We start from the raw sequence: 230,686 nt of genomic DNA, 5'->3' as shown, positions 1-230,686 counted from the left end.
AGCAGCAGTCGCGTCAGTTCGGCCACCGCGATGACGTTCGCCTCGAGCGTGTGCCGCCACTGTTCGACGGTCGACTCCGCGACGGTCGCGAGATCGGCGACGCCGGCGTTGTGGACGAGGACGTCGAGCCGGACGATCGGTGCGCACGCCGCCGCCACCGCGTCGTAGTCGGTCAGCTCGACCGGCCAGGGTGTCGCGGCCGGCAGTTCGTCGAGGATGCCGGTCAGCGACCCGGCCGACCGGGCGCCGAGCAGAAGCTCGTGGGTCGGTGCGAGTTCGCGGGCGATGGCGGCTCCGAGGCCACGGCTGGCGCCGGTGATCAGGGCTGTGGGCATGCGAAAAAGGCTATCGCCCTGTGAGTACTTGTTAACCGCCGGCGGTTAACAAGTACTCACAGGGCGGACCAGTAATGCCACCTCAGGTCATGGATCGCGATCACCGGTCCGTCCGGGCGCCGGTCGACGTACTGCGGATACTTCGCGGCCAAAACGTCGAGCGCGGCGGTGCCCTCGTCGGAGTCCGGGTCGAGGATCCGGGCCCGGCCGTCGACGCGCACCCACCACAGGTGGTCCCAGTTCTCGTCGTAGTGATCCACCAGCAGGGTGACGGCGGGGTTGCCGGAGATGTTCTTCAGGCGCCGCAAGGCCGTGGTGCGTTTGGGTTTGTGATCGACGCAGGAATAGATGGCGTCGGAGTCGAGCGCGAAGACGAGCGGGACGAGGTGCGGCACGCCGTCCGCCCCGACCGTGGCGAGCCGGGCGACGCGGGCGGCAGCGAATCGTGCGACGGCGTCCATCACGGTTCCATCAGGTAGTCGCCGCTCACCGGTTCGGGGAGCGCGGGGATGCCCAGCGGGCGCTTGAAGTACGCCCACGGGAACCACAACGTCCCGACCTTCTGCCAGCCGTCGGCCTCGAGTTTCTCGCGGCTCGCGAGCGCTGACGCTCGGGTGTGCTCCCACTGTTCGTCGGACTTGCGGACGGTGTGGAACAGGGTGCCGAATCCGACGGAGTGCCAGCCGTACGAGCCGGCGCGGTTGAGGATGCGCATCTCGTTGAACGCGGTCAGTGGGGTGAGCCGGCGGGTGCGGCCGTCCGGGTCCGGGTCGGGGGCGTCGCCGATCCGTTTGCCGAAGCGTTGTTGCGCCGCCTGCCGCGACATGCCGAGGGCGGCACCGACCGTGTCCCAGCTGTGGCCGGCGGAGCGGGCGGCGGCGATCGCGGAGATCAGCAGTTCGTCGACCGACTCCCGCGCCTGCGATGTGAGCCGGACGAGGGCCAGGTAGGCGGCGGGGTCGTGGTCGAGCCCCGGGTCGATCTCGGGGTCCGCCTTGGCGATCGCGTCCGACAGCAGCTGGGTGAGCGCGACATCCGACATCTGTCAAGTATTGGTTGACAAGATGCGCTCTGTCAACAAAAAGTTGACTAGCCGGTGACGAGGGTGATGCCGAGGGCGAGCATCAGCGCGGCGATCCCGGCGTCGAGCACGCGCCACGCGTTCGGGCGGGCGAACACGCGATGCAGGAACTGGGCGCCGTAGCCAAGCGCGAGGAACCAGGTGACACTCGCGGTGGCGGCGCCGAGTCCGAACAGCCACCGCCCCGAATCGCCCTGGTTGTTGGCCACCGAGCCGAGCATCAGCACCGTGTCGAGGTAGACGTGCGGGTTGAGCCACGTGAGCGCGAGGCAGGTGAGGATCGACGTCGCGAGGGTCGCCGATCCGACTTCCATCGTGGCGTCCAGCCTTCCGGGGCGCAGAGCGCGACGGGCGGCGAGCACGGCATAGGAGACGAGGAATGCCGCTCCCGCCCAGCGGATCACGGTGATGGCGGCGGGAGCGTGCGCGAGGACGGCCCCGATTCCGCTGATCCCGACGGCGATGAGCGCGACGTCGGACACCGCGCACAGCACGACCACCGGCAGAACGTGCCTGCGGACGATCCCCTGCCGCAGGACGAACGCGTTCTGCGCGCCGATCGCGACGATCAGCGACAGGCCGGTGCCGAAGCCGGCCGCCGCCGTGAGCAGGGCAGAGGTGAGGTGCATGGCAACCACGCTACGAATCCCACCGCCATCAATCCAGCTAATTATCCTTCATTGCCATTAGCATTGCTTCATATGGATCTGGACCTGGCCGCTCTCCGCACGTTCGCTGCCGTGATCGACGAAGGCACCTTCGACGCCGCCGCCCGGGTACTGCACATCACGCCGTCCGCGGTGAGCCAGCGGATCAAGGCGCTCGAGCAGCAGGTGGGACGCGTCCTGGTGCAACGGGCCAAGCCGGTCCGGGCCACCGACTCCGGGCACGTCGTGCTCACGCTCGCCCGCCAGATGGCGCACCTCGAGCGCGAGGCCATGTCTTCCCTCAATCCTGAAGAGGCCGCGACGAGCACGCTGCCGCTCGTCGTCAACGCGGATTCGCTGTCCACGTGGATGATTCCGGCTCTCGCCCGGCTGGCGCCGGAGTACCGGGCGCTGTTCCACCTGCACCGGGAGGACGAATTCCACTCGACCACCCTGCTGCGGGAGGGCACGGTGATGGCCGCCGTGACGTCCGTCCCCGAGGCGGTGCAGGGCTGCACCGTCGAGAAGCTGGGGTCGATGCGGTACCGCGCGCTGTGCAGCCGCGACTACGCCGAACGCTGGCTCCCCGACGGCCCGACCGCGGACGCCCTCGCGGTGGCGCCGATGCTCGACTTCGATCGCAAGGACGAACTGCAGGCCCGGTTCCTGCGCGGATTCACCCGGCGCCGGGTGCAGCCGCCGCGGCATTTCGTGCCCGGGTCCTCGGCGTTCTCCGACGCCGTCCGCTACGGACTGGGCTGGGGACTGCTGCCGGAGTTGCACACCGGCGACGACCACGGTCTCGTGGAACTCGACCCGTCCCGTCCGATCGACGTTCCGCTGTACTGGCAGCGGTGGAAGCTGGATTCGCCCATTCTCGCGGCGCTCACGACCGCGGTCCGGGACGGGGCGCGCGAAGCGTTGCGGTGACGTCCGGGTGGGCGCAACACTGGAGTCATGGACGCCGACAGCCCGATGGACCCGGTGCAGGCCCTGCGCGAGACAGCGTTCTGGCTCGAACGGTCGCGGGCGGAGACGCACCGCGTGAAGGCGTATCGGCGGGCGGCCGACGTGGTCGCCGAACTGTCCGACGAGCAGCGGGACGTCCGCGGGCGCACCGACAGCTGGAAGGACCTGCCGGGCATCGGGCCGAAGACGGCGACGGTGATCCGGGAGTCGCTCGACGGGGTGCCCGTCTATCTGGCGGAACTGCGGGAGAACGCGGAGCCGATCGGCGGCGGCGCGCTGCGTCAGGCGCTCAAGGGCGACCTGCACACCCACTCGGACTGGTCGGACGGCGGCAGTCCGATCGACGAGATGATGCGCAGCGCGGCTCTCATCGGCCACGAATACTGCGCTCTGACAGATCATTCCCCGCGGCTGACGGTCGCGAACGGGCTGTCGGCGGAGCGGCTGCGGTCGCAGCTGGAGGTCATCGCCGAGCTGAACGAGGAACTCGCGCCGTTCCGCATCCTCACCGGCATCGAGGTCGACATCCTCGAGGACGGGTCGCTCGATCAGGATCCGGACCTGCTCGACGAACTCGACATCGTCGTCGCCAGCGTGCACTCCAAGTTGCGGGCGGAACGCGGCGCGATGACCAGGCGGATGGTCAGAGCCGTCGAGAATCCGCTGGTGGACGTGCTGGGCCACTGCACGGGGCGGCTCGTCGAGGGCGGGCGCGGGACCAGGCCGGAGTCGACGTTCGACGCCGAGCAGGTGTTCACCGCCTGCCGCGACCACGGCACCGCCGTCGAGATCAACAGCCGTCCCGAGCGCCGTGATCCTCCGAGCCGGCTCATCGATCTGGCCATGGACCTGGGATGCCTGTTCTCCATCGACACCGACGCGCACGCCCCGGGTCAACTCGCCTGGCAGGGTTACGGATGCGAGCGTGCCATGCGGTGCGGGGTCGACGCCGACCGCGTCGTGAACACGTGGTCCGCCGACGATCTGCTGGAGTGGGCCAAGTAGCACCTGTGCGTGGGTAAGGAGTCCAGGGACTCGTTACGCACGCACGGGCCGAAGGCCCATCGTGAGCATCCCGCTCCCCGCCCCCGCGATTTCGCCTGCGGCGGGTGCTAATTCGGCTCGAGCCCGTTCGATCAGCCGAGCGTCGCCGACGGCGGCCGCGGCGTGTTCGATCAGAGACCACAGCGCCTCGACGAGCAGATCGCGCGGCGGTTCGGGCATCCGGCGCAGGGCGGCAGCCGCGTCGTCCGGGCGACCGTCCGCCAGCAGGAGGTGGGGCCGCGCCCACGGCCCGTACGGTCCCCACTCGGTGTCGGCGTCGAACGTCGCCGGCAGGCCCCGCGACACCCGCAGGCACAGCAGTGCCAGCGGCAGGATCCCGTGCTCGAGGCCGGGCATCCCGCTGCCGTCGAGGAGCTTCGCCGCCGCCCGGTAGCCGGCCTCGGCGTCCGCGTCGGACGCGCCCGTCGCCGCCGCGCGCATCGCCCGGTACCACGTCGTGAACACGGCGACGAGCGGTCGCTCGTGCCGTGCGGCCAGGTCGTCCGCGGCGGCGGCGTGCTCGTCGGCGCCGGCGAAGTCGCCGAGCGCCCCGAGCGCCTGCAGCCGAACGAGATGCCCGAGTACCTCGAAATTCACGAACCCGTGGCGGGCCGAGAGCGTGATCAGTTCCCGGCCGATCGCGTCCCGCTCGGGGGCGAGGCCCGAACGGTGGAACGTGTGCATGAAGACGCCGTTCAGCGCGGAGGCGAGCAGCGCCGGGTCGTCGAGTGCGCGGGCGATCGCCTCGGACTCCCGGGCGGCCCGCAACCCGCGGTCGCCCGGTGTCCCGCGGGACTCCAGGGCGATCGTGGCCAGCAGCCGAGCGCGGGCGGTGTCGTGGACGCCGGTCGACAACCGCGCGAGCGTGCGTTCGGCGGCGGCGACGATCAGGGCCGCCTGCTCCGGGTCGTCGGATCGCGTCCAGATGGCGGGGACGTCGTAGGCCCCGATCACGCGGGCGGTGAGTTCGGGGTCGCCCAGTCGTTCGGCGGCGACGATCGTCGCGAGCCGTTGCTCCCGGGCCGCCGCGAGACCGCCGCCGCCTGCCACGGCGAGGCTGCGCAGCAACCCGACCGTCGATTCGAGCCGCGCCCGGGCACCGGACGCCACGGTGCGGTCGTAGGCAGCGGCTGCCCGCTCCCACATCCGGTCGGGGTCGAGTTCGAGGCGGTCGTCGCGGCGCAGGATGTCGGTCTCCAGGGACGTCAGCTGCGGGCTCGGGTCGATTCCCAGCTCCTCGGCGAGCAGCTCCCGCGCCCGGCGCAACACGGCCAGCGCCTCACCCTGGCGGCCGGAGCGGTAGAGGGCGAGGGCCAGCAGCCGCCATGCCCCTTCCCGCCAAGGGTGTTCGGCCACAAAGGCATCGAGGTCCGGCACGGCCTCGGCGGCGAGCCCGACGGCCAGCCGGGCCTCCGCCCGCCGCTCCACCGCGGACAGTCGCAACTCCTCGAGCCGCGTCCTGTCGGCGTGGGCCCACGATTCCCCGGCGAACTCCGCGTACGACGGGCCGCGCCACCACCCCAGCGCTTCCTCCAACAGCTCGAGCGCCCGCCCCGGTGCGGCGGTCGCGGCCTCGGCGACCGCGTGCTCGAACCGCCACGCGTCCACGGACTCCGGGCCGGCCCGAAGCGCGTACCCGGGGCCGTCGGTGACGAGCAGCCTCGCGGCGGTACGGGCCGCGCGCTGCGGCTCGAGGGCGCGTCGCAGCGCCGAGACGAACGTCCGGACCGCGCCCTTCGCTCCGGCGGGTGGGTCGACCCAGAGGTCGTCGACGATGACGCCGACCGGGACGACCCGTCCGCGGGCGACGATCAGACGGGCGAGCACCGCCCGGTGACGTGGGCCCTTCAGCTCGACGGGGCCGCCCGCCTCGTCCCACGCGACCACCGGCCCCAGCACACCGAACGTAGGAGTCACCCCGCCACGGTATAGCGCTCATCGAATGCTCATCGACCGCCCCGAGACTGGACGAGAACCACCCCGAGCACGGAAGGCCACCACCCATGACCCCAGTCATCCCCGGATTCGACTACCAGCGCGTGACCGTCGCCGACGACGTGGACCTGCACGTCGCGGTCGGCGGTTCCGGCAGCCCGATCGTCCTGCTGCACGGCTTCCCGCAGACGCACCTCATGTGGCGGCACGTCGCCACCGGCCTGGCCGCCGACCACACCGTCATCTGCCCGGACCTGCGCGGCTACGGCGCCAGCGGCAAACCTGCCGAGACGGACGGCACCGTCTATTCGAAGCGGACGATGGCCGCCGACGTCGTCGCGCTCGCGAAGGAACTGGGCCACGACCGGTTCGCGCTGGCCGGGCACGACCGCGGCGCGCTGGTCGCCATCCGCGCCGGACTCGACCACCCCGATGCGATCAGCCATCTCGCATCGCTCGACGTGCTGCCCACGTTGGACATGTGGGACATCCTGCACGGCGCGGACGCCGCGGTCGCGTTCCACCTGTACCTGATGGCGCAGCCGCCCGGACTGCCGGAGCAAATGATCGGCGCGAGCGCCGACGCCTTCTTCGGCCACTTCCTCGACGCCTGGACCGCTGATCCAGACGCGATGCCCGCCGACGTGCGTGCGGAGTACCTGCGGGCGTCCCGCGACGCCGTGCCGTCCATCGTCGCCGACTACCGGGCGTCCGCGGGCATCGACGTCGAACACGACCGGGCGGACCGGGCAGCCGGGAACCACCTGCGGATGCCCGTCACCGTCGTCCAGCAGGACTGGGGCAGCGTGCTCGGCTACGACGCCGCGGGCCTCTGGCGGGCCTGGGCACCCGACCTGGTGCACGACACCCTCGCCGCGGGTCACTTCATGGCGGAGGAAGCGCCCGGGGACATCGTCGACGCGCTGCGTGCGCTTCTGAAGAGGTAGACGCCGAAACAGGTTGTGCAGCAGCATCATAGATGCAGTGAGCGTGGCGGCGTAGAATCGCCGGGGAGCCTGGTCGGCCGTCACGGCCGACACTTCGGCACGATCGGGAGGTATTCATGCGCACCGACGGCGATTCCTGGGACATTGTCAGCAGCGTGGGGCTCACGGCCCTGGGGGTGGCGACGTTCCGGGCGCTGGAAACCGGCCGTCCCGATGCCCTGATCCGCGACGACTACGCGCCATGGTTCGTGGAGGCCGCGGGCGAACCGCATTTCACCGGGCTGCTGGCCGACCCGTCCTCGCTGGGAGACACACCGTTCTCCGGATTTATGGGGTTCCGGACGCGGTTCTTCGACGAATTCTTCCTCACGGCCGCGGCGGACGGAGTGTCGCAGGCGGTGATCCTCGCAGCCGGGTTGGATGCGCGGGCGTATCGCCTCGACTGGCCGGCGGGCACGACGGTGTTCGAGGTCGATCAGCCGAAGGTGCTGGAGTTCAAGGGCGAAGTGCTGTCCGAGCACGATGCGCGGCCCAAGGCCGATCGCCGCGCGGTGCCGGTCGATCTCCGGGACGATTGGCCGGCCGCCCTCGACGCCGCAGGCCTCGACCGCGGCAAACCCACCGCGTGGTCGGCCGAGGGACTGCTGGCGTACCTGCCGGGCGCGGCCCACGACGCGCTGTTCGAGCGGATCGACGAACTGTCGAGCCCGGGTAGCCACATCGCTGTGGACAACTTCGCGCCGGGCACCGACGCGAAGCGTTTCGACGAGATCAGGAAGAAGTATTTCGACAAGGACCCGTTCGGCGACCTCGACATCACCCAGTTGTTCTACGGCGACGAGCGCGCCGACCCGGAGCACTGGCTGACCGAGCACGGCTGGTCGGTGCGGAGTTATTCTCCGTTCGCGCTGGCCGAGTCGTACGGCAGGCCCGCGCCCGAACTCCCGGAGGAACTCGCGCACCTGGCCGACCGTGCGACCTACCTGACGGCAGTGAAGACCGGCGGCTGAGTCAGCCCCGCTCGGCGGCGAGTTCCTCGAACAGCGTCGGGTCGTGGGCGGAGAAGACCCGGACCCGCGGGGCCACCTGATTGTTCAGTTCCCGGAGCCGGCGGTGGTTGCCCCGGATCTTCGAACGGTCCACCGCGATCAGCTCTTCCATCACCCGCAGGGCGCGGCCTGCGGTTCCCGGCGGCACCTGCCCGGGGGCGGCAACGGTGCTGCGGTGGTAGAATGCGTCGCCCGCATGCAGCAGCCAGCCGCGGTCGCCGGTGTCGACGGCCACCGCCGCGTGACCCCGGGTGTGCCCGGGCATCGGGACGAGCACGATGCGGTCGCCGACCCCGTCGATCGGGTGGGCGTCGGAGAAGCCGAGCACGGATTCGCCCGGCCCCGAATAGGTGTGCGTCCTCGGGCGCGGGGTGAGCTGGGCGGGGCGGTACCGCACCTTCTCGCGGAACGACGAACGTCCTTCCGACGCAGCCTCTTCCGCGGCGGTGGTGTGCAGGGTGGCATTCGGGAAGTCGGCGACCCCGCCGATGTGGTCGAAGTCGAGGTGCGTCGCGACGATGTGGGTCACGTCCGAGGGATCCAGCCCCAGCTTGCCGAGTTGGCGGACCGCCGTCTCCGACTCGCGGAACCGGGCGCCGGTCAGCTTCGCGTACTTGCCGACGCGACCGATGGGGTCGGCGACATCCGCCAGCCCGAAACCGGAGTCGACGAGCACGATGCCCGCGTCGGTCTCGCATGCCAGCACGTGACACACCAACCGCCCGATGAGCGCCGAGGAGAACGAACCGCAATTGAGGTGATGTACCCGCATGGGCGTTCACGCTAGCGGAGTCGGCGTTCGCGGGCGCCCGATTACACCGCGACCGGGGACGACGCCTGCGCCCAGAACCGTTTCGGTATCCGGCCGGCGGTCCGGGCGCGGCGTCCGGCCGTGACCGCCCCGGCCATCGCCGCCGCCATCAGCGGCGGGTCCGACGCCCTCGTCACCGCGGAGGCGAGCAGGACGGCGTCGCAGCCGAGTTCCATCGCCAGCGCCGCATCGCTCGCGGTGCCGATCCCGGCGTCGAGAATGACCGGGATGTCCGTGCGCGCGACGATCATCTCGATGTTGCGGGGATTGGAGATGCCGAGCCCGGTCCCGATCGGCGACCCGAGGGGCATCACGGCGGCGCACCCGGCGTCGACCAGGCGCTGCGCGAGCACCGGGTCGTCGTTGGTGTACGGCAGCACGACGAAGCCGTCGTCGACGAGTTGTTCTGCTGCGGAGACGAGTTCGATCCCGTCGGGGAGGAGCGTGCGCTCGTCGGCGATCACCTCGAGCTTGATCCAGTTGGTGCCCAGTGCCTCCCGGGCCAGCTGAGCCGTCAGCACCGCCTCCGCGGAGCCTCGGCACCCGGCGGTGTTCGGCAACAACGCGATGCCCAGCCGATCCAGCAGCTCGAGCAGTCCGGTTCTCCCTATGGCATCCACCCGGCGCATCGCCACCGTCGTCAGTTCGGTGCCCGAGGCGATCAGCGCCTCTTCGAGAACCGCCAGGTTGGCCGCACCCCCGGTGCCCATGACCAGTCGCGACGAGAAGTCCCGGCCCGCGATCGTGAGTGCGTCGGGGTGATTGCGCATAGGTACCTCTCCGATCGGGTTGAGTACCCGAACCCTACGGTCGAACCGTCTCCGACGTCAGAGCCACTTGTGTGCTGCGTCATAGGTCCAGATTGGACCCCTGCGTCGCCGTTCTTCTGGATCTTCTGGACCCGTACCAGATGCCGCAGAGTTGTCGGTCAGATGAGCTGAGTGGCACATGCCGCGACGTCACGATCGGAGCAGACATGAACACGTTGGTCGCCGGCAGGAACCGCACCGCGAGGTCGAGGGAGGAGCAGCGCCTGGCAGCGGAACTGGAGGATGCCCGGCGCCGCATCATCGAACTCATGGGGCAACTCGCCGAAACGGTGCGCAGCCGTGACGCTTTGAGCGACCGGATGCAGGTGATGGCGTGGAATGCCCGGTGGGGCCGTGAATCCGTCGGGTTCGGCGGACTCTGATCCGGGCGCTACAGCCACGTGGTCGGGCGGATCAGATTCGCGAGATCCACCAGCGTGTACCGGTGCCTGCGCTCGGGCGCCTTGCGGGCGAGGGCCCGGAGCGCCGCCTCCGCCCCGGTGCGCAGACCGCGCTCGGTGAACGGCACCCCGAGGATCCTCGTCGCCTCGGGCACACCGCCCGCATGTAGCCAGTCCACGGCCACGCCGAGAACGAGCACACGGGTCTGGAGTGCGCGACGCTCGTCGTGGGCGAGCAGTTCGACTCTTCGGGCCGCCTCCTGCAGATCCCGTTCGCTCACCTCCGCGAGGGGCCGATCGTGGACGAGCATCAGCACACTCGTCAACCGCGCCTCGGCGTAGTGCCGGGACGTCGGTGGCACCTCGTCGAGCGCCTCCACCGCGTTCACCCGGTCGTCGCGGTGCTCGAGTTGCCGTGCCAGGCCGAACGCCGCACTGACCGCGCCGTGATCGGTGCGCCACACCGTGCGGTAGTACTTCTCGGCGGTTCCGCGCCACCGCCCGAGGTTCTCGGCGGCGCGGTATTCGCACCACATCTCGGACGTCGCCGCGAGCGCGAGTTTCGGGGCCTCCTCGCCCGGCAGCGCCGTCAGGACCGAATCGAAGCGGGTGAACGCCTCCTCGAAGTCGCCGCCCACCAGGGCACACAGCCCGGTGTGCCAGTCGACGCGCCACGTGTCCTCGAGTTCGTGGTCGAGGGATTCGAGGATGGTGGCGGCATCACGCGGCTGCCCGAGGTCGAGGTGTGCGCGCACCTCGGCGAGCGGGATCTCGATGCTCGTGGACTCCACGCCCTCCTTCGCCGCCACCTCCTTGGCCCGGTGCAGCGAATCGAGGAGTTCCCGCGGCCTGCTGTGCACGACGGACAGCAGCGGGGCCGCCGGATCGTCCGGGTCCACCAACGGAATCGGCAGTGCCCGAACGATGCTCATCGCGCTGATACGTTCGTCCCGGCGATGCCCGTCCACGTAGACGTCGGTGCGGCTGATCGTGAGGTCGGTCCCGAACGTCGTGCGCTGCGGGCTGAAACGGTGGGACAGTCCCGGCTGCGGGTTTCCGGTCCGCTGCGCCCGCACCTCACGCAGAACACCCTCGAGCTGCGTCGACATCTCGTCGGCCGACGCGAAACGCTTGGCCGGGTCGGGGTGGATGGACCGCAGCAGCAGCCGTTGGTAGAACTCGTATTCCGCCAGCAGCGGCGCCGCCTCGGGTGACGGCAGGCCGTCGACGTAACAGCCCCCGGCGGTGGGCATGTCGAGGGTCAGCACGGCGAGCGTCCGCCCGACGGTGTAGATGTCCGAGGCGACGGTGGGCCCGGTGGTGGCGATCTCGGGGGCTTGGTAACCCTGTGTGCCGTAGATGTATCCGTGATCGCCGATCCTGGCGACCGCGCCCATGTCGATGAGCTTGAGCTGGTCGTAGTCGTCGCCGATCATGATGTTCTCGGGTTTGAGGTCGTTGTACACCAGCCCCATCGAGTGCAGGTATCCGAGCGCAGGCGTGACCTCGAGGAGGTAGCGGATGGCATGCTCCACCGGCAGCCTCGGTTTCGGGTCGTCGGGCGCCGCGTCCTCCTTCAGCTCGGTGAGCACGTCCCGTAGGGTCCGGCCCCGGACGTACTCCATGACGATGTAGCCGACGGGATTGCCGTCCATTCCGGGGTGTTCGACGAAGTTGTAGATCTTCACGATGCTCGGGTGCGTCACCTCGGCGAGGAACCGGCGCTCGGCGAGAGCCACTTCCTGGGCTTCGGGGTCGCCCGAATGCAGCAGGCCCTTGAGGACGACCCAGCGGTCGCTGACGTTGTGGTCGAGCGCGAGGTAGATCCAGCCGACGCCGCCGTGGGCGAGGCACCCGAGGACCTCGTACTGACCCGCCACCAACTCGCCCGCCTCCAGTTGGGGGGCGAACGAGAAAACGGTCCCGCAGTGCGTGCACACCCCCTCCGTGTCACCCGGCCGCGCCGCGGTGGAACGTCCGACCGGCCGCTTGCACCGGTCGCAGTACCGTTTGTGCTCGGCGAGAACCGGATTGGTCAGGAGCATCGACAGGTCGGAGGTGTGTGCGGCGTCCGGCACCGTGCGGGACGACGGGACCTCGTCCTCGTCGTCGTCCGCGAACGGATCGAACCGCACTCCGCGTGTGGATTCCGGTTCGTCCATCGGGGTTCGCCTGGTCTCGTCGCTCACGGTCGGTGACACCTCAGTCCCGGTAGGTGGCGGTCGGCGGTCCCGTGACGGGGCCGAGCACCGTCAGCCAGCTGTCGTAGAGCCTCATCCACGTTCCGTCTGCGCGCATCCGATCCAGAGTCCCGTTCACGAAACGCACCAGATCCTCGTTGCCCTTGTTGACCCCGATACCGTACGGCTCCGACTCGAGCGGCGGGCCGACGATCTCCAGATTCGGGTCCTGCTCGGCGAGCCCGGCCAGGATGGAGTCGTCGGTGCTCGCGGCGTCGGCCCGACGCTGCTGGAGCGCCACCAGGCAGTCGTCCCAGTCGGGCACCGTCACGATCGTCGCCTGGGGCTGCACCCGGCGAACAGTATCCAGTGAGGTGGTGTCGGCGACGGTGCAGACACGCTTGCCCGCCAGATCTTCCGGGCCGGAGATGCCGGAGACCTTCGGCACCAGCAGTCGCTGGTATGCCTGGAAGTACACGGTGGAGAAGGCGACGCGTTCGGACCGTTCACACGTGATCGTCGTGCTCTTGACCACGAGATCCACGGCCTTCTTCTCGAGGGCGTCGAAACGGTCGCCGGACGTGAGCAGGCGGAACTCGACCCTGCTGGGGTCGCCGAACAGGTCCCGCGCCATCTCACCCGCGACGTCGACGTCGAATCCCATCAGCATGCCGGTGGTCGGGTCCCGGAAGCTGAACAGGTTGGTGTTCTGGTCGATCCCGACGACGAGCCTGCCGCGTGCGGTGATCTCGGCCAGTGTGCTTCCCGGCGCCTGGACGTCCGGCGCGGCGACCGGGCGCAGACTCGCGAGCGCGCCGCAGGAGTCGGGTGCGGGTGGTTCCGCGGGCACGTCGCCGGTGGGCGGATGGATCTGAAGCCCGTTCGTCAACGGCTGTTCGGAGTAGTCGCCGCTGGCGATGGGAGTGAGGGGTTGCGGGGCGGCGCAGCCGGCCGCGAGAACGGTGGCCACCGCAGCGGAGACCAGGAGGGCGCGCGGGCACGTCCGCCGTCTCGGTCGCCTCACCCGCGTCATCAGTGGTACTCGTTCAGTCTGGGCCAGATCCCCCCACCGACGGCGAACCCGCAGAGCACGCCGATCACCATGCTACCCACCGCGAGCAGCGACAACGAGCGAAAGGACTCGGTCATTCCGTCGACTTCCTCGCCGCGGAAGCTGTCGATCCCGTGCTGCAGCGCCTCGTCGAGTGCCGCGAACGTCGCGGGGGACGCGGAGTCCGCGGGGCCGATCGCGACGGCCGTCGCCCCCGGGTAGTCCCCCACCTCCAGCCTCTGCTCCAGCATCTCGTGCGCGTGCCGCCAGTCGCCGAGTGCCGTCACCGCCTCGTCGATCGGCTGTGCGACTCCCGGTCCGTGGGAACCGCCCTGCAGCCCCGCGAGGACGTCGGCCAGGTCGGCGGAACGGCGGGCGTAGTCGATCTCGGACTGTTCGTCGGAGCCTCGCTGCAGCAGCGCGAGGGTCTCGTCCGCGCGGGCCTGCTGGGCGAGGATCCTCGCCTGGGTGATCGTCGCGAGTGGTTGCGCCCCTTCGGTTCTCGCGCGGTCCGTGGCCGCGGTGGAGACCAGGGCGGCGCCGGCCAGCCAGATCAGGAGGGTGACGGCGAGCAGGGACGCGACGACGAGGCCGGGGTTGATGCGGCGTTTGCTCTTGCGCGCCAGGTACACCTGCGCGAGGAGGAGCGCGACGAGCAGGGCGACGGTGGCGGCGAACGCGATTCTGGGGAGCCGTCCGGTGAGGACCTGGGTGTCGGCGACGGCCCTCGACTGCTCCGAGTACAGACGTTCGGCGGCGGGCAGGATCGTGTCCTGCATCATCGAGGAGGCGTCGCTGAGGTAGGCGACGCCGACCGGGTTGCCCGATCGATTGTTGGCGCGGGCCGTCGCGACCAGGGTGGTGTACGCGGCGAGGTTCCGGGACACCTCGGACAACTGGGCGAGGGCGGCGGCGTCGGTCGAGTCGACCCCGTTCGACGCGGTGACCAGCGCATTCGATGCGTCCCCGATCGCCTGGTTGTACCGATTGCGGACGGCGATCGGCTCGACGCCGCCCGAGATGAACGACGTGGCCGCCGCGGCGTCGGCGATGGACAGCGAACTGTAGAGCCGCTCGGCCGCGTAGGTGAGGGGTTCGGTGTGCGTCCGCAGGGTCTCGATGCGTTGTTGCCGGGCGCCGATCGCCGCCGACGTGACCGCCCCGGTCGCCAGCGCCGCGGTGACGAGCACGATTCCCAGCACGGACAGCCGTCCCGGGGTCGAGACGAGGAATTCCCGCCACGGCCGGCGCCGGGAGTCGGGCTCGACGAGCAGCGACTCGTCGAGCGAGTGTTCTTCGGTGACGACGTCGTCTCCGCGGTGGAACACGGTGTCCTCCTCCGCCGAGGTCTTCTGCAAGTGTGCCCCGATTCGCGGCGGGTCGTGCCGGAAAAAGCCGATGTGGCATCGGGGGCACAAAAGCGGGGCAGGGACCGCCGGTGCGGTCCCTGCCCCTCTTCGGCAAGGCGTGTGTCAGTGTTGTTCGCGCGTCACGACTCCGACGAGTTGTTCCGCCTCGGCACCCGTGTCGGCCGATTCCGCGGGCGGGGTGACGGTGTCGAGACGTTCGGCGCTGGTGCGGCTGCGCCGGCGGAACTCGTAGCCGATCAGGATGAAGGCCAGCGTCACCACACTCAGCCAGAACTGCGAACGGGTGGTGGGGAGCACGGCCATCGCCGCGATCACGGTTCCCATCAGCGCGATGGTCGCGTAGCTGAGCCAGGGGAACAGCCACATCTTCAGGCTGAGGGCCTCGGGATCCTGCGCCTCCAGCTTCCGGCGGAGCGCGACCTGGGATATCGCGATCATGAGGTAGACGAAGAGCGCCACGGCGCCGTACGAGTTGACCAGGAACGAGAACACGAGATCCGGGGAGACGAACGCGGCGATCACCGAGGCGTATCCGATCACCGTCCCGGCGAGGATGGCGCGCCGGGGCACTCCGCCACCCGACAGGCGGGTGAACATGTGCGGGGCGTCGCCGTTGCGGGTGAGGGCGAACAGCATCCGCGAGGACGTGTACAGGGCGGAGTTCAGACAGGACAGCACCGCGGTGAGGATGACGACGTTCATGATCGTGGCCACCCCGGGAATGTGCAGGGCGGACAGGGCCGCCGCGTAGGGGCTCACTCCGACGGCTTCGGCGCTCCACGGCACCACGGCGACGACCACGAAGATGGATCCGACGTAGAACGTGATGATCCGGACCACGATGGAGCGCATCGCCCGGGCGACGGCCTTCTTGGGTTCCGCGGATTCGGCGGCCGCGATGGTCACGATCTCGGCGCCGGTGAAGAAGGCGACGCAGGGAACGACCGCGGCGAGCACCGCGCCCCAGCCGAGCGGAGCGAATCCGCCGTGATCGACGAGGTTCGCCACCCCGGGGGTCGAGTCCGGCCACAGTCCGGTGATCCACAGGGCACCCAGGCCGAGGAAGAGGACGATCGCGATCACCTTGATCGACGAGAACCAGTACTCGAACTCGCCGAACGACCGTGCCGACACCAGATTGGTGCAGGTCAGGATGACGAGAAGGCCGAGGCTGAGGATCCACAGCGGCGCGGACGGCAGGTAGAGCTGGAGTATTCGACCGCCGGCGATCGCTTCGACGGCGACGACGATGACGAAGAAGTACCAGTACATCCAGCCCACGGAGAATCCGGCGCGATTGCCGAGCGCTTCCCTGGCGTACACGTAGAACGATCCGACCACCGGCCTGGCCACGGCCATCTCCGCCAGCATCCGCATGATCAGGAGCGTGATGACCCCCGCGATGAGAAACGACACGATCGCCGCCGGACCCGCGCTCTCGATGACGACACCGCTGCCGACGAACAATCCGGCACCGATCACGCCGCCCAGGGCGATGAGATTCATGTGCCGCTTCTTCAGGCCCTTTCCGAGCCCGGAGTCCGTGCCGTTTTCTTGGTCGGAGTCCTGGGATTGGGCCGGGGGTGGTGTTGCAGTCACGTTTTCCTCCACTGTGCGCTGACCGGAAACGTCAGGTCGCCATCGCGATCCGGGTCGGATCACCGGCGGTTGGAACGGAGAACAGTGCCGGCGGAGAAAGAGGAGACGGTCCACCGCGAACTGAACTGTTGATGTGATGCACAACACTGTATGGAGGGTGCGGTGGGGAGCACAGTGCCAGTTCCGGAGCGCCTCTGAGGTCCAGATTGTGAGGTTTGACGGTTGCGGCGGTGGTGCGGAGGCTCAGGTCGGCGTCACAGCGGTGCGGTGATCGGCGCCTCGGGTGCCTCCGTGACGCTCGTGTGCCCGGTCTCGAGGTACTCGGTGACGGCCTGGTCGACGGCGGCGTTGCCGCCCTGGATCCCGGCGCCGTGATCTCCGCCCCCGACGGTGACGAGGTTCGCCCCCATGTCGTGGGCGAGTCGAACTCCGCCCTGATAGGGCGTCTGCGGGTCGCGCAGGCCCTGCAGGACGAGCGGCGCCGTCGCCAGCCCCCGATTGGTCAACGCGGGCGGCGCGACGACGGGCGGCGCACCGGCGCAGAACGTTCCGGAGCTGTAGCCGTACCCGATGAGATCGAAGAGATCGCCGGTGACGAACGTCGAGAACAGCCAGCCGGGGATGCGGTCCGGCCGGGCCGCGACGGCGTTCTCGTTGCACAGCACGAGCGTCTGCATCGTCTGAGACTGGAGCAGTCGCGCGTACTCCTGCTCCGTCAGGTCGTTCAGCCCGGCACCCTCGGGGATCGCGCCGGGTCCGTCGCGGACCATCCGGGCCAGGAGTGGCCAGTTGTTCCGGGCGGGAAGAAGTTGCCGTGTCATCACGTAGATGCTGGACGACGTCTGGGTGTGCGACGGATTTGCGATGCCCCGGATGAAGGCCTCGAACTGGACCCGGGCAGGCCCGGTCAGATCGACCCCGCCGCGGTAGGCGTCGGCGAGCGATTCCAGGCCTGGCGGTACGTCACCGACCTGCGCGGGCGGCGGCGCGAGTGTCGGGTTGCCGCCCGCCTCCTCGACGATCCGGTCCGACCACCGCTGGTAGACCTTCAGCGGAGTGTCGCCGAGCCCGTACGTGTCGTCGTGGGCGGCGACCCAGTCCATGAGGTCGTAGAAGCGTTCCTTGTAACCGTCGTTCTGCTGCCACAGCACGTCGTTCCACAGCCACTTCTGGTCGACCGCGGAATCGAGGACCATCCGGCCGGTGTGCTGCGGGAACAGTGTCGCGTAGGTGGATCCGACGATGGTGCCGTAGGACAGGCCGTAGATGTCGATGACGTCCTCGCCGAGCGCGGCCCGGACCTGCTCCCAGTCCCGCGCGGTGTTCTCGGTCGTCAGGTGAGCCGTGGTGCCCGGCGCCGCGGACTCGCACGCGGCACGCGTTGCGGCGCCGCCGAAGCCGAGGCCCATCGCCGTCGTCTGCTCGGGAGACAGGGCGCAGTCGACGGCGCCGGCGTACGGGAGCCCGCGCGGTTGCACACCGATCACGTCCCACTGTGCGCGGACCGCGTCGGGCAGCACGTCGACGAACACGCTGTTCGAGCCGATCGCGTCTCCGCCCGGCCCACCGGGATTGGTGAACAGCACGCCTCGCCGCGCGGCGGGATCCTCGGCACGGTGGCGGGTGACGAGGACGTCGATCGTGCCGGCCGCCGGATCCGCATAGTTGCGGGGAACAGTGACCGACCCGCACTGCTCGGACGCCGGATCGAGTTCGTATTCGGCCGGGCAGGGCCCCCAGTCGAGTTCGTCGCTCGGCGCCGGTTGTGCGGCGGCGATCGGTGTGACCCCTGCCGCGAAGACGACGCTGATGCCGACGGCCAGGGCCAGTCGTTCGAAGATCCCCCGCATACTTCCGCTGCCCCCTCGTGGTCTCGCGATCGTTCCGCGGCCAGTCTCTCAGATCTCGTCCACCGCAGCGGGATGTGCGACCGCGTCCGTGCGTCAGCCGGCGCCGAGACCGACCACGGCGACCATCAGGGGCAGCAGGACGATGATCAGAATCCCGCCGATGATGTCGAACGTGATGCCGCTTCGGATCATCGTGGTGATCCGTACCGCGCCGGAGCCGTAGACCACGGCGTTCTGCGGCGTCGACACCGGCAGCATGAAGCCGAACGACGCGGCGAATGTGGCCGCGAGGGCCGGGACGAACGGGTTGACCCCGGCCGCGATCGCCACCGGAATCACAATCGGCACCACGACCGCGGCGGACGCCGTGTTGCTCGTCGTCTCCGACACGGCGATGGCCAGGACCACGGCGAAGATCGTGATGGGGACGACGCTCGACAGTCCCAGCGAATCCGCGACGGAGGTGCCGATCGTTTCGGCGAGACCGGTGTCGGCGAGTAGGGACCCGAAAATGATGCCGGTGCCGAACAGGACGATCGTGCCCCAGTCGATCTTCGCCGCGTCCCGCCAGCGCAGGGTGAACTCGCGTTGTTCCCAATCGGTCGGCAGCAGGAAGAGCAGCGCCGCCCCGAACACCGCCACCATGCCTTCGTCGAGTCGGTCAGAGATCGTGATGTACAGATCGGAGTCGTTGCCGGCGATCACCGCGACGACGCCGGGCAGGATCCACAGCGTCACCGTCACCCCGAACGCGACGAGCGTGTTCTTCTCGGCACGGGACAGGGGGCCCATGTCGGCGCGCTGCTCCGCCAGATAGTCGGAGACGCCTTCGATGCGCCGGATCTCCGGTTTGTTGAGGCGCAGCAGGATGAAGGTGAGCGCGATGAACATCACCAGGCAGATCGGGACGGCCATGACCATCCACTGCCCGAACGTGATCCGCTCCCCGGTGGCTTCCTCGATGAGCCCGCGTCCGATGAGGTTCGGGGGGCTCCCGACCGGCGTCAGCAGGCCGCCCACGCTGGCGCCGTACGCGAGCATCAGCATGATCGCGGCGCCGACGCGGAGCCGCAACGGGTCGAAGTCCGGTGCGACCACACCGCGGTGCTGCATCAGCTTGGCGATGACGCCGAGGATGCCCAGGGCTGTGGGCAGCAGCATGGCCACCGTGGCGGTGTTGGACACGAACGCCGACAGCCCGCACGTGATGAGGCCGAACGCGACGATGACTCCGGTGGTGGACTGGCCGACCCGGGGCAGCGTCAGGATCCGGAACGCGAACCGCCGCGCCACGCCGTGCTCGAGCATCGCCTGAGCGAGGATGAACGCGCCGATGAACGTGAAGATCGTCGACGAACCGAACGCCGAGAGGACCTCGTCGGCAGGCGCCACCCCCAGAAACACCACGACGGCCACACCGAGCAGCCCGCCGATCGGGATCGGCACCGCCTCGGACACCCACAGCACGATGACACCGAGCAGGACGCCCGCCAGCGTCTGCTGGTTCGGCGGGATATCGAGGGGAAGCGCGAGGAATCCGATGGTGATCAGCGGCGCGAGAAAGAGCCCGATCGTGCGGCGGCCCTTTTCGAATCGCTCCTCGGCGGGTGAGAGTTGCTGTTCGCCGAGGCTGCGGTACGTCGAGTGTCCGAGCAACGCCTTGTCGACGTCGGTTCGATCGCCCTGGTTGTCGGTGGTCATGGCGCCTCCCGCGGCGACGTGGATCGGTACGGAAGTAGTACCCGTCGAAAACAGCGTTATGCGCTGGTCCCTCCCTCGCCCCCGGATCTGGCTCTGGGCGGGCGCTGTTTCCGAGTCGTAAGGTGAGGTGACTCACCAAATAAGTGATGTGGATCACACCTGCTCGGTGCCCGCCCTGCACCCCCGTCCGGCGACGGACGGCAGCAGGCAGCCGGCGCGCTCGGTCAACGCCCTCTGGAGGAAATGTGGACAGTACCGCTCCCGAACACACCGACAGTTCCGGTCTCGGAAAAGGCCTGAAACGCCGGCACATGAACCTGATCGCGCTCGGTGGCGTGATCGGTGCCGGCCTGTTCGTGGGCAGCGGCGTCGTCATCGGCGGCGCGGGACCTGCCGCGATCATCTCCTTCCTCATCGCGGGCATCATCACGTTGCTGATCATGCGGATGCTGGCGGAGATGGCGGTGGCCAGGCCGGTGGTCGGCTCGTTCTACGTCTACGCCCGCCAGGCGCTGGGGCGTCGGGCCGGGTTCGCGACGGGGTGGATGTACTGGTACTTCTTCGTCATCGTCGTTGCGGTCGAGGCCATCGCCGGCGGCCGGATCCTGCAACTGTGGATCCCGATGGTGCCGCTGTGGATGCTGAGTCTGGGGCTGATGCTGCTGCTGACGGCCACCAACATGGTGTCCGCCCGCTCCTACGGCGAGTTCGAGTACTGGTTCTCCTCGATCAAGGTGGTCGCGATCGTCCTGTTCCTCGGGATGGGCGCCCTCTGGATCACCGGGTTGTGGCCCGATTCGACGCCGGGGCTCGGCAACCTCGTCAGTCACGGCGGATTCACCCCGCTGGGCTGGGGTGCGGTGCTCGCCGCGGTCGTCCCCTGCGTCGCCTTCTACACCGGGGCCGAGATCGTGACGATCGCGGCCGCCGAGTCGGAAGAACCGAAACGTGCTGTCGCCCGGGCCATGCGGTCGATCGTGGCGCGGATCGTGACGTTCTACGTCGGGTCGATTCTCGTGGTCGTCACGATCCAGCCGTGGGACACCGAGAGCGTCGGTGTCAGTCCGTACGCGTCGGTGCTCGAGGTGCTCGGGATTCCCGGCGTCGCCACGATCATGAACTTCATCGTCCTCACTGCGGTACTTTCCTGCCTGAACTCCGCGCTGTACACCACGTCACGAATGTTGTTCGCGCTCACCCGGAACGGCGATGCACCCAAATTCTTCACGAAGCTCTCCCGCAACGGCGTGCCCCGTCGCGCGATTCTGCTCGGCACGACCATCGGCTACATCTCGGTCGCCTGCACGTACGTGTGGGGCGACGTCGTGTTCAACTTCCTCGTCAACTCCTACGGCGCCGTCGCGCTGTTCGTGTACCTGTTGATCGCCGTCTCCCAGGTGGTGCTTCGCCGGCGCCTCGAACGCGAAGATCCCGCGGCACTGCAGCTTCGGATGTGGTTGTTCCCCTGGCTCAGCTACGCCACCATCGCGCTGATGGCCACGGTCATCCTCGCGATGGCCTTTCTCCCGAGCACCCGCTCGCAGTTCCTCATGAGCGGTCTGACGCTGATCGCCATCCTGGTCAGCTACGAGGTGCGCAGGTGGCTCGGCAAGGCAGGTGTCGACGACGAATCGCTCTCCGCCGCTCCCCCGGTCGGTTCGGCGGACGAGTCCGTCTCGCAGGCCGAGAAGCGGATCGAGTCGGTGGAGACGCTCGGCGGCTCGGACATCGAACTGGCCGCCGCGGCGCAACAGGAGCCGAATTCTCATCGCCACCACCGGAGGCAGTCGTGAACACCGATGCGGTGACCTGATCGAACGTGCAACAGCCGATGACGAGATCATGCAGACGAACCCCGGCCGGCCCGCTCCTGCGGTGCCGGACGGCGCTCGTCGCGGCAGTGTCTCTGTGCGTGGTGGGTGGGGCGTGCGCGGCCCCCTCGGCGCTACCTCCACCCCTCGCCGGCGACTATTCGCAGTACTCGCTCCCGGACGGTGCCGAGATCCTGCCGCCCACGGCAACCGTTCCGCCGCCCCCACCGGATCCCTCCTCCTGTGGCGCACTGTCGAGTCTGAAGCCCGACCCCGGTCTGCGGCCGGAGACGGCGCCGCCGGGGTCGGCGCTGGCCGCGATCGTCGCGCGGGGACGGCTGATCGTCGGAACCGACCAGAACACGAACCTGTTCAGCTTCCGGGACCCGTCGACCGGCACGCTGTCAGGGTTCGACGTCGACCTGGCGCGGGAGATCGCCCGCGACCTCTTCGGAGACCCGGACAAGGTGGAATTCCGTCTGCTCACGTCGGCCGGCCGCTTCGATGCACTGGAGAGAAACGACGTGGACCTGGTGGTTCACGCCACCTCCATCACGTGCGAGCGCGCCACCCGGGTCGGATTCTCGTCCGTGTACTTCGAGGCGTTCCAGCGCCTGCTCGTACCGGAGGGATCCGGCATCACTTCTCCCGCGGACCTGGCAGGCAAACGGGTGTGCACGTTCATCGACACCACGTCCCTCGCCACGATCCAGCGGGTGGCACCCGAAGCCACGATCGTGGCTGTCCCCGACTGGGACGATTGCCTGACCACGTTGCAACTGGGCCAGGCCGACGCGGCGACAACCGACAACTCCATCCTCGCCGGCCTCGCCGCGCAGGATCCGAACCTCGACATCGTCGGCCCGAATCTGGAACTGGAGCCGTACGGCGTCGTCGCGAACAAGAACAACGACGCTCTGGTCCGTTTCGTGAACGGAACCCTGGAACGGATGCGCGAGGACGGGACGTGGAATCGCCTGTACGACCGGTGGCTGAGCCTGCTGGGCCCGACGACGGGTCCACCGGCGCCGAGTTACCGGGACTGACGGGTCACGGGCCGGTCCCGCAGAACAGGACCGGCCCGCACTCGTCGATCAGCCCAGCAGTTCGGGGATCGTCGCGGCGCTCTCCAGGATGTGCGTGTGCGGCTCCGGGCGCAGCGTCGCGGCGTCGTGGGCGCCGGTCAGAACGCCGACCACGTACCGCGCCCCGGCGTTCGTGCCCGCGCGCAGATCGTTGGGGGTGTCGCCGCCGACCAGGACCTCGTCGACGCTCTGCACGCCCGCCAGTTCCATCGCACGGAAGATGAGATACGGCGACGGCCTGCTCATCCGCACCTGGTCGCTGGTGATCACGCCGTCGATGTCGCGCCCGATCTCCCAGCCGACCTGCTCGAGCAGCGGCTGTGCGATCTCGCGCGAGTATCCGGTCTGGAGAACGACCTTGACGCCGCGCTGCCGCAGGGTGCCGAACGCATCGTGGACTCCCGGCAGAGCGGTCGGAGGTGTCTTCCGATACGCCCCGAGAAGCATTGCGGTGAACTCGGATTCGACGGAGTCGAGAACGGCCGTGTCGGCCGGGGCCCCGCTCTCGCGCAGCAGTCCCTCGATGGCCTGTCGCTTGCCGGTGCCCTTCCAGCGGTCGAAACGGTCGTCCGGAATCGGCCCGCCGAGGTAGTTCTCGACGGTGTCGCGCAACGCCACGTACACGGCGCCGCCCTCGTCGACGCTCGTGCCGGCAATGTCCAGGGTGACCAGCGAAACCCGGGGGTCGGTCATGGGGTGACTCCTTCACAGTTGAGCCACTGACAGGCGCGCGGTCAGTGGGCGATCATCGACAGCACGTCGGCGATGACGTCGCTGTTGGTTCCGTGCGACAGATCGAGCGTCCGGCAACGGTCGTAGTACGGGCTCAGATCCAGCCCGACGCCCAGGCCGTAGACCTCGACCGCGCGTTCGTCCTCGTGCCGTTCGACCACGACCTGGAGGTGGTGGTCCAGGTAGAATTCGTCGTTGGCCAGCGCGGTGGCGCCGTCCAGTGGGCTGCCGTCCGAGATCACGAACAGCAGCCTCCTGCCCGGGCCGCGGTCGCGCATCCGTGAGCACGCCCAGTCGACGGCCTCGCCGTCGACGCCCTCCTTGAACAGGTCGTCCTTCAGCAGTCCCGCGATGGCGGGACGCGCACGGCGCCAGGTGGTCTCGGCGTCCTTGAACACCAGCTGCCGGACCTCGTTGAGACGTCCCGGATCGTCCGGACGGCCGGACCGGAGCCAGTCCCTGCGGGCCCGGCCGCCGTTCCACGCGGTGGTGGTGAAGCCGAGGATCTCGCACCGGGCGTCGGCCAGTTCCAGCGCCCGCGCGAACACGTCGACCAGGACGGCGACCGGTTCGCTGAACTTCTTCATCGAACCGGAGCAGTCGATGAGGAACGTCACCGTGGTGTCGTTCCGCGGTTCGGTGCGTTCGGCGCGGAAGAGTCTGCGTTCGGTCGGCGAGGTGACGAGCTGCGCGAGCCGGCGACCGTCGATGTAACCCTCGTCCCGGCCGCCCTCCCAGCCGTCGCGGGCGGGTTCGGACAGCAGGCTCTTCAGCTGCCTTCCGAGTCTTCGGACGTTGAGACGATTGTCTTCGATGCCCACGTCGAGGCGCAGGCGGAAGTCCCGGAGCAGTTCGGGCCGGACGAGGGACGCGATCTGCCGGGTCTCGTCGTAGGCGCGGGTGAACACGCGGTAGCCGTCTCCGCCGTCACCCAGCGCGCCGCTGTGCCCCGACGCGGCCGTCGCGAACTTGTCGTTCTCGTCCGGCTCGAAGTCGAAGAGCAGGGAAAAGGTTGCGGCGCGGTCGCGCCTCGTATCGTCCGATTCGTCCGCGTCCGCGGCCTGCTCCAGTCGTCGGCCGATGACGTCGGCGATCGCCAGCGCATGCACCGCGAAATCCGATTGCGAGTGCCGGGTTCGGCGTAGCTGCGGAAGCTGTTCGCCGAGCACGGAGGCCAGGCCGAACCGGGTCGATTCGATCAGATCCTGCGTGGTCTCGGGTATCGGCTCGGCGGTGATCCGTGCCCGGCACATCTGTATCACCGTGAACAGGAGCATGCCGTGCACGGTCTCCGTCAGGCCGGACGCCACGAACTCGTGCGACCACCGCGAGAATCGGTGGGCGAGATTCGCGCGCACCCCGTCCCACGCGCCGGCGGCCAGGGATTCGACGCGGAACTGTTCGAGAGTGTCGAAGATCAGCCGACTCGGCGTGTCCTCAGGGCACAGGGTGCGGTGCAGTGTGGGATCGGTGTGGAGCAGTCGCAGCGCCATGCCGTCGCCCGCACCGCGGAAGGAGGCGACGTCGGCGCGGTCGAACGACGGGTGCAGGTGCGGGGCGGGCATCGGCACACGCCGATGTCCGCGATGGAGTTCCGTTCCGCGAAAATGCAACTCACCCTGACCCGTCAGAGCGCGGATGCTGCCGGCGCAGAGTTCACGAACCTCCTGCCGACGACGGACCGATTCGGGGCACACGGGCAGTTCTGCCATGACCGCCCGCTCAGGCCGTGCTCGCCGCGAGCATCGCCGACCACTCGGGTTCCTCGTCGAAGCATCGCTGGAAGTACTCGGCGACGACGGGCCGCTCGGCCTCGTCGCACTTGTTGACGAACGACAACCGGAACGCCAGCGCCGGGTCGTGGAAGATCTCGATGTTCTCGGCCCAGGTGATCACCGTGCGCGGCGACATCAGCGTCGACAGGTCGCCGAGCCGGAAACCGTTGCGGGTCAGATTCGCCACGGCCACCATCGACGCGATCAGCGACCGCCCGACGGACGGCACGCGCGCGGCCACGATCTCGATCTCCTGTTCCGCGGGGAGATGATCGAGCGTCGCGACGATGTTCCAGCGGTCGATCTGCGCGTGATTGAGCCGCTGCGCACCGTGATACATCCCGTTGAGGTTTCCCAGTCCGACCGTGTTGGCGGTGGCGAACAACCGGAACGCCGGATGCGGAGTCAGCACCCGGTTCTGATCGAGCAGGGTGAGTTTGCCGTCGCGCTCGAGGAGACGCTGGATGACGAACATGACGTCGGGGCGGCCGGCGTCATACTCGTCGAGGATGAGGGCGACGGGACGCTGCAGCGCCCAGGGCAGGATGCCTTCCTGGAATTCGGTGACCTGCTTGCCGTCTCGCAGGACGACCGCGTCCCTGCCGATCAGGTCCAGCCGGCTGAGGTGGCCGTCGAGGTTGACCCGCACGCACGGCCAGTTGAGCCTCGCCGCGACCTGTTCGATGTGCGTGGATTTGCCGGTGCCGTGCAGTCCCTGCACCATCACTCGGCGGTTGCGGTCGAACCCGGCGAGCAGGGCGGCGGTCACCGCGTGATCGAACCGGTACGCGGGGTCGACGTCGGGGACGTGGTCGACCGGTTCGCGGAAGGCACGCACCGTCAGGTCGGTGTCGAGTCCGAACAGCTCACGCGCGGAGAGCACATGGCTGGGTGCCGCAGTGGTCATTTCGGGCATGCGCCCTCCTTCAGTTCATGTCTGCCGTTCCGTCGTCCAGGACCTCGTTCTCGATCTCACCGATGGCGTCGGCCGCCCGCCGCAACGCGGGTAGCAGCTTGAGCGCCTTGTCGGGGGTGAGTCGCATGACCGGGGCCTGGACTGCGATGCAGAGATTGGAATTACCTGTGGCACAGGGAACGAGCACCGCTGCGCACACGAGACCGGGCAGGAACTCCTCGTCGTCGATGGCGAAACCGTCGCGGCGGACCTGCTTGAGTTCGGTCTCGATGAGTTCGATGTCGGTGACCGTCTTGTTGGTGTAGCGCTCGAGCGGCATGCGCCCGAGGAGTCGCCGGCGCTGGGCGGGGCTGAGCTGCGACAGGATCATCTTGCCGCTCGCCGAGCAGTGCGCTGGCACCCGCGACCCCGCATGGAGTGTAAACCGAAGGGGCTCGGAGGTTTCCACGCGGTCGAGGTAGACGACCTCGCTGCCCGACAGGGTGGTGACGTTGCAGCTCTCGCCGAGTTCCGCGACGAGGTTGCGGAGGATGGCGTGCCGCGCGCCGTGGTGGGTGTCGTTGAGCAGCAGGTTCTCGGCGAAGCGCCTCAGGCGCACACCGGTGCCGTAGTGCCTGCCGTTGTTCTGCCGGGTAAGGAGTCCGGCGCCCTCGAGTTGCTGCAGCATGCGGTGCAGAGTCGGCTTGGCCATGCCCGTCTCCTCGACGAGCCCCTGCAACGTGAACAGCTGATCCTTCGACGCGATCATCTCGAGCAGCGCGAACAGGCGGAGCGTCGGTGTGTCTCCGGGTAGCTCCGTCGTCGGGTGTCCGTTCGACTCGTCGATCCGGTGAATCTCACCCACGGTTCCTCCTAGGCAGAACGGCGACGCATTCGCATCGTGTATCGAAAAATCATACATCTGGTTCCGGTTTTGGGAACATTCATTGACGAAGCGTGTGACGTGGCCTACTGTCACTGCAGATCACAAAATCACGAACGCAACGTTCCGATTTTTGACATTCTCGGCCGGTTCCGGCGCGCCCCTGAAGGAGGATCACACATGACCAAGAAGAAGAACGGTGCCGATCGCACCGCTGTTTCCGGCGTACAGAAGATGACACCGTCGGAGGCGTTCGTCGAAACGATGGTCGCGAACGGCGTGACCGATATGTTCGGCATCATGGGATCGGCCTTCATGGACGCGATGGACATCTTCGCTCCCGCAGGCATCCGGCTCGTCCCGGTCGTGCACGAGCAGGGCGCCGGACACATGGCCGACGGATACGCCCGGGTCAGCGGACGTCACGGCATGGTCATCGGGCAGAACGGCCCGGGCATCAGCAACTGCGTCACGGCGATCGCCGCGGCGTTCTGGGCGCACAGCCCCGTCGTCATCGTCACCCCCGAGGCCGGCACCATGGGAACGGGCCTGGGCGGCTTCCAGGAAGCCAACCAGCTGCCGATGTTCCAGGAGTTCACGAAGTACCAGGGCCACGTCAACAACCCCAAGCGCATGGCCGAGTTCACCGGCCGCTGCTTCGACCGCGCGATGTCCGAGATGGGCCCGACGCAGCTCAACATCCCCCGCGACTTCTTCTACGGCGAAATCGAGACGGAGATCCCGCAGCCCACCCGTCTCGATCGGGGCCCCGGCGGGGAGAAGAGCCTGAACGAGGCGGCGGAACTGCTGGCGCAGGCCAAGTTCCCGGTCATCGTCTCCGGCGGTGGCGTGGTGATGGCCGACGGCGTCGACGAGTGCAAGGCGCTCGCCGAGCGTCTCGGTGCCCCCGTCGTCAACAGCTACCTGCACAACGACTCGTTCCCCGCCAGCCACCCGCTGTGGACCGGACCGCTCGGCTACCAGGGCTCTAAGGCCGCGATGAAGCTGATCAGCCAGGCCGATGTCGTGCTCGCCCTCGGCACCCGTCTCGGCCCCTTCGGCACCCTCCCGCAGCACGGCATGGACTACTGGCCGAAGAACGCCAAGATCATCCAGATCGATGCCGACCACAAGATGCTCGGCCTGGTCAAGAAGGTCTCCGTCGGCATCTGCGGCGACGCGAAGGCCGCGGCCGTCGCGCTCACCGAGCGGCTCGAGGGCAAGGCCCTCGCGTGTGATGCCAACCGTGAGGAGCGCGCCAAGAAGATCGACGCCGAGAAGGCAGCGTGGGAGAAGGAACTCGACGAGTGGACCCACGAGCGCGACCCGTTCAGCCTCGACATGATCGCCGAACAGGAAGGCGAGGACGGCAACTGGCTGCACCCGCGTCAGGTGCTGCGTGAGCTGGAGAAGGCGATGCCGGAGGACGTGATGGTCTCCACCGACATCGGCAACATCAACTCCGTCGCCAACAGCTACCTCCGCTTCGAGAAGCCGCGCAGCTTCCTCGCCCCGATGAGCTTCGGCAACTGCGGCTACGCACTGCCGACCGTCATCGGCGCCAAGGCCGCGGCACCGGAACGGCCCGCCATCGCCTACGCAGGCGACGGCGCCTGGGGCATGAGCCTCGGTGAGGTCATGACGGCCGTCCGGCACGACATCCCCGTCACGGCCGTCGTGTTCCACAACCGGCAGTGGGGCGCGGAGAAGAAGAACCAGGTCGACTTCTACAACCGCCGCTTCGTCGCCGGTGAACTCGAGAGCGAATCCTTCGCCGGAATCGCGCAGGCGATGGGTGCGGAGGGCATCGTCGTCGACAAGCTCGAAGAGGTCGGTCCCGCGCTGCAGCGCGCGGTCGCCGCACAGATGAACGAGGGCAAGACCACGGTCATCGAGATCATGTGCACCCGCGAACTCGGCGACCCCTTCCGCCGCGACGCGCTGTCGAAGCCGGTTCGCCTGCTCGACAAGTACAAGGACTACGTGTAAATCCGACCGCTGCCAGCACGTGGCCTCCGGCGATCACGCCGGGGGCCACGTCCCGTGCGGTCCTGGTACCGACGATTCGACGCGGTCTGGATCTGTCGCTTCGCCGTCGCGACCCCCACACTTCTGACGGAGACAACGACGAACGAAGCGGAGCAACAGGGTATGGCGGCAACGGTGTGGGATCTGTCGTTGCCCGCCCTCCTTTTCGCGCTCGGCATCGTGGTGGCCGGCGGCGTCGTCCGCGGCTTCGGGGGTTTCGGTGGTGCGATGGTGTGGGTCGCCGGACTCGTCGTCCTGCTGCCGCCGACGTCCGTGATACCCACCGTGTTCGTCCTCGAGGTCGTCGCCAGCGCCGCGATGCTGCCGCAGGTGTGGCGGCAGGTGCACTGGAAGTCGTTGCGCTGGTTGTTCGCCGGCACCCTGATCGGAATGCCGCTCGGCATGTGGGCGCTCACGCAACTGTCCGGTGACCTGGTGCGCGTACTGCTCGGTGTCGCCATCATCGGATCCGCCGTCGCCATGGCCGCCGTCCCCGACCGGCAGTCGCTGCCGGGCCCCGGGGTCACCGCCGCGACAGGAGTGGCGTCCGGACTCCTCAACGGCGGCTTCGCCCTCGGCGGCCCGCCCGCCGTCCTCATGTACTTCTCCGCGTCCACCCACGTGGCCGCCGGACGCGCGTCGCTCGTCGTGTTCTTCCTCGTCATCGACGCCTTCGGAGCAGCGGGCTCGGCTGCCGGCGGCCTCCTCACGGTGCCCGTCCTCGCGCAGATCGCCCTGTTCACACCGCTCTGCATGTTCGGCGCCGCCGCGGGGAAATGGATGTTCGACCGCACCACTGCCCACCAGGTCCGCCAGCGGGTGCTGTGGTTGCTCGGCTTCCTCGGCGCCGCCGTCCTCGTGCAGGTGGCGTTGCGGTAGACCGGGGCCCCGCTCCCGGTAGACCGAGGCGGGGCCACAGCAGGTTTGGTATCAGGTCGCGGGTGTGTGCGACATGGCGGCGTTGTCAGGGTGTGAACTGCCGTCCCGGTCCTCCGTGTAGAGGTCCCGGCGGCGGATTGCGAGCGTGCACAGCGTGCTGACAGCGCCCACCGCAACGATGTATCCCATGATCAGGGAGAGTCCTCCGCTCGCCGAGCCGAGGAGGGACGCGAGCACGAGCGGTGTCAGACCGGACGCGACGATTCCCGACAGCTGGTAGACGACGGAGATTCCGCTGTAGCGGACTCGGGTGGGGAAGAGTTCCGCGAACAGCGAGGATTCGGGGGCGTAGACGATCGGATAGAGGACGCCGAGGACCAGCACGATGGTGATGACGATGACGGCGGTATCTCCGGTGCCGATGAGCACGAAAGCGGGATAGGCTGCAGCCGTGAGGATCACGCTTCCCGCTGCGAACACGTGTCTGCGGTCGTATCGATCGGCGACCTTTCCGAAGACGGGAATGAAGACGATCATGGTCGCGGCCGCCGCCATCACTGCCAGAAGCAGGGTTTGACGGCTGAGGTGCAGCGTGCCGGTGCCGTAGGCGATGGCAAATACCGCCCACGTATTGAAGGCCACCCCCTCGGCCCATCGACTGCCCATGCCCAGCAACATGTTTCGCCGTGACTGCGGGCTCTTGATCAGTTCCAGAGCGGGCACGGTGGCCTTTTCCTCCACCGTCTCGAGCTTGCGGAAGGCCGGGGTCTCCATGACCTTGAGGCGGATGAACAGGCCGACCGCCACCAGGATCGCGCTGAGCATGAAGGCGATCCGCCAACCCCAGTCCAGGAATGCGGACTCTGACAGGGTCGAGTTGAGTGCCGCGAAGACACCCGTGCCCAGCATCAGGCCGATGGCGAGACCGATCTGCGGCAGGCTTCCGTAGAACCCGCGCTTACCGCGGGGTGCGTATTCGACGGCCATCAGGACTGCCCCACCCCATTCGCCGCCGATCGCGACCCCCTGTGCGAGCCGGAGCACCACCAGCAGAATCGGCGCGGCGATCCCGATCGTCGCGTACGTGGGGACCAGTCCGATGAGGCACGTCGCCACACCCATGATCATCATGGTCGCGACCAGGGTCTTCTTCCGGCCGATGCGGTCGCCGATGTGACCGAAGATCAGACCGCCGAACGGCCGGGCCATGAATCCGATCGCGAACGTGGCGAACGCGAGCAATGTGCCGACGATCGGATCCGAACTGGGGAAGAACAACTTGTCGAACACCAGGCCGGCGGCGATGCCGTAGAGGAAGAAGTCGTACCACTCCACTGTCGTCCCGACGATGCTCGAGGCGACGACGGTACGGATCTCGGACTTCGAGGGCTCCTTGTCGGTGTCTCGCGGAGTGGTCACAACGACTCCCGGAATATGTGGGTGAGGGCGTCCCTCGTCACCGGCCGAGGCACGACCGCCAGCTGACGTGTCTGCTTCATCGTCCCATCCACCAGCGTCGCCAGGTGCTCCTCCCCGTAGCCGAAGGTTCGCAATCCCGAAGGCATTCCGATGTCGGTCATCAGCTCGCTCAGTACGTGCGCGAGCGCGTCCGCTCCATCGGTGGCCGTGAACGTCCGGCCGGAGAGGAGCTCGGCCGCCCGCAGGTGCCTGCCGGGGTCGCTCGGGTAGGTCCATCGGAAAACTGCCGCGGCAGTGGCGGATACGGCCTGTCCGTGCGGCACCATCGGCATCGGAGGATAACCCTCGGCCTGGTAGTTCTCGACGGCGCCGGCGACCGGGTACGCATTGGCGTGGGGCAGGTGGGTGCCCGCGTTACCGAACCCGGTTCCCGCCGAGGTCGAGGCCAGCGCCATCTGGTAGCGAGCTTCCAGGTCCCGCCCGTTCATCACCGCGCGTCGCAGGTACTTCCCCACCAACGACAGGGCCTGCTCGCACCAGGTGTCGCTGATGGGGTTGGAACCGCAGAAGGCGGGGCGCTTCATCGGGTCTTCGGGCGCAGGTTTGGCGTCGAACCGGACGCTGGTGTAGCTCTCGAGCGCGTGGGAGAGCACATCCATCCCGCTCGCAGCGGTGACCTGCGAGGGCAGCGTGACGGTGGTCAGGGGATCGACTATGGCGAGCGTCGGTCGCAATGCGGCATGACTGACCCCGGCCTTCAAGTGCAGGCCGAGGAAGTCGATGACACAGATCGTCGTGGATTCCGATCCGGTGCCCGCGGTGGTCGGTATGGCGATCAGGGGTTTGAGGGGAAGCCACGGCGCCCTACCTCCGCCGATGGGCGGGGTCACGTAGTCGAGCAGTTCCCCGGGGTGCGTGGTGAGGAGGTTGACAGCCTTCGCGGTGTCGATTGCGGAACCCCCGCCGACTGCGATGTAGGAGTCCCACTCCCGTTCGCGGGCGAAAGCGACGGCCTCGTCGATGCTTTCGTCCGTGGGTTCCACTGCGACGCCGTCGAATACGTCCGCCTTGATGCCTGCGGCGAGCAGCTGATCGCGGATGCGGTCGGGGATCCCGGTGTTGCGAACGCCCGGGTCGGTGATCACCAGACAGGATTCCGATCCCCGTGCGGACAGCTCGGCGCCGACCTCGTCCACAGCGCCGATACCGAATTTCAGTGGGGGTGCTGCCCAGGTGAAGACGCTCTCGTTCTCGTTCGATCGGTACATCGTTGAGACTCCTTCGCTGTCACAATGTAGGGATAGCCCCCACACTGTGAACCGACGATAGGCCAGTAACGTGGATATGTGAAGTGCCTCACAAGAAGAATCTGACGGATCCAGCACAGGGCGGATCGCGACGGCACGGAACGACACCGGTTCCGGCGGCGACAACCACCCGGGCCGTGGAAGAGTTTTCGGTCAGTGAGACATCGCCCGGTTGACCGGGACGAATTGGGATACTTCCTTCGCCGCCTGGACAATCCGGTCTCCGAGCGTCCGGACCCTCGACTTGGGCATGCGGACGGTGGGGACCTGAATCACCAGCGCTGCCTGCGCGTATCCGTCCGCGTCCAGGATGGGTGCGCCGACGCAACGCACACCCTCGACGTTCTCCTGCTCGTCGATGCTGTACCCGCGGACCCGGATCTCTCGGAGTTGCTCCGACAGTTCACGGGGAGTGCTCAAGCTGTGCGGAGTGACCTTGGCGAGCGTGGCCGGAAGCGACTGGACATACGTCTCGGCATGGGGCGAGAACGCCAGGATCGCCTTGCCCGACGCCGTCGTGTACAGCGGAAACCGGGCGCCCGTGTGCTGCTCGAACCGCAAGGGGAGCGTCGACTGCACCCGCATCATCACCACCGATTCCGACCCCTGGCGGATGGAGAGGTTCACGGATTCCTGGGTCTCGGCATTGAGCTGCTCCAGGATGGGTAGCGCCTTGTCCATACCGAACCCGCGCTGCGCGGCCTGACCGAGCAGTACCGTTCCACTGCCGAGGTAGTAGCTGTCGGACATCGGATTCCGCGCTACGAGACCCTCGGCGATCAGGGCTCGGATGAGTCTGTTGGCCGTGCCGGACGACAACTGGAGTTCTGCCGCGATGGCACTGCCGGTGAGTTCGTCGGGGGACGATGCGAGCAACTTGAGCACGGCCAGCGCACGTCCGACGGATTGTGTGCCCGCGGGCAGTTCCTCGCTCACCACGCAATCCCATCCTCGTCCGACCTGCCGGCGAATCGATGTTACCCGCTCGGTGGATGACCGAGGCCCGGATCTCGTCGCTGTTCGGGCCGGTGGACCGCTATTCTCCCGCGGTGTCGGGGGCCGTGTCGCCCGAATCGCGGTGGAACAGTCCGAGACTAAAGACCGAGCGCTGCAGGCCGTCGAGGGTCCGGGGATCCCAGCCGGTCAGTTGTTGCCAGCGGTCGAGCCGGTAGGTGATCGAGTTCGCGTGGAGGTGGATGTCCCGGCCGGCCGCGCTGATGGAGAAGCCATTGCGGGCGAAGGCCGACACCGCCTCGACGAGGTGCGGGTGGTCGGCGGCGACGGTGGCCCCCGGTTCCAGCAGGGTGGTGAGTTCGTCGCGATGGTCTGCCAGGGTCGCGGCGACCCATTCGTCGGCGAATCGGACCACGGCGCCGGTGGGTGAGGCCAGTTGCAGGACCCGCCGCGCGTCGGTGATGCTCATCGCCGCTCCGGCCAGGCCGGGGCGGTCCAATCCGACTCCGACGGTGGTGCCCGGGTGTCGGAGCCGGACCTCGCGGATGATGTCGTCGACCGGTGCGTGCTGGCTCAGGGCGACGATGACGGCGCCGTGCCCGCTGCATTGAGTTGTGCCCGGGATCGTGTCCAGGGTGCGTTGCAGCCGCTCGAGCTGCGCTTCCGACCACTCCTCCGCGGCGACGCACACCGCTCGAAACCCGTGTTGCGGTGTGAACCCGAGCGCCTCCGCCAGCTCGCGCACGTCGCGGTCGTCGCCGTCGCGGGACCTCGCGAGTGCCTCGAAGAACCGGTACCGCACGCCCGCGCGGATGGCCTGTTCGCTTCGGGTCGCGTCGGTGTGTCCGACGGCGACCGCACTGGTGGCGGTGTGGACGAGATCCCACATCATGCCGCCTGCACGCAACAGGTCGGTTGTCGGTTCGGCCGCTCTGGCGACCATCGTGTTCCACAATTCGCGGGACGCGATGTGGTACGTCTCGATGACGTCGGACAGTGGTAATCCCTGCATTGCCCGGCGCCGGCCGAGCTGACGTGAACGCTCGAGGACGTCGTCGGCGAGGGGTTCGCTCTCCGCGAGGGCGCGCAACGTCGCCGCGAGCTGCCGGGCGATGTACTCGTGCTGTTCATCGATCGGAACGGCAGCGTACGACTGCAACTCGGCACGGATCTGACGCACCGATCGGTCGGTTACCGACTCGATCTCCTCCGAGACCTGCCGGCACAACCGCTGGATCGTGTCTTCCCCCGCGGACTCGGGCACTTTCCCCTCACATTCCACACTCCCGTGAAATTCACGAACCGCTTCGGCGTTTTCCGGGATTCGCCCATGGCCCGCGGGGAGTGACTCGGACCACACTAGTGCCAGAGTGCACGTCTACCGGCACCGGACCACACCGCGACGCCGGTCGACGCAGTCAGAATAGGAGCCCAACAATCATGTCCAACGAGGCAAAAAGCGCCTTACTCGCGATAGGTCTCCCGTTCGCCGGGGTTCTGGGCGGCATCGTGGTCCTGTCCGGATCCACGGCCGCGGTCTTCGGAGTTCCGATCCTGTTCGCGTGGTTGTTCCTGTGGATGCCGCTCACCTCGCTGTGCCTCCATCTCGCTTGGAAGCTATTCGACCGCAAAGACTTCGAAGCTGCCGAACGTGCCGAATCCGCCGCTGCGGGCAGTGGGATCGGAGAACAGTCATGACCGCGGCGTTCTTCACGCTCGTGCTGATCCTCGCCCTCGGGGCGGGCGTGCTGTCGCGGCGCGGCAGCAAGAAGGAGATCTCCGACTACCTGGTGGGTGGCCGGTCGTTCGGTCCGCTGCTGGTCTTCATCCTGGGGGCGGGTGAGGCGTACAGCATCGGCACCCTGATCGGGTTCCCCGGCGGCGTGTACGCGCACGGCGCGAGCTACGGCGTCTGGTTCATCGGGTACATCCTGCTGGCCTACCCGATCGGGTACTTCTTCGCGCCCTACCTGTGGCGGGCGGGCAAGCGGTACGGCGCCATGACGTTGCCCGATGTGGCTGGACGCCACTTCCGGTCGCGGGGGCTGGAATTGACGATCGCCATTGCGTCGGTCGTATTCCTCATCCCGTGGGGTCAGCTTCAGCTCGCCGGTCTGCAGATCGCGCTGACCGGTCTGGGGATCTCCATCGATCCCACCGTCGCCGTATTCGCAGGCGCGGCCCTCGCGCTGCTGTTCCTCATGCTGTCCGGGGTGCGCGCCCCCGCGTTCGTGTCCTACGTCAAGGACACCGCCCTGCTGCTCGGCGCCGTCCTGATCGGGTTGGCGGCAATCGTGCAGACCGGCGGCACCGAGAAGCTGTTCGCCGCGGCGGCAGCCAGTGGTGGCGGCTCGGCCTCGCATTCCACGGTCACCGGGTCGTCGCTGACGTTCGTGCTGACGACGATCGTGTTCCAATCGGTGGGGTTCTTCATCTTCCCGATCGTCGTGCAGGCCGTGCTCGCAGCGAAGTCCGAGGCGACGATCAAGCGGGTCGCGAAGTTCAACCCGCTGTACATGCTGATGTACCCGTTTCTCGTCGCCGCCGCGTTCGGGGCGATCACGCTGCTGCCGACGAAGCTCGAGGGCACAGAATCCGACCAGGTGCTCCTGCAGTTGTCGCGACAACTGTTGCCCGACTGGCTGACCGGCGTCGTCGCCGGCGGCGCGGCCCTCTGCGCGATCGTGGTGCTGTGCGGGGCGGCCCTCGGCATCGGTGCGATCGTGTCGCGCAACATCATTCCCGGGATCCCCGAGTCCCGCCAACGGATCTGGGTACGCGGAGTCGTCGTGGCGTATCTGGCGATCTCGCTGCTGCTGACCCTCGCGACACCTCAGCTCCTGCTGACCCTGGTCAACACCGCGTATTACGGCGTCACACAGGCCGCCGTGGTGTTCGCGACGATGGTCTTCGGCTGGAAGCTGCGCCCGTCCGCCCTCGCCATGGGCGTGGTGCTCGGCGACGTCGTGGTGCTGTGGCTGTATCTCGACAAGCACGGCCCCGTGTCAGTGTGGCTCGCCGAGCACGGTGTCAACCTCGGCGCGGCCGCCCTGGTCCTCAACATCCTGTTCGTGGTGGCGACGCGGTTGTTCTGGCCGGCCACCGACCCCGTCCGCGGCCTTCGCACCGAAGGTCGCACACCCGCCGCCGTGGAATCCACGGCCACTCCCAGCCAAGTAGGTGCCTGAATGTCCCGAACACTGCTCACCGCCGACGCGATCCACACCCAGGACCCCTCGTCGCCGACCGTCGAAGCGCTGGTCATCGCCGACGACCGCGTGCTCGCCACCGGCACCGCGAAGGATATGGCCGACTGTGCCGGGATCGGCGCCCGCCGCGTCGACCTGCCCGGCGCCACGGTGATCCCGGGGCTCATCGAGTCGCACATCCACCCCACGTACGCCGGTCTCACGGACGGCTGGGCGGACTGCCGGACGCCACCGTGCCGGTCGATCGCCGACATTCAGCAGGCGCTGCGTGCCTCGTCCGGCGGCAGCGGCTGGATCCGCGGGTGGGGTTACGACGACACCCAGATCGCCGAGGGACGGCACCCGACCCGGACGGATCTCGACGCGGTCAGCACCGACAGGCCGGTCATCGTGCTGCACATCTGCGGGCACTTCGCCGTCGCCAACACCGCCGCACTCGCGGCGGCGGGCATCGACGAGTCGACGGTGCCGGTGGACGACCCGCTCTTCCCCCGCGGGGACGACGGCCGGCTGACCGGGATGGCGTGGGAAATCGACGCGGTGTCGAGGCTCACCGCGGCAGTTCCCGCGCTGACCGAGCAGGAGGTCAACGGTGCCCTGCTCCGCAGCCTGCAGTCGGCGCGGGCACGGGGAATCACCACGATCCACGATCTCGGGGTGGGTCTGTCGGCGGGCGAGCAGGAACTGGCCGCCTACCGCTCACTGGACGCATCGGGTGAGCTACCGGTCCACGTGGTCGGGTTCCTCCGTGGTGACCTGGCGCTCCAGGCCCTCGACGACCGGCGGGTCACGTTCGAGCACGCACCCGCGGCCGGAGCGCATTTCCGGCTGGCGGGCGCGAAATTCTGGGCCGACGGATCGATCCAGGGACTGTCTGCCGCACTCCGCGCCCCGTACGCCTGCGACCCCGGTCATCACGGCGACCTGCTCTATCCGCAGGAGCAACTCGACGAGATGATCCTGCGGGTGCACCGCGCGGGTGGTCAGGTCGCCGTGCACGCCAACGGCGACGCGGCCGTCGGCGCCGCGATCACGTCGCTGCGGCGGGCGCAGGCCACCGACGGCAGGGTGGGACGGCACCGCATCGAACACTGCCAGGTGAGCGCACCGAGCGACCTGGCCGCGATCCGGGAAGCCGAACTCGGGGTGAGTTTCTTCGTCAACCACGTCTTCTACTGGGGCGATCGCCACCGCGACCGCTTCCTCGGCGCCGAGCGGGCCGCCGACATGGATCCCCTCGCCTGCGCCGACGACCTGGGTCTGCGGTTCGGGTTGCATTCGGACTGCCCGATCACGCCGATGGACCCGCTGGCGACCATCCGCACCGCGGTCACCCGGATGACGCGGGGCGGCACCGTGCTCGGCGGGAACCAGCGGATCGGAGTGGATCGCGCGATCCGGGCCATGACCGTCGACAGCGCGTACCTGGTACACGACGAGACTCGCGTCGGCACCCTGACCGCCGGTCGTCGCGCGGACCTGGTGGCGCTCGACGGCAGCCTTCGCGACCTCGGCGACGGCACCGTCGACACACCCCGTCCGGCAATGGTGATGATCGACGGAGAAGCGGCAGACATGCACCCAGCCCGGGTGTAAGTGATTCAGCTGCAATGGAACTGGAACCCGTCCTCGCCGATCAGGTGAGGGCGGGTTCCCGTTGCCGGCGGAAGCTCCGGGAGCTCCCGGAGGCACTGAGCGGCGGCTGGGCGGCGGAAATGAAGTACGACGGGTGCCGCCTCTCGGCGGCGGTCAGGGGCCGGTCACCTACCTTCCGTTCGACGTTCTCTCTGCCGACGGGTCCGATTTGATGGCGGCGCCGTATCTGGAGCGCCGTGCAGCTCTCTCCGACCTCGGTCACGCGCTGCCCGGGGTCGGCGTGCCCGTGCAGATCTTGCCGCACTGGGAAGGAGCGGACGGTGCCGTCATTCTGGAGGCCGCCAGAAATTCCGGGATGGAGGGCGCGGTTTTCACACGGGTGGGGTCGCCCTATCCGCCGGGTCAGCGCACTCGGTCGTGGCGGAAGGTTCTCCTTCGCACGAGGAGCTCTTGCTTGATTGTTGGTTGGATCGCGGGCGGGGGTGCGCAGCGGAACATGGTCGGCTCCCTCGTCCTCGGAGCATGCGATGACCAGGGCGTTCTTCGCTACGTGGCAATGGCGGGACTAGGCTCACGATGGCGGTGCGCCGCCAGCTGAAGGAGAAGCAGGCCGCGCTCGAACGCCGCACCAGCCCGCTCGGAACCGATGCCGCGGCAGCGGAGGCCACGGGATCGTGCGCTGGGTCGAACCGGCGATTGTGGTGGACGTTGCATATCGCGATCTCACCTCGGGTGGGCTCCGGCATCCCTCGTACAAGGGCACACGCCTCGATATCGACCCCGCATCGGTCCGGGTCGAGGATCTGTAGAGGTCAGAGGAAGGCCGCCGGCACCTTCCCCGGTGTCAGCGGCTCCTCATCCCGTCCCCGGGGAACGCTGCGCAGTGCAGGTCTTACCCCGGTCCGGGGTGACGGGGACGCCATATCGCCTCACGGCAAGTGGTCGCTCGCAGCGACGATCATCTGTGTGTGGTACCCGGGGTATGCGCGCCACCGTCAGCTTCCTCAACAGCGGCTCGTGCACCGGTATTCCGGGCCCCGCCGGCTAGGGGATCCGGGAGATCGCCGCCGTGCGGGGCGGCTGCGGGCGGGGGTGCAGCGTTCGAACCGCGGCGGAGACTCCGGCAACCTAACGATCCGCATCTTCTCTGAGAACGAGGCCGAGAGCGTGGATATCCGCCAGTGTGAAAGTCGGTGTCGGTATCGGGGGTCTCCCCCAGTCGGAGCCGCTCGTCGATTCTCCTCTTGACGGTGGTGAGTCCCCTTCTGAGAGGGTTCGTAGTGCGCCCGTGGCGCGGGCGTGCGCTTCACGCCCGCCCGGGGTGACGTCGATCAGCGTTTGCCGTCGGTTGTCCGGATTCGGTCGGCGTGTGGCCATGCCTTGGCTCTCGAGCCGTTCGACGGTCGCGCTCAGGGTGGTCCAGTGGCGTCGCAGTTGGTCGGCGAGGGGCGCCAGGGTCACGTGCAATTCGCCTGCGCCGACCAGAGCGTCGAGCACCTCGTACTTGGCGAAGGTCAGGCCGTCGTGTCTGAGGACGGCGTCGATCGATCGGCTGAAGGTTCGGTAGGCGATTCCGAGGTGGGTATGGAGTTCGAGCATCTGATGGAGGGTGATCGGGCGGCTTCCGGATACGACAGTCATAGCGTGCAGACGATCTTCCCCTGAGTTCGGCCGTGTGCGAGGTCTTCGAGAGCGGCGGGGACGGCGTCGAGATCTACCCGGGCTGTGATCAGCGGCTCGATTGTCCCCGCCGCTGCCATGTCGAAGATCGCCGCTTGTGCTTCTTGAACGAGGTCGGGACGATATCGCTGATACAGGGACCAATGCAGCCCGGTGATGGTGTAGTTCTTGACTAGCGCGTGATTGAGCCGGGGCTGCGGTGTCGACCCGCTGGCGAACCCCACGACGACGATGCGGCCTTCGAATGCGATGTACTTGGTTGCCAGCTCGTAGGCGTGGCCACCAGCTGAGTCGAAGACGATGTCGGCACCGTCTGGTGCGGCGGCCCGGACGCGTTCGAGTACGTCCTCGGACTTGCGGTCGATGACTGTGTCGGCACCCATGCGCGCGGCTGCGTCGGCCTTGTCCGCTCCGGAGACGATTCCGATGACTCGTGCCCCGGCGGCGCGGGCGATTTGAACAGCGGCTGAACCTACCCCTCCGGCGGCCGCTGTGACCACGACGGTGTCTCCCGCTCGCATTGCGGCTCTGCGGTGCAGTCCGAGGAAGGCCGTGAGGTAGGTCAAATGCAATGTGGCGGCCGTGCTGTCGTCGATGAGTCCCGGAACGCTGTACGTGTCGGCGGCGTTCATCAGTGCCGTCTCGGCGAAGCCTCCGTGGGGAAGTGTCGGTTGTCCTACGATTCTGGTCCCGAGAAGGATGGGGTCGACTCCTTCCCCGAGGCTGTCGATGATCCCGCAGGTCTCGAGGCCGGGGGTGAACGGGGGGACTGGCTTGTGCTGGTACTGACCTCGGCACAGCAGAACGTCGGCGAAGTTGCACGAGGTGGCGGCCACGCGCACGCGGACCTGCCCGTCTCCAGGGTTCAGGTCGGGGACGTTTCCGAGCGTGAGAACCGATCCGGGTTCTCCGTACTCGTGAACTTGCCATGCGCGTGTCATATTGTGCACCTTCGTCGTTGGTTCTGCTGTGCCGGGATGGGTCAGGACCGGCGGCCCTCTTCGGGTGTGGTGGCACCGATCAGGTGGACGGTGTTGCCGAAGACCTCTTCGCCGCGTCCCATCTCGGCGTGGGAGAGCGGAATATCGTCCATCGGAAGGACGCGCCCGACGCAGGGGTCGATCTTTCCGTCGACCACCAGTTGGTTGTAGGCGATGGCCTGCTCGTCATTGGTTCCGTGCGAGCCCTGCAGGCGCTTCTGGCGGGTCCAGTGGTAGCGCAGGTCGACCATGGCGTCGAAGCCTGTGGTGCCGGCGCAGATGGTGACCATGCCGCCGGGCTGGCAGACGAAGATGCTGGTGGGGATGGTGGATGCACCGGGATGCTCGAACACGATGGCCGGATCCTCCCGTTCACCGGCGATCTCCCAGATCTTCTTCCCGAATGCGCGTGCGCCTGCGGTCCACTTCTTCTGTCCCTCCGCGTCGTCGACCAGCGGCGGAATTCCCCAATGGTCGAAGTCGCGTCGGTTGATGTATCCGATGGCCCCGTACTTCATGGCGAATGCGCCACGCTCATCGTCGGAGACGACGGCGACTGCTCGTCCGCCGGCCTCGCGCACCAATTGGCAGGCCTGCGTGCCGAGGCCGCCGGAGCCGCCCCACACCAGCACCAGGTCGCCCTCGGTGACGGTGTTTCCCTTCCAGCCGTGCAGCATCCGGTACGCCGTGGTACCCACCAGGGTGGGGGCTGCCGCTTCGGCCCAGCTCAGATGGGGTGCCTTGGGGAGAACTTGGTTAGCCTGTACGCGGGCGAACTGCCCGAACGACCCGTAGTTGGTGTCGTAACCCCAGATCTTCGCGCTCGGTGCGATCATCTGGTCCCGGCCCGCGGCAATCCAGGAGTCGTCCTCGTCCCACACTCCGGGGTGGATGACGACCTCGTCCCCGACCGCAATGTTGCTCACATTCGATCCGACGGCGTAGACGATGCCCGACGCGTCGGACCCGCCGATGTGGAAGCTCTCCTGCTCCCCGCGCCGCTGCCGGGTCGCGACCTGGTCGACCGGGTACCCGCGGGCGGCCCAGACATTGTTGTAGTTGACACCGGCGGCCATCACTGCGATGAGCACTTCACCGGCGCCGATTTCTGGTGTGTCTACCACCTCGTGAACGAAGGCGGTGGACGGATCTCCGTAGCGTTCCGGTCGAACGACCTGAGCGTGCATGCTCCGGGGTACCACACCCAGAGGCGGAAGGGATCCGACGTCGACGGCTTCGACGGCCGAGCCGGAGACCGACTGGCGCTCAACTGATTTGGTCACTTCTTCTCCTTGAATTTCATGTTTCGTGCGTTATCGAGCAAGAGTTCTTCGCGGTGAGCGACCCCCTTGGTGTCCTTATTGCGGATCGCCGTCGAGCGGGGCTTTCCTGTGCGGAAGAAACCGTCCCTTGACCAACGACTGTCGGGGTAAATGGGCGATGGCGATCGTGCGCACCCACCTGTGGGGTGCCAGTCACGATCAGTCCGGCTGTCCTGGGTGTGTGGTCTCGCGTGTCGTCAACGAGGCCGGTCCTCGTGCCGCGACCACCGATCTGTGGTTGTGCCGCTGCCCGCTGGCGGGTCCACCGAAGGTCGCGAGCAAGACGCTGGTCACGGTTGGGGCTCCGGATGGCCGGCGGACAGTGAACGGAACCGGGTGCCTCTCGTCTGCGCGAGGCGTATCGAACAGTGTTCGCGCAGGTGCCGTCTGGAGGCACTGTCGACCGAGCGGGCAGCGGTCGAATCGAGGAGGCTTTTGAGCCGTTCGTAGTAGTCGGCGGGAAACAACCCGAAGGTGGGCAGGATGTGCTCCTCTCCGCCTCCGTAGGGCGCCCACTGCACCGCGAATTTCAGCATGTCTTGGTCGAAGCCGGTCATCCTCGGTCCGATCGTCATCGGCGGTTGGTGGACGCCGCCGAAAGGGTTGGTCAAATTCTCACGCTCGAGCCGATCGCTCGACGAGTCGCTGTATGGAACCAGCAGCCGAGCGAACGCGATTGTCATGACTCCGAGAGCTATTGCGACACTGCCGCAGCAGATTCCGATGAGTTCGACGAAGCCCGCAAGCCGGGGCGGCTGCGTTGGCCGAGTTGCCACAAGAACGATGATCGAGATGCCGGCCGACGTCAGACGAACGCCCATCATTGCGATGTCCGTCGTGCGCTGATCAGCTTTCATCATCGTCCTACTCGGAGTTGGGGTCCGTCGGGACCGCAGGTCTGGTTCGTACGGCCCCGACGGGGATTCTGGGGTCAGGCCGTGGTGGCCTTGTACCGTTCGTCGCGCCAGGCGAGGGCAGCCTTCAATCCCTTTTCGGCGGCGACCTTGTCGAATGCTTGTTGTTCCGGGGTGTTGGCCCCGTTGATGAGGGCGGAGATGTCGATGTTGGCGTTGACTGCGGTGCGTAGACCCTTGGCCTCATAGGCACGGTTGAGTGCCTGCTTGGTCAGCTGCAGGATCGGCAGGGGGGTCGGTGCGATCCGCAGGGCCAGCTCACGGGCGGCGGTCTCGAGGTCCTCGAGCGGGACGATCTTGTTGATCAGACCGAGGGACAGCGCTTCCTCGGCGTTGATCTTGTCGCCGGTGAAGAGCAGTTCGTTGGTCTTCTTCTGGCCGAGGATGAACGGCATCAGCAAGGTGACCGGGCCCGAGCCGTACTGGATTTCGGGCTCGCCGAACTTCGCGTCGTCGGCGGCGACGATAAGGTCGCAGGCCATCGCAATCTCGCAGGCGCCGGCCAGGCAGTAGCCCTGGACGACGGCGATGGTCGGCTTCGGGCAAGACCACACGCGCATGGTGAGGTCGCAGTCGCGGCGCAGCACGGGCAACCAGTCGAGCGGGGTTTCGGTGCCGTCCTCGATCTCGTCGTTCATATCGAACCCCGCGGAGAACGCGCGACCCTTCGCGGCGAGGAGGATGACCTTGATCGAGTCGTCGGCGCCGGCCTCGGCAAAACGCTTGTCGAGTTCGAGGACGACCTCCGTATTGAGGGCGTTGAGCTTGTCCGGGCGGTTGAGGGTGATCGTGGCGATCGGGCCGTTGCTTTCGTAGAGCACTACATCTGACATGTCACTCGTGTCCTTTGCTGAAAACTGTGGAAGAGAATTGGGTCAGTGCTTCCATCGGGGCAGGCCGTCCGAGTCCAGGCCTGCGAATCGGGATCGACTCCAGGTGGGGTTGCGGTCCTTGTCGACCAGAGCGGCGCGGATGCCCTCGATGAAGTCCGGGGTGCGGATGACATCGCGGGTGACCTGTAGCTCCGCTGCGAGGCATTCGCGGAGGGCGCGTTGTTTACCCCACGCGAGTAGCTCGAGGGTGAGCTGCAGGCTTTGTGGCGACAGACCGGCGAGTGTGTTCCGGGTCGTGGCCGCCCAGTCCCCGCCGGCGGCGGCGAGCCGTTCGTCGATCTCGGCGAGGGTCCGTGCGCTGAAGCACCAATCGATCTGCCCACGCTGCTCGGCGAGAGCGCTGTCGGCGACCGGGGAGGGGCTACCGAGGGCACGGAGGATCTCCTCGACCGGCCGGTGAGGGTGATCGGCCAGAGCCGCCGGCACCAGGCGGATTGACTCGCTGTCGATGAAGTGCGTGGCCAGCCCGGTGTAGAGGGCGTCGGCCGCCGACATCCTGGCCCCGGTCAAGCCCAGATAGACCCCGAGCGCCCCCGGCAGGCGTGAGAGGAAGTAGCTGGCACCGATGTCGGGGAAGAACCCGATCCCGGTCTCGGGCATCGACAGTGTGGCGTTGCCGCTGACCACCCGGAACGCCCCGTGCACCGACAGGCCCATGCCGCCGCCCATGCAGATCCCGTCGATCAACGAGATGAACGGCGCCGGGTAGCCGGCGATCCGGGCGTTGAGCCGGTACTCGGTCGAGAAGAACCGCTCACTCGCTTCCCGGTCACCGGCCAGGCTGTTCTCCTGGACGGCGCGGATGTCCCCACCGGCGCAGAACGCCTTCGGGCTGGCGCTGTCGAGCACCACGGCGCGCAGTCCGGTGTTCTCCCACTCGGCCAGGGCGGCATCGATCGCCTCGACCATCTCGGTGGTCAGCGCGTTGAGTGCCGTGACCCGGCCGAGGGTGATCACCCCGATGCCGCCGCGGATCTCGGTGCGGACCGTGTCGGTGTTCCGGGCGGTCGCGGTTGCCACGAGATCACTCATGGGTCGGCATCGAGAAGTCGGTGCGGACCTGGGTGTCGTTGGGCCAGCGGGTGGTGGCGGTCTTGTTGCGGGTGTAGAACCGCACGCCCTCGGGGCCGTGGATGTGGTGGTCACCGAACAGGGACCGCTTCCAGCCGCCGAAGGAGTGGAACGCCATCGGCACCGGGATCGGGACGTTGATGCCGACCATCCCGGCCTTGACCTGGGTGAGGTAGGTGCGGGCGGTGTTGCCGTCGGCGGTGAAGATGGCGGTGCCGTTGCCGAATTCGTGGTCGTTGACCAACTGCAGTGCGTCGTTGAAGGATTCGGCGCGCACGATGGACAGGACCGGCCCGAAGATCTCTTCGAGGTAGATCCGCATCGACGGGGTGACGTGGTCGAACAGGGTGCCGCCGAGGAAGAACCCGTCCCCCGCGGTCGCCGGAATGGTTTCCCGGCCGTCGACGACCAGTTCCGCGCCTTCCTGCACCCCGACGTCGATGTAGGAGGCGACCTTGTCGCGGTGCACCCCGGTCACCAGCGGGCCCATTTCCACCTCGGGGTCGGTGCCGGGCCCGACCTTCAGGTCGGCGAGGGCGGCGATCAGCCGCTCGCGCAGCGCGGTCGCGGTGTCCTCCCCGACCGGCACGGCAACGGAGATGGCCATGCAGCGTTCCCCGGCGGAGCCGTAGGCGGCGCCCATCAGGGCGGAGACGGCCTGGTCGAGGTCGGCGTCGGGCATGATCACCATGTGGTTCTTCGCCCCGCCCAGGGCCTGGACCCGTTTGCCCTGCGCGGCGGCGGTGCTGTGGATGTATTCGGCGATCGGGGTGGACCCGACGAAGCTGATCGCCTCGACCTGCTGGTGGGTGAGCAGAGCGTCGACGGCGATCTTGTCGCCGTGCACGACGTTGAACACCCCGTCCGGCAGGCCGGCCTCGGTCAGCAGCTTGGCGAGTTCGACGCTGAGGGTGGGGTCCTTCTCGGACGGCTTCATCACGAACGTGTTCCCGCAGGCGAGGGCGACGGGGAACATCCACATCGGGACCATGGCGGGGAAGTTGAACGGCGAGATCCCGGCGACGACGCCGAGGGGCTGGCGGAAGGTGACGCCGTCGACGGCCCGGCCGACGTTCTCGGAGAATTCGCCCTTGAGTTGTTGCGGGATGCCGCAGGCGAATTCGACGACCTCGAGGCCGCGGGTCACCTCCCCCAGGGCGTCGGAGTGCACCTTGCCGTGCTCGGCGGTGATGATCGTGGCGAGCCGGTCGGCGTGCTGTTCGACGAGGTCGCGGAACCGGAACAGGACCCGGGCCCGGATGTGTGCGGGGGTGGCCGACCAGGCCGGGAACGCCGCGGCGGCCGCCGCCACGGCGGCGTCGACATCGGCGGTGGTGGCCATCGCGACCGTGCCGGTGACCTGACCGGTGGCGGGGTTGTAGACGTCGGCGCGGGTGGCGGCGCCGCGGGCATCGACACGCCCGGCGATGTAGTGGTCGATGTCGACCGGCCGAGAGCCAGTGGTGCCGGTCGCCGGGGTGGGAAGGGTGGCAGTCATGTGAAGAGTTCTCCTGAAAGGGTTTTTCAGCCGTAGATCTGGGCGTAGAGGTCGCGGATCTCCGCGTCGGTCGGGACCAGCGGGTTGTTGTTCGGTGAACCCGACGCCAGGGCCTGCTGCGCCATGAGCGGGATCAGCTCGTCCCAGCGGGCCTTGTCGATGCCGTAGGCCTTCGGCGTGGGCACGGCCACGTCGCGGCACAGCTCGCGCAGCGCGTCGACGAGGTTGTCCGCGGCGGTGGTGTTGTCGTCGCCGGTGGTGGCGACGCCGAGGGCGCGGGCGCAGTCGGCGTACCGGGACTCCGCTGCCCGGACCGAGAACGCGGTGACCGCGGGGAAGAGCATGGCGTTCGTCAGCCCGTGCGCGACGTGGAAGTGCGCGCCGATCGGCCGGCTCATCCCGTGCACCAGGGCGACCGAGGAGTTGGAGAACGCGATGCCGGCCTGGGTGGCGGCGAGCATCATCTGCTCACGAGCCTGCGCGTCGGAGCCGTCGGTGTAGGCGCGGCGCAGGACCCGGCCGATGGTACCGATCGCCACGAGCGCGAGGCTGTCGGCGAAGGGGTTCGCCTTCTTGCTGACGTAGGCCTCGATCGCGTGGGTCAGCGCGTCGACGCCGGTGTCGGCGGTCAGCCGCGGCGGCATCGACACGGTCAGCTCGTAGTCGATGACCGCGGCGATCGGCAGGAACGCCAGGCCCGGGCAGAGCATCTTCTCGTCGCTGACGCTGTCGGTGATGACCGTGAACTGGGTTGCCTCCGAACCGCTTCCGGCGGTAGTGGGAACGGCGATGACCGGCAGGGCGGGACCGGTGTTGTTGCGGGGAGCCTTGTAGTCGCGCATCTCCCCGCCCTGGCGGCCGAGGATCCCGAGAGCTTTGGCGGTGTCCATCGGGCTGCCGCCACCGAACCCGATGACCGAATCGCAGTCGTGCTCGGTGATCGCGGCGACGCCGGCGTCGAGTGAGTCGGTCGTTGGGTCCGGGACGGTGTCGGCGAACAGGCGCGGTGACAGACCGGCGGATTCGAGGGTCTTGATCATCTGTTCCGCGGCGCCGGTGGAGACGAGGAAGGCGTCGGTGACCACCAGCGGGCGGGTGAGTCCGAGGCCCTTGACCACCTCGCCGATCTCGGCGACGGCGCCGCCGCCGATCCGCATGATCCGCGGGAGTGCGATGGGTGAAGCCATGGGTGGGTCTCGCTTTCTCAGCGGTTGGTGAAGGACGGCTTGCGCTTGTCGAGGAAGGCGGTCATGCCTTCGGTCTGGCCGTCGGTGGCGAACGCGGCGTGGAACAGGCGGCGCTCGAACCGCAGGCCCTCTGCCAGGGGGGTCTCGAAGGCCGAGTTCACGGCCTCCTTCGCCATCAGGACCGAGGGCCGGGAGAATCCGGCGATTTTCTGAGCGATGGCGATTGCCTCGTCGATGAGGTCGTCGGCGGGGACGATGCGGGCGACGAGGCCGATCTTCTCCGCTTCCTCGGCGTCGATGGTGCGTCCGGTCAACACCATGTCCATGGCCTTGGACTTGCCGACCGCGCGGGTCAGGCGTTGGGTGCCGCCGGCGCCGGGCAGGATGCCGATGGTGATTTCGGGCTGGCCGAATTTGGCGGTGTCCGCGGCGATGATCATGTCGCAGCTCATGGCGAGTTCGGCGCCGCCGCCGAGGGCGTATCCGGCGACCGCGGCGATGATCGGCTTGCGGGTGGTGGAGGCGCGTTCCCAGCTGGCGGTGATGAAGTCCTCGAGGTAGACGTCGGTGAACGACTTCGGCTGCATCTCTTTGATGTCGGCGCCGGCGGCGAAGGCCTTGGCGCTGCCGGTGAGCACGACGGCGCCGATGCTGTCGTCGGCTTCGGTGGCGTCGAGGGCGGCGGTCAACTCCTCGGTGAGGGCGTTGCACAGGGCGTTGAGGGCCTTCGGGCGGTTGAGGGTGATCAGCGCTACCGGACCCCGGCGTTCGACGAGGACGTAGGTGTATTCGGTCTCGATCGACGCGGTTGTCATGGTCTCAGCGATGTCGGTCATCGGTTCTCCTTGTGGGATTCGTGTGCTGCCGGGCTCTTTCGCCGCCGAGATCAGTGGGATGGGTCGAGGATGATGCGGGCGTCGAGTGCGATGGCCTGGGTGGGGGTGACCGCGATGGGGTTGCACTCGATTTCACTGATCTCGGGGTGTTGGGCCGCGTAGGTGGAGAGGGTGGCCACCAGCTGAGCTGCGGCGTCGACATTGACGGGCGCCTTGCCGCGGAAGCCGGTCAGCAGCGCCGCACCGCGGAGGGACAGCAGCAGCTCGCGGGCCTGGTCGGCGGTGATCGGGCCCAGGGCACAGCGGGTGTCTTTGAGCAGTTCGGTGTACACGCCGCCGATGCCGACGAGGACGATGGGGCCGAACGTCGGGTCACGCCGTACGCCGATGATCAGTTCGACCGCGCCGGAGAGGTCGGCCATCTCCTCGATGGAGCAGACCGGGGGTGCCAGCCTGGCCTGGACGTCGTCCCAGGCCTCGATCAGTGCGGTGTGGTCGGTGATGTTCAAGATGACGCCGCCGTTGTCGGACTTGTGTTCGTCGCCGAGGGCTTTGAGGACGAGCGGGAACTGCAGGTCGGCAACTGCCGCTTCCAGCTCCCGGGTGGTGGAGACCTCGGCGGCGGGGACGAAGGGGATGCCGGCGGCGGCGAGGGCGCGGCGGGCCGGCCAGTATCCGGTCTCGGTCAGCGGGGCGGCGGGTTCGGGCAGCACGGGAAGGGGATGCGATCCGGCGTGGGCTCGGCGGGCCAGTCGGCTCAGCGCCCAGGTGGCGTGTTCGACGTTGCGGTAGACGGCAATTCCGCTCTCCCGCAACGCCTGTGCGGGCTTGGAGTCGGCGAACATGGTCTGGGCGATGAAGCTGGCGCCGGACTCGGCGACGAGGGCGCCGATGTCGTGGCCGGCCTGGATCTCACCGGGCACGATCGCCGGGTCGTAGTCGCCGTAGCCACCGAAGAATCCGGTCATCAGGACGGCGTCGGTCTCGGGGCTGGCGATCAGGCGCTCTGCGACGCGGGCGAAGCTGGTGATGTCCTGCTCGCCGCCGCCGGCGAGGTCGATCGGGTTCGATGTCGCCGCGGTCGGCGGCAGCTCACCGGCTACTCGTGCGGACAGCTCGTTCGAGAACTCGTCGACCTGCAGACCTGTCTCTTCGAGGCTGTCGCTGGCCAAGGAGGCGTGACCGCCGCCGTCGGCGAGGACGGCGACCCGTGACCCGGTCGGAGGGTTGGTGCGGACCAGGGCTTGGAGCAGGTTGGCCATCTCGAACGGGCTCGAGACCAGTTCGGTGCCGGTGGCCTCGCAGACCGCTTCGAGGACGACGTTCGAGGTCACGAGGGATCCGGTGTGGGAGGCCGCGCCGCGGGTTGAGGCGGCACCGCGGCCGACCGAGAGCAGCACGACGGGCTTGCCTGCGTCCGCGGCGCGGGCGGCGGCGCGAGCGAACTTGCGGCCGTCCTTGAAGCCCTCGCAGTACACCGCGATCGCGGAGGTGCCCTCGTGGTCGACGCAGCTGTCGATCAGGTCCGCGGCGTCGAGGTCGGCGCAGTTGCCCAGGCTCGCGAAGCGGGCGACTCCGAGGCCTTGTTCGGCGAAGTGCTCGGCGAGGTCGATCGCGACGTTGCCGCTCTGGGAGATGATCGACACCGAGCCCGGACGGAATTCGTTGACGGTCGCGTCGAGGCCGGTGGTGTTGTCGAGCACGCCCAGGCAATTCGGTCCGAGCATCGGGATTCCGGCGTCCCGCAGCCGGGCGACCAGGGCGTTCTGCCGGGCCAGCCCCTCTGCACCGGTTTCTCCCAACCCGGCGGTGATGGCGACGATCGCCTTGGCGTCCGCGGCGATGGCGTCGTCGACCGCCTCGTCGAATCCTGCCGCCGGGACCGCGATGACGGCGAGGTCGACCGGCCCGTCGAGGGAGGTCAGGCTGGGCACGGCGGGGTGATCGAGGATCGTCGACCGGGTCTTGTTGATCAGGTAGGCCGGCCGGCTGTCCCAATCCCGCAGAGCCCGCACCGCGAGCCAGTTTCCGTACTTGGCGGGGTCGTTGCTCGCGCCGACGATCGCGATCGAGGACGGAGCGAACAGGGCGGTGAGGTCCCGGCGGGTAGCGGGCGGCGCGAGGGCAGGTGAGGTCATCGAAAGATCTCCGTCTTCGGAAGCGGGTGCTCGGTGGGCGGCAGCTGTGAAACCGCATGTTTGGGAAACCGCGGCTAAGAATGTGTGGTGCAACGCACAATAATATGGAATTATTGTGACGTCAAGACGGATTGTTCCCGACCCCATGAACGCATCGAACAGGTCCGTGAAGTGCTCTTTTCGCGGGCAGTTCGCGCGCAGTGCGCCGATCGCTACGATCGAGAGGCGACCTGCGCGTTCGGGGAACGCGAGGGATTTGCAGGTGGAGGTTGGGACGGATGACTGTGGCGGATGCAACGCAAGTAGTGGGTGAGGATCCCCTCGTCGCCGAGAGTCGGCGACGGATTCTCGATGCCGCGGAGCGACTGATAGCCGTGCACGGCATCGAGAAGGTGCGCCTGCGCGACATCGCCCGCGAGGCGGGTGTGTCGATCGGAAAGATTCAGCACTATTTCGACAGCCGCGACGCGGTCATCGAGGAGATGCTCAGCTCGGCGAGCCTGCGGCGGGTCTCGGACTGGGCGACGTTCGCCTCCGATATCGACGACCCGGCCACGAAGATGGCCTCGCTGCTCGAACACGCGATCACCGACCGCGAGCGGTGCACGGTCTGGTTGGCCACCACGTCGGTGGCGAGTCGGAACGAGCAGTTCATCCCCGACGTGGCCCGCATCTACGATGCATGGCGCGCCAAGCTGTCCGACGTCGTCGAGTCCGGCCGCCGCGAAGGCATGTTCCACCCTGTCGCTCCGGTCGACGAGATCGTCGACAGCATCATCAGCGTGATCGACGGCTTGATGACCGCCGTCGCAATCGATCTGAGCGGCTACACCCACGAACGCAATACCCGGATGCTCCGACGCGTCACCGAATCACTGCTCGGCACGACCTTGGATCGAGACTGATCCGGGCAACGCTCACTGCCAGGCGAACACCGGCTGCCCGTAATGCGCGACGCGGGTGTTCCGCTGGCGCAACACCACTTCTCGGAACTGGTAGAGAATCGCCGCGGTAGGGGCATGGACACCGAGGTCACGGAAGGGCCACTGCAGAATCGGCGCGTCGACCTGGGGATCGGCGATGAATCGGGGGTCGGCATCGACCTCGTCCATGGTGACCGTGTGCACCCGGGCGACTTCCGCTGCGTTGGGGCGAACGGCGCCGGTGAAGTCGCCGATCCACACCACGAACGGAGTGATGACGTAGCCGGATTTCGTGGCGAAGTCGTCGAGTTCACCGACGATCTGTTGGGGATGCGCGTGGATGCCGAGTTCTTCCTTCAGTTCTCGCAAGGCCGCCTCCGCGGCCGTTTCGTTCGGGTCGATACGCCCACCGGGAAAGGCGAACTGACCGGGATGTGCACGCAGGCTTGCCGAGCGCTCGGTCAGCCAGATGACGGGTTCCCCGTCCTCGACCAGGACCGCGATGCAGACCGCGGCGGCGCGGCGACCGTCGAGTGGCAGTTTGATGGCGCGGAATTGTTTTAGTGCCCTGGACAGTTCGAACCGGTTGATCGTCGGCATATCCGATCCTTTCGTGGACAGTCATCCGCTCGGACGGGTCCGTGGAGGTGACCTCGGGCCACCTCCACCGAACTCCGTGAAACGCTAGGGAATTACCACGATCCTTCCCCTGATGTCGCCGGCGGCGAGCTTCTTGAGCCCGACCTCGGCGTCGGCAGTGGCACGCAAGGTCCACGAATCGTGGTGGTCAGAGCCGCCGTCTTACGGTGACCGTGGGCCAGCCGTCGCGCGGCTGCGGGTCGGGTCGATTCCCGACGACGAGCCCCGATACGGGATCGCCCGGGGCGATGGTGTTGGGGTATCCGGCAAGCAGGTGGAGCCGTCCTGTTTATCCCTCCAACGACACCTGTACCCCAGCGAGGTCGCGGGGGTACAGGCCGGCTGTCGAGGAGTTCAGACCTTTTCGGGGTTTCGTGTTTCCGAGATTTCGGATTCGTTCGGGTCGATGTCCGAATCGAGCGTGAGCCCTGACCGTGATCGGTCACGGACCGTCTTGACGCCGAAGGCGACGAGGACGACCGCCCACACGGCCAGCCCCTGCAGCAGCGAGATCCGGGAGGTGCTGTCCCACAGCATACTTCCCAGGATCAGGACGATGACTGCGGTCACGATGATCGACAGGTACGGGAACAACCACATCTTGAATTCGAGCTTCCCGCCGTGGGCGCGCTCATTCCGCTTACGGAGGATGATCTGCGAGATGCAGATCATCAGGTAGACGAAGAGGATCATCGCCCCGGAGGCGTTGATCAGGAACAAGAACACCGTGTCAGGGAAGAAGTAGGCCACGGCGATGCAGCCGTAGGCGATCACGGTGCAGGAGAGCACGCCCCAGACCGGAACACCGCGCTTGTTCACCGCGGTCATCCACTTCGGGCATTCACCGTTGGAACCGAGGGTGAAGAGCATCCGCGACGTCGAGTACAGGCCGATGTTCAGGCACGACAGGACTGCGATGAGGATGACGGCGTTGAGGATGTCGGCCACCCCCGGGATGTTGAGCACCTGCAGCACGAGCAGGAACGGCGACTCCCCGGTGGGAATGCTGTCCCACGGAACGATCGTGACGATGATGAGCGAGGACGTGACGAAGAAGAACAGAACACGGTAGATCACGGCATTGACGGCACGCTTGATCGCAAGCCCGGGCTCCTTGGATTCTGCTGCGGCGACCGTCACGACCTCGGCGCCGACCATGGAGAAGATGACGACCACGACGCCGGCGAGCATCGGGAATGCGCCGTTGGGGGCGATTCCCCCGTGCGAGGTCAGGTTGGAGAAGTCGATGCTCGAATTCGGCCAGAGACCGAAGATGAACAAACCGCCCACGGCAACGAAGGCGACGACGGCGGCGATCTTGATGCCGGCGAACCAGTATTCGAACTTGCCGAAGTTACCGACCGACACCATGTTGACCAGGGTCAGAGCCAGCAGGAGCGCCACCGAAAGCACCCAGGTCGGCACCCCGTGTATCCATCGTTGCAGCAGCTGCGCACCGACGACGGCCTCGAATCCGACGACGACCATTTGGTAGTACCAGTACAGCCAGGCGGTGGAGAAGCCCGCCCAATTGCCCATGGCGTCGCGAGCGTAGTCGGTGAACGATCCCGTCCGGGGATTGGCGACGGCCATCTCGCCGAGCATCCGCATCACCAGCAAGATCAGTACGCCGGTGAGCGCGTAGGTGACGATGGAGGCCGGACCGACCTCGCTGATGATGGCACCCGAGCCGATGAACAGACCCGCCCCCATAGTTCCGCCCAACGCAATCATCGTCAGGTGCTTCTGCTTCAACGGAGTGTGCAACCCTCCGTGGGTATCGATCTCTTGCACGCGGTTCTCCTCATTGCGGGGATGTGGGAAGCGTGACCCGGGGGTCGTGGTCGCTCTACTGCGCCGCTCCGGCCGACCCGACGTCACTCGGCCGGAACGTGCGTGTCGATCGCCGGGCCAGGCGCTCGTCCTCGGCGTGAACCAAGTCTCACTGCGCAGAATGCAGATCACAACAGCCAACTGGGCACATGCCTGTGCAAATATGCACAGGCATGTTTAGGGTGGAGAATGATCGACGCCGACGACCTGCGCTATTTCCTGGAAGTGGCACGCACCGGCCGCCTCGTGGCTGCGGGAAGGGGACTGGGCGTCAACCACACCACGGTGGGACGTCGCATCACGGCACTCGAACGCGCACTGGGAAATCGACTCTTCGACAGAGTGCCGACCGGCTGGGTCCTCACCGACGCCGGACACGAACTCGTCGTGCATGCGGAATCGATCGAGTCCGCCCTGCTGGCAGCCATGGAAGGAGCCGCCTCGGGCGGTGGGCGATTGTCCGGAACCGTGCGGATCGCGACCCCCGACGGCTTCGGGGCGTTCGTGCTCGCTCCCCATTTGGACGCTCTGTATTCACAGCACCCCGATCTCGATATCGAAATCGTCACCGCTACCAGACACGACGTACTCGCCGCCCGAGAGTTCGACGTCGCGGTCACCCTCGAGAGGCCCTCTCCGCGTGCGGTGGATATCAGCGAGCTCGCCGACTACCGGCTCGGTCTCTACGCCAGCGCGGACTATCTCGACACACATCCGCGGATTGCGCATGTCCTCGACCTGCACGAGCATGCGTTGATCGGCTACGTCGATTCCCTGCTCGACGTCCCGGCGTTGCGCATCCTCGACGAGGTTCTTCCCGGCCACCGCACGCGGATCCAGACCAACAACATCACCGGGCAATGGACCGCGACGGCCGCCGGCCTCGGGGTCTCGGCACTCCCCCTCTACATCGGAGATCCGGATCCTCGCCTTGTGCGGATCCTCGACGAGGAGGTGACGGTGCTGCGGAAGTATTGGCTGATCGTGCCGCGCGAACTGCAACGCCTCGCACGGGTACGCGCCGCGATCTCCGCGCTCCGATCGATCGCCGCCGCCCACGAGGGATTAGTCACCCGCACGGGGTGAACCGACACCGTCATGGAGGTCCTCCGCCTTCCGCGTAGGACCCGAAGAAGTTGTCCGGAAACCAGATTCGTCATCGAGGATGCCCATACGTGCCCGGCGGCAGAAATCCTCACGCAGAGCACGAGATAGTGAGATGTGGACACATTTTGAAGAAAGAACCCGACGATGCCTGTACCCCGGTGACGGACCGAGGTACAGGCATCGTGAGAGATCTAGGACAGTTCTGGCTCCGGCTCAGGTCGAGACAACTCGTGGTCGATCTCGTATTCGACGGGCCCGGTGGGTTCGGAGACGACCATAGTCCCGTCGACACCTAACTCGTCGATGCCTTCGTCGAGTCGCGCGATCTTCGTCCGCTCGCCAACCAGGTCCAGGTTTCGGCAGACCAGCAGGTAGAAGACGGACGCGACGACGAGGCCGGGAAGCATCGCGATGTCGGCGCCGTCCAGCATCTCGGCAATCGGGCCTGTCCACCACACGGTGACGAAGAAGGGGATCATCGCGACGAAGCCGATGAAGTATGCCGAGATCCCTCGCCAATCCCAGCGCCCATACATACCGCGTGGGTTGAAGATTTCCCTGATCGAGTACGCGCCCTTGCGGACGAAGTAGTAGTCGACGAGGTTCACGGCGGTCCACGGCGTGAACAGGTACAACATGATCGCCAGGAAGCTGCCGAATTCGGTCATGAAGTCGTCATTGGCATTGGCGGCGATGAACACGGCGATCACGCCGGCCGCAACCAAGGCGAAGAACCGTTTGAGCAGCGTCGCCTTGATCGGCTTCACCGAGTCGATCGCGCTGAGAATCGTCAACGAGGAGCCGTAGAAGTTCTGCGCCGCGCTGGTGATCAGCCCGATCACCGCAAGGACGGTGATAAGGACGCCGAATCCGTTGAAGACCCGGTTACCGGCCTCGACGAGGGCCTGGGCCACGTTGAGGGTGGGGAACATGGAGGCCGCCGCGGCACCGATCAGCATCATCCATCCGCCGCCGATCGTCGCACCGAGGTAGGTCCACCAGAAGGTGGCACGCGTATTCACCTTGGCCGGCAGGTACCGCGAGTAGTCGGAGACGTAGATCGCCCAGCTCAGCTGGTATGCGGCGGCGGTGAAGAACTGCGCCAGGAACGGCGTCGCCGAGAAGCCCTCGAAGCTCAGCTGCCCCTCGGGGAAGGAGTCGAAGAACAGAACGTGCACGGTGAAGATGAGCATTGCGGCGATGAGGACGAACGACAGGTACCGCTGCAGTTTGTGAAACCACGAGTAGCCCAGAAACGCCATCACCATGGCGAGGAGGGTGAAGCCGAGCTCGGTGGCGGTCGGATCGAACCCGAGGGTGTCGTGGAAGGTCTGGCCGGCCAGAATCTGGTTGAAGGCGTTGTAGCCGATGTACGTCGCAAGGGCGACGACGAACACCAGGAGGGCACCGACGTACCCGAACTGCGGCCGCGACTGGATCAGCTGCGGCAGTCCCATGTGCGGGCCCTGTGCGGAGTGCGCGGCCATGAAGAGGGTGCCGAAGAGGCAACCGCCGATGATCGCGATCGAGGCCCACATCAGGTTGGTGCCGAGGCTGACGCCGATGACACCGACCGCCAGTGTCGTCAGGTGGGCGTCGCCGCAGAACCACACCGGCCACAGGTGCCACGCCTTCCCGTGACGTTCGGATTTGGGTACGTAATCGATCGATCGGCGTTCGATTCTGCTCGGCCTCCGCGACTGGGGGCTGGACGCATCGTTGCCGGACAAACTGTCTGTAGCTGACACGGGAACTCTCCGGGGAAATTTTTGGGACTGTGGGTCCGTGGTTGGACGGCCGACACGCAGATCGCGGTGGCCGAGACGCTTCAGGTAGTTGAGAAGTGTGATCGCGTGCACAGCACCTGTCAAGCGCGCCAACACTTTCGGTACTCAATAGCCGCATTCTGGGTCGATTTGGCGAAAAAGTCTGCCGAACTGTTGTGACGAAACGTTTCGCCACTTAGTGTGGCAACTCACAAGCAGTCATCCCGCCCCCACCGCGTGGTGACAACACAAGTGATGGAGACCGCCCAGCGGCGGTTTCCACCGCCGGTTCAGATGTGCGAACCGCCGCCTCCTGCACTGTAAACGCCTGCAGGAAAAGGCCTTTGCTCTCATCGACGGCGCAGATCACCGCTGCCCGTCATGGACGTGGCAGCGATCGAGCGAGAGCCACTCCCCGCGTAGGGAGTCGAAATCTCATGCGTGAGAAAGGAAATGATGGTTACCTTCGACACGATCTTCATTGACGGAGAGTGGGTCCCGCCCCGCGGAACCGACTCGGTCGATGTCGTCGATCCCGCGACCGGCGACATCGCCGGACGCGTCCCGAGCTGCAACGAGCAGGACGTCGACTCCGCTGTCGCCGCAGCTAGACGCGCATTTCCGTCGTGGTCGACCACCACTGCACCCGTCCGCATCGAGATACTGCAGCGTCTGATCGAACTCGTTCGGAAGAACTCCGAAGAGCTTGCGCACCTGGTGTCGATCGAGATGGGCGCACCGCACGAATTCGCCTTGTCCGAGCATGTGGGCACCCCCATCGCGATGATCGAGAGCTTCGTCAACGCGTTGGCTGCCGAGCAGCCAGAAGAGCATATCGGCAACTCGCTGATCGTCCGAGAGCCCATTGGCGTGGTTGCTGCGATCACACCGTGGAACTATCCGCTGTATCAGCTTGTCGCCAAGGCGATCCCGGCGGTAGCGGCTGGATGCACGGTCGTGGTGAAGCCGTCGGAGCTGGCACCGTTGTCCACCTTCCGCTTCACCGAGCTCGTCGCGGAAGCAGGCCTGCCGGCCGGAGTCTTCAACCTGGTCCCCGGCCGGGGCGTGGTCGTCGGTGAAGCACTGTCCACCCACGCCGACGTGGACATGGTGTCCTTTACCGGGTCTACCGGGGCGGGACGACGGGTGGCCGCATCCGCCGCGCACACCATCAAGCGTGTCGCTCTCGAGCTGGGCGGAAAGTCTGCGAGCGTCATCCTCCCCGGTGCGGACCTGCGCACGGCGGTTCCGTACTCGGTGGAGTACTGCATGGCCAATGCGGGGCAGTCCTGCAGCGCATGGACTCGCCTCATCGTGCCCCGCGCGGTCGCCGCGGAGGTGGAGACCATCGCGGCCGCCGCCGCCGCCGAGCTCGAGGGCACGCTCGGCCCGGCCGCCTCCCGAGGGCAGTACGAGCAGGTCCAGGACTACATTCGTATCGGTGTCGAGGAGGGCGCACGCCTGGTCACGGGCGGTCCCGGCAACCCCGACGGCGGTGACGACGGCAACTACAACCGCGTCACCGTATTCGCCGACGTCACCCCCGACATGCGCATCGCGCAGGAAGAGATCTTCGGACCCGTGCTGGTGATCCAGCCGTACGACACCATCGACGAGGCCGCCGACATCGCGAACGGCACGCCCTACGGGCTGCACGGCGGTGTCTGGGCGGAAACCGACGACGAGGCGCTCGCCTTCGCCCGACGGCTACGGACCGGCCAGGTGGACGTCAACGGCGGAGACTTCAACGTCGACGCACCCTTCGGCGGCTACAAGCAGTCCGGGGTCGGTCGTGAACTCGGCCGAATCGGTCTCGAGGAGTTCTACGAGACCAAGTCCATCCAGCTCCCCAGCTAAACGACAACAGCCCGATTAGAAACCCGTTCTTCGGCTGCACAGATCCCGCAGCTCGAGAAAATCCACGCCAGAAAAGGAACAATCGTGAAGGTTACAGCTGCCGTCTTCGAAGAAGCGGGCAAGGAACTCGTCGTCCAGGAACTCGAGCTCGACGATCCGAAAGATGGCGAGGTGCTCGTTCGCCTGGCCGCCAGCGGCGTCTGCCACAGCGACTACCACATCGTCAAGGGCGAGTGGGGCTCCCCGTCTCCGCTGGTCCTCGGCCATGAGGGTGCCGGGGTGGTCGAAGCGGTCGGCCCCGGCGTCACCACGGTCAAGGTCGGAGACCACGTCGTGCTCTCCTGGGTGCCGTACTGCGGTCACTGCAAGTACTGCAACACCGGTCGCCCCGCGCTCTGCCCGCAGGTGCAGGATAGCGCCTACCAGAGCGTCATGCTCGATGGCACCACTCGCCTCACCCGTGACGGTGAACCCGTCTACAGCTACTGCGCAACCGGGTCGTTTGCCGACCGGGTCGTGGTTCCCGAAACCGGCGCCATCCCGATCCGCAAGGACGCGCCACTGGAGAAGGTCGCCCTGATCGGCTGCGCAGTCGCCACCGGCGTCGGCGCGGTCATCAACACGGCCAAGGTCCAGGCCGGCGACACCGTCCTGGTGATCGGCTGCGGCGGCGTCGGCCTGTCCGTGGTCATGGGCGCCGCTCTCGTCTCGGCGGGCAAGATCATCGCCGTCGACATCAACGACGACTCCCTGGCGCGCGCAAAGTCGCTCGGCGCGACCACCACGATCAACTCCGCGAAAACGGACCTCGCCGGCGCTCTGCACGACCTGGTCGGACCGGACGGTGTGGACTGGGCGTTCGAGGCCATCGGACTCAAGCGCACCATCGAGACCGCGTTCCAGTCGATCCGTCCCGGAGGCACCGCGGTGATCGTCGGACAGGCCGCCGACGGGGTCACCGTCGAGATCGATCCCCTGGTGATGTCCGACCGGGAAAAGTCGATGATCGGAAGCAGCTACGGCACCTGCCACCCGGCAGTGGACTTCCCGCGCCTGGTCGATCTGTTCATGGAGGGCAAACTCGACCTCGACGTCCTGATCGCCCGCACCGGCACCATCCACGACATCAACAAGGCGTTCGCCGCGATGGGCAGCGGTGAAGCCGCACGCACGGTGATCGCGTACTGACCGGTATTCCGGCCAACGATCAGAGCAGGAAGTCCTGACTAGGATGCACAGCATGGGCGGCGACGCGGAGCTCTACCGAGAACGGTTCGCGACGATTGTCGCGGCACGTCGCGGGACGCGTCGCCGCCCAGGGGTGAAGGATGTGGCCGCGATAGCGGAGGTGGGTGTCGGGACGGCATCCGATGCGCTCAACGGCAAAGGACGGATGAACCCGGCGACCCGGGATCGTATCCGGCAGGTCGCGGATGCGATCGGTTATTACCCCAGTGCACTGGCAAGGTCGTTGCAGAGCAACAGAAGTGGGATCATCGGACTGTCGATCCGCCCCTTTGGTGGAGCACCCCTGCAGTATCTTGCGGTCAGCTACTACGCCAGATTCCTTAATGCGGCGACCGTGACCGCGCTCGAGCACGGCTACGCGCTCGTCGTCATTCCCCCGTCCCTGCCCACGCTGCTGCGCAATATTGCGATCGACGGAGTCATCGTCGCGGACCCACCGCCGGGCGATCCTCTGATCACCGAGCTCAAGGCGCGCGGCATCGCGTATGTATCCGACCTCGGGGAGGTCGACGATCCGGACGCCCTCTGCGTCGGAAATGATCAGGCGCAGGCGGTGATCGGCGTCTGTAACCATTTCAAGGATCAGGGTGCAGCGACCGTGGGCATGCTGGTATCGGACAGCGACGAGGACTACACGGTGCGCAGCCTTGCCGGGTTTCGGCAGTGGGCCGAAGAGAACGGTCAGGTGCCCCGGATCGAACGGGCAAGCATTCTCGATCCCGAATCGACGATGTCGGCCGCCCGGCGACTCTTCGATGGAGCGGACCGACCCGACGCCGTCTACACCACCGAGGCACCGGCCGGCGGATACCTCCTCAATGCGGCGCGAGAACAAAAGCTGCGCGCTCCGGACGATGTTCTGATCGCCTACTGTGCCGAGCACGCCACCGAGCCGAGCCTGTCCGATCTCACCATGCTGAGTCTGCACGCTGAACAGGTTGCTGAAGAAGCCGTCGAACTGCTGGCGGCCACCCTGTCCGGCCAGGACCCCGCACCGCGACACCGGATTGTGGGCACCACTTTGCACGTTCGCGCATCCTCGCTCCGCCATTGACATAGCGGCACCTCGCCCGTACCGACTCCTCGTACCCCCCGCACACAGCAGACAGCGCACCGCATCGTCGCCGATGCGTTAGCAAACCAGTGTCCCTCGTGTACAGAATCATTCGTCTTGAAAGGCTCGCCATGAGCAGTCCCGTCAGCAGGCACCGTGTCGTTGTCGTCGGATCCGGATTCGGTGGTCTGCACGCCGCAAAATCACTGCGCCGCGCCGGCGTCGACGTGACAGTGATCGATCGAACCGGGCATCACCTCTTTCAACCGCTGCTCTACCAAGTCGCGACCGGAATCCTGTCCGAAGGTGAGATCGCAGCACCGACCAGAATGATCCTGAAGAAACAGGCCAACACCAAGGTGCTCGTCGGCGCCGTCACCGGCATCGATCTCACTGCTGGAACGGTCACATCGCAGAGCCACGGGCGACAGCACGTAACACCGTTCGACAGCCTGATCGTCTCCGCCGGGGCCCAGCAGTCGTACTTCGGCAACGACAGTTTCGCCGAACATGCACCCGGGATGAAGACAATCGACGATGCGCTCGAACTTCGGGCGCGAATCCTCTCGGCCTTCGAAGCGGCCGAGCTGACAACCGATGCGACCGAGCGCGATCGGCTCCTGACCTTCGTGGTCGTGGGTGCGGGACCCACCGGAATCGAACTCGCAGGTCAGATTGCCGATCTGGCACGCCGCACGCTGACCGGCGCGTACCGCAACATCGACGCAGCGAAGGCACGCGTAATCGTGCTCGATGCCGCCCCGACAGTCCTCCCCGCGTTTGGCAGCAAGCTGGGGGCCGCGACGGTGTCGGCCCTGAAAGGGCGCGGAGTCGAGGTCCACCTGGGTGCGGCGGTCGTTGACCTCGACGAACACAGCATTACGGTCCAGAATGCCGACGGTGACCGCTATGCGATTCACTCGTCCTGCAAGATCTGGTCGGCGGGCGTTGCCGCGAGCAGCCTCGGAGCGCAGCTCGCCGAACAGACCGGGGCCGCGGTTGACCGAGCCGGACGTGTGCTCGTCGAGGATGACCTCACCCTGCCCGACGCCCCGAACGTCTACGTCATCGGCGACATGATGTCGCACCGCGGAGCACCCGGGGTTGCCCAACTCGCGATGCAAAGCGGTCGCTACGCGGCACGACAGATCGCGGGCGACGTACGGGCGGCACAGAAGGGGCGCACCCGCCCACTTCGCAAACCCTTCCAATACCGCGACAAAGGCTCCATGGCGACCATCGCGCGATTCAAAGCGGTCGCCAAGATCGGCCCGGTGGAATTCTCGGGCATCCTCGCGTGGGTGCTGTGGCTCGCCGTACACATCGTCTATGTGGTCGGATTCCGGAGCCGGGTTTCGACTCTGATGTCCTGGCTATGGAGCTTTCTCGGCACCGGACGAGGCCAACTCGCCACCACGGATCAGCAAGCAAAAGCTCGCAATGTCCTCGCCAAGTCCCGGCTGAAGCCCGACGGCGCCGGTACTGTCGCCGAGCGCTCGGCGGACCGCGAAGTTCTACTGACCTGACTGCTACAGCCTGTTACGAGCGGGGTCTGGCTGTTAACAAGTCTCGGTTACCACTGAGCTGAGTGGTGACGGAAGAGCTACGGATGTTGATCGATTGACTGGCGCGACACCGCGACTTATGCATCAGAGCCCCGGCGGCATCGACGTTCTATTGGATAGACGTTGGCTTGGCGTCGAAGCGTCAGAGATTGGGAGATTCGCGGCGTTGGACCACCACCTCGTCCGAGCGACTCGTTCAGCCGCAGCACGCGTGCGAAATACCCTGCACTGCAACACTGTCGAGAGTTTCTGGGACTTCGACCTGGTCCTGCGTGGGCTCGAACGGGTTGATCGCGCCTGCTGGAGGCCGAGAACATACGATGAAGACACAGACAGGCATGCGTTCGCTTCCCGCATGCGTACTTCTTGTAGGTAGCGGTGTCGACCGCGCCGTCCTCGCTCGCCTGCTCGACGGGGGATCCTTGCCGTCAAGCGTGGCTGTAATCAACCTGCGATCACTCGAAAGTGTCGGAGTCGCGGTCGTGAAGGCGTGGAGGGCTACTCGATACGATGCCGCATTGGTACTCCTCGGACGATTTCACTCCAGCGATAGCCGTATCGCTCTTCTGGAAGCTGGCGCAGATCACGTGCTGGAGATGCCGATGTCCGCAGCCGAGATAACTACGTGGATTCGAAGCGTCCTTCGACGAGTGACAATCTGCCAGCCAGCGAAAAGAGGCAGTCCCCAAGAACTGGCGTTGATCTGGGAGGCAGGCGCACTCGAAAGGCACGAAGGTCGAGTTCTTCTCACTAAAACTGAGTTCGATATCTTTGCGGTCTTGGCCCGGAGTGCCGGCAGCGTCGTCTCTCGCCGAAATCTATTGCTGATCGTATGGGGAGTCGGGTGCGAGTCGACCACCAATGTCCTCAACGCATGTATGTGGTCGTTGCGCCGGAAATTGGTGTTGGTAGGCGCCGGACAGGCGATTCAGACAATTCGTGGCGTAGGGTTCGCCCTGAGGGAACCAGTATCGATAGTCGCGTGAGCGGACCGCTGGTATCTCGCCATCAACAATTGCGCATCGTGGATTTTGGTGTCAGTCTTCCGATCATCGATGACCTTGCCGCACTGTGACGACGCAGCGGATCCCGTAGCGCGTAACCCACTTGTGCAGACACCCAGCCAGTCATCTACGGATTCTTCCGAGACCCGACCTCGAGCACCCCAGGCGCGACGAGGTCACCGATTCATTCCCTGGCATGCACGTCCATACGGTCCTATGGATCGAAACTGGAAGATGTCGGCAACGCCATCCTCTACCCGCTCGGCACTGCCATCGCGCAGGTGACTTGATGCCGGATAGATAGCCAAGCCCTGACACCACACCCGCGAAGGATGGTTCGACCGCGGTCGGGATCGAATGACACCCCGAAAGTACCAATCCCCGTCAAAAGCCGAGGCCCCCGGCACCGTTCCCGCACTCAGTCGGGAGTTGGTCGTTCGCCATCGGCTCTGCACGCCTCCGCAGCGTCTGCCTGGCAGGATTCCACAACACCAATCCGTCCTGCCCGTCCTGCGCAACCACCCCATGTGCCCGCGACCCCATCACTCCGCACAGTTCAGCCCAGTCGGTTTGCTTTGCGCGCGAAGTGGGTGTCGGCGGACATGAAAAACTGCCCATGGGCGGTCACGAAAGTGCCCGGTAGTGGCCACGAAACTGCCCGCTGACGGACACGAGTTTCTGCCCACTGGCGGACACGAAACTGCCCACTCGGGTGTCTCAGCTGTACGACACGTTCGATTTTCTTCCCGATCGCCTCCCCGGATCGGGGCCTCTCCTCGGGTTCGCTCGACGGTGCTACCACGCCGAAACGCGAGTCCTCGAGGAGAGGCCACTGTGAAGTCTGCCAAGGAAGCCATGGAAATTCTTGCCGCCTACGACCTGACGAAGTCGTATCGTGCCGCCGCCGCGTTGGCGGGGTGCTCGCATCACACCGTCGCCCGCCTCGTCGCCGAACGCGACAGCGCCGGTGGGCCGAGCACGCCGCGGGAGAGGAGACCGATGTTGATCGACGAATATCTACCGAAAATCGAAGAGTGGGTGGAACATTCGAAGGGCCGGGTTCGCGCCGACGTAGCCCATGACAAGCTGCTGGCCCTCGGATTCACCGGCACCGAACGCACCACCCGCCGTGCCGTGGCCCGGGTCAAGCGCGCCTACCGGCTCGGACACACCCGGGTGCATAGGCCGTGGATCACCGAACCCGGGCTCTGGTTGCAGTATGACTTCGGTGACGGCCCGGTCGTCGACGGCGCCAAGACGGTGCTGCTGTGTGCGTGGCTGGCCTGTTGCCGGCACCGGGCGGTGATCCCGTTGCGGGACCGCACCGCCCCCTCCGTCTACGCGGGCCTGGACCGGATCTTCCGGCAGGTCGGTGGTGTCCCGACGTATCTGCTCACCGACAACGAGAAGATGGTCACCACCGAACACATCGCCTCGGTCGCCGTCCGCAACCCCGGCGTGGTCTCGTTCGCCCGGCACTACGGCCTGGTCGTCAAGACCTGCCTGCCCGCCGACCCGGCCACCAAGGGCGGGGTGGAGAACACCGTCAAGCTGGCCAAGGCCGACCTGGTGCCCACCGACCACAATCTCGCCGCCCAGTACGACAGTTTCGACGACCTCGAGGCCGCCTGCACGCAGTTCTGCGACCAGGTCAACACCCGCATCCACCGCACCACCCGCCGCATCCCGGCGGAGATGCTCGCCGAAGAACGGCTTCACCTGCACCCGGTCCCGGCCGCCCCGCACACCGTGACCTGGGGTGTGACCCGCACGGTCCCGGACAACACACCGATGGTGTCCTTCGAGAACGGCCAGTACTCGGTGCCGCACACCCTGCGCGGGCAGACGGTGTGGGTCCGCGCGCACGGCGCCGGTGTCTCCGAGCGGATCGTCTTCGTCCACCACGGCGAGGGTGGCCCGGTCGAGGTCGCCCGTCACCGGCGGGCCCGCCCCGGCTCCCCGCAGATCTGCGACGAGCACTTCCCGCCGCCTCCTGCCGGGGTCCTCGACCGTCAGCCGATCCCGCGGACCGACGCCGAACGCGCGTTCTGCGACATCGGTGCCGGTGCCCGGCTGTGGTTGTGTGAGGCCGCCGAGGCCGGCACCGGGAAGATCCGGGTGAAGATGGAGCACGCGGTGTCGCTGGCGAAGCTGCTCGGCGCCGAACGGGTCGACTGGGCGCTCGGGCACGCCGCCGCCTACGGGCGCTTCGCCGAGGGCGACCTGATGGCGATCCTCGACGCCCACCCCACCGGCGCCGCCTCGGATCGCACCCACCGGGCCGACGAATCGCGGTCCCTGGCCCAGGGCACCGCCGGGTGGGCCCGGTTCGGCGCTGCCCCGATCCTGACCGAACTCGCCGACCCCGACGGCACCGAACCCTAACGCCGACCACACGCAGGGCTATCTAAATCCACTGTGCTGCAACAGCATCAGAACGTCATGCAAACACCGACCACAGGAAGGTTGTTCTCGTGAGCACTGCACCACCGGCGTCGCCGCCGTTGCCGGCCGACCTGGAAACACTGCTGCACCGGCTGCGGCTGCCGCACATCCGCCGCGCCGCCCCCGACGTGCTGGCCACCGCCCGCGCCCAACGGTGGGAACCGGCCGAGGTCCTCAAGGCGTTGCTCACCGAGGAGGCCGCCGGGCGGGAACGCTCGGCGCTGGCCACCCGCCGCGCCGCCGCGGCGTTTCCCACCGGCAAGACCTTCGACGCGTGGAAACCGGAACTGTCGTCCATCCCGGCGCCGACCCAGCAGGCGCTACGGACCCTGGAATGGATCGACCGGCGGGAGAACCTCGTGGTCTGCGGCCCGTCCGGCACGGGCAAGACATTCTTCCTCGAGGCCCTCGGCCAACACGCCGTCGAACACGGACGAAAGGTGTTGTGGTTCACCCTCGAAGACCTCGGAACACTGATCCGTCGGCATCGTGCCGACGACTCGGTCTCGGGTGCCCTGACCAAGCTGTTGCGCGCCGATCTGGTGGTCATTGATGACATCGGCCTGTTGCCGGTGGCCGCCGACGCCGCCGAAGGCCTCTACCGGCTCGTCGACGCCGCCTACGAGAAACGCGCCCTTGCGCTCTCGTCGAATCTTCATCCCTCCGGACTCGACGAGCTGATGCCCAAGACGCTGGCCACCGCCACAGTCGATCGGCTCATGCATCACGCTCACCTGTGTCAGACCAGTGGTGATTCGATCCGGATGAGCCAAGCCCTCGCCGGCACCGGCACCCTACCGCTCACCTGAGCAACACGGTGGGCAGTTTCGTGTCCGCCTACGGGCACATTCATGTCCGCCCACGGGCAGGTTTCGTGACCGCCTATGGGCAGAAACCAATGTCCCTTGACAAGTGGGGCCCATCGGCTGACCGTTATATTCTGGTGCCACACTTTCTCGAGGTGAGCGCGATGATTGGTGTGGTGTCGCGAGTGACGGCGGCTGGTAGTCGATGGCTGACATCGACCCGTTAAGGACCCAACGCGCTCTGGACACCTCAGATGTCTCGGAGCTGGCAACCGTCGGCCTGTCCGACATCGTTGAGATCGGCCGCGGTGGTTTCGGCATCGTCTACCGATGCATGCAGGAGGAACTGGACCGCACCGTTGCCGTCAAAGTCCTCACCGGCGACCTGAGCGAGGAGAACTGTGCGCGATTCCTCCGTGAACAGCGCGCGATGGGAAGGTTGACCGGGCACCCCAACATCGTCAACGTTCTCCAAGTGGGGATTACCGGTAGCGGGCGCCCGTACCTCATGATGCCCTACTACCCGCACGGGTCGCTCGAGACCTGGATCCGGCGACACGGCCCACTCTCCGTCGATGAAGTCCTCCAGCTCGGCGTCAAACTTTCCGGTGCGGTGGAATCGGCACACCAGCTCGACATCCTCCATCGCGATCTCAAACCCGCAAACATCCTGCTGACCGATTACGGTGAGCCCGCTCTGACCGACTTTGGGATTGCGCGGGTCGCCGGCGCCTTCGAGACCGCCACCGGAGCCGTGACGGGATCGCCGGCGTTCACGGCGCCGGAGGTTCTCAAGGGTGATCGGCCGACGTCACGTGCCGACGTATACGGACTCGGCGCAACGCTCTTCTGTGCCCTCACCGGGCACGCGGCCTTTGAACGGCGCAGTGGTGAGCAGGTCGTCGCCCAGTTTCTGCGGATCACCTCGCAACCAGCCCCGGATCTGCGGGAGGAGGGTATCCCTGACGATGTGGCCGCAACGATAGGTCGTGCGATGTCTGCGGATCCGCGAGATCGGTATCCCACTGCAGCTGTGTTCGGTGAGGAACTCCGCAGCATTCAGAACCGTCGTCGACTTCCCCTCGACGAGATGGCGCTGCGAACCGACCCCGGTGGCACGCGAGCTGGACGCACGCAGCGGGAACGCTCAGCGTCCAAACCAGTCGGAGGTGGTCAGACGAGAAATCGGCCGGCCCCGAAGGCGAGCGGGAACCTACCGGTCGAGCTGACCAGCTTCGTCGGTCGCCGAACCGAACTCACCGAGATCAAGCAGTTGCTCTCGGTCTCACATCTGGTGACGTTGACCGGCATGGGAGGCGTCGGAAAGACGCGCCTGGCACTACGGGTTGCCGAGAAGGTCAAGCGGAACTTCGCCGACGGCGTGTGGCTCGTGGAGTTGGGTGAATTACGTGACGACTCGTTGTTGATCGGATCGATTGCGGGTGCTTTGCGGTTACGAGACCGGTCCGGCCGGCCCCTTCTCGAGGTGGTGTCGGAGTACATCGCAGCGCGTGAACTTTTGCTCGTGCTGGACAATTGCGAGCAGGTGGTCGATGCGGTCGCGGAGCTGTCCGAGAAGCTGTTGCGGGTCTCTCCGAGGCTCCGGATTCTCGCAACCAGCCGGGAAGCCCTCGGCATCCTCGGGGAAGCAACCGTGCGGGTACGCCCTCTGGCTGTCCCGGATCCCGACCGAGGGCCCTCATCTCAGGAGATGCCCAACTACGACGCGGTGACGCTGTTTGTCGAACGCGCGACCTCGGCACTGCCGACCTTCGGTCTCACCGAGAGCAACAGGGACGTCGTCGCGCGCATCTGCCGGCATCTCGACGGTCTTCCGCTGCCGATCGAGCTCGCGGCCGCACGCCTGCATGCTCTCTCGCCCGAACAGATCCTTCAACGACTCACCGACCGCTACGCACTCTTGACCAGCGGAAACAGGGGAGCGCCGACCCGTCAGCAGACGCTGCGGTCCTGTGTCGACTGGAGTCACGACCTGTGCGCTCCGCAGGAGCAACTGCTGTGGGCACGGTTGACGGTCTTCGTGGGGAGTTTTGATCTCGCTGCCGCAGAGAATATTTGCGGTTTCGACATGACTCCAGCGGGGTTCCTGGATGCGGTGATGTCTCTGGTCGACAAGTCGATTCTGATCCGCGACGACGCCCAGGAGGACGTCCGCTTCCGCATGCTCGAGACTCTGCACCAGTACGGTCGGGAGAAGGCCCAACGGAGTGGCGAGCTAGAACTTCTGCAACGCCGGCATCGGGACTGGTACGTTCGGCTGGCGCTGGACGCGGAGGCCTCGTGGATCAAGTCTGACCAACTTCCGTGGATAGCCAGACTCGATCGTGAACAGTCGAATCTCCGTGCGGCTCTAGAGTTTTGCATCGCCGAGAACGACCCCGAAGGATTGCGGTTCGCCGCCGCTCTGTACGCGTTGTGGGGTGGGATCGGGCTGTATACGGAGGGCCGGCGCTGGCTTGATCGCATTTTGTCCAGCACGTCGGGCCAACCGACCGTGGATCGGGTGAAGGCGCTGTATATCGATAGCTTTCTGGCCGACATGCAAGGGGATCTGTCTGCCGGACGTGCGTTGGTCGAGGACGCCTACCTCCTCGCCGGGCAGGACACCGAGCCAGAAAGTCGTATGTATGCCACGCATGCCGATGGCCTATTGGCCTTTTTCAGCGGCGAACTCGCCCGCGCCTGCTCACTGTTGAGCGAGTCTGCCGAAGCCGCTCGAGAGTCTGGACTCGCTGGACTGCAGGTCGAGGCGCTCACGATGATGGGGCTGCCCTACGAGTTGCTGGGAGATCACCAGCGATCGATCGATTGCTACGAACAGGTCTTCTCGATCACCGAACCGGGAGAATCGGTGTATCGATCGTATTCACTGTGGGCAATGGCCATTACGCTTTGGCGTCAGGGCGAAAGTGAGCGGCCCGCGGCCCTTCTGGCGGAGGGCATTGTTCAGTTGGGGAGACTCGTGCACGACCCTGTCGGTACCGCGATGTGCCTCGAGGCCCTGGCGTGGATCGCCGGCACGAACGGCCAAACGCAACGGGCGGTTGTGCTGATGGGGGCGGCGGAGAAGATTGGAGACACGGTCGGTAGCTCCCCCTCCTATCTCCCTAACCTCTTGGTGCACCATGAGGAATGTGTGCAGAACGCTCGCGAGCAGTTGGGTGATCGTGCGTTTGCGGAAGCGCACAGCGAAGGCCAAAGCTTCGGTCTCGAAGGAGCCGTCGCTTATGCGCTCGGTGAGCATCAACCGCAGGAACAACGACCACCGGGTCATAAGCTGACCAAGCGCGAGATTCAGGTGGCCGACCTGGTAGCCGAGGGGCTGACCAACCGAGCTATTGCTACGCGGCTGGTGATCTCACCGCGGACCGCGCAAGGTCACGTCGAGCACCTTCTCACCAAGCTCGGATTCACCTCCCGGGCACAAATAGCGGCGTGGGTGGTGGCGCATCGAGACGAGCGCGGCACGCCCTGACGCCTTTCCTCTCGGCTGACCGACGAGGGTGCCGTCAGTCGTTGAGCACATCGGTGCCGCAACCCCAGGACTCGGGCGGTCAGGAAACCGATCACTCGGCAAATGCCCGGCTGGTCTCTGCGCGCAGCCACTGGGCCGCCTGCTGCCGGTATCCGTCGATGCCCTTGTAGGCGGCGATGTCATCGGGAAGTTCGGTGATGATCTTCGCCAGTTGGTCGCTCCACGCGGGAATGGTCGCGATCTCGGCGAGTGGGGCCATGTAGGTGTGGATGTTGAACACGAGGGCTCCGGTCATCGGCAGGCGGATCAGATGTTCGAGCTCGATCCGTAGGCGAATGCGTCCGAAGTCGCCGTCGGCGATCAGTTGGGGAAGGTCGTGCTCCCACTCCGGTCGGGTTTCGAGGCTGGTGTCGCGGTGCGGTGAGCCGACGGCAGAGAAAGTCCAGTTCACCCGGCGGAAGACCCGATCGCAGGTCAGTCGGCGCATGAACTGTTGGGCCCGGCCGGTGACACCGTTGGCGGTCAGTCCGGGGACTGGGCGGTGGATTTCGTTGAAACTCATGCCGATGTCGAACTTGACCGACCAGTCCGCGGCGAAGGTCACGATCGCCGCGTCGAACCAGAGTTGATCGTGTCGGTCGGTGAGCAGCAGGATGTCGTCGGGCACCTGGCAGCCGATGTAGGTCAGCGGGTCCTCCGGCAAGGTGGCGAGGTCACCGAGCACGAAGTGTTGATCGAGTTCGAGCAGGGTGTTGCGCCAGTGGTAGCGGCCGGGGCCTTCACCGGTCAGCTGCATCACATCCGGATACGAGGTGGACAGTTCTCGCATCAGGTACAGCATGACGTCCCAGCAGGCGGGCATCATGTGCGGCAGGATCTGCACCCGTCCGGGGTCCTTCTGCAGGATTTCGCGTTTGAGCGCCATCATCGCTGCGTACTCGAATCCGAGGTCGACGATGTGTTCGCCCCAACCACCGGCGGGGGTCGGGGTGTAGCGGGGTGCCGGCTCGACGTTGACCGCGTAACGGAAGGTGTCCTCGTCGGCGGGGAAGGGCCAGGGCAGACCGGACAGGTCGCTCTTGAGCAGTTCAATCACTGTGTAACTCCCGAACTTTCGGTGACGCCTCGGATCGAATCGTGGCAGTAGGTCAGGCGACGGAGGCGAGGTAGCTGGCATGGTGAGTGGAGGTGTGCGGGCGGACCAGCAGGACGCGTGCGCATCCGGCACATTCGGTGGTCTCACCCGGTCGGGTAGTTGCCCGGGTACCGGTGCCGCAGTGCGGGCAGAAGATGGTGATGATCTCACTGGGCGTCATGTGCACCAGAAGCTCGCAGGGCAGAACTCCGGCATCGCGGGCGATCGCGATCGCGTCCATCACCTCATGCGCAGGTCCGGCGATCAAGAGCCGGCTGCCGACGGTACTGGCAGCAATGAGCCCCTCGATGTCCTCGGCCCCGACGAGCGGATAGGTGACAGCGGATAGCCCGGCGGCGTCGAGCTCGCGGGTCCAGCGGTCCAGGACGGCCGTGACCTCACCGCTGCCGCCGAACCCGATCAGGTGATAGTGGCGGCCGACGAGATCCATGGTGGTGGCGGTGATGCCGACCCCGGCGGTGGGCGCGGGGGTATCGGCGACGATTCCGATCATGAAAACCTCCGATCATGAAGCGCTACTCGAGGATGGAGCCGACGGCTCAGGGGTACCGGGGCTCTGGTCAGGGTGCGACTGCGCCGAACTCGCGGAGCCATCGCAGTCCGGGTCCGCGGGTGCGCGTGATGCCCTTGTAGTCGGCCATGTCGCTGGGCAGGTCCTCGAGGACCCGATAGAGCCGCAGGCTCCATTCGGGGACGGAGGCGATCGCGGCGAAGGGAAGCAGGTAGGTGCGGATCAGGAACATGATGGCACCCGAGTGTGGGAGGCGGATCAGGTGCTGAACCTCGGTACGCAGGAACAAGCGGTCACCGACCTCCTCGAGTGGCCCGTCGGCCAGGGTGCGACGGTCCCTCCCCCACTGCGGGTATGTCTCGGTCGACGTGTCGAGTTTGCCGTCGACGGTGAGCGTCCAGTTGGTCCGCCGATAGCTCTGTCCCGGTTCGAGTCGCATCAGGAAGTTGTGGGCCCGGGTGATGATCTTTTCGTCGTGGATCCGGGGAACCGGGCCGTGGATTTCGAGGAAGCTCATGCCGACGTCGAATCCGAACGACCAGTCTGCGGCGAAGGTGACCACACCGGCATCGCCCCAGAGTTGGCTTTCGCGCTGGTCGAGAAGGACGAGGTCCTCTTGGATCTGGGAGGACAGGTACAGCAGCGGTGGTGCCGGCAGACTGGCTGAGTCACCGATCACGAAGATCTGGTCGATGCCCAGCAGCGTGTTGCGCCATCGGTAGGTGTGGTGCTCGAGCCGGTCGAGTTCCATCTCGGGATACCCCTGGGCGAGGTCGCCCATGACCGTGAGCATCGCATCCCATGCTGCCGCCTCCATGTGCGGTAGGCACTGGTGCCGGGAGGGGTCTGCGGCCAAGATGCGGTCCCGTTCGGCGAGCTCACGGTGGTAGTGCCGATCGACGACGATGCGGTGTCCGCCCCAGCTTCCGGCGGCGGTGGGTGTCGATGCCCCGGACGGCTCGACATTGGTGCTGTATCGGTACTGGTCCTTCGGGAACGGAAACGGATAACGGGCCAGGTCCTCGGCAACCGGGGCGGGACGTGATGTGGTCATAGGTCGAGTACCACCTCGGCTCCTGCGGCCCGGGACACGCACGGCATCATCGCGTCCCCGTCGGCTTTCTCCTCGTCGGTGAGGAACAGGTCGCGATGGTCGATGCTGCCCGCGTGGACGCCGATCCGGCATTCACCGCACACTCCTTGCCGGCACAAGTTCGGCACCGCGACGCCGGCGCCGAGGATGGCGTCGAGCAAACTCTGCTGCCCGCCGACCGACACCGTGGTGCCAGTGCGGGTCAGACGTGCCGTGAACGGCTCCCCGGCGGCGGAGACAGCCGAGGAGAACGGTTCGGAATGCAGCCGCTGCGCCGGCCACCCGAGCCGTGTGGCGGCCTCGGTGACGGCGTCGATCATCGCTGCCGGCCCACACGTGTACAGGTGGGTTCCCATTGTCTGGCGGGTCAGGGCCGGTGTCATATGTGCCCAGAATTCGTCGGGAGTCTCCACGACTGTCAGCCGCTCTCCGCACAGATCGACGAGTTCGTCGTAGTGGGCGCCGAACCCGGCCCGGAAGGAGTAGACCACTTCGAATGAGCGACTCCACTGCACCGCCGCCCGCACATGCGAGAGGATCGGGGTCACACCGATTCCGCCCGCCACGAGCACATGATGGCGGGCGTTCGGGACGGGAGCAAAGGCGCTGCGGGGCCGAGACACGCTGATCGTGTCACCGACCGACAGTGCGTGCACCCACCGCGAACCCCCGTTTCCGTTGCGATCGCGCCGAACCGAGATCGAGTAGTGATCGGGCTCGATGGCGGGGCCGGTCAGTGAATACGCGTTGCGATGCCCCGCCTGCCAGGTCACCGCGATGTGGCTGCCCGGCGTGAACGAGGGCAACCTTGCTCCGTCAGCCGGTTTCAGCACCACCTGGCGAATGTCCTGGCACAGCAGTGCCGTATCGGCGACGACCATCGATAGGTCAGCCGTCCTCACCGGCGATGCTGCCGCGACTTCGACGACTCCGGTCACATCAATTCCTCCGAGTCTGCTCGGTATCCCATGTAGGCGTGGTGCCGCCGGGAATAGTGGTAGTACACCGTCAACATGGAATCGCATCCACCACAGCGCATTACATCGCCGATGCGGATAGCGGTCACGGTCACGGTGCGGCAGTGCGCACAGAACACATGCCGCGACGGTTGCCGGTATCCGCTGTCGCCGTCGACACTGATGCAGGTCAGCTCGGTGTCGAGGGCCCCGCAGGCGGTAACTCGGGCACGAACCTGCTCGAGGTGATGCCCGGAACCGACAACGGTGAATCGCCAACCCACCCGGGCGGGTTCGAGAGCTTCGGCCAGCGCGGAATCGGTCGCATCGATCAGAGCTATGGTCTGCGATCGATTCGGCGGAAGCCGCCGGACAACGGCCTGTGCCGCTGTCCGGGCCGCAGCTCCGACGGCAATGACCAGGTGCCAGAGGGCTGACTGTTCGGGTACCACCGCATCCGACGCCGTGGGCCACCGTGGGATGCTGGTGGTGGTCGGATCCACTGCCATAGCGTCTTAGGGTGCGAACGAGCGGTGGCCGACATAGAAGGCAAGGGCACCTTCGGAAGTGGTGAACCGGATTCGTGAACCCTTCGGAAAGAAGATCGCATCCTTGGCACGAGCGACCTGGGTTTGTCCGGTATCGAGGTTCTCGAGCAGGAAATCGCCCTCGAGAACCACCTTCATCTCGTCGTACTCGTAGAGGTAGTCGAGCGGGGCGTCGGAAGGACGGAGCTCGAAGTAGCCGGCGGACATTTCCGACCCGTCCGGATTGGCATAGACGTCATCGATGAAACCCTCGGTTCCTGGGTACTGATCGATTGGCATCTGCGGCAACGATTTCCAGAACTCGGCCGTCACCCGGAACGGCGTGACGGATGGGCTTGCGGCAGAACTGGTGCTCATGAATTCTCCTGACAACGTATTCCACTGGGAGTGGACCCAATATATGGACAGGAGACGGAGGCGTGGGTTACGAACCTGTAAATGACGCTCCACAAGCCGGGCCGGGCAGAAAATGCGCAGGTCGCAGCGTTATGCCGAAAATAATGTCATATTATGGAAATCCTCGTAACGAAACGGACATCATCGGTGGGGGTGAGTGATCCGCCCCGCTCGCTCACCTACCGCACCGTCACCGCATCCACTTTGATGCCGGCGCCAGTGCCATTTCGCGGCAGTCCGACTGCGTATCGCCCCTCCGGCACCTAGTCACCTCTCTGTCGCCGCCCAAGGCAGGATCGATCCGTTGATCAGCGACGACACCAACTCGCCTGGCAAAGATGCCGTCCGTCTCATCCCCACTGCGCAGCACCGTCTGAGACACGGTCACGACTCAGTGCAAGTCGGTCTGGTCGAGCAGCGACAGCAGGTCGGCGAGGAGTTTGTCGGTTTTGTCTTCGATGCCGTCGAGGATGTCGGTGACGTCGTCGAGGTGGGTGTGGGCGTTGCGTCGGGCGGCGATGCCGCGGTCGTAGTAGCCCTGATCCAGCTCGACATCATCGACCACGTCCGGGACCGGCGCATCCTCGCCCGACCTCGTCGGGGGCTGCCAGGTCGGGGGCCGCTTGTGTACCGGCGCCTGCCCAGCCAGGTGAGCCCGGACCAGGACGGCGATGGAGTGCCCGGTCAGCGGAGTCGGATCGTAGGGGGTGTGTCCCCACCGATCGATGGGCGTGAGCAGCGGCTGTTCGTCGCGGCGTGCACTGTTCGCGAACGCCGATAGGCTCATTCCTTTGTCGAGGTGGCCGGCGAGGAGCTTGGTGCTCGGATACCGGTCCAGGAATCCGAGCACCTCCACCCAATTGCTATACACGGCAATAGGTTCGACACCGGATTCGGCGGTGATGCGCACCCAGCCCTCACCCGCCTTGACGACCAGCGCGTCGCGCTCGGTGGTGACGTCGGTGCGGCGGAGCCGGGCGATCTCCTCGAAACTCAACCCGGCGGCGGCCAGGGTGAGGATGAGGGCGTCGCGGCGGCCGAACAACCCGCCCGGCCACCCGGTGACCGGAAGCCCAGGCACCACCTGCGCCACCCGCTCCCCGACCCGGGCCAGCCGGTCGGCACGCGCAGTGCTGAGCAGCTGCCGGATCGTCTCCGCCCGGCCCGGGGCCGGCACCCCAGCCTCGGCGTGGACAACGTTGATCGCGGCGACCCGGCGGCGTTGCGTGCCGTCGGCCGCCGAGTGATCGGCGAGGAACTCCGCCAACACAGACGGGTGCGCGGGCAACGATCGGTGGTCGCACGCTGTGCACCAGTCGACGAACAGCGCCCAGTCGTACCGATACCGACGCGGCACCACCGGATCCGCGCTGTTACCCACCGATGGTGTGATGGCGCCGAGGTCGACGTACACGCTCAGAGGCCGATCTCATTGACCGCGTTCCCAACGAGTGGGGTGTGTTCGCGGGCGTAGAGCTCGACCATCGCGGGCGTGACATGTCCAGTCTGCCGCATGATCGCGTGCGCGTCGGCGCCGTTGCGGAACGCCTGGGTGACGAACCCGGCCCGCAGCGAGTGCGCACCGAGCTGCGCGACGACGTTCTCGTCGTAGCCGGCGGCCTGGGCGCGGCGGCGGATCGCCGCGTGCACCGACGCCCCCGACAGCGCGGTGTCGGACAGGTTGCCGTTCTTGGCGATCGCCCGGAACAACGGCGCCCGGGCCCGCATCCGCGGCAACCCGGTTCGGCAGACATGACCCTCGAACGGTAGGGCGGTGCGCAGCAACCGGATCACCCCGGGTCGCCCGGAGAGATCGTATGCGGCGACGACCTGCGCCCACCGCACATACGCGCACGGCGGGCAACTGTGATGGTGGGTGGTGAACGGCAACGCCCGCACCGTCCCGGTGCCGTCCTGGTCGGTCTTCGACCGCCGCAACCGCACATGCACCCCGTCCAGCCGGTGCACGGTCACGTCCCCGCAGTTCAGGGCGACGAGTTCGCTGCGCCGGAACGCGCCGGCGAACCCCATCAACAACAACGCGCTGTCTCGGCGCTCGTGCACCTCGGTGGCCCAGCCGGTAACAGCTTCCCTGGCGGATCCGACGATGGTGACGACGTCGTCGACCAGCAACGGAGCCCGCGGGCTGCGGGGCCGGTCGCCGTTGGTGGCGTAGGTGCGGCGAATCCCGGACAGGGTGGAGACCACCAGGGCCTCGGTGCACGGGTTCCGCAGGTTCGCGGTGCGGTGGTAGTGGCCGATCACCGACACCCACCGGCTCAACGTCGACGGGGAGTACGCCTTCTCCCCCACCTCGGTGAGGGTGTCGGCGGCGTCGACCAGATACGCGGCCACCGTCACCGGATGGGCCGGCAACGCTGTGTGTCCGTGGGTGTGGCACCAGCTGCGGAAGCGACGCCAGTCCGAGGCGTAGACGCGGCGGGTGCCCGCCGATTGGGACGCCTCCAGCACCCCGCCGATCTGCGCCACCGCCTGCTCCGACAGCTCCGGAACCGCACCCCACCCACCGGCGGCCGGACTCAACCCTGCTGGCGTGCTGGCGGTTCCCTCGATTCTCACACCGGGAATCTACCCACGGTCACCGACACCACCAGTCACGCCGCCGATCAGTGCCGAGAGCGGAACTGCTCGTCGGTCTGCATCACCAGCACGGCAGCGAACGCCGCACTCAGCAAACCCAGCAGAAGCAGCACATTCATCCTGTTCCCCTTGTGGTGTCAGCGCGCACCGTCTGGGCGACCGGTCGGCGGTCGTCGGCGAACATGGCCTCGATCCTCGCTTTGATCTCCGCGGTGCTCATCGCACCGCTGCGCCGCACCGGCGGCCGCGAGGTGATCGAAGACGCCGGAATCATCGAGGCTGTGGTCATGCGCGCCCTGCCTTTCATCGTGTCCGCGGACTCGGCACATCCAGTTGGTGTGCACCCCTCGTCACAGTGATGTGACCCGCTTCACATTTTCTGTAGTGAAGGTTGTACATCACCAACGGCCCCAACGCCAACCCTCCCCTGCCACAGCACAGTTGGCATCCTTCGCGACTCGGAGCCGCGGCGCGCGCGACAGCCGTTCGGCATTCCCACTTGGCGCTCCAAGGAAACCAACACCCGGCTATGCATCCCTCGCCGAACGGATCGTCGCCGGATTCGGCCAGTGCGAAACCGGCGCGACTCTACGCACCCAGTTCGACCACCTGCTGCTCACCGCCCACGAAGGAGCCCGGCGCCCCCGTATAGACCACAGTCCCGCGGGCGGCGTCGTTTGACCGCAAAACGGAACCGGGACTATGGCACCCGATTCGAGCACACCGGATGTCAGGCACCGTGTCGGGTCAGCCGCCAGCCGCGGTGGGCGGCGGTGAAGCCGGAGATTGCGCCGAGGACCGCGCTGATGATCAGGCCGGCCGCGAGGAATGGGATGGGGTTCACCGATTCCATCCGCCCGGCGGTTTCTTCGGCGCCGAGGGGTTCGTAGCTGCCGGTATAGAAGTGCACCGGGTACGACAGCCACCAGGCGAACAGACTGGTACACACCAGGCCCACGCCGAGTCCGAGGGCCGTTCCGATCAGCATCAGTGTCCGCACCAGATCAACTTCGCGATCCTGGGCTGTGCTGTTACCGAGACCCGCCCCCGGCGCCGGCTCGTCACAGACATTTCGGCCTCCACTTGCACGAAATCCACGGTCGCGGCACTATATCGGCCCTCTTGTCCTCGCTCAAGATAGTTGTCAGGGGAGCAAGGCCTGACCTGCGGTGCAACAACTATTCTGAGCGGCGGTGGAGACAGTTGTTCAAGATAGTTGTCGTAAATCCTCGAATCAGCCTCGCAGGAAGTCCGGGCGGCGTTGCTGCTCTCCCATCGGCCGCCCGCATGTGAGCCGTTCGGCCGCGCCTGCTGCTGCGACCGCGTCCGTCGGCAGTCGAGGCCCGGTGAGGTCCGGGCTTCGCCGGGTCATCTTACGGTTTCGGCGGGTCCTATCCGGGTGTTGTGACGCTGCTCGATGCATCGTGTGAGCAGCGAATCGAACACGCCAGCCGGGACGGCGCCGTCTGTGACGGTCTCTGTGAGGCAGCCGATCGTTTCGTGTTGGCCCATCGGGTCCATGTGCAGCAGCCGGTTTCGCCATGCAACGTCGGCGAGGAATGTGGTCAACGCGACGGTCACAGGGTATTCGGCGGTCCGGCAGATCGCCGACGACAGAAACCACCGCTTGGGGTCCGGTTCGAGAACGGCCAACCGAGCGTGGATGGACCGGAACGGCCACGGCAGTCTTTGGTGCCACTCGTGGACAAGGTAGGACGCGTCCTCGAATGCGTGACGGACCTGTTCGCGGCCGAACCGCACGATCAGCCGCTGGTGGCGGCGTTGCGCCGCGAGGACATCGGGCAGCGTCGAGATGTCGATACGCGGCCACCGGTTCTCGCAACTCAGCACCGGCCCGCCGGTCCAGATCCAGTGCCGCTGGCACAGCACCTGCTCGTGGGTTGCCCACACGCGCACCGGTCGGGTCCGTCCGCGCAGACCTGCACAGTACGGGCAGTAGTTCGATGAGCCGACCGCCGCGGGGCGTCCCCGCAGCGCCGGGTAGGTGGTGACGTCGTCGGGGGTGCGCAGTTCGGGTAGCGCGAAGACCAGTGTTCGCTCCGGTAGGCCCGTGAGGTCGTGGACGGCCTCTCGGTCGGGGATGGCGGCGTTCGTGACGTGGTTTCCGAATTCGTCTCCCGGCAGTCCGTTTGCCTCGGCGAGCCGGTGTAGGTAACTCGAGAGATGCTCGTTGGGAAACGGAGCGACGCGGCGGGGCAGACGGCGCCGGAAGTGGTGGCGGGTCGCCGGAGGAATCATGCGCCGACGGCGGCACGGTGGGCGGTCGCGGACTCAGCGGCGTGGTCGATGATGGTGTCGTCGAGTGTGCTGCGGGTGATGGCCTCGCCGCCGGAGAGGATCGCACTGATCGCCGCCACGCGGATCAGGTGCGAGAGGCTGCTGATCGATCCGCCGGTGCGTTGGTGGAGATATTTCGCGTTGCGGGTCAGCGTGCCCGGTGTGTGGGCGTGGAGTCGCAGCGCGGATTCAAGGGAGGCGACGAGGGCTTTCCATTCGCCGTCGTAGGTGAAGGAGCCGGTGCGTACCAGCACCGAGCGGGCGGAGATCTGCTGGCCGCGCATTCCGGTGAATAGGCCTGAGCGTTCGACGTTGATTCCGGCGTAGACGAAGGTGGCGGGCATGTGTTCGGTGAAGTACTTCAGGTGATCGGACATGTCCTCGCCGACGCTGGTCGCCAGGTTCAGGTTGTGGATTTCGTCGACGATTACGAGGTCGGTGCGGGCATCGGTGAGCACGCGGCAGACGGAGTCGGCGATGTCGGTGGTGTTGTGGCGTGATTTGTCGGGGAGGCCGAGGAAGTGCGCGAACTCGGAGGCGAGTTTGCGTGGGGAGCCCTTCGGTGGGGTCGTGATGTAGACGACCGGGATGCGGTCCTGGCCGGGGTATTTGCGGCGGACGTTCTGTTCGTGGACCTTGCCGAGCAGTTTGATCCCGGTGGTCTTGCCGCTCGCCCACGGCCCGGAGACGATCAGCGCGCGGCGGGCGCCGCATTCACGTTGGTTGAGCAGGGTCAGCAGCCGGCCCTGGTGGGTGAGGTGGCGGACCGTGGAGGTTTCGATGATCACCAGTTCCGAGTGGTAGGCGATGCGCCGGTCGTCGTATCCCGTCCGCTGGGCTGGTGACAACGCGTCCCGGGCGGGGGCGGCGAGGAGGGTGCAGGTGGCGGGTGTGGCGTCGACGAAGGAGCGCCACCCCTCCAAGGTGACCGAGGGGACTTGGCGCGGATCGAGCTGCTCCTCGTCCGCCGACGCTGTTACCACCATGTGCGGGACTCCTTTTCGGCGTCGAAGACGGGCAACGGGATAATGTCGGCGACGTCCTCGGCGTCTTCGGGCGCGAACATCGTCGCCGCCGGCGGCGGGTCCTGGGACGTCGGCATCGGTGCGGCGGTGGCCGCGCGGGTGCGGGCGGCCACCCGCCTGTCCTTCGCGGTCTTCGTGCGGCGCTTCTTGCGGGGACGTGGTGGCGGTGTCGGACCGGCCCGGTCGAGCAGGTCGTCGACGGCGGCTTTGATCGTGTCCTCCGACGGCGTGGCCTCGCCGCGTTCGGCGACGATCTTGCGGGCGTGCTCCCACGCGGCGTCGCCGAAGGGCTGCGGCATGGCGTGCAGTTGCCGCCAGTAGGCGAGGATGAACCCGCCGTCCTGGTGGTTGCGCACCCAGACGCGGGTCACGTCGTACGGGTCGTAGTGCACCTCCCACCGCTTGCCCAAGGCTGTGCATCCCGAGAGTTGGCCACGGTAGCGGTTGAGTTCCTCGCTGTCGTATACCCGGTGGTTGATCTTGATGCCGTAGGAGTTGATGACCCGAGGCGTCGACGGCAGCAGCGCGATGTAGTCATCGGGCGACAGCGGGACCGGAACATAGCCGGCGACGGCGAGCAACGCGGCGTACTTCTCGTTGGGTGTCAGCACTCGCTGCGGGTTCATCGGATCACGCAGACCGTCGTGGGGCCGGTTCTGCCAGTGAGTGACGATCCACTCGTCGAGCAGGTCCTGCAGTTCGATCAGGGAGAACACCGCCCGCTGGTCGGCGTCGGCGCCGCGGTGTTCGACCGAAGCTCCGAGATATCCGGTAACATACTGGGCGAAAAGCGTTTTCGCCGATTCGAGGGTGCGTTCGATGATCGGCTTGTCGGTAGGAGTGTCCTCGTGCGCTGGCTGCGCGTTGATCCCCAAGGTGCGGCAGGCGCTGCGGAACGTCGACGACACGTACACGCTGCCGTGGTCGTAGACGATGGTCTCGGGCACGATCACCGGGCGCGCCGCGGCGTTCTCGAGCCGGTCGTCGACCTGACGCATCAGCCGGTACGGCAGCGCGGAATAGGCCATCGACACCGCCTGTGGCCAGCCGGGACGCATCGGCTCGGGGGTCATCGACCTCGCCAGCAGCAGGGACGCGTCCACCGCCCTGGTCGTCGGGCGCAGGACCGCCGCGGCGACCGTGCGGGTCGCGACGTCCACGAGCCCGGTCAGCTCGACGCGTCCGCTCACCTCGTCGTCGAGGCGGATCGCGACGTCGAAAGGCGTGGAGTCGATCTGCATCCATTCACCGGGCCGGATGGCCACCACGGTCCCGAACGGGCCTTCGGGCTGGTGGGCGAGGGTCCGGCGGGTGCGGGCCGACCCGGTCGCGTGGCGGGCTTCCCGCAGCCGTCCCAGGAGCCTGTTGAACGTCTGCTGCGATGGGATGGGTACCGCGTCGTCACCATGTTCGGCCTGGACTGCCCGGTCGACGGCCCGTTTCAACCGGGTAGCCGTTCCGGTCGAGGCGGTGGTGTTCTCCACGAGCGCGTGACGCAGGGCATCGACGTAGCGTTCGTCGACACGGCCGGTCGGCGAGGTCCGGCGTATCGGGCGTTTGTCGATCAGCGCTTCGAGTCCGGTCGCCGCGTAGCGGCGCCGGTAGCGTTGGAACACCTGCAATGACATCGGACGATCCGATTTTGCGAGTTCACCGATCTTCGCGAGTTCACGTTGCCGGAGCGTGGTGCGGGTGACATCGTATTCGGGGCGCGGCGCACACCCGATGCCGTCCTCGGTCATCGGGATTCCATCGAGCACTTCAGTGACGTGCGCCTCGAGCCACACCGCGCGCTCGCGTATCCGCGGGGGCAAGGCGTCGAAGTATGTGGGCACGACGGGCCGACGCCGGTGGGCCGACGAAACGATCTCGAATGTCGGATCGCCCAGCAGCGCCGCAACCTTCATCGCGGTGGTGCGGCCGTCAGCGGCAGCGAGCATGGCGACGTACCCGTCGATTCCGACCAACTCGTAGGCCATGTCGCTGACCCGCACGAGGTCGCCCAGCCGCAGTTGGGCCGTCGCGGTCACGCCGCATCACCGGCTCTGACGACAGTATCGAGCGTCAGCGGTCTGTCGGCGAGGTCGGCGTGCAGCCGTTGACGCCACAGGAGGTGAAACAGAGTCGGCAGCACGATGATTCGCTCGCCAGCCGCGTCCGCCAACATGTGGATCGGCATACCGGTCGTGCTGGACACCGCGGTGACGAGCGCGTTCGCGATGCCGTCGGCAACCACTCGATCGTGCCGATACCCGGCGAGCCAGCGCAGATTCGCGGCCCGCACCGATGGCTGCTCGCCGATCCGGCGATAGGTCCAGCCGACCTTGTCACACACCCGGGCGGTGGCCTCGAACGCCGTCACGTCGTCGGGTCCGATTCGATCGTCCGGGCGCACATCGACGACGACGCCACCACCGTCCGCCGACCGCAGGAAGAAATCCGGTGTGTGTGCTCGACGCCGCTCACCACCGCCGGGGTACTCGAGCCGGAACGGTTGTGCGGCGATCCCACAGATTTGGGAATCGAAGTCCGCCTCGACGAGGAAGTCCCGCTCAACCCACGACTCGAACGTCACGTGACGCCCCGTGGTTGCACACCACCATTCCCCGGCGAAACTCCTCATCCCCTTGAATGAGGGACACGAGCGCACCGGCTGAACGTGCTCGAAGTCGATCGTCCACAACTCATCCGTCGACACCGCGAGCGCGGCATTCCCGCCGGCGGGGAGATAGGTGACCGTCTCGCCGCCGACCCGTGGACGCGCAGACGCCGCGGAGCAGACCGGCACACCCACAGCGTAGAAGCCGAGAGTTCCGAACCCTGACAACTATCTCGAGCGTGTCGCGGGCAATGCAGCAACTTGAGTGGAATTCCGACAGAAACACTGAGCGAGGACACCTCTGCAGAGCAAAAGGTATGCTCACCAGCACTTTTAAGCGATACGTTGCGTAAATGTTTTTTTACAGCACCAACCCCGTACAAATCCGCGTACCCGCTCAGATCGGTCAACGGCGCACCCGATAGCGCAGGTGAAGCACCCGTTTGCCCTGAATCACCACGTCAGGATCCTCCAACAGGTGCTACGCGTGGACCGACCCGAAGTAGCGCTTGCCGGACCCGAACACGACGGGTACGACGTCCATGCGCACCTCGTCGACCAGGCCCGCGGCAAGCACCTGGCCACCGACGTCGCCAGCGGCGACCTCGACGCCGTCGACGAAGTGAAACGGCGCCTCGGGGTCTCAGCCCTCGGGCTGCGGCCGGTGCGTCACGACGACCACGTGGTCGATCCCGCCAGGAGGCTTCCCGTCCCAGCCGTCCGTCATGTCGAAGACGTGGCGGCCGACGAGTGTCGCCCCGATCTGGTCCCAGTACGGCCGGGTGTAATCGTAGGACGTCTGCGACACCTTCACCTCGCCGCTCTCGTCCAACGGGACGTCACCGCTGGACAACCAGTCGAACAGCGGTCCGGGCTGGTCATTCTCGTCCGCGACGAAGCCGTCCACCGACACCGAGCTGTACATGACCACCTTGCCCACGGGGCTCTCTTTTGCTTTGGGGTGCACCCAAATTTAGCGTGTCGTGAGCTGTCGCTCTTGTAAGAAATCAATCGGCCGGCCGCGGCCAGCTGTCCAGCACGTGGCCGGGATGTTCGCGCAGGAACTGCCGCCGGACTCCGTACACACATCCGCTTGGCGTGGTGAAACTGCCCTCGGTGTGGCCTGACCGATGATTTTTTCGCGCCGTGCTGGTCTGTGCACCGAGTACCGACTCACGGGAGGCTGAGACCATGCGGAAACTGACCTTCGCCATGAACGTGAGCCTGGACGGCTACATTGCCGCACCCGGCGACGACCTCGGCTGGAGTGTGCCGAGCGACGAGCTGTTCCAGTGGTGGTCCGACCGGGTGAGGGCGACAGGCACAGCGCTGTACGGGCGCAAACTGTGGGAGACGATGAGCTCCCACTGGCCGACCGCCGACCAGCAGCCGGGTGCCACACCGGCGGAGATCGAGTTCGCCCGCCGCTGGCGGGACATGCCGAAGGTGGTGTTCTCCTCGACGACCAGCATGGTCGACTGGAACACCCGCCTGGTCACCGGCGACGCGGTCACCGAGATTGCCCGGCTCGAGGCCGAGGACGGCGGCCCCATGGAAATCGGCGGCGCCACCCTCGCCGCAGTGGCCATGCGTGATGGGCTGATCGACGAGTACACGATCGTCACCCACCCGGTCCTGGTAGGTGGCGGTACGCCGTTCTTTGCGGCCCTGGACAACTGGGTGAACCTGACCCTGGTGGAGACCGGGACGTTCCCTGACGGCGTGGTCCTGACCAGGTACGAGACCAGGCGCTGAGTACCCACCCTTGGATCGGCGTGGGCTTCGGGCCGGCACTGATTCAAATTTCGCATTGCGCCACCGGCGTCCCCGGGGTAGTTCGGCTATTTACTGCAGGTGCCGGTAGAGCCGTCCGTGGTTGCTGAACCAGGCGACATTCCCATCGGACCCCCGAACGAAGTTGGATCGGGTGCCGGTGGGTTCGAGGTCGGGGCCAAGGTCGAGCCCATAGTCGGTCTTGTACAGCGCAAGACCGAGATTCGGGACTGTCTGCTCATCCGGTAGGTAGGTGCCATCCGGGGCGTCGCTCATGTTGCCGACGAGCTGGCTGTCTTTGCTGCGGAAGTGGATCACGACGGTCCCCAGGGTGCCCGATTGATCGATGTCGTCGGTGGCATACGCCCCCTCGTAGGGCGCCAACTCGGCCGTGCTCAACTTCTGGGGCGTCGCGGGCAGGTTACTGATTCCGGCGAAGCGGCGAAGCGACCAGTCCTCGGCGAACAGTTCGTTGAGCAGTTTCCCTCCACCCTCGGAATTGGTGAGCACGGTCATGGCGAAGTTACGGCTGGGCACCATGAAGAACCCGGATCGTTGACCCGCCCAGGTCCCGCCGTGTTGGACGATCGTCTCGTTCTCCGCGGACGGCCGCAGCATCCATGTCACTCCCACGCCGGTGAGTTCGACCTGAAGTGTGCCGCCGACGCCTGGATTCGAACGCATGGCGATGAGCGAGTCTTTGCTCATCAACCGATCTCCGTTGGGTGTTGTGCCGTCGCCGAGGTGGAAGCGCGCGTAGCGCACCTGATCCCGCACGCTGGAAATCAACGATCCGGTCGGGTTGCAACTGCGCGAGAAGAACCAGAAGCCCGGGTCCACAACGGCTTTTCCGTCGTCGACGTTGTGTGAGGCTGCGATATTTTGGCCGATTATCTGGTCCGAGAAGAAGCGGGTGTGACTCAACTCGAGCGGGTCCAGCAGCATCTTCTGGACGGCGTCCTCGTAGACCGATCCGGTCACGGCCTCGACGATCCGCCCGGCCACAACCAACCCCGCATTGTTGTAGGCGAAGACCGTGCCCGGCGGGGTCTTTTGTGGGAGCCGGGTCATCGACGCCACGAACTTGGTTATCGCGTCGTCACCTCGACCGAAGTCCTGGAGGTCGTCACCGAGCCAACCCGAGGTGTGGTTGAGCAGTTGTCGCACCGTCGCCGTGGCGCTGGCGTCTGGATCGGCGACCGCGAAATCGGGCAGATACTGGCGTATCGGTGCCTCCAGGTCGATTTTGCCCTCGTCGACGAGGCGCATCACGGTCGTTCCGGTGAACGTCTTCGTCGTGGAGCCGATCCGGAACAGGGTGTCGCCGTCCACCGGGGTCGGGTGGTCGACATTGGTGACCCCGTACCCCTTGATGTACTCGTCACCGTCGGTAATGACGCCGACCGCAACCCCGGGGATCGCGTAGTCCCGCATCGCTTTGTCGATCTTGGCGTCGAGCTCGTTGAATGCTTCCTTCGCGTTCGCCGGGACGCTCGTGGCTGTGGTGGTCGACTCCTTCGACGAACATGCCGGCGACACGAGAACCGTCAACCCGGCGACCGCCCCGCCAAGCACCGCCCGGCGCGACAACTCGGGGCCACCGACGGCGAACACCTCGGTCGTCATCAGCGTGGCGGGAGAATGTCGTATGCCGGCAGTGGCGTCGTGTCCGTGCAGGATGTGTCCGGCTTCTCCGGATTGTCGAAAAACGACGCGATTATCTCGGCTCCGCACGGTGGCTCTGCATACACACCGTGTGCAGCTCCGGGCACTACCGCGACTATGGACTGCGAGAGATCCTTCGCGATGTAGTCGCCCCACACCGCTCCGGTCTGCCCGTCGTAGGTACCCGACAGCACAAGCGACGGGATGCCACTGACGGTGATGTCCCGGATCGAGTCAGGGGCCGTCGGCACGTCCCACACCTCGCAGGCGTCGCGCAGGAACGGCAGCTGTGGCGCCTGGGCCCGAACGGACTCCGGGAGTTCAGGGAATTCCTGTTCCGCCTGTTGCAGTGACTGCTCGACGGTCTCGAACGGGATCCATTCACGGCACCAAATGCTCAGGGTGAGTCCCCAATGGAGGACGCCCCTCTCCGGATGCCCCCACACCTCGGCCCACCGCGACGCAATGGGCTGCGCATTCCCGTGTGCGAGCTCATCGACCGTTGATGGGAACTCTTTCGGTAGATGGGTAGCCACGGGAACAAACCAGTTCAGCAGCATTCCGCCGTCGACGACAACCTTCGTCTCTCCTACACCCTCAACGTTGACCGTCGTGGTGATGGGCTTCGCTTCAAGCTCATTGACCAGCCGGATGAACGTTGCCCCCAGGTCGGGATAGCGCTCTTTGCATGCCGGCTGGTCCTCGCACGCCGTGACCATGTTGTCGAATGCTTGGCGAGCGCTGGCCCAGGTCCACCCCAGGGCACCAACCGATGGAGGCGTCACTCCGTCGAACGCGATCGACTCGATAGCGTCGGCGTCTTGACGCATGTAGATCAGCGCCAGGTCGGTACCGTAAGAGTGGGAGAACACATTCCACTTCTCGAGGCCGAGTGCCTTGCGTAAGTCAATCAGGTCATAGGTGCTCTCGGTCGAATTGAAGGCCGAGAGGTCAACGGTGGGAGCGAGGCGGTCGTGGCAGCCCTTCACCGCTTCTACGTACGCATCCCGTGTGGACTCAGCGTTCCACGCCATTCCGATCCGGTGGGCAAAGAACTCGAAAATCTCCGGGCAGGGCAACGGCGAGCTGGACGTGATGTTGCCGCGCTGTCCCATCAGGATCAGATCGCGATCACGGTTCAGCGGCACGTCCGGGTTGACCGGCGGGTCCGTGACCGCATCCTGACCGGGCCCGCCCATGAGAAAGACGATCGGAGCCTTGGCCGGCGGCTGCGTTTCCGACGGAACGATCGCAACTGCCAACCGCAAGGATCCGCTGTCTTCTCTGGTGCGGTTCACCGGTACCACCAATTCCCCGCAGCGAGCATTCTCCAGCAGTGGGACCGGATTTGGCGTCTGCGCGCACGGACCCTCGACAAGCTCCGCCGGCGGATGAGCCACAGTCGTCGGTGGCGAACCGGACGGATCGGAATTGCTGCCACACGCTGAGCTGACGAGAATCGAGACAAACACAATCGCCGTTATCTGGTTCACAAACCGCATGTCAACCACCCTGAATGGCGACCGCCCGAACCTTGTGTCCGGGCTCGGTCCGAGTATCTACTCGGATAAATCCTGGCACACCCATAGCATTGGGAGCGCCGTTACCGGCGAAGCGGCCACACCGGCCGCTGAAATCGGCCTCGATACCTCGGTGAGGACCGCCGTCGCCTTGGTGAGGGCGTCGAGTTTGCTGTCGGCGTGGGTGTGGCCGTTGTCGTGGCGGACTCGCATTCGCAGACCCCCCGATTCGATATCCATCGGTTCACCCAATATCGACCAGTCGGAAAGCCTTGCCTGTCATTACCTCAACGATACGTCCCGGCGGGCACGCTCTCGGCGTCACGAATGCGCCTGAGACCATGTGGAACTGAGCGTACCGATCGCCTGGGCGGGCTAGTTGATGCGTGATCCCCGGACGCGTTCTGCGTTGCGCGGCGGGAAGGGTTCGCCATCGTTGTATTCGCGTTCGAGAACGGCGAGGTAGCGGGCGAGGGCCTCGTCGACGAGGTCGGACCAACTGTCGGGGGCGCCGGCGATGTGGCCGATCGCGGCGACGGCATTCTTGCCGCCTTCGACCTTGGCGCGGTTGATGTAGATCGATTCCAGCGTCTTGTCCGCGGGTACCCGCGTGGTGGTCGTTTCCTCGTCGACGGCCACCGGCCCCGGCTGGGTTCCGTCGTTGGTGGCCGCTTCTCGTGCGACGTCCACGCCCTGCTCGACGAGGTTCGGCAGCCGCCGCTTGCGTTCGACGGGGCCGTTGACGAGGCCGGGCTCACGGGTCACGTTGATCAGGAGATCCTTCCGACGAGTTCTCGAGCACGTCCCGACCTGATGGGCGCCTGCGCGAGGCTGGGGACGGCGGTCGAGGGGGTTGCTGGCGAGGCCGGGTTTACGTGTCGCGGTCATCAGGACATCCTTTCGACGAGTTCTCGGGCGGCGTCGCGGTAGGCGCGTGCCGCCGACGACGATGGTGCCCACCTGACGACGGGTTCTTCGGCGCTGTAACTTTCGCTGACACGGACCGACTTCGGGATGATGGTGCGCATCGTCTGATCGGGGTAGGTCTCGCGGAGCGCGGCGAGGACCTGCTGGTCGATGATCTGGCCGAGTTCGACGCGGCCACACAGAATGTGGTTGAGCCGCGCGGTGGGGTTGAGCAGCTCGACCTGCTCGCTGATGTAGTTCTCGATCCGCATGAGCGCTTCGAGCTCCATCGCTCCCGTCATGACAGCGGCGAGCACGTCGGTGCAGGCGACGAGTGCGCTGATGGTCAGGTGGTCGAAGTCTCCGGGGCAGTCGAGGAGGTTGAAGTCGACATCGGGGGCGTCGGCGAGGGCTTTACGCAGGACGCCGTGCGCACCGGGCTTCTTGAGGAAGTAGGGCCCGACGGAATCGAGTTCCTTGGTGGCAGGAACGAGGTGGATCCCGGACGCGGTGATGGTGGTGGCATCCTCGATGCTCGCCACCATCATGAGCACCGACAGGACATCGTTGTCGACGGCCTCGGGCGTGGCACCGAGCCAGGTGGTGGCGTTGCATTGCGGGTCGAGGTCGACAACACGGACGGTGTAGCCGGCTTCGACGAGGGCCTGGGCGAGATTGACGGTGCTCGTGGTTTTGGTGGAACCACCTTTGTGGTTGACCACCGCGATGGTGCGGGTCATGGGCCTGTCCCTTCGTGCAATAAATAGTGCCGTAACGTGCACTGATCCGTCGGGGGTGTTCAGTGTCGCGTTGACGTTTCTCGTTCCGGCGAAGTCCTGCGATCATCGCTGACGGCGGACGATCTACTGTCACTATCGCGACGAGCACACAGGTCGCCACACACTGCCCAGACCGGTGATCCGTCACGGTCCCGATCTGCAGGATTCCGCGGATCGTTGTGTCGCGGTCTGCTTCTCCTGAATCGAAGCCAGCAGCTCGGTCAGGCCGGTGTCGGCCGCGATAAGCGCTGCGATGTAGTCGTTCGCGGTCATGCCATACGCCTTCGCGGCGCTGGCAGCTGCTTCCTTGAGCTCCGGAGGCACCAGCGCCTTGACCACAGCACGGGTTCCCTTACTGGGCCGCCCCCGGCGGCGGGAAGTAACGATCTCGGCCATACCCGCAATTCTGGGACCAGAAAGTCGAACGACCTAACCGCCACACCGCACCCCCCCCGGAATTTCTCGCGGCCGGGCATCGCTTGCAGTGCCCGAGAACTCGACAACAGGAAATACGGACCGCGGCGGATCACGTTGACCTACCGGTTTCCCGGAAGGCGGTGCGGGAAGCGGAATTCTCGTCACCAACCGCGCAAAAACCGGAAGTAAGCCGCCAAGGGGGCTGTGAGAGTGCTCCGGAACAGCGTCTTGCAGGTTCCACGTTTCGGTGTGCCATTGCTGCTTCGGTGGGCTCAGGCGTCAGGTACGTGACGACCGCGATCGGTTCGACCAGTTGGAAGAGGCGGCGGGCGGTGGCGTTTGACACCTGCGGACGGGGCAACGTCACGCAGGGGCGCCGAGCGGCGGGTGGTCGAGCACGCGTGGCTTGTACTCGACCAGCTGGATGCGGCCGTCGAAGGTCCGGTGCTCGATCATCTCGAGGGCGACGTCCGGGTAGCCGTCGTAGATGCGTTCTGCGCCCGTCGCCCCGGTGATCACCGGGAACATCACGACTCGGAAGCGGTCGACGAGTCCGGCCCGTAGCAGGGACCGGCACAGGCTGAGGCTGCCGATCGTGCTGAGGAGCCCCGAGCCACTCGCCTTCATGGCGCGGACCGTCTCGACGGCGTCGTCGCGGACGAGCGTGGAGTTGGCCCACGTCAGTGGCTCCTCGAGCGAGGAGGAGAACACCACCTTGGACGCTTGCGTGAGCTCGTCGACGGACGCCTCTTCTTCGGCCCTGAACTTGTCTTGGCCATTCGGGACCTCGCCGGCGGCGAAGCCTGACATCAGGCGGTAGGTGTTCGCTCCCATGAGGTAGGTGACCTCGGGCTGCTCGCCGAGCCAAGCGAGGTACTCCGGGCCCTCGAGGCCCCAGAACCCGGGCCAGCCCTCTCCCGATGCGTTGCCGTCGAGGGAGGTGATGAAGTCGACGAGAAGTTCTGACATGGCGGTGTCCTTTCCTCGGGTGTTACGAGTGTGGACCGGCCGCGGGCGACGAACTCATCGGGTCCGTTGGGTTGTTTCGATGATAGGTCGGCCATGGATCAGAAACCGTCGAATGGGAGACACCCAAAACAGCGCACAACTATCCAGAGCAGATCGTCTGATGTCCCGTTCGTCGCCCCGATTCGGGATTCGTCACCGGATGGAGCTATCGGGACCTCTGCGGCGCAGCTCGTTCCGGCAACGGCCGACTTTCGGGACGTGCCGGCCATCGTTAGTCAAATGGTGCGGCCGGGACGCTGGTGTTGTCGGGGTCTACCTGCCAGAGCGGAAACTTGCCTGGCACGCCTGACCGAGGAGGGCGATGCCTTCCTCGATGGAGCGCAGGGGAATCGCCCCGTAGCCGATGCGAAAGTGGTTGCGCGGCGGTACCGGCTGGGTGAAGAAGATGTCGCCGCGTTCGATGAGGACGCCGCGGGCCTCGGCCTCCCGCGCGAGCACCCGGCAGTCGAGGTTCTCCGGACCGGTCATCCACAGGCTGACCCCGCCGGGCGGGTACGGCTCCTGCGACCAGGGGAGGTACTTGTCGACGGCCGCGCACAGGCGTTCCCATTTATGTTTCATCTGGGTGCGGTGATGGCGCAGCGCGCGGTGATATTCGCCGCTGTCGATGAGCATCGCCAGTGCCCGCTGCTGATGACCGGGTGGGTGGCGCAGTACGTACCGGCGGGCTTTGCGCAGCTCACGCACCAGATCCGCGGGTCCGACGAGGTAGCCGAGGCGCAGACCCGGGGCCAGGAATTTCGAGAACGTGCCGAGGTACACGGCGTCGCCGCTGGAGTCGAGTGCCTTGAGCGCCGGGCTGGGGCTGCCGTGATAGCGGAACTCGCTGTCGTAGTCGTCCTCGACGATCACGGTGCCGGATTCCGCGGCGAGCTGCAGTAGACGCTGCCTGCGGTCGATGCCGAGCGTCACGTTGGTCGGATGGTGATGGCTCGGGGTCAGATACATCAGGTCGGTGCCGCGCAGCGTCTCCGGCGGGCGCAGGCCGTGCGCGTCGACGTCGATGCCGTACACCTGAGCGCCGGTGCGCAGGAAGATGTGTCGCGCGTCGAGGTAGCCGGGGTTCTCGATCGCGACGCGGTGTTCGGGTCCGAGGAGCACGCGGCCGACGAGGTCCAGTCCCTGCTGGGAACCGACGGTGACGAGTACCTCGTCGGCACCGGCCTCGATGCCGCGCGACGGCAGCAGGTGCTGGCGGATCATGTCGATCAGCATGGGGTCGTCCGCGCCGACGCTGTCCTGCAGGCTGGCGTAGGCATGCGGCTGGTACAGCGCGTCGCGCAGGCACCGGACCCACGCGCGGGCCGGGAAGCTGCGGATGTCGATCTGCCCGGCCAGGAACGGGTACGGGTAGCTGTGCCAGTCGAGGTTCTTCTCGATGTGCGGAACGTCGGCGTCGGGGTACCGCCGGATGCGGGACGACCAGTCGATGCGCGGGATGGTCGCGCGGGCGTCGGATGCGAGCGTCTCGATCATGTCGGGATTGACGAACATGCCCGAGCGCTGGTGGCTTTGAACGAGTCCCTCGGCGATCAGTTCCTGATAGGCCAGGTTGATCGTGTTCCGGGAGATCGCGAGATCGACCGCCAGTTCCCGTGAACTGGGGAGGCGGTGGCGTGGATCGAACAGCCCGTTGGCGATGCCGTGTTCGATCGCCCGTCGAACCTGCCGGTAGAGCGGTTCGGCGGAATTGCGGTCGATCTCGATCAGTGTTCTCGGCACGCATCGCCTCCTGTGGATCCAAAGGTGGCCAGGTGTGGGCCGACCCGGCACGCCGAGAAGTTCTCGAACGAGCACTTCTCAGTATGCCGGGCCGGCGACGATATCAAACGAGGTTGAGCGCTTCGTCGACGCCGATCGACTCGATGCCGAGTGCGGCACCGACGGCGTCGTTGGTGAGGCGTCCGGAGATCGTGCTGACGCCGGCGCGGAGTGCGGCGTTCTCCCGGGCCGCGCGGGCCAGGCCCTTCTCCGCGATCTGCAGCGTGTACGGCAGGGTCACGTTGGTGAGCGCGTACGTCGACGTGTGGGGCACCGCTCCCGGCATGTTCGCCACGCAGTAGAACACCGAGTCGTGGACCTTGAATGTGGGGTCCGCGTGGGTGGTGGGCCGCGAGTCCTCGAAGCAACCACCCTGGTCGATCGCGATGTCGACGAGCACGCTGCCCGGCTTCATCCGTGAGACCAGCGAGTTCGAGATGATCTTCGGTGCCTTGGCGCCCGGGACGAGCACGGCGCCGATGACGAGGTCGGCCTGCATGACCTCCTGCTCGATGGAGTAGGCGTTGGCGGCGAGGGTCCGGATCCGGCCCTGGTACATGCGGTCGGCCGCGCGCAGCTTGTCGACGTTCTTGTCGAACAGCACGACGTCGGCCCAGGTGCCTGCGGCGACGGCGACGGCGTTCATGCCCGATACGCCGGCACCGATCACGACGACCCGCGCCGGGGACACCCCGGACACGCCGCCGATCAGCACACCCCGGCCACCCTCCGGGCGCATGAGTGCCTGCGCACCGACGAGGGGAGCGAGCCGGCCGGCTACCTCACTCATCGGGAACAGCAGGGGCAGCGAACCGTCGGGAAGCTGAACGGTCTCGTACGCAACCGAATTCGTACCGGCAGCGAGCAGGGCCCGGGTGCACTCCTCGCCGGCGGCGAGATGCAGGTAGGTGAACAGCGTGAGGTCCGAACGCATCCGGTGGTATTCCTCCGCGATGGGCTCCTTGACCTTCAGCAGAAGTTCCGCGCTCTGCCACACGGCGTCGGCGCTGTCGAGGATCTTCGCGCCGGCTGCGCCGTAGGCGTCGTCGCCGATCGACGAGCCCTCCCCCGCACCGCGTTCCACGAACACGTCGTGCCCGTGGGCAACCATCTCGTGGACACCGGCGGGAGTGGCCGCCACCCGGTACTCGTGGTTCTTGACTTCCTTGGGGATACCGATCCTCATCTGAGACCTCCGTTAGCTGGGGCTGTTCGCCGCTCCGGCCACATGCCGTGGTGCCGAGCGATACCGAAGTCTGGATCACTCTGGCATGGGACCAGAAGGACCAGTTGGGGACCGTCTACGGGGACCAGTCTGGACCCATCGAATACCGCGCTTCTGGTTCTGACCTGCGGTCCGCCTCGTCGGTATGTTGTGGATCACAGCCAATCGACAACGAAGGAGATGGTCGTGGACGTCACCGAATTGCGAGCACGGGCCCGCCGGCACCTCGGACCTCATTTCACCCGCAAGGACACCTGGGAAAGCGACTTTCCGGTGTTCGTCCGGGGTGAGGGTAGCTATCTGATCGACACCGAGGGAGACCGTTTTCTCGACGGTCTGGCAGGTCTGTTCTGCGTGAACATCGGTCACGGCCGCGACGACATCGCGAAGGCGGCGAGCGAGCAGATCGGGACGCTGGCGTACGCGTCCAACTGGGGCAGCGCCCACATTCCCGCGATCGAGGCGTCCGCGCTGATCGCCGATCTGGCGCCCGGTGACCTCGGGACGACGTTCTTCGTCAACTCGGGTTCCGAGGCCGTGGAGACTGCCGTCAAGTTCGCCCGGCAGTACCACCGCAGCCAGGGCAACCCACAGCGAACCAAGATCATCAGCCGTGAGATGGCCTACCACGGAACTACTCTCGGCGCCCTCTCGGTGACGCAGCTGCCCAAGATCAAGGATCCGTTCGGCCCGCTGCTGCCCGGCGTCCGCTCCGTACCCAACACGCTCGGTTACCTCGGCGACTGCGGCCCGGCGAACGAACTCGACTGCATCGCCGCGATCGAAGCCGTCATCGAGGAAGAGGGCGCCGAGACCATTGCCGCCGTGTTCGCCGAGCCGGTCCAGAACGGCCGCGGCGCGCTGGTCCCGCCGGACGGCTACTGGGCCGCGTTGCGCGCACTGTGCGACAAGCACGGGATCCTGCTGGTCTCCGACGAGGTGATCTGCTCGTTCGGCCGCCTCGGGCACTGGTTCGGACACGGACTCACCGGTGTGGTTCCGGACATGATCACGTTCGCGAAGGGCTCCACCTCCGGATACGCCCCGCTCGGTGGCCTGATCGTGCGTGAGCAGCTGGTTCGTGAGCTCTACGACTCGCCCAAGGGCGGCGTGTTCACCCACGGCGCGACGTGGGGCGGACACCCGGTGTCGACGGCGGTGGCGGTCGCGAACATCACCGCGATGCGCGACGAGAACGTCCTCGGCAACGTCAGCGCACGCGGACCGAAGCTGAAGTCGGCACTCGATTCGCTGATGCGCTCGCACCGCTGCGTGAAGGACGTCCGCGGCACCGGATTCTTCTACGCGATCGAACTGATGGCGGACAGCGACAGCGGTCGCGAGTTCACCGAGCAGGAGTCGCTGACGGTGCTGCGCAAAGTGCTGCCGGAGGCGTTCGCCCGCACCAAGGTGATCCTCCGCGGCGACGACCGCGGTGCCACGATGCTGATGATCTCGCCGCCGCTCGTCGCCGACGACGAGGTGCTCTCGGAACTGCTGCACGGCATCGACAGCATGCTCACCGACATCGAGAAGGCAATCCAGCCGTAGGGAAGGGCACCTTCCCCGAGTTCCAGCGGGTGGCGGTCGTCGTGATCGACGACCGCCACCCCTCTTCGTATCGACGGGAGAGCGAGGCCATGGCCCCGGGCGCCACCACTGCACCACCCACCGACGCTGCACGACTGAATGATTCGTCTCTGATCGACCACTGGACCGCCACCCTGAGCGGCCGCAACCGGACCGTCGCGCTCGCGGACGGAGAGGACGGGCGTGCGATCCGTGCGGCGCACCATCTGCACCACAAATGTGTCGTCGCTCCGCGCCTGTTCGGGCGGCGGGACGTCATCCGGCGCACCGCCGAGGCCGCGGGCATTCCGCTGGCAGAGGAACTCGTCGTCGACCTGGACGAGGCCGCCACCGATCCCGCGATCCGTGTTGCCGTTGCATCGGGATTCGCGAAGTATCCCGACCGGATCGAGTCGGCGCTGTCGGATCCGGTGTGCCTGGCCGCGGCGGCAGTGCGCGCCGGGGTGGTCGATGCCGGAGTCGCGGGTGCGAGCAGACCCACGTCCGACGTACTGCGCGCCGGACTGCGCATCGTCGGGCTCGCCCCGGGTTCGAGCATCCTGTCGAGCTCATTCCTGATGTTGCTGCCGGACGGCAGGCAGTTGACGTTCTCCGATTGCGCCGTCGTCCCCGACCCGACGGTCGAGGAACTGGTCGACATCGCGCTCGCCGCCGGCGCCACCCATTTCCAGCTCACCGAGCAGGCCCCGATCGCGGCGATGCTGTCGTTCAGCACCCAGGGCAGCGCCAGTCATCCGCGCGTGGAGAAGGTCCGCGAGGCCGCGGAACGGGTGCGCGTCCGTGACCCGCAGTTGCACGTGGACGGAGACCTGCAGTTCGACGCCGCGCTGGTCGCCGAGATCGGCGCGTCCAAGGCGCCCGGGTCACGGGTCGCCGGCCGCGCGAACGTCCTGGTGTTCCCGAACCTCGACGCCGGCAACATCGGGTACAAAATTGCCCAGCGGCTCGGTGGTGCAATAGCCTTGGGACCCATCCTGCAAGGATTGGCCGCACCGTGGAACGACCTGTCCCGCGGATGCACCGGCAACGACATCGAATTGATGGCGCTGGTGAGCGCAGTCCAATCCCTCGCCATCTGAGCGGCGGACCGGCACGGGACCGTGCCACCGGATCGAGAAGGGAGTCGCGATGACGATGCTCCTCGTGGGTGCCCTGTGCATCGGCATCGCCTCGGTCATCGGAGGGGCGACCGGGTTCGGGACGGCCCTGATCGCGACGCCGGTGATGCTGATGATCGGATTCGCCGTTCCCGAAGTGGTATTCGTCAATCTCGTCGCCGGGCTGATCACCCGCATCGGCGCGGCGTATCACCTGCGCGAACACATCAGCTGGGGACGGGTGGCACTGCTCGGTGGGGGCAGTCTGCCCGGCGCCTGGCTGGGTGCGGTCACCCTCGGACTGGTGCCGGAACAGTATCTGAAGCCGGCTGCAGGAGTCGTCGTCATGCTGTGCGGGGTCGCGATGGCACTCCCGACCCGGACGCACACCACCCGGACCCCCTCCACCACCGCGCACGTCCTCACCGGCTCCGTGGGCGGCTATCTGGGCACCACGACGTCCCTCAACGGACCGCCGCCGGTGTTGTTGCTGATGCGCGCGCGGTTGCCACCGCTGGCGTTCATCGCCGATCTCGCAGGCTATTTCATCGTCGCCAACGTGATGGCGCTCGGTGTCCTGTGGTTCCACGACGAGATCACGGAGTCGATGTTCTGGCCGCGCCTCCCGATCTTCGTGACGGCGGCGGTGATCGGCAACGTCGCCGGACTGGCGATCGCCAGGCGACTGCCGCCGGGCGTGTTTCGGTCCGCCGTCATCGTGCTGGTGATCGCCGCCGGCGCGGCAACGTTCCTCCTCGGCTGAGCGCGCTCAGTTCTCGGCCCCGACCCGGCGGACCAGACGCACCAGTTCGCCTGCGGGACCGTCGAGCTGACGCGCGCCCCGCCACACGGCCCGAAGAACCCGGTCGAGTTCGAGGCCCTCGACGTCGATCACCTTCAGCTCCCCGGCGGCGACCTGTTCCGCGACCGCGAGGGTACTCATCACCGCCGGCCCGACCCCGGCCAGCACGCTGGTACGAATCGCGGCGGCGCTGCCCAGTTCGAGAAGCGGTGCCGCCCGTTCGTATTCCTGCAACGCCACGTCGAGCGTGGTCCGGGTGCCCGATCCCGGTTCCCGGACCAGGAGCGGCGTCACCGCCAACTCGCTGACGGACAGTGCTTTTCGGCGCCGCGCCCACGGATGGGTGGGGTGGACGACGACGACCAGTCGGTCGCGGGCCACCGTGAGACTCTTCAACGGACGCGGCACCGTCGGCGATTCGACGAACCCGACATCGCAGATCCTGTTGTCGATGCGCTCGAACACCTGAGTCGAGTTGTGCACCTGTAAGTGAATGGTGACGTCGGGATGCAACCGGCGAAACTGTCCCAGCCACCCCGGCATCAGATGTTCCGCCACCGTCATGCTGGCGCCCACCGTCAACTCGGCCGAACGTTCCGCGCGCAGCCCCTCGGCCACATCGAGCAGCCTGCCCGCATCGGACAGCACCCGGCGCGCCCAGTGCGCGATCACCGTGCCCTGCGGCGTCAGGATCGAACCCGTCGGGCTGCGCTGCAACAGGCTCATGCCGAACTGGCGCTCGAGCTGCTTGATGGCGCGACTCGCGTTCGGTTGTGCCATTCCCGCGAGTCTGGCGGCAGCGCTGAGGCTTCCGTGGTCGTCGACTCCGACGAGTAATTCGAGCACCGGAAACTCCGGCCATTTGCGGGACATACGTCGAGTATATGACCACTACGCAAGACATATCTGATTGATATGTGTTCATGCCGAAATGACGGCTATCGCACAGTGCCGCAATGACGGACCGTAGGAGCATGAGCAGTCAACTGAGCGAATCGAAGTCCGAGGAACAGCGCGTCGAGAGCGCGGGAACGCTGCCGCGACTGCAGACCGCCACGGCCACTGTCCTTCCGGGCCTGGCGCTGTGCGCCGCGGCCACCGCCCTCGCGATGGGCATCGGCCGGTTCCTGCCGACGGTGAGCCCCCTGTTGATCGCCATCGTGCTCGGCGCCGTACTGTCGAACGTCGCACGCCTGCCCGAGCGCCTCCGTCCGGGACTGCAATTCTCCGCCAAGAAACTGCTCCGGGTCGGAATCGCCCTCCTCGGCCTGCAGTTGATGTTGAGCGACATCCTCGGACTCGGCTGGGGCGTCATCGTCGTGGTCGTCTCGATCGTCTGTCTGGGCATCGTCGGCACGATGTTCGTCGGCAAACTGCTCGGCCTCAGCTGGACGCAACGCCTGCTCATCGCCTGCGGGTTCTCGATCTGCGGTGCGGCCGCGGTCGCGGCGGTGGACGGAGTCGTGGACGCCGACGAGGAAGAGGTGATCACCGCGGTCGCACTCGTCGTCATCTTCGGCACCCTCATGATCCCCGCGATCCCCCTGCTGTCGCGGGCGCTCGGACTCTCGGACACCGACGCCGGCCTGTGGGCGGGCGGGTCGATCCACGAGGTCGCGCAGGTCGTCGCGGCCGGTGGAGCGATCGGCGGTGCTGCCCTCGGCGTCGCCGCGGTGGTCAAGCTGGCCCGCGTCCTCATGCTCGCACCGGTCATGGCCGTGCTCAGCGTGCGGCAGCGCTCCCTCGCCGGTGACGACGCAGACGTGAAGCGCCCGCCGCTCGTCCCGCTGTTCGTCGTCGCGTTCCTCGCCTGCGTCGGCCTGCGGTCCTCCGGCCTGCTGCCCGCAGGTCTGCTCGCCGACGCCAAGATCCTGCAGACCGCGCTCCTCACCGCCGCGATGTTCGCCCTCGGCGCCGGCGTCCAGATCGCCACCATCAAGAAGGTCGGCGCCCGCCCCTTCGTCCTCGCCACGATCTCCACCGTCTGGGTGGCCTCGATCGCGCTGGTCGGCGTGCTGCTCGCGGGGTGAGCACGTCCCCACCGCTCCTCTTCCACGACGAACGGGACGCTCGTTGCATCTGACGCAACGAGTGTCCCGTTCGTTGCAGAAGGGACGGAGAAATCCCGGACAAATTTTGATCAAGGCTTTCATTATTTTGTGAGCCGGGTTACTGTGGTCACCATCAATCAAACCTTTGATTAGTTAGGTGCATCGCATGAGCCCGACAAGCTTCGCGTCCTCGGCCGACCTCGGCGAGAAGGAACAGACCCTGGAAGTTCTCGCCGACGGCGTGTACGCGCTGACGGCCGAGGGCGATCCCAACATCGGCGCCATCGAGGGCGAGGACTTCGTCGTCTGCTTCGAGGCGCTCGCCACCCCGGTGGCCGCTCAGGACTGGTTGCGCAAGCTGCGCGAACACACCGACAAGCCTGTCCGCTACCTGGTGCTCTCGCACTACCACGCCGTCCGCGTGCTCGGTGCGTCCGCGTTCGACGCGGAGACCATCGTGTCGCACGAGACCACCCGTGCTCTCATCGAGGAGCGTGGAAAGGAAGACTGGGCAAGCGAATTCGGTCGTATGCCGCGCCTCGCGAAGGCCGCCGACTCGGTGCCCGGACTGACGTGGCCCACCCTGACGTTCGCCGACAAGCTGACCATCGACCTCGGCGGCGGACGCGGCGACCTGGTGCTCCAGCACTTCGGCCGCGGGCACACCGAAGGCGACATCACCGCGTGGCTGCCGAAGCAGAAGATCCTCTTCGCCGGCGACCTCGTGGAGGCGCAGGCCGCGCTCTACACCGGCGACGCGTTCCACCGCGACTGGTCGACCGGCACCCTCGACGCCATCAAGGCACTGGGCGCCGAGGTCCTGATCGGCGGACGCGGCGCCGTCTCCCACGGCCGGGAGGCCGTCGACGCCGCGATCGAGCAGACCCGCCACTTCATCGAGGTCATGCTCGCCGAGGTCGGGGCGGTGCAGCAGCGCGGCGGCACCCTGAAGGAGGCGTTCGAAGCCACCCACGCCGCACTGAACGAGCAGTACGGGCACTGGCCGATCTTCGAGCACTGCCTCCCGTTCGACGTCTCCCGCGTGTGGGACGAACTCTCCGGCATCGAACGGCCCGTCATCTGGACCGCCGAGCGCGACCGCGAGGTCTGGGACCAGTTGCAGGGCTGACATCCGTCACCGTTTCACACTGACAAGGCGAGGATCATGGGAAGACGACACACCCGAGGCGGCACGGTCACCGTCGTGGGCAACGGCCCGGTGGGGCAGACGACGGCGCTGCTGCTGGCGCGCTGGGGCATACCGGTCACGTTGCTCGACGCCCGGGCCGAACGCGATCCGATCGGGTCGAAGGCCATCTGCCAGCAGCGGGACGTCCTCGAGGTGTGGGACGCGATCGGCGTCGGCCGTCAGCTGGCCGACGAGGGTGTGACGTGGGGGTGCGCCCGCACGTTCCACCGCGACCACGAGCTGTTCGCGCAGACGTTCGTCGACCGCGGCATCTCGTCGTTCCCGCCGTTCGTCAACATCTCGCAGGCCCGCACGGAGGAGCTGCTCGACGAGCGGATCGCGGCCACACCCACGATCGACGTCCGGTGGGGACACGAGGCGACGTCCGTCGACCAGGACGAGACCGGCGTGACCATCACGTGCCGCACGGACGACGGTGACCGGGTGGTCGAGTCCGACTACGCCGTGGTGGCGGTGGGGTCGCGGGGCAGCACGATCCGGCAGCAGCTGGGGGTCACGTTCGACGGCCGCTCGTTCGACGACAAGTTCCTCATCTGCGACATCGCCGCCGACATCCCCGGCTGGGCCGACGAGCGCCGCTTCTACTTCGACCCCGAGTGGAACCCGGGCAGGCAGGTGCTCATCCACCCGTGCCCCGATTCCACGTTCCGCATCGACTGGCAGGTGCCCGGCGACTACGACCTCGAGGCCGAGGAGCGGTCGGGGGCGCTGGACGAGCGGATCCGGAAGATCATCGGCGACACCGACTACCGCATCGTGTGGAAATCGGTGTACCGCTTCCACTCCCGGGTGGCGAACCGGATGCGCGTCGACCGGGTGCTGCTCGCCGGCGACGCCGCGCACATCGTGTCCCCGTTCGGCGCCCGCGGTCTGAATTCCGGTGTCGCCGACGCCGAGAACGCCGCCTGGAAACTGGCATTCGTGCTGCGCGGCTGGGCGGACGAGTCGCTGCTCGAGACGTATCACACCGAGCGGCACGCGGCGGCGGTCGAGAACATCGCCGTCACGACGGCGACGATGGACTTCCTCGTCCCGCAGTCGGACGAGCAGCACCGGCACCGCCGCGACGTGCTCACCGCGGCGGTCACCGATCCGCAGGCTCGGGCTCAGGTCGACAGCGGCCGCCTCGCCGAGCCGTTCTGGTACGTCGAATCACCCTTGACCACAGACGATCCGGGACGGATCTTCGCCGGGCGCCCGGATCGTGGATGCACACCGGCCGCGGCGCCGGGAATCCTCGTGCCCGACACCCCGGTGACGCTGCGCGACGGTGGCGGCACCCGGCTCCGCGACATCGCCAGGAACGGCATCCTGCTGCTGCTCGGTGACGGTGTGGACGCCGACGAGATCCGCACGGCGGCCCTCGGCGCGGTGCACACACCGATCCGTCTGGTCCGGCTGTCGGAGATCGACACCACCGGTGCCCTCACCGCCGCGCTGGACGCGAAGCCCGGCGAGGTGTGGGTCATCCGCCCCGACGCCTACGTCGCGGCCGTCACCGGCACCGTCGACGGTCTGGTGTCCGCTCTGCACAGGATCACCGAACCCGTCGCCGACGTGATCAACTCCGTGCCAGCCGTTCCGGATCCAGATCGAGTTTTCGCAACAGCTGCGCGTTGAGAGCGCAGACGGATGCTTCCCGTCAATGCGCGACGGGGACCAGTTCGGCGATCAGGGCCTCGACCCGCGCCTTGATCTCGTCGCGGATCGGTCGTACGGCGTCGACGCCCTGCCCGGCCGGATCGTCGAGCGCCCAGTCCCGGTAGCTCGTGCCGGGGAAGACAGGGCAAGTGTCGCCGCAGCCCATGGTGATGACGACGTCGGAGGCCTGCACGGCGTCGACGGTGAGGACCTTCGGGGACTGGTCGGCGATGTCGATGCCCAGTTCGGCCATCGCGGCGACGGCGGCCGGGTTCACCTGATCGGCTGGGGCGGACCCCGCGGAGCGGACCTCGATCCGATCACCGGCGAGTTGGGCGAGAAATCCCGCGGCCATCTGGGAGCGGCCGGCGTTGTGGACGCAGACGAACAACACGCTGGGCGTGGTCATGAGAGCGAACCTTCCGTGGCGGATGTGCGGAACCGGGAGCGCAGCGCGAGCGAGACGTAGACCAGGCCGACGAGGACGGGGACCTCGATCAGCGGTCCGACGACACCGGCGAGGGCCTGCCCGGAGGTGGCGCCGTAGGTGGCGATGGCGACGGCGATGGCGAGTTCGAAGTTGTTGCCGGAGGCGGTGAACGCCAGGGTGGTGGTGCGTTCGTAGCCCAGGCCCATGACGGCGCCGAGGGCGTAGCCGCCGCCCCACATGATCGCGAAGTACGCCAGCAACGGGATCGCGATCCGGACGACATCGAGCGGCTGGGAGGTGATCTGGTCGCCCTGGAGGGCGAAGAGGATCACGATCGTGAACAGCAGGCCGTACAGCGCCAACGGTCCGATGCGGGGAAGGAATGACGACTCGTACCATTCGCGGCCCTTGGCCCTTTCCCCGAAACGGCGGGTGAGGTAGCCGGCGAGCAGGGGGATGCCCAGGAAGATGAGCACCGACTTCGCGATCTGCCACGGCGAGGTGTCGATGGTGGTCTGCTCGAGACCCAGCCAGCCGGGCAGCACCGACAGGTAGAACCAGCCCAGGGCGGCGAACATGATCACCTGGAACACCGAGTTGATCGCGACCAGGACGGCGGCGGCCTCGCGGTCGCCGCAGGCGAGGTCGTTCCAGATGATGACCATGGCGATGCAGCGGGCCAGGCCGACGATGATCAGGCCGGTGCGGTATTCGGGCAGGTCCGGCAGCAGCAGCCAGGCGAGGGTGAACATCAGCGCCGGGCCGAGGACCCAGTTCAGTAGCAGGGAACCGATCAGCAAGCGGCGATCGCCGGTGATGGTGTCGAGTCGGTCGTAGCGGACCTTCGCCAGCACCGGGTACATCATGATGAGCAGGCCGAGGGCGATCGGCAGCGAGATGCCGTCGATCTCGACGGCGCTCAGGGTGTCGCCGAGGCCGGGGATCATCCGGCCCAACAACAGCCCGGCGACCATGGCGACGCCGATCCACACCGGCAGGAACCGGTCGAGGGTGGAGAGTTTGCCTACGACGGCCGGGTGGTGGTGTTCGGTGGCGACCTCACTCATGCCGGCACCTCCGTCGCGGTGCAGGCCTCGGACGGGACCACCGGCCCGCCCTCGGTGAGCAGCACGGCAGACAGTTGCTGCAGCGCCGAGGGGATCACCCAGTAGTAGACCCAGGTGCCGCGGCGTTCGCAGTCCAGCAGTCCGGTCTGGCGCAGCACCTTCAGGTGGTGGGAGATGGTGGGCTGGGACAGGTCGAACGACGCGGAGATGTCGCACACGCACGCCTCGCCCCCGGCATGGGACGCGATCAGCGACAGCAGGCGCAGGCGGACCGGGTCACCGAGCGCCTTGAACATCCGCGCCAGATCGCCGGCCCAGTCCTCGGTCAACGGCGCGCGTGCCAGCGGTGAGCAGCAGGCACCGCTCTCCGAACTTTGATTCGACATATGCCGATATTGACAGGTATCGAATCAATGGGCAACCCAGCAGGCGATGCGCTGCTGGTGTGTACGGTCTCGCGAACCTACGCTGGGCCGATCCATCCATTGAGGCTCTCTGAGTCCCGGCAGAGGGAACACCTACAGCCGTACCGACGATCGCGGCGCGTGCCGCGACAAGAGCGACGCGTGAAGCATTGCGGCCCTTCATGGGAATCCTTCCGAGACGGGATGGGCGCATGGGTAACCAAGCCCCCCCGTTATCAAAGTGATTACAGCGCAGCCGCTTCCGACTGACCGTCACGAACGCAACAAGCCGTCGCCAGCGAACAGCGCACTGCATGTACTTGCCTTTTCGCACGCAAGGGCCGAGTCCCGGGCGCATCAAAGTCCTTCAGGGTTAGTCAGCGCGATCCGGTGAACAAGGGAACTCCCAGTGGAGCGCTCTTTGATTCCGAACTCGCGCCCGCGCTGACATCTCCAGCAATCCCCCTCTTTTCGGCAAAGAAAAATCCCGACCAGATGGTTTGAAACAACAGATACTCTGCGCCCGCAGCATGTTCAGTAGCTTCGGCAAGTATTCAAATCATCTCCACTGGAACATGTTTCAGCGCCGATTCCCTTGAAGCGCTGCTGACTTACGTGGTGCCCACCCGCGAGACGGGCCTGTGCGCCTTACCTGCCGCACTAGCACGCGCTGTCATTGCTTCCCCCGCTACGGGCGCACGACACCACGGGATCAACTCCACACCGAGCGAAGCCCGCCGTGCAGGCGGCCAACTGAGCGAGTCGAGTAACGGCAACCCGACATCGATGCAGGTTGCCGTCAGAGGGCCTCGACATCCAGCAGGTGTTCGATGCCGCGAAGATCCTCCGCGTTGCGGGTGACGAGTCGGGCGTTGTTCGCGTGCGCGGTGGCGGCGATCACAAGATCGAGGGCTCGGGGCTGAGATTTGCGGCCGTACGCTTGCACAGCAGCGGCCAGCTGCCCGTAACTTCGAGCGACACCGGCGTCGACGGGTAGGGGTTCGAACTTGCGTTCCACGGCGATCAGTCGCTGCAACCTCTGAGCTCGCTGCTGCGCGGTGGGCGCGACCAGGAGTCCGAAGTGCAATTCCGCCAGGCTCACGGCACTGATCGCGACCTCCCCTTCAATGGGCGGGGCATCGTTCGCGATCAGGATGCTCGTATCGAGCACTGTCCTCACCGGGACGCCCAGGGGTCCGCGATCGGATCGTCGATCAAGTTGCGGTCCGCTTCCCACGTCGGATCGGTGTCGGTCTGAAAGATGTCGGCGACCTCGTCGAAGGCGCACCACGTCTTCCGCCCAGCCGGGCCGAGGATTGCGCTCGGCCGGCCGGCGACCGTGATCAGCATCGTCTCCCCAGCTTCGGCACGTTTGACGTAGTCGCTGGCATGCTGGCGCAGTTCCCTCAACCCCAAACTCTCCATACCCCATGGTAGCACTAATGCTACTTCTGTTGTTCGACGATGGATAGCGAACCGAGAGGGCGACTACGTGGGCAGCCTTCGGCTGCGGACGTCGCAGACGAGCTCGGTGGCGGTGGTCCATCCGTCACCTTCGAGCCAGGTCAGGATCGCCGGAGGCAGGTCCTCGCCGTGCGAGCCGGTGAGCAGCGGGCTTGTGAGGGTAGAAGATTCTGGTCAACCCAGGGCTCCGTACCTTTCAGGTCCCGTAGTGCCGGCATCGGTCGGCTAGAGCGATCCACTTACGGATCGGAATCTGCACAGCCCGCTTCGTAGTGGTTGAGGAAATGACAGGGAACTGAGACAGATTGCTGTGGCCATGCCGTGAGACGAGCAACAAGCCCGCAGGTCGCGGCGTCTCAGAATGCCACCGGCAGCGAGACCCTACACGGTGACCGAGGGCCGATGCGGGCTACCGCTTGCGCGCGGTGACGAGCAGGTACTCGGCTTCGTAGTGCGTCCGACCGGGCGCATCGGCCCTATTCCACGCGGTGAGGAATTGCAGGAAGTCCCGCTCGAGGTTCGCGATCCGGCCCGGATCCGCGGCATTGCGGCGGTACACGGCGATCGTCGGGCCGTAGTTGCGTTTCCAGAACTCCCGGAACTCGGTCGGGTCTGCGAAGCGGTCGATCACGAGCGACTGGCGGTGCGCGTCGAGCGCGGTCACCCGGTCGCCGAACAGGTCGCGGACGTGTTGCTCGTCGCCCCACAACGGCGGCGGGGTCGCACCGGGCGGCGGGGGCGGTGCGTAGGGTGCCATGGTCTTGAACAGGTTGCCGATCAGGCCCTGCGGTGTCCAGTTGATCATCGCGATGGTGCCGCCGGGCCGGCAGACGCGCAGCATCTCGTCGGCGGTTCGCTGATGGTGCGGCGCGAACATGGCCCCGACGACCGAGATGACCGCGTCGAAGCTGTCGTCGTCGAACGCCAATGCCTCGGCGTCGGCCTCGACCCAGTCCAGCTCGACGCCGCGCTGGGCGGCGATCGCTCGCCCGGTGTCGAACAGTTCCGGCGTCAGGTCCGACGCGACGACGGTGGCGCCGCGCGCTGCGGCCGGGATCGCGGCGTTGCCGCTGCCGGCGGCGACGTCGAGCACCCGCTGGCCGGCGCGGATTCCGGCTGCCTCCACGAGCACCTCGCCGAGGGTCGGAATCAGCTCGGCGGCGACGGTCGGGTAGTCGCCGGAGGCCCACAACGCCCGGTGCTTGGCCTTGAGCGAGCGGTCGGTGTCTGTATCGGTGGGAATGGTGGTCATGTCGTTTCCTCGTCCTCGATGGTGGGTGCCGGGATGTCGGCACACCAATAGACGACGGCCGGCCCGGATGGACGCACGCGAGCTGATTTTCGGCGGAATGCGTCAGCCGAGAGTGAGCTGGGCGCGGTGGAAGTCGAAGTGCTTGCCCGGGTATCGGTAGACCTGCTCGAGGGTCATGGTCTCGGTGAAGAACGGATCCCAGCGCACCGGGAACGCCATGCTGAGCCGTAGGTTCGTCTCGGATTCCAGGGTGAGGGAGCGTTGCAGCTTCGCGATGACGCGGTCGCATTGGCGGCCCATCCGCCTTTGGTTGAAGACGGTGGCCGCCGCGCACGAGCCGAAATAGTTGATCTGGTGGAACACCGGTGTCGCGGCGTTCAGGGCGCGGGCGAACCCTCGGCCGACCGGGTCGGGCAGCCGGGAGAACACCCGGACCAGGATCAGCAGCCGCCGGACGACCATGTAGCCGAACACCATGTGGAACAGCAGTTGCTCGTTGGTCCAGCGGGTGCCGGACGAGCGCCGAGCGAGCTGCTCGGTACTCGCGCCGTCGACCAACTCGTGCAAGGCGACCCGGGCACGCTCCAGATCGGCGGCGATCGCGGCCCGATCAACCGGTGGCGGCTCGGACATCATGTGCCCCAACTGTTTCGAGAGGTTATTCGGCGACAGGAGAACGGCGTTCGAGGAAGACGGTGTCCCGCCAGATCCCGTCGAGCTGGGCGATGCGTTCACGGACACCGAGGGTGCGGAACCCGGCGGAGTGGTGCAGGGCAATGGAGGCCCGATTCTCCGGGAAGATCGAGGTCTGCAGCGTCCACAGCCCGGCCTCGTCGGCCGCGATCACCTGGGTACGCAGCAGCGCCTTACCGACGCCGCGCCCGCGCATGCCGTCGGCGACGTAGACGGAGTTCTCGGCCACCCCGGCGTAACAGTCCCGCCCGGAGGTCGGGGACAGCGCGGCCCAGCCGACCACAATGTCGTCGATCTCGGCGACCCACCGATGCCCCGGCAGCCACTGCGCGTCCAGAGCGGTCTGGAGGGGGACCTCGGTGGTGAAGGTGGCAGTGCGGGTGGCGATGCCCTCGCCGTAGATCCGGCGCACCGCGTCCCAATCCTGCTCGGCCATGGGGCGGACGGTGACGTCGTCGGGCAGGTCGTCCGGGCAGCACGGGCGCGGGGTCAGCACCCCCATCACCGCGTCCGCGGCGTGCGGCAACCCGGTGCAGCACGCCGGGTTGACCATGACGACGGTGCTGGTGCTCCGCTTGTGCACCGAGACGAAACCGACATCGGCGAGCTTGCGGACGTGGTGCGAGACGGTCGGCTGCCCGATCCCCAAGGCCTCCGCGAGCTCGCCCACGGTGATCCCGGCCGGACGGGAGGCGACCTGATGCAGCAGCCGCACCCGGGTCGGATCGGCCAGGCAGGCGAACCACCCGGCGTAGGTGGCCGCGTCCTCCGGCGCCAACGCATCCACTTCGCCGGGGGTGCGGACGGTGGGCATGTCCAGGGAAGTCATGCCCTCCACTATATCGATATCCATCGATGGTTGCATTCATCGACGCACGTCGATACTCTCCGATAGCAGAAGATCGATGAACGTCGATGGAAGGATTTTCGAGATGAACACCATGCCCGTAGTCGTCGTAGGCGCCGGACCGATCGGCCTCGCCGCCGCCGCCCAGCTGCGTGAACGCGGCCTGACCCCGCTGGTCTTCGAACGCGGTGACAGCGCCGGTGCCGCGATCGCCGAGTGGAACCACGTGCGGCTGTTCTCCCGGTGGGGGGAGCTGATCGACCCGGCCGCCCGCCGCCTCCTCGAGACCACCGACTGGACGGCCCCGGACGACGAGGCGTATCCAACCGGCCAGGACTGGACCCAGGACTACCTGGTCCCGCTGGCCGCCGCACTCGGCAACATCGTGAAACTGGGCACCGAAGTGGTCGGCGTGGCCCGTCGTGGGCGGGACCGGGTCGTCGACGCCGGCCGCGACACCGAACCGTTGTCGGTGCACCTGCGCCGTGCCGACGGCACCGAGGACCGCATCACCGCCCAGGCCGTGATCGACGCCTCCGGCACCTGGACCACCCCCAACCCGCTCGGCGGTGAAGGCCTGCTCGCGCTCGGCGAGAAAGCAGCGGCCGACGTCCTCGAATACCGGGTCCCGAACGTCGACGACCCCGAGGTGCGCGCCCGGTACGCGGGCAAGCACATCGTGATCGCCGGCAGTGGGCACTCCGCGCTGACCGCGATCGTCGCTTTGGCGGGCTTGGAGAAGCGGGCGCCGGGCACCCGGATCAGCTGGGTGCTGCGCCGCGGCGAGGTCGGGTCCACCTTCGGCGGCGGCGAGGACGACCAGCTGCCGGCCCGCGGCGCCCTCGGCCTGCGCGCCAAGGCCGCGGTCGACGAGGGGCTGCTGACGGTGGTTCCCGGGTTCCGCACCGCCACCATCGAACCCGACGGTGCGGACGGTCGGGTGGTGTTGGGGTCGGACACCGGAGCCCGAATCGAGGACGTGGATCGGGTGGTGGTGCTCACCGGGTTCCGGCCCGATCTGTCCTGGCTGTCGGAGATCCGCCTCGGCCTCGATCCGGTGCTGCAGGCCCCCACCGAGTTGGCGCCGCTGATCGATCCGAACGTGCATTCCTGCGGCACCGTCTACCCGCACGGGGTCGCCGAACTGTCGCATCCGGAGCCGAATGTGTTCCTGGTCGGGATGAAAAGCTACGGGCGGGCACCGACGTTCCTGGCGATGACCGGGTACGAGCAGGTCCGCAGCATCGCCGCCGCCCTGGCCGGGGACCACGAGGCCGCCGCCCGGGTCGAACTGACCCTGCCGGAGACCGGGGTGTGCGGCGGCGCCGGGGTGTTCGACGACCCCGACACCCCAGCGGCAGCGGAAGAATCCGTGGGGTGCTGCGCCGCCCCGGACCCGCAGCTGATCACCCTGTCCACCCGCGCGGGCGGATAACCCGGTGACCGGCGCCCGGACCCTGCCACAGACCGCGTCCCTCGACGAGACCGGTCTGCGGCGGGTGCTGGCGGTACTGTGCCTGACCGAGATCACCAGCTGGGGCATCCTCTACTACGCGTTCCCGGTGCTGTCGGTGTCCATTTCGGCGGACACCGGGTGGTCGCTGCCGGTGCTCACCGCCGCCTTCTCCCTCTCCCAACTCGCCGCAGCACTCACGGGCATTCCGGTGGGACGGATCATCGACCGCATCGGGCCCCGGGTCGTGATGACCGCCGGCTCCGTCGTGGCCGTCCCGTCCCTGCTGGTGGTCGCGGCCGCACCGAACCTGCCGATCTTCTACGCCGGATGGATCGCCGCCGGGATCGCGATGGGCGCGGTGCTGTATCCGCCCGCGTTTGCGGCGCTGACCCGCTGGTACGGCGACAAATACGTCAAAGCCCTGATGATCCTCACCCTCGCCGCCGGGTTGGCCAGCACCGTCTTCGCCCCGCTGACCGCGGAGCTGGTCGGCCGGTACGACTGGCGGGCCACGTATCTCGTCCTCGCCGCGATCCTGGCGATCATCACCGTGCCCGGGCACCTGCTGGGGTTGCGCGGTCGGTGGCCGCACCCACCTGCCCCGACCGGGAACCATCCGGTCGATCACCGGGACGCCTCCCGCAGCCCGGCATTCCTCGCCCTCGTTGCGGCCCTGAGTCTCGGGGCGTTCGTCGCGTTCGCCGGGGTGTTCAACCTGGTGCCGCTGCTGATCGAGCAGGGCTTCTCCCCATCCCTCGCCGCCCTGACGCTCGGACTCGGCGGTGCCGGGCAGGTTCTCGGCCGCCTCGGCTACCTCCCGATCGCTGCCCGCACCACCGCCCGCACCCGCATCGTGGTGATCCTCGCCGCCACCGCCGCGAGCACCGCGTTGCTCGGGATCGTGACCTCGGTGGTCGCGCTGATTGCTGTCGCCATCGGCGCGGGGCTGGTCCGCGGGATCTTCACCCTGATCCAGGCCACCGCGATCACCGACCGATGGGGCGCCACCCACTACGGACGCCTCAACGGGCTGATGTCCGCGCCGATCGTCATCATCATGGCCCTCGCCCCCTGGGCCGGGACCGCCCTGTCGGCGTGGACGGGCAGCTACGCCCACGCCTACCTCATCCTCGCCGCCCTCGCCGTGGTCGCCGCCCTCATCGGGGCCGCCAGCATCCCCCACCAGCGCAAAGCCGGAATCGCCCCCTGACACCTGGAAGGGACAATTGAAGTTGAAAGACTATGACGCCGGGTGTCGCTCGCGCTAGCCTCGTTCTTGCGTGCCCGTAACTTCGTCTGGCCTGAGTGGTTTCAGGTGGGGGTGTGGGGGGCGGTGGATCCGGACTTCTCATCTGTGCGACCCGCGGTCCCGATGAGCCCCTGCGCCTGGTTCGGAGGAACGGAAATACCGGAGGAGAGCTTGCTCATGACGCCGTCGACCGCACCCAATGTCGTCTTCATCCTCGTGGACAATTGCGGGTGGGGTGACTTCAGTTGTTACGGCGGGACCGTCCCGACGCCGCGGATCGATTCGCTTGCGGCCGACGGAATGCGCTTGAACAACTACACCGTCGAGGCGCAATGCACCCCGACGCGGTCAGCGATCATGACCGGCCGGCTGCCCGTGCGATCGGGGACCACGAAGGTGCCGTTGCCCGGCCAGGGCGATGCCGGGCTTGCGCCGTGGGAGTACACGTTGGCCGAGTTGTTCTCCGACGCGGGCTACGCCACCGCCGCCTTCGGCAAATGGCACCTGGGTGAAACGCCGGGCCGATTGCCCACCGACCAAGGCTTCGATGAGTGGTTCGGGATCAAGAACTCCTCCGATGAAGCGGGCTATGCGTCATACACGCGCTTCGGCGAACTGGGCTATCCCGAGCCCCAGTGGTGGGAGGGCGTCAAGGGCGAACCGGTAACGGCGGCCGGTGCCCTCGACCGGCGGTCCAAGGACCTGGGGGATGAGAAGATCACCGCGCGCACGGTGGACTACATTCGGCGGCACGCCCAGGCGCAGAAGCCGTTCTTCGTGTATACCGCACTTCTGCAGATTCATCCCCCCGTCGGCGTGCACCCGGACTTCAAGGGCACATCCGGTGGGGGACTGTATGCGGATTGCCTGACCGAGATCGACTTTCGCGTCGGCGAGATTCTGGATGCGATCAACGCCGCAGGCATCGCCCAGAACACCATCGTCGTTTTCAGCAGCGACAACGCCACCAGTCCCCTCAAGAGCGCGGACGGCGGGTCGAATGGTCCGTGGCAGGGCGATTTCTTCAACCCGCCGTTCGAAGGCAGCTACCGGGTATCGGCGGTGATCCGCTGGCCTGACCATGTCCCCGCCGGACGACAGAGCCAGGAACTGCTTTCCGCGGTGGACTGGCTACCCACGCTGGCCGGGCTGGTTGGGCAGTCACACCGGGTGCCCACCGACCGCCCCATCGATGGTGTCGATGCCGCCGACCATCTGTTGGGTAAGCAGGACACCTCCGGGAGGGATGCGGTCCTGTATTTCGGTCTCGACGGCCGGCTGATGTCGGTGAAATGGAAGAACTTCAAGGTCGTTTTCCGCAAGTCCGACGCCATCGATGCACCCATCACCGACGTACAGCTCCCGATGGTATTCAACCTCATCGGAGATCCCGGGGAGCGCTTCAATCTCTGGGAGGTGTCGATGGACATGGGCTGGGTGCTGCGCCCCGTACAGGAACAGATCACGCAATTTCAGCAGAGCGTGGCCGAGTACCCCAACATCGCGACAGGAGAAGACTTCACAGGCTACGCATCACCGCCGTGACGGAATCGCCCGGCCGCCGTTCACGCGGGGTTCTGAAGACAATGATGGTCAGGTTGTCGACGTGGCCGGCGCCTGGTGCGCCCCAGCTGATTCGTAACCTTAAATCGGAGGTTGGATGCACGACGTGATTACTCACCGTGATCTGTGGCTGGGGCGGTGTTGCTGAGGCCCTGGCTGTTGTCGGCCAGGGTCGGGCGTTTCGCAGTCGCTGCATATACCTTTCTTGCCTCGGCATTTTCGCGGTCGTGTGCTTCGTCGCAGATTTGCTGCGCCCAGTACGCATCCGATCGTGCCCGCGAAGCCCAAGGAACGCTCATGCGATGTCCTCTCCACGTGGGACGAGAGGAGACCGCTCCACCAGTTACGCGCTTCGCGTGGGCGGTGGTCCTATGCCACCGGCCGCGCCTGCCTTTTCCTTTGTACGCCTCAGCAGTGAGGTCTGTCGCCCCCAGCGGACCGGGTAGCGGCCTGTGCAACTCGACTCCCGAGCGCTGGACGCAGCTGAAGCCCGCTGGTGGCCCGCTCGCCCGGGGTCGATCCACCTGATTCGGCGGCTGGTGCGTCCAACTCGCGGGTGGTTCGTCTGAGGAGGTAACTCCCGCCCACATCGAGTGGGGGAACGCCCTTCTTCGAGAGGAATCCTCCGATGACCACCCACCTGTTCTTTCCCACCGGAACCGGCCACGAGGCCGGCGGCCACGGCGGGGGCGTGCGATGACCGCCCCCGCCGTCCTCGTCGAGGACCTGCACGTCGCTTACGGCACAACCTGGGCCCTCGACGGCGTCGACCTGTCCGCCGCTGCCGGGACCACACTCGGGGTCCTCGGCCACAACGGTGCCGGCAAGACCACCCTGATCCGCACCCTCACCACCCTGGTGCGCCCGACCGTCGGCCGCGTGCAGATCGAGGGCCTCGACGTCATCGCCGACGCCGACCGGGTGCGCCGCCGGATCGGGGTGACCGGCCAATACGCCGGACTCGACGAATTCCTCACCGCCCGCGAGAATCTGGAGCTGATCGGCCGACTGGCCGGGCTGCGCCGCACCGCCGCCCGGGCCCGGGCCGAAGCGCTGATCGACCGGCTCGGGCTGCAGGAATACGCGACGCGGCGGGTCGGGGAACTCTCCGGGGGCTCACGCCGCCGGGTCGATCTGGCCGCCAGCCTGGTCGGGTCCCCGTCGGTGCTGTTCCTGGACGAGCCGACCACCGGCCTCGACCCGATCGCCCGCGCCAGCCTGTGGGATGTCGTCGACGAGCTCACCGACGCTGGCACCACCGTGGTGCTCACCACCCAGTACCTCGAGGAGGCCGACCGGCTCGCCGACCACATCGTGGTCCTGGCCCGGGGCCGGGTCGCCGCCCGCGGCACCCCCGCCGAGCTGAAACGGATCGTCGGCGGCAAGGTCCTGACCGCCACCATCCCCACCCACCAACTGGGAAGTCTGCCGTTCATCCCGGACACGGACCGGGTCGACGGCGACAAGGTCCGGGTGTCGGTCACCGTCGACGACGCCCCGGCCGCGACCGCCCTGGTCGCCGGCCTGCACCGCGGCGGCATCGAGGTCACCGATTTGGACGTGACCTCGCCGAGCCTCGACGACGTCTTCACCCACCTCGCCCACTCAGGAACCCACAAATGACCACCACCGCCACCTCGATCGGCCGGTCCCCGGTCGTAGACCAGCTCGCCGCCCTGACCGTCCGGAACCTGCGCACCAGCGCCCGCGTCCCGCAATTGCTGATGTTCTCGCTGACCATGCCGATGGCGATGCTGGTGCTGTTCAGCCAGGTGTTTCGCAGCGTCGCCGCCGGACCCGGTTTTCCGGCCGGGGTCAGCTACATCGTCTTCCTCACCCCGGCGATGCTCGCCGTCTCCACGGTGATGGCCGGCACCAACGCCGGAGTGTCCGCCGCGATCGATCACACCAACGGCCTGCATGACCGCTTCGCGGCCCTGCCGATGCGCGCAGGCCTACCCGGTATCGCTCGCACCATCAATGAGGCCGTGTTCACACTCGCTCGGGCTGCGTTGCTCGGGATCGCCGCCGTGGCTTTGGGTTTCGAGTTCCACGGCAGTGCCGTCGATGCCGTCGCCGCGGTCGTGGTGCTGGTGGTGTTGGCGGGGGCGATGAGCGCGTTGTTCGGACTGATCGGGGATCGGCTGCGGCGCCCGGACGTGGTCCAGTTCACCGGGATGATGGTGATGATGCCGCTGATGTTCGTCTCGAGTGCGTTCGCGCCGATCGAGACCATGCCCGGTTGGATGCAGGCAATGGCCACGGTGAATCCGGTCGCACACGCCACCGACGCCCTGCGCGGACACGTCCTCGGCACCGCCACCGCGGGGGACACTCTCACCGCCCTGATTGCGGCGATCGGGTTGTGGGCGCTGGTGACCGCCGTTCCGGTTCTCACCCGCCTGGTTCGGTTGGCACGCGGCCGCTGATTGAACGGAGGACACACCCGCCCTGTCCTTCCACCAAGAGACGGGGCGGGTTCTTCGTGTGCGCTGTCCGTCCCGGAGCCGTGGCACTCTTCTGGCCCCTACCCCGGTGGAGAGGGTAGAGGCTGAGAGAGTGCTGTGGTCAGCGGATACGCCCGGTGCGGGCGTCGACGGCGCTCATGCGGCGGCGTCGAGCAGATGCAGTTCCTCCGCCACGATCAGATCGACCTCTTCGCTGGTCAGACCCGAAAATAGATGTGTGGTCAGCATCGCTCTCACCTCCTCACCGCGCTTCTACTGGTGCGTCGAATCGGAGAACCCGACATCGACATCGACACCCATACAGACGAGGTAAACCGGATTCGGACGCAGACTGCATCGGATCGCGGGTGCGTCCGATTGCGGCCGCCGCCGTCGGTACCGGAGAGGACGTCCCCAGGGGTCGCAACCGCGCCGCCTGACGGGGATGCTGGAAACGGAAAGGAACCACGGATCATGAGCGAGGAATCGACCACTACCGCGACCGCACCCCATCAGGAGCCAGCTGATCTCGATCAGCTCTGGCGCCGCTTCTCGAGCGATTTGCGGGCCTTCATCGCCCGCCGAGTCTCCCGGCCCGAGGACGCCGACGACATCTTGTCGATCGTGTTCCTGCGAATGGCCAAGAGCCTGGACAATCTGCGCGATCAGGACCGGCTCCTGGGCTGGATGTACGCCATCACCCGCAACGCGATCACCGACTACTACCGGTCCGCGCCCCATCGGCGTGAGCTGGCCGTCGACGCCGTCCCTGAAAACCCTGCCGAACCGGACACCGACGAGGTGGCGGAGAAGGAACTCGCCTCCTGCCTGGTGCCGATGCTCTCCGGGCTGCCCGCCGAGCAGGCCGCGGCGGTGAAGATGGTCGACCTCGACGCCCGAACCCACGCCGCGGCCGCGGGTGAGGCGGGAATCTCGGTGTCCGGGATGAAATCCCGGGTCCAGCGAGGCCGCGCCGCCCTTCAGGCCCAATTGCACGCGTGTTGTGAGATCAGCCAGGACCGCGCCGGCCATGTGCACGACTACCAGCCCCGCAGCGGATCCTGCGCCTGCGGAGCCACACCCACGACGGACCAGTAGACCGCTACACCGTCTCTGGTGACGGCGGTCGCCTGTCCCCAGCCCAGACGGAGGTGCGGTGCGAGCCCATATTCGCTCGCACCGCACCACCGTGTTGCCGGGTAAGGACTACTGGCAGCCGCACCCGCCGCCGGCCGTTGCCGCCGGACCGCAGCACGTCGACTTCTCGCTCTGGTCGCAGCAGGTGGTCTGCCGTTCGGTGCTGCAACACGTCGGCGCCGCGGCCTGCGGAGTCGTGTCCGTCCGATCGGTCGCCGGGGTCTCGAACTCGTTCGGGTTGGTCATGGTGAACTCCTTGATCCGTGGGGATGGGTACCAGAACAGGCGGAGGAGAATGGGAATGGACGCAGACCGCGGTCAGTTCCGCGCCAGCCGTGCCGGATCCAGATCGAGTTTTCGCAACAGCTGCGCGTTGAGGGCGACGACGATGGTGGAGACGGACATCAGGATCGCCGCCACCGCGGGGGAGATCGCGACCCCGGCGAACGCGAGCACACCGGCGGCCAACGGCACGGCGATGATGTTGTAACCGGTGGCCCACACCAGGTTCTGCCACATCTTGCGGTAGCTCGCCTGCGACAGGTCGATGATCGACAGCACCGCGCGGGGGTCGTCGGCGGCGAGGACGACTCCCGCCGATTCGATGGCGACGTCCGTGCCGGCTCCGATGGCGACACCCACGTCGGCGCGGGCGAGCGCGGGGGCGTCGTTGACCCCGTCGCCGACCATCGCGACGCGGTGGCCGCGGGCCTGGAGTGCGGCCACCTGCGCGTCCTTGTTCTCGGGCAGGACGTCGGCGAACGCCTCGTCGATCCCGAGGTCGGCGGCGACGGCGTCGGCGACCTGCCGGGCGTCGCCGGTGATCATGGCGACCTTCACACCCCGTGCGTGCAGGGCGTCGATCGCCTGCCGGGACTCCTCGCGGACGGCGTCCTCGAGCGCCACCGCGCCGAGTGCCTTCCCGTCGCGGACGACGTGGAGGACGGCGGCGCCGCGCTCGACCCACCGTTTCGTCTGCGCGGCAACGTCATCGGGGACCGTTACGTTCAGTTCGGCGAGCATTGCCGGCCCGCCGACGGCCACCTCCGCGCTGTCGGCCACGGCGCGCACCCCGCGACCCGGCAGTGACCGGAAATCGGACGCGGTGCGGCGGGACTCGGCGGGAACCTTCGCGGCAGCCTCGGCGACGATCGCACGCGCGACCGGGTGCTCGCTGTCCGCCTCCACGGCGCCGGCGAGCGCGAGCAGGTCGGTGTCGGTGACACCGGCCGTCGCGACGAGGCCCGTCACCGCGTGCCTACCCTGGGTGAGGGTGCCGGTCTTGTCGAACAGGACGACGTCGACGTTGCGCATGCGTTCGAGAGCCAGCCGGTCCTTCACCAGCACACCGGCCCGCGCGGCGCGTTCGGTGGAAATGGCGATCACGAGGGGGATCGCCAGGCCGAGGGCGTGCGGGCAGGCGATGACGAGGACGGTGACGGTCCGGACGACTGCCTCGTCCAGGTTGCCCAGCAGCGACCACACCACGAACGTGAGAAGCCCTGCGACGGAGGCGAAGTAGAACAGGAACGCGGCCGCACGGTCCGCGAGGGCCTGGGCGCGGGACGACGAGGACTGCGCGTCGGCGACCAGACGCTGGATACCCGCGAGAGCGGTGTCCTCCCCCACGGCGCCGACGGTGAGCCGCAGCGCGCTGTCGGTGGCGACGGTGCCCGCGACCACGGGGTCGCCGATCGTCCTTGTGACGGGGTTGGATTCGCCGGTGATCATCGATTCGTCGACCTCCGCGCGGCCGTCCGCGACGGTGCCGTCGGCGGGGATGCGGCCGCCGGCCCGCACAAGCACCAGGTCGCCGGTGACGAGTTCGGAGACGGGGACCTCGGCGACGCCGTCGCCGGTGACCCGGTCCGCGGTGTCCGGCAACAGCGCGGCGAGCGCGTCGAGGGCACCGGACGCCGACCCCAGCGCCCGCATCTCCAGCCAGTGACCGAGCAGCATGATGACGATGAGAAGCGCCAGTTCCCACCAGAAGTCGAGGTTGAACCCGCCGATCTGCAGGGTCGTCACCCACGACGCGAGGAACGCGACCGTGATCGCCATCCCGATCAGCAGCATCATGCCCGGCTGCCGCGACTTCAGTTCGCTCCATGCACCGGTGAGGAACGGTGCGCCGCCGTAGAAGAAGATCGCGGTACCGACCACCGGCGGAATCCACGACGCGCCGGGAAAGTCGGGGACGGTGTAACCGAGGAGGTCGGCGAACATGTGGCTGAACACCACCACCGGCACCGACAGCGCGAGACTGATCCAGAACTTCTGCCGGAACACCTCACCGTGCGCGCCGTGGCCGGCGTGCCGATCGGTGTGGCCGTCGTGATCGTGTCCGGTGTGCCGGACCTGTTCCATTTCCTTCTGATGATCGTGAGACATGCCTGCTCCCTCGGAAGCTGCTCTCGTGGTCAGGTTTTCAGGAACGCACCAGTCGTGCGATGGCGTCGGTGGCTTCCTTGATCTTCGCGTCCGCCTCGGAGCCGCCCGCGACGGCGGCGTCGACGACACAGTGGCTGATGTGGTCTTCGAGCAGGCCCAGCGCCACCGCCTGCAGCGCCTTGGTCATCGCCGAGACCTGGGTGAGGATGTCGATGCAGTACTTCTCGTCCTCGACCATCCGCTGCAGACCCCGCGCCTGGCCCTCGATGCGGCGCAGTCGCTTGAGGTAGTCGTCCTTGGCGCTGATGTATCCGTGGCCGGACTCGTGGTCGGTGTGCGGTTGCTCGGTCATGATTGTTCCCCTCGGGTGGGAGTGGTCAGCGGTTGGAACCGGCGCAGTCGCAGGCTGTTGCTCACGACGAACACCGAAGAGAATGCCATGGCGGCACCGGCCAGCATGGGGTTGAGCAGACCCGCCGCCGCCAGCGGCAGCGCCGCGACGTTATAGGCGAAGGCCCAGAACAGGTTTCCCTTGATCGTGCTCAACGTTCTGCGCGACAGCCGGATTGCGTCGGCGGCGGCGCGGAGGTCGCCGCGGACCAGCGTGAGGTCGCTGGCCTCGATGGCCACGTCCGTGCCGGTGCCCATGGCCAGGCCGAGGTCGGCCTGCGCGAGCGCGGCGGCGTCGTTGACCCCGTCGCCGACCATCGCGACCACCTTGCCCTCGGCCTGCAGACGCTTGACCACGTCCACCTTGTCCTGCGGCAGCACCTCCGCGATCACCTCGCCGATGCCGACCTGATCGGCGATGGCCCGGGCAGCGGACTTGTTGTCGCCGGTGAGCATGATCGGGGTGAGGCCGAGTTCCCGGAACTGCGCAACCGCCTCGCGGGACGTCGGCTTGACGGTGTCGGCGACGACGAGCACGCCGCGCGCCTTGCCGTCCCAGCCGATCCCGACCGCCGTCTTGCCCTCCGACTCCGCCGCCTCGACGACCCGCTGGAGTTCGGTGGTGAGGTGCAGCGACCAGTCGCGGAGCAGTTTCGCGCGGCCGATGACCACCGCATGTCCGTCGATCATGCCCTGGACGCCGAGGCCCGCGACGCTGGTGAACTGTTCGACGTCGGGAAGGGTCGTCAGTCGCTCCTTCGCGCCGCGGGTGATCGCCCGGGCGATGGGGTGCTCGGACGCGTCCTCGAGTGCCCCGGCGAACCGGAGAACCTGCTCCTCGTCCTGACCGTCGGCGGCGATCACGTCGTGCAGCGACATCGTGCCGGTGGTGACGGTGCCGGTCTTGTCGACCACAACGGTGTCGACGCGCCGGGTCGATTCCAGAACCTCGGGGCCCTTGATCAGGATGCCCAGCTGGGCGCCCCGTCCGGTGCCGACCATGAGGGCGGTCGGGGTGGCGAGTCCGAGCGCGCACGGGCACGCGATGATCAGGACGGCGACGGCGGCGGTGAACGCGGCGGCGACCGCACCGCCGGTTCCGATCCAGAAACCGAGGGTCGCGACCGACAACGCGATCACGATCGGAACGAAGATGCCGGAGATCCGATCGGCCAGTCGTTGCACCTCGGCCTTGCCGGTCTGCGCGTCCTCGACCATCCACGCCATCTGCGCGAGCTGGGTGTCGGCTCCGATCCGGCTGGCGCGAACCACGATCCGGCCGCCGACGTTGACCGTCGCGCCTGCCACCTCGGAGTCGGGCGACACCTCGACGGGCACGGATTCACCGGTCAGCATCGACGCGTCCACCGCCGACGAGCCCTCGACGACGACGCCGTCGGTGGCGATCTTCTCGCCGGGGCGGACGACGAACAGGTCGCCGACGTCGAGCTGGTCGATGCCGATCAGCTGTTCGGTGCCGTCCCACAGCACCGACACTTCCTTGGCGCCCAGCTCGAGCAGCGCCCGCAGCGCCGCACCGGCCCGCCGCTTGGCGCGGGCCTCGAAATAGCGGCCGGCGAGGATGAACGTGGTGACGCCCGCCGCGGCCTCCAGATAGATGTTGCCGGTGCCGTCGACCCGCGCGATCGTCAGCTCGAACGGGTGCGTCATCCCCGGCATGCCGGCGGTGCCCCAGAACAGCGCGTACAGCGACCAGCCGAACGCGGCCAGCGTGCCCATCGACACCAGCGTGTCCATGGTCGCCGTGCCGTGCCGCAGATTCGTCCACGCGGCCTTGTGGAACGGCCACGCACCCCACACCACGACCGGGGCCGCGAGGGTGAGCGACAGCCACTGCCAGTTGGTGAACTGCAGCGCCGGGATCATCGCCATTGCGATGACGGGGACCGTCAGCACCGCCGACACGAGCAGCCGCTGCCGCAGTTCCGCCGCCGGGTCCATTTCCTCCGGAGCCGGGGGCTTCACCTCGGGCAGTCGCGCCGTGTATCCGGCCTGCTCCACCGTCGCGACGAGATCCTCGGGCGAGATGTCGGCGGCGTCGTAGTGGACGCGGGCCTTCTCCGTCGCGTAGTTGACGGTCGCGGTGACGCCGTCGAGTTTGTTCAGCTTGCGCTCGATGCGGTTGGCGCACGACGCGCACGTCATCCCGCCGATGGCCAGTTCGATCTGAGAATCGGGTGGTGCCGCGATGTCGGCCCCGTGGGTCATCACTTCTCCTCCGGTGCGGCGGTGGCGGTGAATTCCGCGGTGTGGACGGCGCCGGCGTGCTGGAAGTCCAGGAACAGCCGGTAGTCGCCCGCGCTGGGTGCGGTGACGGCGAAGTCGATCCCGGGACCGGCCGCGGTGACGCCGTCGCCGGGATGTCCGTCGGGGTGGACGTGCAGGTAGCCGAGGTCGGTGGTGCGCAGCGCCACCAGGTGGCCGTATGCGCCGAGGTACGGCTGCAGATCGGTGACGGGCCGTCCGTCGCGGCTCACCGAGAGCGTGACGTTCGACGTCTCACCCGGTCGCAGCGTGCCGTCGAGGGTGACGGTGTAGCCGTCCGCGGTGGTGGTCGGTGCGGGTGCGGGCAGTTCCTGCGGGTCGTAGGTGCCGGCGACGCGCAGGTCCGTGCCCAGGGTGACGCCTTCCCCGCCTGCCGGGGTGAAGTCCGCGAACACGCGGTAGTCGCCGCCGCGGGTGAGGTCGAGGGGGACGCTCCACGTTCCGGCCGCGTCGAGAGTCGGGTGCACGTGCTGGAATCCGGCGAGGTCGCGGCGGACGACGATCAGGTGCAGTAGTTTCTCGTGCTCCGGGGTGTAGTCCGTCACGGGTACCCCCGAGGGGTTCGTGATCCGGAACTGCACCGGGACCGCGGGACCGGCGGTGACCTGGTCGGATGCCAGTTCGAGGGTGTAACCGTCCGCCGTGGGCGACAGTCCGCCCGGCGTCGGGTCGGCGGCGGCGTCATGACCCGCCGCGCTGTGCCCGTCGTCCCCGGCCGTGTGCGCCGCGGGCTCGGCCACGTCCGGGCCGGCAACCGACCCGAGGGCGAGCGCGGCACCGAAGATCACGACGAGGCCGACGGTGAATCCGGCGAACTTGCCGGTTGCGTTCATGATGGGGCTCCTGTGCTGGAGTTTGCCGGCTCAGCCGGCGACTGAGTACCCGGCTTCTTCGACGGCACCCGCGACGGCGCCCGGGTCGAGGTCGGTGGTGCTCTCGATGACGACCGTGCCGGTGGCCAGATCGACGTTCACGGCGGTGACGCCGGGGAGTTCGCTGATCTCCTCGGTGACCGAGGACACGCAGTGGTCGCAGGTCATGCCGGTGACGGTGACGCTGGAGGTGCTCACGGGGGTTCGCCTCTCTTCGGGGTATCGATGTCTTCTCTGAGAACTACCATACCCCCCTACCGTATTCCCGCAAGCGTGTGCCGAGTCGGTGTTCCTCGCCCACGCGGGCCCGAAAAGGTGATTGAGTGGTGTACCGCATATCACCGGGAACGGAGCCTGGCAATGTCGATGGACACGTTTCGCACCCAGACGCTGCGCCGCACACCGCTCGCCGAGAACCCCGACCCGGTGCGGAATGCCTGACGACGGCCGGAAGCGGGTGGACGCCACCACCCTGACCGGTGTGCCCGCGACGATGATGTGGACGCTCCGCAACCGCGCCGTCGAGGCGGCGCGCCCGGACACCGCGTTCGAGGACCCGCTCGCCGTGAAGCTCTACGAGACCCTCGACTATCCGTACGAGAACTTCGGGAAACCCGGTCAATCCCACGCCCTGCGCGCGCAGGCGTTCGACGACGAGATCCGGGCATTCCTCGCCGCCCACCCCGACGGAACCGTCGTCGCGCTCGGCGAGGGATTGCAGACCAGCTACTGGCGGATCGGCGACCCCGACGTCCGGTGGGTGTCGATCGACCTGCCCGAGGTGATCGCGCTGCGCAGGCAACTGCTGCCGGACGAGCCGAACGTCACCACCCTCGCGGTGTCCGCACTCGACCGCTCCTGGATGGACCACGTCGACACCGGCCGGGGTGTGTTCGTCTCGGCGGAGGGCCTGCTGATGTATCTGCCACCCGACGAGTCGCTGTCCCTCATCGGCGACTGCGCCCGGCGATTCCCCGGGGCCGGATGATGTTCGACTCGGTGCCGAAATGGTTCAGCCGTAAGACGCTGAAGGGACTGCGGATCCACGGCGACTACACCGTCCCGCCGATGCCGTTCCACCTCTCCGCAGGCGAGGCGGAAGACCTGCCCGACCGGGTGCCTCACCTCGAGTACACCCGCGAGGTCGCGTTACCGCTCGGCCGGGGCCTGTGGGGTTCGGCTTTGCTCCGCCGGCTGTCGGACATGCGGCCGCTGCGCGACTCGCGCCCGATGCTGACCCTGTGCGGATTCGCGGGCTGAACCCCGTCCGACGAGCGGTGTGGGCCGACCCGCAGCAGAATGGTGCAATGGCGGACCGCGGATTCACCCCGACACAGCTCGCGGCACGTGCCGCGTACCTGCTTCGCGGCAACGACCTCGGCACCATGACGAGTGCTGCGCCGCGCTTGTACCCGCACATGTGGAGTTGGGACGCCGCGTTCGTCGCGGTCGGACTGGCGCCGCTGAGCGTGGAGCGGGCCGTCGTCGAACTCGACACCCTGCTGTCGGCGCAGTGGAAGAACGGGATGATCCCGCACATCGTGTTCGCGAACGGCGTCGACGGATACTTCCCCGGCCCCGGGCGGTGGGAATGCGGGACGCTCGCGGCGCACGCGCCGAGCGGAACGCAGACGTCGGGGATCACGCAGCCGCCCGTCCACGCCATCGCCGTGCAGCGCATCCTCGACCACTCACGCAGGCACGGTCGCAGCACCCGCGCCGTCGCCGAGGAGTTCCTCGACCGGCGCTGGCCCGACCTCGTGCGCTGGCACCGCTGGCTCGCCCACGCCCGCGACCTCGACGGCAACGGCCGGATCGCGCTGTATCACGGCTGGGAATCCGGCATGGACAACTCGCCGCGCTGGGACCACTCGTACGCCAACGTCGTGGCCGGGGCGATGCCCGCATATCTGCGCGAGGACCTGTCCCACGTCGCCGACACGGGACAGCGGCCGTCGAACGGCGAGTACGACCGCTACCTGTGGCTGCTCGAGGAAATGAAGACCGTCCGCTACGACGACGCGGAACTGGCCACCGCCATGAGCTTCGCGGTGGAGGACGTGTTCGTCAGCGCTGTGTTCTCGATGGCGTGCGAGGTGCTCGCGACCATCGGTGAGGAACATTCGATGCCGAACGCCGACGTCCGGGAACTGCACGGGTGGGCGGCCCGGTTCCGGCAGGGCGTCCTCACGACTACCGACGAAAGGTCGGGGGCGGCACGCGATTTCGATCTGCGGAGCGGCCGGTGGATTTCCACCGAAACCCTGGCGATGTTCTCGCCCCTGCTGTGCGGCGGTCTGAGCCGCGACGCCGAACGCGCCCTGCTCCGCACGTTCGAGGGGCCGAAGTTCTGCGGCCACCCCGACCTCCGGTACGCCGTGCCGCCGTCGACGTCGCCGGTGTCGGGCGACTTCCGTCCGCGCGAATACTGGCGTGGTCCGGTGTGGCCGGTGATGACGTGGCTGTTCTCCTGGGCGTTCGCTCGGCGCGGGTGGGCCGAGCGCGCCCACCTGCTGCGGTCCGAGGGACTGCGGCAGGCCAGCGACGGCAGCTTCGCCGAATACTACGAACCGTTCACCGGTCAGCCCCTCGGCAGCATGCAGCAGTCGTGGACGGCCGCTGCGGTTTTGGACTGGTTGGGCTGACGCCCCCGTGAGTACTTATTAACCGCCCGTGGTTAATAAGTACTCACGGGCGCGAAGCGCATGGGACCGAGTTCGGCGTACCGGTCGCCGGGGCCCGGGTTGTCGGCCGGGGCGGCGCCGCCGAGGTGGTGCATCACTCCCCAGACGGCGTTGAGCGCGGTCTGCACGGCGCCCTCCGCCCAGCCCGCGGTCCAGGAGATGTCGTCGCCGGCCAGGAATATGCCGCGGTGCCGCGGGTCGAGTTCGTCCTGCATGAAATGGCTGAACAGCCGCTCCTGGTACCGGTAGTGACCGGGGAGGTTCGCCTTGAACGCACCCATGAAGTCGCGCTCGGTCTCCCACGACAGCGTGACGGGGGTGGCGATGATGTGACTGCGGAAGTCCACGCCCGGGTAGATCTCCTCGAGCGACTTGATCATCAGGTTCATCCGCTCGGTCGCGTCGAGCGGCAGCAGTTTGAGCGAATCGTCGGACCACGTGTAGGACAGGCAGATCAGGCCGGGCTTGTCGTCACCCTGGTCGAGAAGGTAGGTGCCGCGGCTCATCCGGTCCGTCAGCGTCATGCTGACGAGGTCGCGGCCGGTCACCGGGTCCTTGTCCTTCCAGAACGGACGGTCCACGAGGGCGAACACCTTCGTCGAACCCATGTAGTGGGTACGTTCGATGGCGGTCCAGTGGTCGATCGGGAACAGGTCGTCGTCGCAATGAATGTTGTTGAGCAGCATCCAACTCTGCGCCGTGAAGACGGCGGCCGGATAGGTGCGGATCTCACCGGACGAGTCGGTGACCGTCACCTGATGGGGGGCGGTGCGCCGGACCGCCGTGACGCGGGGACGGGTTTCCCCGCCGTTCAGCGAGCGCACCGAGGTGCCGTCCGGCCAGTGCGCCATCCCCGTCGGGGTGTCCGTCCACAGGCGTAGCGGCAGTTGCTGCGACCCGCCGACGATGCCGCGGTGGTGGTCGTCGGCGGCGGTGATCACGACGCGCAGGATCTCGAGGATCGAGTTGGGGAAATCGGTGTCCCAGCCGCCCGTTCCGAAACCGACCTGCCCGAACATTTCCCGGTGCCGGAACGACGCGAAGTGCTTGGACGACGCGAGGAAGCCGTAGAACGTCTGATCGTCCAGTCGGACCACGAGGTCGTTCCAGATCCGCTTCAGTTCGGCGGTGTCGCGGTCGCGGATCGCCTGCTGGAGCGGGATCAGTTCGGCGTGCTCCTCGAGCGTGCGCTGCCACGCGTCGGAGACCTCCCGGAACACGGGCGGCAGATCGTCGAGGTGCTGTGCGTAATACGTTTCGCCCTTGAGGTCGATGACCGTGCTGGGGGTGGCATCGGCGAGCGGGTTGGGAAACGCCTCGGTCCGCAGTCCGGTGGCGTCGAGGTAGTGGAACAGGGTGGTCGACGACGGTGGGAACCGCATCGCGCCCATCTCGGCCACCACACCGGGGTGTCCCTCGAACGGCTGCGACCGCATCCGGCCGCCGATCTGATCCGCTTCGTAGACAATCGGTTTGAGGCCGATCTTCATCAGTTCGTACGCCGTGACCATGCCGGACAGCCCGCCGCCGATCACCGCCACCTCGCTGCCGTGCCGGTCGGCGGGCACCGAACCGAGGCCCGACGGGTGGGTGATGTAGTCGTCGTAGGCGAACGGGAAGTCGGGACCGAACATCGTCAGCGGCGGGACGTCGGTGTCCGTGGCGGTGCTGTCCGGGGTGACGGGGATCGTCATGAAGTCTTCTCCTGCAGGAAGGGGTAGAGGTCGACGCGGCGGTCGTCGAGATGGGTGTTGTCGCGGCGGGATCGGTGGAGGACGTCGAGTTCGAGGTCGACGATCGCCAGTTCTTCGTGGCGGCCTGCCCGGGCGAGTTCGGTGCCGTCGGGTGCGATCGCGCAACTGGATCCGCAGTAGTCGAGGTCGGTTTCAGTGCCGCACCGGTTGACGTACGTGACGAACACCTGGCTCTCGTAGGCCCGGGTGGGGACGACGCTCTCCGCGATGAATTCGTACGGACTCATCAGGCCGGTGGGGACGACGAGCCACTGTGTTCCCCGGTCGGCATGGGCGCGAACGGCTTCCGGGAACTCGACGTCGTAGCAGATCAGGAGTCCGCACCGGATGCCGTCGTGGTCGAACTGGACCACCAGTTCGTCGCCGGCCGCGAAGTGCGACCGGTCGAGTTCGCCGAACAGGTGGGTCTTGCGGTAGTTCGCGAGCGAGTTCCCGGACGCGTCGAAAGCCTGCACGCTGTTGTAGACGACGTCGCCGTCCGCCTCCGGGTAGCCGTAGACGACGGTGATGCCCGACTCGTGCGCGATCTCCGCGATCCGTGCCGCGATCGGTCCGTTGGCGGGTTCCGCTCGCTCCGCGATGAGGGATCCGATGTTGTAGCCGGTGGCCGACATTTCCGGGCAGACCAGGATGGACGCCCCGGCGGCCGCTGCCGTCTGCGCGGCGGAGGCGATGTCGGCGAGGTTCGCCGCGACGTCGAAGGAGAGTTCGGGACCTTGGAACAGTGCCGCTCTCATTGCGCTGTCACCTCTTCCGGACTGCTGCGGAGTTCGGACTTGCGGACGCCGTACGCGAAATAGATCGCGAGCCCCACCGCCATCCACAGCGCGAACGCCACCCACGTCGACACGCCGAGGCCGAACAGCAGCAGCGCGCAGAACACGACGCCGAGGACCGGCATCAGTGGGAACAGCGGGGTCCGGAAGCTGCGGTGCAGGTCGGGATGGCGGCGGCGCAGGATGATGACGGCGATGTTGACGAGCATGAACGCGAACAGCGAGCCGATGCTCGTCGCGTCGGCCAGTTCGCCCAGCGGCACGAACCCGGCGAGCGCGGACACGACGGCGCCGACGACGACGATGTTGACGACGGGCACCCGGGTGCGCGGGCTGACGCGGGAGAAGATCCGCGGAACGAGGCCGTCGAGCGACATCGCGTACAGAATGCGGGTCTGCCCGTACATCACGGCGAGGACGACGCTGGCGATGGCGATCACCGCGCCCGCGGACAGGAAGATGGCGGGCCAGGTGCTGGTGGTCGCGGCATTCAGGATGGTCGCGAGTGCGGCGCCCTCACCGGCGATGTCCTGCCAGGGCATCGCGCCGACGGCGGCGATCGCGACCAGGCAGTAGAGGGCTGTGACGATCACGAGGGAGAGGATGATGGCGCGGGGCAGGTCGCGTTTCGGGTTCTTCGCCTCGTCGCCGGCGGTCGAGGCGGCGTCGAATCCGATGTAGGCGAAGAACACCTGGGAGGCCGCGGCCGTCACGCCTGCCGCGCCGAGGGGAACGAACGGTGCGAAGTTCCCGGCGCGGAACGCGGTGAACGCGACCGCGCAGAAGAACACGAGCACGAGGACCTTCAGCGCGACCATGACCGTGTTGACCAGGGCGCTCTCGGACGCGCCGCGGGTCAGCAGGACCACCGCGACGAGCACGATGACGATGGCGGGCGCGTTGACGATGCCGCCCGCTCCCGGTGATTCGCTGATCGCGGCGGGGAGCGCGATGCCGAACATGCCGTGGAGGAGTTCGTTAATGTATTCGCCCCAGCCGACGGCGACGGCCGCGACCGAGACGCCGTATTCGAGCATCAGACACCACCCGCAGATCCACGCGAACAGTTCGCCCATGGTTGCGTAGGTGTACGAGTAGGAGCTGCCGGAGACGGGGATGCTGCCCGCGAGTTCCGCGTAGGAAAGCGCGGAGAACAGTGCGGTGAACGCCGCGAGCACGAACGCGAGGACGACGGCGGGGCCGGCCTTGGGTGTCGCCTCGCCGAGGATGACGAAGATGCCCGTGCCCAGCGAGGCGCCGATGCTCAGTGCGGTGAGGTGCACCAGGCCCATCGACCGTGCGAGGCCGTGACCGGGTTCCTGGTCGTTGCGCGCGACGATCGCCTCGACCGATTTGCGGGCGCGCAGTGCGCTGGCCAGTCCCGGCGGGCGCGGAGAAATTTTGGTGATGTCCAACGTTGAGCTCCTGAGCGGTGGAGTGATGCGCACAACAATGAACGGGCGAGCCGTGACTGTCAACACATGTTTCCTAAACCGCTTGATGGTTTCCTAGCGGGAGGTGGGCCGGACGTCGTCCGGTAGTGCGGGGGCAAGAATCCACAGAACGGTCGCGGTGTCGTCGCCGAGTGCGCGGAAGCTGTGCGGCAACTGGGGCGAGAAGGTGAACGCGTCCCCGGTCGCGAGCGACACGTCCTCCCCGGCCCCCTGGCCGTTGAAGGAAATGCAGATCTCGCCCGAGACGACGTAGACGAAGGCGACGTCGACGGGCAGTTCGTACGTTTCCGAGCCGCTCCCGCCGCCGGGTTCGATCCGGCTCAGGAGCGACTGGACGCGGCGCTCGCCGAACGGGGTCAGCAGGAACTCGGCCATGCGCTCCCCGCCGAAGCTGATCGGCGGATAGGCGTCGGCGCGTACCACCTCACCTGCGGCGGAGCTCTCGAACAGCGACCCGACGGGAATGTTCAGCGCGGCGCAGATCCGCACCAGGGTCGCCACGGACGCGCTGGCGTGGTCGCGCTCGATCTTCGACAGGTAGCCCTTGGTGATGCCGCAGCTCGCGGCCAGTTCGTCGAGGGTGAGGCGCTGGGCCTGCCGGGCCGCCTTGAGCCGGGGGCCGATCCTGGGCGCGTCGACGCCCGACGCGCCTTCGGCTGCGAGCTCGTTCGCCATGCATCGATCCTTCGTTCGTGTCTCGTATAGGAAACAGGTGTTGACAAGAATGCGTTCCAAGGAAACGATACGACGAAGCCACGTCTCCGGCACACACCGAAGGATTCCGATGACTACAGACCACGACGCAATAAAGGGCCCCGTCGACGCGACCCGCACCCCGCGCTACGCCGAACCCAGCACGTTCGCCCGCCTCCCCCGGCTCGACGAGGTGTCCCGCGCCGACGTCACGGTGCTGGGTGTCCCGTTCGACTCCGGTGTGAGCTACCGTCCCGGCGCACGCTTCGGCCCCGGCCACATCCGCGCCGCGTCGAAACTGCTCCGCCCGTACAACCCCGCACTCGACGTGCACCCCTTCGGTGCCCAGCAGGTCGCCGACTTCGGCGACATCGGCGTCAATCCGTTCGACATCCAGGAAGCCCTGGCCACGGTCGACGGCGCCGTCACCGACCTCCGCAAGGACGGCTCGACCGTGCTGACGCTCGGCGGCGACCACACCATCGCCCTTCCGATCCTGCGTTCGCTCGCCCGCGACCACGGTCCGATCGCCGTCCTGCACTTCGACGCGCACCTCGACACGTGGGACACCTACTTCGGCGCCCCCTTCACGCACGGCACCCCGTTCCGGCGGGCCAGCGAGGAGGGGCTGATCGACCTCGAGCGGTCGCAGCACATCGGCATCCGCGGCCCGCTGTACAGCAAGAAGGACCTCGAGGACGACGCCGTTCTCGGCTTCCAGGTCATCCGCTCCGACGACTACGAGGTGGACGGCGTCGCCAGCATCGTCGAACGGATGCGTCGACGGCTCGACGGCGGTCCGGTCTACGTGTCCGTCGACATCGACGTCCTCGATCCCGCGCACGCGCCGGGCACCGGAACCCCCGAGGCCGGCGGCATGACGTCCCGCGAACTGCTGAACACGCTGCGCGGACTCGTCGGCCTGAATGTGGTCGGCGCCGACATCGTGGAGGTCGCCCCCGCGTACGACCATGCCGAGATCACCGGCATCGCGGCAGCGCACGTCGCGTACGAGCTGCTGTCGGTGCTCGCGATCAACGCGTCGTCGGCTTCCGGACGGGCAGGCCGCGGTGAGGCACTCCGGCAGGCGGCGTATGTGACGAAGTGAAGTCTGTTGCCACGTGCGGGCAGCGGGAAGACGTTACCCTCGGGCGCATGGCTATCGGGGTGAAGGTCCGAAGGTTCTCCAAGATCGCACCGCTACTGCTCGCCGGTGCACTCACGGCCGCGGTGCCGGGGCACGCCGTAGCCGAGCCCGTCCGAGGTCCGGACGTGGCCTCGTGGCAACACCCGGGCGGGTCGCCGATCGACTGGTTCTCCGTCCGCAACGCAGGCCACGACTTCGCGATGGTCAAGGCCACCGAGAGCCTCAACTACGTCAATCCGTACTTCGTCCAGGACTGCCTCGCCATGCGCGTCGCCGGCGTCGCCCGGGGTGCCTACCACTACGCAGACCCCACCCAGTCGCCCGAAGCACAGGCCGCCTTCTATTCGACGGTGGTCCTCGGCATCAACGGTCCGGGCGACATGCCCCCGGTCCTCGACCTCGAGCATTCCGCCGGACTGCCGCCCGCCGCGCTGATCGACTGGACGCACCGCTACCTCAACACGGTCCAACAGCTCACCGGCCGTCAGCCGATCATCTACACCTACCCGACCTTCTGGCGGACGGCGATGGCGAACACCAACGAGTTCGCCGGATATCCCCTGTGGATCGCCGACTACAACGGCCAGAACACCCCCGGCCCCCTCCCTGGCGGCTGGAGCAACTGGACGTTCTGGCAGTACACGAGCACCGGTCGCATTCCCGGCGTCAACGGCGACGTCGACCTCAACGTCTACAGCGGGGCACAGGGTGACTTCGCGCGGTACTCCAACAGCGCCTCACCCTTCGGCAGCTGAGGGCCGGCGGGCGCGATCAGCTGCAGGCCGGATTTCCGGGGAACGGGGGAACTCCGGCGCGGCATCCGACGTCGGTCACGGCGGTCAGTCGCTCGACCGGTTCGCGGATCTCGAGCGCCGGCAGGAGGCCGTCGTTCAGGAGAGCGTTCTTCGTCGCGGGTGCGGTGGCGTTCCCGTCCAGCGTTCTGCGTGCTCGCGCGAAGTTGACGAGTTCGTCGTACACCATCGACAACGCCGCCTCGGTCGTCTGGTCTTCTGGGTTCAGTCCGGCGAAGTCCACACCCGTCTCGTATTCGTGGCGGAGCGCGTGCGGACCCTGGTCGCAGGTGGGCTGATTCAGATCGATCCGGAAGTCCTGTCCGGCAGGACCCGGCGGCGTGATCGTGCCGGCGTCGGTGCACACGTGGTGCGAGATGCGGTCACCGAGAGCGTGAAGGTAGATACCGGTCCGTGCGTTCCAGGAATTCTCGCCGACCCACGAGTCGAACTGTGACGACAGGACGTTGTCGGTGATGACCTGCTGCCCGGTCATGTTGGTGAACGGGATGGCAGCCGGAGTCTCGAGGCTGTACGTGCCGTTGATCGGGACCGGATTCGCGTCTCCGTAACACGTTGCGCCCGTACCGTAGTCGCCGTTCGCGGAGGGATTCGTGAACCCTCCCGTGCACAGTGGCGCGTTGCTTCCCGGCCCGGCCATGGCCCACGTCCGCAGGTGCGTGAGCATGATCTCGTGCCGCGGATCGTCGACGTTCGGCTGCAACCCGTTGGGCAGGGGATCGGTCGGCCCGCGCAACGTGGGCAGGAAGTGGAAGAGGAACCCGCCGGTGTCGAAGTGGGTGCGCACCAGGCCGCTGATGTCCTTGGTGGTCAGCGCGTCGGCGCCGGCGGCAGGCCTGCCGAAGATGTCGCGTGGGATGAACGTGCCGAGGTCGGTCGCCTCGTCGTACGCCGCGATCCAGTACGCATCCTGTTCGGAGAAGCCGACGGTGCGGGCGATGATGTACGTCGAGTCCGAGTGCACGAGACTCCGTCCGCCGAGCGGGCGGCGCAACGTGACCCCGTAGCTGACGAAGGCCTCGGCGCCGCAGATCGGCGAGTTGGGATCGTCGAGTGGGCATTCGGGTGGCAGCGGAGCGCAATTGTGCGGCGGGGCACCGTCCTCGGTGTAGCAAATGTCCTCGGCAAATCCGTACACCGGTGGTGGTGACACGACGAAAGCGGCTGCGGTGAGCGTCAGCGCCACGATGGTTCCACCGGCTCTTCGAGCGAATCTTCTCATCGAGGTGCACCTTTCGGTGAGGACGAGTATTCCCACATTAACACCGGGGAATACGTGCGCGGACCGGATTTCGACGCGGGGTCGAAAGCGTCACCACCGGTGACTATTTCAGGACCCGATTCCTTGTTCCGTCCACACCAGCCACTTGTCGTTCACTGCACTCGTCAGGTCGATGCCGTGAATGCGGGCGAGCAACAGGGTCTGACAGAACACGTCGGAGACTTCCTGCCGGAAAGCCTCGTCCAGCTGTTCCGGCGATCGTCCCTTGTCCCGTGCCTGTCCTGTCGTCATCAGGAAGGCCTGGGTCGGCTCACCGACCTCTTCCTGCAGTTCGAGAAGAAACCAGATTGCATCACGCTCGATGCCGAACCTCGCGGCAGGTCGGCCAGCGCTTCTGTACACGCCGTTGCTCTGCCGCCTGCAGAGGTAGTGCAGGCTCGAAGATGGTCTCGCCGGTGCTCGTGGCCAGATCCGGAACGCCCACTGTCTGTGCCGCCATACGCGCAGCACCGAACGCCGAGAGATTGGTACCGCCGGAGCGGATCACTTTCCGGCGGCTTCCCCGGCGGCCCGCGTGCCCGATCGCTCTCATGAGCGGCGCAGCGCCAGCACGGGAATCGTCCGAATGCCCAGAGTTTTCTCAGCGTATCCGGCGAAGCCGGGATACCTACGAGCCTGCTCGGCGAAGATGCGATCCCGCTCGTCACCGGTCACCTCGGCGACGACGACAGGGTGCTGCTCGGTACCACGTTCGATCTCTGCCTGACCTGCGGTGACGAGGTTGTAGTACCAGTCGGGATTGGTCGGTGCGCCGGCCTTGGAAGCGAAGACATAGATCGTGTCCCGGTCTTGCTCGTCCGGTAAATACATCATCGGGCTCACCAGCTCGCGCCCGGTCTTGCGGCCCCGATGATGCACCAGCACCATCGGAGCACCCTCGAACGGGCCGCCCACTCGGCCCTGGTTAGCTCGGAATTCGGCGATGACGTTCGTGTTCCAGTCCTTGGGACTGCTCATGGTAATAACCTCTCCTCGTCCGGTGCAGGGTGCGGTCGGATTCTCTGGTCGCCCGGCGTGGTGTCGGATTCCTGTCTCACTCCGTCGGTCGGGCCGAACCTCCGCGGCTGCACGCTTGTCATCGTCAAATGTACTGACGGTCCGACTGATTCGGCTTCCGAACGCGCGCATGTGGGTCTCGAATATTCGGGCGAGCCTTGCTCACATCGCATCGACGAGGGTTTACTGCGCACAGGGGTTTGCCGATCCGGATCGGGCGAGGAGAGGAGAGGAGAACAACTCTCTTCCACTTTCAATGTATAGCGCACCCGGGGGCTTGCGGCAAGGCCCGGGTGGTGTCGCAGAATTACCGGCCTGACCCGGAACCTGCGGAAATGGGAGTCGTGAGTGCGCGCCGAAAATCTGAATCCACATCACCCAACTCGGATCGGAGCTGTTGACGTGAGACCCCTGACTGCCGGCGCTTTCGACCTTCCGGACCACCTCGCGCCCAAGGCCGACCCGGCGCTGATCGCCGGCGACGAGCGGCACTTCGCGGCGATCGAGGAGAGCCTCGAGCAGTCCATCGCCGATCTGTCCCGCCGCATCGACTCCGAGCGCAAGGCGCCCCGACGCCTGGGCCAGGAGGCGATGGAGCGGGACATGATGGTTCACGACCTGAGCGCTCAATTGCGCGCCCTGCGCCGATTCGGCCTGGACCTGTGTCTTGGGCACATCGTGGGTGCCCACGACTCCGAGCCGGTGTACATCGGACGCCTCGGTCTCATGGACGGCGCGGGCAATCAGTTGCTGGTCGACTGGCGGTCGCCCGCGGCCGAGCCGTTCTTCGGCGCCACCCACGCCAATCCGATGGGCCTGGCCAGCCGGCGCAGATACCGCTGGACCCGCGGCCGGATCAGCGACTACTGGGACGAGGTGTTCACCTCGGACGGGTTCGAAGGGAACGCTGCGCTCGACGACCAGTCCGCGTTCATCGCCAGCCTGGGCAGCAACCGGTCGGAGCGGATGCGTGACGTGCTGAGCACCATCGCGGCCGATCAGGACGCCATCATCCGCGCGGGATCCGGCGGCGCCCTCGTCGTCGACGGCGGTCCGGGTACAGGCAAGACCGTCGTCGCGCTGCACCGTGCCGCGTACCTGCTGTACTCCGACCCGCGGCTCCGTCACGGCGTGCTGTTCGTCGGCCCGCACGAGCCCTACCTGGCGTATGTCGCCGACGTGCTGCCCAGTCTCGGCGAGGAGGGTGTGCAGCTCTGCACGCTTGGGGACCTCGTCACCGAGGGTGCCACCGCCGGGATGGAGAAGGATCCGGAGGTGGCGCGGCTGAAGTCGTCGGCGGATCTGGTGAAGGCGATCGACGCGGCCGTGAAGTTCTACGAGGAGCCTCCCGCCAAGGGCATGACGGTCGCGACCGACTGGTCCGACATCTGGCTGAGCGCCGACGACTGGGCCGAGGCGTTCGAAGCGCCGGAGCCCGGGACCCCGCACAACGAAGCGCGCGAACAGATCTGGGAACTGCTGCTCACGATCCTGGTGGACAAGTACGACGGGGATGCTCCCGCGGCCCAGGTTCGGAAGTCGTTGCTGCAGAACGACGAACTGCGCGCGACCCTCGACAACGCGTGGACGATGATCGAGGCCGCCGATCTCGTCGGGGACCTGTGGTCGGTGCCCGCCTACCTGCGCAAGTGCGCGCCCTGGCTGAGCCCCGACGAGGTTCGCGCACTGCAGCGGGCGGACGCCCAGAACTGGACGGTGTCCGACCTGCCGCTCCTGGATGCGGCGCGGCAGCGGCTCGGGGACCCGGAGGCGTCGCTCCGGCAGCGCCGGTACAACGCCACCGTCGCCGCCGAACGCGCGCGGATGAGCACCGTCGTCGACGACCTCATCGCGGCCGACGACTCCGAGTTGCTCGTCATGTCGATGCTGCGTGGCCAGGACCTGCAGCAGTCCCTGGTCGACGAGACCGCCCTGCCGAGCGCCGACCCCGACCTGCTGGCCGGACCGTTCGCGCACGTCGTGGTGGACGAGGCCCAGGAACTCACGGACGCGGAGTGGCAGATGTTGCTGCTGCGCTGCCCGTCCCGCAGCTTCACCATCGTCGGCGACCGTGCCCAGGCCCGGCACGGATTCACGGAGTCGTGGCGCGAACGGCTCGCGCGGATCGGGTTGGACCGGATCGATCTGGCCGCGCTGAGCATCAACTACCGGACACCGGAAGAGGTGATGACGGAGGCCGAACCGGTGATCCGGGCCGTACTCCCGGACGCCAACGTGCCGACGTCCATCCGCAGCAGCGGCATCCCCGTCGTCCACGGCCCGGTGTCGGATCTGCGCGCGATCCTGGACACCTGGCTGGCGTCGAACACCGACGGGATCGCCTGCATCATAGGAGATCCGACGTTCCGGGCGACGTCGCGCATCCGGTCGCTGACGCCGGAGCTGGCGAAGGGGCTCGAGTTCGACCTCGTCGTGCTCGTCGACCCGGAGTCGTTCGGCGAGGGCATCGAAGGTGCCGTCGACCGCTATGTCGCCATGACCCGGGCGACCCAGCAACTCGTCGTCCTCACCAGCCGCTGACGCCGGAGACCGGATCGATCGGCGGCGGAAACGGGGTAGCCGCCGCCGAGTGCGGCCTGGGACGATGGCAGGTGCCCTACGAGAGGAGACGAACGATGACAGCGTCCGATCCACAGGTCACCACCCGCGAAGAATGGCTCGTCGCGCGGCGCGAACTGCTCGCGCAGGAGAAGGAGCTGACCCGCCACCGCGACCGGGTCAACGCCGCCCGGCGAGCGCTACCGATGGTAGAGATCACCGAGAACTACGAGTTCGACGGTCCCGGGGGCCGGGCCCGGCTGGTCGACCTGTTCGATGGCCGCGGCCAACTCCTGGTCTACCACTTCATGTTCGAACCCGACGCCGACGAGGGATGCCCGTCCTGCACATTCACGTTGGACAACGTCGGCGATCTCCACCACCTCTACGCCCGGGACACCTCGTTCGCGGCCGTGTCGCGCGCACCCTTGAACAAGCTCGAGCAGTACCGGCAGCGCATGGGCTGGCGCATCCCCTGGTACTCCTCGCTCGGGAGCGACTTCAACTACGACTTCCATGTCACCATCGACGCGTCGGTCGCGCCGGTCGAATACAACTACAAGGACGCGGCCGAGCTCGAGCGCATGGACCCGGCGTGGAGGGGCTGGTCCGGCGAGGAGCACGGTGTCAGCGCCTTTCTCCGCCAGGGCGAGCGCGTCTTCCACACCTATTCCGGCTACGCGCGCTCCACCGACATGCTCGTCGGCACCTACCACTGGCTCGACCTCACCGCCCGCGGCCGCCAGGAGGACTGGGAACCGGAACCGCGCCGCGGCGACGACCCGTTCATGAGTTGGCTGCGCCGCCACGACGAATACGAACCGGACGCCATCTCGGGAAAGAAGGTCCCCGACTGAACTACTTCAGTTCGTACCCCGCCGCCTGCAGCTCCAGATAGTCGCGCACCAGCAGGTGGGAACCGGGCGTGGACACCGCAGTCCACGGAATGTGCTTGGGCAGCTGTAGTGCCAGCGATTCGGGTACGGCTTCGCGGCACCTGATGCCCGCCCGGGCTCGCGGCGTCAGCGAGTTCCACCACGAGTCGAGCACGCACCGGCATTGGGCGAGGTATTCCGAGAGCGGCCCCTGGAGCATCGCCATCTGCGGAACCGGATCGGGTCCGCCGGTGATGCCCGCGACGCACGAGTCCCCGCACACAGCCATCACCTGCCCGATGAACTGCGGCGGCATGATGCCTTCGGGGTCTCGCAGCAGGGCGAGGCGCGCGCCGGCGGAGAGCGCTTCATACGCCGTCACGGGGTCGATGGCCTCGTCACCCATGCCACGAAGGTACCCGGCCGGGGCCGTCTCCTATCGGGAACAGTGATTTGTTCATTTCGCGGCGTAGTCACGCCAGGCGCGTTCCCATTGCCGGGTCAGGGCCGGGTAGACGAGGAGATGCCGGAACGGTGCGATGGCGGCCATGTAGAGCCGCCCGAACCGGCCGTTGGGCTTGACGAGGACGGTCATCCGCAGCCCGTAGTCTCCGTCCGCTCCCTGCACCCAGCCGAGATGCATCACGGTGTGCACGGTCTTGTTCGCCAGCTCGCGGGCGGCCTCCAGGTCGAGTTCGTAGACCGCTTTCAGCGGCATGCCCGCGTCGTCGGGGCCGCGGGGAGCGGCGCGGAGGTCGTCGGGCAGGCGGTCGCGGAGCGAGGTGACTCGTTCGCCGACGCCCGCCGACGGATCGTCCCAGCCGAACAGTTCGCCGAGCTTCCACCGGACGGCGAACAGGAACCGCACCACCCGGGGCTGTTTCGCGAGTCCGCCCGGCCCCGCATCGCGGCGAGCATTCTGGGGAAGTCGTCCGGTCCGGCGCCGGGAGTGCGGTACGACCACACGTCCTCGACGTCGAAGTCGCTGGTGAATTCGTGGATGCGCCAGGGCTGCTCGGTGTAGGTGGCCTCTGCTATTCGTGGCACTGTCGTCCCCGATCTATACGGCACCGTATATTTCATCTATACGGTACCGTACAAATTGACCGCGATCAATGGAGGTGGACCGATTCCCGCCGTCGCCCGCACCACACGAGACCGCTGGATAGAGGCCGGCCTCGACGCCCTCGCGCGGGGCGGACCGGACGCCGTCCGCATCGAGGCACTCGCCGCCGAACTCGGCGTGACGAAGGGCGGGTTCTACGGCTACTTCGACGGCAGGCCCGCGTTGCTCGCGGAAATGCTCGACGAGTGGGAACGCCGCTGCACCAAGGCCGTCATCGCCCAGGCCGACGCCGAAGGCGGCGACGCGGCCGAGCGGATCCGGCGCGTGGGTCAACTCACCTACTCGGAGGACCTGCACCGGATCGACCTCGCGATCCGGGCGTGGGCGCACCACGACCCGTCCGTCGCGGCACGCCTGCAGCGCATCGACAACGAGCGGATGCAGTTCCTGCGCACCATGTTCGGCACCTTCATCACCGACCCCGACGAGATCGAGGCGCGCAGCACCCTGATGTTCGGGCTCGCCATCGGCCGCCACTTCATCGTCGCCGACCACCCCGGATACACCAAACGCGAAGCCATCCGGCTCGCAGGGGAATTCCTCCTGCGCCCGTGACGCTCCCCTCGGCGCCGATCAGATCTCCGGCGGGGGCGGTGCCGACAGAATCATGGTCGGGTCGGTGCGCCGGAGGGCGTCGACGGCGGAGTCGCGGTCGCGGCGTTCGAGGGCGTCGACGAGATCTTCCATGACCTGGGCGAGTCCGTCCAGGTGCACGTCCGGTGCGGTGGCCTCGAGCACCGCGCGCAGGTAGGACACTCCGACGTCCATGATGCTCAGGTAGAGGGTGTCGAGGAGGATGCCCTTGCCGATGCCGGCGAGGTGGGCGTGCAGTTCCCAGCATGCCCACACGAAGTCGGACGTCGCCGCGGAGTTGCGGGCGCGGCGCACCTCCCACAGTCGCTCCGAGAACGTTTCCTGGTCGGCGAGCGTCATCTGCCGCAACGCCTCCTCGATCAGCAGGGGGGCGATCGCGTCTCGGATCTGGACGGCTTCGGCGAAGGCGGCGTGATCGCCGGCGGCGGCGCGGAACCACCCGTTCATCCGGGACAGCGGGGAGGGGTCGCAGGCGAAGATGCCGCCGCCCGGGCCCGGGCGTGAGGTGATGACGCCGCGGGCCTGCGCGAGTTTGATCGCCTCGTTCATGGTCCCGACCGAGAACCCGCAGATCTTCCGGAGATCGTCCTTGCTTCCGATGCGTTCACCGGCCAGTGCGCCGGCGGCGAGGCGGGCGATCTGACCGGCGGCCTGCTCCGCGCGCGAACCGCCGAGCGACACCTTGGATGGGAGATTCGCTGGGTGAGGCCACATTTCGCGCGAGTAGGCGGGGCCCTCGAAGTCCGCGACTTCGGGGGCGAGAACGTCCTCGTCGCCGTCGGTGCCGCTCATCGGTCTCCTCTCCGTTCGTGGGGGTCAGTATTGCATCGCTCTTGACAAGTGACCGCCTTCACATCACTCTATCAATTAATCATGATTATTTCTCGCCGCTCAGGTGCACGCGAACCGGCGACTCCCCCAGAAGCCTCACCAACCGAAGGACACACCATGACGATCACCGACACCGCCCCGCACACGACGTCGCCGGTTTCCGAGCGGGAACGCCTGGTCACCGCCGCGCGGGGGCTCGGCCCCCTGCTCCGCGAGAACGCGGCGCGCGCCGAGGCGGACCGCCGCGTACCGGAGGAGAACATCGCGGCGCTGCGCGAAGCCGGCCTGTTCGACATCACCAAACCCGCACGCTTCGGCGGGGCGCAGGAGGACTTCCGCACGTTCCTGGAGGTGTCGCTGGAACTCGGCCGGTCGTGCGGGTCCACGGCGTGGGTCACCACGCTGAGCAACGTGACGTCCTTCTTCGTCGGCGCCTATCCCGAGTCGGTGCAGCAGGACGTGCTCGGAGCGGATCCGCGCATCGCCACGTGCGGCGTGTTCACGCCGACCTCGACTTCGGTCCGGGTGGACGGCGGGTACCGGGTCACCGGGCGGTGGGGATTCGCGTCGGCGTCGCACCACGCGAGCTGGGCCAATGTCGGTATCCCCCTGACCAATGCCGACGGTGACGCCGTCGGGGCGGCGTCGGCGTGGATACCGATGACCGATCTGTCGATCGACAACACCTGGTACGTCGCGGGCATGTCCGGTTCCGGCAGCGACACCCTCGTCGCCGACGACGTCTTCGTCCCCGACGCCCGGATCCTGTCGGTCACCGACATGATGGAGGGGCGCACCGCCTCGGAGTTCCAGGACGAAACCCTGTACCACTCCTCGCTGGTTCCCGTCTTGGCCCTGGTGCTGGTCGGGCCCGTGCTGGGCATGGCTGAAGGCGCCTACGACGCGGTGCTGTCGACGCTGCAGAAGAACAAGCCGATCGCGTACTCGTACTACCAGCGGTCGATCGACGCACCCTCCACCCAACTGAATATGGCCGTTGCTCGCTCGCTGATCGATCAGGCCCGCCTGCTCGCGTTCCGCGGCGCAGACGAGATCGACGCCGCGGCCGCCGCAGGCCGGCAGATGCCGGTCGTCGAACGGGCACGGGCGCGGATGGACGCCGCGCAGGCGGCGAACCTGTGTCGCGAGGCGGTCGAACTTCTGCTCAACGTCAGCGGCGCCGGCAGCTTCGCGCAGGTCAACCCGCTGCAGCGGATCTGGCGCGACCTGGAAACCAGCTCTCGGCACGCCTTCATCAACCTGAACATCAACCAGGAGATCTACGGGCGCGCCCTGCTCGGCATCGACGAACAGGTATCCCCCTTCGTCTGAGTCCTCCCAGACACCATCCGGCACAAGGAATTCCCATGACACTGACACTCGAGCCCGCCTCACCCCGGATCGGCGCCTCCGAGGGCGACGCTCTCCGGCAACTCGCGCAGGGACTCCCGATCGCCCTCTCCGATGCCGCGGCGGGACGCGGATTCCTCGTCGTCGCCGCGGAACGGGCGTCCACCGCATCGGTGGCCTTCGCGATCCGTCACTCGTCCGGATTCCTGCAGATCGCGCTCTCTCGCCACCGGTGCGAGCAGTTGCTGCTTCCCCCGATGGACCCGTTCGAGGGCAGCGGCGATCGGATGTGTGTCGGCGTGGACGCCGTCCGCGGAACCGGAACCGGGATCTCCGCCGCAGACCGCGCCACCACGGCCCGCGCGCTGGTGGGTGCGGCGGCCCAGCCCGGTGACTTCACCAGACCCGGCCACCTCGTCCCGGTCTGCGTGGACCGCGCGGACGGCGCCCGTCCCGCCACGGCCGCGGCGATCGCACTGGACCTCTCCCGGCGAGCCGGGCTGCGGCCCGGAGCCCTGCTCGCCGAGTTGGTCGGACTGGCCGATCCCACCCGGATGATCAGCCGCCCCGAGTCCCTGGCGTTCGCCGACACCCACCACCTGCCCCTGCTCTCCGTTCACTGAACGGCCGCCCAGATCCGAAAAGGTGTTTCTCCCATGCCACTACACACCCTCACCCGCGTCACGATCGGCGTTCCGAACGTCGCCGAGACCGCTGCGTTCTACGACGATTTCGGTCTGACCCGCACCGCCCCGGCCGCCGGCGAGTCCGGCCGGACCGAGGCGGTCTCCTTCGCCACCCTCGACGGCGGCGACCAACTCGAACTGGTCCCCGTGCCCGACCGCCGCCGGCTGATCGGACTCGACGTCGCGGTCGACAACGCCGACGACCTGGACCGCATCACGCACAACCTGCAGCGACTGGACCTGCACCCGACCCGTTCCGAGACCGAACTGTCCGTCGTCGACCCCGGCACCGACGTCCGGGTCCGGGTGGCGATCGGCTCCCGAATCATCCAGACCCCGTTCGCTCTTCCCGCATACAACCTGCCCGGCAACATCGGACGCGACGCCGCCCGCGCCGACGCGATCGAGCGGACCGGCCGGGTCCGCCCCCGCAAACTCGGGCACGTCGTCATCGGCTCCACCGATCAGCCGGCGAGCGAACGGTTCTTCACCGAGGGCATCGGATTCAAGGTCAGCGACCGGGTTCCCGGCATGGCCGCGTTCCTGCGGTGCTCGACCGACCACCACAACGTCCTGGTGCAGGCGGCCCCGGTGACGATGCTCCACCACACCAGCTGGCAGGTCGACGACGTCGACGAGGTCGGCCGCGGCGCCACCACCATGCTGGACAAGGACCCGCAGCGCCACGTCTGGGGCCTCGGCCGCCACCACATCGGTTCCAACTTCTTCTGGTATCTGAAGGACCCCGCCGGGAATTTCAGCGAGTACTACTCCGACCTCGACTGCATCGTCGACGACCAGCTGTGGACGCCGCGGGACTGGGAAGGCGCACGTGCCCTGTACAACTGGGGACCGCCGCCCCCGCCGTCGTTCCTCGCGCCCGAAGACCTCGCCGAACTGATGACCGGAGTACACGGATGATTCCCGTACAGCCCACGGAAGAGAGGAACAGTCCGATGGACGCACACCAGTTCAAGAACTCCATGGCCACGGTCACCGGGCCCGTCGCCGTCGTCACCGCCCACCGCGACGGCATCCCGCACGGCACCACGGTCAGCTCACTCGCCTCCCTGAGCATGTCGCCGGCGATGATCACCGTCGCCCTCGACAACGGATCGGCGCTGCTCGCCATCGTGCGGGAGACCGGTACGTTCGGCGTCAACGTCCTCGCCGCCGGACAGCACGAGGCCGCCACCCGCTTCGCGAGCCGACACGACGACCGGTTCGCCGGTGTGGCATGGGAATTCGCCGACGGGCTGCCGCATCTCACCGGCAGCAGCGCGTGGCTGCGGTGCGACGTGACCGCGGAAATCCCGGGCGGCGACCACACCCTGCTCCTCGGAACGGTCCGCGACTGCTCGGCCACCGACGCCACGCCGCTGGTGTACAGCAGGCGGACCTTCGGCACCCACGCGGCACTGCCGGCGCTCGCGGGGGCCGCGTCATGACCGCGCGAGCCACGTGCCGGACGGCCCTGACCGGTGTCCGGGTCTTCGACGGGCACAGGCTGTCCGAGCCACGCACCGTCGTCGTCGACGGCGCGGTGATCGGCACCGACCCGGCCGGCGCCCGGATCGTCGACGCCGACGGGGCGGTGCTGTTGCCCGGGCTGATCGATGCCCACATCCACCTGCACGGACTCGACACCCTCGAACAGCTGTGCTCGTGGGGAGTGACCACCGGACTGGACATGGCCACCTGGCCGGCGTCGCTGGTGTCCTCACTGCGCGGCGTCGACGGGCTCACCGACATCCGCAGTCCGGGTATCCCGGTGATAGGTCCGGCCGGTCCGCACTCCCACTTCGGGATGCCCGCCGAGGCCCTCGTGCCCGACGGGGACGCCGCCGACCGGTTCGTCGCGGCACGAGTGGCGGAGGGAGCCGACTACGTCAAGATCGTCCTCGAAGCCCCCGGCGACGGTGGCCCCGACCCGGAGGTCGCGCGCGCCGTCGTGGAGGCCGCGCACCGTCTCGGTAAACTGGTTGTCGCACATGCATCCTCGACGGGAGCCTACGAATTGGCGCTCGACGTGGGTGCCGACGTCCTCACCCACATCCCGAACGGGGAACCGCTCGGCGACGACGTCGTGGCCCGGATGGTGAGTGGGCGCCGCGTCGCAGTGCCGACCCTGTCGATGATGCAGGCCCTCGCGACGCTGCGCGGGAATCCCGACGCGTTCACCGCCGCGTCCACCAGCGTGGCCGCTCTCCACCGGGCCGGTGTGCCCGTGCTGGCCGGCACGGACGCCGCGCTGCAACCCGGCCTGCCCCAACTCGTCACGCACGGCGAAAGCCTGCACCACGAACTCGAACTGCTCGTCGCCGCAGGCCTGTCGACGGTGGACGCGTTGCGTGCGGCGACGGTCCTGCCCGCCCGCCACTTCGGTCTCGACGACCGCGGGGCCGTCGAACCCGGTCTGCGTGCCGACCTGATCCTCGTCGACGGCGACCCCCTCGCCGACATCCGTGCCACCCGCAACATCGAACGAATCTGGTGCGGCGGTGTCGAACAAACCCCGGCCCATAGTGCCGCAACCGATGGGAGTACCCGTGCCTGACCCCTCGGACACTGCCGCGGTGATCGACGTCGTCCTCCGCGAGCGAGCCGGGCGCGACACCGCGCAATGGGACCGGATGCGTTCGGCATTCGCCCCCGACTCCCACGTCAGCCTCAGCTGGTTCACCGGAACCGGCGCCGAATTCGTCGACGCCTCGAAAACCATGCACGACCGGGGCAGCCGCGGCTTCCACATGGTCGGTGCGCCCAGCGTCGACATCGTCGGCGACCAGGCACTCGCGCACGAGGGAACCACGGTGCACGCGCGCGGAACCCTCGCCGGCGTCGAGCTGGACATCGCCTCGCACGGCCGGCTCTACCAGCGGCTGATCAAGACCGACGGGACTTGGCGCATCACCGATCTCACGATGCTCTACTACAAGGACGTCGTCTCCCCGGTGGACCCGGCCGCAGACGTGACCGCGTTGGCGGGCGTCGAGTTCCCCGTCGACCGCCCGTACAAATACCTCGCCGCGATCCTCGACGCCGCCGGATACACCATCGGCCCCGATCTGCCGGGCCCGGACCGCCCCGCGCTCGTCGACCAGTACCTTGCGGCCCACCACACTTGGCTTCACGAACCCCAGGGATAGGACCCCATGACCACCACTCCACGCATCGCACGCTTCGTCGCGGGAGTCGGCCTCGGAGGCCTGGGCCCGGCGGCCATCGCACTGACGATGAGCGTCGCACCGCACGACAAGCGGAACTTCCTCAACGGGGTGATGCTGACCGGACTTCCGGTCGGCGGCATCGTGGCGGCGCTCAGCGCGCTGGCCTTCCTCGAGGGCGGCGGCTGGCGGGCGGTGTTCCTCGTCGGTGGGGTGATCCCGCTGCTGGCCGTCGTGCCGATCGGCGCGGCGAAGCTGCGGACGTGGGCGCCGGACGGCGCCGTCGCGACCACCGCGTCCCGGCGGAACGTGGGCGTCTCGCTGCGCACGCTGCTCGGTGACGGTGGCGCACGGGCCCTCGCCGGTTTCGTCGTGGTCACCGGTTGCTGCCAGGTCCTGTCCTACGGACTGCTCACCTGGTTACCGCAGATCATGAAGTCGTCCGGGTACTCCCTCGGCTCGTCGCTGGTGTTCGTGATCGTCTTCAGCATCGGGGCGATGGCTGGCAGCGCGTCCGGTTCCCGGGCCGCGGACCAGATAGGCGGGCGCCGCGTCACCATCGCAGGCTTCGCGATCGGCGGCGTGTGCGGGCCGATTCTCGGCGGAGTTCTCGCGGGACTCCCTGCACTGGTGAACTTCTCGGTGTTCGCGGGCATCGCCGCGTTCGCGTCGCTGCTCAGTCTCGCCGTTCTCACCAGCCGACACCACGAGCCCGCGCCGATTAACACGACCGTACCGGTCTGAGAACCCCCCTTCCCGAAAACTACGCAAGGAGTACAGACATGAGGATCGCCAACATCGACGGACGGCTCGCCCTCGCGGCCGGGACCGGCTATATCGACGTCGAACAGGCCAGTGGCGGCGCGTTCGGAGCAGACCCGCAGGCCGTCTACGACGTCTGGGCTGAGTTCACGAACTGGGCGGCACGCCTGGACACCAGCGGCCACCCGGTGATCGGGGTGACCGAACAGACGCTGTGGGGTCCGCCGGTGCCCCGGCCGCGGCAGGTGTTCGCCATCGGCCTCAACTACCACGATCACGCCGCCGAGTCGGGGCTCGAAAGTCCTGTCGTTCCCCCGGTGTTCACCAAATTCCCCACCAGCCTCACCGGACACGACCAGCCCGTCGCCCTGCCCGCCGACACCGTCGACTGGGAGGTCGAACTCGTCGCGGTCATCGGCACCCGATGCGACTACGTCGACGCCGCCGACGCGTGGGACCACATCGCCGGCATGACCGTCGGCCAGGACCTGTCCGAACGGGGGCTGCAACTGGCCGGACCGGCACCGCAGTTCTCCCTCGGCAAGTCGTACCGCGGTTTCGCGCCCACCGGACCCGAATTGGTGACCGTCGACGAACTGCCCGACCCGGACGATCTCGAGATCGGCTGCGCACTCGACGGCGGCGAGGTCCTCCAGAAGGGCCGCACCTCGGACCTGATCTTCAGCGTCCCCCAACTGGTCGCACACTTGTCGGCGGTGTGCCCGCTGCTGCCCGGCGACCTGATCTTCACCGGCACCCCCTCGGGTGTCGGCGGAGCACGCAAGCCACCGAAGTTCCTGCGGCCCGGCGACGTCCTCACCAGTTGGATCGAAGGCGTCGGGACCCTCCGCAACACCATGACCGCGCCCTGACCTCACCCACGAGCATCGCAAGGACTGGGATGAACACCCTTTCGCCCACCACCGGCACTGCGCCGGAACCGATCTGGACACCGGACCCCGAGCGGGCGGCGCGGGCACGGATCACCGAGTTCGCCGACTTCGCCGCCGCCCGCACCGGTGCGGCCTACCTGGACTACCACGACCTCTGGAACTTCTCCGTCGAGGAACCGCCCGCCTTCTGGTCGGCGGTGTGGGACTTCTTCGACATCACCGCCGACGGCGACGCGGGAGAGGTGCTTACGGATGCCGCCATGCCCGGTGCCCGGTGGTTCCCCGGGACCCGGCTGAACTACACCGAACACGCCCTGCGCCATGGTGACTCACCCGAGGCCGCGATCATCTCCATCGCCGAGGACGGCGTCACCACCGAGGTCAGCTGGACGCAACTGCGCCGGCAGGTCGCCGCCGTCGCGGCGTGGCTGCGCGAGCAGGGTGTCGGGGTGGGCGACCGTGTCGTCGGGTATCTGCCCAACACGTTCCACGCCGTCGTCGCGTTCCTGGCGACCGCCGGGATCGGAGCGGTGTGGTCCGCCTGCGGCCAGGACTACGGGGCGTCGGGTGCCGCGTCCCGGTTCGCCCAACTCGACCCGGTCATCCTCGTCGCCGCCGACGGATACCGGTGGAACGGTCGCGTTCACGACCGCCGCGGTGACGTCGCCGACCTTGTCCGGCAACTGCCCACCCTCCGCAGCACGGTGCACGTCACCGTACTCGGACTGCCTCTCGACGTCGACGACGCGCAGCACGTGCCCTGGGACGAGGTGACTGCCGTCGACGCCGAACGAGACTTCGTGCGCGTCGATTTCGATGCGCCCCTGTGGGTGCTGTTCTCCTCGGGTACGACCGGACTGCCGAAGGGGATCGTGCACGGACACGGCGGCGTGATCCTCGACCACCACAAACTGCTGGGATTGCACAACGACCTTCGGGCCGGGGAGCGGCTCTTCTGGTACACCACCCCCAACTGGATGATGTGGAACATGGTCGTCTCGGGTCTTCTGGTCGGCGCCACCATCGTCCTCTACGACGGCAGTCCCGCCCACCCGGATCCGCAGCGGCTGTGGGACATCGCCGCCGAGCACCGCGTCAGCGTCCTCGGGCTGAGTCCGGGCTACCTGCTCGGTTGCGCGAAGGCCGGTCTCGAACCCGGCCGCGACCTCGACCTGCGCGCGCTGCGACTCATCGGATCCACGGGTGCACCCCTGCCGCCGCAGTCCTATCAGTGGGTCCGCGATCACGTCGGGGACCGCGTGCAGGTCGCCTCGACCAGCGGTGGCACCGATGTCGTCAGTGGCTTCGCGGGCAGCGCCCCCACGACCGCGGTGTGGCCGGGCGAGATCTCCGCACCGCTGCTGGGGGTGGCGCTCGCCGCGTGGGATGCCGACGGCACTCCGGTCGTCGACGAGGTCGGGGAACTCGTCGTCACCACACCGATGCCGTCGATGCCGATCTACTTCTGGAACGACCCCGACGGCACGCGCTATCGCGACGCGTACTTCGGCACGTACCCCGGCGTCTGGCGACACGGGGACTGGGTCACCGTCACCGCACGCGGCAGCGTCGTCATCTCCGGCCGGTCCGATTCCACCCTCAACCGGCAGGGAGTGCGCCTGGGCAGCGCAGACATCTACGACGTCGTCGAGGATCTCCCGGAGATCCGGGAGGCGCTGGTGATCGGTGCCGAACTCGCCGACGGCGGCTACTGGATGCCGCTGTTCGTGGTCCTCGCCGACGAGACCGACCTCGACGAGGACCTTCGCGAGCGCATCGTCACCGCCGTCCGGACCCAGGCCTCTCCGCGCCACGTCCCCGACGAGATCATCGCCGTCCCCGCCATCCCGCACACCCGCACCGGCAAGAAACTCGAGGTGCCGATCAAACGGCTGCTGCAGGGCGCACCGATAGAGAAGGTCGTCGGCAGCGACACCGTCGACGACTCCGCATCCCTGCAGTACTTCACCCGGTTCGTTCCCCGAAAGGTGCAGTCGTGACTTCCGGCGCGCCGGCACTGGTCGACGTGCACGCGCATTTCGTCACCGACCGCTACGTCACCGCGGCCCGCGCCGCCGGACACCACCAGCCCGACGGCATGCCGGGCTGGCCGAGTTGGAGCGTCGCCGACCACCTCGCCCTGATGGACGAGGTCGGCATCGGCACCGCGATGCTGTCCGTGTCGTCACCCGGGACGCACTTCGGTGACGACCGCGCCGCCCGGGGCCTCACCCGCGAGGTCAACGAGTATGCCGCGGACCTCGTGCGCCGGCACCCCGGACGGTTCGGTCATTTCGCGAGCCTGCCCCTGCCCGACGTCGACGGTGTGCTTGCCGAAATCGGCTATGCGCTCGATGTTCTGGGCTCCGACGGGGTCGCGGTCGAAACGAACGCCCACGGCCTCTATCTCGGCGACACCCGGTTCGACCCGGTCTGGGCCGAACTCGACCGTCGCCGGGCCGTCGTCTTCGTGCACCCCACCTCGCCGCCTGGGTACGAGGCGGTGTCGCTGGGACGGCCCCGGCCGATGCTCGAGTTTGTCTTCGACTCCGCCCGAGCGGTTAGCGACCTGGTGTTCACCGGCGTCCTGCTGCGGTACCCGAACATCGAATGGGTCTTCACCCACGGCGGCGGCGCCCTGCCGTTGCTCGCCGACCGGATGGAACTGTTCCGTGGGCTGCTCCCGGGACACGACCCGAGTGTCCCGCCGGTGCCGGATCAGCTGCGCCGGCTGTGGTTCGACCTGGCCGGCACCCCGCTCCCTCACCAGATTCCCGCCCTGACTGCCGCATTCGGATCCGACCGTGTTCTCTACGGCAGCGACTACTGCTGGACCCCCGCATCCGAAACGGCCCGGCAGCTCGCGTCCGTCGACAGCTGGCGCGCGGTGACCACCGACAATGCCCACCGGTTGTTCCCTCGGCTCGCCGCCCACCCCTGAAAAATGAAGTGCCCGCACACGGGCGGCCGAGTAGTCTGCGTGGGCATGGCACGGGATGAGCGCGGTGTGATCGACCAGAGTGAGGACTTCGCTGCCTGGTACAACGAGGTGGTGTTCAAGGCCGGGCTCGTGGACCGCGGTCCGGCCAAGGGCACCATGGTGATCCGGCCGTACGGCTACCGGCTGTGGGAGCTGCTGCAGTCCGAACTGGACCGCCGCATCAAGGACACCGGTCACGAGAATGCATACTTCCCGTTGCTGATTCCGGAGAGTTACCTCGGCCGGGAAGCGGAACACGTCGAAGGCTTTTCCCCGGTACTGGCGGTCGTCACCCACGCCGGGGGGAAGAAACTCGAAGAACCCTTGGTGGTGCGGCCGACGTCGGAGACGATCATCGGCGAGATGATGGCCAAATGGATCAGCTCGTACCGCGACCTGCCGCTGTTGTTGAACCAGTGGGCGAACGTCGTGCGGTGGGAGCTGCGGCCACGAATGTTTCTCCGCACCACAGAATTTCTGTGGCAGGAGGGTCATACCGCGCACGCCGACGAGGCCGCCGCCCGCAGCGAGACGATGCTCGCGCTCGACCTGTATCACGAGGTGGCGCGGGAGTGGGCCGCGATTCCGGTCGTCCCGGGTGAGAAGACACCCGGTGAACGGTTCGCCGGCGCGGTGGCGACGTACACGATCGAGGGCATGATGCGGGACGGCCGGGCGCTCCAATCCGGCACGTCGCATTACATGGGCACCAACTTCGCGTCGGCGTTCGACATCCGCTACACCACTGAGGGAGGTCGAGAAAAGCTGTGTCACACGACGTCCTGGGGGATGAGCACCCGGATGATCGGGGGCATCGTCATGACCCACGGCGACGACAAGGGTCTGGTGCTGCCGCCGCGGCTGGCACCGTACCAGGTGGTGATCGTGCCGATCACCCGTGGCGGCACCCCGGCCGTCGAGGACGCGGCCGAAGACCTGGCACGCCGTCTCAGAACTGCGGGTGTGCGTACCCACGTCGATGCCCGCCCCCACCTGACCCCTGGGTACAAATACAACGAGTGGGAGTTGCGCGGGGTCCCGGTCCGGCTCGAACTCGGCCCGCGAGATCTGAAGGCGGGCACCGCGATGATGGTGAAGCGTCTCGGCGACGACGGTAAGCAGGCCGTGCCGATCGACTCCCTGCCCGACACCCTGCCGGGGGTCCTGGACGACTTCCAGGATTTTCTGCTCGCTCGTGCGACTGCGTTCCGCGACAGCCACACTCGGACAGTCGACGACTGGGAGCAGTTCGCCGACGCGGTGTCGACGGGGTGGGCACTCGCACTGCACTGCGGGAGCGCCACCTGCGAGGAAGGCATCAAGTCCCGCACCGCTGCCACCCCACGGTGTGTGCCCCGGGACGGCGAACCGGAGGCGGGGGTGTGCGTGCGGTGCGGGGCGGCGTCGGCGTACGGGAAGCGGGTGGTCTTCGGTCGCGCCTATTGAGGGGTGCCGATCAGCACCCCTCGGGGGACTATTCGCATGGCGGGCACTCGAAGGACGCTGGGGCTCGGAAAACCGACCACTCGACCGAATGGAACCCCCGCATGCCCCGCATCATCGGCACCACCGTCCGCGACACGCACGAACACGATCCGCCGGGCCTCGTCTCGCCCGCCGTCGAATCCGCCCCGAAACCGGCCCGTCACCACTGGACCTTCGCGCGGATCGGCCTGTACATGCTGCTCGCGTCCCTGCCGCTACTGGCGATCTCCGCGCAGGTGTTCGGCGTCGTGCCGATGAACACCACCGGTGCGCTGGTGATCATTCCGCTCGCAACCTCCCTCGCCGTGCTGTGCGTGTTCGCTCCGCACCCGATCGACCGCATCGTCGGCCACGGCCTCGGCTGGGGAATGTTCGCGTGTCTGGCCTATGACGTCTTCCGCCTCGACACCGTGTATCTGCTCGGTCTGTGGGGCGACTTCATCCCGAAAATGGGCACCTGGCTCCATTCGGGAACGGACACCCGGACTGGCGCGATCGTCGGATACCTGTGGCGCTACTTCGGCGACGGCGGCGGAATCGGCATCGCGTTCTTCCTCGTCGCCCTCGCGCTCGGCCTCCAGCATCGGTCCAGTCGCACCGTTCTCCTCGCGTTCGTGACGTTCGCGGTGTTCCCGGTCTGGGCCGGGCTGATCGGCACGGTCGCGCTGTCGGACCGCGGTCAGCGCGACATGTTCCCGCTGACGCCGACGACGATCACCCTGTCGCTGATCGGGCACCTGATCTTCGGCCTGGTGCTGGGCCTCGGCTTCCTGCGGGCCCGGGGTCGCCTCGCGCAGCACTGGCCCTGGCCGCCGCTGCTCCCCGTCCGCTCCCGCTGACCCGCACGTGAGTGGCAAAGCGTGCCCGGGCACACTTTGCCACTCACCTGGGGGTGAGGTGCGGATCCGTCGCCTTCCGGCCCACGGCCACGGACGCGAGCATCAGCAGCGCCGCCCCCGCGAAACAGGCGGCGTAGCCGATGTGCGGGGCGAGGAGTGAGATGACGAACGGGACGGCGAAGCCGATGTAGATCAGGCAGTAGAACGCCGCCACCGTCTGCGCGAGTTCGTCTTCCGGCGACAGCTTCTCGACGGATGCGAGACCGGAACCGAGCAGGATCCCGTAGCAGGATCCGAGGAGGAAGGCCGCGACGACGATCGCGACCACCGGCAGCGCACCGCCGGTATAGGCGGCCACGGTCGCGGCGCCGAAACCGAGCACCCCGAGCACGATGCCGACCCGGATCCCGGTGGCGTCGTCCCGCTGCGACCACCGTTTGGCCCACGGCTGGATCACCGCCCCGGTGATCAGGGTCAGTGCCGCGACGAGACCGGTGAACGCCACCGAGGTGGAGCGCAGTGACTCGGACACGAGCGGCGGAAGTGTCGCGAACGACACGGTTGCCACCCCGAACACCCACGGCGCCCAGGGCGCGATGCCCCACCGGAACCGGGAGGTCGCGAGCGCCGACAGGGGCTTGGCGACGAGGTCCGTCGCGCGGACCCGCGCATCGGGCACCGACCACACCAGTGCCAGGGCGCCGGCCATCAACACGATGTGCACCAGATACGGGAGCAGTTCCGGCGCGGGGAGCCACTGCGCGATCACGCCGGCGAACAGCGCGCCGCAGCCGAATCCCGCGGACAGCGACATGGCGGCGCGGCGCGCACCCGCCCCGGCCGGCGAAGTGGAGCTGAGTTCCTTCATCCAGGCGGTGCCGGCGCCGAACGCCATGCCGGACGCGAGTCCGGCCAGCACCCGTCCCAGGTAGAGCAGGTCGGGGACGGCGGCTCCCGCGATCAGGACGAGGGAGGAGACGATGCCGACGGGGATCATCGGACGGATCACCGCTCGCCGGCCGAACCGGTCGGACACGCGCCCGAAGTACAGCAGCGCAGGGATCAGCCCGACGACATACGACGCGAGCATCGCGGTGAACGAACCGCTCCCGAGACCGAGATGATCGCGGTAGACCAGCTGCATCGGGGCGAACTGGTTGGCTCCCCAGCTGACCGCGAACAGCGCGACGGCAAGGCGGACCCAGGGCGAGAGCATCATCCGATCCTCCCAGAGCCGGTAGCGCGGCGAAGTATCAACTCTTCACAGGTCGGGCGCCGTATTCCTGTGAACAGTGGCCGTGTGCGGCGGGTCCGGGGATGTCTAGCGTCGACCCCTGAGCACGAGCCGAGGAGGACATGTGTGGGGTAACGACGGCAGCTGGGTCGGCTCGGACGCGCGGACGATTGCCCGCGCCGTGGCGAGCCGGGAGGTATCCGCGAGCCAGGTGCTCGACGATCACCTGGCGCACATCAAGGCCCGCAACCCGCAGTTGAACGCCGTCGTCACAGTCGCCGAGGACCAGGCGATCCGGGCCGCCGACGACCTCGATACCAGGATCGGCCGAGGTGAGGACGTCGGTCCGCTGGCCGGGGTCCCGTTCACGGTGAAGGACCTGATCGCGACCGCGGGTGTCCGGACGACGGCGGGATCACGCGCGCTCGAGCACAACGTGCCTTCTGTCGACGCCCCCGCGGTGGCCGCGATGAGGGCGGCCGGCGCGATCCTCGTCGGCAAGACGAACACCCCGGAGTTCGGGGCCAGCGGTCTCACGCACAACGACCTGTTCGGGTACACCGTGAACCCGCTCCGGCCCGACGGCGTACCCCGCTCGCCCGGCGGTTCGAGCGGCGGCGAGGCGGCGGCGATCGCGTCCGGGATGAGCGTGGTCGGTCTCGGTACCGACTTCGGCGGGTCGGTGCGCTGGCCCGCGCACTGCACGGGACTGCGGTCGGTCCGCCCGACCGTCGGCCGGGTCGACCCCGACGGCCAGTATCCCGGTGTCCCGTCGGGCGATCACCTGCTGACCAATCCGGCGACCATGCACGGCACGCTGCAGACGATCGGTCCGATGGCGCGGACGCTGGACGACGCGGCCCTCGTGCTGCGGGTGCTCTCGTCCCGGCAATACCGGTGGACCGACCCGGGCACGGTGGACCTCCCACGTCTCGACGTCACGTGGGCACCCGGTGAGGGGACCGTCCCGGTGGACGAGGAGATCGTCGCGGCCGTCGCCGGTGTCGCCCGGCAACTCGGTGCCCGCCCGTATCGGGGTGCGGCGCTGGCGGAGGGGAACGACCTGTTCGGGACGTTGCGGTCCGTCGAAACTCACACCGACATCGAAGAACTCGGCACCGGCTTCGGGGCGAACATCACCGCGATGCTCGCCGACGGGCGGGACGTGGACCGCCGGTCGGTCGAGCGGCTGTGGGCGCGGCGATCGGAACTGGTGCACCGGTTGCTCGGCGAGATGGGGGACGTCCTCGTCCTTCCCGTCGCCTCGATTCCGGCGCCGCCGCTCGGCGAAGAACTGTTCGACGTCGGTGGGCAGTCGCTCACGTGGGCTCAGGCCCTGGCGAGTTGCCGCGCGATCAGTGTGACGGGTCTGCCGTCCGTCGTCGTTCCGGTGGGAATCACGAAGTCGGGGTTGCCGATCGGCGTGCAGGTCGTCGCGCGGCCGTGGTGCGAGCACGTCGCGCTGGCCGTGGCCGCCCGGTTGTGAGGCGGCCACGACCCGCGTGACCTCAGATCACCCGGTCCCGCCGGAGGCCCTCGATGTCTGCTTCGCTCAGCCCGAATTCGCCCAGCACCTCCGCCGTGTCCTGCCCCAGCACCATCGGCGGCGCATTCCGGATCGGCAGGGTTTCCTCGTCGACCCAGAACGGGCTCCGGACCAGCGGCACCTCACCGCCGTCCGGGGTGGCCACGGGCTGCACCATCTTCAGCGCCTGCACCTGCGGGTCGGCGAACGCCTGATCGATCGTGTGGACGGGACCGCACGGGATGCCCGCCGCGCGACTCAGCGTCACCCATTCGGCGGCCGGCCGCACGGACAGCAGTTCGAGCAGTTCCTTGGTGAGCTGGTCCCGGTGCGCGAGTCGTGACTGGCCGGTGCGGTATTCGGGCCGTTCGGCGAGGGCGGGATCCCCGAGAACCTGGCACAGCGAGTCCCAGTGCTTGTCCGAGCCGGTCGCGATGATGATCGGGAAATCGGCGGTGTCGAACGTGCCGTACGGCGTGATCGTCGGGTGCGTGTTCCCGTTCGGCTCCGCGACCCTTCCGGTGCTCAGGTAGTCCTGCGCCTGGAACGACATGATCGACAGCGCCGATTCGAGCAGCGACGTCTGCACGTGATGACCCGCACCGTCCCGACCCCGGGCCACGAGCGCCGCCGTGATGCCCAGCGCCGCATAGATACCGGACACCGTGTCGATGATCGGGATCCCGACGCGCATCGGCGTGTGGTCGCCGGCGCCGGTCACCGACATCAGCCCCGACATGCCCTGCGCGACCTGATCGAGGCCCGGTGAGAACTGCTCGGGACCGGTCGGCCCGAAACCGCTGACACTCATGACGATCACGCCGGGGTTGTCCTCGGCGAGCGACTCCTGGTCGAGTCCCATCTCCGCGAGGACGCCGGGACGGAAGTTCTCCACGATGACGTCCACGCCGACGGCGATGCGGCGCAGCAGTTTCCGGCCCTGTTCATTACGCATGTCGAGAGCGACCGAACGTTTGCCGCGGTTGACGGAGGTGAAGTACAGGCTGTCGCTGCCGTCGAACGGCGGCCACTGCCGGGAACTGTCGCCACCGGAACGGGTCTCGACCTTGATGATGTCGGCGCCGAAGTCCGACAGCAGTGCCGTGCACAGCGGTCCGGCGAGGGCCCGCGTGAGGTCGAGGACCCGGATCCCGCTGAGCAACTGGTTCATGGTGGATCCTCGGTTCTCTGTGAAGGAAGGGGGACCGTCCGAGAATTGCGGACTCGCCGGTCGATAGCGATGGCGAGAATGCACAAGCGGCCGCTGGGGATTTCGGCGCATTGTGTGCCGCGACGGCAGGTCACCGCCGGTTAGCGTGAGCTACCCGAAGAAGCACCCGAGGAGGACGAGACGATGCGCGACATCCTGACGGGCCTGGAATCGTGGTTCGACCGCGGCGAGACGTTCGCGCTCGCGACGGTGGTGCGCACCTGGAAGTCGTCCCCGCGGGCGCCGGGCGCGGCGATGGCCGTGTCGGAATCCGGTGAGGTCCTCGGAAGTGTGTCCGGTGGGTGCGTCGAGAGCACGCTGTACGAGACGGCGCGGGACGTGCTGGCCGACGGGCGGAGCCGCACCGAGGTGTTCTGTGTGGCCGACGACGACGCGATCGGGGTCGGACTGACGTGCGGCGGCACCATCGAGGTGTTCGTCCAGCGCATCGGGCGGCACGACTTCCCGGGTTTCGCGGACGCGGCGCGGCGCATCCGCGGCGGCGAATCGATCGCCGTCGTGACGGAGACCGGCGACGGATCACGAACCCGGCGCTGCGTGATCACCGGCGACGGGCCGGTGGGCGACCTCGACCTGAACGCCGCAGACGTCGACAGCGTTCGCCGGCGGCTCGACGCCGGTGAGTCGCTGGTGTATCAGCTGCAGTCGGAGACGGTGTGCATGGTCGAGATCTTCGCGCCGCCACCGCGGATGTACATCTTCGGCGCCATCGACTTCGCCGCGGCCATGTGCACGCTGGGCGCGTTCGCCGGCTACCACGTCACGGTGATCGACGCCCGCGCCGTGTTCGCGACGCGCGCCCGGTTCCCGGACGCCGACGACGTCGTCGTGATGTGGCCGCACCGGTTCCTCGAGACCGCGCCGGTCGACCGCCGGACCGTGCTGGCCGTGCTCACCCACGACGAGAAGTTCGATATTCCGCTGCTGGAACTGGCCCTGCGATCGGACGCGGCGTACGTCGGCGCGATGGGCAGCCGGGCCACGCACGAGCGCCGCGTCGCGCTGCTGCGCGAACAGGGGACGACCGCGGCGGAGCTGGCGCGGTTGCATTCACCGATCGGCCTCGACCTGGGTGCCCGCACCCCCGAGGAGACGGCGGTGTCGATCCTCGCCGAGATGATGAAGACGACCCGGCAGGCGTCGGGCCTCGAACTCCAGCAGCTCAGCGGACCGATCCACCGTGACGCGCCCGCCGGCACGGGCCGACCGCTCGAGTGCACCGCGTGAGCGACGTTTGACGGGTATTCGGGTCGCGACTTAAGGTCAGGCTTTCGCGCCATTCGGGGCGAGTGTCGGATCAGGTGAGCAGGGTGTTGCAGTGACGACGAGGGATGCCGGTAGTTCCGCTCCCGGGTTCCGCGCAGCCGCCGACACCGGCAACGGGCCTGGTCCGGGCGTTGCGCCGCAACCGCTCGCCGAGGTGCTGGCGTCCGATCTGCTCGTCTCCCCGACCCTCGTCGCCGGCCAGAGCGGCACCTCGCGTGAGGTGACGAACATCGCCGTGATGGCGGTGCCGGGCATCGGACCGTGGCTCCGGCCCGGGCAGTTGCTGATCACCACGACCGCGGTTCTCGGCCGGCTGGTCGAGCCGATCGACGCGTTTCTCGCCCGGCTCGACCGGCGAGGCGTCGCGGGGCTCGCCGTACGCCTGGACGACCCCACCGCGGAGCTGCCGGCCGAGATGTCCGATGCGGCCGAAGAACTCGGGCTTCCGGTCGTCGTGGTCGCGGAGCTGTACCCGCAGGCACACCCGCTGGCGGCTGCTCTCGCAGAGTCGTCGGCCCGGCAGGTCGACGCCGTGTTCGAGGCGGACCGGTTGCGGAAAGTGCTCGTCGACGTCGTGATGGCGGGCGGCGGGTTCGCCGAACTGTCCGTCGCCGTCGCCCGTGAACTGGGCGGGGCGGTGCTGATCACGACACCCGACGGACGTCAGTTGTGCCGGGCGGGCGACGAGTCGGAACTGAGCCGGCTGGCGTCGAGTGCAGCGCTCGACTCCACCGGGCGGGTCCGCACCGATTCCACGGAGGGTGGGCTCGGCCTGCACCGGCTGGGCGACGAGTCCATCGCGGTGTCAGCGATTTCGGCCAACGGCATCGACCACGGGCGGCTGGTGCACTTCACCACCGGGCACCCGCTGCGCAGCGAGGACCTGTACCTCGTCGAGCAGGCAGCCGCGGTGTGCGCCCTGGTGGTGGCCCGCGAACTGGTCGTCTCCTCGGTGGAGGAGAAGCACCGCGCGAACTTCGTGCGCGACCTGCTGCTCGGACGCGGCGGCGAACACGAGCACGTGGTCGCGCACGCCAAGACGTTCGGCTGGGACCTGGACCGGCCGGTGGTGGTCGTGGTGATCGAACCGGATCCGGTCGGCGAGGACGAACCGTCGATGCCCACCCGGATGCCGCTCGTCGAACGGCAGGCGCGGGCCTTCACCAGCGCCGTCGCGGGCCGCGACCAGGGCGCCGCCGTCACCGCGCTGGCGACGGAGACGGTGATCCTGATGGGTGTCGGTACCGACACGATGAACCTCGTCCACGAACTCGTCGCCACCGTGCGCGGCGCCGGCGGCGGTGGTCGCCGCGCGTTCGGGGTGGGCGTGTCCCGGCCGACGGACTCGGTGGACGGCATCCCCGCCCTCTACGGTCAGGCCCGGACCGCGCTGAAGGTGGGACGGCAGATCACCGGCGCCTGGGCGGTGACGCATTTCGACGACCTCGGCGTCTACCGGCTGCTGAGCCTCGTCGAGGACGACCGCGAACTCGAATCGTTCGCGAGCGAGACGCTGCGCGAACTGACGGCCGACACAGCCGAGGCGCAGGACATGCGGCGCACCCTCGAGGTGCTGCTCGCCACCAACATCAACATCGCCGAAACCGCACGTCAACTCCACTTTCACTACAACACCCTGCGGTACCGGGTGGTGAAGCTGGAGAAGATGCTCGGGTCGTTCACCGATCACCCCGAATTGCGTCTCGACCTGTCGCTCGCCCTCAAGATCATGGCGATGCGCGGCATCAATTCCTAAAGTTGCCAATTTCGCCGGGCACGCCCTGGCAGATTCTTCTCACGCCGGGTGGCTGACGCTGTAATAACGTTTCCCTCCTATCGAGGTGTAACTGTGACGTGCGGCACATCGCCAGAAGCGGGCCGCCGGCACCCCTGCACCGACACCTGTCTGAAAGGTCCCCCTATGCCTATCTGGACACTGCACGGAGATGGCAAGACCATCGCACCCGGGGAGGTCGTCACCCCCAGCGAACGGCTCAGCTGGGGCCGCACGATCGGACTCGGCGGGCAGCACGTGGTCTCGATGTTCGGCGCCACGTTCGTCTTCCCGATCATCATGGGCCTCAATCCTCAACTGGCCGTGATGATGTCGGGTTTCTGCACGCTCTTCTTCCTGCTCGTCGTCAAGGGCCGGATTCCCAGCTACCTGGGGACGTCGGCCGCATTCGTCGGCGGCATCGCTGCCATCCGCGCCCAGGGCGGCACGTCGGCGCAGGTGACGGGCGCGATCCTGGTGTCGGGTCTCGTGCTCGCCGGGATCGGCGTGCTCATCCACTTCCTCGGCGGCGGGGTGGTGTTCAAGATCCTGCCGCCCGTGGTCACCGGCGCCGTCGTCATGCTGATCGGGTTCAACCTGGCCCCGGTCGTGGCCGGTACGTACTGGCCCCAGGACCAGTGGGTCGCGCTGACCGTGATGGTCGTGCTGGTGGTGGCGAGCGTCGCACTCCGCGGGTTCCTCGGCAGGGTCGCGATCTTCCTGACCCTGCTCTTCGGGTACGTGCTGTCGTGGGTGCTCGACCTGACGACCGGCATGATCACGTCGTACGACCCGGTCGCCGGCGCGGTGACCGAACACTTCCGCGTCAACTGGGACGGCGTCTCCTCCGCGTCGTGGATCGGTCTTCCGCCGTTCTCCGACGAGGCGAACGGCATCGTGGGCATCCACGCGCCGTCGTTCAGTCTCACGTTCATCGTCCTCGTGCTGCCCGGTGTCATCGCCCTGATCGCGGAGAACGCCGGACACGTCAAGGCTGTCGCGGAGATCACCAAGACCGACCTCGACCCGATGATGGGACGCGCCCTGATCGGCGACGGCCTGGCCACCACCATTGCGACCAGCGTCGGCGGATCCCCCACGACGACGTACGCGGAGAACATCGGCGTCATGGCCGCGACCAAGGTGTACTCGACCGCCGCGTACGCCGCGGCCGGGGTGATCGCGATGCTGCTGGGCTTCTCCCCCAAGTTCGGTGCCGTCATCTCCGCGACCCCCGGCGGGGTGCTCGGCGGAATCACGGTGGTGCTCTACGGGATCATCGGCCTGCTCGGCGCGAAGATCTGGAAGGAGAACGGCGTCGACTTCGGCAATCCGCTCAACCTGATGCCCATCGCGGCCGGCCTGATCATCGCGATCGGTGACGTGGAGCTGACGTTCAGCGACAGCTTCTCCCTCAGCGGCATCGCGCTCGGCACGATCGTGGTGATCGGGATGTACCACCTGTGCCGCGTCATCGCCCCGAAGGACGCCGACAATGCCGACGACGCCGGCACCGGCCGTCACCACCCGAAGCCGACCACGGACGACGGAACGGTCCCGGATCGGGTCGGTCAGCTCACGTGATCTGCCAGCGTCAGCACGTGAGTTTTGTCACTAGTTCACGAAACGTCGAGCGTACGATACGGGCAGGATCTGAGGAATGAAACCGTCGCCACTGACTTATCACCGACCTCGGTCGATCGACGAGGCCTGTCAGATTCTCGCGGACGTGGCACACGAGGGCAAGGTGCTCGCTGGCGGGCAGTCGCTGATCCCGCTGCTCTCGATGCGGTTGGCCGCGCCTGCGCACCTCGTCGACATCGGGTCGATCCCCCGGCTGGACGCGGTGTCGTCCTCGCGTGACCTCGGTGTCACGTTCGACGCCCTGACCACGCACTCGATGTTGGAAGCCGACCGCGGCGCCGCACAGGTGCAGCCGCTGATCGGCCGCGGGCTGCGTCTCGTCGCGCACCCGACCATCCGCAACCGCGGCACGACGGTCGGGTCCATCGTGCACGCCGACCCGTCCGCGGAGATGCCGGCCGTGCTCGCGCTGCTCGGGGGCTCGATCACCGTGCGGTCGGTGCGCGGGGTCCGGGAGATCCGGTCGACCGACCTGTTCGCCGGGCCGCTCGAAAGCACACTCGAGGCGGACGAGATCGCGACGAGTGTGACGGTCCCGGCCGCCGAGCCCGGTGTCGGGACGGCGATCGACGAGATCGCCCGCAGGCACGGCGACTACGCACTCGTCGGGGTCGCCGCCCAGGTGCGAGTCGAGGACGGTGCGGTGGCCGAGGCCCGGATGACGTACGTGTCGGCCGGCGAACTCGGTGAGGTCGTCGACTACACGGAGATACTGCAGGGTGCGTCCGCGACCGACGACCGGGACCCGTTGTGGCGGAATCTGTCCGAGTTCGCGCGGGAACGGATCGACACCGAACCGGACATCCACGCCACGGCGCGGTACCGGTCGCAGTTGGTCGCGGCCCTGACCGCCCGGGTGGGGTTCGCGGCCGCGCAGGATGCAGTGCTCGACGGTGCCGCCGTGCACGTGTCGGCGGGAGGAAGGTGACCATGACAAAGGCGCAGCGCAGCATCGACGATCAACTCGCCGAACTGCAGGAAGATACCGGTGAACAGCACGTCGCGGTGACGTTCACGCTCAACGCGGTGACGCAGACGGTGCTGCTGCCGTCGCGGACGCTCGCGTCCGACGCGATCCGGCATCATCTGCGGCAGACGGGAACGCACGTCGGCTGCGAGCACGGCGTGTGCGGCGCGTGCACCGTGCTGCTCGACGGCAAGCCGGTGCGGTCGTGCCTGGTGCTCGCGGCAAGCCTCGAGGGCCGGGAGGTCACCACCGTCGAGGGTCTCGTCGAACCCGACGGCACCCTGCACCCGGTGCAGCAGGCGTTCATCGACTGCCACGGGCTGCAGTGCGGGTTCTGCACTCCCGGGTTCGTCACGACCATCGCCGCGTTCCTCGAGGAGAACGATTCGCCCACCCGCGAGGAGGCCACCGACGCGATCGCGGGCAACCTCTGCCGGTGCACCGGATACCAGAACATCAGGGCCGCCGTGCTGCGCGCCGCGGAGATCAAGCGCGAGCGTTCGGGCGAGTTCCCGCTCGGCAAGGACGACGAGTCGTCGCGGGCCTCGCTCGACCCGAAGGTCAGGGGCACGACCAACCCCGTCGGCGGAAGGGCAGGCCGAGCATGAGCGTCACGAAACCCCGCACCGCGCCGGCAGGCACGACGCACACCGGCCGGGACACCGCCGAATCCGAGAAGCTGTTCGGCAAACCGATTCCCCGCACCGAGGACGCCCGGCTGCTGTCCGGCAACGGCCGCTACCTCGACGACCTCGGCCACAACGCGCTCATCGCCGCGTTCGTCCGATCACCACACGCGCACGCCCGGATCACCGGGATCGACATCGACGCCGCCCTGGATCTGCCCGGCGTGCACGCGATCTACACGTACGACGACCTCGTCGACGACTCCCCGGAGATGGCCGAGAACCTGCCCCTCCTGATCCCGCACCCGGCGATCACCGCCCCGCGCAACGGATATCCGCTCGCCAAGGACGAGGTGAATCACGTTGGTGAGGCGATCGCGATGGTGGTCGCCGACAGCCGGTACATCGCCGAGGACGCGTGCGCCAAGATCGACGTCACGTACGAGATGCTCCCGCCGGTCGTGGGCATCGACGTGGCGCGGCAGGCGGACAATGCCGTGCACGCCGACGTCCCCGACAACGTCGCGGCGCACCTGCAGCACGGGTTCGGCGACGTGGATGCGGAACTGGCGAACGCACCGCACCGGCTCACCCTGAACCTCGAGATCGAACGGTCGGCGTCGATGCCGATGGAGGGCAAGGGCGTCTACGCGCGCTGGGACACCGACGAGCAGGCGCTCACGTTCTGGACGTCGACTCAGACGTCGACGTCGGCCCGCGCCGCGATTGCGGCCCGGCTGAAGATGGCGCACAACAAGGTCCACTGCATCGCACCGGACGTCGGTGGCGGCTTCGGCGTCAAGATCGTCCACCCGTGGCCGGAGGAGGTCATGGTCACCTGGGCCGCGCGGCAGCTCGGGACGGCCGGCATCTCGAGCGAGGTCAAATGGGTCGAGGACCGGCGTGAGCACTTCGTCTCCAGCGCGCACGAACGCGGCCAGATCCAGGAGGTGACGGTCGGATTCGACGACGACGGCACCCTCCTCGCGTTCGACTTCACGTTCTGGCACGACAACGGCGCCTACCTGCCGTACGGCATCATCGTCATGCTGAACACGTCGACGCAGGTGCTCGGGCCGTACAAGCCGAAATCGTTTCGGGTGGACGCATATTCGCTGTACACGAACACCGTCATCGTGACGCCCTACCGTGGCGCCGGGCGCCCGCAGGCCGTGTTCGCGATGGAGCGGGCGATGGACGCGATCGCGAAGTATCTCGGCAAGGACGTCATCGAGGTCCGCGAGCACAACTTCATCCGGCCCGAGGAGATGCCGTACGACTTCCATCTCACGTTCCAGGACGGCCGCCCGCTGATCTACGACACCGGCAACTACCAGGCCGGGATCGACAAGCTCAAGAAGCTCATCGACTGGGACGGGTTCGCCGAGTACAAGAAACAGGCGAAGGCCGAGGGCCGGGCCGTGGGCATCGGGATCGGCGCCTACGTGGAGGGAACCGGGCCGGGCCCGTACGAGGGCGCCCACGTCCTCGTCGAAACATCCGGGAAGGTGAAGGCCGCAACGGGTCTGACCACCCAGGGGCAGGGTCACCAGACGGCGTTCGCGCAGATCGTCGCGGACGACCTCGGCGTGCCGGTCACCGACGTCGAGATCGTCACCGGCGACACGCGCCGATTCGGTTATGCCGTGGGCACGTTCGCGTCCCGCGGCGCCGTGATGTCGGGTTCGGCGTTCCACGTGGCCGCGCAGATGGTGGCGGACAAGGCCCGCAAGATCGCCGGGGACGCGCTGAACCTCGATCCCGCCGAACTGGAACTTCGCGGTGGGCACGTGTGCAAGATCGGCACGCTGCCCGGCGCCGAGGGCACGTCCATCTCGCTGGGCGTGGTCGCCGTGCTGTCGAACCCGCTGCGGTACGCGTTCGACGACGCGTCGCGGCAGGCCACCGGATTCGCGAAAGCCGACACGGACATGACGATTCCGCCGGTCCGGGAAGGTGAACAACCCGGACTCGAGGCCACCGGCTACTACTCGCCCCCGACGTCGACGTTCGCGTCGGGCGTCCACGCGGCGATCGTCGAAACCGATCCGGTGACGGCGGAGATCCACGTCCGGCGGTACGCCGTCATCCACGACTGCGGCAACGTCATCAACCCGCGGATCGTCGAGGGCCAGGTCATGGGCGCGGTCGCGCAGGGGGTCGGCGGCGCGCTGTACGAGAAGATCGTCTACGACGAGCACGGCCAGATGCTGAACGCGTCGTACATGGACTTCCTGATGCCGTTCGTCACCGAGATGCCGGACTCGCTCGAGATGGACCACACCGTCACCCCGTCCGGTCTCAATCCCCTCGGCATGAAGGGCGCGGGCGAGGCGGGCGTGATTCCGACGTCCGCCGTCATCGCCGCCGCGATCGAGGACGCGGAAGGCATCCCGATCACATCCATGCCGATATCCCCTTCGGAGTTGTTCGAGCTTCGCCTCGCGCACGCGTCGTCACAGAGCAAGGAGAACGAATGAGAATCGCAGGCACCGCCCTACTGACTGCACCGCCGGAGGCCGTGTACGACAACCTGCAGGACGGAAAGGTCCTCGCGGCCACCATTCCCGGGGTGCAGTCCCTCGAGCAGGTCAGCGACAACCATTACAAGTTGTCCATCACCGCGGGCGTCGCATCCATCAAGGGCACCTATGACGGCGAAGTGATTCTGTCGCAGCAGAATCGGCCCCAGTCGTTCGTGATGACGGCGTCCGGCGCCGGTGCGCCCGGCACCGTCAAGGCCGACGTGACGGTGCGGCTCGAGGAACGCGACGGCGGCACCCTGCTCAGCTACGACGCGGACGCCGTCGTCGGCGGCATGGTCGGCGGCGTCGGGCAGCGGATGATCACCGGGGTCGCGAAGAAGATGGCCGGGGTGTTCTTCAAGGGCATCGACGGCGTCATCGCCAACGGCATCCCACCGGCCGAGGTCGCCGCCGCGGCGGGCGAGGCCCCGGCGGTCGCCGGCGTCGCGCAAGCAGCCCCGGTCCCCGCAGCGGCCGCGGCCCGGCTGCGGGCACCCGAGGCGGCGTCCACGGCAACCGTTCTCGCGTCGGCCGCACTGGGCGCCGGCATCGCCCTCGCCGGTGTTCTCGTGGGCGGCATCCTCGTGCGGGGCACCTGCTCGAAGTAACCCGCGCACACTTTCGACACGGCACCCCGAACCGCCCGGTTCGGGGTGCCGTCGTCTGTCCGGGGCGGGCAGCGCCGAACGGAGACCGCCGAGTTCGGCGATATGTGACAAAGAAACCGGGCGGCGGAAACGGTGCAATTGCCTTACAGAGACGAGCCCAGGAGGAATCGTGGAATCCAGGAAGATTCGGGTCGGTATCGACACCGGCGGAACGTTCACCGACGTCGTGGCTGTGGACGAGGAGTCCGGAGCCGTCGTCACCACCAAGACCCCCTCGACGCCTGCCGACCCGGCGCAGGGATTCCTCACCGGAATCGAGAAGGTGCTCGCCAAGCTCGGCGAGACCGGCGACGCGATCGGCGCCGTCAGCCACGGCACCACCGTCGCCACCAACAAACTCCTCGAAGGCAAGGTCGAGAACCTCGGGTTCATCACCACCGAGGGGTACGAGCACGTCCTCGAGATCGCCCGGCAGTCCGTCCCCGACGGCTACGGCAACTCCTACTTCTGGGTCAAGCCCGACCGTATCGTCCCCGCCGACCGCGTCCGCACCATCGGCGGCCGGCTCGCGTTCGACGGCAGCGAGATCCGCCCCCTCGTCGAGGACGACGTCCGTCAGGCCGCCCGCTTCTTCGCCGACCGCGGCATCCGCACCATCGGCGTGTGCCTGATGCACTCCTACGCCAACCCGAGTCACGAGCGCCGCGTCCGGGATCTCCTGCTCGAGGAATACCCCGAGGCGACGGTGAGCATCTCCAGCCAGGTGCTGCGCGAGTACCGCGAATACGAGCGGTCCATCACCACGCTCGTCGACGCGGCCGTGAAGCCGAACATCCGCAACTACGTGAACAACATCGCGAACCGGCTGCGCGAATTCTCGTCCGACGAGGGCGAGGCCCGCGACATCCCGTTCTACGTGATGAAGTCGAACGGCGGCGTGCTCTCCGCGAAGGAGGTCGTGCACCAGCCGATCACGACGGTGCTGTCCGGCCCGGCGGCAGGCGCGCTCGGTGCCGCGCTCATCGCGAGCGTCGCCGGCGTCGAGCAGGTCCTCACGTGCGACGGCGGCGGAACGTCGACCGACGTCACCGTCGTGGTCCGTGGTGAGCCTGCGCTCACCACCGAGGGCCGGGTGGGGGCGTACCCGTCGAAGATCCCGATGATCGACGTCGTCACCGTCGGCGCCGGCGGCGGCTCCATCGCCTGGCAGACCCCCGAGGGCACGCTGCGCGTCGGACCGCAGTCGGCGGGCGCCGACCCCGGCCCCCTCTGCTACGGCAAGGGCGGCAGCGAGCCGACCATCACCGACGCCCACGTGCTGCTCGGCCGCATCCCACCCCACCTGCTCGGCGGCGAGATCCCCCTCGACACCGAACTGGCCCGCAAGGGCGTCGAGCAGCTCGCCCACCAGCTGAAGCTCGACTTCGAGGCCTGCGCCACCGGCATCCTCGAGGTGTCGGCGTGGAACCAGGCCAACGCGCTGCGGCAGATCACGGTCAAGCGCGGCCTCGACGTCCGCGACTTCACTCTCGTCACGTTCGGCGGCTCCGGTTCGCTGCTCGCCTGCCGGCTCGTCGACATCCTCGGCCTCAAGGACGTCCTCGTGCCGCTGAATCCGGGCAACGTGTCCGCGTTCGGACTGCTCACCGTCGACGTCCGCAACGACTACGTGCAGACCCACGTCTGCCGGCACGACCGGCTGGAGATCGCCGAACTGCAGTCGGGGCTGGACGCGCTCGCCGCGGAGGCGGAAATTGCACTCGCCGACGAGGGGTTCGGCGAGGCGGAGCGCAAGTACGCGCGTTCGGCCGACCTGCGCTACCTCGGCCAGGCGTTCGAGGTGCGGGTGCCGGTCGGCGACGGTCCCGTCACCTCTGAGCTGATGGACGAGGCCGCGGAGCGGTTCCACCAGGCGCACAAGGAGCTGTACGGGTACGACTTCCGCGGCGACCCGCACCAGCACGTCGAGTGGGTCAACCTGCGCGTCAGCGGCATCGGCCCGATCAAGCGCCCGACGCTGAAGGAGATCGCGGCCGGGACCGGAGCCGAGTCCGCCGTGACCGGCACCCGTCCGGCGTACTTCGACGAATGGGTCACCACCCAGGTCTACGACCGGGCCAAGCTCGGCGCGGGCGACGTGCTCGAGGGCCCGGCGGTGATTGAGGAATTCAGCTCCACCATCCCCGTGCACCCCGGATTCCGGGCACGGATCGACACCTTCGGAAACATCCGCATCACCAAGATCGCCGACTCGAACGGAGCGAACCGATGACCGTCACCACCGAACCCGTTGCAGTGCAGCCGGTCAAGCCCTACCGGCTGACCCCGGTCGACGGTACGACGCCCGACCCGGTGCTGGTGGAGATCGTCGCCGGCTACCTCGCCAGCGTCGAGATGGAGGTCGAGACGTCCATCTCGCGGACCTCCCGCTCCCCGATGATCCGCGACGCGCACGACTTCCGCGCCGGCATCCACGACCGCAACCTCCGGAAACTTACGGGCCGTTCGTATTCGGCGCTGGTGCACCCGGTGGCGCGGGACTTCCCGCTCGACACCATGAAGCCCGGCGACGTCTACTTCCACAACGACGTCTACCTGTCCGAAGGCGGCATCGGGCACCTCCCCGACCTCTGCGTCACCGTCCCGGTGTTCGCGACCCGGCCGGGCGAGACGGAACCGTCCGTCGTCGCGTTCGTGCAGGCGTTCGGCCACCACGACGACATCGGCGGCTGCTGCCCGGGATCGATGCCGTCCGGCGCGACCACCGTGTACGAGGAGGGGCTGATGGTCCCGCCGATCAAGCTGTGGGATCAGGGCGTGCCCAACGAGGCCGCGCTGCGCATCATGACCCGCAACTCGCGGATGCCCGACGCGCTGGCCGCCGACCTCGACGCCGAATGCTCGGCCTGCCTGATGGGCGCCCGGCGTCTCACCGAACTGTTCGAGCGGTACGGCTGCGACACCGTCGAGGCGTGCTTCGACGCGATGATGGACGCGACCACCGAGACGTACCGGCGGGAGATCCTCAGCAAGATCCCGAAGGGCGAGTACACGTGGGAGGACTACGCCGAACACGACGGCGTCGACGAGCCCATGCTGCACCGGCAGCGGATCACGCTCACCAAGACCGGACCGGAGGACGAGGGCGGCGAACGCCTCATCCTCGACTTCAACGGCACCGGCCCGCAGGCGAAGGGCCCGATCAACCACTGCGGTGACTACGCCGACGGCAACTTCCTCATCAAGTGGCTCGCACCGATCCTGCGCAACCTCGCCGACAGTCCCGAGCGGATGGCGGAACTCGACGTCAACGAGGGCGTCGTGCCGTTGATCGAGATGAAGTTCCCGGAGAAGGGCACGCTGATCACGCCGATCTTCCCGGCGCCGACCAACGCCCGCACGTTCGTGATCCTGCGGCTGCTCGGCGTGCTCGCCGGCGTCGTCGCGAAGGCCGTAGACGGCAACATGCCCGCCGACCAGGAGACCATCCGCTACACCGGGGTGTACGGCGAGGACTTCGACGGGCACTCGTACCTGATGCGGGAGGTGCTCGGCGGCGGCTCGGGCGGCAGGCACTACGCGGACGGTGAGGACACCATTCACGTCGTTCCCGACTCACGGAACCTGCCGACCGAGTTCACCGAGAGCCGGTTCCCGTTCATCGTCGAAAAGCTGGGCCTGGCGAAGGACTCCGGCGGCGCCGGACGCTACCGCGGCGGCCTGGGCTACGAGAAGCACATCCGGATGCTCAAGGACGCCAACTTCATGTCCATCGCCGACCGCTCGATCCTCTCCTGCTGGGGAGTCAAGGGCGGCAAGGCCGGACGGCCCTTCTCCGTGGTCCTCGACCCGGGCGGCCCGAACGAGCGCGAGTTCGACGCGCTGACCGACGCCGAGCCGATCAAGGCCGGTGAGGTGGTGCGGATCCGCACCACCGGTGGCGGCGGCTGGGGCGACCCCCTCGACCGTCCGATCGAGGAAGTCGTCCGGGACGTGCTGTGGGGCAAGGTGTCCGCGGAGGGTGCCCGCGCCGACTACGGTGTGGTGCTGACGTCGTCGGCCGGGGAACCGGTCGCGGACGCCGACGCCACCGAGGCGCTGCGCGAGCAGATGCGCGGCAGCCGCGGCCTGGACGAGCCGTTCTTCGACCGCGGTCCCGGTTACGAACGACTCTCCGGCGGTGCGAAGTTCGCCGAGTTCGACTTCATCGACCGGTGATCCGATGACGGAGTCATTCTCCCGCGGCGCCGGCATCGCCGTCGTCGGCGCCGCGGGGAAGACCGGAGCCGCCGTCGTGGCGGCGCTCGACGGACTCGCCGACGTTCGCCGGGTGGTGCACACCGCCCGGCGTTCCGGCGATCACGCCGTCGACCTCGAGACCGGGGCGGGACTGGACGAGGCGCTGTCGGGGTGCCGGGGCGTGTACTTCATCGCCCCGAATGTGCATCCCGACGAGCCGGCCCTCGTGCGCCGGGTTCTCACGGCCGCCGCCGACGCGGGTGTCGAGCATTTCGTCTACCACTCGGTCGCGTGGCCGTACACCCCGGCGATGCCGCACCACGTCGACAAGGCGCGGTGCGAGGACGAACTCAGGACGTTCGGCGGGCTCCGGTGGACGGTCCTGCAGCCGTGCGCCTATGCGGAGAACTTCGCCGCGGTGCTGGACGGTTCGGCGACGACCGTCGAATTGCCCTACAGCCCCGACACGAGGTTCTCGTTCGTCGCACTCGCGGACGTCGCGGAGGTGGCCGCGCGAGTGCTGATGGAGGGCCCGGACATCCACCACGGCGCCACCTACGAACTCGGCGGCCCGGAAGCGCTCAGCGTGCGGGACCTCTGCGACCAGGTGAGCGGTCCGGTGTCGGTGAAGCAGGTGTCCGTCGACGAGTGGATGTCGCGGCACGGGCAGTCGCTGTCCGACGACGGTCGCGCCCGGTTGTCCGCGATGTTCGAGTTCTACGACCGGCACGGCTTCACCGCGGGCAATGCTGTGTTCGAGTCGCTGCTGGGCCGCCCACCCATGTGAGCGGCAAAGCGTGCCGGGGCACACTTTGCCACTCACCTGGGGTCAGACGCCGATCCGGCCGCCCGACTTCCAGACCGCGACGACGGCGGGACGCGGCTGGGTGTCGCCGCCGTCGGGCCAGTGCGACGCCGGGTTGTCGGCGCTCGCGCCGTCCAGTTCACCCGGGTGCTGCACGCACACCGTGACCCGCTCCTCGCCGACGATCGGACCGCACGTCTCGGCGCCCTTCGGGACGGTCAGGAACTGCTTGGTCGCCCCGCGGTTCGGGCCGTCGAGGACGACGCTGAACAGGCCGTCGTTCGACTTCAGCGCGTTGCCGTCGGTGGAGATCCACAGGTTGCCGTGCGGGTCGAACGCCAGGTTGTCGGGGCAGGAGATCGGGCTGACGCTCGCCTTGTCGAACCCGCCGAAGTAGGTGTCGGCGGCCGTCGGGTCGCCGCATACGAGCAGCAGATTCCAGGTGAACGCGGTGCCGGCGTGGTCGTCGGTGAGTTCGAGGACCTGGCCGTTCTTGTTGTTGTTCCGCGGGTTGGCCTCGTCGGCCGCCGCTGCGCCGTCGACGCCGCGCTTGGTGTTGTTGGTCAGCGCCACGTACACCTTGCCGGTGGTCGGGCTGGGCTCGAAGTCCTCCGGGCGGTCCATCTTGGTGGCACCGACCTTGTCGCCGGCCTGACGGGTGAACACCGCCACCTCCTCGGCGCTCATGCCGTCGACGAGCGACTCGCCGCGGCCGTCCTCACCGGTGCGCAGCAGCGGAATCCACTCCCCGGTGCCGTCGAACGTGCCGCTCGACGGCAGCGCCCCCGACCCGTCGATCTCGTCCGCGGAGCTGCCGGCGAACTTCGCCACGTACAGCGTGCCCGCGTCGAGCAGCGTCATGTTGTTGCGGACGGCGGCCTGGCTGTTGCCGTCCATCATCTTCCGGCTGGAGACGAATTTGTACATGTAGTCGAAGCGTTCGTCGTCGCCGCTGTACGCCACGACGGTGCCGTCGTCGGTGACGTGGATGGTGGCGGCCTCGTGCTTGAACCGGCCCAGCGCCGTGTGCTTGACGGGTGCCGACGACGCGTCCCACGGGTTGACCTCGACGACCCAGCCGAAGCGGTTGACTTCGTTCGGCTCCTGGGCGAGGTCGAAACGCTTGTCGAATCGCTCCCACTTGCGTTCGGATGCAGCGCCTTCCACGCCGTACCGCTTCAGTCGCGCGGCGACGGCGGGGTCGGTGACCAGTTCGGCGTTCGCGAAGTACTGGTTGAAGTTCTCCTCCCCCGACAGCACCGTGCCCCACGGGGTGACGCCGCCGGAACAGTTGTTGAGCGTGCCGAGCACCTTCGTGCCCGTCGGGTCCGCGGACGTCTTCAGGAAGTCGCTGCCCGCGGCGGGACCGGTGACGACGAATTCCGTCGTCGCCGTGATGCGCCGGTTGTACGGACCGAAGTCGGGAGTGAGCGCGCCCGAGCCGGATTCGCCCTTCACCTGCACCACGGACAGTCCGTGGGCGGCGAGCGCGGTCTGGAACTGCTCCGGCGACGGGTTCTCGGCGTCGTATCCCTTGAACATGAACGGCTCGGTGGTGTACTCGTGGTTGACCACCAGCAGGAAGGTGTTCGGCTGCCCCTCGACCGGCAGCAGTCCGGCGAAGTCGTTGTTGAACCCGAACTGCTGCGCCTGCGCCTGGGCGGTCTGGTTGTCGAAGTCGAATGCGGGTGCCCCGGGCAGCACCGGGTCGCCCCAGCGGATCACGACGGCCTGCTCGTACCCCTCGGGGACGACGACGGCGTCCTCGGTGTTGGGGGCGACGGCGCCGAAGTTCGTTCCCGCCGGGGTTGCGCCGTCCGAACCACCCGTGCCGGAAACGCTTCCGCTGCCGGAGTCGTCGGAGCAGGCCGCCAGTGCGCTACCCGCGCCGACGGCGAGGACGGCCATCCCCGTCCCGCGCAGCATCCCGCGCCGCGACAGGGCGGTGCGGGCGATGTCACGGAAGTACTCGCCCTGCGAGGTGTTGGGCACGTCGTGGGAGCACGCGTTTCCGCACTTGTACTGGCAGGTGACGGAGGCGCGTGAGGACGCGCCGTCATGGTTGACGAACAGTGCGAGGGGTTTCAAACTCACCGTGGCTCCCGATTCGAATGCGGACAACTCCGGCACCGTAGAAGTTGCAAGCGAGGGAAAGGGAACGTAGGTGTGAACGCGCGGACAACGAGGCGACCCTAAGTCTGGAGTAATTTACGTCTAGCCAGCAGCCCGGACGGCGTGCACGATGGATAGATGGACGCCGTCGATGCGCTGCGGGAAATTGCGTTCTGGCTCGAGCGTTCGCGCGACGAGGGACCCAGGATCGGCGCCTTCCGCCGGGCGGCCGATGTGATCGAGTTGTCGACCGCCGAGGAGCGGGAAGCCCTGGCGGCGAACGGCTGGGTGTATCTGCCCGACATCGGCTCCGAGGCGGCCGCGATCATCCGCGAGTGCGCCGATTCGGTGCCGCTGTACCTGACGTATCTGCGCGGTTCCGCGGAGCCGATCGGGCTGGGCGGAACGGAACTGCTCGAGGCGCTCCGCGGCGACCTGCACACCCATTCGGATTGGTCGGACGGCCGGTGCCAGCTCCGGGAGATGATGCGCCGCGCGGCCGCGCTGGGGCACGACTACTGCGCGATCACCGACCACTCGCCGCGGTTGACGGTCGCGAACGGGCTGTCTTCGGAGCAACTGCTCGTCCAGTTGAACGTGGTCGCCGAACTGAACGTCGAGCTGGCGCCGTTCCGGGTACTCACCGGCATCGAGGTCGACATCCTCGACGACGGTTCCCTCGACCAGGACGACGACCTGCTCGCCGACCTGGACATCGTGGTCGCGAGCGTGCACTCGCATCTGGACACCGACCGGGCGACGACGACCAAGCGGATGCTGCAGGCCGTCAAGTCCCCACACGTCGACGTGCTCGGGCACTGCACCGGCCGGCTCGTCGAGGGGGTGCGGGGACCGCGGCCCGAATCGAAGTTCGACGCGGAACGGGTGTTCGACGCGTGCCGCGAGTACGGCACCGCGGTGGAGATCAACTCCCGACCCGAGCGCCGCGACCCGCCGGGACGCCTGATCGACCTCGCACTGAACAGCGGCTGCAAGTTCTCCATCGACACGGACGCGCACACCACCGGGCACCTCGCGTGGCAGGGTTATGCCTGCGAGCGCGCCGCGGAGCGCGGAGTCGAGCCGTCGGATGTGATCAACACCCTGCCCGTGGCCGAGTTGCTGGAGTGGACCGGCGCGCCGATTCGGCAATGATTCGTGTCGGGCTGGCCGCGGCCGCGGTGGTCGCCGTGCTGATCGCCGCTGCGTGGGTGCTGCAGCGAAAACTGATCTACTACCCCGACAGCACCCCGGTGCCGCCCGCCGGCCGGCTGATCGCCGGGGCGGAGGACGTCACGCTGACCACGTCGGACGGCCTCGAACTCGGTGCCTGGTACGTCCCGCCCGCGGTCGGCGAGCCGCGCATGACCGTCCTCGTGGCCGCCGGGAACGCCGGCAACCGGGCCGACCGAGCAGCTACTCGCCTCCGACCTCGCCGCGGCGGGTTTCGCCACGCTGCTCTTCGACTACCGCGGGTACGGCGGCAACCCCGGTCACCCCAGCGAGGAGGGGCTGGCACTCGACGTCCGAGCCGCTCGCCGGCACCTCGTCGACGAGCGTCGCGTGCCGCCGGAGCGGCTGCTCTACTTCGGGGAAAGCCTCCGAACCGTCGATCTGGCGCTCCGCGCCCCGTGAGTGGTTGACGAGTCTCTGGACTCGCTGACCACGCACGGGCGCGTCAGCGCACTATGACGACGTCCAGCGTCCGGGGACCGTGCACGCCCTCGACGCGGTTGAGTTCGATGTCGCTGGTGGCGCTGGGACCGCTGATGAACGTCAGCGGTGCGGTCGCGTCGAGGGTCTGGAAGGCCTGCGGCACGGTGTCGACGATCTGATCGGTGCGCACGATGCAGATGTGGTGATCCGGGACCAGGGTCAGCGCCCGGCGTCCCTGACCTGCGCCGCCGTCGAGCACGATGGTCCCGGTGGCGGCGATTCCTAGGGTGCAGCCGGTGACGACCACGTCGATGGCGTCGAGTTCGAGCGTCGACAGTTCGGCGGGTGCGCCGTCGACGACGACGTCACCGCGCGGCCGCCACGACAGCGGCAGGTCGGGCGGGACCACGGCGCGTGCCCCGTTCGCGATCAGTCCGGTGACGACCTCGGCGACGGTCGTCTCGTCGGCGCGGTGAACCTGCGCGCGGTAGTCGTCGACGGTGTGCGCGAACAACTCGACGTCCCCGGGACCCGACGCCGGCTCGCGGTGGTAGTCGCGGGGAACGGGGTCGGGTGCCGGCGCGTCGGCGAGCGCCGACCGGATCCGGGACAGTATCTCTGCGCGTGCGGTCATCGTGTCGTGTCCTCGTGAGTGCGGGCCCACCATTGTCGGAACGTCTCCTTCGGCGGGGCGGGCAGGTCGCGGCTGGCGGTCCATTTCGACGCCGGGTACGGCAGCGACGTGATGCGTCCGGACCGGCCGCCCAGCACCCGGCCGACCTTGGCCGCCGTCTCGGCGGCGGCGAACCGCTTCTCCGACCCCATCACGAAGCCGGCGGCCTTCATCGCGAGGTCCTGGCCGCCCGGCAGTCCGTGCCGTTCGGAGTCGACCTGTTCCGCGCGCAGGTGCACGAGAATGCTGGGGATGTCGATGCGCACGGGGCAGGCGTCGAAGCAGGCGCCGCACAGGGTGGACGCGTAGGGCAGTGACGCGTTCGGGTCGTCGTGACCGGTGGTCCCGGTGAGTTGCGGGCTGAGGATCGCGCCGATCGGCCCGGGGTAGACCGACCCGTACGCGTGCCCGCCCGCCCGCTCGTACACGGGGCACACGTTCAGGCAGGCGCTGCAGCGGATGCAGTGCAGCGCCGACCGCCCGACCTCGTCCGCGAGGACGTTGGTGCGACCGTTGTCGAGGAGGACGACGTGGAAGTTCTGCGGGCCGTCGCCGGGGTGCACCCCGGTCCACATGGAGGTGTACGGGTTCATCCGTTCGGCGGTGGACGACCGCGGCAGCAGTTGCATGAACACCTCGAGGTCGGTGAACGTGGGCACCAGTTTCTCGATGCCCATGAGGGTGATGAGCGTGTCCGGGAGGGTCAGGCACATGCGTCCGTTGCCCTCCGACTCCACCACCGCGAGGGTCCCGGTCTCCGCGACCCCGAAGTTCGCGCCGCTGATCGCGACCTTGGCGGACAAAAACTTTCGACGCAGATGTGCCCGCGCGGCCATCGCCAGCGCGCGGGGGTCGTCGGTGATGTCCTTGTCGACGCCCGGCATCGCGTTGAGGAAGATCTCCCGGATTTCGGCGCGGTTGCGGTGGATGGCGGGCACCAGGATGTGGCTCGGTTTGTCGTCGCCGAGTTGGACGATGAGTTCGGCGAGGTCGGTTTCGATGGCCGCGATCCCGTTCTCCTCGAGATGCTCGTTGAGGCCCGTCTCCTGCGTGGCCATCGACTTGACCTTCACCACCTCGTCGGAACCGGTGGCCCGGACGAGGTCGGTGATGATCCGGTTCGCCTCGTCCGCGTCGCGTGCCCAGTGGACGGTGCCGCCGCGGGCGGTGACGTTCTCCTCGAACTGCACGAGCAGTTCGGGGAGCCGGGCCATCACGTCGGCCTTCAGGGCGCTGCCGGCCCGGCGCAGTTCCTCCCAGTCGTCGACCTCGGCGACCGCGGCGATCCTCTTGTTGCGGATGGTGGTGGTCGCGGCGCCGAGGTTGGCGCGCAGCTGGGTGTCGGTGAGCGCTTTGCGTGCGGCGTCGGGGAAAGATTCTGTGCCCCGGATGTTTCCGGTGCCGGCGTGGAAGGTGGGTGAGCCGAGGAACGTGGTCATGCGTTGCTCCCGATCTTCTCGGTGCTCGCCAGGATCTCGGCGAGGTGGACGGTGCGGACCCCGCTGCGCAGCCGGGACAGCCCGCCGCCGATGTGCATCAGGCAGGACGAGTCGCCCGCGCTGCACACCTCGGCGCCAGTGCTCAGGACGTTGCCCATCTTGTCGGCGAGCATCGCGGTCGACGTCTCGGAGTTCTTCAGCGCGAACGTTCCGCCGAAGCCGCAACAGGATTCGGCCGCGGGCAGTTCGATCAGGGTCATCCCCCGCACCGCGCGCAGCAGTTGCAGCGGTTTGTCGGCGACGCGCAGCATCCGCAGCGAGTGGCACGTCGGGTGGTACGTCACCCGGTGCGGGTAGTAGGCGCCGACGTCGGTGACACCGAGGACGTCGACGAGCAGTTCGGACAGCTCGTACGTCCGGGACGCGACGTCCTCGGCGCGGGTCGCGAGCGATTCGTCCCCGTACCGGCGGGCGACCATCGCGTGCTGGTGCCGGACGGATCCGACGCACGAACCGGACGGGGCCACCGCGACGTCCCACGACGGTCCGCTCTCGAACGCCTCCACGTGGTGACGGACGAGCGGCAGCGCCTCGGCCTGGTAGCCGGTGTTGACGTGCATCTGCCCGCAGCACGTCTGCTTCGGCGGGAACACGACTTCGTGGCCGAGCCGCTCGAGCAGCCGGACCGTGGAGGTGGCGGATTCGGGGAACAGGGCATCCGCCAGGCACGTGGCGAACAGGGCGATTCTCATCGGGTACTCCAACCGGGCTGGGCTGTGGTCTGACCACAGTAGCGCACTGTGGTCAGACCACACCAGGTAAACTTCGGTCGTGCGCACACACGAGGTCGTCCTGCATCGCATCGAGCAGGATCTGGCGGCCGGCAAACTCACCGTCGGCGGTCGTCTGCCCGCCGAGCGCGCACTCGCCGAGGAACTGGGCGTCGGACGCTCGTCCGTCCGCGAGGCCATGCGGGTGCTCGAGGCGATGGGCATCGTCCGCACCGCCGTCGGCTCCGGGCCGGACGCAGGCGCGATCGTCGCCGCCGACCCGGCCGCGTCCATCGGCGCGGCCCTGCGACTGCACATGGCGACGCACACCCTGCCGATCCGCGACGTCGTCCAGACCCGCACGCTGCTCGAGTCGTGGGCGGTGCAGGAGGCCTCCGGGCAGTCCGGTGACCTCGACTTCTCGGCCATCGACGCGCTGCTCGACGCGATGGACGACGAGGACCTCTCCCCGGAGGCGTTCCACCGGCTCGACGCCGACCTGCACGTCGCGATGGCCGGACTGGCCGGCAACGTCCTCGTCGAGGCGATGATGGTCTCGCTTCGCGACTCCATCCACGGCTACGTCGTGCAGGCCGTTCCGCTCCTCGACGACTGGCCCGCGGTCGCGGCCCACCTCCGCTGTGAGCACCGCGGGATCGTCGCCGCCCTCCGCGCCGGACGCGGCGTCGAGGCCGCCGGCCTGGTACGGGAGCACATCGAGGGGTTCTACGGGCGCTTCGCGCCCGTGCGTGGGTAAGGAGTCCCTGGACTCGTCAACCACTCACGGGGCGGTACGCCCCCAGGATCTGCGCTTCGGCGTCTTCGAGGTACGTCTTGAGTAGCTGACCTGCGGCTTCGGTGTTGCCGGCGACGAGGGCGTCGTAAATCTCGTGGTTACGGGTGAGGTACGGACCGTGGAAGCGGTGGGCGTCGTCCATGACGTGGAAGACGAGCCGCGCCTCGTTCCACACGCTGCGCATCAGTTCGTCGATGCGGTTGCTGTTGTTGAGGCTGGCGAGGGCGATGTGGAAGTAGATGTCGGCGGTGCCGACGCCGGTCCAGTCCTCGACGGCGAATCGCTCGTCGGCCAGGTTCAGGGCCTCGGCGACGCCGGACAGGTCGCCGGTCTCGGGGTCGAATCCGTTGACGCCGGCGCATTCGACGACGCGCCGGCAGATGTAGAGCTCCGTGATGTCCTCGGCGGTGGGCACGCGGACGAAGACGCCGCGGTTGAGTTCGTGCGCGACGAGGCGGTCTTCGATGAGGATCTGGAAGGCCTCGCGGACCGTGTTGCGGGAGACGTCGAGGGCGGCGCAGATGTCGGGTTCGGACAGTCGCGCCCCTGGTTGGAACGTTCCGTCGATTATGGCGTCCCGCAGAATGCCGGCGACCCGGGTGGTCCTGCTGGTGCGTTCGAGCAGGCCGCGGTGAGCGGCCAGGCGGGAATGCGCATCGCCGCGAAGGGCATTCGAGCTGGTCAAGTCCACTCCTCAGGTTTCGATCTCGACCGCAATCATAGTTGTCAGCTCGGTTCCGCGATTTCTTCCAGGATAACAATCCCCTCGAGGTATTGCAGGATCGTTGAACGATTTGTACCGTGATGGGAGTTACATCGGATTCTTCGAGCAGTTACATCCCTTCTTCAGGCGAGGTGCCATGACCACAGATACACAGACCGAGGTCGCGCAGGCGCGCCCCTTCGACTGGTTCCGCACCCTCGGGCCGAAGGGAAAAAGAGCCTTCATCGGCGCGTTCGGCGGATACGGTCTCGACTCCTACGATTTCCAGGTCCTCCCGCTCGGCCTCGCGGCCATCGCCGCTTACTTCGGCCTCACCACCGGTCAGGCAGGCCTGCTGACGACGGTGACGCTGGTGGTGTCCGCCCTCGGCGGCGCCCTCGCCGGCATCCTCGTCGACAAGATCGGCCGGGTCCGCACCCTGCAGGTGACCGTCGCGACGTACACGATTTTCACGGTGCTGTGCGGTTTCGCGCAGAACTTCGAGACGCTGCTGATCTTCCGCGCCTTCCAGGGCCTCGGCTTCGGCGGTGAGTGGGCGGCAGGCGCGATCCTCGTCGCCGAATACGCCCGCGCCGAGTACCGCGGCCGGGCCGTCGCCTTCGTGCAGAGCGCGTGGGCCGTCGGCTGGGCGTTGGCCGTGATCGTCTACACCGTCGTCTTCCAGCTGTTCAACCCTGACGTCGCGTGGCGCGTGCTGTTCTTCACCGGTGTGCTGCCTGCCTTCCTCATCATCTGGGTTCGCCGGAATCTGAAGGACCCCGAGGTCGTCACGGAGCGCCGCGAGTCCGCGGGCAAGCAGACGGGCTCGTTCGCCGCCATCTTCCGCGGCGGACTGCTCCGCACCACGGTGCTCGCGTCGCTGCTCGCCACCGGTGTGCAGGGCGGCTACTACACGCTGGCGTCCTGGCTGCCGACGTTCCTCAAGACCTCCCGTGGACTCGACGTCGTCGGCACCGGCGGCTACCTGGCGATCCTCATCTCCGGGGCGTTCCTCGGCTACGTAAGCGGCGGCATCCTCACCGACAAGCTGGGCCGCAAGCGGACCATGCAGCTGTTCGCGTTCCTGTCGGCGATCTTCATGGTCGGCTACACCCAGGTGCCCGAGGGCGCGAACACGCTGATCCTGATCCTGGGCTTCCCGCTCGGCTTCTGCACGTCGGCGATCTTCAGCGGATTCGGATCGTTCCTGTCCGAGCTGTACCCGACGCAGTCCCGCGGCACCGGCCAGGGCTTCACGTACAACTTCGGGCGCGCGGTCGGCGCCGTGTTCCCCGCCGTCGTCGGATTCCTTGCCGCCACCCACCTCGGCATCGGCGGCGCGATGATCTTCGGCGCGCTCGGGTACGCCATCGCCGTGTTCGCCCTGTTCTTCCTCCCCGAGACCCGCGGGAGCGAACTTGCCTGACTCGCCGACCGACCTCCGCTCCGCGTTCCGCTCGGGACGCGTCACCCCGACCGCCGGCCTGGCACCCGGATTCGCGCAGACGAATCTCATCGCCGTCCCGCAGGACTGGGCGTACGACGTGCTGCTGTTCACCCAGCGCAACCCCAAGCCGTGCCCCGTCCTCGACGTCGGCGACGCCGGCTCCCGGACGACGATGCTCGCCCCCGGCGCCGACATCACCACGGATCTGCCGCTGTACCGGGTGTGGAAGGACGGCGAACTCGCGGACGAGACCACGGACGTGTCCTCGCTGTGGCGGGACGACCTCGTGGCGTTCCACATCGGGTGCAGCTTCACGTTCGAGCACCCGGTGGCCGCGGCCGGGGTGCCGCTCCGGCACGTCGAGCAGGGCAGCAACGTCCCGATGTACGTGACCGACCGCGAGTGCCGACCCGCAGGCCGGGTCAGCGGGCCGATGGTCGTGTCGATGCGACCCGTCCCCGAACACCAGGTGGCCCTCGCGGCGGCGATCTCGGCGCGGATGCCCGCAGTCCACGGCGGACCCGTGCACATCGGTGATCCCGCGGAACTCGGCATCGCCGACCTCGAGGCCCCCGACTTCGGCGATCCGGTGAACTTCGAGCCCGGCGACGTCCCGATGTTCTGGGCGTGCGGGGTGACCCCGCAGGCGGCGGTGATGGCGTCCCGGTTGCCGTTCGCGATCACCCACGCACCCGGGTACATGCTGATCACCGACACCCCGGACAGCGAGTACGTCCTGGAGGTTCCCGATGCGCGTTGACTTGAACTGCGACCTCGGTGAGGGCTTCGGGCAGTGGACGCTGGCCGACGACGAGGCCCTCCTCGACGTCGTCACCAGCGCGAACATCGCGTGCGGGTTTCACGCGGGCGATCCGATGATCATCCGCAAGGCCTGCGAGAGCGCGGCCGAGCGCGGCGTCGCGATCGGGGCGCACGTGGGATTCCGGGATCTGGCCGGTTTCGGCCGGCGCGAACTCGCGGTGTCGCCCGCGGATCTGCGCGACGAGACGCTGTACCAGATCGGCGCCCTCGCCGGGTTCGCCCGCGCCGCCGGATCCTCGGTGACGTACGTCAAACCGCATGGTGCGCTCTACAATTCCGCCGCACTCGACTTCGAGCGGGCCGACGCGGTCGCGTCCGCCATCGACGAGTTCGCCGAGCCGCTCACGCTGATGGGACCGCCCGGATCGCAGTTGCAGCGGGCTGCGGAGGCACACGGCATCGAGTTCGTCGCCGAAGGATTCGCCGACCGCCGCTACACCGCCGCGGGCACGCTGACCCCGCGCTCGGTGTCCGGCGCCGTCATCGACGATCCCGACGACGCCGCCGCCCAGGCCGTCCGAATGGTGTCGACCGGAACGGTGGAGTCGATCGACGGCGACGACGTCGCGGTGGCGGTGCGCAGCATCTGCGTCCACGGCGACACACCCGGATCCGTACACACCGCGCGCCGGGTCCGTCACGCCCTGGAGAGTGCCGACGTCACGCTCGGATCCTTCACATGACCACCCCCACCCGGATCCGCCCGGCGGGCGATCGGGCCCTGCTCGTCGAACTCGACTCGGAACCCCTGGTCGTGTCGCTGACCGAACGCCTGCGCCGGACACCGGTTCCCGGCATGGAGGACGTGCTGCCCGCGGCGCGCACGGTGCTCGTCACCACCACACCGCGGACCGACCTCGACGAGGTGCGCCGCGCGCTGCGGACGATGACCGTCGACCTCGAGGCGCACGACCACACCGGCGTCCCCGAATCGGAACCGGTCATCATCCCGGTCCGCTACGACGGCGCCGATCTCGCCGACGTCGCCGACCTTCTGCGGATGAGCCGCGAGGACGTGATCGTCGCCCACACCGCCGCCACCTGGCGCTGTGTATTCATCGGATTCGCACCGGGTTTCGGCTACCTGAGTTGCGGTGACGACCGGCTCACCGTGCCCCGGCGCGCGCAGTCCCGCACCGTGGTGCCCGCCGGGTCCGTGGCCCTCGCCGGCGGCTACGGCGCGGTGTATCCGCGGTCCTCACCCGGCGGATGGCAGATCATCGGAACCACGGACTCCCCGATGTGGAACCTCGACGCGGAACCCCCGGCGCTGCTGCAGCCGGGACGTCGCGTCCGATTCGTCGACGAGGAAACGCTGTGAGTGAAGTCGAAGTACTCGAAACGGGTCCGCTCAGCCTGATCCAGGATCTCGGCCGCCCCGGCTACCTGAGTTCGGGTGTCGGCGTGTCCGGTGCCGCCGACCGCGGGTCCGCGAGGCTCGCGAATCGTCTGGTCGGGAACGACGAGAACGGCGCGTGCATCGAGGTGCTGATGGGCGGGCTCGCCCTGCGTGCGCAGGCGGTGACGACCGTCGCCGTCACCGGTGCCCCCGCCACGGCGCTGCTCGACGGCATCCCGATGGGCCACGCGAGCGTCATCGTGATGGAGCCGGGGCAGACGCTGCGGTTGCAGTACGCGCAGGTCGGGCTGCGCAGCTACGTCGCGGTCCGCGGCGGCCTCGCGGTGCCGGACGTGCTCGGCTCCCGCAGCACCGACACGCTCTCCGGGATCGGCCCGGAAGCGTTGAAGCCCAACGACGTCCTGCCCGTCGGCACGTGGACGAGGAACTTCCCCAACGTCGACGTCGCGCCCCTCCCCGCGATGGACCCGGGACCGCTGTCGGTGCGGGTCATCGGCGGTCCCCGCGACGACTGGTTCACCAACCCGGACGCGCTGACCACGGGTGCGTGGGCGGTCTCCCCGGACACCGACCGCATCGGCGCCCGGCTGAACCGGCACGCCGGCGCACCTGCCCTGCAGCGGACGTCCGAGGCCGAACTCCCCACCGAGGGCGTCGCACTCGGGTCCATCCAGGTTCCGCCGAGCGGGCAGCCCGTCGTGTTCCTCGCGGACCATCCCATCTCCGGCGGTTACCCCGTCATCGGCGTCGTCGCGGACGAGGACATCGACCGGATCGCCCAGGCCCGCCCAGGCCAACTGATTCGCTTCACCACTGCGTGATCGGCTGCGCGCCGATCCCACTACAGGAGATCACCCCATCGCCATGAACAGCATCGGCACGGAACTCGACACACCCTGGTCCCACGAGTCGTGGCGCAACACGCTGCTCGCGGAACCGCACCGTCAGGGCACCGCGGTCGCACGCCACTACGCGTCCGCGCTGCCGATCAGCTACGCCACCGAAACCGATCCGGCCCAGGCGATCCGCGACGTCGCCGAGGTGGAACGACTCGACGTCGACAGTGTGGCGCTGACATTCACCACCACCGAGGCGTCCGCGCCGTACGAGAACCTCAAGATCTACGCCGTCGGAAAACCCGCACCGCTCAACGAGGTGCTGCCGATCCTGTCCAGCCTGGGCGTCAACGCCCTCGACGAACGCCCGGCCGCGCTGACCCGGCCGGACGGCCGTCGCGCCTGGATCTACGACCTGACCGTCGACCTGCCGGCCGTCACGGACGGCCACGGGACGACCCGGGACGGCCGGATCGCGGACGCGTTCCGCGCGGCGTGGACGGGTGAGACCGAGGTCGACGGGTTCAACGCCCTCGTCCTGCACGCCGGGCTCGGCTGGCGTCAGGTGACCGTCCTGCGGGCGTACGCCGCGTACCTGCGGCAGGCCGGCCTCCCGTACAGCCGCAGCAACGTCGAACGAGTCCTGCTGGGCAACACCGGCATCACCCAGCTCCTCGTCGAGTTGCACGCGCTCCGGCTCGACCCGGCCCTCGACCGCGACGCCGCCGCGGAAACCGCGCTCGAAGACCGCGTCTCGGCCGCGATCGACGCCGTCGCCGGAATCGACGCCGACCGGATCCTGCGGGCCCTGCTGTCGCTGATCCGCGCCACCACCCGCACGACCTACTACGCCGGCGACCCCCGGCCCGGGCGCGCCCTCGCGTTCAAGTTCGACTCCTCGTCGATCGACGAATTGCCGCTGCCCCGGCCGAAATACGAGGCCTACGTGTATTCGCCGCAGATGGAGGGCGTGCACCTGCGGTTCGACGACGTCGCCCGCGGCGGTCTCCGGTGGTCCGATCGGCGCGACGACTTCCGCACCGAAATCCTCGGACTCGTGAAGGCGCAGGCGGTCAAGAACGCCGTCATCGTCCCCGCCGGGGCGAAGGGCGGCTTCGTCGTCAAGAACCCGCCCGCGCCGACCGGCGACGCCGCCGGCGACCGGGAGGCGATGCTGGCGGCCGGAATCTCCTGCTACCGCGAATTCATCTCCAGCCTCCTCGACATGACGGACAACCTCGACATCGCGACCCGGCACGTCATCGCGCCGGACGGCATCGTCCGCCGCGACGGCGACGACACCTACCTCGTGGTCGCCGCGGACAAGGGCACCGCGGCGTTCTCGGACGTCGCCAATGCCGTCGCGCTCGCGCGCGGGTACTGGCTGGGCGACGGTTTCGCGTCCGGCGGGTCCGTCGGCTACGACCACAAGGCGATGGGCATCACCGCCCGCGGCGCGTGGGAGAGCGTCGTGCAGCACTTCCGTGAGATGGGCGTCGACACCCGCACCGACGACTTCACCGTCGTCGGGATCGGCGACATGAGCGGCGACGTGTTCGGCAACGGGATGCTGCTCAGCCCGCACATCCGCCTCGTCGCCGCGTTCGACCACCGCCACGTCTTCATCGACCCCGATCCCGACCCGCAGATGTCCTGGGACGAGCGGGCGCGGCTCTTCGGCCTCGGCAGGTCCAGTTGGAAGGACTACGACAGGGCGGTCCTCAGCGAGGGCGCGATGATCGTCGACCGGTCGGCGAAGTCGGTTCGGCTGACACCGCAGGCGCGGCGCGCGCTGGGGATCGAGACGGATCGGGCGCTCACCACCGTCGAACTCGTCCGCGCCGTCCTCGGTGCGCCCGCGGACCTGCTGTGGAACGGCGGCGTCGGCACGTACGTCAAGGCCACGTCGGAGACTCACGCGGACGTCGGCGACAAGTCGAACGACGCCGTCCGGCTCGACGCGCCCGCACTGCGGGTCCGGGTGGTCGGCGAGGGCGGCAACCTCGGCCTCACCCAACTCGGCCGAATCGAATACGCGCGCCACGGCGGTCGCGTCAACACCGACGCACTCGACAACTCGGCCGGTGTCGACTGCTCCGACCACGAGGTCAACATCAAGATCGCCCTCGCGGGCGCCACCGCCGACGACACGCTCGCCGCGCAGGACCGTCGAGAACTGCTGTCCGACATGACCGACGACGTCAGCAGGCTCGTCCTCGCCGACAACCGCAGCCAGAACGAGATGATGAGCCTCAACCGGGCGCAGGCGGCGACGCTCGTCAGCTTCCACTCCCGCATGGTCGACGACCTGGAACGGCGCGGCCACGTGGACCGCGCGATCGACGTGCTCCCGACGTCCGCCCAGTTCAGTGCCCTCGAACGCGAGCAGAAGGGCCTGACCAGCCCGGAACTGGCGCAGCTCACCGCGCAGGTCAAGCGGTTCATCAAGAGCGAGGTGTCGGGCACCACGCTCCCCGACAACAAGGTCTACGCCGGCCGGCTCCACGACTACTTCCCGCCGCGGCTCGGCCGCGAGTACGCGCACACGGTCGCCGTGCACCCGCTGCGCCGGGAGATCGTCACCACGTCGGTCGTCAACGACATGGTCGACCGTGCGGGGATGACGTTCGCCTTCCGGCTGCGGGAGGAGACCGGCGCCGACTCGGCGGAGGCGGTGAACGCCTTCACCGCCGTCACCGAGATCTTCGACCTCGGAGCGACTTTCGCGCGGATCCGGGCGGCGGCCGACACGACCCCGGCGTCCGGGACGAACGCGCTGACCGTGCAGACCCAGCGGCTGATCGACCGGGCGTCGCGGTGGCTGACCACGCACCGGCCGCAACCGCTGCCGCTCGAGGCCACCATCGCCCGCTACCGGCCGGTGGTCCGCGAACTCGGACCCCGCGTGCGGGAATGGTTGCAGGGCGACGAGATCACCGCCGTCGAGGGCCGAACCGAGGCCCTGACGTCGCGGGGCGCGGACACCGGGATCGCCGCCGACGTCGCGGACCTCCTGCACACGTACTGCCTTCTCGACATCGTGGACATCGCGGAGATCTCCCAGCACCGCGCGGAGGACGTCGCGGAACTGTATTTCGCGCTGTCGGCGCACCTGCACATCAACACCGCGCTGACCGCCGTCACCGCGCTGCCCCGGCTGGACCGGTGGCACGCTCTCGCCCGCCTCGCCCTGCGCGACGACCTCTACAGTTCGCTGCGCGCCATCACCCTCGACGCGCTGTCCGTCAGCGAACCCGGCGACGACGCGGCCGACAAGGTCGACCAGTGGGAACAGCACAACGCCGCCCGCCTCGCCCGCGCGCGGGCACTGCTCACCGAAATCGAGTCGGAGGTCGCCACCGAACCCACGCTGGCGCTGATCTCCGTCGCGGCCAGGCGGATCCGGGCGATGACGCGGTAGGCGGCTCCGCCGCCTGTGCGTGCTTAACGAGTCTCTGGACTCGTCAACCACGCACAGGCCGCGGAGCGGCCTAGAGCACCTGCGACAGGAACTGCTGCAGCCGTTCGGTTTCGGGCTTATCGAACAGCTGGCCCGGTGTGCCGGTTTCGACGACGGCGCCGTGGTCCATGAAAAGCACGGTGTCGGACACTTCGCGGGCGAAGCCCATTTCGTGGGTGACGACGACCATCGTCATGCCGCCCTTGGCGAGGTCGGCCATCAGGGCGAGAACGCCCTTCACCAGTTCGGGGTCGAGTGCCGATGTGGCCTCGTCGAAGAACATCACTTCGGGTTTCATCGCGAGGGCGCGGGCGATCGCGACGCGCTGCTGCTGCCCGCCCGACAGGTTGCCGGGGCGTGAGTCGGCCTTGTTGGCGAGGCCGACGAGTTCGAGTTGCTCGAGTGCCAGCGACCGCGCCTCGTCCTTCGACATGCCCTTGAGCTTGCGGGGGCCGAGGGCGATGTTGTCGACGACGGTCTTGTGCGGGAACAGGTTGAAGTGCTGGAACACCATGCCGATGCGCTGCCGCAGCTTGTCGGGGTTGTCCTGCAGCACGGATTTCCCGTCGAGGAGGACGTCGCCCTGGTCGGGTTCGTGCAGCCGGTTGAGGACCCGCAGCAGCGTGGACTTGCCGGAGCCGGACGGTCCGATGACGGTGACGGTGTCGCCGGCGTCGACGTGGAGGTCGACGCCGCGCAGCACCTGGTTGGTGCCGAACGCGAGGTGCAGGTTGGTTCCAGTGAGAGAGACGGCCATCGCCCTATCCCCTTTCCACGACGATGGACTGTTCCACCGGGTCGAGCGTGCCGGACGTGTCGGCGCGGCCGGTGCGCAGACGGTTGTCGATGTAGTTGACGAGGTGCGTCAGCGGGATGGTGAGCGCCAGGTAGAACAGGCCGGCGGCGACGAGCGGTGACAGGTTGCCGGTCTGCGCGTTGAGGTCGCGGCCGACGGCGAACAGTTCCCGCTGGCTGACGAGCAGGCCGAGGAAGTAGATCAGCGACGAGTCCTTGATCAGGGAGATGAACTGGTTCATCAGCGCGGGCAGCACCCGCCGCACACCCTGCGGGACGACGACGAGTGTCATCGACTTCCGGTAGCTGAAGCCGAGCGCCCGGGACGCCTCGAGCTGCCCGGGTTCGACGCTCTGGATCCCGGACCGGAAGATCTCACCGATGTACGCGGACGCCAGCAGCGACAGCGCGGCCGCACCGAGCCAATACGGGTTGTTGCCGGTGAGTCCCTTGACGACGGGTCCGGCGCCGAGTCCGACGATGAGGATGATGACGACGGCGGGCAGGCCGCGGAACACGTCCGTGTAGACGCGGGCGGGCCAGCGCAGCCAGCGGGTGCGGGAGATGCCGGCCATCGCGAGCAGCATGCCGAGGACGGTGCCGACGACGCCGGACGCCAACGCCAGGATCAGCGTGTTCGGCAGACCGGTCGTCAGCAGGTCGGGGAAGGCCCGGGTGTAGAGGTCCCAGTCGAAGAACGTGTCCTTCAGTTGCTGGAGTGTCGACTTGGGTTCGGCGACCGGGGTTTCGGTCGTGTCGTTCGCGTTCTGGGCGGCGAGCGCGGCGAAGTCCGGGAGGTCGGGCGCCGGCGCCGCCTTGCTGCCCGGCTTCCAGCCCTCGGGCAGTTCGCGGGGCACCCAGTCGGAGTACAGCTGGGCCCAGGTGCCGTCGGCGATGACGGCGTCGAGCCCGGAGTTCAGTGCGTCGACGAGCGGCTGGTTCTCCTTGTTGACCGCCCAGCCGACATAGTTGTTGACGCTGAAGGTGTTCTCGACGATCGACGTGGGATCGCCCGGCGCGATGGCGCCCTCGGCCTGCTGCGACGGCGCCACCCAGGCGTCGATCTGCCCGGTCTTGAGGTTGGCGTACGCGGTGGCGTAGTCGGGGAACTTCACCGGGTTCAGCTTCAGCGTGTTGACGACGTAGTCGTCCTGGACGGTGCCCTGGACGACGCCGATGCGGGTCGACGCGTTCAGGTCGTCGAAGCTCTGGATCGGTCCGCCGTTGGGAACGACGAGCGAGAAATAGCCGAAGTCGTAGCCGTTGGTGAAGCCGACGGTGTTGCGGCGCTCGTCGGTCGTGGTGATGGACGAGGACCCGACGTCGAAGCGGCGCCCGGCCACCTGGGCGAGAAGCCCGGCGAACTCGGTGCCGACGAAGTCGACGCGCAGGCCCAGCTTGTCGGCGACGGCCCGCAGCAGTTCGTTGTCGTAGCCGGTGAACTGGTTGTCCGAGTTCACGCAGATGCTCGGCGGCGCGTCGGACAGGGTGCCGACGGTGAGGACGCCGGGGGTGATGAGGTTCAGTTTCGACGTGTCGATCTGGTCGAGCGGAGTGGTCGACGGCGTCGTGTAGCGGTCCTCGGCCGCGGCGCCCGAGGCGGCAAGGTTGGTCGGGGCGGCGGTGGCCGCGCCGACTCCCGGCGGGGAACACAGATCCTGCGGCGCCGACCCCGAGTTGTCGCCGCCGCTCGAACACGACGACAGGGTCAACGCCAGCAGGGCGGTGAGCAGTAGCGCCACCACCACACGGATCTTCGCTCCGACGGAAGAAAACATGGTGAGCAGCGTAACCCTGGCCGGCGGGTTTTCCGGGGTTGGAGGACGCCTCGGGCGACGCCCGTCACTCCCCTTGTTTGTCATACAAACAAAGAGAAGTTATTGTTTGTCGTACAAACAATTGGAGGGGCAGCCATGGTGTCGCAGACGGGCCGAGCAGCGCGCGGAACCCGGGAGTCCGGTCGGCAGACCCGCGACGCCCTGTTCACCGCCGCCACCGAACTCTTCCTCGAACACGGCGACGGCGTCGCGATCACGCAGATCTGCGCGGCCGCCGGGGCCCACCCCAACCAGGTGACGTATTACTACGGGTCCAAGGAACGGCTCTTCGTCGAGGTGGCCTGCGCTGCCGTGCTGCGCGCAGGCAAGCGGGCCGAGGACGACGCCGCCACCGCGGAGACCGTCGGCGACTACACGGAGAAACTCGTCGGCTCCCTGCTCGGACCGGGCGCACCCAGCGTCGAGCTGTTCGTGGAAGCGATGCTCATGACGGGCCGCCGCGGCGAACTCCGCGACCTCATCACCGACACCCTCCGCACCTTGCACTCCTCGGGCGAGGACGCACTCATCCGCACCCTGATGCGCACCGGGTGGCAACTGCGCGCCGGCATCGACGTGGAGGCCAAGGCGTTCTGGTCGGCGATCTTCGGACTGGTGATCCAGAAGACCGCCACCGGCGAGAGCTTCGGTTACTCGCTCGCGGAGGCCGTCGCCGTCATCTTCGCGAACCTGCAGATCCCCGAGACCGTCCTGGGCACCTCCATCGACTGACCCCTCTTCAAGGAGCGCGATGAACATCGTTCGCGTATTCGACAGCACCGCAAGACGCCCGACAAGGCGTTTCTCCACTTCCAGGGCCGAAACCATACGTATGGTTCCGTGCAGGACGGCAGCCGCCACGCCGCGGCCCTCCTGCGGAAACTGGGGGTCGGGCGCGGTGACCGCGTCGCCCTCATGTGTTTCAACACCCCCGGCTTCGTCTACGCCATGCTCGGAGCCTGGCGCCTCGATCCGATCGACGGCATCGACGTCGACGAGAACGACCCGGCCGAGATCCTCTACACGTCCGGCACCACCGGCGCGCCCAAGGGCTGCGTGCACAGCCACCGCAACGTCGTGCGCGTCGCCACCGTGCTGCCCCGCACACCCACCGGCAAGATCCAGAAGCACCTGATCCGCACCGCGAGCTGACTCACGAAAGACATTGTTATGACTACCTTTTCCGACACAAACGTCACCCATCCCGCACCGCACCGGACGCACACCGTGCTCAACCAGTCGGTGCCCCGCACCGACGTCAACGAGTTCACGCTCGACACGGTGCTGTCCGAAGGCGTCCGCCGCCACGACGCCGACTGGGCCACTGCGGAACTCACCGACATCGGTGAGCTCGTCGGCAGCGCCACGTTCCAGCACGATGCCGAACTCGCCAACACGATCATCCCGGAACTGAAGACGTTCGACCGCTGGGGCAACCGGATCGACGAGGTCGAGTACCACCCGTCCTACCACCGGATCATCTCCGCGGCCGTCGCACACGGCGCGCACACGTCGGCGTGGGCCGATCCGAAACCCGGTGCGAATGTCGCTCGCGCAGCCGCATTCATGCTGTTCGCGCAGATCGAGCCGGGTCACTCCTGCCCGATCTCGATGACCAACGCCGTCATCCCGTCCCTCGAACTGCAACCCGACGTCGCCGCGATCTGGAAGCCGCGCGCCCTGTCCCGCAGCTACACCCCGGAACTCGACGCACCGGGCAAGGCATCCGCGATCTTCGGCATGTCGATGACGGAGAAGCAGGGCGGCTCCGACGTCCGCGCCAACACCACCGTCGCGAAACCCGCGGGCAGCGGCGGTCCCGGCGCCGACTACCTGCTCACCGGTCACAAGTGGTTCTGTTCCGCGCCGATGTCCGACGCGTTCCTCGTGCTCGCGCAGGCGGAAGGTGCGGGTGGCGAAGGGCTCTCGTGTTTCCTGCTGCCGCGCATCCTCCCGGACGGCACCCGCAACGTCTTCCGCATCCAGCGCCTGAAGAACAAACTGGGCAACAAGTCCAACGCGTCGTCCGAGATCGAACTCGACGGCACCGTCGGCGTCATGGTCGGCGAACCCGGTCGCGGGGTCCGCACCATCATCGAGATGGTCGCGCGCACCCGACTCGACTGCGTGCTCGGCAGCGCGTCGGGGATGCGGCAGTCCGTCGCCGAGGCCGTGTGGCACGCCCGGCACCGTGCCGCGTTCGGTACCGTCCTGGCCGATCAGCCCGCCATGACGTCGGTGCTCGCCGACCTCGCGATCGAGTCCGAGGCGGCCACCGTCACCGCCCTGCGACTCGCCCGCGCTCACGACGACGACGCCGGTGAGCAGGAACGCAGCTTCCGCCGGCTGGCGACCGCCGTCGCGAAGTACTGGATCTGCAAACGCGGCCCGCACCACGCCTACGAGGCGCTGGAATGCCTGGGCGGCAACGGGTACACCGAGGACTTCCCGCTCGCCCGCCGCTACCGCGAACAGCCCGTCATGGCCGTCTGGGAGGGGTCGGGAAACGTCATCGCCCTCGACGTCCTACGCGCGATGACCCGCGAACCCGACAGCGTCGCCGCGTTCGACGCCGAGGTGAACCTGGCCCGCGGCGCCAACGCTGTGCTGGACGCGCACCTCGACCGAGTTCGCACTCAGCTCGGCGACCTCGCCGGACTCGACCCCGCCGACGCCCAGCGCCGCGCCCGCACCGTCGTCGAATCGATGGCCCTCGCGCTGCAGGCCTCGCTGCTCACCCGGTTCTCGCCCGCCGCCGTCGCGGACTGTTTCGTCGACGCCCGCCTCGGCCCCGACCGCAGCCACGAATACGGCACCCTCTCCCCGGCCGCCGACCTGCAGGCGATCCTGAAGCGCGCGTAGGCGGCTCCGCCGCCCGTGCGTGGTTAACGAGTCTAGAGACTCCTTTCCCACGCACAGGCGGCGAAGCCGCCTACCGCAGGACCGTCGGGCCCAGGAACTCGCACACCTGCAGGGCGAGTGCGAGATCCAGCTTGCTGTGCGTGCCGGTGGCCGGGTCGCCGAGTGCCTTGGTGATGCGGTATTTGACGGTGTTGCGGTGCAGGTTCATCTGCTGCGCGGTGTGGAGGTGGCTTTCGCCGGTCGCGAAGTAGGTGCTCAGCGTGGCCCGCAGGGTCGCGGCCTGGTCGGTGTTCTCGGCGAGCGGGCCGAGGACCTCCCACACCCATGCCCGGGTGGAGTCCAGGTTCTCGGCGAGGAGGGAGACGACGGCGACGCCGCGGTCGCCGAAACCGACGATCGGCCGGACCTGGGTGTGGGGGACGGTGGCGACGGAGTAGGCGGCCCGCGCTTGTTCGTGCGACCGCCGGAATCCGGCGACCCCGGATGCGGGCAGGCCGATCGCGGTCCGGATGCCCGGCTTCGCGGGCAGGGCGGCGGCGAGTTCGGTGGTGTCGAGGACGGGCTTGCGGCGGCCGAAAGGGAGCCAGGCCCAGAGGGTTCGGCGGTCGATGGCGGTGACGATGGGCGCCGAGTCGGTGGCGAGGTGGCGGGCGAGGTCGCGCACGTAGTGGTCGAGCGCGTTGAGGCTCGCCTCGGTGTCGGCACCGGTGGACCAGAGGATCATCGCGACGTGCGTCTGGTCGAGCCGGTACTGCGTCTCGGCCTCGAACGCGGACCCGTCGGAGCCGGTTCCGGTGAGGAGGGTGTGGATGGTCGACGAGTGCACGTTGCCGCGGGCGCCCAGCCACCGCCGCCGTTCCTGCTCGTAGGCGTCGAACACGTACAGCGTGATCCAGTCGATGTAGCTGTACACGACCTCCGAAATATGTTTGAGCACAGCGAGGGTCAGCGGTCCCGGTAGTTCGAGGGCGCTGACCTCGTCGTAGCAGATCTTCATCAGATCGTCCTGGCCCATGTGATACGCGCGCACCAGCGAGTTCGACGACACGTCGCGTTGCGCCAGCCGCAGCGCGTACTCCACGGCGGCGGTGGTGGGCTGGAGATGGTCGACGGGAATGTCGTTGGCCAGGACATGGACGATCGTCGAGACGTTGCCGTGGACACTGGCCTCGAGCAGTTCGACGAGTTGCGGGTCCTCGTCGAGTTGGTCGATCTCGTGCGCGAGTAGTGCGCTCATCGCGCGGGTGATTTCCGTTTGCCGCGCATCGAGTTTCCGTGCGATGCCGGCCACGATGTCGAGGACCTCGGTCTCCGCCATCGCCGGCACCCGCGCCATCCGGCGACGGGCACCGGCGCGGCGGTCGCCGGAGGCGGGACTGCTCACAGCACGTCCCCTCCGGCGCGGCGCAGGTAGCGCAGCGCGGACTGCGCGGCGTTGTACCCGCACATGCCGTGCGCGCCGGCGCCGGGCGGTGCGGACGCCGAGCACAGGTAGGTGCCCGGAATCCCGGTGCTGTACGGGTCGAGGGCGATGCGGGGGCGCAGGACCACTTGGGTTTCGGTGTTGGCGCCGCCGATGATGTCGCCGCCGACGTAGTTCGCGTTGGACGCGGCCAGTTGCACGGGACCACTGCTGACGGTGGCGACGACGCGGTCCCGGAACCCGGGGGCGAACCGTTCGATCTGCGCGACTACCGCCTCGGTCGCGTCGCCGGTGTATCCGTGCGGGACATGGGCGTACGCGTACAGCGGGTGCAGGCTCCCGTTGGACCGTCCGGGGTCGGCGACGTACTGCTGTCCGACGAGGACGAACGGCCGCTGCGGCATCCGGCCCGTCGCGACGGCGCGTTCGGCGTCGGCGATCTCCGCGAAGGTGCCACCCAGGTGCACGGTTCCGGCGCGACCGCAGGCGGGGTCGGCCCACGGCACCCCGCCGTCGACGGCGAAGTCGACCTTGAACGCGGCGGGGCCGTGCCGGTACCGGCGGTAGGCCTTGGCGACCCGCGGCGGCAGCCGGTCGCCGAGGATGTCGGCGGCGGCGGACGGCGCGAGGTCGAGGAGGACGACGTCGGCCGGGGGAATGTCCCGGGGGCTATGGACCCGGGTGCCGGTGGTGATCTTGCCGCCCCGGTCGGTGAGCATCGCGGCGAGCGCGGCGGTGATCGACTGCGACCCGCCCTCGGCGACCGGCCAGCCGTAGCGGTGCCCGGCGGCGACGATCATCAACCCGACCGCGGACGTCGCGGGCCGGTCGAGGCGGTAGTACGCGTGCGCGGCGACGCCGCCGAACAGTGCGCGGGCCTTCTCGGTGCGCCACCAGCGGGCCGTCACGGTGGCCGGCAGCAGCGCGCGGGGGCCGAAACTCGCGAGTTTGATCGGGTGCCGGGGAACGTTCGCGATTGGGCGCATGAGGTCGGCGGCCAGGTCGTCGAAGCCGTCGGCGAGGCCGCCGAACATCCGCTGCCAGCGGGTTCCGTCGTCGCCCAGACCGGCGGCGGTGTCCTCGACGGAGCGGTGCAGCAGTCCGGCGTCGCCGGTGTCGAGGGGGTGTGCGCAGTCGATGTCCGGCCATTTCCAGGTCAGCCCGAACCGTTCGAGGTCGAGGGTCCGCAGGTACGGCGACCCGGCGCCCATCGGGTGGAACGCGGAGCATTCGTCGTGCAGCAGTCCGGGGACGGTGAGTTCGGCGGAGCGGGTGCCGCCGCCGATGGTGTCGGCGGCTTCGAGGACCTGGACGTCGACGCCGTGCCGGGCGAGGTGGACCGCGGCGGCGAGCCCGTTGGGCCCGCTACCGACCACGACCGCGGTCGTCACGGTCGCACCGCCACGTTCGACTTCGTCAACTCGCTCTCCTTCTGGACGTCTCCCTCCAGTCTCCACCGCACGTCGAACGGAATGGGTCCGTTCGGCAGCCACGGCTGCTCGGCGATGGCATCGGACACCCTGTAGGTGCCTCGCTCGATGACCCCGAGGGCGGCGTCGATCACCTTGTACTCCTGGATGCCCTTGTGGATGGGCTGCGATTCGATCCACGCGATCACGAATTCACCGGGAGCGAAGTTGCAGCGCCGCTGCAGAGCGGCGATCAGGAACTCGTTGTGCAGGTGGCCGTCACCGAAGTTGAACGCCACCAGCGAGTTACAGCTGAACTCGGCCTCCCGCAGCGAGTACGTGTCGATGTCGTCGCCGAGGTGGTTCATCATCAGCGAGAACAGGGCGCGGCCCTGGCTGTGCATCGACCGCCAGCCGAGCAGTTGGTGCATCACCACGTCCGCGACCTCCGGCGGGTAGGTGGCGAGCAGTTGGGTGCGGGTGTTCTGGCTGGGCCGCTTCACGAATCGGTCGAGCTTCTCCTCGGCACCCGGCGCGAATGCCCAGGTGGCCGACGCCCAGTTGCCGGCGTACTGGCGCATCGACGGCAGGAACGAGACGAGGTCGGGGCGCAGGTTGCCGAGGATCGGGAAGAACACCAGCGCGGCGACGATCGCCGCGGTCAGCCACACCGAGGACATGTCGGCGACGCCGTACCCGTCCCAGGCAGGGAACCCGACGAACAGGAAGATCGACGCGTAGGCGAACAGCAGATTCCATTCGAGCGGCACTGCGAGCGGGAACGTGGACAGGATGAACAGGTGGAACGCGACCATCAACGCGACCGCGAGCAGCGTCAGTGTGCGGTTGGTGGAGAACAGCAGCACCAGCGGGGTCACCACCTCGACGACCGTGCCGAGCACGTGGGCGACACCACCGGCGACGATCGACGGTCGCAGGTCCTCGGGGAAGCTGCGGTAGTGGGCGCGCTTGATCTTCTTGAACGGCATCCACGGGGTGTTGGACAGCATCGGCGGGACCACCATCGAGAAGTGGTGGCCGAGTTTGGAGATCCCGGCGCCGACCCACACCGACACGATGAGCAGCTTGAGCGCGATGATCATGTCCACGAACGGCAGGAAGCCGAAGAACACGACGGCCGGGAAGTACTGCTCGCCGCGGGCGGCGATGAAGATGACCTTGTCCCGCAGCCCGATCACGATGAGCAGTGCGATCAGCGGCAACAGGAGTGTGGGGTTCACCAGGCCGTGGTTGCCGGGCAGTACCGCGTCGATGGACGGGGTGTGCACGCCGCCGAACCCGAGCGCGAGCACGATGTTGATCAGAATTGCGACGTAGATCAGGACGTCGAACACGGTGCGGGTGTCCCCGGCGGTGAGCGGTACCTTCCCCGGCCACGGTGGGAGCCGGATGGTGCCGGGGCGGAGCCAGAACAGGGCGCCACCCATCATCGGTTTGAAGTGGCCGGCGAGCGGACCCCAGGAACCGCCCAGGCCGATCGTCTCGATCAGCAGGGTCCACAGGATCAGTTTCTGGTACACGATCGGTGCGTTCCACCACGCGCCGACGTCGAGGACGTTGTACCCGGAGGTGAACGTCGCGATCGACAGTCCGGCGCCGAGGTAGAGGACGAGTAGCTTCAGAATGTAGATGGTGTGCACCATCTTCGGGGTCCCGAAGCCGTAGTCGACCCAATGCGTCGACATGGCGCGCAGGCGGTCGCGGAACGGGAGGTCGAGGAAGGTGGCGGGGTCGACTTCGGGGAAGTTCCCGGTCTTGAATCCCATGGGGAGGCTCCTTGCGGGTAGGGGTCATCGCCTCGGGTGGCGCCCGAGGTCTGGGGTGGTACTGGATCAGTTGACGGCGGCGGGCCGGTGGCGGCTGCGCAGACCGGGCTTGTCGATCTTGCCGACGGGGTTGCGGGGCAAGGCGTCGACGATGTGAATGGCTACGGGCAGTTTGACTTTCGTCAGCCGGTCGCGCAGATGGTCGTCGAGCTGATCGTCGGTGACCGGGCTGTCGGGGTAGGCGACGACGTAGGCGACCGGGACCTCGCCGTACACCTCGTGCGGGGCGCCGATCACGGCCGCCTCGAGGACGTCGTCGTGGGTGGCGAGTGCGTTCTCGATCTCCTTGGGGTAGATGTTCTCGCCGCCGCGGATGATCATGTCCTTGATGCGGTCGACGAGGGTGAGATAGCCGTCCTCGTCGAGGCGTCCGACGTCGCCGGTGTGCAGCCAGCCGTCGACGACGGTGCGTTCGGTTTCCTCGGGCCGTCCGAGGTAGCCACGCATCACGTTCGCGCCCCGGATCACCACCTCACCGACGGTCCCCACCGGTGCCGGCGCGCCGGACTCGTCGACGATCGCGATGGTCTGACCCGGCAGCGCGGGGCCGACCGTGCCCAGTTTGCGGACACCGCCCGGCGGATTGCACGCCGACGCGCACGTCCCCTCGGTCAGCCCGTAGCCCTCGACGATGACGAGCCCGAAACGCTGCTCGGCGCGGTCGAGGAGTTCCTTCGAGATCGGCGCCGCACCGCACACCGCGAACCGCAGCGACGAGAGGTCGGAGGCGGCGTCCTGGGAAACCAACAGCGCGTAGATGGTCGGGACGGCGGAGAAGTACGTCGGGCGCAGGCGGGCGACGTCGTCGAAGAATCGGGCCGGAGAGAAACGTCCGGTGACGCTCAGCTGACCGCCGGCCAGCATCGGAGCAAGGAAGCTGACGCAGATCGCGTTGACATGGAACAGCGGCAGAATCAGCAGGCAGTGGTCGTCGGCGGTGAGCGAGAAGTGCTGCACCATCGACGAACTCATGAACTGCAGATTGTCGTGGGTGAGCATCACACCCTTGGGCCGCCCGGTCGAACCGGACGTGTAGATCAGCAGGGCGACGTCGTCTGCGCCGGCGGTCGGGCCCGGCGTCCAGTCGGGGTCGGGGGTAGTCGCCATGTCGTCGACGGCGATCGCCTGCCGGCCGCCGGTGGGTGCGTCCGGTCCCTCGTTGACGACGAGTACTGCGGCGGCGTCCGCGATCTGATAGTCGGCCTCCGTCGCGGTGAAGGTGGGATTGACCGGGGTCGCGGCCGCCCCGATCCGCCAGGCCGCCATGAGGGCGACGAGCAGTTCGGCGCGGTTGGGCAGCATGATCGCGACGACGTCACCGCGACCGACACCGTGCCCGGACAACTGCGCGGCGAATGCGTCGACCCGCTGCGCGAACTGCCGGTAGGTCAGGTCGAGGCGGTCGTCGCGCAGGCACGGCGCATCTGCGCGCTGTGCGGCGAGGTCCCAAGCGAAATAGCCGATGTGCGACACGATTTCGTCCGCCCTTTCGTTGTGGTGTGATCCACGACACTATCGGCGGTTTCGAGTGTGAGAAACGGTCTCGGGGGCTCGAGTTCGGACCCTGCGTTGTCGGTTGAGCACAACCGCGGCCGTCCGGGGGTTGACACCGCGCCGCAGCCGTGGTCAATATATGCAAATGCTTAGAAAATAAGCATATGCTTAGAACTGAGGGGCTGCAGGTCCGCACCGACTGCCGTCCACCACGTCAATCGGTAGGAGTTTCCCATGCCCGAGGCCGTCATCGTCTCCATTGCCCGTTCCCCGATCGGTCGCGCCATGAAGGGGTCGCTGGTCGGCATGCGCCCCGACGACCTCGCCGCGCAGATGGTGCAGGCGGCCCTCGACAAGGTGCCCGCACTCGACCCGACCGACGTCAACGACCTCATTCTCGGCTGCGGTCTGCCCGGTGGTGAGCAGGGCTTCAACATGGGCCGCAACGTCGCCGTCCAACTCGGCTACGACTTCATCCCCGGCACCACCATCACCCGCTACTGTTCCTCGTCGCTGCAGACCACCCGCATGGCGCTGCACGCCATCAAGGCCGGCGAGGGTGACGTGTTCATCTCCGCCGGTGTCGAGACGGTCTCCCGGTTCGTGAAGGGCAACTCTGACTCGCTGCCCGACACCCAGAACCCGCTGTACGCGGACGCGCAGACCCGTACCGAGAAGCTCGCCCAGGGCGGTCAGCAGTGGGTCGACCCCCGCGAGCAGGGCCTGGTCCCCGACACCTACATCGCGATGGGTCAGACCGCCGAGAACGTCGCCCAGGTCACCGGCATCACCCGCGAGGAGCAGGACCGCTGGGCGGTGCGCTCGCAGAACCGCGCCGAGGAGGCCATCAAGAGCGGCTTCTTCGAGCGGGAGATCACCCCGGTCACCCTCCCCGACGGCACCGTCGTCAGCACCGACGACGGTCCCCGCGCGGGCACCACCTACGAGGCCGTCTCGCAGCTCAAGCCGGTGTTCCGCCCGGACGGCACGGTGACCGCCGGCAACGCGTGCCCGCTCAACGACGGCGCCGCCGCCCTGGTCATCATGTCCGACACCAAGGCCAAGGAACTCGGTCTGACCCCGTTGGCGCGGATCGTGTCCACCGGGGTGTCCGGTCTGTCGCCGGAGATCATGGGCCTCGGCCCGATCGAGGCGTCCAAGCGTGCCCTCGCGATCGCGGGGCTGGGCATCTCCGACATCGACCTCGTCGAGATCAACGAGGCGTTCGCGGTGCAGGTGATCGGGTCCGCGCGTGAGCTGAACATCGACGAGGACAAGCTGAACGTCTCCGGCGGCGCCATCGCCCTCGGTCACCCGTTCGGCATGACCGGTGCCCGCATCACCGCCACCCTGCTCAACAACCTCACCACCCACGACAAGCAGTTCGGCCTCGAAACCATGTGCGTCGGAGGCGGTCAGGGCATGGCGATGGTCCTCGAGCGGCTGTAGGCGGCTCCGCCGCCCGTGCGTGGTTAGGGAGTCCCTGGACTCGTTAACCACTCACGGGCGCGAAGCGCCTACGCCAGGCCCGACAGCGGCGGCGGGGTGTTCTCGTCGCGCCAGGCTATGGCCTCCTTCAGCGTGGTGAGGTCGTAGTCGGGACCGCCCACACCCACGGTGAAGAGGGTGACGCCGGCGTCGACCTGTGCCGCCGCGTCGTCGACGCCCGGCCACGACGTCGAGTGCTGGATGCTGTCGGGGCTGCGGCCGGCACTACGAGCGTGGTCGGCGAGGATCCCCGACTTACGTCGGTAGGTGTCCATGTCGCTGAAACTGTGCCAGATGTCGCCGTATTTGCCGACCAGCGGCAACGTCTTCTTCTCGCCGCCGCCGCCGATGAGGATCGGAATGTGCCGGGTGGGTGCGGGTTCCAGCTTGGCGAAGCGGGCGGTGATCCGCGGGAGGTACTCGCCGAGCAGATTGATGCGCGACCCGGCGGTGCCGAATTCGTAGCCGTACTCGTCGTAGTCGCGCTCGAACCAGCCGGCGCCGATGCCCAGGATCAGGCGTCCTCCGCTGATGTGGTCGACGGTGCGGGCCATGTCCGCGAGGAGGTCCGGGTTGCGGTAGCCGGCGCACGTGACGAGCGCGCCGATCTCGACCCGTTCCGTCTGTTCGGCGAACGCCCCGAGCATCGTCCAGCATTCGAAGTGGGCGCCTGCCGGGTCGCCGTACAGCGGGTAGAAGTGATCCCAGTTGAAGACGATGTCGACGCCGGCGTCCTCGGCCCGCAGCACCGCGTCGCGGATCATCCCGTAGTCGGGCGCGTGTTGCGGCTGAAGTTGGACGCCGATGCGAACTGGACGAGTCATTCTGGCTCCTCGGAGTAGACGGTGGGCCTTCTCGATCCATATTGCTCGCGCGACGGCCGGACGCACAACGAACTGCCGTGGAAGACTGGGCGTGTGAAGGTCACCCAGCGGCCCGACCCGCCCACCGGCTTCCGGCGGGCGTTCTTCCGCGCACCGATCTACCTCTACCGCTGCCACCTCGGGTTCCTGCTCGGCGGCCGGTTTCTGCTCCTCGGACACGTCGGGCGCAAGACCGGAGCGCGTCGGCAGGTCGTGCTCGAGGTGGTCAATCACGACGCCGTCGGCGACGGGTACGTGCTGGCCGCCGGGTTCGGTCCCAAGTCCGATTGGTACCGCAACCTGCGGGCGCAGCCGAACGCGACGGTCCAAGTGGGCCGTCGGCGACTGTCCGTGACAGCGGAATTCCTCGATCCCGAGACCGGCGCGGACTTCATGGCGCACTACGCGGCGGAGCATCCGAAACTCGGGATGCGGATAGCCCGGGGCATGGGCTTCGACGTCGACGGCAGCGCGTCCGACTTTCGGGCGGCGGGCCGCGAGATCCGTTTCGTCAGGCTGCGCCCCCGCGACTGACTCAGGCTCGGATACCGCGATTGTCGCGCAATCGCTTTCGTTGTGTCAGGTCAGTGCGGGGAGCAGGCCGAGGAAGCGCCGGACGACATTCGGGTCGCCGTCGACGGTGGCGTCGCCGGCGTCGATCGCCTCGTCGAGGTCGCGGCCGTAGAACGCCATGGACGTGAAGACGGTGGATTCGGCGGTCACCACCGCATCGGGGTCGGCGGCGCTGCCCCGCTCGATGACGAGTCCGTCGGTGGTGTCGATCCGGATGACGTCGCCCTTGCCGAGTCGCAGTTCGAGGCGCACCTTCACGTCGCCCAGCGGGACGTCTTCGAGCATGGTCCGCATCGACAGCACGGTGGTCTCGTTGCTGACCTGCGCGCCGTGCGGCATGGCGGGCGAGCGCACTCCCCAGCGCCCCAGCGCCCGGAGCACCGGTTCGAGTTCGAGACCCCATTCGGTCAGCTCGTAGACCTGGGCGCGCGCCGGAGGTCCGAGGGTGACCCGGCGGACGATGCCCGCCTCCTCGAGGTCGCGCAGTCGTTGCGACAGCACGTTCGCGCTGGCGCCCAGTACGCCGCTGCGGAGGTCGGTGAAGCGCTTGGGCCCGAGCATCAGTTCGCGGACCACGATCAGCGACCACCGCTCCCCGATCAGGTCGAGGGCGTGTGCGGCGGCGCAGCCGTCGTCGTAGGAACCGTAGGTACGTCGGGACGCCATACGTCGATGGTATCAAATCAAGACTAGATGGTTGTGTTTTAGGATCACGCCTGGTTACGGTGGCTGACATGAGCGAATTCACCGCTGCCTCCGAAGCTCGGACCACCACGGCCGGCGCTCGCGAATGGGCGGGTCTCGCCGTCCTCGGCCTCGCCTCGCTGCTCGTGTCCGTCGATGTGTTCGTGCTGCTGCTCGCCCTGCCGAGTCTGAGCCGCGATCTCGACGCCAGTGCCACCGAGCAGTTGTGGATCATGGACATCTACGGGTTCCTGCTCGTCGGCTTCATGCTGACCGCGGGCACCCTCGGCGACCGGATCGGACGCCGCACCCTGCTCCTCCTCGGCGGCGCCGGGTTCGCCGCCGCGTCGGTGTTCGCCGCCTTCTCCACGAGTCCGGAAATGCTCATCGCCGCACGCGCCCTGCTCGGCATCGCCGGGGCGACGCTGGCGCCGTCGACACTCGGCCTGATCAGCACCATGTTCCGCGACGCCCGGCAACGGTCGGTGGCGATCGGACTGTGGATGATCGGGTTCATGGGCGGTGCCGCCGCGGGACCCGTCGTCGGCGGATTCATGCTCGAGCACTTCTGGTGGGGTTCGGTGTTCCTCCTCGGTGTTCCGGCGATGGTCCTGCTGCTCGTCCTCGGGCCGATTCTGCTGCCCGAGGAGCGCGACCCGGCGGCAGGTCGTGTCGACCTGGCCAGCGTGGCCCTGTCGCTCGCCGCGATCCTGCCCGCGGTGTTCGGGCTGAAGGAGTTCGCCAGCCACGGCTGGGCCGCGACCTCCGCTCTCGCAGTGGTCGTGGGTGTCGCGTTCGGGTGGGTCTTCGTGCGCAGGCAGAGGCGCCTCGACGACCCGCTCGTCGACCTGACGCTCTTCCGCAACCGGGCGTTCACGACCGTCGTGATCAGCATGATGCTGGTGACCGTCATCGGATCGCTGATGTTCTTCACCGCGCAGTTCCTGCAACTCGTCGCCGGTCTCACACCGCTGCAGGCGGGCTTCGCGATGCTGCCTGCGGCGCTCGCGGCGATCGTGAGTTTCGGTGGGGCTCCGCTACTCGCGCAACGGATCCGGCCGGTGTTCGCGATCTCCGGCGGCATGCTCGTCGCCGCGGCAGGGTGCTTCCTCTACACGCATGCGGACGCCGACGGCGGGCTGGTCGCGATCATCGCTGGACTGGCGGGCATGAACCTCGGGTGCGGGCCGCTCGTCACGCTCGGCACCGGGATCGTCGTCGGTTCGGTGCCCAGCGCGAAAGCCGGTTCGGCGGCCGCGATGTCCGAGACGAGTGCGGAGTTCGGGTACGCCATCGGGCTCGCCGTCGTGGGCAGTCTCGGCGCGCTCGTGTACCGCACCCAGCTGGCCATCGCCCCGGACGTTCCCGCTGAGCTGGCGGAGAGGGCACGCGAAAGCCTTGCCGGCGCCGCGAATTCGGCTGCACACCTCGGTCCAGGTGGCACCGCACTGCTCGACTCCGCCCGCGAGGCCTTCACCACCAGCGTGCACGTCGTCGGGTGGGTCGCCGCCGCGATCGCCCTGCTGGTCGCGGTCGTCGACGCCGTGTACTTCCGGCATCTGCCGCCGATCGTCTCCGACACGGACGAGGGTGCGGCGCCGTGTCCCGAACCGTCGGCGGCATCCTGAGCGGGCGAACGTGCCGTCCGTCGCCTCGGATGCGCCGAAAGGTACGTTCGCCCGAGACTGTTTGGGCGTCAGTTCAGCCGCACCCCGTCGGCGAGGAGCATGGTCCGCAGGACGAACGCCGCCTCGGGGCCGATGATCTCCCCGACCAGGGTGAGGTAGCGGTCCACGTACTCCGGTCCGTGCGGCGCGACCGTCGGGTATTCGGGATCGGACGGGTCGAGATGGTGGGCGATCTCGTGCAGCACCACCAGTTCGCGGAACGCCCAGGCGTTGCCGTTCCGGTGCTCGGGTACCGCGATTGTCGCGCAATCGCTTTCGTAGTGCGCGGCCTTGTTGCCGGACCTCGCCCGGACGTGGATCGGGGTGGCCGCCCGCGTCCACGTGGATCGCACCCAGTTCAGGGCGAGCACGCGGTCGACGTAGTCCTGCACCGAATCGATGGACGCGAACCTGCGTTCCACCGGCAGCGTCACCTGCGAACCCAGGACGTCGACGACCCGCAGTCCGCGTTCGTCGGCGCGGTCGAACATGGTGCGCACCAACGCTTCCGCGTCGTACACGGCGGTGCGCTGAGTGTCGCGGGGCCGCTTCACGACGGGATCTGTCTCCGCGCGACAGACAGTTCGGGGGAGTTGCTCAACCGGGCGGTCCGGGCGGCGCGATCCCCCGCTCGCTGTGCACTCGACGAATGTCCGGCGGACGCCCGGCCGCCCCGCCACGTGCCGCGGGCCTGCGAGTTCTCCGAGTAATAGTCCTTCAGCTCGAGTTGCTTGTCGCGCAGGACCAGCGCCGTCTCCGCCGACGACTCCGGCACCGACACGGCCTGCTCCTCGGCCTCCTTCTTGGCGTCGGCGAGGCGCTGCCCGATCCGCGCGGCGTAGGCGAGCTGGAAGTTCAACCGGGCGGTGACCCCGGCGACGGGGCGTCGCACCCGGGTCGCGACCCGGCGGCGTCCGCGCGTCTCGACTTGCGTCCGGACCGTCGTCTCGTCGCGGTACTCGCCGGACTTGATGTAGGCGTCCGACGCTCGGACCATCTGGATCAGCAGGCTCGCGTACAGGGCCTCGCAGACGTCGATGTCGCCGGCGAACCCGTACGCGTAGATGACGGCCGACGTCTGCGCGATGTCGCACTGCACGTCGTTGGCGGCGGCGATCGCCAGGAACAGCTGCGCGTACGTCCGCAGACCCTTCTTGCCGGGTTCACCGATCGTGATCAGCCGTTGCGTGGGCGTCGCCTGCTTCTCCCGGCCGGCTGCGTGGGCGCGCGCCACCGCGAGGTCGATCGAGGAGGCGGTGGCGAGCCGCTGGGCCGCCGCCATGAAGGCCTCGCCCTCGTGCGGGTTGTCGGTGGATTCCGCCTGCCGGAGGAGCCCACCGATGCGGGTCAACATCTTGTCGGAACTCACCAGGGCAGGCTATCGCCCTGTGCGTGCTTAGCGAGTCCAGGCACTCGTCAACCACGCACGGGCGCGAAGCGCCTACAGCCGCGCGAGGTCGTCGAGGATCAGGTTTGCACCGGTGAGACCGATGCCGGTGATCCACACCCGGTAGTCGGTCTGGCGGACGCCGTCGCGTCGTGACGGCCCCATCTGCCCGACGAGGACGGGGTCGATGCCCAGGTCACCGGGTGCGGCGGTGTTGGCGACGAACGCGATGTCGGAGTCGATCTGGGCGACGTTCTCGAGCGAGATCTCGGACATGTCGTTCTTCGCGTCCCACGGCTGCCCGGTGATGGTGTAGCCGGCGGCGGTCAGCACGGACCCCGAGAACGTGCCCGGACCGTGGAGGCGCAGTCCGTCGTCCATCACACGGACGACGTGCGCGGTGCGGCCGCGGGTGGTCTCGCTGAGCGCGGCGGCGCGGGCGTGGAATTCCGACAGTTTCTGCTCGGCGGCCTGCGTTTCGCCCATGGCCTCGGCGAACAGCCGCAGCGTCCCCTGCCAGTCGACGGCGGGCGACACGGAGAACACGGTGGGTGCGATCGCCGACAGTGCGTCGTACAGGTCGCCGTGCCGCTGCTTGCTGCTGAGGATGAGGTCGGGTTGCAGCGCGGCGATCGCCTCGAGGTTCGGTTCGGCGATCGACCCGACGACGGTAGTGCTGTCCAGTCCGCCGCCGAGATAGGCGGGCAGCGCGTCGGCGGAACCGGCCTGAGCTGCGCCGACCGGGGTCTTCCCGAGGGTGACGACGGTGTCGATGGGCAGGCTGTCGAGGGCGACGATGCGGCTGGGCCGGTTGCTCACCGTCGTCGTCCCCATGGCATGGGTGACCGTCCGCTGCCCGCCGCTGTCGTCGGCCGATGCCGCGTCGGGTCCCGCGCACGCGGCGGTGAACGCGGCCAGCGCTGCTGCTCCCAGCCCAGCGCCGAACTGTCGTCGCGTGAGGGCGTCGACGATCTCCTGCCATTGGACGTCGGTGACATTCGGGGAGCACGTGGCTGAACGCATCCTGGACCTCGATCTCGAAGGGGGCGAAAGGTAGGCGAACCTAACCTTATACAGTCCGGGTGTGAGTGTGCAGACGACGACGCCGCCCGAGGGGCGGACGCCACCGGCCTGCGCGGCGCTCTCCCAGTCTCTGCAGGAGCCGTTGTGCGGCACCGCACCCCGGGTGCGCGGATGGCTGCTGATCGAGCAACCCGGACCGTGGGGACGCGACCGACTGCGGCAGAGCCGCCTCGACCCGGTCCTCGGCGACGCGCTCGCCGCCCGGTGCGCCGACGCCGGAGTGCGTCCGGTGCTGATCCGCACCCGGCAGCGCCGCGACCTCGCCGCCGGACGGCACGTCTACCTCGCCCGGCCGGGCCGCGCCGACGGCTGGGCCGAGCGACTGCTGGTGCGCGAGGACCGGGAACTGCTCGACCTGGACCTCACCGTCGACGCGCCGCCCGGGCTCGGTGAGCGTCTCGACGCCACCGAATCACTGTTCCTGGTCTGCACCCACGGCAAGAAGGACGCCTGCTGCGCGTCGTTCGGACGCCCCGTGGTCACCGCCCTCGGCCATCGCGGTGGCCGGGTCTGGGAGTCGACGCACGTCGGCGGCGACCGGTTCGCCGCGACCATGGTGTGCCTGCCGTCCGGCATCTATTACGGGAGGGTCACGGCGGAGGCGGCGGAACGCATTGTCGCCGAGCACGATCGCGGGCGGGTCGTGCTCGAGCATTACCGCGGCCGGTGCACCGACGACCCCGTGCTGCAGTTCGCCGAGCACACCGTCCGGGGGGAGCGGGCGCTGCCCGGACTCGACGACGTGATCCCGCTGTCGGCGGTCCCACGGCCGGACGGCGACACGGACGTCCTGGTCAGGCACCCCGGCGGCATCGACCGGGTACATGTCCGCACGACCCGCGCCGAACCCCGCCTGACCGCTTGCAGCGCCGGTGTCGTGGACAGGCCGGACCGGTTCGAGAAGGCTCCGCCCGTGCGCGCTTGACGAGTCCAGAGACTCCTTTCCCGCGCACGGGGCGCGAAGCGCCCTGTGTTCACACGGCATTCACGCCCCCGTTTCATTAGGGGGTTCATCCCCAGCTGTGGAGAAACCTGTACATGAATCCGACCAACATGATTCGGACCGAGGGGAATTCGTACCGGACCACCCACAGGTGAGTGAGAAAGTGTGTCAACAGGTACATTTTCACGCACCTGAGCGCGGCGCCGGGTAGAAGGGACTTCGACGTTCATGGCCACAGTGACCTATGACGGTGCCACCTGCCTGTTCCCCGGCTCGGACAAGCCGGCCGTCGACACGCTCGACCTGAAGATCGAGGACGGCGAGTTCCTGGTCCTCGTCGGACCGTCCGGCTGCGGCAAGTCGACGTCGCTGCGAATGCTGGCGGGGCTCGAGGACGTCCACAGCGGGCGGATCCTCATCGGTGACCGCGACGTCACCACGCAGGAACCCAAGGAACGCGACATCGCGATGGTCTTTCAGAACTATGCGCTGTACCCGCACATGTCGGTGGCCGAGAACATGGGTTTCGCGCTGAAGCTCGCCGGCGCCGCGAAGGACGACATCCGCACGCGGGTCGAGGAGACGGCGAAACTCCTCGACCTCGAGCCGTACCTGGACCGCAAGCCGAAGGCGCTGTCCGGCGGTCAGCGGCAGCGCGTCGCGATGGGACGCGCCATCGTCCGGCAGCCGCAGGTGTTCCTGATGGACGAGCCGCTGTCCAACCTCGACGCCAAGCTCCGGGTGCAGACGCGGACCCAGATCGCGCAGCTGCAGCGCCGTCTCGAGACGACGATGGTGTACGTGACGCACGACCAGGTCGAGGCCATGACCATGGGCGATCGGGTGGCCGTGCTGAAGGACGGGGTGCTGCAGCAGTGCGCGTCGCCGCGCGACCTCTACAACCGGCCCGCGAACGTGTTCGTCGCCGGTTTCATGGGTTCGCCGTCGATGAACCTCTTCACGCTGCCGATCACCCCGGACGGGGTGCTGCTCGGCGACGCGACCATTCCGTTGCCCCGGCAGTTGCGTTCCGACACCGACGAGCGTCAGGTGGTCGTCGGGATCCGCCCGGAGCACTTGGAACTGTCGACCACCGGCATCCCGATGGAGGTGGCGGTGGTGGAGGAACTCGGATCCGACGCCTACATCTACGGCCGCAGCACCGTCAACGGTGAGACGCAGCAGTTGGTGGCCCGCGCCGACTGGCGGAACCCGCCCCGCAAAGGTGACCTGGTGAAACTGCACGTCGACCCGTCGCAGGTGCACCTGTTCTCGGCGTCCGAGGGTTACCGGCTCAGCTGATCGCGGCGCCTCCTGACCGATTCAGGTCGGGGGTAATGCCGGACAGTGACGGTGTTCCATGCCACAGTATGTTCCGACGCCGCAGCGGTGCCGCGAAATCTCGTCGCACCGTGGCGGGGTTCATCCACCTTTACCCACGGGGAGACTCCATGGTTCAGATTTCGAGAGCGGTCCGGCGCGCCGCGGTGTTTGCCACCGCAGCCTCGCTGGTCACGCTCACCGCTTGCTCGAGCGACAGCGGCAGCGATTCCACGTCGGAGAACCTCGACGGCCGCGGACCCATCACGTACGTCGAGGGCAAGGACACCACCGAGACCGGTGTCGTCCGCCAGATCATCGACGCGTGGAACGCCGAGCACCCGGACGAGCAGGTGACGTTCAAGGAGCAGTCGAACGACGCCGATCAGGCGCACGACGACCTGGTCCAGCACCTGCAGGCCAAGCAGTCCGACTACGACGTCGTCGCACTCGACGTCCCCTGGACCGCGGAGTTCGCGGCCAAGGGCTGGCTGCAGCCGCTGACCGGCGAGTTCGCGGTGGACAACACCGGAATCCTCCCCGCCACGGTCGACAGCGCCACCTACAACGGCACCCAGTACGCGGCGCCGAAGAACACCAACGGCGGCCTGCTGTACTACCGCAGCGACCTGCTGCCCGCCGCACCGAAGACGTGGGCCGAGCTGTCCGCCGCGTGTGAGGTCGCGAAGACCAACAACATCGACTGCTACGCCGGTCAGTTCGCACCGTACGAGGGCCTGACGGTGAATGCCGCCGAGGTCATCAACGCCTACGGCGGCTCGTTCGTCGGCGAAGACGGCAAGACCCCCACGGTCGACAGCCCCGAGGCCCGCGCCGGCCTGCAGGTTCTGGTCGACAACTTCAAGAACGGTGACATCCCGGCCCAGGACACCACGTTCAAGGAGCCCGAGAGCCAGAAGGCGTTCGAGGACGGCAAGGCGCTGTTCCTGCGCAACTGGCCGTACGTGTACGGCACCGCCGACAAGGATTCGTCCGCGGTGAAGGGCAAGTACGCGGTCGCCCCGCTGCCCGGCAAGGACGGCATCGGCGCCTCGACGCTCGGCGGCTACAACGCGGCCATCAGCGCGTACTCCGAGAACAAGGCCACGGCCCGCGACTTCCTCACCTTCCTGCAGGGTGAGCAGGCGCAGCGGATCATCGCCATGGGCTCGCTGCCGCCGGTCCGCGCCGCACTGTACGACGACCCGGAGATCATCGCGGCCTTCCCGTTCATGCCGACGCTGAAGGTGTCGATCGAGAACGCCGTCCCCCGTCCGGTCACGCCGTTCTACCCGGCTGTGTCGAAGGCCGTGCAGGACAACGCCTACGCTGCCATCAAGGGTGAGAAGTCGGTGGATCAGGCGATCACGGACATGCAGTCCGGTATCCAGTCCGCAGGCTCGTAGAGCACAGGAGTGAATATGGCCGTTCCGACTGGGACCACCAGTGGAGCGCCGGCCCGTACCGCGGCCGGGGGTTCCGACCCCGGCCGCGGTTCGCGTGAGAAGAGCGAGAACACGCGAAGCTCCGGGCTGAGCGGTCGTCGCGCGTGGATGTTGGTCGTACCGACCCTCGTCGTGCTGGCCGTCGTCATCGGCTACCCCGTGGTCCGGGCAGTGGTGATGTCGTTCCAGAAGGACGCGGGACTCGATCCGACGACCGGCATGTTCGTCGAGGGCGGCTGGGCCGGATTCACCAACTACACGCACTGGATTCTGCAGCAGTGCACGTCCCCGAGCGGGGTGGCGATGGCGTGCCCGCCCGGCACGCTCGGTTCCCAGTTCTGGTCGGCCGTCGGGAACACCGCGTTCTTCACGGTCGTCACGGTGACTCTCGAGGTCGCGATCGGCCTGTGGATGGCGATCATCATGGGCAAGACGTTCAAGGGCCGCGCCCTGCTGCGCGCCGCGGTCCTGATCCCGTGGGCCATCCCGACCGCGGTCACCGCCAAACTCTGGTACTTCATCTTCGCCTACGACGGCATCGCCAACCGCCTCCTCGGCACCGAGATCCTGTGGACGTCGGACGCCTGGCCGGCCCGGTTCGCGGTGATCATCTCGGACGTCTGGAAGACCACCCCGTTCATGGCCCTGCTGATCCTCGCCGGCCTGCAGATGATCCCGCAGGACGTGTACGAGGCGGCGCGCGTCGACGGCGCCTCCGCCTGGCAGCGGTTCCGGCAGATCACGCTCCCGCTGGTGAAGCCGGCGCTGATGGTCGCGATCCTGTTCCGCACGATGGACGCCCTGCGCATGTACGACCTGCCCGCCATCCTGACCGGCGGCAACCCGGCCACCACGACGGTGTCGATCCTCGTCGTCGACCAGGTGCGGCAAGGGTTCAACAGCGCGTCCGCACTCTCGACCATCACGTTCCTCCTGATCTTCGCGGTGGCATTCGTGCTCGTGAAGTTCCTCGGCGCCAACGCCGTCGAAACTCAGGAAGCCCAGCGAAAGGGGCCGAAGCCGTGACCCACCGCGCCCCGGAACTCGAACTCCCGAGCAAACCCCCCGCCCGCAACCGTCCGACGCGGCTCGCGTTCAAGAACTCCCGCATCTACATCGGTGTCGCGATCATCCTGGTCTGGGGGCTCGCGCCGTTCTACTGGATGATGGTGACGGCGTTCCGCGACCCGGACTACACGTTCGACACCACCCCGTGGCCCACGCACGTCACGCTCGAGAACTTCCAGAACGCACTGTCGACGAGCAGCGGCAACAACTTCACCCGCGCCGTCGTCAACAGCATGATCATCGGCGGAATCACCACGGTCATTGCCCTGGCCGTCGGCATCTTCACCGCCTACGCGCTGGCCCGCATCGAGTTCCGGTTCAAGTACGTGGTGGTCGGCATCGTGCTCGGGGCGTCGATGTTCCCCGTCGTCGCCCTGGTCACCCCGCTGTTCCAGCTGTTCACGAACATCGGCTGGATCGGCACGTACCAGGCGATGATCATCCCGAACATCTCGTTCGTCCTGCCGCTCACCATCTACACGCTGACGTCGTTCTTCAAGGAACTTCCCTGGGAACTCGAGGAGGCGGCCCGCATCGACGGCGCCAGCCGCGGTCAGGCGTTCCGGCTGGTGATGCTGCCGCTCGCGGCGCCGGCCCTGTTCACCACGGCCATCCTCGCGTTCATCGCGACCGTCAACGAGTACCTGCTGGCCAGCCAGCTCTCCAGTGACGCCACCGAACCCGTCACGGTCGCGATCGCCCGGTTCTCCGGCAACGACCCGCACGTCGTGCCGTACGCGGCGATCATGGCGGCGGGCACGATCGTCACCATTCCGCTGGTGATCATGGTGTTGCTGTTCCAGCGGCGCATCGTGTCGGGCCTGACGGCCGGCGGCGTGAAGAGCTGACGAGGTATCGGTAGTGCATCCGGTGGCGAAGCGGCAGCGGCTCGAGGTTCTGATCGGGATCCTCGGGTTCTTCACGGTGATGGCGTTCGTCGCCGCGGTCGTCGAGGTGTTCCGCGGCGACCCCGGTGTCACTCCCGCGCTGGTGTTGCTCGGGTGCCTGGTGCTGTCGGGGCTGGCGATCACCGCCCGGAAGCGGGTGCGCTGAAACAGTCCGGTCGGTACGGATAGTTGCTGGGCGATAGCGCGCCGCACGCCACGTCCAGGGTCGTTCACATAACATACGTACGGGTGGGTGCGACGATCCTCCGTGACCGGATAACTGACCGGGAGTGTGTAAGTGAGTTCTGGCAACGACGCGACGGACAATCGTGCCTCCGATCCGGGAGACACACCGCCCGCAGACGACGGTTCGGCCGAGACGACCACCCCACCACCGGACGGGAAGAAGAAGCGCACCCGCTGGCGTACGGTCCGCCGGGTGAGCCTGGTCGTGATCGCGTTGCTGCTGGTCATCCCGCTCGTCGTCTTCCTGGTCAGTTACATTCGCGCCGAGGTCCCGCGGCCGTCGGACATGAAGACCAACCAGGTGGCGACCGTCTTCGCCGCCGACGGCACCACCGAGCTGACCAAGGTGATCCCGCCGGAGGGTAACCGCACCGAGATCGCGCTCGACGCCATCCCCCAGCACGTCCGCGATGCCGTCCTGTCGGCGGAGGACCGCAACTTCTACTCCAACCCCGGGTTCTCTGTCACCGGTTTCATGCGCGCCGCCCGCGACAACGTCCTGGGCAAGGAAAGCGCGGGTGGCGGGTCGACGATCACGCAGCAGTACGTCAAGAACGTGCTGGTCGGCGCGGATCGCAACGTGTACCGGAAGATGCGGGAACTCGTGATCTCCACCAAGATGGCCCGCGAGTGGTCCAAGGACGAGATTCTCGCCGCCTACCTGAACACCATCTACTTCGGTCGCGGCGCGTACGGCATCGAGGCGGCGTCGCGCGCGTACTTCGACAAGCCGGTCGGCGACCTCACCGTCGCCGAGGGCGCGGTGCTCGCCTCGGTGATTCAGAGCCCGTCCTACCTCGACCCCGAAGCGAACCTCGACCAGTTGCAGGCGCGGTGGAACTACGTCCTCGACGGCATGGTCTCGATGGGTGTGCTGAGCCAGCAGGACCGCAGTGCCGCGGAGTTCCCGGTCACGGCGCCGTCCAACCGGCCCACCGACGCCAACTCCGCGCCCGGCCCCGACGGCCTGATCCGCAACCAGGTGCTGCGCGAGTTGTCGGATGCGGGGATCTCCGAGCAGACCCTCAACACCGAGGGCCTGCAGATCACCACCACGATCGATCCGCGGGCGCAGCAGTCCGCGATCGACGCCGTCCACGACAACCTCGAGGGTGAGGATCCGGCGCTGCGGACCGCGGTCGTGTCCATCGACCCGCGCACCGGCGGGGTGCGCGCGTACTACGGCGGCGAGGACGGCGCCGGCTTCGACTACGCGCAGGCGCCGCTGCAGACGGGGTCGTCGTTCAAGGTCTTCGGGCTGGCCGCCGCACTGGATCAGGGCATACCGCTCTCGGCCCGGTTCAGCAGCGCCCCGCTGACCGTCGGCAGTGTGCAGATCGGCAACGTCGAGGGCGAGTCCTGCGGCACCTGCACCATCGCGGAGGCGACGAAGCGATCGCTGAACACGAGTTTCTACCGGTTGATGATGTCGTTGGACAACGGCCCGCAGGCCATCGCCGACGCCGCCCACAAGGCGGGGATCCCGGAGTTCATCCCCGGAGTGCAGGGCAAGACGCTCAGCGAGAACGGCGGCGAACCGGAGGGCGGCATCGTTCTCGGCCAGTACCTGTCGCGGCCGATCGACATGGCGTCGGCGTATGCGACGCTCGCCGCGTCCGGGGTCTACCACCAGCCGTATTTCGTGCAGCGCGTCGTGACCGCCGACGGTGTCGTGCTCCTCGACCGGGCACCCAGCCCCGGTGAGCAGCGACTCGACGCGGCCGTCGCCGACAACATCAGCCAGGCCCTGATGCCGATCGCCTCGTACTCGCGGGGTCACGCGCTGGCGGGTGGACGCCCGTCCGCGGCGAAGACCGGCACCGCGCAACTCGGTGACACCGGTGAGAACAAGGACGCCTGGATGGTCGGCTACACACCGTCGCTGTCGACGGCGGTGTGGATCGGCAAGGCCGACGCCACCGCCATCAACAACACCTGGGGCGGGCTGATCTACGGTTCGGGTCTGCCGTCGGACATCTGGAAGGACACGATGGACGGCGCGCTCGACGACACCGACTGGGAAGACTTCCCGTGGCCCGACCCGATCGGCGGTCAGGCCGGCGTGCCGACGTGGAGCGGTCAGACCGGCGGCGACGGAACGGCTCCCGGCACCAGCGGGGTCGTCCCACCACCCGGCGCGCCCACACCCGCACCCGTCGAGGTTCCGCCCCCGGCGGCCGTCCCGGTGCCGCCCGTCCCGCCGGTGCCCGCACCCGTCCCGGCGCCGACCCAGATCGAAATCCTGCCGGGCGTCATCATCCCGCTGCCGGGTTAGCCGAGGTTCTGGAACCCGCCGCGCGGCGGAGTCCGGTGCGGCAGCACCACAACTCGCAGCGCGGCGCGGAGGCTCTCCTTCGTCTTCGCCCACGCCCGCGACTCGTCCTCGCACATGGCTGCCTCGTCGGCGTCCTCCTCGCGGGCGAGTTCGGCGTTGTGACGCCACTCGATCTCCTGCTCGGAGCAGAGGCGGAGGAATTCGAGAATGGTGTCGCGGTCGCGCCCGCAGATTTCCGCGACGTCGTCGGGGTCGAGGCCGCTTTCGGAGTCGAGGTGGATCAGGGTCACGAGGGCGGCGGGGAACTCGTCCACGCATTCGTGGTCGGCGGACGAGGACGTGGCCTCGGGTGTGGAATTGAGTTTGCCGCCAAGCCTTTCGGCGAACGCGTCGTCGATGGTGTCGACGAATTGCTCGAACATCCGGAACACCGACACCAGATGATCGGCGACAAACGGTGATCCGTCGACGCGCATGACGGCGACCACGTTGTCGACGATGAGCAGGAATTTGATGTCGGGCCACTGGCGGTTGAGGTCGGCGAGCGCCTCCGCCGTGCGCGTGCGGTCGCTGATCGTGTGAACCACCCGGGCGAACACCTCCACGCGGGCGTCCTCCTCGATGACCCGCACATATGTGGGGAGGTCGCCGACCCACACGAGGATGTCGCCGTCCGCGTCCTTGCCCGGTTCCTGCTCGAGCATGGCCTCGACCGCGGCGTCGACCCGGTCGCGCAATCCGGTGCCGTCGCGCAGCTGGGCGGGGACGTCGGCGGTACCGAACTCGGCGGTCTCGTCCCGGCCGCCGGTGATCGCCTTCAGGAACGAGGGGTGCAGAAGGTCCCAGATCTCCCGGAACACGGTCACCGTCATCGACGCCAGCAGGTGGGCGTCCTCCCGGTCGGCGTCGAGGTAGTACGACGCGGAACCGTTGCCCTCGCCGACGTGCTCACACAGGTCGGGGCGGTTCCAGCCGAGCTCGATCAGCCGCTCGTGCTCCTCCGCGGTGAGCGCCCGAGCCGGGTGCAGGAAGCGGTTGGACGGCACCTCGCACCGCACCTTGTCGCCGGCCCAGGCGAAGAATCGCACACACGCGGCGGTCTCGACGAGGCCCTCGTCGACGCTGTCGTACTGCGACTGCAGCACCAGTTCGTCGTCGTCCTCCATCGCGTGCACGTAGCCGGTCAGACGGTCCTGGAGCTCGGTCCAGGCGTCGTCGATCTCGCGATCGAAAGTGTTGTCGGACATCACGCCTCCCTCGATGAATCCTGGGTGTCACCGTAGAGGGAGGGTCTGACAAGAAGTCGAACACAAAGGCGAATGCACCTTTCGTCGCCGTGAAGACGACGAAAGGTGCATTCGCCCGTAAAGCTGTGTGGATTACTCCGCGTCGATGATGAACGCCTCGAGCTCGATGCGAGCCTTGTCGTCCGCCATCTGGACCGGCGGGGACTTCATCAGGTACGCGGACGCCGGGTAGACGGGTCCGCCGATGCCGCGGTCCTTGGCGATCTTGGCTGCGCGGACGGCGTCGATGATGATGCCCGCCGAGTTCGGGGAGTCCCAGACCTCGAGCTTGTACTCCAGGTTCAGCGGAACGTCACCGAACGCGCGACCCTCGAGGCGGACGTACGCCCACTTGCGGTCGTCGAGCCAGCCGACGTGATCCGACGGGCCGATGTGCACGTTGCCCGGACCGAGGTCGCGGGTCAGGTTCGACGTCACGGCCTGCGTCTTGGAGATCTTCTTCGACTCCAGGCGATCACGCTCGAGCATGTTCTTGAAGTCCATGTTGCCGCCGACGTTCAGCTGCATGGTGCGGTCGAGCTGCACGCCGCGGTCCTCGAACAGCTTCGCCATCACGCGGTGGGTGATGGTGGCGCCGACCTGCGACTTGATGTCGTCACCGACGATCGGGACGCCGGCGTCCTTGAACTTCGCAGCCCACTCGGGGTCGGAGGCGATGAACACGGGGAGGGCGTTGACGAACGCGACACCCGCGTCGATGGCGCACTGGGCGTAGAACTTGTCGGCGTCCTCGGAACCCACGGGCAGGTACGAGACCAGCACGTCGACCTTGGCGTCCTTCAGAGCCTTGACGACGTCGACGGGCTCGGCCTCGGAGATCTCGATGGTCTCGGCGTAGTACTTGCCGATGCCGTCGAGGGTGGGGCCGCGCAGAACCGGGACATCGGCCGGCGGGACGTCGGCGATCTTGATGGTGTTGTTCTCGCTGGCGAAGATGGCCTCGGACAGGTCGAATCCGACCTTCTTGGCGTCGACGTCGAACGCGGCGACGAACTGCACGTCGCGCACGTGGTACTTGCCGAACTTGACGTGCATGAGGCCGGGAACGGTCGCCGTCTCGTCAGCGTCCTTGTAGTACTGCACGCCCTGAACCAAGGACGAGGCACAGTTCCCCACGCCCACAATGGCTACGCGCACCGCGGTGCTGTTCTCACCCATGGTCGGGTTCTCCTTCTTTCTTAGGTGTTGCTGTCGATTGCTCGGCGGCGATCAGCTCGTTGAGCCAGCGCACTTCACGCTCACTGGATTCGAGGCCGAGCTGGTGGAGCTGCTTGGTGTAGCGATCCAGCGTGCCGCTCGCTCTGCCGATCGCGTCTCGAAGCCCCTCCCGGCGCTCCTCGACCTGGCGTCGTCTGCCTTCGAGGATCCGCATCCGCGCCTCGGCGGGGGTGCGGCTGAAGAAGGCGAGATGAACGCCGAATCCATCGTCGGTGTAGTTCTGCGGACCCGTGTCGGCGACCAGTTCCTTGAACCGCTCCTTGCCGATCGGCGTGAGCTGGTAGACGCGGCGGGCGCGACGCTTGACGGTCCCCGGAGGACCTGCGTCCTCGGCGATCAGTCCGTCGGCCTGCATGCGTCGGAGCGTCGGGTAGAGGGAACCGTAGGAGAAGGCGCGGAATGCACCCAGGAGTCCCGTCAACCGTTTGCGTAGCTCGTATCCGTGCATGGGTGACTCGTGGAGCAGCCCGAGAATTGCCAATTCGAGCATGTCCACCCCCTGAGTCGCCCGACCTAACCGTGTGATGCGATTCAAAACTATATCGCACCGATATATAGGACGATACGCCCGCTCGATACATGGGACAAGCCGTCACAGGTTGTCGACCCTGGTCCGGGCGCGCGAAAGCGCCGACGATGCCTCAGGGTTGCGGGACAGCCGCCCGGACGCTCAGTCCTCGAACGGGTAGATGTCGAACGGCTCGCCGTCGAATCCGACGACCATGTGCCCGCTATCGCCGTCGGCATTCTTCACGTGGATGGAGATGGTCGGCGGTCCGTCGTCCGAGCCGGGTTCGTAGCCGAAGGACACGATCTCCACCGCACCGTCGGGGACACGCAGCGTTTCGGGTGCCCCGGCGAGCAGTCCGGCGATCGCGACCTGGTCGACGGTGCCGAGGTCGAAGGACCTCTCGTCGGCGGCGCGGCTGGTGGAACTCCCCCAGTCGTCGAACTCGCCGTCGTAGAGGTAGGAATCGGACTGCCTCGCGTTTCCGGAGGCCGGCCGGTCGACGACGGCGTGTTCCGGGTAGAGGCCGAGGTCGTCGGCGACGGTGTCGCCGTACTCGGCGCGGTACTCGTCGAGGAAGAAGTGCAGGCCGGCGCCGGTGGTCAGGTTCGGCACCGATTTCGACGGGCCGAGATCGCTGTTCGCGACGGCTCCGGCGATGCCGCCGACGGCGGCCGCGGCGAAAACGAGGATCGCGGCGTACACCCATCGCCGGGGCGATCGGCGGCGGCGCGGCGACACGACGGGGCTGGCCGCGAGCCTGCTGGGGATCTGGAGGTCCCCGATCAGGCGTTCGAGTTCGTCGAACGTCTTCGCCCGCATCGCCGTGGAGGTGCGGGAGGCGTGTTCCGAGGCGGACAGTTGGCCGTCGGCGAGGGCGGCGTCGAGCAGCCCGCACGCGTCGGCGCGGTCGGAGTCGCGGGCGCGGATACCGGCGAGTGTGGTCCTGGGCATCTGCTGCGTCCTATCGGCCGAAAGGGCGGACACTCAGAGGTTCACCGGACGGGGTGAGCTCCATGTATCCGCTCTCGCTGAACTCGTTGGTCACGTAGATCGACACGGTGGGGCCGGCGCTGTCGGTCTGGAACGAGATGTGACTGACTTTTCCGTCCGGGACGTTCAGACTCACCGGGGCGCCCGCGACCGTTCGGCCGATCCTGTCGAGGTTCAGCGTCGACAGGTCGAACACGGGGGTGTCGACCTTCCGGGTGGTCGGGGTGCCGGACGGCGTGAACCCGCCGCGGTAGCCGTAGCTCACCATCCGGTTCGGTTCGAGTGGGAGCGCGCGTTCGAGGCTGGCGTGGCCGCCCTCGTAGAGGGTGAGGTCGTCGACGATCAGGTCGCCGAACTTGGTGCGGTAGCGGTCGAGAAATACCTTCATGCCCTCGGGGGACACGGGGTTCGGGGTCGCGACCACCAGCGGTTCGACGGCATCGAAATCGATCTGCTGCGCGACGGGCGTCACGGTGGCCTCCGCGTCGTCGCCGGCGGCGAGGGTGAAGGTGCCGACCGCCGCCGCGATCGCGATCGCGGCCACGGCGAGCGGGAACCAGGGCCTGGCGGTGTCGCGCGGGGGCCGTGCGTCCGGCGGTGCGTCGGCGGGCCGTTGCAGGTCACCGACCAGAACGTCGAGGTCGGCCAGGGTGCGGGCCTCCGAGGCGAGGTCGGACATCGCACGGTGCTCGGACTTGTTGATCTGGCCGTCGCCGAACGCGGCATCGAGCAGTGCGGACGTGTTGGCTCGATCGACGTCTCGCGCCCGCGTGTTCGCGGGGTATCGGCTGGCCACCCGAGGATCTTAGAGCGCGAAGGGCTAGATCGCGGGGTTCACCTGCCAGACGTCGCCGCCGAGGGTCGCTCGCAGGTAGCCGCCGCCGGTCCGGGCCTTGTCGTATACGTACACGTTGATCGCGGGTCCCTTGCCGCCGTCGGCGAGGAGGACGTGCCCGATGCTGCCGTCCGGGGCGCCGACCAGCCGGGGTGCGTCGGCGATGAGCGCGACGAGTGCGGGGACGTCGACCTGGGCGAGGTCGACCTCGCCGGTTCCGGGGAGGCGCTGCGTGCGGGTGTCCGACGTCTTGAATCCGCCGCGGAAGTCGTACCGGTCGACCTTGTCGGGGGCGTCCGGCGCCGCTCGCGACAGGATCGCGTACTGGTCGTACAACCCCAGTTCGTGGACGGTGAGGTCGCCGAACTTCTGCCGGTACTGCTCGAAGAGGGCGTAGATCCCGTCCTGGGTGAGGGGCTGCGCCGCTCCCACGATGATCGGCTCGACGGCGGGCACCGCGACCTCCGGCTGGGCCAGGGGCTTCTCGACCTGCGCCGGGACCGGTGTGACGACGGGGTCCGGGCCGTCCTGCCCGGTGAGCGCGAGACCGATCGCGCCGACCGCGATCACCGCCCCGCACGCGACCGCGATCCGCAGCGCCCGCCGGGGTGATCCCGGGCTCCGGACGGGTGCCTGTTCCGTGACCGACGACGGCAGCTGCAGGTCGCTGATCAGCAGGTTCAACTCGGCCAGGGTCTTCGCGGACATGGCCTGGGCAGACCGGTCGTGGTACTCGCCGGCACCGAGCTGGCCGTCGGCGTACGCGGCGTCGAGTTGGCTGCATGCGTTGACCCGGTCGAGGTCACGTGCGCGAGTCTGCGAGGACGGTCCTGAGGCCACACCGGCATCGTAGTGCGGCAACCGTGTTTGACCAGCGTCACTCGACCGACCCCTTCTCTCCGAACGCGACGCACGTACTCTGGTCTCCGTGCGGATACAGCGGCAGGTGGTGGACTATGCGCTTCAGCGCCGGTCTCTCCTGGCCGAGGTCTACTCGGGCAGGACGGGTGTCAAGGAGGTCTGCGACGCCAGCCCCTACCTGCTTCGTGCCGCAAAGTTCCACGGCAAGGGCAGTGACGTGGTGTGCCCGATCTGCCGTAAGGAGCAGTTGACTCTCGTTTCCTGGGTCTTCGGCGACAAGTTGGGCCCGGTGTCGGGTTCGGCGCGTACGGCCGAGGAGTTGGTGCGTCTTGCGTCCACTCAGGAGGAGTTCTCGGTTCACGTGGTCGAGGTGTGCCGGACATGCAGCTGGAACCATTTGGTTCAGTCCTATGTTCTCGGTACCGTGCCCGCACCGAAACGGCCCAGGCGGTCGTCGCCACGGCCTCGGCCTCCGAGCCGTCGCACCGCGAGCGAGTAGACACGCCCGAACACGGACGCGGGCCGAAGAATGCCCACAGACGTAACGCAGGACTGAAGCCGGTCCACAACCACTGGAGATTTGTACGTGAGTTCCCCCCGCAGCAACGCCCCGGGTGATCGACCGAACGGACCGAGACGACCGAGTGGCCCCCCGCCACAGGGGCGCCCCGGAGGTCCACCACCCCGCGGCGGACAGCCTGCGGGTGGTCCCCCGCCGCGCCGGATGCCGCCTCCGCCCCCGCAGGGTGGTGGCCGTCCCCCGGCCCGCCGCCTCGCCGTCCCGGTCCGCCGCCGCAGGGTGGCGGCCGGCCGCCCGGTCCCCCGCCGCGCCGTCCCGGCCCCCGCCCGGACGTCCCGCGGGTGCACCCCCGGTCGCGCGCAACCAGTCGGGCCCCGGTGGGCGCCCGCCGGGACCGCCGCCGTCGAACGGTCGCAAGACCGGTGGCGGCCGTGGTGGCGAACCGCCGAAGGGTGGAAAGAAGACGGCTGTGAAGAAGTCGCGGTGGAAGATCGTGCGCCGGACGGCGTACGCGTGTGTCGCGCTGGGTCTGATCATCCCGATCCTGCTGTTCATGGCGGCCTACGTCGTCCAGGACGTTCCGCGTCCCGGCGACCTCAAGACCAACCAGGTGGCCACGATCTACGCGTCCGACGGCACGTCGGTGCTGAGCAAGGTGGTGCCGCCGGAGGGCAACCGCACCGAGGTGACGCTCGACCAGATCCCGAAGCACACCCGTGACGCGGTGCTCGCTGCCGAGGACCGGGACTTCTACTCGAACCCCGGCTTCTCCATCGGTGGTTTCGCGCGTGCCGCCCGCGACAACGTCCTGGGCAAGGACAGCGCCGGTGGTGGCTCGACCATCACGCAGCAGTACGTGAAGAAGACGATGGTCGGTTCCGAGCGTTCGCTGACGCGAAAAATGAAGGAACTCGTCATCTCGTCGAAGATGGCCCGTGAGTGGTCCAAGGACGACATCCTCGCCGCGTACCTGAACACCATCTACTTCGGGCGTGGTGCGTACGGCATCGCGGCCGCGTCGAAGGCGTACTTCAACAAGCCTGTCGACCAGTTGACCGTCGAGGAGAGCGCGGTGCTGGCGTCGTCGATCCAGCTGCCGTCGCTGCTCGACCCGGAGACCAACCCGGAGGGTGCGCAGGCGCGCTGGAACTACGTGCTCGACGGCATGGTGTCGGCGGGAACGCTGCAGCAGTCGGCCCGGTCGGTGATGCAGTACCCGCCGTACGTGCCAATCGCTCAGGTCGACAACGGCAACCAGGATTCGGGACCGGAGGGCCTGATCAAGAACCAGGTTCTGCGGGAGCTGGGTGAGGCCGGGATCAGCGAGCAGCTGCTCAACACCGAGGGCCTCGAGATCACCACCACCATCGACCCGGTCGCCCAGGCGGCGGCCGTGGATTCGGCCCGCTCCAACATGGAGGGTGAGCCGGAGAACCTGCGCACGGGTGTGGTGTCGGTCGACCCGAAGACCGGCGCCGTGCGCGCGTACTACGGCGGCGAGGACGGCGGCGGCTACGACTTCGCGAACGCCGGCCTGCAGACCGGTTCGTCGTTCAAGGTGTTCGGTCTCGCCGCGGCCCTCGACCAGGGCATCCCGCTGTCGCAGATGTACGACAGCTCGGAGCTCACGGTCAACGGCATCACCATCAGCAACGTCGAGGGCGAGGGCTGCGGCACCTGCACCATCGCCGAGGCGTTGAAGCGGTCGCTGAACACCAGCTTCTACCGTCAGGAACTCGCACTCGACGGCGGACCGCAGGCGATCGCCGACATGGCCCACAAGGCGGGCATCCCGGAGGAGATCCCCGGCGTCGGACCGTCGCTGACCGAGCCCGACGGCAGTGGTCCCAACAACGGCATCGTCCTCGGCCAGTACCAGTCGCGGGTCCTCGACATGGCGTCGTCGTACGCCACGCTGGCCGCGTCGGGCACGTACCACGCCCCGCACTTCGTGCAGAAGGTCGTGAGCGCGGACGGCACGGTGTTGCTCGACCGCGGCGGCGACACCGGTGAGGACCGCATCGACAAGGACGTCGCCGACAACGTGACGTCGGCGATGGAGCCGATCGCCGGGTACTCGCGTGGCCACAACCTGGCAGGCGGACGCCCGTCGGCCGCGAAGACCGGTACCGCGCAGCTCGGCGACACCGGGAAGAACAAGGACGCCTGGATGGTCGGGTACACCCCGTCGCTGTCCACGGCGGTGTGGGTCGGCACCACCGACGGTCAGGCGCTGGAGAACAGCGGCGGCGCCATGATCTACGGTTCCGGTCTGCCGTCCGACATCTGGAAGGACACGATGGACGGCGCCCTCGAGGGCACCGACGTCGAGAAGTTCCCGAAGCCGGGTGCGATCGGTGGTCAGTCTGGTGTCCCGGCCTATTCGGCGCCCGCACCGACCAAGACGTCGGCGCCGCCGTCGAGCACGTTCCAGTTGCCGACGGAACTCGTGCCGCCGGTGGTCGTGACGCCGTCGCCGGTGGAGATCCTGCCCGGCATCACCATCCCGATTCCGGGTCTGGCACCGCGGCAGACCACTCCGGCCCCGGCCGTGCCGGCGGAACCGGAGACGACGACACCGCCGAACGCCGGTAACGGCCAGCAGCAGGTTCCGACCCGTTAACGGCGACCGGTAGCCTCGCGGAGTGGCCGACAACCGTGACGCGCACGCCGTCCGAGACGCGGGCGAGACGGAATTCGTCTCGCCCGCGCCGCTGGCGAAAGACCGGCGTTCCGCGGATTGGCGGGACCTTCCGGGCCGCACCGACCCGCTGACCGCCGATCTGTCCGGCGTGATCGGCGGTCCGGTCGGACGGCACGCCGTCGTCGGGCGCAGCCGGTTCTTCACGCCGATGCGCGCCATCCTGTTGCTGGCGATCGTGTTTCTCGCGCTCGGCTGGTTCGCGAAGGCGCCGTGCATCCAGCAGGCTCCCGTCGGCGAGAACGGCGCGCTCGGGCTCGACTGGAGCGGCAGCAGGCAGTACGTCGCGATGTGCTACTCGGACACGGTGCCCCTGTACGGGGCGGAACGGTTGAACGAGGGCGCGTTCCCCTACAAGAAGTGGTGGGAAGAGACCGCAGGCAACGGCCAGATCCAGCGCCGCTACATGGAATACCCGGTGATCTCCGGGCTCTACCAGTACGGCGCGATGACGATCGCGAAGTCCTGGGATGCGGTGCACTGGCTGCCCGGCGCCCTGCAGGTCGCGATCTATTTCAACGTCGTCGCACTCGGTCTGGCACTGGCCTGGCTGGTCACCGTCTGGGCGAGTGCGCTGCTGGCCGGACGCCGGATCTGGGACGCCGCGCTGATCGCCGCGTCCCCGCTCGTGATCGTGCACGCGTTCACGAATTTCGATCCCCTCGCAACGGCTTTCGCCGCGGGCGGGCTGCTGGCGTGGTCACGGAAACGGCCGGTGCTCGCCGGGATTCTGCTCGGGCTCGGCGGCGCCGCCAAGCTGTATCCGCTGCTTCTCCTCGGACCCCTGCTGGTGTTGTGCCTGCGCGCGGGCCGGGTGCGGGACTGGTCGGTGACCGCACTGACCGGGGTCGGCGCGTGGATCGCGGTGAATCTGCCGATCGCCGTGCTGTTCCCGCGCGGCTGGGCCGAGTTCTTCCGGCTCAATTCCGAACGCGGCGCCGACCCCGACTCCATCTACAACGTCATCTCCTCGTTCACGGGCTGGACCGGATTCGACGGCATCCTGGCGGCCGGTCAGGCGCCCACCGTGCTCAACGCGGTGTCGTTCCTGCTGTTCGCCCTCGTGTGCGTCGGGATCGGGTATGTCGCGCTCACGGCGCCGAGACGGCCGCGGCTCACCCAACTGTGCTTCCTCCTGGTCGCGGGTTTCCTCCTCACCAACAAGGTGTGGAGCCCGCAGTATTCGCTGTGGCTGGTGCCGCTGGCCGTGCTCGCGTTCCCGCACCGGCGGATCCTGCTGGCCTGGATGACGATCGACGCACTCGTGTGGGTGCCGCGCATGTTCTACTACCTCGGCGTGGCCGACAAGGGGCTCCCCGAGCAGTGGTTCACCGCCGCGGTGGTGGTCCGCGACGTCGCGGTCGTGGTCATCTGCGCGCTGATCCTCCGCCAGATCTACCGGCCCGACGAGGACCTCGTGCGGTACGGCTTCATCGACGATCCGGCGGGCGGCGTGCTCGACCAGGCGCCCGATGCGCAGCCGCGGTGGCTGCCTGCCTGGCTACGCCCCCGCCAACCGGTAGAAGCGGCTCCCGCTCACGGCGTTTCGCCAGGCTAGGGCTTCGACAACACCAGCGCCGCCCCGACCGCGAACACGGCGATCGAGACACCGAGGGCGATCGCGCGGATCGACCACTGGCGGGCGTCGGCGGCGGCGCGCACCGACAGGTCGTACTCGCCGCGCTCCCACAGTCGGTGGACGGTGAGCGCACGCAGAAGCGCGACGACGCCGAACGGCACGAACGCGACAATCGCAAGAACGGCGAGCGGCAGACTGCTGGCCGGCGGCGGTGCCAGCGGCCCGCGGTAGTCCGCCCCGGTGTCCTGCTGCTGCGACGTCATGCGTTGCCTCCCCGTGGTGGTGCCCACGACCGTGGGCGACGACGTGGAGTATAGACCGTCGAGATCCACGACTGTGCAGTGCCTTTCGCGCGCCCGGCGGTTACGGTCCGGCTACCGGCCGGTCTCCACGGCGGGCGGATGCGCCCGGGCCGCGACCCACGCCGCCACCTGGGTGCGGGAGCTGACGGCCAGCTTGTCGAAGATGTGCTCGACGTGCCCGTCGACGGTGCGCCGCGAGATCACCAGCCCTTCGGCTATCTGCCGATTACTGAGACCCTGCGCGAGCAGTTCGGCGATCTCCTGTTCCCGCTTCGTCAGAGGCGACGCCTCGGCGACGGGCGCCGCCGCGTCCTCGGTCCGGGTGCCGAGCGCGAGGTCGACTGCCTGCTCGATGGTGAGCCGGACCGCGGGCGTTGCGAGTTGGGCGAACTCGCCGGGCCCCACCATGCGGGCGGCGTCCCGCTCGGACGACTGGGAGTCGTCGGTGATCTGGGGGCCGAACGCCGCGACGGACGTGCCGAGCCGATGCCACACCCCTTTCGCGGCGCCGCACAGGGTCGCTGCCGCGTTCGCGTCGCCGCTCGACGTCGCCACCCATGACAGCACCTCGATCGACAGGGCCGTGCAGATCTTGTCCTTGAAGTCGCGCTGGATCCGCAGCGCCTGCTGGGCGGCGTCGACGGCGTCGTCGGTCCGGCCCAGGTGGAAGTACGCGACGCTCGAAACCCAGAGGGCGTAGGCCTTGTTCCACTTCTCGCCGTGCCTGTCCGCCACCGCGATCACGTCGCGGCACGTCTCCAGTGCGTCGTCGAGTCGGCCGTCGTAGGTCTGCGCCATGCCCAGTTCGAACGACGCCGTCAGCGCCGAGGCCGTGTCGCCGACGGCGCGGTGGACGGCGATCGCGTCACGGAACAGCAGGATCGCGTCGGCGGGGCGGCCGGAGAACACCGCGTGGATCCCCGCCCAGTGATCGGCGTGCGCGCGCAGTCGCTCGTCGCCGAGTGCCGTCGCGATCGTGGTGCATTCGTCGAGGTGTTCCCGCGCGGCGTCGCGGTCACCCTGGATCAGCGCGGTCCACGCGGTCACCCACAGCACGTCGCCCCGCTCCCGGGTCGGTTCGGTGAGCCGCTGCAGGATCCGCTCGAGCCGGATCCGCCCGTCGGACAGGTTGCCGCCGGCGATCCAGTGATACCGCAGGGCGACGGCCAGTTCGGCGGCCGCGGCCCGCTGCGAGTCGTCGTGCAGGGCCCAGTCCAGGGCGGCGACGAGGTTGGGGTGGTCGATCCGCAGTTCCGCGAGTGTCTCGGATTGTCCTGGCCCGCACCAGTCCAGCGACGACCGGCGGGCGCGCTCCGAATAGTGCTCGAGGTGTCGCCGGTACAGTTCGTCGCGTTCCCCGCCGCGGTCGAGAAGCTCGTGCCCGTACTCGCGGACCGTCATCAGCTGCGAATAGCGGAGCCTCTCGGTCGAACGGTCCACGGTGACAAGGCATTTTCCGACCAGCCGGTCGAGGACGTCGATGACCGGCGAGTCCGACAGCTCACCGAACCCGGTGATCGCCTCCGCGGCTTCGAGATCGAAGCTGCCGGGGAACACGGCGAGGCGCGACCACAGTCGCCGCTCGGTGTCGGAGCACAGTTCGTAACTCCAGTCGATGAGGGCGCGCAGCGTCTGCTGGCGGGGCATCGCCGCACGGTCGCCGCCGGTGAGGAGCGCGAACCGCTGGTCGAGGCGTTCGACGAGCTGCGACGCGGACAGCGACCGCAGCCGGGCGGCGGCGAGTTCGATGGCGAGCGGAATCCCGTCGAGCTGATTGCACAACTGGGCGACGGCGGGGGCGTTCGCGTCGGTGAGGCGGAAGTCGGCGACGACCCCCTGCGCCCGCTCGACGAGCAGCGACACCGATTCGAACGGGGCGATGTCCGCGGCGCGGCAGTCCTCCACGTCACCCGGGGTGCTCAGCGGCGGAAGCACGTACGTGAATTCACCGGCGATCCCGAGCGGTTCGCGACTCGTGGTGAGCACCCGGACCTCCGGCGCGGCGGCCAGGACGGTGCCGGCGAATTCACCGGCGGCGGACAGCAGATGCTCGCAGTTGTCGAGGACGATCAGCAGGTGCCGCGACTGCAGGTGGTCGACCACCTTGTCCATCACCGCGCGGCTGGACTGATCGGTGACGCCGAGGGCGGCCGCGGCGGCGGAGGGCAGCGCGCCGGGGTCGCGGACGGGCGCGAGGTCGATCCACCGGACCGAGTCGCGGAAGGCGCGCGCCGAGCGGACCGCGAGTTCCTCGGCCAACCGCGTCTTGCCCACGCCGCCCGCGCCGAGCAACGACACCAGCCGGGACTGTTGGAGTCGGGCGCGGGCTTCCTCGATCTCGCGGCGCCGGCCGATGAAGCTGGTCATCGACCTGGTGAGTTCTCTCGAGCGAGTCAGTGGATCTCTCCCGTGTCCGGTCGGCCAGGTGTGGCACGAACCTACCCTCACCTGCTGTGACGGACAACACAGGTAATCAAGGGGGTGTTTCACCCCGTGTGGGGGTGATGTGACGTGGGTCATTGTCGTTGGCATACCCCGGTTGCCTGCTCGACTCCAGCCGGAACCCACCGTTCACGAGGAGCTCACCGCCATGTCAAAGACCATTTCTTCCGCCGACGTCGATGTCGTCGTCGTGGGTGCCGGGTTCGCCGGCCTCTACGCGCTGCGCAAGTTGCGCGACACGATGGCGCTGTCGACGCGGGTGTTCGAGGCCGGCTCGGACGTGGGCGGCACCTGGTTCTGGAATCGGTACCCTGGCGCCCGCTGCGACATCGAGAGCGTCCACTACTCGTACTCGTTCGACGAGGATCTTCAGCAGGACTGGCAGTGGAGTGAGAAGTTCGCCGGACAGCCGGAGATCCTCCGCTACCTCGAACATGTCGCCGACCGCTTCGACCTGCGCAAGGACATCACGTTCGGCACCCGGGTGATCGGCGTGCACTGGGACGACGAGGACTCGGTGTGGACGGTCCGCACCGACGACGGCGCCGTCGTCCGCAGCCGGTACTTCATCTCGGGCGCGGGCAACCTGTCGGTGCCGAAGACGCCGGAGTTCGGCGGCATCGAGAATTTCCGCGGGGAGGTGCTGCTCACCGGCAACTGGCCGCGCGAAGGTGCCGACTTCACCGGCAAGCGGGTTGCCGTGATCGGGACCGGGGCCAGCGGCATCCAGGCCATCCCGTTCATCGCCGAGGACGCCGCCGAACTGGTCGTCTTCCAGCGCACCCCCAACTTCGCGACGCCCCTCGGCAACGGTCCGATCGACCCGGACGAGGTGGCCGAGATCAAGGGCAACTACGCGGACGTGCGGAACGCGGCCCGCAACCACTTCCTCGGCGTCCCGTTCGATCAGGTGCAGCCGTCCGCGCTCGCCGTCGACGCCGACGAGCGTCGCCGCACGTTCGACGAGCGCTGGAACGCCGGCGGGTTCCGGTTGTTCATCGACTCCTATCAGGACATCCTGTTCGACAAGGAAGCCAACGACACCATCGCCGACTACATCCGGGAGCGGATCCACGAGCGGGTTCAGGACCCGGCGAAGGCCGCGACGCTGGCGCCGACCGGCTACGCGTACGGCACCAAGCGTCCCCCGCTCGAGACCAACTACTACGAGGCGTTCAACCGCGACTCGGTGAGCGTCGTCGACGTGAAATCCACGCCGATCGACGAGATCACCTCGACGGGAGTCCGGGTCGGCGACCGCGTGTACGAGGTCGACACCATCGTGCTCGCAACCGGATTCGACGCCATGACCGGACCGCTGATGGCGATGGACATCCGCGGTCGGGGCGGGCTGCCGCTGGCCGAGAAGTGGGAGCACGGACCCAGGACCTACCTCGGCATCATGGTCAACGAATTCCCGAACCTGTTCGTCATCACCGGGCCGCAGTCGCCGTCGGTGCTCTACAACATGCCCCTCGCCATCGAGGACCACGTCGACTTCGCCACCGATGCGATCGACCACCTGGACCGGCGCGGCCTCGACGTCATCGAGCCCACAGCGCAGGCCGAAAGCGATTGGGGCGCACTGACCAACGACATCGCGAACCAGACGCTGCTGCCGGAGACGAACTCCTGGTACATGGGCGCGAACATCCCCGGCAAGCCCCGCGCCTGCATGGTCTACCTCGGCGGCGCCCCCACCTACCGGGCCACCTGCGAGGACGTCGTCGCGGGCGGCTACTCCGGCTTCGCGCTCACCCGGGCGGAGGCCCGCGTCGCCTCCCCCGCCGGGCAGCGTGTCCGCCGGGCTTCCACAGTGTCCTGACCCCGAACCCCGACAGAGGAGACCGACATGGCACTCGATTCACACGCAGCCGATCTGATCGCCGGACTACAGGCGCAGGGGCTGAAGGCTTTCGAGCACAGCACCGTGGAGGAGGTGCGGGCGGTGGTGGCGACGTTCACCGGACTGCAGGCGCCGCCCGAACCCGTCGCCCGCGTGGTGGACGCGCACTACGAGAGCGGCGGAGCGCAGATCGCGCTGCGGGTCTACATCCCCGAGGGGCTGGCGCCGCACCCGGTGGTCCTGTACTTCCACGGCGGCGGATTCGTCGCCGGCGACCTCGACGTCGTCGACGAACCCGCACGCGCGGTCACGAACGGCACAGGCGCGATCGTCGTCGCCGCGACGTACCGCCGCGCACCGGAACACCGGTTCCCGGCCGCCGCCGACGACGCGGCGGCCGCCCTGCAGTGGGTGACGGCCAACGTCGGGACCTACGGCGGAGACCCCGGCAACGTCGTCGTCATGGGTGACAGCGCCGGCGGCAACCTGGCCGCGGTCACCACGCTGCGGGCCCGCGACGAGGG

The 230,686-nt window shown here is 67.8% G+C and carries 197 protein-coding genes and 5 pseudogenes (2 of these 202 only partly in view); 95 read left to right on the top strand and 107 right to left on the bottom strand.

The genetic code is table 11. The annotated features are described in order from the left end of the window. The 4 genes in view from I1A62_RS26565 to I1A62_RS26550 are tightly spaced (at most 56 nt apart) and all read right to left on the bottom strand, a layout consistent with a single transcriptional unit that may run on beyond the window. Positions 1–335: the 5' portion of an SDR family oxidoreductase gene (locus tag I1A62_RS26565; RefSeq protein WP_219455261.1), read on the bottom strand. Its footprint begins 334 nt before the window's first position; 335 of the gene's 669 nt are visible here — the first part of the coding sequence; it begins with the start codon at positions 333–335; the stop codon falls past the left edge of the window. A gap of 56 nt (positions 336–391) precedes the next feature. Then, positions 392–796 carry a TIGR03668 family PPOX class F420-dependent oxidoreductase gene (locus I1A62_RS26560; RefSeq protein ID WP_124394820.1) on the bottom strand — a complete coding sequence of 135 codons (405 nt, stop codon included), beginning with the start codon at positions 794–796 and terminating at the stop codon, positions 392–394. Continuing rightward, positions 796–1,377: a hypothetical protein gene (locus I1A62_RS26555; protein WP_124394821.1), complete on the bottom strand. Its 582-nt coding sequence runs from the start codon at positions 1,375–1,377 to the stop codon at positions 796–798. The genes I1A62_RS26560 and I1A62_RS26555 overlap by 1 nt, the downstream gene beginning before the upstream one ends. Positions 1,378–1,424: 47 nt before the next feature. Continuing rightward, positions 1,425–2,045, bottom strand: coding sequence for a LysE/ArgO family amino acid transporter (locus tag I1A62_RS26550; protein ID WP_219455260.1), 621 nt, complete (start codon positions 2,043–2,045; stop codon positions 1,425–1,427). 72 nt (positions 2,046–2,117) lie between these two features. Between I1A62_RS26550 and I1A62_RS26545 the strand changes: the two genes are divergently transcribed. Both I1A62_RS26545 and I1A62_RS26540 read left to right on the top strand, forming a co-directional pair. Beyond that, positions 2,118–2,993 carry a LysR family transcriptional regulator ArgP gene (locus I1A62_RS26545; protein ID WP_219455258.1) on the top strand — a complete coding sequence of 292 codons (876 nt, stop codon included), beginning with the start codon at positions 2,118–2,120 and terminating at the stop codon, positions 2,991–2,993. A gap of 45 nt (positions 2,994–3,038) precedes the next feature. Further along, complete coding sequence (locus I1A62_RS26540; protein ID WP_124394882.1) at positions 3,039–4,037, top strand: PHP domain-containing protein; 999 nt, start codon at positions 3,039–3,041, stop codon at positions 4,035–4,037. Positions 4,038–4,070: 33 nt separating this feature from the next. Here I1A62_RS26540 and I1A62_RS26535 read toward each other — a convergent pair whose 3' ends face one another. Continuing rightward, a complete protein-coding gene (locus I1A62_RS26535) occupies positions 4,071–5,993 on the bottom strand; it encodes a BTAD domain-containing putative transcriptional regulator (protein WP_257890545.1) in 1,923 nt (640 codons plus the stop codon). A gap of 86 nt (positions 5,994–6,079) precedes the next feature. On the opposite strand from I1A62_RS26535, the gene I1A62_RS26530 reads away from it, so the two are divergent. Next, the gene (locus tag I1A62_RS26530; protein WP_219455256.1) at positions 6,080–6,958 is read left to right on the top strand and encodes an alpha/beta fold hydrolase; all 879 of its coding nucleotides are present in this window, start codon (positions 6,080–6,082) and stop codon (positions 6,956–6,958) included. 116 nt (positions 6,959–7,074) lie between these two features. Continuing rightward, positions 7,075–7,968: a class I SAM-dependent methyltransferase gene (locus I1A62_RS26525; protein ID WP_219455255.1), complete on the top strand. Its 894-nt coding sequence runs from the start codon at positions 7,075–7,077 to the stop codon at positions 7,966–7,968. A gap of 1 nt (position 7,969) precedes the next feature. Here I1A62_RS26525 and I1A62_RS26520 read toward each other — a convergent pair whose 3' ends face one another. Beyond that, complete coding sequence (locus tag I1A62_RS26520) at positions 7,970–8,779, bottom strand: MBL fold metallo-hydrolase (protein WP_219455253.1); 810 nt, start codon at positions 8,777–8,779, stop codon at positions 7,970–7,972. 41 nt (positions 8,780–8,820) lie between these two features. Further along, positions 8,821–9,588: a thiazole synthase gene (locus tag I1A62_RS26515; RefSeq protein ID WP_219455251.1), complete on the bottom strand. Its 768-nt coding sequence runs from the start codon at positions 9,586–9,588 to the stop codon at positions 8,821–8,823. Between the two features lie 206 nt (positions 9,589–9,794). Here I1A62_RS26515 and I1A62_RS26510 point away from each other — a divergent pair, with 206 nt between their 5' ends. Then, the gene (locus tag I1A62_RS26510) at positions 9,795–10,010 is read left to right on the top strand and encodes a hypothetical protein (protein ID WP_219455250.1); all 216 of its coding nucleotides are present in this window, start codon (positions 9,795–9,797) and stop codon (positions 10,008–10,010) included. Positions 10,011–10,018: 8 nt separating this feature from the next. Here the strand turns inward: I1A62_RS26510 and I1A62_RS26505 are convergent, their stop codons facing one another. From I1A62_RS26505 to I1A62_RS26480, 6 genes are all read right to left on the bottom strand, one after another. Beyond that, positions 10,019–12,190, bottom strand: coding sequence for a serine/threonine-protein kinase (locus I1A62_RS26505; protein WP_219461455.1), 2,172 nt, complete (start codon positions 12,188–12,190; stop codon positions 10,019–10,021). A gap of 40 nt (positions 12,191–12,230) precedes the next feature. Continuing rightward, entirely contained in the window at positions 12,231–13,241 is a 1,011-nt protein-coding gene (locus I1A62_RS26500) for a glutamate ABC transporter substrate-binding protein (protein ID WP_219455248.1), read from the bottom strand. Then, on the bottom strand, positions 13,241–14,617 hold the full coding sequence (locus I1A62_RS26495) for a hypothetical protein (RefSeq protein ID WP_308340753.1): 1,377 nt from the start codon (positions 14,615–14,617) through the stop codon (positions 13,241–13,243). The genes I1A62_RS26500 and I1A62_RS26495 overlap by 1 nt, the downstream gene beginning before the upstream one ends. 114 nt (positions 14,618–14,731) lie before the next feature. Beyond that, positions 14,732–16,135 (bottom strand): amino acid permease, encoded by a 1,404-nt coding sequence (locus I1A62_RS26490; RefSeq protein WP_374710844.1) that lies wholly within the window; start codon positions 16,133–16,135, stop codon positions 14,732–14,734. Positions 16,136–16,482: 347 nt separating this feature from the next. Continuing rightward, positions 16,483–18,078 (bottom strand): alpha/beta hydrolase, encoded by a 1,596-nt coding sequence (locus tag I1A62_RS26485; protein ID WP_257890544.1) that lies wholly within the window; start codon positions 18,076–18,078, stop codon positions 16,483–16,485. 93 nt (positions 18,079–18,171) lie between these two features. Next, positions 18,172–19,779: a DASS family sodium-coupled anion symporter gene (locus tag I1A62_RS26480; protein ID WP_219455243.1), complete on the bottom strand. Its 1,608-nt coding sequence runs from the start codon at positions 19,777–19,779 to the stop codon at positions 18,172–18,174. Between the two features lie 245 nt (positions 19,780–20,024). Here I1A62_RS26480 and I1A62_RS26475 point away from each other — a divergent pair, with 245 nt between their 5' ends. Beyond that, a complete protein-coding gene (locus I1A62_RS26475; RefSeq protein WP_219455241.1) occupies positions 20,025–21,572 on the top strand; it encodes an amino acid permease in 1,548 nt (515 codons plus the stop codon). A 38-nt stretch (positions 21,573–21,610) separates the two neighbouring features. Continuing rightward, entirely contained in the window at positions 21,611–22,636 is a 1,026-nt protein-coding gene (locus tag I1A62_RS26470) for a glutamate ABC transporter substrate-binding protein (protein ID WP_219455239.1), read from the top strand. A 48-nt stretch (positions 22,637–22,684) separates the two neighbouring features. Here I1A62_RS26470 and I1A62_RS26465 read toward each other — a convergent pair whose 3' ends face one another. Genes I1A62_RS26465 through I1A62_RS26450 form a run of 4 tightly spaced genes read right to left on the bottom strand, consistent with a single transcriptional unit; the run spans position 22,685 to position 26,942 of the window. Next, on the bottom strand, positions 22,685–23,368 hold the full coding sequence (locus I1A62_RS26465; RefSeq protein WP_219455238.1) for a phosphonatase-like hydrolase: 684 nt from the start codon (positions 23,366–23,368) through the stop codon (positions 22,685–22,687). Positions 23,369–23,409: 41 nt separating this feature from the next. After that, complete coding sequence (locus tag I1A62_RS26460) at positions 23,410–25,119, bottom strand: cobalt chelatase (protein WP_219455236.1); 1,710 nt, start codon at positions 25,117–25,119, stop codon at positions 23,410–23,412. Between the two features lie 10 nt (positions 25,120–25,129). Beyond that, positions 25,130–26,098 (bottom strand): AAA family ATPase, encoded by a 969-nt coding sequence (locus tag I1A62_RS26455; RefSeq protein WP_124394858.1) that lies wholly within the window; start codon positions 26,096–26,098, stop codon positions 25,130–25,132. A gap of 10 nt (positions 26,099–26,108) precedes the next feature. Further along, on the bottom strand, positions 26,109–26,942 hold the full coding sequence (locus I1A62_RS26450; RefSeq protein WP_206008194.1) for an IclR family transcriptional regulator: 834 nt from the start codon (positions 26,940–26,942) through the stop codon (positions 26,109–26,111). 198 nt (positions 26,943–27,140) lie between these two features. Here I1A62_RS26450 and xsc point away from each other — a divergent pair, with 198 nt between their 5' ends. Together xsc and I1A62_RS26440 are read left to right on the top strand one after the other, a co-directional pair. Continuing rightward, positions 27,141–28,949 carry a sulfoacetaldehyde acetyltransferase gene (gene xsc, locus I1A62_RS26445; protein WP_124394860.1) on the top strand — a complete coding sequence of 603 codons (1,809 nt, stop codon included), beginning with the start codon at positions 27,141–27,143 and terminating at the stop codon, positions 28,947–28,949. A gap of 162 nt (positions 28,950–29,111) precedes the next feature. Continuing rightward, a complete protein-coding gene (locus tag I1A62_RS26440; RefSeq protein WP_124394861.1) occupies positions 29,112–29,867 on the top strand; it encodes a sulfite exporter TauE/SafE family protein in 756 nt (251 codons plus the stop codon). A 51-nt stretch (positions 29,868–29,918) separates the two neighbouring features. On the opposite strand, the gene I1A62_RS26435 is transcribed toward I1A62_RS26440, so the two are convergent. From I1A62_RS26435 to I1A62_RS26420, 4 genes are all read right to left on the bottom strand, one after another. Next, positions 29,919–31,286, bottom strand: coding sequence for an MFS transporter (locus tag I1A62_RS26435; RefSeq protein ID WP_219455233.1), 1,368 nt, complete (start codon positions 31,284–31,286; stop codon positions 29,919–29,921). Then, positions 31,283–32,554, bottom strand: a complete 1,272-nt coding sequence (locus tag I1A62_RS26430) for a hydroxyacid-oxoacid transhydrogenase (protein WP_219455232.1) — start codon at positions 32,552–32,554, stop codon at positions 31,283–31,285. The genes I1A62_RS26435 and I1A62_RS26430 overlap by 4 nt, the downstream gene beginning before the upstream one ends. Positions 32,555–32,746: 192 nt before the next feature. After that, complete coding sequence (locus I1A62_RS26425) at positions 32,747–33,532, bottom strand: IclR family transcriptional regulator (RefSeq protein ID WP_219455230.1); 786 nt, start codon at positions 33,530–33,532, stop codon at positions 32,747–32,749. Between the two features lie 97 nt (positions 33,533–33,629). Continuing rightward, on the bottom strand, positions 33,630–34,811 hold the full coding sequence (locus I1A62_RS26420) for a CdaR family transcriptional regulator (RefSeq protein ID WP_219455228.1): 1,182 nt from the start codon (positions 34,809–34,811) through the stop codon (positions 33,630–33,632). A 176-nt stretch (positions 34,812–34,987) separates the two neighbouring features. Here I1A62_RS26420 and I1A62_RS26415 point away from each other — a divergent pair, with 176 nt between their 5' ends. The 5 genes from I1A62_RS26415 (at position 34,988) to I1A62_RS46535 (ending at position 39,161) form a co-directional block, all read left to right on the top strand. Continuing rightward, complete coding sequence (locus tag I1A62_RS26415) at positions 34,988–35,245, top strand: DUF3311 domain-containing protein (protein WP_219455226.1); 258 nt, start codon at positions 34,988–34,990, stop codon at positions 35,243–35,245. Next, positions 35,242–36,735 (top strand): sodium:solute symporter, encoded by a 1,494-nt coding sequence (locus tag I1A62_RS26410; protein ID WP_219455224.1) that lies wholly within the window; start codon positions 35,242–35,244, stop codon positions 36,733–36,735. Before I1A62_RS26415 ends, I1A62_RS26410 begins: the two co-directional genes overlap by 4 nt. Beyond that, positions 36,736–38,352: an amidohydrolase gene (locus tag I1A62_RS26405; protein WP_219455222.1), complete on the top strand. Its 1,617-nt coding sequence runs from the start codon at positions 36,736–36,738 to the stop codon at positions 38,350–38,352. A 211-nt stretch (positions 38,353–38,563) separates the two neighbouring features. Next, on the top strand, positions 38,564–38,950 hold the full coding sequence (locus I1A62_RS46540; protein ID WP_257890969.1) for a hypothetical protein: 387 nt from the start codon (positions 38,564–38,566) through the stop codon (positions 38,948–38,950). 76 nt (positions 38,951–39,026) lie between these two features. Further along, on the top strand, positions 39,027–39,161 hold the full coding sequence (locus tag I1A62_RS46535; protein WP_257890543.1) for a hypothetical protein: 135 nt from the start codon (positions 39,027–39,029) through the stop codon (positions 39,159–39,161). A 319-nt stretch (positions 39,162–39,480) separates the two neighbouring features. On the opposite strand, the gene I1A62_RS26395 is transcribed toward I1A62_RS46535, so the two are convergent. The 10 genes from I1A62_RS26395 to I1A62_RS26350 form a co-directional block, all read right to left on the bottom strand. After that, complete coding sequence (locus tag I1A62_RS26395) at positions 39,481–39,993, bottom strand: MarR family winged helix-turn-helix transcriptional regulator (protein ID WP_219455221.1); 513 nt, start codon at positions 39,991–39,993, stop codon at positions 39,481–39,483. Beyond that, complete coding sequence (locus tag I1A62_RS26390; protein WP_219455218.1) at positions 39,990–40,973, bottom strand: NADPH:quinone oxidoreductase family protein; 984 nt, start codon at positions 40,971–40,973, stop codon at positions 39,990–39,992. Before I1A62_RS26390 ends, I1A62_RS26395 begins: the two co-directional genes overlap by 4 nt. Before the next feature lie 41 nt (positions 40,974–41,014). After that, positions 41,015–42,295 carry a crotonyl-CoA carboxylase/reductase gene (ccrA, locus tag I1A62_RS26385; protein WP_219455217.1) on the bottom strand — a complete coding sequence of 427 codons (1,281 nt, stop codon included), beginning with the start codon at positions 42,293–42,295 and terminating at the stop codon, positions 41,015–41,017. Positions 42,296–42,624: 329 nt separating this feature from the next. Beyond that, on the bottom strand, positions 42,625–42,909 hold the full coding sequence (locus I1A62_RS26380; protein ID WP_257890542.1) for a DUF3263 domain-containing protein: 285 nt from the start codon (positions 42,907–42,909) through the stop codon (positions 42,625–42,627). A 356-nt stretch (positions 42,910–43,265) separates the two neighbouring features. Beyond that, a complete protein-coding gene (locus I1A62_RS26375; RefSeq protein ID WP_219455215.1) occupies positions 43,266–44,081 on the bottom strand; it encodes an enoyl-CoA hydratase-related protein in 816 nt (271 codons plus the stop codon). A gap of 42 nt (positions 44,082–44,123) precedes the next feature. Then, on the bottom strand, positions 44,124–45,161 hold the full coding sequence (locus I1A62_RS26370; protein ID WP_257890541.1) for an enoyl-CoA hydratase/isomerase family protein: 1,038 nt from the start codon (positions 45,159–45,161) through the stop codon (positions 44,124–44,126). Between the two features lie 4 nt (positions 45,162–45,165). After that, on the bottom strand, positions 45,166–46,710 hold the full coding sequence (locus tag I1A62_RS26365) for a CoA-acylating methylmalonate-semialdehyde dehydrogenase (RefSeq protein WP_219455212.1): 1,545 nt from the start codon (positions 46,708–46,710) through the stop codon (positions 45,166–45,168). A gap of 26 nt (positions 46,711–46,736) precedes the next feature. Beyond that, a complete protein-coding gene (locus I1A62_RS26360; protein ID WP_219455210.1) occupies positions 46,737–47,897 on the bottom strand; it encodes an iron-containing alcohol dehydrogenase in 1,161 nt (386 codons plus the stop codon). A gap of 17 nt (positions 47,898–47,914) precedes the next feature. Beyond that, positions 47,915–48,733 carry an enoyl-CoA hydratase gene (locus I1A62_RS26355; protein ID WP_257890540.1) on the bottom strand — a complete coding sequence of 273 codons (819 nt, stop codon included), beginning with the start codon at positions 48,731–48,733 and terminating at the stop codon, positions 47,915–47,917. Positions 48,734–48,783: 50 nt separating this feature from the next. Continuing rightward, positions 48,784–50,871: an acetate--CoA ligase family protein gene (locus tag I1A62_RS26350; RefSeq protein ID WP_219455208.1), complete on the bottom strand. Its 2,088-nt coding sequence runs from the start codon at positions 50,869–50,871 to the stop codon at positions 48,784–48,786. 278 nt (positions 50,872–51,149) lie between these two features. Here I1A62_RS26350 and I1A62_RS26345 point away from each other — a divergent pair, with 278 nt between their 5' ends. Further along, positions 51,150–51,776: a TetR/AcrR family transcriptional regulator gene (locus I1A62_RS26345; RefSeq protein WP_219455207.1), complete on the top strand. Its 627-nt coding sequence runs from the start codon at positions 51,150–51,152 to the stop codon at positions 51,774–51,776. A 12-nt stretch (positions 51,777–51,788) separates the two neighbouring features. Here the strand turns inward: I1A62_RS26345 and I1A62_RS26340 are convergent, their stop codons facing one another. Both I1A62_RS26340 and I1A62_RS26335 read right to left on the bottom strand, forming a co-directional pair. Next, the gene (locus I1A62_RS26340) at positions 51,789–52,394 is read right to left on the bottom strand and encodes a CoA pyrophosphatase (protein ID WP_219455205.1); all 606 of its coding nucleotides are present in this window, start codon (positions 52,392–52,394) and stop codon (positions 51,789–51,791) included. A 393-nt stretch (positions 52,395–52,787) separates the two neighbouring features. Next, complete coding sequence (locus I1A62_RS26335) at positions 52,788–54,227, bottom strand: amino acid permease (RefSeq protein WP_257890539.1); 1,440 nt, start codon at positions 54,225–54,227, stop codon at positions 52,788–52,790. Between the two features lie 228 nt (positions 54,228–54,455). Between I1A62_RS26335 and I1A62_RS26330 the strand changes: the two genes are divergently transcribed. Continuing rightward, on the top strand, positions 54,456–55,352 hold the full coding sequence (locus tag I1A62_RS26330; protein WP_219455203.1) for a LysR family transcriptional regulator: 897 nt from the start codon (positions 54,456–54,458) through the stop codon (positions 55,350–55,352). Positions 55,353–55,564: 212 nt separating this feature from the next. Here the strand turns inward: I1A62_RS26330 and I1A62_RS26325 are convergent, their stop codons facing one another. Further along, on the bottom strand, positions 55,565–57,121 hold the full coding sequence (locus tag I1A62_RS26325; protein ID WP_219455202.1) for a cytosine permease: 1,557 nt from the start codon (positions 57,119–57,121) through the stop codon (positions 55,565–55,567). 474 nt (positions 57,122–57,595) lie between these two features. On the opposite strand from I1A62_RS26325, the gene I1A62_RS26320 reads away from it, so the two are divergent. From I1A62_RS26320 to I1A62_RS26285, 8 genes are all read left to right on the top strand, one after another. Then, positions 57,596–58,996 (top strand): aldehyde dehydrogenase family protein, encoded by a 1,401-nt coding sequence (locus tag I1A62_RS26320; protein WP_219455200.1) that lies wholly within the window; start codon positions 57,596–57,598, stop codon positions 58,994–58,996. Between the two features lie 84 nt (positions 58,997–59,080). Further along, positions 59,081–60,184 carry a Zn-dependent alcohol dehydrogenase gene (locus tag I1A62_RS26315; RefSeq protein WP_219455199.1) on the top strand — a complete coding sequence of 368 codons (1,104 nt, stop codon included), beginning with the start codon at positions 59,081–59,083 and terminating at the stop codon, positions 60,182–60,184. Between the two features lie 52 nt (positions 60,185–60,236). Beyond that, positions 60,237–61,298: a LacI family DNA-binding transcriptional regulator gene (locus I1A62_RS26310; protein ID WP_219455197.1), complete on the top strand. Its 1,062-nt coding sequence runs from the start codon at positions 60,237–60,239 to the stop codon at positions 61,296–61,298. A gap of 131 nt (positions 61,299–61,429) precedes the next feature. Further along, positions 61,430–62,824, top strand: a complete 1,395-nt coding sequence (locus I1A62_RS26305; RefSeq protein WP_219455195.1) for an NAD(P)/FAD-dependent oxidoreductase — start codon at positions 61,430–61,432, stop codon at positions 62,822–62,824. Positions 62,825–63,183: 359 nt separating this feature from the next. Beyond that, positions 63,184–63,849, top strand: a complete 666-nt coding sequence (locus I1A62_RS47285; protein ID WP_374710704.1) for a winged-helix domain-containing protein — start codon at positions 63,184–63,186, stop codon at positions 63,847–63,849. Between the two features lie 852 nt (positions 63,850–64,701). Beyond that, complete coding sequence (gene istA, locus I1A62_RS26295; protein WP_219455192.1) at positions 64,702–66,252, top strand: IS21 family transposase; 1,551 nt, start codon at positions 64,702–64,704, stop codon at positions 66,250–66,252. A gap of 89 nt (positions 66,253–66,341) precedes the next feature. Further along, positions 66,342–67,121, top strand: coding sequence for an IS21-like element helper ATPase IstB (gene istB, locus I1A62_RS26290; protein WP_219455190.1), 780 nt, complete (start codon positions 66,342–66,344; stop codon positions 67,119–67,121). Between the two features lie 202 nt (positions 67,122–67,323). Then, positions 67,324–70,614, top strand: coding sequence for a protein kinase (locus I1A62_RS26285; RefSeq protein ID WP_219461078.1), 3,291 nt, complete (start codon positions 67,324–67,326; stop codon positions 70,612–70,614). Between the two features lie 91 nt (positions 70,615–70,705). Here I1A62_RS26285 and I1A62_RS26280 read toward each other — a convergent pair whose 3' ends face one another. The 8 genes from I1A62_RS26280 to I1A62_RS26245 all read right to left on the bottom strand — a co-directional run bounded on the left by I1A62_RS26280 (position 70,706) and on the right by I1A62_RS26245 (position 77,848). Continuing rightward, entirely contained in the window at positions 70,706–71,710 is a 1,005-nt protein-coding gene (locus tag I1A62_RS26280) for a DUF3445 domain-containing protein (protein WP_219461076.1), read from the bottom strand. A 52-nt stretch (positions 71,711–71,762) separates the two neighbouring features. Continuing rightward, positions 71,763–72,263: a dimethylamine monooxygenase subunit DmmA family protein gene (locus I1A62_RS26275; protein ID WP_219461073.1), complete on the bottom strand. Its 501-nt coding sequence runs from the start codon at positions 72,261–72,263 to the stop codon at positions 71,763–71,765. Positions 72,264–72,330: 67 nt separating this feature from the next. Further along, positions 72,331–73,335 (bottom strand): DUF3445 domain-containing protein, encoded by a 1,005-nt coding sequence (locus tag I1A62_RS26270; protein WP_219461071.1) that lies wholly within the window; start codon positions 73,333–73,335, stop codon positions 72,331–72,333. Further along, complete coding sequence (locus I1A62_RS26265; protein WP_374710832.1) at positions 73,332–74,312, bottom strand: 2Fe-2S iron-sulfur cluster-binding protein; 981 nt, start codon at positions 74,310–74,312, stop codon at positions 73,332–73,334. The genes I1A62_RS26270 and I1A62_RS26265 overlap by 4 nt, the downstream gene beginning before the upstream one ends. Continuing rightward, positions 74,309–74,839, bottom strand: a complete 531-nt coding sequence (locus tag I1A62_RS26260) for a dimethylamine monooxygenase subunit DmmA family protein (RefSeq protein WP_257890933.1) — start codon at positions 74,837–74,839, stop codon at positions 74,309–74,311. The genes I1A62_RS26265 and I1A62_RS26260 overlap by 4 nt, the downstream gene beginning before the upstream one ends. Before the next feature lie 6 nt (positions 74,840–74,845). Next, on the bottom strand, positions 74,846–75,235 hold the full coding sequence (locus I1A62_RS26255) for an ethanolamine utilization protein (RefSeq protein WP_219461437.1): 390 nt from the start codon (positions 75,233–75,235) through the stop codon (positions 74,846–74,848). Between the two features lie 430 nt (positions 75,236–75,665). After that, positions 75,666–76,688: a hypothetical protein gene (locus tag I1A62_RS26250; RefSeq protein WP_219461065.1), complete on the bottom strand. Its 1,023-nt coding sequence runs from the start codon at positions 76,686–76,688 to the stop codon at positions 75,666–75,668. Between the two features lie 2 nt (positions 76,689–76,690). Next, on the bottom strand, positions 76,691–77,848 hold the full coding sequence (locus I1A62_RS26245) for a site-specific integrase (protein ID WP_257890968.1): 1,158 nt from the start codon (positions 77,846–77,848) through the stop codon (positions 76,691–76,693). A 158-nt stretch (positions 77,849–78,006) separates the two neighbouring features. Between I1A62_RS26245 and I1A62_RS26240 the strand changes: the two genes are divergently transcribed. Continuing rightward, positions 78,007–78,234 carry a hypothetical protein gene (locus I1A62_RS26240; RefSeq protein WP_219461056.1) on the top strand — a complete coding sequence of 76 codons (228 nt, stop codon included), beginning with the start codon at positions 78,007–78,009 and terminating at the stop codon, positions 78,232–78,234. 371 nt (positions 78,235–78,605) lie between these two features. On the opposite strand, the gene I1A62_RS26235 is transcribed toward I1A62_RS26240, so the two are convergent. From I1A62_RS26235 to I1A62_RS26210, 6 genes and pseudogenes are all read right to left on the bottom strand, one after another. Then, positions 78,606–78,875, bottom strand: a complete 270-nt coding sequence (locus I1A62_RS26235; protein ID WP_219461054.1) for a hypothetical protein — start codon at positions 78,873–78,875, stop codon at positions 78,606–78,608. 368 nt (positions 78,876–79,243) lie between these two features. Beyond that, positions 79,244–80,134, bottom strand: a complete 891-nt coding sequence (locus I1A62_RS26230) for a TniQ family protein (RefSeq protein WP_219461052.1) — start codon at positions 80,132–80,134, stop codon at positions 79,244–79,246. Then, on the bottom strand, positions 80,131–81,159 hold the full coding sequence (locus tag I1A62_RS26225) for an ATP-binding protein (protein WP_219461050.1): 1,029 nt from the start codon (positions 81,157–81,159) through the stop codon (positions 80,131–80,133). Before I1A62_RS26225 ends, I1A62_RS26230 begins: the two co-directional genes overlap by 4 nt. Beyond that, entirely contained in the window at positions 81,150–83,105 is a 1,956-nt protein-coding gene (locus tag I1A62_RS26220) for a Mu transposase C-terminal domain-containing protein (RefSeq protein ID WP_257890967.1), read from the bottom strand. Before I1A62_RS26220 ends, I1A62_RS26225 begins: the two co-directional genes overlap by 10 nt. A 119-nt stretch (positions 83,106–83,224) precedes the next feature. Beyond that, complete coding sequence (locus I1A62_RS26215; protein WP_219461047.1) at positions 83,225–83,986, bottom strand: TnsA-like heteromeric transposase endonuclease subunit; 762 nt, start codon at positions 83,984–83,986, stop codon at positions 83,225–83,227. Positions 83,987–84,203: 217 nt separating this feature from the next. Further along, positions 84,204–84,737: pseudogene (locus tag I1A62_RS26210) on the bottom strand (dihydrofolate reductase family protein). A gap of 251 nt (positions 84,738–84,988) precedes the next feature. Between I1A62_RS26210 and I1A62_RS26205 the strand changes: the two are divergent. After that, the gene (locus I1A62_RS26205) at positions 84,989–85,552 is read left to right on the top strand and encodes a dihydrofolate reductase family protein (protein WP_219461046.1); all 564 of its coding nucleotides are present in this window, start codon (positions 84,989–84,991) and stop codon (positions 85,550–85,552) included. A 90-nt stretch (positions 85,553–85,642) separates the two neighbouring features. Here the strand turns inward: I1A62_RS26205 and I1A62_RS26200 are convergent, their stop codons facing one another. From I1A62_RS26200 to ald, 8 genes are all read right to left on the bottom strand, one after another. Further along, on the bottom strand, positions 85,643–87,196 hold the full coding sequence (locus tag I1A62_RS26200) for a serine hydrolase (protein ID WP_219461043.1): 1,554 nt from the start codon (positions 87,194–87,196) through the stop codon (positions 85,643–85,645). Next, positions 87,196–88,737 (bottom strand): alpha/beta fold hydrolase, encoded by a 1,542-nt coding sequence (locus I1A62_RS26195; protein WP_257890932.1) that lies wholly within the window; start codon positions 88,735–88,737, stop codon positions 87,196–87,198. Before I1A62_RS26195 ends, I1A62_RS26200 begins: the two co-directional genes overlap by 1 nt. Positions 88,738–89,130: 393 nt before the next feature. After that, positions 89,131–89,643 carry a hypothetical protein gene (locus tag I1A62_RS26190; RefSeq protein ID WP_219461042.1) on the bottom strand — a complete coding sequence of 171 codons (513 nt, stop codon included), beginning with the start codon at positions 89,641–89,643 and terminating at the stop codon, positions 89,131–89,133. Beyond that, entirely contained in the window at positions 89,643–90,401 is a 759-nt protein-coding gene (locus I1A62_RS26185) for a ParA family protein (RefSeq protein WP_219461040.1), read from the bottom strand. Before I1A62_RS26185 ends, I1A62_RS26190 begins: the two co-directional genes overlap by 1 nt. A 183-nt stretch (positions 90,402–90,584) precedes the next feature. Beyond that, on the bottom strand, positions 90,585–90,836 hold the full coding sequence (locus I1A62_RS26180; RefSeq protein ID WP_257890931.1) for a hypothetical protein: 252 nt from the start codon (positions 90,834–90,836) through the stop codon (positions 90,585–90,587). 384 nt (positions 90,837–91,220) lie between these two features. After that, positions 91,221–91,826: a dihydrofolate reductase family protein gene (locus I1A62_RS26175; protein WP_124394874.1), complete on the bottom strand. Its 606-nt coding sequence runs from the start codon at positions 91,824–91,826 to the stop codon at positions 91,221–91,223. Between the two features lie 312 nt (positions 91,827–92,138). Next, the gene (locus I1A62_RS26170) at positions 92,139–93,608 is read right to left on the bottom strand and encodes a PLP-dependent aminotransferase family protein (protein WP_124394875.1); all 1,470 of its coding nucleotides are present in this window, start codon (positions 93,606–93,608) and stop codon (positions 92,139–92,141) included. Positions 93,609–93,711: 103 nt separating this feature from the next. Next, the gene (ald, locus tag I1A62_RS26165) at positions 93,712–94,833 is read right to left on the bottom strand and encodes an alanine dehydrogenase (RefSeq protein WP_124394876.1); all 1,122 of its coding nucleotides are present in this window, start codon (positions 94,831–94,833) and stop codon (positions 93,712–93,714) included. Positions 94,834–95,052: 219 nt separating this feature from the next. Here ald and I1A62_RS26160 point away from each other — a divergent pair, with 219 nt between their 5' ends. The 3 genes from I1A62_RS26160 (at position 95,053) to I1A62_RS26150 (ending at position 98,322) form a co-directional block, all read left to right on the top strand. Continuing rightward, a complete protein-coding gene (locus I1A62_RS26160) occupies positions 95,053–96,423 on the top strand; it encodes an aspartate aminotransferase family protein (protein ID WP_192582056.1) in 1,371 nt (456 codons plus the stop codon). Between the two features lie 89 nt (positions 96,424–96,512). Then, a complete protein-coding gene (locus I1A62_RS26155) occupies positions 96,513–97,541 on the top strand; it encodes a phosphotransacetylase (RefSeq protein WP_219461431.1) in 1,029 nt (342 codons plus the stop codon). A gap of 49 nt (positions 97,542–97,590) precedes the next feature. Then, a complete protein-coding gene (locus tag I1A62_RS26150) occupies positions 97,591–98,322 on the top strand; it encodes a sulfite exporter TauE/SafE family protein (RefSeq protein WP_219461037.1) in 732 nt (243 codons plus the stop codon). Between the two features lie 6 nt (positions 98,323–98,328). On the opposite strand, the gene I1A62_RS26145 is transcribed toward I1A62_RS26150, so the two are convergent. Further along, on the bottom strand, positions 98,329–99,234 hold the full coding sequence (locus I1A62_RS26145) for a LysR family transcriptional regulator (RefSeq protein WP_219461035.1): 906 nt from the start codon (positions 99,232–99,234) through the stop codon (positions 98,329–98,331). A 101-nt stretch (positions 99,235–99,335) separates the two neighbouring features. Between I1A62_RS26145 and I1A62_RS26140 the strand changes: the two genes are divergently transcribed. The 3 genes from I1A62_RS26140 (at position 99,336) to I1A62_RS26130 (ending at position 103,242) form a co-directional block, all read left to right on the top strand. Continuing rightward, on the top strand, positions 99,336–100,391 hold the full coding sequence (locus tag I1A62_RS26140) for a YeiH family protein (RefSeq protein WP_219461034.1): 1,056 nt from the start codon (positions 99,336–99,338) through the stop codon (positions 100,389–100,391). A gap of 187 nt (positions 100,392–100,578) precedes the next feature. Then, positions 100,579–101,541: an MBL fold metallo-hydrolase gene (locus I1A62_RS26135; RefSeq protein ID WP_219461032.1), complete on the top strand. Its 963-nt coding sequence runs from the start codon at positions 100,579–100,581 to the stop codon at positions 101,539–101,541. Between the two features lie 36 nt (positions 101,542–101,577). Further along, positions 101,578–103,242, top strand: a complete 1,665-nt coding sequence (locus I1A62_RS26130) for an FAD-dependent monooxygenase (RefSeq protein WP_219461030.1) — start codon at positions 101,578–101,580, stop codon at positions 103,240–103,242. A 22-nt stretch (positions 103,243–103,264) separates the two neighbouring features. Here I1A62_RS26130 and I1A62_RS26125 read toward each other — a convergent pair whose 3' ends face one another. From I1A62_RS26125 to I1A62_RS26090, 8 genes are all read right to left on the bottom strand, one after another. Continuing rightward, positions 103,265–103,672: an arsenate reductase ArsC gene (locus I1A62_RS26125; protein WP_124396469.1), complete on the bottom strand. Its 408-nt coding sequence runs from the start codon at positions 103,670–103,672 to the stop codon at positions 103,265–103,267. Then, a complete protein-coding gene (gene arsB / locus I1A62_RS26120) occupies positions 103,669–104,760 on the bottom strand; it encodes an ACR3 family arsenite efflux transporter (RefSeq protein ID WP_219461029.1) in 1,092 nt (363 codons plus the stop codon). The genes I1A62_RS26125 and arsB overlap by 4 nt, the downstream gene beginning before the upstream one ends. After that, the gene (locus I1A62_RS26115) at positions 104,757–105,146 is read right to left on the bottom strand and encodes a helix-turn-helix transcriptional regulator (protein WP_219461027.1); all 390 of its coding nucleotides are present in this window, start codon (positions 105,144–105,146) and stop codon (positions 104,757–104,759) included. The genes arsB and I1A62_RS26115 overlap by 4 nt, the downstream gene beginning before the upstream one ends. Before the next feature lie 817 nt (positions 105,147–105,963). Further along, on the bottom strand, positions 105,964–106,335 hold the full coding sequence (locus tag I1A62_RS26110) for a type II toxin-antitoxin system VapC family toxin (protein ID WP_257890929.1): 372 nt from the start codon (positions 106,333–106,335) through the stop codon (positions 105,964–105,966). 5 nt (positions 106,336–106,340) lie between these two features. Then, a complete protein-coding gene (locus I1A62_RS26105) occupies positions 106,341–106,589 on the bottom strand; it encodes a type II toxin-antitoxin system Phd/YefM family antitoxin (RefSeq protein ID WP_124396472.1) in 249 nt (82 codons plus the stop codon). 448 nt (positions 106,590–107,037) lie between these two features. Then, a complete protein-coding gene (locus I1A62_RS26100; RefSeq protein WP_219461025.1) occupies positions 107,038–107,880 on the bottom strand; it encodes a class I SAM-dependent methyltransferase in 843 nt (280 codons plus the stop codon). A 102-nt stretch (positions 107,881–107,982) separates the two neighbouring features. Next, complete coding sequence (locus I1A62_RS26095) at positions 107,983–108,513, bottom strand: DinB family protein (RefSeq protein WP_124389607.1); 531 nt, start codon at positions 108,511–108,513, stop codon at positions 107,983–107,985. A gap of 25 nt (positions 108,514–108,538) precedes the next feature. Next, complete coding sequence (locus I1A62_RS26090; RefSeq protein ID WP_124389516.1) at positions 108,539–109,402, bottom strand: metalloregulator ArsR/SmtB family transcription factor; 864 nt, start codon at positions 109,400–109,402, stop codon at positions 108,539–108,541. Between the two features lie 103 nt (positions 109,403–109,505). Between I1A62_RS26090 and I1A62_RS26085 the strand changes: the two genes are divergently transcribed. The 6 genes from I1A62_RS26085 to I1A62_RS26060 all read left to right on the top strand — a co-directional run bounded on the left by I1A62_RS26085 (position 109,506) and on the right by I1A62_RS26060 (position 117,233). Next, the gene (locus I1A62_RS26085) at positions 109,506–110,855 is read left to right on the top strand and encodes an NAD(P)-binding domain-containing protein (RefSeq protein WP_219461024.1); all 1,350 of its coding nucleotides are present in this window, start codon (positions 109,506–109,508) and stop codon (positions 110,853–110,855) included. Positions 110,856–110,859: 4 nt separating this feature from the next. Continuing rightward, complete coding sequence (locus I1A62_RS26080) at positions 110,860–112,086, top strand: MFS transporter (protein WP_219461022.1); 1,227 nt, start codon at positions 110,860–110,862, stop codon at positions 112,084–112,086. 216 nt (positions 112,087–112,302) lie between these two features. After that, on the top strand, positions 112,303–113,670 hold the full coding sequence (locus I1A62_RS26075) for an arylsulfatase (protein ID WP_219461020.1): 1,368 nt from the start codon (positions 112,303–112,305) through the stop codon (positions 113,668–113,670). A 714-nt stretch (positions 113,671–114,384) separates the two neighbouring features. Continuing rightward, positions 114,385–115,311 carry an ATP-binding cassette domain-containing protein gene (locus I1A62_RS26070; protein WP_219461018.1) on the top strand — a complete coding sequence of 309 codons (927 nt, stop codon included), beginning with the start codon at positions 114,385–114,387 and terminating at the stop codon, positions 115,309–115,311. Further along, positions 115,308–116,117 (top strand): ABC transporter permease, encoded by an 810-nt coding sequence (locus I1A62_RS26065; protein WP_219461017.1) that lies wholly within the window; start codon positions 115,308–115,310, stop codon positions 116,115–116,117. Before I1A62_RS26070 ends, I1A62_RS26065 begins: the two co-directional genes overlap by 4 nt. A 492-nt stretch (positions 116,118–116,609) precedes the next feature. After that, positions 116,610–117,233 carry a sigma-70 family RNA polymerase sigma factor gene (locus tag I1A62_RS26060; protein ID WP_219461015.1) on the top strand — a complete coding sequence of 208 codons (624 nt, stop codon included), beginning with the start codon at positions 116,610–116,612 and terminating at the stop codon, positions 117,231–117,233. Positions 117,234–117,341: 108 nt separating this feature from the next. Here I1A62_RS26060 and I1A62_RS26055 read toward each other — a convergent pair whose 3' ends face one another. The 6 genes from I1A62_RS26055 to I1A62_RS26030 all read right to left on the bottom strand — a co-directional run bounded on the left by I1A62_RS26055 (position 117,342) and on the right by I1A62_RS26030 (position 123,409). Continuing rightward, on the bottom strand, positions 117,342–117,518 hold the full coding sequence (locus I1A62_RS26055) for a hypothetical protein (RefSeq protein WP_192581701.1): 177 nt from the start codon (positions 117,516–117,518) through the stop codon (positions 117,342–117,344). 72 nt (positions 117,519–117,590) lie between these two features. After that, on the bottom strand, positions 117,591–119,663 hold the full coding sequence (locus I1A62_RS26050; RefSeq protein WP_219461011.1) for a copper-translocating P-type ATPase: 2,073 nt from the start codon (positions 119,661–119,663) through the stop codon (positions 117,591–117,593). Positions 119,664–119,700: 37 nt separating this feature from the next. Further along, a complete protein-coding gene (locus I1A62_RS26045; RefSeq protein WP_072945011.1) occupies positions 119,701–120,015 on the bottom strand; it encodes a metal-sensitive transcriptional regulator in 315 nt (104 codons plus the stop codon). Continuing rightward, positions 120,012–122,282, bottom strand: coding sequence for a cation-translocating P-type ATPase (locus I1A62_RS26040; protein ID WP_219461007.1), 2,271 nt, complete (start codon positions 122,280–122,282; stop codon positions 120,012–120,014). Before I1A62_RS26040 ends, I1A62_RS26045 begins: the two co-directional genes overlap by 4 nt. Further along, positions 122,282–123,172, bottom strand: coding sequence for a hypothetical protein (locus I1A62_RS26035; protein WP_219461005.1), 891 nt, complete (start codon positions 123,170–123,172; stop codon positions 122,282–122,284). The genes I1A62_RS26040 and I1A62_RS26035 overlap by 1 nt, the downstream gene beginning before the upstream one ends. A 30-nt stretch (positions 123,173–123,202) precedes the next feature. Next, positions 123,203–123,409: a heavy-metal-associated domain-containing protein gene (locus tag I1A62_RS26030; protein WP_124389526.1), complete on the bottom strand. Its 207-nt coding sequence runs from the start codon at positions 123,407–123,409 to the stop codon at positions 123,203–123,205. 235 nt (positions 123,410–123,644) lie between these two features. On the opposite strand from I1A62_RS26030, the pseudogene I1A62_RS26025 reads away from it, so the two are divergent. Both I1A62_RS26025 and I1A62_RS26020 read left to right on the top strand, forming a co-directional pair. Beyond that, positions 123,645–124,471: pseudogene (locus I1A62_RS26025) on the top strand (class I SAM-dependent methyltransferase). 47 nt (positions 124,472–124,518) lie between these two features. Then, positions 124,519–125,856: an amylo-alpha-1,6-glucosidase gene (locus I1A62_RS26020; protein ID WP_124389528.1), complete on the top strand. Its 1,338-nt coding sequence runs from the start codon at positions 124,519–124,521 to the stop codon at positions 125,854–125,856. Positions 125,857–125,888: 32 nt separating this feature from the next. On the opposite strand, the gene I1A62_RS26015 is transcribed toward I1A62_RS26020, so the two are convergent. From I1A62_RS26015 to I1A62_RS26000, 4 genes are all read right to left on the bottom strand, one after another. Further along, positions 125,889–127,589, bottom strand: a complete 1,701-nt coding sequence (locus tag I1A62_RS26015; RefSeq protein WP_219461003.1) for an NAD(P)/FAD-dependent oxidoreductase — start codon at positions 127,587–127,589, stop codon at positions 125,889–125,891. Then, on the bottom strand, positions 127,586–128,386 hold the full coding sequence (locus I1A62_RS26010) for a carbon-nitrogen hydrolase family protein (protein ID WP_219461001.1): 801 nt from the start codon (positions 128,384–128,386) through the stop codon (positions 127,586–127,588). Before I1A62_RS26010 ends, I1A62_RS26015 begins: the two co-directional genes overlap by 4 nt. Then, positions 128,383–129,840 carry an amino acid permease gene (locus tag I1A62_RS26005; protein ID WP_219460999.1) on the bottom strand — a complete coding sequence of 486 codons (1,458 nt, stop codon included), beginning with the start codon at positions 129,838–129,840 and terminating at the stop codon, positions 128,383–128,385. Before I1A62_RS26005 ends, I1A62_RS26010 begins: the two co-directional genes overlap by 4 nt. A 93-nt stretch (positions 129,841–129,933) precedes the next feature. Next, the gene (locus tag I1A62_RS26000) at positions 129,934–130,554 is read right to left on the bottom strand and encodes a helix-turn-helix domain-containing protein (RefSeq protein ID WP_219460996.1); all 621 of its coding nucleotides are present in this window, start codon (positions 130,552–130,554) and stop codon (positions 129,934–129,936) included. 109 nt (positions 130,555–130,663) lie between these two features. Here I1A62_RS26000 and speB point away from each other — a divergent pair, with 109 nt between their 5' ends. Next, positions 130,664–131,680, top strand: coding sequence for an agmatinase (gene speB / locus I1A62_RS25995; protein WP_219460994.1), 1,017 nt, complete (start codon positions 130,664–130,666; stop codon positions 131,678–131,680). Positions 131,681–131,727: 47 nt separating this feature from the next. Then, on the top strand, positions 131,728–132,474 hold the full coding sequence (locus tag I1A62_RS25990; protein WP_219460991.1) for a glycoside hydrolase family 25 protein: 747 nt from the start codon (positions 131,728–131,730) through the stop codon (positions 132,472–132,474). A 16-nt stretch (positions 132,475–132,490) separates the two neighbouring features. On the opposite strand, the gene I1A62_RS25985 is transcribed toward I1A62_RS25990, so the two are convergent. The 3 genes from I1A62_RS25985 to I1A62_RS25975 all read right to left on the bottom strand — a co-directional run bounded on the left by I1A62_RS25985 (position 132,491) and on the right by I1A62_RS25975 (position 134,770). Continuing rightward, positions 132,491–133,753, bottom strand: a complete 1,263-nt coding sequence (locus I1A62_RS25985) for a hypothetical protein (RefSeq protein ID WP_219460990.1) — start codon at positions 133,751–133,753, stop codon at positions 132,491–132,493. 108 nt (positions 133,754–133,861) lie between these two features. Continuing rightward, on the bottom strand, positions 133,862–134,155 hold the full coding sequence (locus I1A62_RS25980; RefSeq protein WP_219460987.1) for a pyrophosphatase: 294 nt from the start codon (positions 134,153–134,155) through the stop codon (positions 133,862–133,864). A 186-nt stretch (positions 134,156–134,341) separates the two neighbouring features. Continuing rightward, complete coding sequence (locus I1A62_RS25975; protein WP_219460986.1) at positions 134,342–134,770, bottom strand: nitroreductase/quinone reductase family protein; 429 nt, start codon at positions 134,768–134,770, stop codon at positions 134,342–134,344. A gap of 441 nt (positions 134,771–135,211) precedes the next feature. On the opposite strand from I1A62_RS25975, the gene helR reads away from it, so the two are divergent. Both helR and I1A62_RS25965 read left to right on the top strand, forming a co-directional pair. After that, on the top strand, positions 135,212–137,350 hold the full coding sequence (gene helR / locus I1A62_RS25970; RefSeq protein WP_219460983.1) for an RNA polymerase recycling motor ATPase HelR: 2,139 nt from the start codon (positions 135,212–135,214) through the stop codon (positions 137,348–137,350). Between the two features lie 95 nt (positions 137,351–137,445). Beyond that, positions 137,446–138,225, top strand: a complete 780-nt coding sequence (locus I1A62_RS25965) for a DUF899 domain-containing protein (protein WP_124389539.1) — start codon at positions 137,446–137,448, stop codon at positions 138,223–138,225. 1 nt (position 138,226) lies between these two features. Here I1A62_RS25965 and I1A62_RS25960 read toward each other — a convergent pair whose 3' ends face one another. Together I1A62_RS25960 and I1A62_RS25955 are read right to left on the bottom strand one after the other, a co-directional pair. Continuing rightward, positions 138,227–138,649 (bottom strand): hypothetical protein, encoded by a 423-nt coding sequence (locus tag I1A62_RS25960; RefSeq protein WP_219460981.1) that lies wholly within the window; start codon positions 138,647–138,649, stop codon positions 138,227–138,229. 51 nt (positions 138,650–138,700) lie between these two features. Then, positions 138,701–139,290 (bottom strand): annotated as a pseudogene (locus I1A62_RS25955) (DUF2867 domain-containing protein). On the opposite strand from I1A62_RS25955, the gene I1A62_RS25950 reads away from it, so the two are divergent. After that, positions 139,268–139,924, top strand: coding sequence for a TetR/AcrR family transcriptional regulator (locus tag I1A62_RS25950; protein WP_219460978.1), 657 nt, complete (start codon positions 139,268–139,270; stop codon positions 139,922–139,924). The pseudogene I1A62_RS25955 and the gene I1A62_RS25950 sit on opposite strands and share 23 nt — an antisense overlap. An 18-nt stretch (positions 139,925–139,942) precedes the next feature. Here the strand turns inward: I1A62_RS25950 and I1A62_RS25945 are convergent, their stop codons facing one another. Next, positions 139,943–140,755, bottom strand: coding sequence for a FadR/GntR family transcriptional regulator (locus I1A62_RS25945; RefSeq protein ID WP_257890925.1), 813 nt, complete (start codon positions 140,753–140,755; stop codon positions 139,943–139,945). Between the two features lie 156 nt (positions 140,756–140,911). Between I1A62_RS25945 and I1A62_RS25940 the strand changes: the two genes are divergently transcribed. From I1A62_RS25940 to I1A62_RS25885, 12 genes are all read left to right on the top strand, one after another. Next, positions 140,912–142,126 (top strand): acyl-CoA dehydrogenase family protein, encoded by a 1,215-nt coding sequence (locus I1A62_RS25940; RefSeq protein ID WP_206008232.1) that lies wholly within the window; start codon positions 140,912–140,914, stop codon positions 142,124–142,126. Positions 142,127–142,161: 35 nt separating this feature from the next. Next, positions 142,162–142,767 carry a 3,4-dihydroxy-2-butanone-4-phosphate synthase gene (locus tag I1A62_RS25935; protein WP_219460976.1) on the top strand — a complete coding sequence of 202 codons (606 nt, stop codon included), beginning with the start codon at positions 142,162–142,164 and terminating at the stop codon, positions 142,765–142,767. Positions 142,768–142,800: 33 nt separating this feature from the next. Further along, positions 142,801–143,751: a VOC family protein gene (locus I1A62_RS25930; RefSeq protein WP_219460973.1), complete on the top strand. Its 951-nt coding sequence runs from the start codon at positions 142,801–142,803 to the stop codon at positions 143,749–143,751. A 35-nt stretch (positions 143,752–143,786) separates the two neighbouring features. After that, positions 143,787–144,278, top strand: a complete 492-nt coding sequence (locus I1A62_RS25925) for a flavin reductase family protein (protein ID WP_219460970.1) — start codon at positions 143,787–143,789, stop codon at positions 144,276–144,278. Then, a complete protein-coding gene (locus I1A62_RS25920) occupies positions 144,275–145,387 on the top strand; it encodes an amidohydrolase family protein (RefSeq protein ID WP_219460967.1) in 1,113 nt (370 codons plus the stop codon). The genes I1A62_RS25925 and I1A62_RS25920 overlap by 4 nt, the downstream gene beginning before the upstream one ends. Beyond that, on the top strand, positions 145,380–145,979 hold the full coding sequence (locus tag I1A62_RS25915) for a nuclear transport factor 2 family protein (protein WP_219460964.1): 600 nt from the start codon (positions 145,380–145,382) through the stop codon (positions 145,977–145,979). Before I1A62_RS25920 ends, I1A62_RS25915 begins: the two co-directional genes overlap by 8 nt. Positions 145,980–145,985: 6 nt before the next feature. Beyond that, positions 145,986–146,741 carry an MFS transporter gene (locus tag I1A62_RS25910; RefSeq protein WP_257890924.1) on the top strand — a complete coding sequence of 252 codons (756 nt, stop codon included), beginning with the start codon at positions 145,986–145,988 and terminating at the stop codon, positions 146,739–146,741. Between the two features lie 38 nt (positions 146,742–146,779). Beyond that, on the top strand, positions 146,780–147,631 hold the full coding sequence (locus I1A62_RS25905) for a fumarylacetoacetate hydrolase family protein (RefSeq protein WP_219460962.1): 852 nt from the start codon (positions 146,780–146,782) through the stop codon (positions 147,629–147,631). Between the two features lie 29 nt (positions 147,632–147,660). After that, positions 147,661–149,652, top strand: coding sequence for an acetoacetate--CoA ligase (locus tag I1A62_RS25900; protein ID WP_219460957.1), 1,992 nt, complete (start codon positions 147,661–147,663; stop codon positions 149,650–149,652). Further along, complete coding sequence (locus I1A62_RS25895) at positions 149,649–150,593, top strand: amidohydrolase family protein (RefSeq protein WP_257890923.1); 945 nt, start codon at positions 149,649–149,651, stop codon at positions 150,591–150,593. Before I1A62_RS25900 ends, I1A62_RS25895 begins: the two co-directional genes overlap by 4 nt. Positions 150,594–150,638: 45 nt before the next feature. After that, positions 150,639–152,078: a proline--tRNA ligase gene (gene proS, locus I1A62_RS25890; protein ID WP_219460956.1), complete on the top strand. Its 1,440-nt coding sequence runs from the start codon at positions 150,639–150,641 to the stop codon at positions 152,076–152,078. A 101-nt stretch (positions 152,079–152,179) separates the two neighbouring features. Then, a complete protein-coding gene (locus tag I1A62_RS25885; protein WP_219460953.1) occupies positions 152,180–152,956 on the top strand; it encodes a hypothetical protein in 777 nt (258 codons plus the stop codon). Between the two features lie 43 nt (positions 152,957–152,999). Here I1A62_RS25885 and I1A62_RS25880 read toward each other — a convergent pair whose 3' ends face one another. Beyond that, positions 153,000–154,172, bottom strand: a complete 1,173-nt coding sequence (locus tag I1A62_RS25880; RefSeq protein ID WP_219461419.1) for an MFS transporter — start codon at positions 154,170–154,172, stop codon at positions 153,000–153,002. Between the two features lie 142 nt (positions 154,173–154,314). Between I1A62_RS25880 and I1A62_RS25875 the strand changes: the two genes are divergently transcribed. Beyond that, positions 154,315–155,676, top strand: a complete 1,362-nt coding sequence (locus I1A62_RS25875) for an amidase (protein ID WP_219460950.1) — start codon at positions 154,315–154,317, stop codon at positions 155,674–155,676. 22 nt (positions 155,677–155,698) lie between these two features. On the opposite strand, the gene I1A62_RS25870 is transcribed toward I1A62_RS25875, so the two are convergent. Beyond that, on the bottom strand, positions 155,699–156,886 hold the full coding sequence (locus tag I1A62_RS25870; RefSeq protein WP_219460948.1) for a CaiB/BaiF CoA-transferase family protein: 1,188 nt from the start codon (positions 156,884–156,886) through the stop codon (positions 155,699–155,701). Positions 156,887–157,069: 183 nt separating this feature from the next. On the opposite strand from I1A62_RS25870, the gene I1A62_RS25865 reads away from it, so the two are divergent. From I1A62_RS25865 to I1A62_RS25820, 10 genes are all read left to right on the top strand, one after another. Further along, positions 157,070–158,173, top strand: a complete 1,104-nt coding sequence (locus I1A62_RS25865) for an XdhC family protein (protein ID WP_124389551.1) — start codon at positions 157,070–157,072, stop codon at positions 158,171–158,173. Between the two features lie 91 nt (positions 158,174–158,264). Then, positions 158,265–159,968, top strand: a complete 1,704-nt coding sequence (locus I1A62_RS25860) for a PucR family transcriptional regulator (protein ID WP_219460946.1) — start codon at positions 158,265–158,267, stop codon at positions 159,966–159,968. Positions 159,969–160,133: 165 nt separating this feature from the next. After that, complete coding sequence (locus tag I1A62_RS25855) at positions 160,134–161,570, top strand: uracil-xanthine permease family protein (RefSeq protein ID WP_087560878.1); 1,437 nt, start codon at positions 160,134–160,136, stop codon at positions 161,568–161,570. 76 nt (positions 161,571–161,646) lie between these two features. After that, the gene (locus I1A62_RS25850) at positions 161,647–162,558 is read left to right on the top strand and encodes a xanthine dehydrogenase family protein subunit M (protein ID WP_219460944.1); all 912 of its coding nucleotides are present in this window, start codon (positions 161,647–161,649) and stop codon (positions 162,556–162,558) included. 2 nt (positions 162,559–162,560) lie between these two features. Further along, positions 162,561–163,205 (top strand): (2Fe-2S)-binding protein, encoded by a 645-nt coding sequence (locus I1A62_RS25845; protein WP_219460941.1) that lies wholly within the window; start codon positions 162,561–162,563, stop codon positions 163,203–163,205. Continuing rightward, a complete protein-coding gene (gene cutA / locus I1A62_RS25840) occupies positions 163,202–165,703 on the top strand; it encodes an aerobic carbon-monoxide dehydrogenase large subunit (protein WP_219460938.1) in 2,502 nt (833 codons plus the stop codon). Before I1A62_RS25845 ends, cutA begins: the two co-directional genes overlap by 4 nt. Beyond that, positions 165,700–166,356, top strand: coding sequence for a carbon monoxide dehydrogenase subunit G (locus tag I1A62_RS25835; RefSeq protein ID WP_124389556.1), 657 nt, complete (start codon positions 165,700–165,702; stop codon positions 166,354–166,356). The genes cutA and I1A62_RS25835 overlap by 4 nt, the downstream gene beginning before the upstream one ends. Before the next feature lie 169 nt (positions 166,357–166,525). Continuing rightward, positions 166,526–168,628, top strand: a complete 2,103-nt coding sequence (locus tag I1A62_RS25830) for a hydantoinase/oxoprolinase family protein (protein ID WP_219460936.1) — start codon at positions 166,526–166,528, stop codon at positions 168,626–168,628. Next, entirely contained in the window at positions 168,625–170,574 is a 1,950-nt protein-coding gene (locus I1A62_RS25825) for a hydantoinase B/oxoprolinase family protein (RefSeq protein WP_219460934.1), read from the top strand. Before I1A62_RS25830 ends, I1A62_RS25825 begins: the two co-directional genes overlap by 4 nt. A 4-nt stretch (positions 170,575–170,578) precedes the next feature. Next, positions 170,579–171,382, top strand: coding sequence for an NmrA family NAD(P)-binding protein (locus tag I1A62_RS25820; protein WP_219460932.1), 804 nt, complete (start codon positions 170,579–170,581; stop codon positions 171,380–171,382). A gap of 42 nt (positions 171,383–171,424) precedes the next feature. Here I1A62_RS25820 and I1A62_RS25815 read toward each other — a convergent pair whose 3' ends face one another. Then, positions 171,425–173,494, bottom strand: a complete 2,070-nt coding sequence (locus tag I1A62_RS25815) for a PhoX family phosphatase (protein ID WP_219460931.1) — start codon at positions 173,492–173,494, stop codon at positions 171,425–171,427. 156 nt (positions 173,495–173,650) lie between these two features. On the opposite strand from I1A62_RS25815, the gene I1A62_RS25810 reads away from it, so the two are divergent. Both I1A62_RS25810 and I1A62_RS46525 read left to right on the top strand, forming a co-directional pair. After that, complete coding sequence (locus I1A62_RS25810; RefSeq protein WP_124389561.1) at positions 173,651–174,667, top strand: PHP domain-containing protein; 1,017 nt, start codon at positions 173,651–173,653, stop codon at positions 174,665–174,667. Continuing rightward, positions 174,664–175,120: pseudogene (locus I1A62_RS46525) on the top strand (alpha/beta hydrolase); the annotation flags it as partial. The gene I1A62_RS25810 and the pseudogene I1A62_RS46525, both read left to right, overlap by 4 nt. Positions 175,121–175,190: 70 nt before the next feature. On the opposite strand, the gene I1A62_RS25800 reads toward I1A62_RS46525, so the two are convergent. Genes I1A62_RS25800 through I1A62_RS25790 form a run of 3 tightly spaced genes read right to left on the bottom strand, consistent with a single transcriptional unit; the run spans position 175,191 to position 178,032 of the window. Then, positions 175,191–175,802, bottom strand: a complete 612-nt coding sequence (locus I1A62_RS25800; protein WP_219460927.1) for a lactate utilization protein C — start codon at positions 175,800–175,802, stop codon at positions 175,191–175,193. After that, complete coding sequence (locus tag I1A62_RS25795; protein WP_219460924.1) at positions 175,799–177,280, bottom strand: LutB/LldF family L-lactate oxidation iron-sulfur protein; 1,482 nt, start codon at positions 177,278–177,280, stop codon at positions 175,799–175,801. Before I1A62_RS25795 ends, I1A62_RS25800 begins: the two co-directional genes overlap by 4 nt. Continuing rightward, entirely contained in the window at positions 177,277–178,032 is a 756-nt protein-coding gene (locus I1A62_RS25790; protein ID WP_072945138.1) for a (Fe-S)-binding protein, read from the bottom strand. Before I1A62_RS25790 ends, I1A62_RS25795 begins: the two co-directional genes overlap by 4 nt. A gap of 79 nt (positions 178,033–178,111) precedes the next feature. On the opposite strand from I1A62_RS25790, the gene I1A62_RS25785 reads away from it, so the two are divergent. Then, the gene (locus I1A62_RS25785; protein WP_219460923.1) at positions 178,112–178,807 is read left to right on the top strand and encodes a FadR/GntR family transcriptional regulator; all 696 of its coding nucleotides are present in this window, start codon (positions 178,112–178,114) and stop codon (positions 178,805–178,807) included. Positions 178,808–178,823: 16 nt separating this feature from the next. On the opposite strand, the gene I1A62_RS25780 is transcribed toward I1A62_RS25785, so the two are convergent. After that, positions 178,824–179,537, bottom strand: coding sequence for a GntR family transcriptional regulator (locus I1A62_RS25780; RefSeq protein WP_219460918.1), 714 nt, complete (start codon positions 179,535–179,537; stop codon positions 178,824–178,826). 94 nt (positions 179,538–179,631) lie between these two features. Here I1A62_RS25780 and I1A62_RS25775 point away from each other — a divergent pair, with 94 nt between their 5' ends. The 6 genes from I1A62_RS25775 to I1A62_RS25750 are packed head-to-tail and all read left to right on the top strand — an operon-like array spanning position 179,632 to position 187,435. Then, positions 179,632–180,975: an MFS transporter gene (locus tag I1A62_RS25775; RefSeq protein ID WP_308340774.1), complete on the top strand. Its 1,344-nt coding sequence runs from the start codon at positions 179,632–179,634 to the stop codon at positions 180,973–180,975. After that, complete coding sequence (locus I1A62_RS25770) at positions 180,968–181,756, top strand: putative hydro-lyase (RefSeq protein WP_219460915.1); 789 nt, start codon at positions 180,968–180,970, stop codon at positions 181,754–181,756. Before I1A62_RS25775 ends, I1A62_RS25770 begins: the two co-directional genes overlap by 8 nt. Further along, the gene (locus tag I1A62_RS25765) at positions 181,746–182,501 is read left to right on the top strand and encodes a LamB/YcsF family protein (protein WP_219460913.1); all 756 of its coding nucleotides are present in this window, start codon (positions 181,746–181,748) and stop codon (positions 182,499–182,501) included. Before I1A62_RS25770 ends, I1A62_RS25765 begins: the two co-directional genes overlap by 11 nt. Then, positions 182,498–183,139 carry an allophanate hydrolase subunit 1 gene (locus tag I1A62_RS25760; RefSeq protein WP_219460911.1) on the top strand — a complete coding sequence of 214 codons (642 nt, stop codon included), beginning with the start codon at positions 182,498–182,500 and terminating at the stop codon, positions 183,137–183,139. Before I1A62_RS25765 ends, I1A62_RS25760 begins: the two co-directional genes overlap by 4 nt. Next, complete coding sequence (locus I1A62_RS25755; RefSeq protein WP_219460909.1) at positions 183,136–183,999, top strand: biotin-dependent carboxyltransferase family protein; 864 nt, start codon at positions 183,136–183,138, stop codon at positions 183,997–183,999. Before I1A62_RS25760 ends, I1A62_RS25755 begins: the two co-directional genes overlap by 4 nt. Positions 184,000–184,042: 43 nt before the next feature. Then, positions 184,043–187,435 carry an NAD-glutamate dehydrogenase domain-containing protein gene (locus tag I1A62_RS25750; protein ID WP_219460908.1) on the top strand — a complete coding sequence of 1,131 codons (3,393 nt, stop codon included), beginning with the start codon at positions 184,043–184,045 and terminating at the stop codon, positions 187,433–187,435. Between the two features lie 70 nt (positions 187,436–187,505). On the opposite strand, the gene I1A62_RS25745 is transcribed toward I1A62_RS25750, so the two are convergent. Both I1A62_RS25745 and I1A62_RS25740 read right to left on the bottom strand, forming a co-directional pair. Next, positions 187,506–188,231 (bottom strand): amino acid ABC transporter ATP-binding protein, encoded by a 726-nt coding sequence (locus tag I1A62_RS25745; protein ID WP_219460904.1) that lies wholly within the window; start codon positions 188,229–188,231, stop codon positions 187,506–187,508. A gap of 4 nt (positions 188,232–188,235) precedes the next feature. Beyond that, positions 188,236–190,047 carry an ABC transporter substrate-binding protein/permease gene (locus I1A62_RS25740; protein ID WP_219460902.1) on the bottom strand — a complete coding sequence of 604 codons (1,812 nt, stop codon included), beginning with the start codon at positions 190,045–190,047 and terminating at the stop codon, positions 188,236–188,238. 135 nt (positions 190,048–190,182) lie between these two features. On the opposite strand from I1A62_RS25740, the gene I1A62_RS25735 reads away from it, so the two are divergent. The 3 genes and pseudogenes from I1A62_RS25735 (at position 190,183) to I1A62_RS25725 (ending at position 192,948) form a co-directional block, all read left to right on the top strand. After that, positions 190,183–190,818 (top strand): TetR/AcrR family transcriptional regulator C-terminal domain-containing protein, encoded by a 636-nt coding sequence (locus I1A62_RS25735; protein WP_219460900.1) that lies wholly within the window; start codon positions 190,183–190,185, stop codon positions 190,816–190,818. A 19-nt stretch (positions 190,819–190,837) separates the two neighbouring features. Beyond that, positions 190,838–191,178: pseudogene (locus I1A62_RS25730) on the top strand (AMP-binding protein); the annotation flags it as partial. Positions 191,179–191,256: 78 nt separating this feature from the next. Further along, positions 191,257–192,948, top strand: coding sequence for an acyl-CoA dehydrogenase family protein (locus tag I1A62_RS25725; RefSeq protein ID WP_219460897.1), 1,692 nt, complete (start codon positions 191,257–191,259; stop codon positions 192,946–192,948). A gap of 70 nt (positions 192,949–193,018) precedes the next feature. Here the strand turns inward: I1A62_RS25725 and I1A62_RS25720 are convergent, their stop codons facing one another. From I1A62_RS25720 to I1A62_RS25705, 4 genes are all read right to left on the bottom strand, one after another. Then, positions 193,019–194,332, bottom strand: coding sequence for a PucR family transcriptional regulator (locus I1A62_RS25720; RefSeq protein ID WP_374710831.1), 1,314 nt, complete (start codon positions 194,330–194,332; stop codon positions 193,019–193,021). Further along, complete coding sequence (locus I1A62_RS25715) at positions 194,329–195,762, bottom strand: NAD(P)/FAD-dependent oxidoreductase (protein ID WP_219460894.1); 1,434 nt, start codon at positions 195,760–195,762, stop codon at positions 194,329–194,331. Before I1A62_RS25715 ends, I1A62_RS25720 begins: the two co-directional genes overlap by 4 nt. After that, positions 195,759–197,567: a DUF3556 domain-containing protein gene (locus tag I1A62_RS25710; RefSeq protein ID WP_219460891.1), complete on the bottom strand. Its 1,809-nt coding sequence runs from the start codon at positions 197,565–197,567 to the stop codon at positions 195,759–195,761. The genes I1A62_RS25715 and I1A62_RS25710 overlap by 4 nt, the downstream gene beginning before the upstream one ends. Before the next feature lie 66 nt (positions 197,568–197,633). After that, positions 197,634–199,100 (bottom strand): class I adenylate-forming enzyme family protein, encoded by a 1,467-nt coding sequence (locus tag I1A62_RS25705; protein WP_219460889.1) that lies wholly within the window; start codon positions 199,098–199,100, stop codon positions 197,634–197,636. A 255-nt stretch (positions 199,101–199,355) separates the two neighbouring features. On the opposite strand from I1A62_RS25705, the gene I1A62_RS25700 reads away from it, so the two are divergent. Further along, entirely contained in the window at positions 199,356–200,570 is a 1,215-nt protein-coding gene (locus I1A62_RS25700) for an acetyl-CoA C-acetyltransferase (protein WP_124389578.1), read from the top strand. 68 nt (positions 200,571–200,638) lie between these two features. Here I1A62_RS25700 and I1A62_RS25695 read toward each other — a convergent pair whose 3' ends face one another. Beyond that, positions 200,639–201,433, bottom strand: a complete 795-nt coding sequence (locus tag I1A62_RS25695) for an LLM class F420-dependent oxidoreductase (protein ID WP_218271354.1) — start codon at positions 201,431–201,433, stop codon at positions 200,639–200,641. 93 nt (positions 201,434–201,526) lie between these two features. Here I1A62_RS25695 and I1A62_RS25690 point away from each other — a divergent pair, with 93 nt between their 5' ends. Continuing rightward, positions 201,527–202,006 carry a nitroreductase family deazaflavin-dependent oxidoreductase gene (locus I1A62_RS25690; RefSeq protein ID WP_219460887.1) on the top strand — a complete coding sequence of 160 codons (480 nt, stop codon included), beginning with the start codon at positions 201,527–201,529 and terminating at the stop codon, positions 202,004–202,006. A 45-nt stretch (positions 202,007–202,051) separates the two neighbouring features. On the opposite strand, the gene I1A62_RS25685 is transcribed toward I1A62_RS25690, so the two are convergent. Then, on the bottom strand, positions 202,052–202,711 hold the full coding sequence (locus I1A62_RS25685) for a helix-turn-helix domain-containing protein (RefSeq protein ID WP_219460885.1): 660 nt from the start codon (positions 202,709–202,711) through the stop codon (positions 202,052–202,054). Between the two features lie 68 nt (positions 202,712–202,779). Between I1A62_RS25685 and I1A62_RS25680 the strand changes: the two genes are divergently transcribed. After that, a complete protein-coding gene (locus I1A62_RS25680) occupies positions 202,780–204,357 on the top strand; it encodes an MFS transporter (RefSeq protein WP_219460884.1) in 1,578 nt (525 codons plus the stop codon). Between the two features lie 68 nt (positions 204,358–204,425). Here the strand turns inward: I1A62_RS25680 and I1A62_RS25675 are convergent, their stop codons facing one another. The 3 genes from I1A62_RS25675 to I1A62_RS25665 all read right to left on the bottom strand — a co-directional run bounded on the left by I1A62_RS25675 (position 204,426) and on the right by I1A62_RS25665 (position 206,806). Beyond that, on the bottom strand, positions 204,426–204,950 hold the full coding sequence (locus I1A62_RS25675) for a TIGR04338 family metallohydrolase (protein WP_219460882.1): 525 nt from the start codon (positions 204,948–204,950) through the stop codon (positions 204,426–204,428). Then, on the bottom strand, positions 204,947–205,765 hold the full coding sequence (locus I1A62_RS25670) for a DUF2786 domain-containing protein (protein ID WP_124389584.1): 819 nt from the start codon (positions 205,763–205,765) through the stop codon (positions 204,947–204,949). Before I1A62_RS25670 ends, I1A62_RS25675 begins: the two co-directional genes overlap by 4 nt. A 72-nt stretch (positions 205,766–205,837) precedes the next feature. Beyond that, positions 205,838–206,806, bottom strand: coding sequence for an ABC transporter substrate-binding protein (locus tag I1A62_RS25665; protein ID WP_219460880.1), 969 nt, complete (start codon positions 206,804–206,806; stop codon positions 205,838–205,840). A gap of 61 nt (positions 206,807–206,867) precedes the next feature. Here I1A62_RS25665 and I1A62_RS25660 point away from each other — a divergent pair, with 61 nt between their 5' ends. From I1A62_RS25660 to I1A62_RS25630, 7 genes are all read left to right on the top strand, one after another. Continuing rightward, the gene (locus I1A62_RS25660; RefSeq protein WP_219460879.1) at positions 206,868–207,791 is read left to right on the top strand and encodes a sucrase ferredoxin; all 924 of its coding nucleotides are present in this window, start codon (positions 206,868–206,870) and stop codon (positions 207,789–207,791) included. A 246-nt stretch (positions 207,792–208,037) separates the two neighbouring features. Beyond that, on the top strand, positions 208,038–209,111 hold the full coding sequence (locus I1A62_RS25655) for an ABC transporter ATP-binding protein (protein ID WP_087555586.1): 1,074 nt from the start codon (positions 208,038–208,040) through the stop codon (positions 209,109–209,111). A gap of 149 nt (positions 209,112–209,260) precedes the next feature. After that, complete coding sequence (locus I1A62_RS25650; protein ID WP_124389587.1) at positions 209,261–210,535, top strand: ABC transporter substrate-binding protein; 1,275 nt, start codon at positions 209,261–209,263, stop codon at positions 210,533–210,535. A gap of 15 nt (positions 210,536–210,550) precedes the next feature. Beyond that, positions 210,551–211,600, top strand: a complete 1,050-nt coding sequence (locus I1A62_RS25645) for a carbohydrate ABC transporter permease (protein WP_124389588.1) — start codon at positions 210,551–210,553, stop codon at positions 211,598–211,600. Next, the gene (locus I1A62_RS25640; RefSeq protein WP_087555589.1) at positions 211,597–212,490 is read left to right on the top strand and encodes a carbohydrate ABC transporter permease; all 894 of its coding nucleotides are present in this window, start codon (positions 211,597–211,599) and stop codon (positions 212,488–212,490) included. Before I1A62_RS25645 ends, I1A62_RS25640 begins: the two co-directional genes overlap by 4 nt. A gap of 13 nt (positions 212,491–212,503) precedes the next feature. Further along, positions 212,504–212,695 (top strand): hypothetical protein, encoded by a 192-nt coding sequence (locus tag I1A62_RS25635; protein ID WP_095861518.1) that lies wholly within the window; start codon positions 212,504–212,506, stop codon positions 212,693–212,695. Between the two features lie 132 nt (positions 212,696–212,827). After that, positions 212,828–215,050 carry a transglycosylase domain-containing protein gene (locus I1A62_RS25630; RefSeq protein WP_219460877.1) on the top strand — a complete coding sequence of 741 codons (2,223 nt, stop codon included), beginning with the start codon at positions 212,828–212,830 and terminating at the stop codon, positions 215,048–215,050. On the opposite strand, the gene I1A62_RS25625 is transcribed toward I1A62_RS25630, so the two are convergent. From I1A62_RS25625 to I1A62_RS25600, 6 genes are all read right to left on the bottom strand, one after another. Next, positions 215,047–216,297 carry a hypothetical protein gene (locus I1A62_RS25625; protein ID WP_219460875.1) on the bottom strand — a complete coding sequence of 417 codons (1,251 nt, stop codon included), beginning with the start codon at positions 216,295–216,297 and terminating at the stop codon, positions 215,047–215,049. The two genes, I1A62_RS25630 and I1A62_RS25625, sit on opposite strands and share 4 nt — an antisense overlap. A 132-nt stretch (positions 216,298–216,429) precedes the next feature. Next, entirely contained in the window at positions 216,430–217,515 is a 1,086-nt protein-coding gene (locus I1A62_RS25620) for an inositol-3-phosphate synthase (protein ID WP_072947297.1), read from the bottom strand. Further along, positions 217,508–218,065, bottom strand: a complete 558-nt coding sequence (locus I1A62_RS25615) for a PadR family transcriptional regulator (RefSeq protein WP_012690437.1) — start codon at positions 218,063–218,065, stop codon at positions 217,508–217,510. The genes I1A62_RS25620 and I1A62_RS25615 overlap by 8 nt, the downstream gene beginning before the upstream one ends. 180 nt (positions 218,066–218,245) lie before the next feature. Continuing rightward, positions 218,246–219,037 carry a DUF1707 domain-containing protein gene (locus I1A62_RS25610; RefSeq protein ID WP_219460873.1) on the bottom strand — a complete coding sequence of 264 codons (792 nt, stop codon included), beginning with the start codon at positions 219,035–219,037 and terminating at the stop codon, positions 218,246–218,248. Between the two features lie 10 nt (positions 219,038–219,047). Continuing rightward, on the bottom strand, positions 219,048–219,872 hold the full coding sequence (locus I1A62_RS25605) for a DUF1707 domain-containing protein (protein ID WP_219460871.1): 825 nt from the start codon (positions 219,870–219,872) through the stop codon (positions 219,048–219,050). Positions 219,873–219,896: 24 nt separating this feature from the next. After that, complete coding sequence (locus I1A62_RS25600) at positions 219,897–220,751, bottom strand: DUF1707 domain-containing protein (RefSeq protein ID WP_219460868.1); 855 nt, start codon at positions 220,749–220,751, stop codon at positions 219,897–219,899. 88 nt (positions 220,752–220,839) lie between these two features. Here I1A62_RS25600 and I1A62_RS25595 point away from each other — a divergent pair, with 88 nt between their 5' ends. From I1A62_RS25595 to I1A62_RS25585, 3 genes are all read left to right on the top strand, one after another. Beyond that, the gene (locus I1A62_RS25595; protein WP_072947293.1) at positions 220,840–221,271 is read left to right on the top strand and encodes a DUF5318 domain-containing protein; all 432 of its coding nucleotides are present in this window, start codon (positions 220,840–220,842) and stop codon (positions 221,269–221,271) included. A 490-nt stretch (positions 221,272–221,761) separates the two neighbouring features. Then, on the top strand, positions 221,762–223,915 hold the full coding sequence (locus tag I1A62_RS25590; protein ID WP_192581703.1) for a transglycosylase domain-containing protein: 2,154 nt from the start codon (positions 221,762–221,764) through the stop codon (positions 223,913–223,915). Between the two features lie 22 nt (positions 223,916–223,937). Next, on the top strand, positions 223,938–225,551 hold the full coding sequence (locus I1A62_RS25585; protein WP_219460866.1) for a glycosyltransferase family 87 protein: 1,614 nt from the start codon (positions 223,938–223,940) through the stop codon (positions 225,549–225,551). Here the strand turns inward: I1A62_RS25585 and I1A62_RS25580 are convergent. Both I1A62_RS25580 and I1A62_RS25575 read right to left on the bottom strand, forming a co-directional pair. Continuing rightward, positions 225,548–225,835 (bottom strand): CD225/dispanin family protein, encoded by a 288-nt coding sequence (locus I1A62_RS25580; RefSeq protein ID WP_219460863.1) that lies wholly within the window; start codon positions 225,833–225,835, stop codon positions 225,548–225,550. The two genes, I1A62_RS25585 and I1A62_RS25580, sit on opposite strands and share 4 nt — an antisense overlap. A gap of 111 nt (positions 225,836–225,946) precedes the next feature. Then, positions 225,947–228,241, bottom strand: coding sequence for a LuxR C-terminal-related transcriptional regulator (locus I1A62_RS25575; protein ID WP_219460861.1), 2,295 nt, complete (start codon positions 228,239–228,241; stop codon positions 225,947–225,949). 223 nt (positions 228,242–228,464) lie between these two features. Between I1A62_RS25575 and I1A62_RS25570 the strand changes: the two genes are divergently transcribed. Continuing rightward, positions 228,465–230,141 (top strand): NAD(P)/FAD-dependent oxidoreductase, encoded by a 1,677-nt coding sequence (locus I1A62_RS25570; protein ID WP_219460857.1) that lies wholly within the window; start codon positions 228,465–228,467, stop codon positions 230,139–230,141. A gap of 27 nt (positions 230,142–230,168) precedes the next feature. Beyond that, positions 230,169–230,686, top strand: the 5' portion of a protein-coding gene (locus I1A62_RS25565; RefSeq protein ID WP_219460855.1) for an alpha/beta hydrolase. 427 nt of this gene lie beyond the right edge of the window; 518 of the gene's 945 nt are visible here — the first part of the coding sequence; it begins with the start codon at positions 230,169–230,171; the stop codon falls past the right edge of the window.

Source organism: Rhodococcus sp. USK10, assembly GCF_019378875.1.
Lineage (GTDB): Bacteria > Actinomycetota > Actinomycetes > Mycobacteriales > Mycobacteriaceae > Rhodococcus_F > Rhodococcus_F pseudokoreensis.
Note: the sequence above shows the minus strand (reverse complement) of the source record. Positions and strands in the feature narration are given on the sequence as shown.

Bases quoted from the DNA above. Each gene is read 5' to 3' on its own strand.
- I1A62_RS26560 (WP_124394820.1), bottom strand. From the start codon at position 796: ATGGACGCCGTCGCACGATTCGCTGCCGCCCGCGTCGCCCGGCTCGCC.
- I1A62_RS26555 (WP_124394821.1), bottom strand. From the start codon at position 1,377: ATGTCGGATGTCGCGCTCACCCAGCTGCTGTCGGACGCGATCGCCAAG.
- I1A62_RS26550 (WP_219455260.1), bottom strand. From the start codon at position 2,045: ATGCACCTCACCTCTGCCCTGCTCACGGCGGCGGCCGGCTTCGGCACC.
- I1A62_RS26545 (WP_219455258.1), top strand. From the start codon at position 2,118: ATGGATCTGGACCTGGCCGCTCTCCGCACGTTCGCTGCCGTGATCGAC.
- I1A62_RS26540 (WP_124394882.1), top strand. From the start codon at position 3,039: ATGGACCCGGTGCAGGCCCTGCGCGAGACAGCGTTCTGGCTCGAACGG.
- I1A62_RS26530 (WP_219455256.1), top strand. From the start codon at position 6,080: ATGACCCCAGTCATCCCCGGATTCGACTACCAGCGCGTGACCGTCGCC.
- I1A62_RS26525 (WP_219455255.1), top strand. From the start codon at position 7,075: ATGCGCACCGACGGCGATTCCTGGGACATTGTCAGCAGCGTGGGGCTC.
- I1A62_RS26520 (WP_219455253.1), bottom strand. From the start codon at position 8,779: ATGCGGGTACATCACCTCAATTGCGGTTCGTTCTCCTCGGCGCTCATC.
- I1A62_RS26515 (WP_219455251.1), bottom strand. From the start codon at position 9,588: ATGCGCAATCACCCCGACGCACTCACGATCGCGGGCCGGGACTTCTCG.
- I1A62_RS26510 (WP_219455250.1), top strand. From the start codon at position 9,795: ATGAACACGTTGGTCGCCGGCAGGAACCGCACCGCGAGGTCGAGGGAG.
- I1A62_RS26505 (WP_219461455.1), bottom strand. From the start codon at position 12,190: ATGGACGAACCGGAATCCACACGCGGAGTGCGGTTCGATCCGTTCGCG.
- I1A62_RS26500 (WP_219455248.1), bottom strand. From the start codon at position 13,241: ATGACGCGGGTGAGGCGACCGAGACGGCGGACGTGCCCGCGCGCCCTC.
- I1A62_RS26490 (WP_374710844.1), bottom strand. From the start codon at position 16,135: ATGAATCTCATCGCCCTGGGCGGCGTGATCGGTGCCGGATTGTTCGTC.
- I1A62_RS26485 (WP_257890544.1), bottom strand. From the start codon at position 18,078: ATGCGGGGGATCTTCGAACGACTGGCCCTGGCCGTCGGCATCAGCGTC.
- I1A62_RS26480 (WP_219455243.1), bottom strand. From the start codon at position 19,779: ATGACCACCGACAACCAGGGCGATCGAACCGACGTCGACAAGGCGTTG.
- I1A62_RS26470 (WP_219455239.1), top strand. From the start codon at position 21,611: ATGACGAGATCATGCAGACGAACCCCGGCCGGCCCGCTCCTGCGGTGC.
- I1A62_RS26465 (WP_219455238.1), bottom strand. From the start codon at position 23,368: ATGACCGACCCCCGGGTTTCGCTGGTCACCCTGGACATTGCCGGCACG.
- I1A62_RS26460 (WP_219455236.1), bottom strand. From the start codon at position 25,119: ATGGCAGAACTGCCCGTGTGCCCCGAATCGGTCCGTCGTCGGCAGGAG.
- I1A62_RS26455 (WP_124394858.1), bottom strand. From the start codon at position 26,098: ATGCCCGAAATGACCACTGCGGCACCCAGCCATGTGCTCTCCGCGCGT.
- xsc (WP_124394860.1), top strand. From the start codon at position 27,141: ATGACCAAGAAGAAGAACGGTGCCGATCGCACCGCTGTTTCCGGCGTA.
- I1A62_RS26440 (WP_124394861.1), top strand. From the start codon at position 29,112: ATGGCGGCAACGGTGTGGGATCTGTCGTTGCCCGCCCTCCTTTTCGCG.
- I1A62_RS26430 (WP_219455232.1), bottom strand. From the start codon at position 32,554: ATGTACCGATCGAACGAGAACGAGAGCGTCTTCACCTGGGCAGCACCC.
- I1A62_RS26415 (WP_219455226.1), top strand. From the start codon at position 34,988: ATGTCCAACGAGGCAAAAAGCGCCTTACTCGCGATAGGTCTCCCGTTC.
- I1A62_RS26410 (WP_219455224.1), top strand. From the start codon at position 35,242: ATGACCGCGGCGTTCTTCACGCTCGTGCTGATCCTCGCCCTCGGGGCG.
- I1A62_RS26405 (WP_219455222.1), top strand. From the start codon at position 36,736: ATGTCCCGAACACTGCTCACCGCCGACGCGATCCACACCCAGGACCCC.
- I1A62_RS46540 (WP_257890969.1), top strand. From the start codon at position 38,564: ATGGCGGCGCCGTATCTGGAGCGCCGTGCAGCTCTCTCCGACCTCGGT.
- I1A62_RS26395 (WP_219455221.1), bottom strand. From the start codon at position 39,993: ATGACTGTCGTATCCGGAAGCCGCCCGATCACCCTCCATCAGATGCTC.
- I1A62_RS26390 (WP_219455218.1), bottom strand. From the start codon at position 40,973: ATGACACGCGCATGGCAAGTTCACGAGTACGGAGAACCCGGATCGGTT.
- I1A62_RS26380 (WP_257890542.1), bottom strand. From the start codon at position 42,909: ATGACGATCGGACCGAGGATGACCGGCTTCGACCAAGACATGCTGAAA.
- I1A62_RS26375 (WP_219455215.1), bottom strand. From the start codon at position 44,081: ATGTCAGATGTAGTGCTCTACGAAAGCAACGGCCCGATCGCCACGATC.
- I1A62_RS26365 (WP_219455212.1), bottom strand. From the start codon at position 46,710: ATGACTGCCACCCTTCCCACCCCGGCGACCGGCACCACTGGCTCTCGG.
- I1A62_RS26360 (WP_219455210.1), bottom strand. From the start codon at position 47,897: ATGGCTTCACCCATCGCACTCCCGCGGATCATGCGGATCGGCGGCGGC.
- I1A62_RS26355 (WP_257890540.1), bottom strand. From the start codon at position 48,733: ATGACCGACATCGCTGAGACCATGACAACCGCGTCGATCGAGACCGAA.
- I1A62_RS26350 (WP_219455208.1), bottom strand. From the start codon at position 50,871: ATGACCTCACCTGCCCTCGCGCCGCCCGCTACCCGCCGGGACCTCACC.
- I1A62_RS26345 (WP_219455207.1), top strand. From the start codon at position 51,150: ATGACTGTGGCGGATGCAACGCAAGTAGTGGGTGAGGATCCCCTCGTC.
- I1A62_RS26340 (WP_219455205.1), bottom strand. From the start codon at position 52,394: ATGCCGACGATCAACCGGTTCGAACTGTCCAGGGCACTAAAACAATTC.
- I1A62_RS26330 (WP_219455203.1), top strand. From the start codon at position 54,456: ATGATCGACGCCGACGACCTGCGCTATTTCCTGGAAGTGGCACGCACC.
- I1A62_RS26320 (WP_219455200.1), top strand. From the start codon at position 57,596: ATGGTTACCTTCGACACGATCTTCATTGACGGAGAGTGGGTCCCGCCC.
- I1A62_RS26310 (WP_219455197.1), top strand. From the start codon at position 60,237: ATGGGCGGCGACGCGGAGCTCTACCGAGAACGGTTCGCGACGATTGTC.
- I1A62_RS26305 (WP_219455195.1), top strand. From the start codon at position 61,430: ATGAGCAGTCCCGTCAGCAGGCACCGTGTCGTTGTCGTCGGATCCGGA.
- I1A62_RS47285 (WP_374710704.1), top strand. From the start codon at position 63,184: ATGAAGACACAGACAGGCATGCGTTCGCTTCCCGCATGCGTACTTCTT.
- I1A62_RS26285 (WP_219461078.1), top strand. From the start codon at position 67,324: ATGGCTGACATCGACCCGTTAAGGACCCAACGCGCTCTGGACACCTCA.
- I1A62_RS26275 (WP_219461073.1), bottom strand. From the start codon at position 72,263: ATGATCGGAATCGTCGCCGATACCCCCGCGCCCACCGCCGGGGTCGGC.
- I1A62_RS26270 (WP_219461071.1), bottom strand. From the start codon at position 73,335: ATGACCACATCACGTCCCGCCCCGGTTGCCGAGGACCTGGCCCGTTAT.
- I1A62_RS26260 (WP_257890933.1), bottom strand. From the start codon at position 74,839: ATGGCAGTGGATCCGACCACCACCAGCATCCCACGGTGGCCCACGGCG.
- I1A62_RS26255 (WP_219461437.1), bottom strand. From the start codon at position 75,235: ATGAGCACCAGTTCTGCCGCAAGCCCATCCGTCACGCCGTTCCGGGTG.
- I1A62_RS26230 (WP_219461052.1), bottom strand. From the start codon at position 80,134: ATGATTCCTCCGGCGACCCGCCACCACTTCCGGCGCCGTCTGCCCCGC.
- I1A62_RS26225 (WP_219461050.1), bottom strand. From the start codon at position 81,159: ATGGTGGTAACAGCGTCGGCGGACGAGGAGCAGCTCGATCCGCGCCAA.
- I1A62_RS26220 (WP_257890967.1), bottom strand. From the start codon at position 83,105: ATGAAGGTTGCGGCGCTGCTGGGCGATCCGACATTCGAGATCGTTTCG.
- I1A62_RS26205 (WP_219461046.1), top strand. From the start codon at position 84,989: ATGCGGAAACTGACCTTCGCCATGAACGTGAGCCTGGACGGCTACATT.
- I1A62_RS26200 (WP_219461043.1), bottom strand. From the start codon at position 87,196: ATGACGACCGAGGTGTTCGCCGTCGGTGGCCCCGAGTTGTCGCGCCGG.
- I1A62_RS26195 (WP_257890932.1), bottom strand. From the start codon at position 88,737: ATGCGGTTTGTGAACCAGATAACGGCGATTGTGTTTGTCTCGATTCTC.
- I1A62_RS26190 (WP_219461042.1), bottom strand. From the start codon at position 89,643: ATGACCGCGACACGTAAACCCGGCCTCGCCAGCAACCCCCTCGACCGC.
- I1A62_RS26185 (WP_219461040.1), bottom strand. From the start codon at position 90,401: ATGACCCGCACCATCGCGGTGGTCAACCACAAAGGTGGTTCCACCAAA.
- I1A62_RS26180 (WP_257890931.1), bottom strand. From the start codon at position 90,836: ATGGCCGAGATCGTTACTTCCCGCCGCCGGGGGCGGCCCAGTAAGGGA.
- I1A62_RS26175 (WP_124394874.1), bottom strand. From the start codon at position 91,826: ATGTCAGAACTTCTCGTCGACTTCATCACCTCCCTCGACGGCAACGCA.
- ald (WP_124394876.1), bottom strand. From the start codon at position 94,833: ATGAGGATCGGTATCCCCAAGGAAGTCAAGAACCACGAGTACCGGGTG.
- I1A62_RS26160 (WP_192582056.1), top strand. From the start codon at position 95,053: ATGGTCGTGGACGTCACCGAATTGCGAGCACGGGCCCGCCGGCACCTC.
- I1A62_RS26155 (WP_219461431.1), top strand. From the start codon at position 96,513: ATGGCCCCGGGCGCCACCACTGCACCACCCACCGACGCTGCACGACTG.
- I1A62_RS26150 (WP_219461037.1), top strand. From the start codon at position 97,591: ATGACGATGCTCCTCGTGGGTGCCCTGTGCATCGGCATCGCCTCGGTC.
- I1A62_RS26145 (WP_219461035.1), bottom strand. From the start codon at position 99,234: ATGTCCCGCAAATGGCCGGAGTTTCCGGTGCTCGAATTACTCGTCGGA.
- I1A62_RS26140 (WP_219461034.1), top strand. From the start codon at position 99,336: ATGAGCAGTCAACTGAGCGAATCGAAGTCCGAGGAACAGCGCGTCGAG.
- I1A62_RS26135 (WP_219461032.1), top strand. From the start codon at position 100,579: ATGAGCCCGACAAGCTTCGCGTCCTCGGCCGACCTCGGCGAGAAGGAA.
- I1A62_RS26130 (WP_219461030.1), top strand. From the start codon at position 101,578: ATGGGAAGACGACACACCCGAGGCGGCACGGTCACCGTCGTGGGCAAC.
- I1A62_RS26125 (WP_124396469.1), bottom strand. From the start codon at position 103,672: ATGACCACGCCCAGCGTGTTGTTCGTCTGCGTCCACAACGCCGGCCGC.
- arsB (WP_219461029.1), bottom strand. From the start codon at position 104,760: ATGAGTGAGGTCGCCACCGAACACCACCACCCGGCCGTCGTAGGCAAA.
- I1A62_RS26115 (WP_219461027.1), bottom strand. From the start codon at position 105,146: ATGTCGAATCAAAGTTCGGAGAGCGGTGCCTGCTGCTCACCGCTGGCA.
- I1A62_RS26105 (WP_124396472.1), bottom strand. From the start codon at position 106,589: ATGGAGAGTTTGGGGTTGAGGGAACTGCGCCAGCATGCCAGCGACTAC.
- I1A62_RS26100 (WP_219461025.1), bottom strand. From the start codon at position 107,880: ATGACCACCATTCCCACCGATACAGACACCGACCGCTCGCTCAAGGCC.
- I1A62_RS26095 (WP_124389607.1), bottom strand. From the start codon at position 108,513: ATGTCCGAGCCGCCACCGGTTGATCGGGCCGCGATCGCCGCCGATCTG.
- I1A62_RS26090 (WP_124389516.1), bottom strand. From the start codon at position 109,402: ATGACTTCCCTGGACATGCCCACCGTCCGCACCCCCGGCGAAGTGGAT.
- I1A62_RS26085 (WP_219461024.1), top strand. From the start codon at position 109,506: ATGAACACCATGCCCGTAGTCGTCGTAGGCGCCGGACCGATCGGCCTC.
- I1A62_RS26075 (WP_219461020.1), top strand. From the start codon at position 112,303: ATGACGCCGTCGACCGCACCCAATGTCGTCTTCATCCTCGTGGACAAT.
- I1A62_RS26070 (WP_219461018.1), top strand. From the start codon at position 114,385: ATGACCGCCCCCGCCGTCCTCGTCGAGGACCTGCACGTCGCTTACGGC.
- I1A62_RS26065 (WP_219461017.1), top strand. From the start codon at position 115,308: ATGACCACCACCGCCACCTCGATCGGCCGGTCCCCGGTCGTAGACCAG.
- I1A62_RS26060 (WP_219461015.1), top strand. From the start codon at position 116,610: ATGAGCGAGGAATCGACCACTACCGCGACCGCACCCCATCAGGAGCCA.
- I1A62_RS26055 (WP_192581701.1), bottom strand. From the start codon at position 117,518: ATGACCAACCCGAACGAGTTCGAGACCCCGGCGACCGATCGGACGGAC.
- I1A62_RS26050 (WP_219461011.1), bottom strand. From the start codon at position 119,663: ATGTCTCACGATCATCAGAAGGAAATGGAACAGGTCCGGCACACCGGA.
- I1A62_RS26045 (WP_072945011.1), bottom strand. From the start codon at position 120,015: ATGACCGAGCAACCGCACACCGACCACGAGTCCGGCCACGGATACATC.
- I1A62_RS26040 (WP_219461007.1), bottom strand. From the start codon at position 122,282: ATGACCCACGGGGCCGACATCGCGGCACCACCCGATTCTCAGATCGAA.
- I1A62_RS26035 (WP_219461005.1), bottom strand. From the start codon at position 123,172: ATGAACGCAACCGGCAAGTTCGCCGGATTCACCGTCGGCCTCGTCGTG.
- I1A62_RS26020 (WP_124389528.1), top strand. From the start codon at position 124,519: ATGGCGGACCGCGGATTCACCCCGACACAGCTCGCGGCACGTGCCGCG.
- I1A62_RS26015 (WP_219461003.1), bottom strand. From the start codon at position 127,589: ATGACGATCCCCGTCACCCCGGACAGCACCGCCACGGACACCGACGTC.
- I1A62_RS26010 (WP_219461001.1), bottom strand. From the start codon at position 128,386: ATGAGAGCGGCACTGTTCCAAGGTCCCGAACTCTCCTTCGACGTCGCG.
- I1A62_RS26000 (WP_219460996.1), bottom strand. From the start codon at position 130,554: ATGGCGAACGAGCTCGCAGCCGAAGGCGCGTCGGGCGTCGACGCGCCC.
- speB (WP_219460994.1), top strand. From the start codon at position 130,664: ATGACTACAGACCACGACGCAATAAAGGGCCCCGTCGACGCGACCCGC.
- I1A62_RS25990 (WP_219460991.1), top strand. From the start codon at position 131,728: ATGGCTATCGGGGTGAAGGTCCGAAGGTTCTCCAAGATCGCACCGCTA.
- I1A62_RS25985 (WP_219460990.1), bottom strand. From the start codon at position 133,753: ATGAGAAGATTCGCTCGAAGAGCCGGTGGAACCATCGTGGCGCTGACG.
- I1A62_RS25975 (WP_219460986.1), bottom strand. From the start codon at position 134,770: ATGAGCAGTCCCAAGGACTGGAACACGAACGTCATCGCCGAATTCCGA.
- I1A62_RS25965 (WP_124389539.1), top strand. From the start codon at position 137,446: ATGACAGCGTCCGATCCACAGGTCACCACCCGCGAAGAATGGCTCGTC.
- I1A62_RS25960 (WP_219460981.1), bottom strand. From the start codon at position 138,649: ATGGGTGACGAGGCCATCGACCCCGTGACGGCGTATGAAGCGCTCTCC.
- I1A62_RS25945 (WP_257890925.1), bottom strand. From the start codon at position 140,755: ATGAGCGGCACCGACGGCGACGAGGACGTTCTCGCCCCCGAAGTCGCG.
- I1A62_RS25940 (WP_206008232.1), top strand. From the start codon at position 140,912: ATGACGATCACCGACACCGCCCCGCACACGACGTCGCCGGTTTCCGAG.
- I1A62_RS25935 (WP_219460976.1), top strand. From the start codon at position 142,162: ATGACACTGACACTCGAGCCCGCCTCACCCCGGATCGGCGCCTCCGAG.
- I1A62_RS25930 (WP_219460973.1), top strand. From the start codon at position 142,801: ATGCCACTACACACCCTCACCCGCGTCACGATCGGCGTTCCGAACGTC.
- I1A62_RS25925 (WP_219460970.1), top strand. From the start codon at position 143,787: ATGGACGCACACCAGTTCAAGAACTCCATGGCCACGGTCACCGGGCCC.
- I1A62_RS25920 (WP_219460967.1), top strand. From the start codon at position 144,275: ATGACCGCGCGAGCCACGTGCCGGACGGCCCTGACCGGTGTCCGGGTC.
- I1A62_RS25910 (WP_257890924.1), top strand. From the start codon at position 145,986: ATGACCACCACTCCACGCATCGCACGCTTCGTCGCGGGAGTCGGCCTC.
- I1A62_RS25905 (WP_219460962.1), top strand. From the start codon at position 146,780: ATGAGGATCGCCAACATCGACGGACGGCTCGCCCTCGCGGCCGGGACC.
- I1A62_RS25900 (WP_219460957.1), top strand. From the start codon at position 147,661: ATGAACACCCTTTCGCCCACCACCGGCACTGCGCCGGAACCGATCTGG.
- proS (WP_219460956.1), top strand. From the start codon at position 150,639: ATGGCACGGGATGAGCGCGGTGTGATCGACCAGAGTGAGGACTTCGCT.
- I1A62_RS25885 (WP_219460953.1), top strand. From the start codon at position 152,180: ATGCCCCGCATCATCGGCACCACCGTCCGCGACACGCACGAACACGAT.
- I1A62_RS25880 (WP_219461419.1), bottom strand. From the start codon at position 154,172: ATGCTCTCGCCCTGGGTCCGCCTTGCCGTCGCGCTGTTCGCGGTCAGC.
- I1A62_RS25870 (WP_219460948.1), bottom strand. From the start codon at position 156,886: ATGAACCAGTTGCTCAGCGGGATCCGGGTCCTCGACCTCACGCGGGCC.
- I1A62_RS25865 (WP_124389551.1), top strand. From the start codon at position 157,070: ATGCGCGACATCCTGACGGGCCTGGAATCGTGGTTCGACCGCGGCGAG.
- I1A62_RS25855 (WP_087560878.1), top strand. From the start codon at position 160,134: ATGCCTATCTGGACACTGCACGGAGATGGCAAGACCATCGCACCCGGG.
- I1A62_RS25850 (WP_219460944.1), top strand. From the start codon at position 161,647: ATGAAACCGTCGCCACTGACTTATCACCGACCTCGGTCGATCGACGAG.
- I1A62_RS25845 (WP_219460941.1), top strand. From the start codon at position 162,561: ATGACAAAGGCGCAGCGCAGCATCGACGATCAACTCGCCGAACTGCAG.
- cutA (WP_219460938.1), top strand. From the start codon at position 163,202: ATGAGCGTCACGAAACCCCGCACCGCGCCGGCAGGCACGACGCACACC.
- I1A62_RS25835 (WP_124389556.1), top strand. From the start codon at position 165,700: ATGAGAATCGCAGGCACCGCCCTACTGACTGCACCGCCGGAGGCCGTG.
- I1A62_RS25825 (WP_219460934.1), top strand. From the start codon at position 168,625: ATGACCGTCACCACCGAACCCGTTGCAGTGCAGCCGGTCAAGCCCTAC.
- I1A62_RS25820 (WP_219460932.1), top strand. From the start codon at position 170,579: ATGACGGAGTCATTCTCCCGCGGCGCCGGCATCGCCGTCGTCGGCGCC.
- I1A62_RS25810 (WP_124389561.1), top strand. From the start codon at position 173,651: ATGGACGCCGTCGATGCGCTGCGGGAAATTGCGTTCTGGCTCGAGCGT.
- I1A62_RS25800 (WP_219460927.1), bottom strand. From the start codon at position 175,802: ATGACCGCACGCGCAGAGATACTGTCCCGGATCCGGTCGGCGCTCGCC.
- I1A62_RS25795 (WP_219460924.1), bottom strand. From the start codon at position 177,280: ATGACCACGTTCCTCGGCTCACCCACCTTCCACGCCGGCACCGGAAAC.
- I1A62_RS25790 (WP_072945138.1), bottom strand. From the start codon at position 178,032: ATGAGAATCGCCCTGTTCGCCACGTGCCTGGCGGATGCCCTGTTCCCC.
- I1A62_RS25765 (WP_219460913.1), top strand. From the start codon at position 181,746: ATGCGCGTTGACTTGAACTGCGACCTCGGTGAGGGCTTCGGGCAGTGG.
- I1A62_RS25760 (WP_219460911.1), top strand. From the start codon at position 182,498: ATGACCACCCCCACCCGGATCCGCCCGGCGGGCGATCGGGCCCTGCTC.
- I1A62_RS25750 (WP_219460908.1), top strand. From the start codon at position 184,043: ATGAACAGCATCGGCACGGAACTCGACACACCCTGGTCCCACGAGTCG.
- I1A62_RS25745 (WP_219460904.1), bottom strand. From the start codon at position 188,231: ATGGCCGTCTCTCTCACTGGAACCAACCTGCACCTCGCGTTCGGCACC.
- I1A62_RS25740 (WP_219460902.1), bottom strand. From the start codon at position 190,047: ATGTTTTCTTCCGTCGGAGCGAAGATCCGTGTGGTGGTGGCGCTACTG.
- I1A62_RS25735 (WP_219460900.1), top strand. From the start codon at position 190,183: ATGGTGTCGCAGACGGGCCGAGCAGCGCGCGGAACCCGGGAGTCCGGT.
- I1A62_RS25725 (WP_219460897.1), top strand. From the start codon at position 191,257: ATGACTACCTTTTCCGACACAAACGTCACCCATCCCGCACCGCACCGG.
- I1A62_RS25710 (WP_219460891.1), bottom strand. From the start codon at position 197,567: ATGGGATTCAAGACCGGGAACTTCCCCGAAGTCGACCCCGCCACCTTC.
- I1A62_RS25700 (WP_124389578.1), top strand. From the start codon at position 199,356: ATGCCCGAGGCCGTCATCGTCTCCATTGCCCGTTCCCCGATCGGTCGC.
- I1A62_RS25695 (WP_218271354.1), bottom strand. From the start codon at position 201,433: ATGACTCGTCCAGTTCGCATCGGCGTCCAACTTCAGCCGCAACACGCG.
- I1A62_RS25685 (WP_219460885.1), bottom strand. From the start codon at position 202,711: ATGGCGTCCCGACGTACCTACGGTTCCTACGACGACGGCTGCGCCGCC.
- I1A62_RS25680 (WP_219460884.1), top strand. From the start codon at position 202,780: ATGAGCGAATTCACCGCTGCCTCCGAAGCTCGGACCACCACGGCCGGC.
- I1A62_RS25665 (WP_219460880.1), bottom strand. From the start codon at position 206,806: ATGCGTTCAGCCACGTGCTCCCCGAATGTCACCGACGTCCAATGGCAG.
- I1A62_RS25655 (WP_087555586.1), top strand. From the start codon at position 208,038: ATGGCCACAGTGACCTATGACGGTGCCACCTGCCTGTTCCCCGGCTCG.
- I1A62_RS25650 (WP_124389587.1), top strand. From the start codon at position 209,261: ATGGTTCAGATTTCGAGAGCGGTCCGGCGCGCCGCGGTGTTTGCCACC.
- I1A62_RS25645 (WP_124389588.1), top strand. From the start codon at position 210,551: ATGGCCGTTCCGACTGGGACCACCAGTGGAGCGCCGGCCCGTACCGCG.
- I1A62_RS25625 (WP_219460875.1), bottom strand. From the start codon at position 216,297: ATGTCCGACAACACTTTCGATCGCGAGATCGACGACGCCTGGACCGAG.
- I1A62_RS25620 (WP_072947297.1), bottom strand. From the start codon at position 217,515: ATGGGTGAGAACAGCACCGCGGTGCGCGTAGCCATTGTGGGCGTGGGG.
- I1A62_RS25615 (WP_012690437.1), bottom strand. From the start codon at position 218,065: ATGCTCGAATTGGCAATTCTCGGGCTGCTCCACGAGTCACCCATGCAC.
- I1A62_RS25610 (WP_219460873.1), bottom strand. From the start codon at position 219,037: ATGCCCAGGACCACACTCGCCGGTATCCGCGCCCGCGACTCCGACCGC.
- I1A62_RS25580 (WP_219460863.1), bottom strand. From the start codon at position 225,835: ATGACGTCGCAGCAGCAGGACACCGGGGCGGACTACCGCGGGCCGCTG.
- I1A62_RS25575 (WP_219460861.1), bottom strand. From the start codon at position 228,241: ATGACCAGCTTCATCGGCCGGCGCCGCGAGATCGAGGAAGCCCGCGCC.
- I1A62_RS25570 (WP_219460857.1), top strand. From the start codon at position 228,465: ATGTCAAAGACCATTTCTTCCGCCGACGTCGATGTCGTCGTCGTGGGT.